Origin of the sequence: Breznakiella homolactica (assembly GCF_016616095.2) — a bacterium.
In the GTDB taxonomy this organism is placed as follows: Bacteria; Spirochaetota; Spirochaetia; order Treponematales; family Breznakiellaceae; genus Breznakiella; species Breznakiella homolactica.
Genome location: NZ_CP067089.2, coordinates 287429 through 518114 on the forward strand (window position 1 = coordinate 287429; position 230686 = coordinate 518114).

General features: G+C 51.0%; 239 protein-coding genes and 1 pseudogene (2 of these 240 cut by a window edge). 168 read left to right on the forward strand and 72 right to left on the reverse strand.

What is annotated here, in order from left to right; genetic code table 11:
• The 18 genes from JFL75_RS01385 to JFL75_RS01465 form a co-directional block, all read left to right on the forward strand.
• Positions 1-982: the final stretch of an ATP-binding protein gene (locus tag JFL75_RS01385; protein WP_215624910.1), read on the forward strand. 1703 nt of this gene lie to the left of the window's left edge; the window shows 982 of its 2685 coding nt (coding positions 1704-2685); the start codon falls outside the window, past its left edge; the stop codon is at positions 980-982.
• Between the two features lie 13 nt (positions 983-995).
• Positions 996-1508, forward strand: coding sequence for a V4R domain-containing protein (locus tag JFL75_RS01390; protein WP_215624911.1), 513 nt, complete (start codon positions 996-998; stop codon positions 1506-1508).
• A 189-nt stretch (positions 1509-1697) separates the two neighbouring features.
• On the forward strand, positions 1698-2234 hold the full coding sequence (locus tag JFL75_RS01395) for a hypothetical protein (RefSeq protein ID WP_215624912.1): 537 nt from the start codon (positions 1698-1700) through the stop codon (positions 2232-2234).
• A gap of 38 nt (positions 2235-2272) precedes the next feature.
• Positions 2273-2722, forward strand: a complete 450-nt coding sequence (locus tag JFL75_RS01400; RefSeq protein ID WP_215624913.1) for a membrane lipoprotein lipid attachment site-containing protein — start codon at positions 2273-2275, stop codon at positions 2720-2722.
• A 46-nt stretch (positions 2723-2768) separates the two neighbouring features.
• Positions 2769-3941 carry a DUF6794 domain-containing protein gene (locus JFL75_RS01405; protein ID WP_215624914.1) on the forward strand — a complete coding sequence of 391 codons (1173 nt, stop codon included), beginning with the start codon at positions 2769-2771 and terminating at the stop codon, positions 3939-3941.
• Between the two features lie 39 nt (positions 3942-3980).
• Complete coding sequence (locus JFL75_RS01410; protein ID WP_215624915.1) at positions 3981-4538, forward strand: hypothetical protein; 558 nt, start codon at positions 3981-3983, stop codon at positions 4536-4538.
• A gap of 48 nt (positions 4539-4586) precedes the next feature.
• On the forward strand, positions 4587-5348 hold the full coding sequence (locus JFL75_RS01415) for a class I SAM-dependent methyltransferase (protein ID WP_215624916.1): 762 nt from the start codon (positions 4587-4589) through the stop codon (positions 5346-5348).
• Positions 5349-5412: 64 nt separating this feature from the next.
• Positions 5413-5646 carry a CopG family transcriptional regulator gene (locus tag JFL75_RS01420; protein ID WP_215624917.1) on the forward strand — a complete coding sequence of 78 codons (234 nt, stop codon included), beginning with the start codon at positions 5413-5415 and terminating at the stop codon, positions 5644-5646.
• 85 nt (positions 5647-5731) lie between these two features.
• Entirely contained in the window at positions 5732-5911 is a 180-nt protein-coding gene (locus JFL75_RS01425; protein ID WP_223292742.1) for a type II toxin-antitoxin system RelE family toxin, read from the forward strand.
• 47 nt (positions 5912-5958) lie between these two features.
• Entirely contained in the window at positions 5959-7032 is a 1074-nt protein-coding gene (locus JFL75_RS01430) for a tetratricopeptide repeat protein (RefSeq protein ID WP_215624919.1), read from the forward strand.
• Positions 7033-7065: 33 nt separating this feature from the next.
• On the forward strand, positions 7066-7581 hold the full coding sequence (locus JFL75_RS01435) for a hypothetical protein (RefSeq protein ID WP_215624920.1): 516 nt from the start codon (positions 7066-7068) through the stop codon (positions 7579-7581).
• Between the two features lie 72 nt (positions 7582-7653).
• Complete coding sequence (locus JFL75_RS01440; RefSeq protein ID WP_215624921.1) at positions 7654-8106, forward strand: GNAT family N-acetyltransferase; 453 nt, start codon at positions 7654-7656, stop codon at positions 8104-8106.
• The gene (locus tag JFL75_RS01445) at positions 8096-8392 is read left to right on the forward strand and encodes a DUF2695 domain-containing protein (protein WP_215624922.1); all 297 of its coding nucleotides are present in this window, start codon (positions 8096-8098) and stop codon (positions 8390-8392) included. Before JFL75_RS01440 ends, JFL75_RS01445 begins: the two co-directional genes overlap by 11 nt.
• A gap of 329 nt (positions 8393-8721) precedes the next feature.
• Entirely contained in the window at positions 8722-8853 is a 132-nt protein-coding gene (locus tag JFL75_RS20850; protein ID WP_285291957.1) for a hypothetical protein, read from the forward strand.
• Between the two features lie 161 nt (positions 8854-9014).
• On the forward strand, positions 9015-9581 hold the full coding sequence (locus JFL75_RS01450; RefSeq protein ID WP_215624923.1) for a DUF2251 domain-containing protein: 567 nt from the start codon (positions 9015-9017) through the stop codon (positions 9579-9581).
• A gap of 215 nt (positions 9582-9796) precedes the next feature.
• On the forward strand, positions 9797-10543 hold the full coding sequence (locus tag JFL75_RS01455; RefSeq protein WP_215624924.1) for an alpha/beta hydrolase: 747 nt from the start codon (positions 9797-9799) through the stop codon (positions 10541-10543).
• Positions 10544-10623: 80 nt separating this feature from the next.
• A complete protein-coding gene (locus JFL75_RS01460) occupies positions 10624-10911 on the forward strand; it encodes a hypothetical protein (protein WP_215624925.1) in 288 nt (95 codons plus the stop codon).
• Positions 10912-10942: 31 nt separating this feature from the next.
• Positions 10943-11443 (forward strand): OB-fold putative lipoprotein, encoded by a 501-nt coding sequence (locus JFL75_RS01465; RefSeq protein ID WP_215624926.1) that lies wholly within the window; start codon positions 10943-10945, stop codon positions 11441-11443.
• 547 nt (positions 11444-11990) lie between these two features.
• Here JFL75_RS01465 and JFL75_RS01470 read toward each other — a convergent pair.
• Both JFL75_RS01470 and JFL75_RS01475 read right to left on the reverse strand, forming a co-directional pair.
• The gene (locus tag JFL75_RS01470; protein ID WP_215624927.1) at positions 11991-12554 is read right to left on the reverse strand and encodes a sugar O-acetyltransferase; all 564 of its coding nucleotides are present in this window, start codon (positions 12552-12554) and stop codon (positions 11991-11993) included.
• 10 nt (positions 12555-12564) lie between these two features.
• Positions 12565-13404 (reverse strand): rhodanese-like domain-containing protein, encoded by an 840-nt coding sequence (locus JFL75_RS01475; RefSeq protein ID WP_215624928.1) that lies wholly within the window; start codon positions 13402-13404, stop codon positions 12565-12567.
• 136 nt (positions 13405-13540) lie between these two features.
• On the opposite strand from JFL75_RS01475, the gene JFL75_RS01480 reads away from it, so the two are divergent.
• The 5 genes from JFL75_RS01480 (at position 13541) to JFL75_RS01500 (ending at position 17687) form a co-directional block, all read left to right on the forward strand.
• Positions 13541-14491, forward strand: a complete 951-nt coding sequence (locus JFL75_RS01480; RefSeq protein ID WP_215624929.1) for a helix-turn-helix transcriptional regulator — start codon at positions 13541-13543, stop codon at positions 14489-14491.
• Positions 14492-14577: 86 nt separating this feature from the next.
• A complete protein-coding gene (locus JFL75_RS01485) occupies positions 14578-15336 on the forward strand; it encodes a GNAT family N-acetyltransferase (protein ID WP_215624930.1) in 759 nt (252 codons plus the stop codon).
• A gap of 151 nt (positions 15337-15487) precedes the next feature.
• The gene (locus tag JFL75_RS01490) at positions 15488-16885 is read left to right on the forward strand and encodes a hypothetical protein (protein ID WP_215624931.1); all 1398 of its coding nucleotides are present in this window, start codon (positions 15488-15490) and stop codon (positions 16883-16885) included.
• 2 nt (positions 16886-16887) lie between these two features.
• Positions 16888-17166 carry a dihydrofolate reductase family protein gene (locus tag JFL75_RS01495; protein WP_215624932.1) on the forward strand — a complete coding sequence of 93 codons (279 nt, stop codon included), beginning with the start codon at positions 16888-16890 and terminating at the stop codon, positions 17164-17166.
• A 104-nt stretch (positions 17167-17270) separates the two neighbouring features.
• A complete protein-coding gene (locus JFL75_RS01500) occupies positions 17271-17687 on the forward strand; it encodes a nuclear transport factor 2 family protein (RefSeq protein WP_215624933.1) in 417 nt (138 codons plus the stop codon).
• A gap of 6 nt (positions 17688-17693) precedes the next feature.
• Here the strand turns inward: JFL75_RS01500 and JFL75_RS01505 are convergent, their stop codons facing one another.
• Positions 17694-18254: a YdeI/OmpD-associated family protein gene (locus tag JFL75_RS01505; protein ID WP_215624934.1), complete on the reverse strand. Its 561-nt coding sequence runs from the start codon at positions 18252-18254 to the stop codon at positions 17694-17696.
• A gap of 112 nt (positions 18255-18366) precedes the next feature.
• Here JFL75_RS01505 and JFL75_RS01510 point away from each other — a divergent pair, with 112 nt between their 5' ends.
• The 35 genes and pseudogenes from JFL75_RS01510 to vapC all read left to right on the forward strand — a co-directional run bounded on the left by JFL75_RS01510 (position 18367) and on the right by vapC (position 44324).
• Positions 18367-19152, forward strand: a complete 786-nt coding sequence (locus JFL75_RS01510) for a class I SAM-dependent methyltransferase (protein WP_215624935.1) — start codon at positions 18367-18369, stop codon at positions 19150-19152.
• A complete protein-coding gene (locus JFL75_RS01515; protein ID WP_215624936.1) occupies positions 19107-19718 on the forward strand; it encodes a hypothetical protein in 612 nt (203 codons plus the stop codon). The genes JFL75_RS01510 and JFL75_RS01515 overlap by 46 nt, the downstream gene beginning before the upstream one ends.
• 30 nt (positions 19719-19748) lie before the next feature.
• Positions 19749-20114 carry a hypothetical protein gene (locus tag JFL75_RS01520; RefSeq protein WP_215624937.1) on the forward strand — a complete coding sequence of 122 codons (366 nt, stop codon included), beginning with the start codon at positions 19749-19751 and terminating at the stop codon, positions 20112-20114.
• A 113-nt stretch (positions 20115-20227) separates the two neighbouring features.
• Positions 20228-20566 carry a YciI family protein gene (locus JFL75_RS01525; RefSeq protein WP_215624938.1) on the forward strand — a complete coding sequence of 113 codons (339 nt, stop codon included), beginning with the start codon at positions 20228-20230 and terminating at the stop codon, positions 20564-20566.
• Positions 20567-20569: 3 nt separating this feature from the next.
• Entirely contained in the window at positions 20570-21658 is a 1089-nt protein-coding gene (locus JFL75_RS01530; protein WP_215624939.1) for a DNA alkylation repair protein, read from the forward strand.
• Between the two features lie 30 nt (positions 21659-21688).
• Complete coding sequence (locus tag JFL75_RS01535) at positions 21689-22252, forward strand: GNAT family N-acetyltransferase (RefSeq protein WP_215624940.1); 564 nt, start codon at positions 21689-21691, stop codon at positions 22250-22252.
• A 204-nt stretch (positions 22253-22456) separates the two neighbouring features.
• Positions 22457-22732: a CD3324 family protein gene (locus JFL75_RS01540; protein ID WP_215624941.1), complete on the forward strand. Its 276-nt coding sequence runs from the start codon at positions 22457-22459 to the stop codon at positions 22730-22732.
• 158 nt (positions 22733-22890) lie between these two features.
• Complete coding sequence (locus JFL75_RS01545; RefSeq protein WP_215624942.1) at positions 22891-23664, forward strand: class I SAM-dependent methyltransferase; 774 nt, start codon at positions 22891-22893, stop codon at positions 23662-23664.
• A 9-nt stretch (positions 23665-23673) separates the two neighbouring features.
• On the forward strand, positions 23674-24093 hold the full coding sequence (locus tag JFL75_RS01550; protein ID WP_215624943.1) for a GNAT family N-acetyltransferase: 420 nt from the start codon (positions 23674-23676) through the stop codon (positions 24091-24093).
• A 54-nt stretch (positions 24094-24147) separates the two neighbouring features.
• Positions 24148-24354, forward strand: coding sequence for a hypothetical protein (locus JFL75_RS01555; RefSeq protein WP_215624944.1), 207 nt, complete (start codon positions 24148-24150; stop codon positions 24352-24354).
• Complete coding sequence (locus tag JFL75_RS01560; protein WP_215624945.1) at positions 24351-24728, forward strand: PIN domain-containing protein; 378 nt, start codon at positions 24351-24353, stop codon at positions 24726-24728. Before JFL75_RS01555 ends, JFL75_RS01560 begins: the two co-directional genes overlap by 4 nt.
• A gap of 139 nt (positions 24729-24867) precedes the next feature.
• Positions 24868-25269 carry a hypothetical protein gene (locus JFL75_RS01565; RefSeq protein WP_215624946.1) on the forward strand — a complete coding sequence of 134 codons (402 nt, stop codon included), beginning with the start codon at positions 24868-24870 and terminating at the stop codon, positions 25267-25269.
• A gap of 34 nt (positions 25270-25303) precedes the next feature.
• Entirely contained in the window at positions 25304-25687 is a 384-nt protein-coding gene (locus JFL75_RS01570; RefSeq protein WP_215624947.1) for a hypothetical protein, read from the forward strand.
• Positions 25688-25826: 139 nt separating this feature from the next.
• Positions 25827-26045 carry a hypothetical protein gene (locus JFL75_RS01575; protein ID WP_215624948.1) on the forward strand — a complete coding sequence of 73 codons (219 nt, stop codon included), beginning with the start codon at positions 25827-25829 and terminating at the stop codon, positions 26043-26045.
• Between the two features lie 9 nt (positions 26046-26054).
• Positions 26055-26609, forward strand: coding sequence for an adenylate kinase (locus JFL75_RS01580; protein WP_215624949.1), 555 nt, complete (start codon positions 26055-26057; stop codon positions 26607-26609).
• A 32-nt stretch (positions 26610-26641) separates the two neighbouring features.
• Entirely contained in the window at positions 26642-27745 is a 1104-nt protein-coding gene (locus tag JFL75_RS01585; RefSeq protein WP_215624950.1) for a hypothetical protein, read from the forward strand.
• Positions 27746-27804: 59 nt separating this feature from the next.
• Entirely contained in the window at positions 27805-28512 is a 708-nt protein-coding gene (locus tag JFL75_RS01590; protein WP_215624951.1) for a 4Fe-4S binding protein, read from the forward strand.
• 29 nt (positions 28513-28541) lie between these two features.
• Positions 28542-29333, forward strand: a complete 792-nt coding sequence (locus JFL75_RS01595) for a YARHG domain-containing protein (RefSeq protein WP_215624952.1) — start codon at positions 28542-28544, stop codon at positions 29331-29333.
• A gap of 123 nt (positions 29334-29456) precedes the next feature.
• Positions 29457-30257, forward strand: coding sequence for an SH3 domain-containing protein (locus JFL75_RS01600; protein ID WP_215624953.1), 801 nt, complete (start codon positions 29457-29459; stop codon positions 30255-30257).
• 78 nt (positions 30258-30335) lie between these two features.
• A pseudogene (locus JFL75_RS20950) lies at positions 30336-30494 on the forward strand (GNAT family N-acetyltransferase); the annotation flags it as partial.
• A gap of 44 nt (positions 30495-30538) precedes the next feature.
• Positions 30539-31087 (forward strand): GNAT family N-acetyltransferase, encoded by a 549-nt coding sequence (locus tag JFL75_RS01610; protein WP_215624954.1) that lies wholly within the window; start codon positions 30539-30541, stop codon positions 31085-31087.
• Positions 31084-31734 (forward strand): hypothetical protein, encoded by a 651-nt coding sequence (locus JFL75_RS01615; RefSeq protein ID WP_215624955.1) that lies wholly within the window; start codon positions 31084-31086, stop codon positions 31732-31734. Before JFL75_RS01610 ends, JFL75_RS01615 begins: the two co-directional genes overlap by 4 nt.
• 271 nt (positions 31735-32005) lie before the next feature.
• Positions 32006-32131 carry a DUF4241 domain-containing protein gene (locus tag JFL75_RS01620; RefSeq protein ID WP_223292825.1) on the forward strand — a complete coding sequence of 42 codons (126 nt, stop codon included), beginning with the start codon at positions 32006-32008 and terminating at the stop codon, positions 32129-32131.
• 158 nt (positions 32132-32289) lie between these two features.
• Complete coding sequence (locus JFL75_RS01625; RefSeq protein WP_215624956.1) at positions 32290-33576, forward strand: hypothetical protein; 1287 nt, start codon at positions 32290-32292, stop codon at positions 33574-33576.
• A 12-nt stretch (positions 33577-33588) separates the two neighbouring features.
• Positions 33589-33753 carry a hypothetical protein gene (locus JFL75_RS01630; protein WP_215624957.1) on the forward strand — a complete coding sequence of 55 codons (165 nt, stop codon included), beginning with the start codon at positions 33589-33591 and terminating at the stop codon, positions 33751-33753.
• Between the two features lie 209 nt (positions 33754-33962).
• Positions 33963-34922, forward strand: coding sequence for a CsgG/HfaB family protein (locus JFL75_RS01635; protein WP_215624958.1), 960 nt, complete (start codon positions 33963-33965; stop codon positions 34920-34922).
• A gap of 66 nt (positions 34923-34988) precedes the next feature.
• Complete coding sequence (locus tag JFL75_RS01640; protein WP_215624959.1) at positions 34989-35615, forward strand: Type 1 glutamine amidotransferase-like domain-containing protein; 627 nt, start codon at positions 34989-34991, stop codon at positions 35613-35615.
• A gap of 140 nt (positions 35616-35755) precedes the next feature.
• A complete protein-coding gene (locus tag JFL75_RS01645; protein WP_215624960.1) occupies positions 35756-36193 on the forward strand; it encodes a hypothetical protein in 438 nt (145 codons plus the stop codon).
• A gap of 168 nt (positions 36194-36361) precedes the next feature.
• A complete protein-coding gene (locus JFL75_RS01650) occupies positions 36362-37066 on the forward strand; it encodes a JAB domain-containing protein (protein ID WP_215624961.1) in 705 nt (234 codons plus the stop codon).
• 218 nt (positions 37067-37284) lie between these two features.
• Positions 37285-39381, forward strand: coding sequence for an AAA family ATPase (locus JFL75_RS01655; protein WP_215624962.1), 2097 nt, complete (start codon positions 37285-37287; stop codon positions 39379-39381).
• 504 nt (positions 39382-39885) lie between these two features.
• Positions 39886-40437 carry a hypothetical protein gene (locus tag JFL75_RS01660; RefSeq protein ID WP_215624963.1) on the forward strand — a complete coding sequence of 184 codons (552 nt, stop codon included), beginning with the start codon at positions 39886-39888 and terminating at the stop codon, positions 40435-40437.
• Positions 40438-40953: 516 nt separating this feature from the next.
• Positions 40954-42273 carry a hypothetical protein gene (locus tag JFL75_RS01665; RefSeq protein WP_215624964.1) on the forward strand — a complete coding sequence of 440 codons (1320 nt, stop codon included), beginning with the start codon at positions 40954-40956 and terminating at the stop codon, positions 42271-42273.
• Between the two features lie 265 nt (positions 42274-42538).
• Positions 42539-43591, forward strand: a complete 1053-nt coding sequence (locus JFL75_RS01670) for a hypothetical protein (RefSeq protein WP_215624965.1) — start codon at positions 42539-42541, stop codon at positions 43589-43591.
• Positions 43592-43698: 107 nt separating this feature from the next.
• Complete coding sequence (gene vapB, locus JFL75_RS01675) at positions 43699-43929, forward strand: type II toxin-antitoxin system antitoxin VapB (RefSeq protein WP_215624966.1); 231 nt, start codon at positions 43699-43701, stop codon at positions 43927-43929.
• Entirely contained in the window at positions 43929-44324 is a 396-nt protein-coding gene (gene vapC, locus JFL75_RS01680) for a type II toxin-antitoxin system tRNA(fMet)-specific endonuclease VapC (protein WP_215624967.1), read from the forward strand. The genes vapB and vapC overlap by 1 nt, the downstream gene beginning before the upstream one ends.
• A gap of 410 nt (positions 44325-44734) precedes the next feature.
• Here vapC and JFL75_RS01685 read toward each other — a convergent pair whose 3' ends face one another.
• Positions 44735-45097 carry a winged helix-turn-helix transcriptional regulator gene (locus JFL75_RS01685; protein WP_215624968.1) on the reverse strand — a complete coding sequence of 121 codons (363 nt, stop codon included), beginning with the start codon at positions 45095-45097 and terminating at the stop codon, positions 44735-44737.
• Between the two features lie 165 nt (positions 45098-45262).
• On the opposite strand from JFL75_RS01685, the gene JFL75_RS01690 reads away from it, so the two are divergent.
• The 14 genes from JFL75_RS01690 to JFL75_RS01755 all read left to right on the forward strand — a co-directional run bounded on the left by JFL75_RS01690 (position 45263) and on the right by JFL75_RS01755 (position 55595).
• Positions 45263-45772: a flavodoxin family protein gene (locus tag JFL75_RS01690; RefSeq protein ID WP_215624969.1), complete on the forward strand. Its 510-nt coding sequence runs from the start codon at positions 45263-45265 to the stop codon at positions 45770-45772.
• A gap of 711 nt (positions 45773-46483) precedes the next feature.
• Positions 46484-47005, forward strand: coding sequence for a hypothetical protein (locus JFL75_RS01695; protein ID WP_215624970.1), 522 nt, complete (start codon positions 46484-46486; stop codon positions 47003-47005).
• Positions 47006-47012: 7 nt separating this feature from the next.
• A complete protein-coding gene (locus JFL75_RS01700) occupies positions 47013-47567 on the forward strand; it encodes a hypothetical protein (protein ID WP_215624971.1) in 555 nt (184 codons plus the stop codon).
• Entirely contained in the window at positions 47564-48160 is a 597-nt protein-coding gene (locus JFL75_RS01705; protein ID WP_215624972.1) for a hypothetical protein, read from the forward strand. Before JFL75_RS01700 ends, JFL75_RS01705 begins: the two co-directional genes overlap by 4 nt.
• Positions 48161-48282: 122 nt before the next feature.
• On the forward strand, positions 48283-48729 hold the full coding sequence (locus JFL75_RS01710) for a MarR family transcriptional regulator (protein WP_215624973.1): 447 nt from the start codon (positions 48283-48285) through the stop codon (positions 48727-48729).
• The gene (locus JFL75_RS01715; protein ID WP_215624974.1) at positions 48726-49304 is read left to right on the forward strand and encodes a flavin reductase family protein; all 579 of its coding nucleotides are present in this window, start codon (positions 48726-48728) and stop codon (positions 49302-49304) included. The genes JFL75_RS01710 and JFL75_RS01715 overlap by 4 nt, the downstream gene beginning before the upstream one ends.
• Positions 49244-49945, forward strand: coding sequence for a 4Fe-4S binding protein (locus tag JFL75_RS01720; RefSeq protein WP_215624975.1), 702 nt, complete (start codon positions 49244-49246; stop codon positions 49943-49945). Before JFL75_RS01715 ends, JFL75_RS01720 begins: the two co-directional genes overlap by 61 nt.
• On the forward strand, positions 49938-50579 hold the full coding sequence (locus JFL75_RS01725; protein ID WP_215624976.1) for an ABC transporter permease: 642 nt from the start codon (positions 49938-49940) through the stop codon (positions 50577-50579). The genes JFL75_RS01720 and JFL75_RS01725 overlap by 8 nt, the downstream gene beginning before the upstream one ends.
• Complete coding sequence (locus tag JFL75_RS01730; protein ID WP_215624977.1) at positions 50576-51481, forward strand: glycine betaine ABC transporter substrate-binding protein; 906 nt, start codon at positions 50576-50578, stop codon at positions 51479-51481. Before JFL75_RS01725 ends, JFL75_RS01730 begins: the two co-directional genes overlap by 4 nt.
• Positions 51478-52257, forward strand: a complete 780-nt coding sequence (locus JFL75_RS01735) for an ATP-binding cassette domain-containing protein (RefSeq protein ID WP_215624978.1) — start codon at positions 51478-51480, stop codon at positions 52255-52257. Before JFL75_RS01730 ends, JFL75_RS01735 begins: the two co-directional genes overlap by 4 nt.
• Complete coding sequence (locus JFL75_RS01740) at positions 52254-53222, forward strand: zinc-binding dehydrogenase (protein WP_215624979.1); 969 nt, start codon at positions 52254-52256, stop codon at positions 53220-53222. Before JFL75_RS01735 ends, JFL75_RS01740 begins: the two co-directional genes overlap by 4 nt.
• Positions 53223-53241: 19 nt before the next feature.
• The gene (locus JFL75_RS01745; RefSeq protein WP_215624980.1) at positions 53242-53880 is read left to right on the forward strand and encodes a nitroreductase family protein; all 639 of its coding nucleotides are present in this window, start codon (positions 53242-53244) and stop codon (positions 53878-53880) included.
• Positions 53881-53910: 30 nt separating this feature from the next.
• Positions 53911-54714: a protein-ADP-ribose hydrolase gene (locus JFL75_RS01750; RefSeq protein WP_215624981.1), complete on the forward strand. Its 804-nt coding sequence runs from the start codon at positions 53911-53913 to the stop codon at positions 54712-54714.
• A gap of 2 nt (positions 54715-54716) precedes the next feature.
• Positions 54717-55595: an SIR2 family NAD-dependent protein deacylase gene (locus tag JFL75_RS01755; protein ID WP_223292743.1), complete on the forward strand. Its 879-nt coding sequence runs from the start codon at positions 54717-54719 to the stop codon at positions 55593-55595.
• Between the two features lie 206 nt (positions 55596-55801).
• Here the strand turns inward: JFL75_RS01755 and JFL75_RS01760 are convergent, their stop codons facing one another.
• From JFL75_RS01760 to JFL75_RS01775, 4 genes are all read right to left on the reverse strand, one after another.
• Positions 55802-55987 carry an EAL domain-containing protein gene (locus tag JFL75_RS01760; RefSeq protein ID WP_215624982.1) on the reverse strand — a complete coding sequence of 62 codons (186 nt, stop codon included), beginning with the start codon at positions 55985-55987 and terminating at the stop codon, positions 55802-55804.
• A gap of 322 nt (positions 55988-56309) precedes the next feature.
• Positions 56310-57500 carry a DUF8084 family protein gene (locus tag JFL75_RS01765; RefSeq protein WP_215624983.1) on the reverse strand — a complete coding sequence of 397 codons (1191 nt, stop codon included), beginning with the start codon at positions 57498-57500 and terminating at the stop codon, positions 56310-56312.
• Positions 57501-57517: 17 nt separating this feature from the next.
• Entirely contained in the window at positions 57518-58051 is a 534-nt protein-coding gene (locus tag JFL75_RS01770; RefSeq protein ID WP_215624984.1) for an ATP-binding protein, read from the reverse strand.
• Positions 58048-58362, reverse strand: a complete 315-nt coding sequence (locus JFL75_RS01775; RefSeq protein WP_215624985.1) for an STAS domain-containing protein — start codon at positions 58360-58362, stop codon at positions 58048-58050. The genes JFL75_RS01770 and JFL75_RS01775 overlap by 4 nt, the downstream gene beginning before the upstream one ends.
• A 110-nt stretch (positions 58363-58472) precedes the next feature.
• On the opposite strand from JFL75_RS01775, the gene JFL75_RS01780 reads away from it, so the two are divergent.
• A complete protein-coding gene (locus JFL75_RS01780) occupies positions 58473-59654 on the forward strand; it encodes a PP2C family protein-serine/threonine phosphatase (protein ID WP_215624986.1) in 1182 nt (393 codons plus the stop codon).
• A gap of 208 nt (positions 59655-59862) precedes the next feature.
• On the opposite strand, the gene JFL75_RS01785 is transcribed toward JFL75_RS01780, so the two are convergent.
• The gene (locus tag JFL75_RS01785; protein ID WP_215624987.1) at positions 59863-60252 is read right to left on the reverse strand and encodes a cupin domain-containing protein; all 390 of its coding nucleotides are present in this window, start codon (positions 60250-60252) and stop codon (positions 59863-59865) included.
• A gap of 145 nt (positions 60253-60397) precedes the next feature.
• Between JFL75_RS01785 and JFL75_RS01790 the strand changes: the two genes are divergently transcribed.
• Positions 60398-60853, forward strand: a complete 456-nt coding sequence (locus JFL75_RS01790) for an Rrf2 family transcriptional regulator (protein ID WP_215624988.1) — start codon at positions 60398-60400, stop codon at positions 60851-60853.
• A gap of 308 nt (positions 60854-61161) precedes the next feature.
• On the opposite strand, the gene JFL75_RS01795 is transcribed toward JFL75_RS01790, so the two are convergent.
• Entirely contained in the window at positions 61162-61473 is a 312-nt protein-coding gene (locus tag JFL75_RS01795) for a 2TM domain-containing protein (protein ID WP_215624989.1), read from the reverse strand.
• Positions 61474-61484: 11 nt separating this feature from the next.
• Positions 61485-62258: a MerR family transcriptional regulator gene (locus tag JFL75_RS01800; protein WP_215624990.1), complete on the reverse strand. Its 774-nt coding sequence runs from the start codon at positions 62256-62258 to the stop codon at positions 61485-61487.
• A 169-nt stretch (positions 62259-62427) separates the two neighbouring features.
• Here JFL75_RS01800 and JFL75_RS01805 point away from each other — a divergent pair, with 169 nt between their 5' ends.
• Genes JFL75_RS01805 through JFL75_RS20910 form a run of 3 tightly spaced genes read left to right on the forward strand, consistent with a single transcriptional unit; the run spans position 62428 to position 63092 of the window.
• On the forward strand, positions 62428-62853 hold the full coding sequence (locus tag JFL75_RS01805; protein WP_215624991.1) for a VOC family protein: 426 nt from the start codon (positions 62428-62430) through the stop codon (positions 62851-62853).
• A gap of 30 nt (positions 62854-62883) precedes the next feature.
• Positions 62884-63030 (forward strand): hypothetical protein, encoded by a 147-nt coding sequence (locus tag JFL75_RS01810; protein WP_349629689.1) that lies wholly within the window; start codon positions 62884-62886, stop codon positions 63028-63030.
• Positions 62976-63092 carry a hypothetical protein gene (locus JFL75_RS20910; RefSeq protein ID WP_349629699.1) on the forward strand — a complete coding sequence of 39 codons (117 nt, stop codon included), beginning with the start codon at positions 62976-62978 and terminating at the stop codon, positions 63090-63092. The genes JFL75_RS01810 and JFL75_RS20910 overlap by 55 nt, the downstream gene beginning before the upstream one ends.
• Positions 63093-63159: 67 nt before the next feature.
• Here the strand turns inward: JFL75_RS20910 and JFL75_RS01815 are convergent, their stop codons facing one another.
• Together JFL75_RS01815 and JFL75_RS01820 are read right to left on the reverse strand one after the other, a co-directional pair.
• On the reverse strand, positions 63160-64644 hold the full coding sequence (locus JFL75_RS01815) for a sensor histidine kinase (protein ID WP_215624992.1): 1485 nt from the start codon (positions 64642-64644) through the stop codon (positions 63160-63162).
• On the reverse strand, positions 64622-65296 hold the full coding sequence (locus JFL75_RS01820) for a response regulator transcription factor (protein ID WP_215624993.1): 675 nt from the start codon (positions 65294-65296) through the stop codon (positions 64622-64624). The genes JFL75_RS01815 and JFL75_RS01820 overlap by 23 nt, the downstream gene beginning before the upstream one ends.
• Before the next feature lie 266 nt (positions 65297-65562).
• Between JFL75_RS01820 and JFL75_RS01825 the strand changes: the two genes are divergently transcribed.
• The 11 genes from JFL75_RS01825 to JFL75_RS01875 all read left to right on the forward strand — a co-directional run bounded on the left by JFL75_RS01825 (position 65563) and on the right by JFL75_RS01875 (position 76083).
• Positions 65563-66480, forward strand: coding sequence for a cyclophilin-like fold protein (locus JFL75_RS01825; RefSeq protein ID WP_215624994.1), 918 nt, complete (start codon positions 65563-65565; stop codon positions 66478-66480).
• A 33-nt stretch (positions 66481-66513) separates the two neighbouring features.
• Positions 66514-67632, forward strand: a complete 1119-nt coding sequence (locus JFL75_RS01830) for an alpha/beta hydrolase (protein WP_215624995.1) — start codon at positions 66514-66516, stop codon at positions 67630-67632.
• 3 nt (positions 67633-67635) lie between these two features.
• Positions 67636-68280, forward strand: coding sequence for a flavodoxin (locus JFL75_RS01835; protein WP_223292744.1), 645 nt, complete (start codon positions 67636-67638; stop codon positions 68278-68280).
• Positions 68281-68315: 35 nt separating this feature from the next.
• Complete coding sequence (locus tag JFL75_RS01840) at positions 68316-69326, forward strand: aldo/keto reductase (protein WP_215624996.1); 1011 nt, start codon at positions 68316-68318, stop codon at positions 69324-69326.
• 141 nt (positions 69327-69467) lie between these two features.
• Positions 69468-70385, forward strand: a complete 918-nt coding sequence (locus JFL75_RS01845) for an alpha/beta hydrolase (protein WP_215624997.1) — start codon at positions 69468-69470, stop codon at positions 70383-70385.
• 12 nt (positions 70386-70397) lie between these two features.
• Positions 70398-71396, forward strand: coding sequence for an alpha/beta hydrolase (locus JFL75_RS01850; RefSeq protein ID WP_215624998.1), 999 nt, complete (start codon positions 70398-70400; stop codon positions 71394-71396).
• Positions 71393-72208 carry an NHL repeat-containing protein gene (locus JFL75_RS01855; protein WP_215624999.1) on the forward strand — a complete coding sequence of 272 codons (816 nt, stop codon included), beginning with the start codon at positions 71393-71395 and terminating at the stop codon, positions 72206-72208. Before JFL75_RS01850 ends, JFL75_RS01855 begins: the two co-directional genes overlap by 4 nt.
• Positions 72209-72279: 71 nt before the next feature.
• Positions 72280-73308, forward strand: coding sequence for a LysR family transcriptional regulator (locus JFL75_RS01860; RefSeq protein WP_215625000.1), 1029 nt, complete (start codon positions 72280-72282; stop codon positions 73306-73308).
• A 150-nt stretch (positions 73309-73458) separates the two neighbouring features.
• A complete protein-coding gene (locus JFL75_RS01865) occupies positions 73459-74439 on the forward strand; it encodes an aldo/keto reductase (protein ID WP_215625001.1) in 981 nt (326 codons plus the stop codon).
• A gap of 18 nt (positions 74440-74457) precedes the next feature.
• On the forward strand, positions 74458-75339 hold the full coding sequence (locus JFL75_RS01870) for a LysR family transcriptional regulator (protein WP_215625002.1): 882 nt from the start codon (positions 74458-74460) through the stop codon (positions 75337-75339).
• A 108-nt stretch (positions 75340-75447) separates the two neighbouring features.
• Positions 75448-76083, forward strand: a complete 636-nt coding sequence (locus JFL75_RS01875) for a flavodoxin (RefSeq protein ID WP_215625003.1) — start codon at positions 75448-75450, stop codon at positions 76081-76083.
• Between the two features lie 72 nt (positions 76084-76155).
• On the opposite strand, the gene JFL75_RS01880 is transcribed toward JFL75_RS01875, so the two are convergent.
• Positions 76156-76488 (reverse strand): hypothetical protein, encoded by a 333-nt coding sequence (locus tag JFL75_RS01880; RefSeq protein ID WP_215625004.1) that lies wholly within the window; start codon positions 76486-76488, stop codon positions 76156-76158.
• A 148-nt stretch (positions 76489-76636) separates the two neighbouring features.
• On the opposite strand from JFL75_RS01880, the gene JFL75_RS01885 reads away from it, so the two are divergent.
• The 8 genes from JFL75_RS01885 to JFL75_RS01920 all read left to right on the forward strand — a co-directional run bounded on the left by JFL75_RS01885 (position 76637) and on the right by JFL75_RS01920 (position 82772).
• Positions 76637-77215: a flavodoxin gene (locus JFL75_RS01885; protein ID WP_215625005.1), complete on the forward strand. Its 579-nt coding sequence runs from the start codon at positions 76637-76639 to the stop codon at positions 77213-77215.
• 13 nt (positions 77216-77228) lie between these two features.
• A complete protein-coding gene (locus JFL75_RS01890) occupies positions 77229-78230 on the forward strand; it encodes an alpha/beta hydrolase (protein WP_215625006.1) in 1002 nt (333 codons plus the stop codon).
• A gap of 15 nt (positions 78231-78245) precedes the next feature.
• A complete protein-coding gene (locus JFL75_RS01895) occupies positions 78246-79373 on the forward strand; it encodes an aldo/keto reductase (protein WP_215625007.1) in 1128 nt (375 codons plus the stop codon).
• Positions 79374-79690: 317 nt separating this feature from the next.
• Positions 79691-79969, forward strand: coding sequence for a hypothetical protein (locus tag JFL75_RS01900; protein ID WP_215625008.1), 279 nt, complete (start codon positions 79691-79693; stop codon positions 79967-79969).
• Between the two features lie 147 nt (positions 79970-80116).
• Positions 80117-80764: a CatA-like O-acetyltransferase gene (locus JFL75_RS01905; protein WP_215625009.1), complete on the forward strand. Its 648-nt coding sequence runs from the start codon at positions 80117-80119 to the stop codon at positions 80762-80764.
• Between the two features lie 13 nt (positions 80765-80777).
• Positions 80778-81533: a hypothetical protein gene (locus JFL75_RS01910; protein WP_215625010.1), complete on the forward strand. Its 756-nt coding sequence runs from the start codon at positions 80778-80780 to the stop codon at positions 81531-81533.
• Between the two features lie 131 nt (positions 81534-81664).
• Positions 81665-82024, forward strand: coding sequence for a hypothetical protein (locus tag JFL75_RS01915; RefSeq protein ID WP_215625011.1), 360 nt, complete (start codon positions 81665-81667; stop codon positions 82022-82024).
• A 46-nt stretch (positions 82025-82070) separates the two neighbouring features.
• Positions 82071-82772, forward strand: a complete 702-nt coding sequence (locus JFL75_RS01920; protein WP_215625012.1) for a DUF4279 domain-containing protein — start codon at positions 82071-82073, stop codon at positions 82770-82772.
• On the opposite strand, the gene JFL75_RS20955 is transcribed toward JFL75_RS01920, so the two are convergent.
• Positions 82655-83062 carry a winged helix-turn-helix transcriptional regulator gene (locus JFL75_RS20955; RefSeq protein WP_223292826.1) on the reverse strand — a complete coding sequence of 136 codons (408 nt, stop codon included), beginning with the start codon at positions 83060-83062 and terminating at the stop codon, positions 82655-82657. The two genes, JFL75_RS01920 and JFL75_RS20955, sit on opposite strands and share 118 nt — an antisense overlap.
• Before the next feature lie 145 nt (positions 83063-83207).
• Here JFL75_RS20955 and JFL75_RS01930 point away from each other — a divergent pair, with 145 nt between their 5' ends.
• On the forward strand, positions 83208-83816 hold the full coding sequence (locus JFL75_RS01930; protein ID WP_215625014.1) for a GNAT family N-acetyltransferase: 609 nt from the start codon (positions 83208-83210) through the stop codon (positions 83814-83816).
• A gap of 233 nt (positions 83817-84049) precedes the next feature.
• On the opposite strand, the gene JFL75_RS01935 is transcribed toward JFL75_RS01930, so the two are convergent.
• On the reverse strand, positions 84050-85729 hold the full coding sequence (locus JFL75_RS01935) for an amidohydrolase (RefSeq protein WP_215625015.1): 1680 nt from the start codon (positions 85727-85729) through the stop codon (positions 84050-84052).
• Between the two features lie 171 nt (positions 85730-85900).
• Complete coding sequence (locus JFL75_RS01940; protein WP_215625016.1) at positions 85901-86626, reverse strand: GntR family transcriptional regulator; 726 nt, start codon at positions 86624-86626, stop codon at positions 85901-85903.
• Positions 86627-86742: 116 nt separating this feature from the next.
• Between JFL75_RS01940 and JFL75_RS01945 the strand changes: the two genes are divergently transcribed.
• From JFL75_RS01945 to JFL75_RS01970, 6 genes are all read left to right on the forward strand, one after another.
• Positions 86743-88557, forward strand: coding sequence for an aminotransferase class I/II-fold pyridoxal phosphate-dependent enzyme (locus JFL75_RS01945; protein ID WP_215625017.1), 1815 nt, complete (start codon positions 86743-86745; stop codon positions 88555-88557).
• A 96-nt stretch (positions 88558-88653) separates the two neighbouring features.
• On the forward strand, positions 88654-89805 hold the full coding sequence (locus JFL75_RS01950) for an SIS domain-containing protein (protein ID WP_215625018.1): 1152 nt from the start codon (positions 88654-88656) through the stop codon (positions 89803-89805).
• A gap of 65 nt (positions 89806-89870) precedes the next feature.
• Positions 89871-91139, forward strand: a complete 1269-nt coding sequence (locus JFL75_RS01955) for an ABC transporter substrate-binding protein (protein WP_215625019.1) — start codon at positions 89871-89873, stop codon at positions 91137-91139.
• Between the two features lie 88 nt (positions 91140-91227).
• Positions 91228-92169, forward strand: a complete 942-nt coding sequence (locus JFL75_RS01960; protein WP_215625020.1) for a carbohydrate ABC transporter permease — start codon at positions 91228-91230, stop codon at positions 92167-92169.
• A 13-nt stretch (positions 92170-92182) separates the two neighbouring features.
• Positions 92183-93016, forward strand: coding sequence for a carbohydrate ABC transporter permease (locus tag JFL75_RS01965; RefSeq protein WP_215625021.1), 834 nt, complete (start codon positions 92183-92185; stop codon positions 93014-93016).
• Position 93017: 1 nt separating this feature from the next.
• Complete coding sequence (locus tag JFL75_RS01970) at positions 93018-93971, forward strand: ROK family protein (RefSeq protein ID WP_215625022.1); 954 nt, start codon at positions 93018-93020, stop codon at positions 93969-93971.
• A gap of 29 nt (positions 93972-94000) precedes the next feature.
• On the opposite strand, the gene JFL75_RS01975 is transcribed toward JFL75_RS01970, so the two are convergent.
• A complete protein-coding gene (locus JFL75_RS01975) occupies positions 94001-94540 on the reverse strand; it encodes a methylated-DNA--[protein]-cysteine S-methyltransferase (protein WP_215625023.1) in 540 nt (179 codons plus the stop codon).
• A 285-nt stretch (positions 94541-94825) separates the two neighbouring features.
• Here JFL75_RS01975 and JFL75_RS01980 point away from each other — a divergent pair, with 285 nt between their 5' ends.
• From JFL75_RS01980 to JFL75_RS02000, 5 genes are all read left to right on the forward strand, one after another.
• A complete protein-coding gene (locus JFL75_RS01980) occupies positions 94826-97117 on the forward strand; it encodes a PDC sensor domain-containing protein (protein WP_215625024.1) in 2292 nt (763 codons plus the stop codon).
• A 166-nt stretch (positions 97118-97283) separates the two neighbouring features.
• Positions 97284-97892, forward strand: a complete 609-nt coding sequence (locus tag JFL75_RS01985) for a leucine-rich repeat domain-containing protein (protein WP_215625025.1) — start codon at positions 97284-97286, stop codon at positions 97890-97892.
• A 26-nt stretch (positions 97893-97918) separates the two neighbouring features.
• The gene (locus JFL75_RS01990) at positions 97919-98326 is read left to right on the forward strand and encodes a hypothetical protein (RefSeq protein ID WP_215625026.1); all 408 of its coding nucleotides are present in this window, start codon (positions 97919-97921) and stop codon (positions 98324-98326) included.
• Positions 98327-98455: 129 nt separating this feature from the next.
• Positions 98456-99361, forward strand: a complete 906-nt coding sequence (locus JFL75_RS01995) for a hypothetical protein (RefSeq protein WP_215625027.1) — start codon at positions 98456-98458, stop codon at positions 99359-99361.
• 42 nt (positions 99362-99403) lie between these two features.
• Positions 99404-100150 (forward strand): SIMPL domain-containing protein, encoded by a 747-nt coding sequence (locus JFL75_RS02000; RefSeq protein ID WP_215625028.1) that lies wholly within the window; start codon positions 99404-99406, stop codon positions 100148-100150.
• 145 nt (positions 100151-100295) lie between these two features.
• Here JFL75_RS02000 and JFL75_RS02005 read toward each other — a convergent pair whose 3' ends face one another.
• Together JFL75_RS02005 and JFL75_RS02010 are read right to left on the reverse strand one after the other, a co-directional pair.
• Complete coding sequence (locus JFL75_RS02005; RefSeq protein WP_215625029.1) at positions 100296-100586, reverse strand: hypothetical protein; 291 nt, start codon at positions 100584-100586, stop codon at positions 100296-100298.
• 135 nt (positions 100587-100721) lie between these two features.
• The gene (locus tag JFL75_RS02010; RefSeq protein ID WP_215625030.1) at positions 100722-101096 is read right to left on the reverse strand and encodes a winged helix-turn-helix transcriptional regulator; all 375 of its coding nucleotides are present in this window, start codon (positions 101094-101096) and stop codon (positions 100722-100724) included.
• Positions 101097-101378: 282 nt separating this feature from the next.
• Between JFL75_RS02010 and JFL75_RS02015 the strand changes: the two genes are divergently transcribed.
• The 6 genes from JFL75_RS02015 to JFL75_RS02040 are packed head-to-tail and all read left to right on the forward strand — an operon-like array spanning position 101379 to position 106964.
• Positions 101379-103922 (forward strand): TonB-dependent receptor plug domain-containing protein, encoded by a 2544-nt coding sequence (locus tag JFL75_RS02015; protein ID WP_215625031.1) that lies wholly within the window; start codon positions 101379-101381, stop codon positions 103920-103922.
• Between the two features lie 6 nt (positions 103923-103928).
• Positions 103929-104813 carry a hypothetical protein gene (locus JFL75_RS02020; RefSeq protein ID WP_215625032.1) on the forward strand — a complete coding sequence of 295 codons (885 nt, stop codon included), beginning with the start codon at positions 103929-103931 and terminating at the stop codon, positions 104811-104813.
• A 4-nt stretch (positions 104814-104817) separates the two neighbouring features.
• Entirely contained in the window at positions 104818-105516 is a 699-nt protein-coding gene (locus JFL75_RS02025) for a MotA/TolQ/ExbB proton channel family protein (RefSeq protein WP_215625033.1), read from the forward strand.
• Between the two features lies 1 nt (position 105517).
• Entirely contained in the window at positions 105518-105919 is a 402-nt protein-coding gene (locus tag JFL75_RS02030) for an ExbD/TolR family protein (RefSeq protein WP_215625034.1), read from the forward strand.
• Positions 105916-106308 carry an ExbD/TolR family protein gene (locus tag JFL75_RS02035; protein WP_215625035.1) on the forward strand — a complete coding sequence of 131 codons (393 nt, stop codon included), beginning with the start codon at positions 105916-105918 and terminating at the stop codon, positions 106306-106308. Before JFL75_RS02030 ends, JFL75_RS02035 begins: the two co-directional genes overlap by 4 nt.
• A gap of 38 nt (positions 106309-106346) precedes the next feature.
• On the forward strand, positions 106347-106964 hold the full coding sequence (locus tag JFL75_RS02040) for an energy transducer TonB (protein ID WP_215625036.1): 618 nt from the start codon (positions 106347-106349) through the stop codon (positions 106962-106964).
• 9 nt (positions 106965-106973) lie between these two features.
• On the opposite strand, the gene JFL75_RS02045 is transcribed toward JFL75_RS02040, so the two are convergent.
• Positions 106974-107852: a LysR family transcriptional regulator gene (locus JFL75_RS02045; protein ID WP_215625037.1), complete on the reverse strand. Its 879-nt coding sequence runs from the start codon at positions 107850-107852 to the stop codon at positions 106974-106976.
• A gap of 120 nt (positions 107853-107972) precedes the next feature.
• Here JFL75_RS02045 and JFL75_RS02050 point away from each other — a divergent pair, with 120 nt between their 5' ends.
• Both JFL75_RS02050 and JFL75_RS02055 read left to right on the forward strand, forming a co-directional pair.
• Entirely contained in the window at positions 107973-108803 is an 831-nt protein-coding gene (locus tag JFL75_RS02050; protein WP_215625038.1) for an amino acid kinase family protein, read from the forward strand.
• Between the two features lie 45 nt (positions 108804-108848).
• Positions 108849-109505, forward strand: coding sequence for a B3/B4 domain-containing protein (locus JFL75_RS02055; RefSeq protein ID WP_215625039.1), 657 nt, complete (start codon positions 108849-108851; stop codon positions 109503-109505).
• A 191-nt stretch (positions 109506-109696) separates the two neighbouring features.
• On the opposite strand, the gene JFL75_RS02060 is transcribed toward JFL75_RS02055, so the two are convergent.
• On the reverse strand, positions 109697-111202 hold the full coding sequence (locus JFL75_RS02060; protein WP_215625040.1) for an FGGY-family carbohydrate kinase: 1506 nt from the start codon (positions 111200-111202) through the stop codon (positions 109697-109699).
• A gap of 213 nt (positions 111203-111415) precedes the next feature.
• On the opposite strand from JFL75_RS02060, the gene JFL75_RS02065 reads away from it, so the two are divergent.
• The 8 genes from JFL75_RS02065 (at position 111416) to JFL75_RS02100 (ending at position 119884) form a co-directional block, all read left to right on the forward strand.
• Entirely contained in the window at positions 111416-112687 is a 1272-nt protein-coding gene (locus JFL75_RS02065; RefSeq protein WP_215625041.1) for an ABC transporter substrate-binding protein, read from the forward strand.
• Between the two features lie 94 nt (positions 112688-112781).
• The gene (locus JFL75_RS02070) at positions 112782-113681 is read left to right on the forward strand and encodes a carbohydrate ABC transporter permease (protein ID WP_215625042.1); all 900 of its coding nucleotides are present in this window, start codon (positions 112782-112784) and stop codon (positions 113679-113681) included.
• A 9-nt stretch (positions 113682-113690) separates the two neighbouring features.
• Positions 113691-114518 carry a carbohydrate ABC transporter permease gene (locus JFL75_RS02075; RefSeq protein ID WP_215625043.1) on the forward strand — a complete coding sequence of 276 codons (828 nt, stop codon included), beginning with the start codon at positions 113691-113693 and terminating at the stop codon, positions 114516-114518.
• Positions 114519-114535: 17 nt separating this feature from the next.
• Positions 114536-116254 carry a glycoside hydrolase family 3 protein gene (locus tag JFL75_RS02080; RefSeq protein WP_215625044.1) on the forward strand — a complete coding sequence of 573 codons (1719 nt, stop codon included), beginning with the start codon at positions 114536-114538 and terminating at the stop codon, positions 116252-116254.
• A 110-nt stretch (positions 116255-116364) separates the two neighbouring features.
• A complete protein-coding gene (gene ulaD / locus JFL75_RS02085; RefSeq protein ID WP_215625045.1) occupies positions 116365-117015 on the forward strand; it encodes a 3-keto-L-gulonate-6-phosphate decarboxylase UlaD in 651 nt (216 codons plus the stop codon).
• Positions 117016-117025: 10 nt separating this feature from the next.
• Complete coding sequence (ulaG, locus tag JFL75_RS02090) at positions 117026-118090, forward strand: L-ascorbate 6-phosphate lactonase (protein ID WP_215625046.1); 1065 nt, start codon at positions 117026-117028, stop codon at positions 118088-118090.
• 18 nt (positions 118091-118108) lie between these two features.
• A complete protein-coding gene (locus tag JFL75_RS02095) occupies positions 118109-119023 on the forward strand; it encodes an L-ribulose-5-phosphate 3-epimerase (RefSeq protein WP_251106211.1) in 915 nt (304 codons plus the stop codon).
• 63 nt (positions 119024-119086) lie between these two features.
• Entirely contained in the window at positions 119087-119884 is a 798-nt protein-coding gene (locus tag JFL75_RS02100) for a DeoR/GlpR family DNA-binding transcription regulator (RefSeq protein ID WP_215625047.1), read from the forward strand.
• A gap of 6 nt (positions 119885-119890) precedes the next feature.
• Here the strand turns inward: JFL75_RS02100 and pgmB are convergent, their stop codons facing one another.
• Positions 119891-120538 (reverse strand): beta-phosphoglucomutase, encoded by a 648-nt coding sequence (gene pgmB, locus JFL75_RS02105; protein WP_215625048.1) that lies wholly within the window; start codon positions 120536-120538, stop codon positions 119891-119893.
• A 260-nt stretch (positions 120539-120798) separates the two neighbouring features.
• Between pgmB and JFL75_RS02110 the strand changes: the two genes are divergently transcribed.
• Positions 120799-121452: a hypothetical protein gene (locus JFL75_RS02110; protein WP_215625049.1), complete on the forward strand. Its 654-nt coding sequence runs from the start codon at positions 120799-120801 to the stop codon at positions 121450-121452.
• 20 nt (positions 121453-121472) lie between these two features.
• Complete coding sequence (locus JFL75_RS02115; protein WP_215625050.1) at positions 121473-121862, forward strand: hypothetical protein; 390 nt, start codon at positions 121473-121475, stop codon at positions 121860-121862.
• Positions 121863-121885: 23 nt separating this feature from the next.
• On the opposite strand, the gene JFL75_RS02120 is transcribed toward JFL75_RS02115, so the two are convergent.
• Entirely contained in the window at positions 121886-122677 is a 792-nt protein-coding gene (locus JFL75_RS02120; RefSeq protein ID WP_215625051.1) for a GNAT family N-acetyltransferase, read from the reverse strand.
• A gap of 154 nt (positions 122678-122831) precedes the next feature.
• Between JFL75_RS02120 and JFL75_RS02125 the strand changes: the two genes are divergently transcribed.
• Together JFL75_RS02125 and JFL75_RS02130 are read left to right on the forward strand one after the other, a co-directional pair.
• The gene (locus JFL75_RS02125) at positions 122832-123479 is read left to right on the forward strand and encodes a DUF998 domain-containing protein (RefSeq protein ID WP_215625052.1); all 648 of its coding nucleotides are present in this window, start codon (positions 122832-122834) and stop codon (positions 123477-123479) included.
• Positions 123480-123505: 26 nt separating this feature from the next.
• Positions 123506-124135 (forward strand): class I SAM-dependent methyltransferase, encoded by a 630-nt coding sequence (locus JFL75_RS02130; protein WP_215625053.1) that lies wholly within the window; start codon positions 123506-123508, stop codon positions 124133-124135.
• On the opposite strand, the gene JFL75_RS02135 is transcribed toward JFL75_RS02130, so the two are convergent.
• A complete protein-coding gene (locus JFL75_RS02135) occupies positions 124132-124515 on the reverse strand; it encodes a GNAT family N-acetyltransferase (RefSeq protein ID WP_215625054.1) in 384 nt (127 codons plus the stop codon). The two genes, JFL75_RS02130 and JFL75_RS02135, sit on opposite strands and share 4 nt — an antisense overlap.
• Positions 124516-124655: 140 nt before the next feature.
• Between JFL75_RS02135 and JFL75_RS02140 the strand changes: the two genes are divergently transcribed.
• Positions 124656-125159, forward strand: coding sequence for a DMP19 family protein (locus JFL75_RS02140; RefSeq protein ID WP_285291958.1), 504 nt, complete (start codon positions 124656-124658; stop codon positions 125157-125159).
• 395 nt (positions 125160-125554) lie between these two features.
• Complete coding sequence (locus tag JFL75_RS02145; protein ID WP_215625055.1) at positions 125555-126145, forward strand: hypothetical protein; 591 nt, start codon at positions 125555-125557, stop codon at positions 126143-126145.
• A gap of 96 nt (positions 126146-126241) precedes the next feature.
• Here JFL75_RS02145 and JFL75_RS02150 read toward each other — a convergent pair whose 3' ends face one another.
• Both JFL75_RS02150 and JFL75_RS02155 read right to left on the reverse strand, forming a co-directional pair.
• Positions 126242-127618, reverse strand: coding sequence for a hypothetical protein (locus tag JFL75_RS02150; RefSeq protein ID WP_215625056.1), 1377 nt, complete (start codon positions 127616-127618; stop codon positions 126242-126244).
• 41 nt (positions 127619-127659) lie between these two features.
• The gene (locus JFL75_RS02155; protein WP_215625057.1) at positions 127660-128550 is read right to left on the reverse strand and encodes an alpha/beta hydrolase family protein; all 891 of its coding nucleotides are present in this window, start codon (positions 128548-128550) and stop codon (positions 127660-127662) included.
• Positions 128551-128831: 281 nt separating this feature from the next.
• Here JFL75_RS02155 and JFL75_RS02160 point away from each other — a divergent pair, with 281 nt between their 5' ends.
• Positions 128832-133190 carry an autotransporter domain-containing protein gene (locus JFL75_RS02160; RefSeq protein WP_215625058.1) on the forward strand — a complete coding sequence of 1453 codons (4359 nt, stop codon included), beginning with the start codon at positions 128832-128834 and terminating at the stop codon, positions 133188-133190.
• Positions 133191-133257: 67 nt separating this feature from the next.
• Here the strand turns inward: JFL75_RS02160 and JFL75_RS02165 are convergent, their stop codons facing one another.
• On the reverse strand, positions 133258-134481 hold the full coding sequence (locus tag JFL75_RS02165) for a GLUG motif-containing protein (RefSeq protein ID WP_215625059.1): 1224 nt from the start codon (positions 134479-134481) through the stop codon (positions 133258-133260).
• Between the two features lie 249 nt (positions 134482-134730).
• Here JFL75_RS02165 and JFL75_RS02170 point away from each other — a divergent pair, with 249 nt between their 5' ends.
• The 4 genes from JFL75_RS02170 (at position 134731) to JFL75_RS02185 (ending at position 137484) form a co-directional block, all read left to right on the forward strand.
• Positions 134731-135585 carry a ribonuclease D gene (locus JFL75_RS02170; protein ID WP_215625060.1) on the forward strand — a complete coding sequence of 285 codons (855 nt, stop codon included), beginning with the start codon at positions 134731-134733 and terminating at the stop codon, positions 135583-135585.
• A 197-nt stretch (positions 135586-135782) separates the two neighbouring features.
• On the forward strand, positions 135783-136370 hold the full coding sequence (locus JFL75_RS02175) for a TetR/AcrR family transcriptional regulator (protein WP_215625061.1): 588 nt from the start codon (positions 135783-135785) through the stop codon (positions 136368-136370).
• Entirely contained in the window at positions 136367-136846 is a 480-nt protein-coding gene (locus tag JFL75_RS02180; RefSeq protein ID WP_215625062.1) for a flavodoxin family protein, read from the forward strand. Before JFL75_RS02175 ends, JFL75_RS02180 begins: the two co-directional genes overlap by 4 nt.
• Positions 136843-137484 carry a hypothetical protein gene (locus JFL75_RS02185; RefSeq protein ID WP_215625063.1) on the forward strand — a complete coding sequence of 214 codons (642 nt, stop codon included), beginning with the start codon at positions 136843-136845 and terminating at the stop codon, positions 137482-137484. Before JFL75_RS02180 ends, JFL75_RS02185 begins: the two co-directional genes overlap by 4 nt.
• Positions 137485-137492: 8 nt before the next feature.
• On the opposite strand, the gene JFL75_RS02190 is transcribed toward JFL75_RS02185, so the two are convergent.
• The 9 genes from JFL75_RS02190 to JFL75_RS02230 form a co-directional block, all read right to left on the reverse strand.
• Positions 137493-140141, reverse strand: coding sequence for a cation-translocating P-type ATPase (locus JFL75_RS02190; RefSeq protein ID WP_215625064.1), 2649 nt, complete (start codon positions 140139-140141; stop codon positions 137493-137495).
• A 12-nt stretch (positions 140142-140153) separates the two neighbouring features.
• Complete coding sequence (locus JFL75_RS02195) at positions 140154-142880, reverse strand: cation-translocating P-type ATPase (protein WP_215625065.1); 2727 nt, start codon at positions 142878-142880, stop codon at positions 140154-140156.
• 397 nt (positions 142881-143277) lie between these two features.
• Positions 143278-144048: an ABC transporter ATP-binding protein gene (locus JFL75_RS02200; RefSeq protein ID WP_215625066.1), complete on the reverse strand. Its 771-nt coding sequence runs from the start codon at positions 144046-144048 to the stop codon at positions 143278-143280.
• Entirely contained in the window at positions 144041-145129 is a 1089-nt protein-coding gene (locus tag JFL75_RS02205) for a FecCD family ABC transporter permease (protein ID WP_215625067.1), read from the reverse strand. The genes JFL75_RS02200 and JFL75_RS02205 overlap by 8 nt, the downstream gene beginning before the upstream one ends.
• On the reverse strand, positions 145119-146228 hold the full coding sequence (locus tag JFL75_RS02210) for an ABC transporter substrate-binding protein (RefSeq protein ID WP_215625068.1): 1110 nt from the start codon (positions 146226-146228) through the stop codon (positions 145119-145121). The genes JFL75_RS02205 and JFL75_RS02210 overlap by 11 nt, the downstream gene beginning before the upstream one ends.
• A gap of 95 nt (positions 146229-146323) precedes the next feature.
• On the reverse strand, positions 146324-147493 hold the full coding sequence (locus tag JFL75_RS02215) for a nitrogenase component 1 (protein ID WP_215625069.1): 1170 nt from the start codon (positions 147491-147493) through the stop codon (positions 146324-146326).
• A 75-nt stretch (positions 147494-147568) separates the two neighbouring features.
• Positions 147569-148342 (reverse strand): class I SAM-dependent methyltransferase, encoded by a 774-nt coding sequence (locus JFL75_RS02220; protein ID WP_215625070.1) that lies wholly within the window; start codon positions 148340-148342, stop codon positions 147569-147571.
• Positions 148343-148356: 14 nt separating this feature from the next.
• Positions 148357-149712: a nitrogenase component 1 gene (locus JFL75_RS02225; RefSeq protein WP_215625071.1), complete on the reverse strand. Its 1356-nt coding sequence runs from the start codon at positions 149710-149712 to the stop codon at positions 148357-148359.
• The gene (locus tag JFL75_RS02230; RefSeq protein ID WP_223292745.1) at positions 149709-150479 is read right to left on the reverse strand and encodes a nucleotide-binding protein; all 771 of its coding nucleotides are present in this window, start codon (positions 150477-150479) and stop codon (positions 149709-149711) included. The genes JFL75_RS02225 and JFL75_RS02230 overlap by 4 nt, the downstream gene beginning before the upstream one ends.
• Positions 150480-150668: 189 nt before the next feature.
• Between JFL75_RS02230 and JFL75_RS02235 the strand changes: the two genes are divergently transcribed.
• From JFL75_RS02235 to JFL75_RS02255, 5 genes are all read left to right on the forward strand, one after another.
• Positions 150669-151646, forward strand: coding sequence for an ABC transporter permease (locus JFL75_RS02235; RefSeq protein WP_215625072.1), 978 nt, complete (start codon positions 150669-150671; stop codon positions 151644-151646).
• Positions 151643-154168 carry an ABC transporter ATP-binding protein/permease gene (locus JFL75_RS02240; RefSeq protein WP_215625073.1) on the forward strand — a complete coding sequence of 842 codons (2526 nt, stop codon included), beginning with the start codon at positions 151643-151645 and terminating at the stop codon, positions 154166-154168. The genes JFL75_RS02235 and JFL75_RS02240 overlap by 4 nt, the downstream gene beginning before the upstream one ends.
• The gene (locus tag JFL75_RS02245; protein ID WP_215625074.1) at positions 154165-155910 is read left to right on the forward strand and encodes an urease accessory protein UreH domain-containing protein; all 1746 of its coding nucleotides are present in this window, start codon (positions 154165-154167) and stop codon (positions 155908-155910) included. The genes JFL75_RS02240 and JFL75_RS02245 overlap by 4 nt, the downstream gene beginning before the upstream one ends.
• Before the next feature lie 51 nt (positions 155911-155961).
• The gene (locus tag JFL75_RS02250; RefSeq protein WP_215625075.1) at positions 155962-156732 is read left to right on the forward strand and encodes an ATP-binding protein; all 771 of its coding nucleotides are present in this window, start codon (positions 155962-155964) and stop codon (positions 156730-156732) included.
• 134 nt (positions 156733-156866) lie between these two features.
• Positions 156867-158504 carry an ABC transporter substrate-binding protein gene (locus JFL75_RS02255; RefSeq protein WP_215625076.1) on the forward strand — a complete coding sequence of 546 codons (1638 nt, stop codon included), beginning with the start codon at positions 156867-156869 and terminating at the stop codon, positions 158502-158504.
• Between the two features lie 60 nt (positions 158505-158564).
• Here JFL75_RS02255 and JFL75_RS02260 read toward each other — a convergent pair whose 3' ends face one another.
• Both JFL75_RS02260 and JFL75_RS02265 read right to left on the reverse strand, forming a co-directional pair.
• Complete coding sequence (locus JFL75_RS02260; RefSeq protein WP_223292746.1) at positions 158565-159857, reverse strand: MFS transporter; 1293 nt, start codon at positions 159855-159857, stop codon at positions 158565-158567.
• On the reverse strand, positions 159838-160395 hold the full coding sequence (locus JFL75_RS02265; protein WP_215625077.1) for a MarR family winged helix-turn-helix transcriptional regulator: 558 nt from the start codon (positions 160393-160395) through the stop codon (positions 159838-159840). Before JFL75_RS02265 ends, JFL75_RS02260 begins: the two co-directional genes overlap by 20 nt.
• 179 nt (positions 160396-160574) lie before the next feature.
• On the opposite strand from JFL75_RS02265, the gene JFL75_RS02270 reads away from it, so the two are divergent.
• Both JFL75_RS02270 and JFL75_RS02275 read left to right on the forward strand, forming a co-directional pair.
• Positions 160575-160874, forward strand: coding sequence for a metal-sensing transcriptional repressor (locus JFL75_RS02270; RefSeq protein ID WP_223292747.1), 300 nt, complete (start codon positions 160575-160577; stop codon positions 160872-160874).
• A 186-nt stretch (positions 160875-161060) separates the two neighbouring features.
• Positions 161061-162917, forward strand: a complete 1857-nt coding sequence (locus tag JFL75_RS02275; protein WP_215625078.1) for a heavy metal translocating P-type ATPase — start codon at positions 161061-161063, stop codon at positions 162915-162917.
• 278 nt (positions 162918-163195) lie between these two features.
• Here the strand turns inward: JFL75_RS02275 and JFL75_RS02280 are convergent, their stop codons facing one another.
• From JFL75_RS02280 to JFL75_RS02305, 6 genes are all read right to left on the reverse strand, one after another.
• Complete coding sequence (locus tag JFL75_RS02280; protein WP_215625079.1) at positions 163196-163540, reverse strand: DUF6176 family protein; 345 nt, start codon at positions 163538-163540, stop codon at positions 163196-163198.
• A 29-nt stretch (positions 163541-163569) separates the two neighbouring features.
• Positions 163570-165321, reverse strand: a complete 1752-nt coding sequence (locus JFL75_RS02285; RefSeq protein ID WP_215625080.1) for an ABC transporter ATP-binding protein — start codon at positions 165319-165321, stop codon at positions 163570-163572.
• On the reverse strand, positions 165318-167117 hold the full coding sequence (locus JFL75_RS02290; protein ID WP_215625081.1) for an ABC transporter ATP-binding protein: 1800 nt from the start codon (positions 167115-167117) through the stop codon (positions 165318-165320). Before JFL75_RS02290 ends, JFL75_RS02285 begins: the two co-directional genes overlap by 4 nt.
• Positions 167118-167138: 21 nt before the next feature.
• On the reverse strand, positions 167139-168509 hold the full coding sequence (locus JFL75_RS02295) for an MATE family efflux transporter (protein WP_215625082.1): 1371 nt from the start codon (positions 168507-168509) through the stop codon (positions 167139-167141).
• A 110-nt stretch (positions 168510-168619) separates the two neighbouring features.
• Complete coding sequence (locus JFL75_RS02300) at positions 168620-169279, reverse strand: TetR/AcrR family transcriptional regulator (protein WP_215625083.1); 660 nt, start codon at positions 169277-169279, stop codon at positions 168620-168622.
• Between the two features lie 141 nt (positions 169280-169420).
• Positions 169421-169852, reverse strand: coding sequence for a MarR family winged helix-turn-helix transcriptional regulator (locus JFL75_RS02305; RefSeq protein ID WP_215625084.1), 432 nt, complete (start codon positions 169850-169852; stop codon positions 169421-169423).
• A 97-nt stretch (positions 169853-169949) separates the two neighbouring features.
• Between JFL75_RS02305 and JFL75_RS02310 the strand changes: the two genes are divergently transcribed.
• The 3 genes from JFL75_RS02310 (at position 169950) to JFL75_RS02320 (ending at position 171964) form a co-directional block, all read left to right on the forward strand.
• Positions 169950-170648: a nitroreductase family protein gene (locus tag JFL75_RS02310; RefSeq protein ID WP_215625085.1), complete on the forward strand. Its 699-nt coding sequence runs from the start codon at positions 169950-169952 to the stop codon at positions 170646-170648.
• A 197-nt stretch (positions 170649-170845) separates the two neighbouring features.
• The gene (locus JFL75_RS02315; RefSeq protein ID WP_215625086.1) at positions 170846-171205 is read left to right on the forward strand and encodes a nuclear transport factor 2 family protein; all 360 of its coding nucleotides are present in this window, start codon (positions 170846-170848) and stop codon (positions 171203-171205) included.
• 42 nt (positions 171206-171247) lie between these two features.
• Entirely contained in the window at positions 171248-171964 is a 717-nt protein-coding gene (locus JFL75_RS02320; RefSeq protein ID WP_223292748.1) for an alpha/beta hydrolase, read from the forward strand.
• Here the strand turns inward: JFL75_RS02320 and JFL75_RS02325 are convergent, their stop codons facing one another.
• A complete protein-coding gene (locus JFL75_RS02325) occupies positions 171965-174637 on the reverse strand; it encodes an ATP-binding protein (protein ID WP_215625087.1) in 2673 nt (890 codons plus the stop codon).
• A 370-nt stretch (positions 174638-175007) separates the two neighbouring features.
• Here JFL75_RS02325 and JFL75_RS02330 point away from each other — a divergent pair, with 370 nt between their 5' ends.
• The 3 genes from JFL75_RS02330 to JFL75_RS02340 all read left to right on the forward strand — a co-directional run bounded on the left by JFL75_RS02330 (position 175008) and on the right by JFL75_RS02340 (position 179174).
• Positions 175008-175451 (forward strand): MarR family winged helix-turn-helix transcriptional regulator, encoded by a 444-nt coding sequence (locus tag JFL75_RS02330; RefSeq protein WP_215625088.1) that lies wholly within the window; start codon positions 175008-175010, stop codon positions 175449-175451.
• 89 nt (positions 175452-175540) lie between these two features.
• On the forward strand, positions 175541-177280 hold the full coding sequence (locus tag JFL75_RS02335; RefSeq protein WP_215625089.1) for an ABC transporter ATP-binding protein: 1740 nt from the start codon (positions 175541-175543) through the stop codon (positions 177278-177280).
• Entirely contained in the window at positions 177267-179174 is a 1908-nt protein-coding gene (locus tag JFL75_RS02340; RefSeq protein WP_215625090.1) for an ABC transporter ATP-binding protein, read from the forward strand. Before JFL75_RS02335 ends, JFL75_RS02340 begins: the two co-directional genes overlap by 14 nt.
• Positions 179175-179217: 43 nt before the next feature.
• Here JFL75_RS02340 and JFL75_RS02345 read toward each other — a convergent pair whose 3' ends face one another.
• Entirely contained in the window at positions 179218-179721 is a 504-nt protein-coding gene (locus JFL75_RS02345; RefSeq protein WP_215625091.1) for a pyridoxamine 5'-phosphate oxidase family protein, read from the reverse strand.
• Positions 179722-179918: 197 nt separating this feature from the next.
• On the opposite strand from JFL75_RS02345, the gene JFL75_RS02350 reads away from it, so the two are divergent.
• Positions 179919-180413: an NIF family HAD-type phosphatase gene (locus tag JFL75_RS02350; protein ID WP_215625092.1), complete on the forward strand. Its 495-nt coding sequence runs from the start codon at positions 179919-179921 to the stop codon at positions 180411-180413.
• 235 nt (positions 180414-180648) lie between these two features.
• Here JFL75_RS02350 and JFL75_RS02355 read toward each other — a convergent pair whose 3' ends face one another.
• The 12 genes from JFL75_RS02355 to JFL75_RS02415 form a co-directional block, all read right to left on the reverse strand.
• Positions 180649-181314, reverse strand: coding sequence for a DUF4405 domain-containing protein (locus JFL75_RS02355; protein ID WP_215625093.1), 666 nt, complete (start codon positions 181312-181314; stop codon positions 180649-180651).
• A complete protein-coding gene (locus JFL75_RS02360) occupies positions 181311-181781 on the reverse strand; it encodes a flavodoxin (RefSeq protein ID WP_215625094.1) in 471 nt (156 codons plus the stop codon). Before JFL75_RS02360 ends, JFL75_RS02355 begins: the two co-directional genes overlap by 4 nt.
• Before the next feature lie 43 nt (positions 181782-181824).
• Positions 181825-182382: a flavodoxin gene (locus JFL75_RS02365; protein WP_215625095.1), complete on the reverse strand. Its 558-nt coding sequence runs from the start codon at positions 182380-182382 to the stop codon at positions 181825-181827.
• A gap of 12 nt (positions 182383-182394) precedes the next feature.
• Complete coding sequence (locus JFL75_RS02370) at positions 182395-183342, reverse strand: formylglycine-generating enzyme family protein (protein WP_215625096.1); 948 nt, start codon at positions 183340-183342, stop codon at positions 182395-182397.
• 18 nt (positions 183343-183360) lie between these two features.
• Positions 183361-184146, reverse strand: a complete 786-nt coding sequence (locus tag JFL75_RS02375; RefSeq protein ID WP_215625097.1) for a formylglycine-generating enzyme family protein — start codon at positions 184144-184146, stop codon at positions 183361-183363.
• A 10-nt stretch (positions 184147-184156) separates the two neighbouring features.
• Positions 184157-184714 (reverse strand): flavodoxin, encoded by a 558-nt coding sequence (locus JFL75_RS02380; protein WP_215625098.1) that lies wholly within the window; start codon positions 184712-184714, stop codon positions 184157-184159.
• 3 nt (positions 184715-184717) lie between these two features.
• Complete coding sequence (locus tag JFL75_RS02385; protein WP_215625099.1) at positions 184718-185605, reverse strand: M15 family metallopeptidase; 888 nt, start codon at positions 185603-185605, stop codon at positions 184718-184720.
• Between the two features lie 182 nt (positions 185606-185787).
• On the reverse strand, positions 185788-186375 hold the full coding sequence (locus JFL75_RS20805) for a DapH/DapD/GlmU-related protein (protein ID WP_251106212.1): 588 nt from the start codon (positions 186373-186375) through the stop codon (positions 185788-185790).
• Positions 186376-186391: 16 nt separating this feature from the next.
• Complete coding sequence (locus JFL75_RS02400) at positions 186392-186865, reverse strand: cyclophilin-like fold protein (protein ID WP_215625100.1); 474 nt, start codon at positions 186863-186865, stop codon at positions 186392-186394.
• 15 nt (positions 186866-186880) lie between these two features.
• Positions 186881-188053, reverse strand: coding sequence for an iron-containing alcohol dehydrogenase (locus tag JFL75_RS02405; RefSeq protein ID WP_215625101.1), 1173 nt, complete (start codon positions 188051-188053; stop codon positions 186881-186883).
• A gap of 60 nt (positions 188054-188113) precedes the next feature.
• Entirely contained in the window at positions 188114-188560 is a 447-nt protein-coding gene (locus JFL75_RS02410) for a cyclophilin-like fold protein (RefSeq protein WP_215625102.1), read from the reverse strand.
• 10 nt (positions 188561-188570) lie between these two features.
• Positions 188571-188813 carry a hypothetical protein gene (locus JFL75_RS02415; protein WP_215625103.1) on the reverse strand — a complete coding sequence of 81 codons (243 nt, stop codon included), beginning with the start codon at positions 188811-188813 and terminating at the stop codon, positions 188571-188573.
• A 101-nt stretch (positions 188814-188914) separates the two neighbouring features.
• On the opposite strand from JFL75_RS02415, the gene JFL75_RS02420 reads away from it, so the two are divergent.
• The 4 genes from JFL75_RS02420 to JFL75_RS02435 all read left to right on the forward strand — a co-directional run bounded on the left by JFL75_RS02420 (position 188915) and on the right by JFL75_RS02435 (position 192383).
• Positions 188915-189802, forward strand: coding sequence for a LysR family transcriptional regulator (locus JFL75_RS02420; RefSeq protein WP_215625104.1), 888 nt, complete (start codon positions 188915-188917; stop codon positions 189800-189802).
• 106 nt (positions 189803-189908) lie between these two features.
• Entirely contained in the window at positions 189909-190337 is a 429-nt protein-coding gene (locus tag JFL75_RS02425; protein ID WP_215625105.1) for a MarR family winged helix-turn-helix transcriptional regulator, read from the forward strand.
• A 71-nt stretch (positions 190338-190408) separates the two neighbouring features.
• The gene (locus tag JFL75_RS02430) at positions 190409-191812 is read left to right on the forward strand and encodes an MATE family efflux transporter (RefSeq protein ID WP_215625106.1); all 1404 of its coding nucleotides are present in this window, start codon (positions 190409-190411) and stop codon (positions 191810-191812) included.
• Positions 191813-192002: 190 nt separating this feature from the next.
• Positions 192003-192383, forward strand: a complete 381-nt coding sequence (locus JFL75_RS02435; protein WP_215625107.1) for an MGMT family protein — start codon at positions 192003-192005, stop codon at positions 192381-192383.
• Between the two features lie 29 nt (positions 192384-192412).
• Here the strand turns inward: JFL75_RS02435 and JFL75_RS02440 are convergent, their stop codons facing one another.
• On the reverse strand, positions 192413-193612 hold the full coding sequence (locus JFL75_RS02440) for a GGDEF domain-containing protein (RefSeq protein WP_215625108.1): 1200 nt from the start codon (positions 193610-193612) through the stop codon (positions 192413-192415).
• 454 nt (positions 193613-194066) lie between these two features.
• Between JFL75_RS02440 and JFL75_RS02445 the strand changes: the two genes are divergently transcribed.
• From JFL75_RS02445 to JFL75_RS02485, 9 genes are all read left to right on the forward strand, one after another.
• Positions 194067-194906 carry a hypothetical protein gene (locus JFL75_RS02445; RefSeq protein ID WP_215625109.1) on the forward strand — a complete coding sequence of 280 codons (840 nt, stop codon included), beginning with the start codon at positions 194067-194069 and terminating at the stop codon, positions 194904-194906.
• A gap of 12 nt (positions 194907-194918) precedes the next feature.
• A complete protein-coding gene (locus JFL75_RS02450) occupies positions 194919-196133 on the forward strand; it encodes a glutathionylspermidine synthase family protein (protein WP_215625110.1) in 1215 nt (404 codons plus the stop codon).
• Between the two features lie 2 nt (positions 196134-196135).
• Positions 196136-196894, forward strand: a complete 759-nt coding sequence (locus tag JFL75_RS02455; RefSeq protein WP_215625111.1) for a hypothetical protein — start codon at positions 196136-196138, stop codon at positions 196892-196894.
• Between the two features lie 121 nt (positions 196895-197015).
• Positions 197016-197408 carry a pyridoxamine 5'-phosphate oxidase family protein gene (locus JFL75_RS02460; protein ID WP_215625112.1) on the forward strand — a complete coding sequence of 131 codons (393 nt, stop codon included), beginning with the start codon at positions 197016-197018 and terminating at the stop codon, positions 197406-197408.
• A 98-nt stretch (positions 197409-197506) separates the two neighbouring features.
• A complete protein-coding gene (locus tag JFL75_RS02465) occupies positions 197507-200110 on the forward strand; it encodes a response regulator (RefSeq protein ID WP_215625113.1) in 2604 nt (867 codons plus the stop codon).
• A 121-nt stretch (positions 200111-200231) separates the two neighbouring features.
• On the forward strand, positions 200232-200936 hold the full coding sequence (locus JFL75_RS02470; protein ID WP_215625114.1) for a sigma factor: 705 nt from the start codon (positions 200232-200234) through the stop codon (positions 200934-200936).
• The gene (locus tag JFL75_RS02475) at positions 200936-201253 is read left to right on the forward strand and encodes a hypothetical protein (protein WP_215625115.1); all 318 of its coding nucleotides are present in this window, start codon (positions 200936-200938) and stop codon (positions 201251-201253) included. Before JFL75_RS02470 ends, JFL75_RS02475 begins: the two co-directional genes overlap by 1 nt.
• A 180-nt stretch (positions 201254-201433) precedes the next feature.
• Positions 201434-201814 (forward strand): hypothetical protein, encoded by a 381-nt coding sequence (locus JFL75_RS02480; protein WP_215625116.1) that lies wholly within the window; start codon positions 201434-201436, stop codon positions 201812-201814.
• Between the two features lie 436 nt (positions 201815-202250).
• Complete coding sequence (locus JFL75_RS02485) at positions 202251-202577, forward strand: TIM barrel protein (protein WP_215625117.1); 327 nt, start codon at positions 202251-202253, stop codon at positions 202575-202577.
• Between the two features lie 3 nt (positions 202578-202580).
• On the opposite strand, the gene JFL75_RS02490 is transcribed toward JFL75_RS02485, so the two are convergent.
• Positions 202581-204053: a right-handed parallel beta-helix repeat-containing protein gene (locus JFL75_RS02490; protein ID WP_215625118.1), complete on the reverse strand. Its 1473-nt coding sequence runs from the start codon at positions 204051-204053 to the stop codon at positions 202581-202583.
• Positions 204054-204733: 680 nt separating this feature from the next.
• Here JFL75_RS02490 and ytvI point away from each other — a divergent pair.
• On the forward strand, positions 204734-205885 hold the full coding sequence (gene ytvI, locus JFL75_RS02495; protein WP_215625119.1) for a sporulation integral membrane protein YtvI: 1152 nt from the start codon (positions 204734-204736) through the stop codon (positions 205883-205885).
• An 84-nt stretch (positions 205886-205969) separates the two neighbouring features.
• Here ytvI and JFL75_RS02500 read toward each other — a convergent pair whose 3' ends face one another.
• The 4 genes from JFL75_RS02500 to JFL75_RS02515 all read right to left on the reverse strand — a co-directional run bounded on the left by JFL75_RS02500 (position 205970) and on the right by JFL75_RS02515 (position 213538).
• Positions 205970-207031, reverse strand: coding sequence for a tetratricopeptide repeat protein (locus JFL75_RS02500; RefSeq protein ID WP_215625120.1), 1062 nt, complete (start codon positions 207029-207031; stop codon positions 205970-205972).
• 32 nt (positions 207032-207063) lie between these two features.
• Positions 207064-209607 carry a LuxR C-terminal-related transcriptional regulator gene (locus JFL75_RS02505; RefSeq protein ID WP_215625121.1) on the reverse strand — a complete coding sequence of 848 codons (2544 nt, stop codon included), beginning with the start codon at positions 209605-209607 and terminating at the stop codon, positions 207064-207066.
• Positions 209608-209909: 302 nt separating this feature from the next.
• Entirely contained in the window at positions 209910-210947 is a 1038-nt protein-coding gene (locus JFL75_RS02510) for a S66 family peptidase (protein ID WP_215625122.1), read from the reverse strand.
• Positions 210948-211000: 53 nt separating this feature from the next.
• On the reverse strand, positions 211001-213538 hold the full coding sequence (locus tag JFL75_RS02515) for a helix-turn-helix transcriptional regulator (RefSeq protein ID WP_215625123.1): 2538 nt from the start codon (positions 213536-213538) through the stop codon (positions 211001-211003).
• A 174-nt stretch (positions 213539-213712) separates the two neighbouring features.
• Here JFL75_RS02515 and JFL75_RS02520 point away from each other — a divergent pair, with 174 nt between their 5' ends.
• From JFL75_RS02520 to JFL75_RS02535, 4 genes are all read left to right on the forward strand, one after another.
• Positions 213713-215890, forward strand: coding sequence for a methyl-accepting chemotaxis protein (locus JFL75_RS02520; protein ID WP_215625124.1), 2178 nt, complete (start codon positions 213713-213715; stop codon positions 215888-215890).
• A 42-nt stretch (positions 215891-215932) separates the two neighbouring features.
• The gene (locus tag JFL75_RS02525) at positions 215933-217576 is read left to right on the forward strand and encodes a sensor domain-containing protein (RefSeq protein ID WP_215625125.1); all 1644 of its coding nucleotides are present in this window, start codon (positions 215933-215935) and stop codon (positions 217574-217576) included.
• A 106-nt stretch (positions 217577-217682) separates the two neighbouring features.
• Positions 217683-220238, forward strand: coding sequence for a LuxR C-terminal-related transcriptional regulator (locus tag JFL75_RS02530; RefSeq protein ID WP_215625126.1), 2556 nt, complete (start codon positions 217683-217685; stop codon positions 220236-220238).
• Positions 220239-220415: 177 nt separating this feature from the next.
• Entirely contained in the window at positions 220416-220859 is a 444-nt protein-coding gene (locus JFL75_RS02535) for an Hsp20/alpha crystallin family protein (protein WP_215625127.1), read from the forward strand.
• Between the two features lie 391 nt (positions 220860-221250).
• On the opposite strand, the gene feoB is transcribed toward JFL75_RS02535, so the two are convergent.
• The 6 genes from feoB to JFL75_RS02565 all read right to left on the reverse strand — a co-directional run bounded on the left by feoB (position 221251) and on the right by JFL75_RS02565 (position 229611).
• Positions 221251-223269: a ferrous iron transport protein B gene (gene feoB / locus JFL75_RS02540; protein WP_215625128.1), complete on the reverse strand. Its 2019-nt coding sequence runs from the start codon at positions 223267-223269 to the stop codon at positions 221251-221253.
• Complete coding sequence (locus JFL75_RS02545) at positions 223259-223516, reverse strand: FeoA family protein (RefSeq protein ID WP_223292749.1); 258 nt, start codon at positions 223514-223516, stop codon at positions 223259-223261. The genes feoB and JFL75_RS02545 overlap by 11 nt, the downstream gene beginning before the upstream one ends.
• Positions 223513-225630 carry a methyl-accepting chemotaxis protein gene (locus JFL75_RS02550; protein WP_215625129.1) on the reverse strand — a complete coding sequence of 706 codons (2118 nt, stop codon included), beginning with the start codon at positions 225628-225630 and terminating at the stop codon, positions 223513-223515. Before JFL75_RS02550 ends, JFL75_RS02545 begins: the two co-directional genes overlap by 4 nt.
• A gap of 370 nt (positions 225631-226000) precedes the next feature.
• Positions 226001-227341, reverse strand: coding sequence for a TPM domain-containing protein (locus JFL75_RS02555; RefSeq protein ID WP_215625130.1), 1341 nt, complete (start codon positions 227339-227341; stop codon positions 226001-226003).
• Positions 227338-228393 carry a TFIIB-type zinc ribbon-containing protein gene (locus tag JFL75_RS02560; RefSeq protein ID WP_215625131.1) on the reverse strand — a complete coding sequence of 352 codons (1056 nt, stop codon included), beginning with the start codon at positions 228391-228393 and terminating at the stop codon, positions 227338-227340. The genes JFL75_RS02555 and JFL75_RS02560 overlap by 4 nt, the downstream gene beginning before the upstream one ends.
• 39 nt (positions 228394-228432) lie before the next feature.
• Entirely contained in the window at positions 228433-229611 is a 1179-nt protein-coding gene (locus JFL75_RS02565; protein ID WP_215625132.1) for an SPFH domain-containing protein, read from the reverse strand.
• A gap of 43 nt (positions 229612-229654) precedes the next feature.
• On the opposite strand from JFL75_RS02565, the gene JFL75_RS02570 reads away from it, so the two are divergent.
• Positions 229655-229879: a hypothetical protein gene (locus JFL75_RS02570; protein ID WP_215625133.1), complete on the forward strand. Its 225-nt coding sequence runs from the start codon at positions 229655-229657 to the stop codon at positions 229877-229879.
• 52 nt (positions 229880-229931) lie between these two features.
• Here the strand turns inward: JFL75_RS02570 and JFL75_RS02575 are convergent, their stop codons facing one another.
• On the reverse strand, positions 229932-230686 hold the end of the coding sequence (locus JFL75_RS02575; protein ID WP_215625134.1) for a glycoside hydrolase family 127 protein. 1198 nt of this gene lie beyond the right edge of the window; 755 of the gene's 1953 nt are visible here — the last part of the coding sequence; its start codon lies off the right edge, out of view; the stop codon is at positions 229932-229934.

The window sequence follows — 230686 nt, forward strand, 5'->3', positions numbered from 1 at the left end:
CCAGGCCCTTGAACTCTGCCAGCTCCAGAAATTCGATATCATATTCATGGACCACATGATGCCGGGCAAAGACGGCATCGAAACGACCAGAGAGATCCGCCGGGGCGGCGGTCCCAACAGCGAAACGCCTATTCTGGCGCTCACCGCCAATGTGGTGAACAACATGAAGAACCTTTACCTCGAAAGCGGTATGAACGATTGTCTCTCAAAGCCCATTGAGCTTTCCGATCTGGAGAGCGCCCTCACCCGGTGGCTGCCCGCCGACAAGATTGTCGCCGCGGCGCGCGTTGAAAAGGCCGACAGGGCAGGCGCCGATTCGCCGCCGGTGGTCATGTCCCAGAACGACCTGATCAGCGCCATGGACCATTTCGGCCTGTACTCCTCCGATGTTATGAGCGAGCTGAACGGTGATTTTGACACCTACGTTCAACGGATGAAAGATGCCTCCGGTGTTTTAAGTACCCTGGTGCCCGCGTTAAAGGACGAGGTGGCAAACCAGAATTGGACCGTTTTTGCTGACGATATCATGTCCCTGCAGAGCACTCTGTACGGCATCGGCGCCCGGGACTGCGCCGCCCGTTCCCGCCAGCTGTCGGCGGCGGCCCAGAGCGGGAACATCGACTATGTCCACGAAGACTTTTTCAGCCTCATGGGCAATATGTATATGCTGGAGCAGAAGCTCACGGTAATCGTCCCGGTGGCTCAGGGCGGAAACCTCCGGGAGCTGCCCCTGGGAGTCCCACAATATTTGCACGGCTGCCTCGAAAAACTCGGGCGCGCCCTGGAGGACAGTGACGCGGAAGATGCTATGGCGCAGATTGCCCACACCGCGGGATACTCCCTGGATATGGATTTGGACATGGCCTTAAAAGCGGTCAAGGCCGATTTGGAAAACAATGATTTTAAAGCGGCCCGGGCTCACTATACGGAGTTCTTCCGGGAATACACCCGGCGGATAGAGGAAAACGCCGCCGCGGAATAACATGGGGAACGATATGGAAAAAAACATAACCTTTGACTGGGAACGCCTGGGCAATCTTGAGAAGGGCCGCCAGACCCTGGGGCCCGAAATGCCCGTGGCGGTTTATCGGCTTTTACAGTACACCATCAAGGATGAAATCGCCGGGCGGACCTCGGTAGCTGAGGCGGAGGATATTCTCCGCGGCGCCGGATACCGGGCCGGCCAGGCCCTGGCCCGGAATATGCTGGACCTGACTTTGGAGGCGGAGGCCTTCGTCGCCCATCTCAAGACTACGCTGCTTGAGCTGAAAATCGGCATCCTTAATATAGAAAAGATTGATCTGGGCGCGCTGGAGTTTACCCTCACGGTGGACGAAGATCTGGATTGCTCGGGGCTTCCCGTCACCGGCGATACGGTATGCTTTTACGATGAAGGCTTTATAGCCGGCATCTTTACCCTCTATCTCAAGCGGCCTATGCGGGCCGTTGAAATCAGCTGCTGGGGAACCGGCGCCACGACCTGCCGGTTTGACATTACGCCTAAATAAGACAACCAGTTAAAATCGGTGCCCAGGTTTTACCTTTTCTTTGCAATCTCCGTCGCCTGTGGTATACTTTTTTCATGGTAATAAATCTCAAAATGACCGGGGCTGAATAAGAAAGCAATAGAAAACCTGCGGGAGTAGGGGTGAGCGGGGATACAGCGGGGAAAACGGTGGATGGCGTCCGGATTCTGTATGGATGAGAAAATAATCAGAATAATATACAGCGGACTCGAAGAAAAAATATTGGTCGATAATGATATCCCTGATAACTATATCAAATCTGTGATAAAGAACGTAGACAGCCATTTTCGATCGCTGATTACAACAGATATAGATACCATTGAATGGATCTATTGCCTCGTTGGAAACATTATAGACCAGCATGAATTTGGACCTGATAAAGAAATAAAACACGGGTCAAAGCATTTTGTGCCGGGAGCAAAAGTATACTGCTTTCCATATCACTGGGACCCCGGACATGGCCGTATTGTTGTAATAGGAAAGCCCCGCAAGAAATATAGCTATATTAAAGTTGTAATAAGTGTAAATTTCGTTCACAATTTCCGTTTGAAAAAGGTATATGATAAAGAAATAATACGGGAAATGTATTATGGATTAGGATGGGATAATACTGAACACTCAAAGGAAAAAATAATTGAATGGTCAGATTATTTCAATAATAATCCAAAAATGAAAGCCTGCAATCTGTCCGATGAAAAACCGGATTAAATAGCAAGAGTTGTATTTGGGAAAAAATGGGTAAAGAGATGAAAAAATTAATATTTATAACATTAATGATTGTGGTTCTTTCCGGATGTACTGATCATAAAAGCCAAGAAACGGAGAAGTATACATTCCATGTAATGGATTACGATAATGATAAGCGAATTATAATTTTCAACGAATTTGAGGAAGAAATAATTAGTTTAATACTATTCGGTGAAACAGATTCCATTGGGCAAATCTATGTGAATAATTATAAGGAGTTCTATCTGAATATAGTTAGATATGATGAGACTTTATTTGCTTATGTCATTGGAGATGAAAATGCAAATTATAATACCACTACGCATTTATCCAAAGAAGGTTTAACTCTGGATGGGCTAATTGTTGATAGAAATGAGTATTTTGACAATCATGGTGTTAATTATCAATTATTTAGCAACGGACAAACCAAAACCGAGCCTATTGAGGATAATATTATTATTAAACAATAATATCCGCTAATAAAAAAAAGATTATCCCTAAATCAGCAGAGGAATCATGAGACAGTATGCTTTTATAATTCTTTGTATATGTTTAGCTCAGAACGGCTATGCGCAAAATAACCAGCCCCATAAATTAGATATAAAAGCGTATTTAAATGATGTTGAAATAGCGGGACCTGTATATGATAACGGAACAAAATCTAATATCTATGACAATTATTCAAACGCGTATGTTGGTTTAGTCAATATCTTTGATTTGCTCGGAGCTGAAGCAGTAATTGATGGGAATACAATCAAAATAAACAGTCAGAAACTTGGAAACTTTGTTATTACCTATGATGGGCCGGATGCTATAGTATTTAACCCAAGACCTTCTCCTTTTCCCAGTACAAGAAACTCAATAATAATTATAGATGATGAATTTTATATAAGAATTAATTTGGTGCGATATATTGTTTCCGGATATACTGTAGAGAACGATAAAAAAGTAACGTTGTATACCCGCGATTATGAGAGACATGATTTACCTGAATTGAACATAAAAGCGTATTTGAATGATACACAAATCACAGGATCAGTATATAAAAACATTTTTGGACCGCCTGTCCAGGGTCTCAACTATTTAAGTTCATTTGTTAACTTAGTAAATATTTTCAGCGCGCTTGAATCCGAAACAAAAGTTAATGGAAATACTGTTGAAATAATAGGCCCCAATATTGGAAAAATAAAAATCATATATGAAAATCAAACTAACATTATTATAGATTATATTTCCGAAGAGCTGGAGTTAAATCCTCCATTTACAAATAATACAGTAGTAATTATTGATGATGAATACTATATAACCATAAGCATGGTGCGCTATTTAATAGACGGCGCGTTAGCACAAGATGAGGAAAAAGTAACATTATATACAAGCGATTATGAAAGGCTTGATATACCGTTAACACTTTATGACTGCTACTTAGCTCTAGACGCTCTGCTTAATAATGAAACAAAAGATGATATAAAGAAATCGACCGTTAATGATCTGATAGAATATCATATGGGATTGGGAATGTGGATCCGGAATAATTGGATACGGCAAACTAACCATAGAATTACAAAACTATTATTTGACAATGGATTACGGCACCCGGACGATATGTCCCAATTAATAATAATCGGATATCATTACTATTTAAATCATATAGATAAGTCAATTGAAGAATTGATACATGAACGATAGACTCTGCGCATATCAAAGGTTAGGCGTAGCAGGGGAAATATGAAAAAAATTCATCTCTTTATGCTCAGCAATATCATAATATTAACGGCAAACGCGTGCGCTCAAGCTAATTTAGATATGGGCATTTCTTCGGCAAAACAAGCGGGAAATTATGTTTATATCGAAGTGCGGATATATAATCGTAATGAGGAACCAGTCTTTGTCTTAACCCCCTATTCAATAGGCAGCGTTGAAGAAAGAAATGGCTGTTTAAAAATAGATTTGTTAAACTGGCTGAACTTTGTGAAGCCCAGTGAATCAAGTGATGGAAATCACTGGTATAGTTCCGCCTTATTCCATAATCCCAGAATGATTGAAATCAGAAATAAACAGACAGTATATATTCCATTATTTATGGAGATACCGGAAGAATATCTTTCATTAAATTGGAAAAAGCAGATTATCGAAATAACAGGATTAAAATATTCTTTCCGCGAATATATTACCTATGATATTACTTATACTGAAGATCCAATGGGGTTTTATACTGAAGTTGAAAAAAATGTAAAAAGTATGACCATAAAAGTAGAAAAAAATGAATATTGGCCCTTAGATTAAGGACATCTATATGTATTTTTTGCGGACAAGATACCTAAAGGAAACTATATGACAGACAATACAGCAAAATTTAACGGCATGGCTGAAAATTACGCTAAATACCGTCCCACATACAGCAAGGAATTTATCGACTATTTATACAATGAAATTGGGTTTAACCGGGACAGTATTGTCGCGGACATAGGCGCCGGGACGGGTATATTTTCCAAACTTCTGCTTGAACGAGGCAATACTGTTATCTGCGTAGAGCCGAATAGCGATATGCTCACCGCCGCGCGCGAGTTTCTCTCGGAATATAAAAACTGTCAATTTATAAACGCGCCGGCGGAACAGACCGGTATACCGGATAAAAGCGTTGATTTTATAACCGCTGCGCAGGCTTTTCATTGGTTTGACGAAGACCGTTTTAAGGCAGAATGCAGAAGGATTCTCAAAGATACCGGCAAGGCCGTCCTTGTCTGGAACTGCAGAGTCCTGGACGCGGAACCGGTGGCGGCAGGGGATGAGATAAACCGGAAATACTGCCCCGATTTTAATAGTTCTTCCGGCGGGGACAGAGGTATCGTTTCTGATAACCACGCCGGCTTTTTTAAGGACGGCCTTGTGGACATTAAAACATTTCCCAATGATTATCTGTTGGACGAGGACGGACTCATAGGGCGGAATTTATCGTCATCCTACGCTCCCAAAAGGGGAGAACCGAACTATGAATCCTATATATCAGAATTAAAGAAGCTATTCAGCAAATACAGTGTTAATGGTATTTTTACCATGCCGAATATTATTCAAAGTTACGTCGGGAACGTTTAAGCCACTATTTAAAAATTGACAAATAGAATAATAATGAATACTATTGAAGCATGGAGAAGCCGATATGGCAAAGACAATAACGGTCAGAGTTGATGATACCGTATATGAGATACTCAAAAAAGCCGCTGATGGAGATAAACGGACCATTTCAAATTTTATGGAATATGCCGCTATGAATTATATTTTAACTGACAGCATTGCTGATGATAATGAAATGGCGGAAATATTATATAATGAAAGAGATTTGAAGAAGGGACTGTCCGATATTGAAAAAGGGCGGTATAAAATAGTTGGCTGATTATAAAATAGCGGAAACCGAAACCTTCCAAAAGAAAATCAGCTCGGCTAAGTACCGTTCTTTATACGCTAAAATAACAGATTATGTGTATCCGCTATTACGGCGGAACCCGTATTTCGGACCCAATATAAAACGGTTAAAAGGAAACTATAACGATATATTCCGGTTCAGAATCGGCGATTACAGATTATTCTATAAAATAGAAGAAACAAAAGTCATTGTATTTATCATTGATATAGAAAACAGAAAAGACGCGTATACGTAAAAGCGGAAACCGCGGTATTCGGTAACCGCTGTATGGGGGTAGGCTTTATGAAAAATAGTGTTGGAAGTACGTTATTCCAGGTATTGGTTTTTGCCGCCGTATTAACAAGCTGCGCCGGCACGGGAACGGCTTCACAGTCCCCCGACGGGAGAACCACGGCAGGTACGTCAAGCCGGAGCGCGAAACCGAAAATCACCTCGCTTCAGCAGGCCGCCGCCCGGGCGGGCGAGGGAAATACCCATTACGAAAACCGGGAATGGCTGGACGCCGTTGATAACTACACCGACGCCATAGAATATATAAAAAGCCTTACGGCGCCGGAAGGATCGCATGGACAGTATCTGGTCAGATGGTATTCGGCAAGGGCCATGGCGTGGAAACACGAAGGGGATTTGGAAAAAGCCCGCGCCGATGTTGACAATGCCAGGGCCGTTAAAGAGAACCCGCAATTCACCAATTGGATTGGCGCCAACCTCCAAATGCTGTATGTTCTGGCCAGCTGCCGGATATACGGCGAACAGCAGGACTACGCTTCCGCCATCCGGGAAATGACCGAGTACATCGAGAAAAATTCAATAGATAACTTCAGCGGACCGTATCCGGACATTGATTACAGCTATTACTACCGGGGTGTTTTTTATTACCGCGCCGGGGACTACGAAAAAGCCGCGGAAGACTTTGATACCGCCGTCGGCAAATCAAGCTACCACTACGATGAAATCGACGACCGGGAGCGGCCCTGGGAAATCATGAGCGCGGCCTCCGTTAAGGCCCGGGGAGCAAACTCCTACGTCCTGGTGATCCGCGATACGGATACCCCGGCCAACCTCGAAATAAACCAAAGAATCTTCAACGATACCGGAAGAAAAGATAACGCCCTGCGAAGATCCCTCAAAGACCGGGAGCTGATCATACTGCCGGGACGATACGAAATAAAAGCCCCCGACAGAAGCGGCCTGATAATGACCGGCTCCCGCCGTGTATCCGAAACCGAAATTGAACAAACCTACCGGGAAACCATAAGAAGCGGCCAGGTCTTTTTTGAGTCCTACGAGTTCCTTCCCGGTGTTGTGTATAATGTTACTCCCTGGGAAATAACGATAGTACAGGATATACCGTGACGGTATTTATCCGAAAAATGATACGGTCTCAATATGAATAGAGAAGAAAGGGTAAAATTATACGCCCTGCGGAAAGAAAAAGCCAAAGAACTGTGGCATGCCGGAATCCCGGATTTACCATTAGCAAATGAAGAACTCATTTTGCTGGAAGAGAAATTCAGGACATGGAGTGATTCCTTCCAATTGAACTTACTGGAAAAAGGATTTTTATACGTACTTGAGAAGTATGAAATATTAATTACAAGTACTGAGAATTCCCAATGTGAACATAACGGACAGATACGGACCGGATTGGATTATCAAAACTGCTGTGGTATTTCCTATGAATATACGAATGATTTGTCATGCAGAACAGCAATAGAAATAATACTGAGAAATACGGCGGGTAATAAGATAGAAAAATACAAAGAACGTATCGACAGTCTGGATAAACGATTTAAAGCCATTCCGAAAAATGATAAGTGGATAGTTAATCAGGCATCCATAGAAAAATATGAAAAAAACGGGTATTGGTGGTTTTATGGACTGCCTTTAACGGTAAAAGAATAAAACTGATAAAAACGGCGCTTTCTCGAACTTGACAATGATTACAGAATTGCCAATAATCAGGCCGGAGAAAATATGGAAATAAAGACAATCAGTGAAAACAAAGAAGACTTTATGGATTTACTGCTCCTGGCCGATGAGCAGGAAAGCATGATAAAAAAATACCTCGGCAGAGGCGAATTATTCGTCCTCTATGATGACGATCTCAAAACCGTGGCTGTGGTGACCAAAGAGGCGGAAGACGTCTTTGAGCTAAAGAATATCGCCACATACGAGCAGTACCAGGGCAATGGCTACGGAAGTTCCATGATAAACTTTATCATCGAACAATATAAGAACAAGGGAAAGCAGCTGCTGGTCGGCACGGGAGATGATGAGGGAATACTGTCGTTTTATAAAAGATTCGGATTTACCTATTCCCACACCGTAAAGGATTTTTTCATAGATAATTGCGACCATGAGATGTTTGAAAACGGGAAACAATTACGGGACATGATTTATTTAAAAATGGACTTACATGCCAAATAACGAAGAGAAACTGAGAAGAAAGAAGATCCTCGAAGATATAAAAACGGAATCACGAAAACAATTCCATGATAGCCTGCCCATGGCCGAGGCGGAGTTTAAGGGACTGTTTGATTATCTTGATGAAACCTTATCGGAACGGGAATGCGGCCATACCAATACACTGACAAGAGAATACCTGGAGAAGGGCGGCGCCGACACGGAACGTGTTTTGACGTGGCTGGCGGAACAAGGCGGGTATTGTGACTGCGAAATACTCGGTAATGCTGAAGAATTGTTTGAAAATTAAAGCGGATAAGGCGCGGCGGGAAGTCCCGCCGGATACTCTTTGATTTTCCGCTTTCCTTTGCAATCTCATGAGCTTGTGATATACTTTTTTCATGGAAATGAGCCTCCGCAGAGACGGAGGCTCGTCCGCAAGGAAATTTATTATACCGCCCGGTTTAATACCCCGGAGTTTTGCTCCGGCTTAAACGGCTAAACACTTTCAAAATACGGTATTAAACCGGGCTTTCGGAATAAAGCTCACCAAGGACCAGTGGAGTTTCCCCTTCGGGAAACTCCTAAGCTGAATCTCAACTAAAGTTTGAGATTCAGCAACTGGATCTACAGGAAAAGATGCTCAAGGATGCTCTGGAGGAGGGCCGCAAGGTGGGTCTGGAACAGGGGGAGAAGGCCGGGAAAAAGGAAGAGAAGATGGAGATTGCCAAGGCCGCGCTGGCCGAGGGGCTGGATATTAAGCTGATATGAAGCTCACGGGGCTGAGTAAGAAAGCTATCGAAAACCTGCGGGAGTAGGGGGCGAACCGGGATATATGGCGGAGAAAACGGCGGTTATCGTCTGATAGCAGTTAGGCGGAATTGAGAACTTCAAACTGCATGAGAAATAAACTCCGTAAATTGTATGATACTATGAGGATAAAAACTACATTGAGAGTGAGAGATAAAGAAACTGAAAAAAAACCGTTTATTTATCTTACATTGTTTATTATCATTATTTTTAGTTTTATAGCGTGCAGAGCTAAAGAGCTTAATAATTCGCCTATAAATATCGAAGGTACGGAAACAAATATTATTGGAATGAAAGAAATAATAAAAATTGGACATGATACATTTATAACTTCGAACTCGACAAAATTTAATAATTATAATGTTGCCTTTGAAGATGATACAGAGACAGGATATTTTTACGCAATCGATACAAATTATGAAATGCCAATTCAAGATGCTCTGCATATATATAATGTTAAGGATGTTTTAGATCGAAATATACCATCGGAAGTAATCATAACATGGTCAAAAGACGGTCTAAAATCCATTCTGTTTATAAATAATTATCCTCATGCTGTAATAGATTTCGAAAATAAAAAAGCTTATTGCCGAACAGGCTTTCCCCCGCATGATATAGATTCGATATGGTCTTCCAATGGACATTCTTGGGATGAAGAAAATTATGAAAGTATAATTAATATGGAATAATAGAAATACCCAAAGGAATATTTTCATGCGGATACAATTACAAAAGGAGCGTTATCAAAATCTTCCCGCTTGTATCTCTCGTCAAAGAATGCCCAAAACTAATAAGAATTTATATTGATGGAAAAATAAGTAAGAGTTAAACATTGGACAGCGGCGGCCGTACAAACGTCTGATACACCCGGAACGGTATGTGAAAAAGTAAGGAGAAGAAGTAAATGGAATATATCAATCCTCCAAAAGAACTGCCCCGGAATGTAATTCATAAAACATTCTATAGTGAAATTCTCAATCATGAACTCGGTTATAATATATTTTTACCCTCCGGTTATGAAAATGATGAAACAACGTACCCCGTACATTACCACCTGCACGGATGGGAAGATAATGAATCAAGCGATATATGGACACTACATAATGCCTACAAAAATAATCAGGCCATAACTGTTTTCCCCAATAATTCACCGCAAATTGAAGATAATGAGAATATACCTGTTGAGGAAATAATCATAAATGAATTTATCCCGTTTATTGAAAATGAATACAGGGCTGATAAAAATCCGGCCAACAGGTCTATTTCAGGTTTTTCCATGGGCGGCGGAATGGCGTTTTATTACGCCGTAAAATATCCCGGATTCTTTGGTTCGGTAACCGCGTATGCCGGCACGTACCATCTTTATTTTCATAAAGATTACCAGGGTGTCGGACAGCCGCCAAGCAAGGCGGCTGAACTGTATAATAAACTGAACGAAGAACAATATTTTAAAGAAGATGGGATATTGAATCTGGTCAATACCAATAAAGAAAAAATCAACGGTACATTGCGGATAAAAATGCATGTCGGGTCAGCGGATGTGCTTTTTTGCGATAATGAGATAATGCATTTATATTTGGACTCACTGCATATTCCCCATGAATACAGGATAATTGAAAAAGCCGACCATGATTTAAGTAAAATACTATAAATGATTGGTTAAAAATCATAGGAAAAAAATTATTGAGTAAGAATAGAAAATATATAATAATTAAATTTTTGGAGACTTAGATGATAAAAATATTTTCTGAAAGATATTACGAATTAAAAAATACATTGGAAAAAATGCTGATTTTATTAAATCAGTCCAATGATTCAGTTTATGCCCATCAGACTGTTTCTGAAGTAAAAGATTTTATAACTGAATCAATTAAAGCAATTAATAGAAATAAAGAAATAGATAAAGAAAAATTATTATATTTATTACTTCCGACAGGAAGCCTGCAGGAAATATCAATAGAAAATGGGTGGGGTGAAGAATTTTTAAAACTTGCAAGTAAAGTTGAAACATTAGTATAAAAATTATTTCAGAACAACTAAATAGATTTGTATGCCCCATGATTATGAAAAGCAAGGAAAAAAAAGAAGCTATATGAAAAAATGGGTAGTGGCTTTTATAAGCGTATTTTTGCTTCTGAGCTGTGACAATAAAAACAGGGAAGTTATCCATACCGATCCGTATAGTTTAACAGCGGAATTTGTAAATAACTCAGATGCGGCTTCTCAAAAGTATAAAAATAAATTAATTGAAATTACGGGGATAATAGCGGAACGGGGTTTCCCAAAAGACCATAAACCGCTGCGGGACGCGTCTTATATCGTTTTCAGTGATTCACTTGATGAAAACGGGCAGTATGATTTTAATAAACCGCATATCCTATGCTATTTTGATGACATAGAAGTTCATGAGACGGCAGTAAATGGAAAAACAATTCCATTGCGTAACGGGTATACAATTATTTTACAAGGACAGTTTTCTGAATACATCCCGGAATGGAACCGAATACAATTGCGGCATAGCAAAATACTAGATGTATTAGCCTCCGAATAGAACCTTGCCTTTCAGCTGATACTTTCTCCATCCTCCTTTTTTAAAAACCAAGAATCCTCCCGGCAGTGCGGCGGCAGACCGGCCCGGTTCTCATGGTTCAACGATACCATCCCGCCTCTCGGATTTCCAATAACCGCAATTAAAAAAATGTACCCCTGCAGAATCTAAAGTTTTAGATTCTGCTTAGGAGTTTTCCAAAAGAAAACTCCACTCCCGACCCCTATTTTCTCCCCACCCGCAAGAGACCCGTACCGTACCCGAAACGTACCACCCGGCCGTGAAAGGGGAGACCGCGGCCGGGAAACGCGGTGTTGGTATGTTTTTATACTCCTTAGATTCAGATTTGTCAGGCAAATTATTTGCCTGACAAATTAATACAATCGGAATTCCCGCCGTAATTTTATAAGGCGGGAATAATAATTGCCGTTATATGACAGGCCTCCCGGAAATAGGGTAGACTGGTCTCCGGGATGATAGGCAGCATTCCGCGCGAGGATACACTGCGGCGGCGGTGAAACCGCGGGAGAAAAGACAAAAGGCATTCTTGCTATTCTTCCGGTTCCAGCCGCTTGATAACTTTAGCCGGAACCCCCGCGGCGACAGAGTTGTCCGGTACATCCTTTGTTACCACAGCTCCCGCCGCGACAACTACGTTATTCCCGATGGTAACGCCGGGAAGGATAGTGCAGCTGCCGCCGATCCACACATTGTCCCCGATGGTCACCGGTTTTGCCTGGGCCATCTTTGCCCGGCGGCCCTTGGGTGAAAGGGGATGGCCCACGGTGGAAATCAGGGTATTGGGACCAATCATGCAGTAGTCGCCGATGGTTACCCGGGCGATATCCAGAATGGTGACATTGTAGTTGGTAAGGAAATCCTCGCCCACATGGATGTTCTTTCCGTTGTCACAGTTAAAGCTGGGCTGGATATACACGTTTTCCCCGGTGGAGCCAAACAATTCTTTAATCGCCGCTCGCTGGGCCGGGTAGTCCGACGGGTCAATGGCGTTAAACTTCCCGCAGCCCTTGAGGGCCTGCTGCTTGGCTTCCGCAAGACCGTCATCAAAGAAACAATACTCCAGGCCTTTTACCGATTTCTCAAGTTCCGTCATGGCTGTCTCCTTATTGCCAGGCGGCAAGCCATTCGTTGTATAGGCTGACGAGCGGGCGGCTTGAAACATAGGATAGTTCGGGAATGTCCGGCCGCTTCTCCCGCAAAATCCCGTAGGCTTCCACCGACACAATACCGCCGCCGCAATAGAGCAGCACCGGCCGGTCTTGAGGAATCTCGGTGTGGCGTTCCGCCATCTCCGTATAGGGAATATGAATAGACCCGGTAAAACCGGTGCCCATTTTCCATTCCGGGTTATTTACTTCCACGATTACCAGGTTTGGAGTGTTTTTCATATACTCAAGGGCGTCCGCCGGGCTTTGCCCTCCCAGAAGGCGCTGTTGGTTGCCGTTTTGCCTGTCCGCCAGCCATTCGTTGTATTGTTCGAACAGCGGCGTTCCCGCGATGTAGGAGATTTCCGGGATATCCGGCCGCAGCTCCTTCAGCCTGGTATACGCGCCGGGAACAATCACCCCCCGCCGGCAGTGCAGGATAACCGGACGCCCGCCGGGAATATCCATATACATAGCGTTTTCTCCCAGGGTGTCCAAATCCTCAATAGGAATATTGACGGCGCCCTCAAAGTGAATCCGGCCGTAGTTGGCCCTGGAGGCGACATCAACGATGACCAGGTTTTCCGCTGCCTTCATATACTCCAGGGCGGCTTCCGGCGGTAAGGCCCCCAAATCATTTAGGGTAGTTATGGCACTGTTATCCGGCGCTTCCGGAAACCCGTGACCCGATGGCGGGGTCGTATTGGAAACTCCCGCGCTGTTTTCCGAACTGCTGCACCCGGCGCCGTATACCATCACACCCAACAGCGCCGTCATCCATATCAGTTTTATGTTCATAATTTAATCTCCATGAAGTAAAGATAGGATTACGCCGCGGAAAAAACAGCGCTAAATCTTAATAACGAATATGGCAAATTCTCATCTTAGCTGGTATCCTGTTACCGGCGCGCCTGGCGCCGCGGGAGGAAAAAGCATGGGCAGATGCCAATTGCCCGCCGCCCTTAAACTGCTGCAGCGGCGGTTTTCAGAGCTGGACTGGACATACCACGATATTCCCGGAAGCCGGGGGAATGAGAAGATGTACCGCTGGCCCGGCGGCCCGGACGAGGCCATACTTGTCTGCGTCCATAAGAGCGGCGGGGCCCAGGAGCTGTTCCACCGGCACGATTTCTTTTATTTCAACTATACCTACAAAGGGCAGTACGATTCCCTGAGCTACAGACACGACAACCGGATTACCATCCGCGAAGGGGAACTCTACGCGGGGCAGCCCCTGGCCGGACACGCGCTCTGCGTCCACGACAACCAGGAGACCATTATTATCGGGGTGTTAATACGGAAGGAGACTTTCTTCCGCTCCTTCCTGCCCATGCTCTCCGCCAATTCCCGGCTGTTCCGTTTTTTCCTTGACCCGACCGCCAAAAGTTTTTCCGATGAGTTTATCCACTTTAAGATTGAGGATGACAACACCATCCGGCCGCTGCTGGAAATGGCGGTGACCGAATACGCGTACAAACAGGAGGACACCCAGGAGGTGCTTAAACCCCTGGTACTCTCGTTCCTCATGCAGGTGGCCCGCCAGTATACGTTGGCTAACCGGACGCACAAGCCGGAAGCGCTTTCGGACCGGATTGTGCAGTACGTGGGGGAACGCTTTGATACCGTAACGTTGCGGGAGATTTCCCGCCGGTTTAACTATCACCCGAACTATATCTCAACCCTGCTGACCCGGGAAACGGGAAAATCCTTTTCCCGGATTCTGCTTGAACAGCGCATGGAACGGGCGGTTATTCTCCTGAAAGGCACGCCCCTGCCGGTTGAGGAGATTGCCCTGATGCTGGGCTACTCCAACAGCAGCAACTTCTACAAGGCCTTCAGGGAGTACTACCGGATGTCGCCGAGAAAGTATATTGATTTGGATTAACGTATTATTGGAAAGCGTCAGGCAGAATGATAAACTATATATAATAGAGTAAAAATGATAAAACATTGTGAGAGGAGCAATATCAAATGAAGGATAGCCCGGAGTTTCTTAATCTGACCCTGGAAAACCTTTCAGAGCAGCATTTGTGCTGTACCATAAACAGTAAGAAGTTCTCCCAGGGCGTTGAAACCAAAAAGAAATGGTTATCCGAAAGGCTCGCGGAAGGCCATGTTTTCAGAAAGCTAAACGCCCGGGCTACTGTCTTTATCGAATACTCGCCCCTTGAAACGGCCTGGGTCCCGGTTATGGGGGATAACTATATTTACCTCTATTGCCTGTGGGTTTTGGGGGATTTTAAAGGCAAGGGCTACGGAAAACAATTGATGGAATACTGTATTGCGGATGCCAAGAAAAAGAAAAAATCCGGTATATGTATGCTCAGTTCCGTTAAACAGAAAAACTGGCTTTCCGACAAGGCCTTTGCCGTTAAAAATGGTTTTAAAGTCGTGGATACTACCCGGGACGGCTACGAACTACTCGCCCTGTCATTTGACGGGACAACGCCTCGTTTCTCGGAGCGCGCTAAAGAGCAGACTATAAAAGATGAGAAGCTGACGATTTATTACGGCCTGCAGTGTCCCTACATTCCATTTACTGTAGAAACGGTGCGGCAGTACTGTGAGGACAATAATATTCCAGTGGATTTGATTAAAGTGGATACTTTGAAAAAGGCGAAGGCGCTGCCCTGTGTTTTTAACAACTGGGGGGTGTTTTATAAGGGCAAATTTGAAACCGTGAATTTGCTTCTTGATACGGCTTATCTGCAGAGGATTTTGAAGAAGTGAGGACCGTTGTCAATAAATTCATAGATATTGTAATCCGGATTACCGTACACTATTTTACATAATTTTTTCTATGTTAAAAAACATGCTTTTGCATTTTCGGGATCAGAAACATATACTTAAAATAAGTTTTAGTTAAAAAAGAAGGCGTATCATGCTAAAGAAAATCATATCCATGTATATTTTTATTTTTGTGATAACCAATCTGAATGCGGATATACGCATATCCGGCAATGTCACAGGAATAGCTACTTTTGGTATAGCTGATGATGATCAAAGTGTCCCGGGGGGGCCGGACGGTGTCTTCACTGACAGAAAAAACGGCTATTATATGGAATCCAATCTTGGCATAAATTACAGACCTGTCTCTCCCTTTGAAATATTTTTTAATGCGACGATGAAAAGCAGGCCCGGGGCTCCCTATGTTCCGCTTCAGTTAATATATGTGGATAAACAGGATTTTCAGATATCAGTTGACACAATATACGGAAAGATAAATGTTTTTGAGGCCCTTAGCTTCGATCTGCCTATTGATCTTTTTGTGAGAGCCGGGAGATATAATATCGCCGCCAAGGGATATCAGAATATATCGGGATATAAAATCGAATCGGTTACGGGAAAAATGGAAACCAGCACCAATTTTAATTTTGATCTGCAGGCAGATTATCTTATGCCAGGATCGCAGAATCTTTCATTTATGGTTGCTACGAATTACCGGTTAAACCAAGCGGTCCAGAAGCTGTACGATAATGATATTGAAGCGGGGAGAATGCATGGTGATGATATAACCGGAGAATACGCTCCTATGATTGTCGCATCCGCAAGTTTGGCCGGCCTCGAGCTTCCTTTCGGAAAATTTTCTGCGGAAAGCATCTATATATTAAACGCCGGAGGCTTTAATACAGGGCACAATGCCGCCGTCTCTGCGAACTTCGGTATAGATATTTCCAGAGAACTTAGCGTACCCCTCGGGTTAGGTTTTGCATATTATGAAAAAAATACCGATGTTTCTGCCAATTCCGTGGGAAATTATCCGGGTAATATTACCACAGACATGCGTGAAACTTTCCGTTCCGGATTGGGGACAGGGATACGTTATACCGGAAATCCATTATCCGCGGATTTAAATTTTGGTTTTTCCTATAGCCATATCAATCATATTTACCGTGATCCGATTTCCCTGTTCGGCGCATCGGTGGATGGTAAACTCACCTTTGATGAAAAGTATTTTATTGGTGCTGGATTCATTGCGGGAACTATCGGTGATGTCAGGTGGAAAACAAATCCGGATTATATTACAGAGGACAATAATGGTTATGATCATACCTTTGATTTTTTGGATAATTATGGGTATGAAATTTATGGCGGTATAAAATTCCTTCCGACCTGCAGGCTTGTTGTGGGGTATGTTCACAATCAGGGCCTTGCCATGAATTATATGCTTGAGAATATGAAAGGCGCGGTCATAAAGTATAAACAGAAAGGTACGAACGCTGCAGACAGCTTGTATGAAATCCGAGGGATATATCTAAAGCTTGAAATGTACTGGTAACAATGGACAATACGGTTCTGGCCAAAGGTGATGTTGCCCATGAGGTGACGAAGCTCAAGAAAGAAGACGGCAGCGACATCATTGTTTTCGGCGGCTTTTCATTCGTGGCTTCCCTCGTCGCTCATGGGCTGATAGATGAATACCACTTGTTCATCAACCGGACCGCCATAGGTAAGGGGCAGTCCATCTTCAGGGACCTTGGCAAAAAACTTGATTTGAAACTGAAAGCAGCCGTTCCCTTTGACTGCGGGATCTCCCTGCTGCGCTACGGACCGCTGTAAGCTAAAGCGGCCCGGAAAAACCGATTGGCCTGTCATAAATATGACGCCACGCTGTCAGGGTTGGTATGGCATAATTTAATTATCAACCAACAGGAGGCGGGCCCATGGATAATACTCATCCCGGTTACAAAAAAGGAACGGAACCGTTTTTCAGCATTGTTATGGAAGGACTCAAGGGTGAAGTAGACGGAGAGTCGTTTTGGGAGGCCGCGGCGGAGGATGCGGTCTTTGACTTTATGTACCATATTCCCGGATTTACAAACAGGTTCGAAGGCCGGGAGGCCTACCGGAACTGGTTCGCCGGTTACTCGATGGAACTTCATTCCGCCGATAACCTCCGGGTGTACAAGGCGGAAGAAGGCGGCGTTGTTATTCTCGAATACGAAGTACACGGCACCGTCATCGGTACGGGCAAAGCCTATGACAACCGGTTCTGTTCCATTGTCACCATCAGGGATCGGAAAATAGTCTGCTGGCGGGACTACATGGATTCCCTGGCGGTGATGCTGGCCAATTCGTAAAGCAGCCTACATCGGCTTGAGGTTCTTATTCAGCCGGTCAACTATCCACGCTAAACGGCTGGTCCGGCCGGTCTCGGTTTTCGCGTCCAGATACGCCTTGGTGTATGTCTTCTTGACGGACGGCGGCATGGCCGTAAAATTGGTATACGCCGGTTCGTAATCTTTCAGCAAACCGGATAAAAACGCTATCTGCTCCTCCGTAATGGGAGGGGCTTTTGGCTTACTCCACTGGCCGTTCTTTTTCGCTTCCGCGATTTTCGTCCTGCCGTAATCGGTCATGAGCCCCTGTTTTTCAAGGCTTTCGGCAATGGCCTTGTTCTTGTCCGACCACTTGCTGTTTTCCCTGCGCGAAGCGAAATATTTGATATAGGCCGTATCATCAAGGCTCCGCATCTGGCCGTCAATCCACCCGAAGCAGAGGGCTTCCTCCAGGGCCTCGTCCGGCTTTACTGTTTTCGGCCCGCCGGGTTTCCCGAAAACCAGCCAGACCCCGCCGCTTGTGGTGCCGTTGGCTTTAAGCCAATTCCTGAATTCTTCCCGGGAAGAAAATTGTAAGTGTTCCGGCATATCCGTGTTCCTCAAAAAGAGACTTGCTTATAACCCGGATTATACGTGATAATTGCGCCGGACTCAATATTTTTAATTGTATTCATGCAGTATACTGGCTTCAGGAGATATTATGGACAATAAAGAACTGGTAAACTCCTTTGACAAAAAAGCGGCAGCCTACGATGATGAAACGAATACATTTTCCCATAAGATTATTGAATACATAAACCAGGAAAACCTTAAACTTGAATTGCCCAAGCCGGATAAATCCATAAAATTATTGGACCTTGGCGGCGGGACCGGGAAATATTCCCTGTTTTTCTCAAAACTCGGCTATACTGTTTCGCTCGCGGATATCAGCAAAGAAAGCCTGCTTATAGCCGGCGAACGGTTCAGCCGGGAGAATGAGCAGATCACGATGGTGAATTCCTCCGGAGAAAATCTTCCATTCGGGGATAAATCTTTCGGCATCATCCTCATGCTGGGCGGCGTTATCAGTTACGCGTCCAATCCCGAAGATTTATTAAAAGAATGCCGGAGAGTATTAAAAGATAAAGGAATATTATACTTGGACTTTCTCAATACCATAGGGTGGGGGAATGAGGTTCTGAATATTAAAAAACGGCTTGAAATAATTGAACAAAAAGAAGCGTTCATAAAAATGCCGGACTGGGATTATCCCGCCCATTTGTTTAATTACAAATATATGGAAGAAATGATCCAAACCAGCGGATTCCGTATTAAGTCAAAATACGCGCTCATAAACGCGACAACATCACTGCCCCTGTCCGTCCGGTACGGCAAAGAGTATGATGCGGAAACCTTGGATCGGTATAAAAAGATAGAGCTGGAGCTGTCCCGGGACAAGGAATGCTATGGAACTTCCTGGTCATGTTGTATAGGCGCGGTAAAATGATGGATAAATATAACGACCTGATAGTCAAAGGAAGGAAAGCTTATCTGGAAGCAATGGAAACCATTGGTTGGCTTAAATACTCAGGCCCTTCGAAAACGGAAACAGAGAAACGGCTGTCGGAAATAACAGAACCGGAATATTTTGTATACGCCCTCTGTGATTTATCATTTGACCCGGAAGGGTTTGAGGATAAAGAGGCCTATGAATCCCTGCTAAACGAAATATTATACATAGTACAATTAAGAGACACCTCTTTGTCTGTTTCCCAAAACGATACAGACGGCATCATCAGTATAGAAATAAAAACCGGAAAAAATACCTATCCCTATTCCGTATTACTGGAAGACTTTGACGATTGGGTGGATGGGGATATCATTGATAAATACTTTAACGAAGAAATACTGCCGGGAGAAGACGAGGAGCGGCGATTACTGCCTCTGTCGCCTTCCGATCAGAAGGCCTGTTTTGTCTTTATGCCTGAAAAGTTATATGAAAAGGCAATAGAAATGGGAATAATCCCCGGGGAAGGGGATTACTTTATGAAAGAAATAGAAACCAAAGAGTAATTGAATCAATAGCAGGACTTGGAGAGAAAAATGGGTATAGGGTACATACTTGTAAATAAAACGAAAAGAGAAGCAATTTCTTTTTATAGACTTCCAGTCAACACCATGAGGGAAATTTCCGGAAACCCGGTGTCCGCGGCGATTGTGACACGGTACCTTTTTAAAAACCCCTGCGACTGTATAGCTTTTTGTCCTGACAATATCAATTCCGATGACCCCAGTTGGCCTATGGCCGGTTTGTCGTGGGAAGATATTAACGGTTTCAAGGATGTAACTGGCGAGCTGATAGATGATTTAATCCGGAATAAAATACTAAGAGATGATGGTATTCTTTTTCAGGATGGGGACGATCCGGATATATTCATCCGTAAAATCAGTAATATTGGAATGGGTTAAGGAATCGGCTGAAAAAATAGAGCCCATCCGCATATCAAAACAAATATGACGCATAGCTGTCAGGTTTTATCGATATAATAATTGGCGGAACCATATTAAAAGGAGAACGCACCATGGAAAACCGGACAAAGTCAAAGTTCCTCGTAATCTACCAGGACCTGAACTACGATATCCCTTTTACCCCGGAGCTGTCGGATGAATTGACAAAAAAGCATGTCGAGCACTGCCGGGATTTAGACTCCCGGGGAATTCTTTTTTTGTGCGGTCCTGTTATGGGTGAGGAAAAGGGTATGTTCATCCTCAGCGCGGAAAGCCTTGAGGAAGCCGAGGACTGCGTGAACCGGGACCCGTTTATTATCAACAAGTGCTATAAGAGTTACGTTATCAACGAAATCGAAGAGGCCAACGCCGGCAATAACTATCTTCTTGAAAAATACCTGTCCGGGGAGTAGGGCATGCCGGATTTACTTAAAAACACGTTTAACCGCGGGTCTCTCGGCGAGCTGGCCCGGTCCGTTCAATCGGTATATAAACCCTTTAAGGCCGAGGAGTTTCTGGAATCGACAATGGACGAAACCTGGGATGGCCTTGAGTTAAAGGCCAGGGTCCGGAAGATAAGCACGACTCTGGGCCGGTACTTGCCGGCGGACTACGGCAAAGCCCTCGCTGTTCTTGATAAGGCGATTGTCGGCCGTTCCCCCGGTTTCTTCGGCATAGTCTTTTCCGACTTTGTTGAGGTCCACGGGCAGGATGAAGCCCATTGGGATCTATCCATAGGCGCTCTGGAACGGTACACCGCATACGGGTCGTCGGAGTTTGCCGTGCGGCCCTTCATTATCAGCCACGAAAAGCGCATGATGGCGCAGATGCTTGCCTGGTCAAAGCATGAAAACGAGCACGTCCGCAGGCTTGCCAGCGAAGGCTGCCGCCCCCGGCTGCCCTGGGGCCAGGCCCTGGTCAAATATAAAAAAGACCCCAAACCCATCCTTCCTATACTGAAACAGCTGAAGGCCGACCCGTCGCCGTATGTGCGGAAGAGCGTGGCCAACAACCTGAACGATATTGCCAAAACCCACCCGGACCTGGTCGTAAAGCTCGCGAAGGACTGGTACGGCAAAAATGAACACACCAACTGGATTATCAAGCATGGCTGCAGGACCCTGCTCAAAAAGGGCAACCGCGATGTGCTGGCCCTCTTTGGATACGGCAATGAAACACCCGTAGATGTTGACGGCTTTACTTTAGGGCCGTCGTCCGTTTCCCTTGGGGATGATATTACCTTTTCATTTACGGTCTCATCAAAGGAGGCGGCAAAGGTACGGCTGGAATACGGAATCGACTACGTGAAAGCCAACGGAAAAAGAAACAGGAAGATCTTTCAGATATCGGAAATTCCCATAAAGGAAAATGAGAAAAGGCTGTACGAGAAAACACATTCCTTCGCCGATTTAAGCACCCGGAAACATTATCCGGGAACCCATTCGCTGACGCTTATCGTCAACGGCGCGGAACGAGGAAGCCTGGATTTTGAATTGAACCTGTAATATTACCGGATCTGTGGTATACTTTTTTTCATGAACCGGCAAACAATAGACAAACTCAAAAACCCGGAGATCACTTTTAATAAACTGGAAATGGCGGACCTGGATTTGCTGTACAAATGGTACCATACGGATTTCGTGAATCAATGGTACGATAAGGAAAATCCCGACTGGACGCGCCAGCAGATTGAAGAGAAATATATTCCCTATGTACGGGGAGAAAAACCTTTGGACAGCTATATCATTTTATGCGGCGGCGTAAAAATGGGATACGTTCAAGTCTATCTGCTTGAGGACTACCCCGAATACGACGAGCTTGTTCAGGCGGGAGAAGGGGCCGCCGGAGTGGATTTATTTATCGGCGAGCGGGATTACCTTCATAAAGGACTGGGTCCGGTTATTATCCGTGAACTGTTAAAGAACATTGTTTTCAAAGATGACGCTGTAACAAAGTGTATTATCGGACCGGAACCGAAAAATACAGCCGCCATCAAGGCCTACGGGAAAGCCGGGTTTAAATACATAAAAACCATCCAGGTCCCGGAAGAAGAGGAACCGGAATATATTATGGAAATACGGCGGGAAGAAATCGTATAAAGCACGGCGCATGACGCGCCGCCTGGGGATTTGACATTCCAGGGCCGCGGTGTTACCTTATATTCAGAATTTTGCAATAAGGAGTATTGACTTATCAGTAAACGTAAAACGGATTCGGTGCTGCGCGCAGCGGGAGCTATCGCGTAATTCCATCGTAACGATAGTCCCCGCTGATCCTGTTTTTTAAACCATAGGAGACGCGCAATGGACTACATCAACGCATTTTGTGTATTGCCGGAGGATTTAATCGCGGCCATACAGCGGCATGTTGACGGCCAGTATTTATATATTCCCCGCAGAGCGGAAGACAGAAAGAAATGGGGGGAACTGAAAAACACCAGGCAATTCCTGAATAGCCGGAATACGGCTATGTATGAGGAGTACCAAAACGGTGCAGCGGTTGAGGAACTGGCGGATAAGTATTACCTGTCCCCCAAGACCGTGTATAAGATATTGGCTGCAATAAAGTTCAATAAATAAACCTTGAAAAGGCGGCATGACAAAAAACAGGTCATGTCGCCTTTTTGTTTCTGTACCGATTAGGAGGGAGCTTTTATATGCGGAGTAGGGTATACTTAACTTGTCGATAACTGAAGTTATCGAACAACAATGGGTTTTAAAAAAAGGAGCTTATTATTATGGAAGAAAACGCCGCGCCTGAATTTGATTTTACCCTCATCAATGAGTATTTCGCCGGAATGGAACGGCAGGGGCCGGGCTGCCCCGAAGAAACCGTCCGGGCCTTGAGCTTCACCGGAAAGCTTTCAAAAGAATCGAAAATAGCCGACCTGGGCTGCGGCTCCGGCAGCCAGACCATGGTTCTGGCGCGGCATACCGAAGGGACCATCACCGCCCTGGATCTGTATCCCGGCTCAATTGACAGGCTCAACACGGCCGCCGGAAAACTCGGGGTCCGGAACCGGGTAAAGGGTATCGTCGGTTCCATGGATGATCTGCCCTTCGGGAAGGAAGAGCTCGACCTCATCTGGTCCGAGGGGGCCATCGCCAATATCGGCTTTGAAAAGGGCCTCAACTACTGGAAGGGCTTTCTCAAAAAAGGCGGGTACGTGGCCGTCACCTACGAGTCCTGGTTTACCAATGAACGCCCCGGCGAAATCGAAAAGTGGTGGACCGACGCGGTCCCCGAAATTAACACCATCGGGCATAATATTCTGACCATGCAGAATGCCGGCTATATACCCGTGGCGGCGTTTACGCTGCCCGAAAGCTGCTGGATAGATAATTATTTCAACCTCCAGAAACCGCGGCGGGAGGAGTTCTTAAAAGAACACCCGGGAAACGAAACAGCCGAGGCCCTGGTCGCCGCCATGGTGCAGGAGGAAGAGCTGTACCACAAGTACAAACAGTACTATGGGTATGTGTTTTATGTAGGAAAGAAAATTGGCCTGTGAGTTATTCGAATGAATGATACGGCAATAACCATACGGTACGCCGATACCGGCGATTACACATGGCTCAGCGAACATGACGGGTATATAACCGGAGAAGTGCTGAAAAGCAAGATTGAAAACAAAGAAGTCTATATTGTCGAAAAGGATAATACAATAATAGGCTGGCTCAGATATAATCTATTCTGGGACATGGTACCCTTCATGAACATGCTGAACCTTCTGGACGGCTTTAAAGGAAAAGGAGCAGGAACAAGGCTGGTCCGCCATTGGGAAGAGGAGATGAAGCGGAAGGGCTATACGAACGTATTGACCTCGACCCAGTCAGACGAAGAGGCCCAGCATTTTTACCGGAAACTGGGATACACGGAAATCGGCGGATTCAAGTACTTTAAAGATCCCTATGAGATTATCTTTCAGAAAATATTCTGAAATACTGTGTAGGATTATTTGACATATACGATACTCTATCGTATATTATATCGTATGAAGGTAACGGCAATTATCGAAGACAGTCTTATAAATGAAGTAAAAACCGCCTCCAACAGTTCTACAATAACGGAGGCAATAACCATGGCGTTACGGGATTGGCTGGACTTGTATCATATTAAGGAACTCAACAAGGAAATAGCGAAAAAACCTATTACAATTGAATCCGGGCGGACCATCCGGGAACTTAACCGGAAATCATGATAATCCTGGATACATCGGTTTGGATTGAGTTCCTCAAGGCAAATACAGCCTATTTTAATACCATTTCGTCTCTTTTAGAACAAAGGGAAATATTGGCAGTAGAATGTGTATTCGGCGAATTGCTGCAGGGCGTAAAAACCGAAAAAGAGCAGGGTATCATTCTGAAATACTGGGAACATTTACCCAAAATTGATAACGCTGACATAATTATCGAAGCGGGAAAATACTCCCGAAAGAATAAATTATTGGACAAAGGGGTGGGACTTATCGACGCGGTAATTTTAGTCCATGGAATACGGAGCGCTTCAAAGATATGGACCTTGGATAAAAAGCTGCAAAGAATACTGCCCAAAGATTTGATATACAAAAACTAAGCAGAACCATTTTTCTCTTTCCTTTGCAATCCCCCGTACCTGTGATATACTTTTCCTAGGGGACAGAAGATTTTTCAGAAATATCTACAAAAAAATGACTATATCTGACTACTTAGCCAAAAGAAAATTATCCGCTAATTTGACAAAGTACATTGAAAAAAATGGGCTTGATGGAGTGATTGATATTTGGGAATCAAGGTGGAAGCATATTTTTGAATCAAATTACTACTTTATTGAAGAATATATAAATGACTTATCAAAGCGAAAAATAATAGATGAAATACTACGGCATTGCGACATAGAGAATAAAAACCAGTATCTGGAAAAATTAAAAGTCTTAGATGATACTTTCAAAGAAAAGACAGTGGAAACAAGGGAAAGTGTCACGCGATATTCCGGATGGGGCAGTGACGACCCAAATGATGTTTTTTCAAATCTACTAGGTTTTAAAGTTGAAAAGATAGATAAAAACTGGTTTTATTTCGGAGTCCCATGGGCTAGAATTGAACAATGGGGCATAACTGAGAATGATTTAACTTAATGGCGGGATAAAGGTGGAATCAAAGGAGAAAAAAATGGAAAAACAAAAATCCTATGCTTTGTATAATCTGTTTTGTATACTGTGGATAGTTTCCGCCCTTATCATGTGTCTGCTGGCCGTGGGTAACTTTATCGACCAGCGGTATGACATACATTTTTTAATTGCCGCCTTAAGCTGCGTGGTTGTGGCGGCCGGCTGCGGCATGCTGCTTAAAAGGCAAAAGAAAGGATTGATCTTTGGTTTTGCCGGTATTCTGATATACATTCTTTCTTTTGTAACCAGCGATTATTTCCAGCGAAGGTTAAAAGCAAACAGTAATGACACGGTAATGTTTGTAATCCTCTGTTTTGTTATCCCGCTTGTGATCGGCGGGATACTGTTATTTCTGGCGCCCAGGTATTTGAAAAACAAAGAGTGATGGGGCGCCTCCGTTATATACTGGATGGAAGGGTAAGGATTTGAGAAAATATAGTTTCCTAGTACTGGCGGTTTTCTTATTAAGCGCCCCGTTTTTATTCGCCGCGGAAGATGACATTTGCCGGGTACATCTCTGCAAAATGGAAGTAAAACAAGTAAGAATATCCTATGGACTTCCTTCACGGGCCTTCTTTGATTACGCGGAAGTCAGGTCGGAATCCTTTCCCAACTGTGACGATTCTGTTTTAGGCGGATGTATTGTCCGGGAAATAACCCATGCTGAAAAAAATGTCTGCGAACAATGCAATACGGCCCGGGATGAATGGCGGAAGGCTGAAAACGATAACGACAAGGACTGAACCATCCTCATGGTCATCTTAATCGGCGGTCCCAGCCATACCGGAAAAACCCTCCTGGCCCAGAAATTAATGGAAAAGTATAAAACCCCGTATTTGTCCATTGACCATATAAAAATGGGGATATACCGGGGATATCCTGACTGCGGTTTTACCCCTGAATCGGATGAGGAAACCATAACCCAAAAACTATGGCCGGTAGTTTCGGGTATAATAAAAACAGCCGTCGAAAACAACCAGGGCCTAATAATCGAAGGTGTTTATTTGCCATATAATCTTTATGGACTGGATGAAAATTATTCAGAAAAAATACTGTACTGTAAGCTTCTTTTTTCAGGAGAATACATACGGAATTATTTCCGGACGAAAATAGTAGAGAACGAAAACGCGATAGAACAGCGGAAGGAACGGTTCGATACGCCGCAGGAGCAGTATATAAAAGAAAACGCCCGGGTCAGGGATTTATGCGAAAAAAACAATGTAAAATATTTCGAGATAAAACAGGATTACACTAAAGAAATAAAAAATGTTTATATGTGGATAAAGAAAGAATACAAGAAATTGTGATAGTATAACCAAAAATCAAAAGGAGCGGAAATATGGGCGCGGATCACGGCGAGACAGTACTGCAGAAACCAATTAGTGAATACGCTCAATATATTAAAAACCTGATACCGGCGAATATCCCTGGGACGTACGCGCTGAAACCCATGTTCGAAAACATTGCCGGCGAAGAAAAAATACGAGACGGCATTGCTGCCTTCAGGGATTTTTTATACGTATTCTGCGACCGTTTAATCTCGGACGGGCACGCATACGCCAAACCGCAGAGAACAAAGAACCCGGCGAACTATCCGTTTTTGCATGATCTTAATTACCTGCTGATTGACATAGGGTATCACGGCAAACTGGCTGGAGACGGCGGGTCAATATCGGTCGCGGATATCCCTTCATTTGCTGACCCAAAACCCAAGCTCTCCGCTCCCAAGCAGACGGAGTGCCTGCGGTTTTTGAGACTCTGCGGTTTTGCTTTTACCGGCATTGATCTGGAAAAAAAGGCCCGTATTATTTCGCAAGTCCTGCCGGCGGAAGTGTCCTATCCCGCTAATCCCATTCTGCTTACTGGATTAAAAGCCCTGTCGATCGCGGCTAAGGAACTGTGGGTGCGGTTTTATAATACCGCCGACAACCTTTTCCGGTGCGACTACCGGGTGCTGAAAGCCGAAGATACGGACGTGTTTGATGTCCTGAAAGATTTCCTGCATCCGCTGCCCAAAAAAATCCAAACCTTCGCCCTGGAATTGCACCGGCGTTATACGGATAGGGGAATGACCTGCGTGACCCTCAACGACGAGGCGGTCCACTTCGCTTATTCCTATACGAAGAACAGCAGGCGGACCTTATCCACCCGGGATATATACCAGCAAAGGATATGGGAATTCGCCTTGTCCATGCAGTACGGCTATTGCTTAGTTGTGCGGTCCAAGAGAATAGACAAACACCCGGATGTTATTAAGGGATTCCCGCTGCCGTTACAGGAAAGAATCGCCCGGGGCTACGGCTGTGACAGGAAGCTGTACAACGCGCCCTGCCAAGGCGGCTGCCAGGGTATCCGTATACCCTTGGATGATTCAATTTTACCCATCAGCCGGGATATTGAAACGTGGCTTGATCATGAGACGCCGGGTTCTTCGGGAAAATAAGCGGTATCCGCGGACGGGACGCCAGGCGACATTTGCTCTGAAACCGGGTATAATACGGTATGGCCAAAATGACAGCTGTGATAACCAGTGAGACGGTAAAAGATTACGGCGTACACGCCGGGGCGGACGTGGTCGGCGTAGCCGCCGCCGGGGATTTCGGCTCGGCGCCGGAGGGCTTTAAACCCGCCGACGTGCTCCCGGAATGCCGTTCCGTTATCGTCCTGGGCGCCACGTTTTCGCCGGAAGTCTTTAAGGATATCCTCGAGTATACGGCCAGCCGCAACGCCATGCTCAGCGCCATGACCGCCATGGCAAAAGAAGTGGCCAAACGGATAAAGGCCGGCGGATACCAGTCAAAAGTCATCAGCGCGGCAGGCGGCAAATGGGTGGACGGCGACGGGAGAAAAGAGCAGGTCGGCTACATTTCCCTGAAACACGCGGCGGAAATTGCCGGGCTTGGGACCATCGGGAAAAACTATCTGCTCACGAATACCCGGTACGGCAACCTTCTCTGGCTCAGCGCGGTGCTAACCGACGCGGAGCTGGTCCCGGATAAAAGAGTTCAATCCGACATGTGCCGCGGCTGCAATACGTGTGTGGAAGCCTGCCCCGCGGGGGCGCTCAACGACCTTTCCGCGTTCGGTAAAAAGGGATGCTCAAAATTTTTTACCATAGAAGACAGAAAGTTCAAGGTAAAGTGCTACCTGTGCCGCACTATATGCCCCAACGGTTTGGGTAAGCAGGCTATAAAGAATATTTTGATGTAAATGGAAATTAGGTTATAAAGAAGGATTTGATGAAAAAGTTTCTGTATTTTCCAATGTATAAGAGCATAGTTGTTTTTTTCATATTAATTAATTGCATCCAACTCCCTGCCCAGGAATATGAATTATGGTCCGAGGGATTTATCAGAGGATTTAATACCATGTCTATCGACGGGTGGGATGAGTGCTATTATTACAACAACTATATTATATCGCAAAGCGCGTTACACAGAAATTCCGTGCCCATGGATAATTCTTATAATTACCGGCTGCCCAGCATATACTATTATCAGGCCGGAGGAATAGAATATTCAATAAATATGCAGTTTGATGAACGAAAACTTATTAAGTATGACGTCTATGTGGATCGAGCGCTGGTATGGGAATCAAGAAAAATAGTAGAAAATGAAACTGAAATAATAATTGAAGTTGTTTCTGTGTATGATGATGGAGAAAAGCAAATAATCAGGTATTACAATAACAGGGATGATTTCCTCCAGGAAAAATTAAATGCCGCATTAGTGCAAACGCTGGCCAGCCAGATAAAGGCGGTGGAACGGAATGGATATATTGAAACCGAATGGATGATTGAGGGTTTGGAAGAAATCATTCGGAACCTGGATGTCCATGGACTGAGGGTATTCCGGAATTTAATATACGCAAATCACGGGTACCAATTTAAAACAGACTACTGGAAATTGTTCTTTGAAAAGTATATGAGAGGGTATGAAGGAACACATTCAAATGAAGAAGCGGAAACGCTGTTGAGTGACAATGAAAAAGAAGTTATAAAAAGAATAGCCGAAGAAGAACGTACAAGATAACCCGGTTTCAATCCGCTCAGTGGAGGATACGCCCGGAATTTAGGCCATGCCGCCTTGGATTATTTACATTAAATGCTGTATTATTATTTAATCTCCTGAAAAAGCGTACTTTCGGAATGGCCCATGAAAAAGATTATCACAGGTGTGTTGCTGTTGTGCATTACTGTTTTGCTGCACTCCGACATCTATGAAATTACTGATGAAAAAACCGAAGAAAGATACATAAATACGGAAGACGGACTGCGGCTGCGGGAGGAGCCTTCCCTGGGAGCCGGGGTGATTGGGATTATTCCGTATGATGATGTGGTTGTATTATACGACCAGTACAGCAATGAAAAAATCCGCATTGACAACATTGAAAGCCGGTGGGTAAAAGTTTTCTGGGGTGATACAACCGGCTGGGTGTTTGACGGATATCTTTCGGAACAGCCTTCAAAGGGAATTGTGGAACTAAGCAGGGAATCACCGCTGTATCAGCAGGTTAATAAGGAATTCATTCTGGCCGGACTTAACCAGTACGTTTCAAAGGCGGAAGACGTGATTAGACTGTTTGACCTAAGGGAAGACGAATTAAAAAGCAATGACGGCCGGTTATCTGATTTTGAGAATAGCGATGTTAAAATACTATTTGGGTTTTCCCGGCAGGTTGGCAGGGTGACACTTATCAGCAGTAAATATGCCACAACACGGGGATTAAGGGTCGGTGATAATATTTCAAAGCTCAGGCAGCTGTATCCGGGCAGTGTCAGGGATTACAATAATTCATTTTTTGATGAGCAGGAATACGGGGCGGGAGCAATATCATTTTTTTGGAGTATACGCCTGTGGAATAAGCGGTATTATCAAAACCGCCATTATCAAACGTTGCGTTTTATTTGCAGGGACGGAATCGTTATGGCTATTGAACATATAACTGATCTATAATGCCGCAATGATTTCTTATATTGTATAATAAAAAATGAAGATACTGTCAAAAAACTACAGTGAAGAAAAGAATTCCGGCGGAAGGGGATAGCGGCAGTACTGCTGGAAAAAATCATCGCTGAGGCAAAATCCCTGGGCTATACGGTAATCCGGCTGCACGCTTCGGCAATGGGGAAACCGCTCTATTCGCGGTACGGCTTTATTGAATCCGAGGGTTTTATGCATTTATCGGAATAACGTCCAAATGGTTATCCAAATCTGTATCGGAGGTTTGTAATTTCATGCTGAAACACAAAGGCACGCGGGACATAAAAACAGAACGGCTGCTGTTACGGAAAATAACGCCGGAAGACGCGGAAATGGTATTTAAGTGGATGAGTGACCCGGAGGTATTGAAGTTCGAGGACTGGATATTACATACAGACACGGCGTTTACAAAAGGATTTATTTCCTGGGTCACCAATGATTACGCCACCGATAAAATATACAATTGGGGCATTCAATTGGGAGAAGAACTGATTGGAAATATACTGGTAACAGAAGTACTCGATGAGGCAAAAAAAGGCACCATCGGGTATTATCTGAGAAAAGACTGCTGGTCAAAGGGGTACGCCACGGAAGCCGTAAAGGCCGTGATACGGTATATGTTTTCGGAAGTAGGCCTGTATAAAATTGACGCGAGACATGCGGTAAAAAACAGGGCGTCGGGCACGGTGCTGCAGAAAGCGGGAATGGCCTACACCGGCCATGTAAAAGAATATTATTACTGCCACTCGGAATGGCATGACTGTGATTTTTACGCCATTACCCAGGAAGGCAATAGTATATGAAGAAAAGAACCTGGTTTATAATCTTTATCCCGGTTATCTGCCTGGTAATATTCGCCGTCTGGTTTCTTGTATCTTTCAGGATGTATATTATCCCATACCATACGGTTTTTTATGAAAACAAAGAACTGGAAGTCTGGACCGACAGCTATGAAACGTGGACCCTGGATGATGAAAAATGGCTTATGCGGGGGTATGACCGTTCTCCGAGGAAGAGGGCGGACGATACGGTATCCCACTATCAGATAAACGGCGCCCTGTGTTACGCCGGTATCAGGGCAAAGGATGAGACGACCACGTATTCGCAGAACCCCTATGGAATCGGCATAACGGTGTGGGGGATTCTGGAGGAGCATATATCGTTTACCGTAAAATATATCGGAGTGAACTCGGGAACAAAAAAAGACGTATCGGCCCAGCTCAACAAAGAGCTTCCGCAAACAGTGGTTCTGAAAAATGAGTCGCAAACCGGCGAAGGGCTTGTTTGGGGATATTACCACACGGAGGAGATCCTGGAATTTCAAAAGAAGCCGGTTACCCTTGAGTTTATATTGGAAGTTGAAACAGTTGATGGCCCGGAAACAGGACACCTCTTTTTTACACTGACACCGGAAGAACACTATGGACTGTTTCAGGTCCCTTCCGTATAGGCCCATAAGGGTCTGAAAAAATGCAAGGTCGGTGAAGAAGCCAAATAGTTTTTGCTGCTATCCGGATACCTACCCAAAAAAACAAGTATTCTCCGGTATTTTTAGAATAATAATGCCGGAAATCGTAAAACCCACCCAATTTTGCTGGTAGATGCCGCTCTTTTTCCCATTATATTATTATGTGCCGCTATTCGGATAGAAATCTTTTATTCCCGGATGCGAAAAGAGACAGAGGGAAATCAAAAAGAGCAATGGCGCGCACACCGAGGCGCTGAAGGGGAATGAAAACCTGGACGAGCTGGAGGAGGGGGAATACTTCGGCTTTAACGTTGACGCGGGGCTTGGAACAATTGTCGACGTACAGACACGGGACGCCTTCTGCGGGGAAGATGATTAAAAACAATACGCCCCGCGGCGGACTTTGTCCGGGAGGCGGCAGGGCCGGCATTTATATAGACAAAACATCAAAAATAATACATTTTTCAAGTTGATGTAGAATGCGCTCCGGCGCAAGTAAGTTTTCTGAGGAAAGGGACCATACATAAAGGAGGGATTATGAATGAGCAGCAGCAACGCAGAATAAGAAACGAAAATGAAAAGGCAAACCTGGCCATGGGGGCTTCCATGGCCGGCGGCCTGGGGCAAATCGCCATCATAGCCATAGTCGGCGCGCTGATCGCGGTGGTGATTTTAGTACTTGGCGCGGGATTCCGGGGGGCGTTGATTGCGGCTAAAACATTCTGGCTGTACCCCCTTGTTATTTTGGTCGGAATTATTGTTTTTGCGATTATCAAAACCAAAGCTCCCATACTCAAGGGTTTGCTGGGGTTTCTGGCCGCCGCCGCGGTAATTGTCTTCGGCTGTATGGGCGCCACACGGTACTACCAAAACAGCGAAAGGTATTCCGCCTCGTATTATTCAGGGGATTACATTCAGGCTTTGCCCGACGGCTCCGTGCCCAAGCTGTATGAAAAACGGCATCAAAAAGGCGCGACAACAGAACTGGCCCTTGATGAAAAAGTGATTGTCAACGGTATTTCGTTTGATAAGTCGGAATTCAATATCACCACGGCTAATGGTGTTACCGGATGGGTAGAACTTGAGGCCTTCCCGGAAGACGCCCGGGGCACGCTTGCCATTAACCTCGGCCTTGACGGGGTTGACTCGGAAGACGTCGCCATTGACCGCCAGACCGAACGCCTGATGGCGCGGTTTTATGATGTTGAAGAAAAAGGCGGAAACGTGGACCCAAAGGGCTACGTATCAGTTAAATATAAAGAATATACCTTGAAAAGCAACGTCTTAAACCGCTTTACCAAAGTAAACGTGGAAACGCCCTTCCTCTATCTTTTCCCCAAGGCCTACAAAAAGGGTGAAGACTTTATGGATAACGGGGTAAAACTAAAACTCGCCGGTGTCGCGTATGAAAACGACTGCACGGTTTTGTACATGACGGTTAATTATAATACAACCAACGATAAAAATATTCCCTATTATTGGCTGCCCTATGGGCCAATTAATACCAACGCGTGGAAAGAATCGCTTACTGTTACGGATTTGGATACCGGGGAAAAATGGACAGTACTCCAGGCGGACTATAAAAAAATCTGGTCTTATGCTGATACCGGCAGTGGCCCTACCAACAGCCTGACAACACAAATGTTTTTCTTTCCGCCCTTCAAGTCGCGGCATTTTTCAATTACCCACGAAGCCGACGCCCTGCCGGGTAAGAAAAAAGCAGGCTACGGCGGAATACTGGGCCTCTTGTCATCAATGACCGGGATGAGCAGTCTGGGGGACATTTATTTTGATTATGAGTTTCCCGAAGTACGGGTACGGTAGGAGGTATTTGAAATGGGATTTCTTGACGATATAAAAGATAAAATCGGAACCAAAGCCGAAGAGTTTAAGCAGGCATACCAAAAGGCGTATGATGAAACCGAAAGCCTGGCGGAAAGAAAGGAACGGAAGGAACGGGAGAAGGCGGAAAAAAACGCTTCCGGAGAAGGGGAGGCTTAAAAGCTTTCCGTATCTCTTTCAAACCTTAGTAAATAATACTGCTGAAAAACATTGATTCCACCCTGCCGTACATTCCTGTATGGCAGGGGTTTAAGGCGGGGGCAAAAATGCGTATGGTAAAGAGGATTATGATTCAACCGGGGAAAAACAGAAGGTGCGGCGTTAATAGTAATGCTGTCAAAGGGAGCGTCCCTGTTCCTTTATTTCTGATGATCCGCCGTCCCGCGCTTTTGGCCGCCATTATTCTGATTGCCTGCCTGGCGGCAGGCTGCAGTTCATTCCCCGGAACTGCCGAACCTGACGGATTGGATACGGCGATACGTGAAGCGGCTGATTACTTTAACCTGAATATTCCGGCAGGGAACAAGGTGGCAATCATCGCCGTCAAGTCGGATTATCCGGCCCTTTCGGAATATATCATTGATACCCTTACGGAAGACATGGTCAATGACCGTTTGTTTACGGTGGTTGAACGCAACCAGCTTAATGTTATTAGTACCGAATTAAACTTTCAGATGTCCGGGGATGTGGATGACAACTCGGCCCAGGCAATAGGGCGTATGACCGGCGCGCAGACAATAATTGTGGGGTCCGTATCCGCCTTGGGTACCATGTGGCGCTTGTCGTTCCGGGTGCTGGCGGTTGAGAAAGCGGAAGTGCAGGGACTGTTCAGCAAAAATATTCAAAACGCCGGCATTATTTCCGTACTCACATCAAGCCCGGATACCGCGGCAGGTACGGACGGCGGCACGGCGGAGCAGGCGCAAGCCGGTTCCCGGCAAACCGCTGTAACACCCCAGAATCCCGGATTAAATAACGGAACCTATACCCTTACGCCCCGCCCGCGGGGGAGGCTGAATGGGGTATGGCAGGATATTTATATTTCCCGTGTGGAAGTGGACGACGAGTATATGACAATTTTCTTTGAAAACAAAGAAAGCGCCGGGGATGGTTACGGCCGCAGCGGTACCGTTAACTGGGACAGGGGCAGCGCCACAATAATTGATCTTGACAAGCCAAATGTTTACGGGAAGAACACCGGCCGCACCGGACGAAACAATGGTTCTGTAGTATCCTGTGTATTCGAGCGGATCGACGGCAGACGGTTCCGGCTGGAAAACAGGCAGGGCATTGTTTTTACGGAGATTAATCTCGGCGCCCCTGATTAGAAATAGAGTACATCATATACCTCTTTGCTGTTTCAGACGCCGTACACTTTATCCTAAGGCAATTACATGATAAACTTATTCCTGACATCGTATTTTACCCGGGTGGTCGAATTGTTCCCGCGGTTTACGGGAAACACCTGTTTTAATAAACGGGTCGTTTTTATACCCACCGCCAATATTGTGGAAACGGTCAATTTCTATGTGGATTCCGATAAAAAGGAACTGGAGAAATTGGGCCTGGTAATCGATGAGCTTGAAATTTCAACAGCGCCTCAAAACGAAATAATAGAAAAAATATTCCAGGCGGACTATGTGTTTATGGAGGGCGGCAATTCATTTTTCCTGCTGCAGGAACTTAAAAGGACCGGAACAGACGCACTTGTTACGGAGCATATCCGGAAGGGGAAAATCTATATCGGATGCTCCGCCGGTTCAATGGTTGTCTCGAAAACTATAGAATATGAAAAGTATATGGACGAGCCGGATGATGTGACCGCCGCCCCCGGATTAGCCAATGATTTTACCGCCCTCGGGATAGTGGATTTTTCCGTAGTGCCCCACTATGATCCGGATAATAAACCGGCTCAGGAAATAATAAAATTATATTCGGAACAATATAATCTGCGTCCCATCAGCGACAACCAGGTCATAACGGTTGTTGGTAATCGCGTAGAAATAGAATCCGCTGAATAAAAACGGCGTGAAAAAAGGTGGCGGCGGCTAACCATTTTTCTCCTTTCCTTTGCAATCCCCGGCGGGTGTGATATACTTTTCTCATGGAAATGGGCCTCCGCAAAGCAGGCTCATGAAGGATTGCGGGAGCAGAGGTGATTATGAGCAAAAATGTACTGTTTCTTTGTATCTTTTTCTTAGCCACAAATGGTTTTCTCGCCGCTCAAAATTCCGAAATAAAACAGTACTCTGATCCCATAAATGGATACAGCGGTGTAGCGGCGGCGGAATACATAGACAACTATAGTGATGAATTATCAGAATATACTGATAAAGAATTTGACGACCTAATGCAGGAATATTTTGAAGAAATGCTTGGTTCAGATGGCAAAGCCATTGATAAAATATCAAAAAATAATTATTGGTTATGCCAGCAGGCGCTCAATGAATGGGACCTTGAAGACGGAGAGCTCTATTTAGTTGTATGCGCTGACAATATGTATTCAACGGATCCTTTTGTTTTTCTTATAATTATTGAAGACAGCGGAGAGTCATTCAAATGGTGGGGAAGGGCGGCTGCTATAACGTATTCTGAGTAGGATATTTCAGCGTGAAGTTACAATGTGTGGAATTATTCGCTGGAATAATCCGTTTACCGGAGAAGATGTCTGTATTAAGTCCGTATCAAGGCCCTGCCGGGCGGCCTCTCCCGCAATCATTTTTCCGCTTTCCTTTGCAATCTCATGAGCTTGTGATATACTTTTTTCATGGAAATAAAGCTCACCAAAGATCAAAAGAAGATACTCAACAAACCTTCGGATATTTATCCCATCATGCGGGAAATACTCATGAGGGACAATAAGATAGACCGCAACCGGGAGCACTTCTGGGCCGTGGGTCTGGGCCAGAGTCTCCTGCTCCAGTATGTGGAGCTTATCAGCCTGGGAGGAACCAAGCGCACCACGGTGGAACCCATGAACGTGTTCCGGCTGGCGGTGATGAAAGGCTCCGCCCGGATTATCCTGGTGCATAACCATCCGTCGGAGAGTCTTGAGCCATCCGACCCTGACAAGAATGTCACCGACCGGCTGTATCAGGTGGGGAAGATTCTGGACATCGAGGTTGACGACCACCTGATTATAACCCCCAAGGCGTACTACAGTTTCGCCGAGTCGGGCCTGCTGGCGGAGCTTGCCAAGAGTACGGAGTATGTGCCCCAGTATGAGCTTGAGGAACGGTACCGCCGGGAGAAGGAGGCCATAGTCAGGGAGATGCTGGAGTTACAGGAAAAGATGCTCAAAGACGCCCTGGAGGAAGGCCGCAAGGTGGGGCTGGAACAGGGGGAGAAGGCTGGTGAAAAAAAGAACAAGATTGAGATAGCAAAAAATATGCTGCAGGAAGGTTTTGATATCAACATTATTCGAAAGCTTACGGGGCTGACGAAGAAGGTGATAGAGAGCCTAAGGGAGTAGGTGTGGAGTTTTCTTGAAGGGAGAACTCCTAAGCTGGATTGAAACCCTTGGTTTCAATCCAGCAATTGAAGGGTTGAGCCAGGAGATATAGCGGGATAGACGAAGGATAGCGATTATTAGGAGTTAGACGAAATTTCTTTTTGCATTTTTTTGTAAGTTACAAAATAAATAAAAAGATATAAACTAATAATTGTACTTAAAATGAAGGAGATATGATTATGGAACTTAATGGATTTTCAGTATCAGAATTTCGTTCAATAAAATATAGTAATTGGATCGAGGCTGATAAAGTAACTGCCTTAATAGGAACAAATGAAAGCGGAAAAACTAATATACTTGTGCCTCTTTGGAAGTTTAATCCGGCAAGCGAAGGGGAAATAGACCAAATATTAGATTTCCCAAGAAGTAAATACAATGAATTTCGAAGTTTAAAAGAAAAGCCTAAATTCATAAAGGTAAAATTCATTTTAAATGAGAGTGAATCAAAAAAAATATCTGAATTAACTAATATGGATTATACAAAATTTAATGAGTTAATCTGTGAAATGGATTATGATTTAAATAGATCAATATCTTTTCCATTATCTAAAATAGATAGAAGTACAGACAAGTTGAAAATATTGGAATTATTAAAAAATACCTTATCATCGATCGAAAATACTGAAGCATCTAAACAAGAAGAATCAATGCGGGATGAAATAAATAAACTATTAAATGAAATAATAAATATTATAAATTCTGATGATAAAAAATATATTATGCGTGCTGATTTAAGAATTTATTATGATAAATTAGGTAAAATTAGTTTAGAAAAAGCTGTAAAAACATCTCTTATAAAACCTTTGTTTGAAAAATTATTGGAAGATATTTATTCAATTTTATTTGAATTAAATAAGCAAAACCCAGAGGATATTAAAGAGGTTAAAGATTTTATATTTTCTCATTTGCCATCATTTGTTTATTATTCTAATTATGGCAATTTAGATTCAGAAATATATCTACCTCATGTGATAGCTAATTTAAAGCGTACAGATTTAGGGCCTAAAGAAGCTGCAAAAGCGAGAACGCTGAAAGTTCTTTTTGAATTTGTACGACTTTCTCCGGAAGAGATTCATGAATTAGGAAAAGAAATAATAAATGGAAGGCCTCCTCAAAATCAATCAGAAATTGATGAGATTGCTAAACGAAAAAAAGAAAGAGATATATTACTACAATCAGCATCAACAGAACTAACACAAAAATTTCGGGACTGGTGGAAACAAGGAGAGTATCGTTTCAGATTCCAAGCAGATGGTGATCATTTTAGAATATGGGTTTCAGACGATAATAGACCAGAGGACATAGAACTAGAAGGGAGGAGTACAGGCTTACAATGGTTTTTAAGCTTTTTTCTAGTTTTTCTTGTTGAGAGTAAAAAAAGTCATTTGAATTCAATTCTTTTATTGGATGAACCTGGCCTATCTCTTCATCCATTGGCACAGAAAGATTTAGCCTTATTTTTTGAAAATTTAGCAAAAACTAATCAATTGCTTTATACAACACACTCACCATTTCTTATCGACACAGACAAACTTGATCGAGTAAGGTCAGTCTATATAAATGATGATGGATACACAGAGGTTTCTCCTGATCTGAGAGCTTCTCAAAATAAAACCCAGCAGCAGCGATCAATATTTCCGGTACACGCTGCTTTGGGATTATCTGTATCTGACACATTACTTTTAGGCTGTATTCCTATAATTATAGAAGGTCAATCGGATCAAAATTATCTTACTATAATTAAAAACTTACTTATCAATCACAAGAAAATAAACCCAATGAAAGAGATTGTTTTTTTACCAGCTGGTGGTGTAAAGGGAATAAAAGCATTATTGCCCATAATTACTGGTACTTCTGAAGAATTGCCATTTGTGATTGTAGATTCAGATGGCCCAGGATTAAAGCAATACAAAGATCTAATAGAAGGAATATATAATTCTGAGAATGAAAAAGTCATACAAATTGGTTCCTTGACCACAATACAAAATGCCGAAGTCGAAGATTTATTTCCTCATAAATTATTGGCAGATACTTTTGATAAATCATTTAGAGCTTTCGATGTTTATGCAAGTGATCTCATTAATAATGATGAAGCTATTATTAATCAATTAGAGAAATTTGCTCAAAGTCAGAATATTCATCTTGAAACTCCTGGTTGGAAAGTTGTTTTGTCAAAAAATGTAAAGTCGCGAATATTGAACAAACCTGACTTAATAGATCCAAATACTGAGTTCTTTTCTAAGTGGATTGAACTTTTTTCAAAAATCGTTGAATAAAAATTGAGTTCAAAACCTGTAAGTAAACAAAAAGAAACTTCGTCTAACAGCGTGTATCCGCGGACGCGCACTTCGTGCGCTGGCCTGCGTTCGGCTAGGTCAGCTACGCTTCCCACGCCTCACTCCGGCACATTTTGTCAGCCCTGGTCTTGCTACGCAAGCCCTTATTCGGGCTGCCAAAACGTCGGATACACCCGGGACGTTAGGCGACATGCCCTCGAGCTTTTATTCTATGATTGGACACACGCCCGGACCTCCGGCCGCCAGGCGGCAGGATTTCCAAGGTGTGATTGCTAATGAAACCTTCTCTTGGAAGATTATTTTACTTTTTCTTCCTCTTTTTATTCTTGCCTCGTGTCACAGATGGAAAAAATGAGATAAATAGAATTACTTACCACTTTGATATTCGGTGTTGCCATATTCTGTTTATTCGTTGCAAGCTATACAAGCATATTCAGATTATTTAATAAGATTTCGTTTAATTTGTGAGAAGAGGAGGGAAAATTGAAATATTGTATAAATAATTTGATAGACTATGGTGCAGTAAATATATTAATAAATGAAGATTTTAATATTAATAAATATAAAGATGATGAATCAATGGTTGTGATAAAAGGAACAGGTGTTTCATTAAAGAATATTTCAAAAATAGGAGTTGAATTGTTGCGAAAAACAGATTCAAGCTATTATGGATTATTAGGCTTTGAATATTATCCACATAATAATAATGAACTTATTGTTATGATATGTTATGTAGAAAAATTATTTGAAATTTATGATGAAAATATGTTAGGGAATAATGAAAAAATATTCGTTGGATTGACATCAGAATACGTAAGAGGAATTAAAAATAGTATAGAAAAAATTAAGAATGATATGAATTTATTTTCAGGAAAAATAGTAATCAATGTAGCAGCACAATCCCTTATTGGAACAAGTCCTCATATATATTCAAAGATACTTTATATTTTACTGAGAATTGCAAAAAACGATAAAGAAGAATATCGTAATAATGAGTTGCAGGATATAATAATAAATCAACATCTGATGGATTAACCTATTTAAAGGGTATTTATTCTGACTTTGTTTTTTGGGAGGAGTTCGATATCCAGAAGCTGCTAAAATATTGAAACATTCTTTTTTTGAGAAAGACGGGAAACGCATTAGATATAGTATCTGAGATACATTTTAAGAAAGATAATTAGAATCATAGCTAAAGGAAAAATATAACTGGAAAAGGCTGCAAGAAGTAATAAATGATGCGATGTAGCGTCGTATTCACTATCGTATAAGAATTGACTAAGCAACATTTTCAGCTCTGGCTCCGCCGTACGGGCTTGGCGTAATGTGAGATTTCGAGGGCACGATCGCCTAACAGCGTGTATCCGCGGACGCTCACTACGTTCGCTGGCCTTCGTTCGCCTAGGTCAGTCGCTGTCGCTCTTTCCCACGCCTCACTTCGGCACATTGGACAGCAGCGGCCTTGCTTCGCAAGTCCTTATTAGCTGCTGTCCAACGTCGGATACACGCGGAACGTTAGCTGCAATAAGCAACATTTGGAGAAAATATTTTATGGAATATGATTATTCACTCGAAGAACAAAAAGAGAAAATTGCTATTAGTAAAACAAAAGATTATTTTGAAGAAGTTTATTTGTCATATCAACATAAAAATTATCGCTCATGCATTGTGATGTTATGGTCGGTAATTGTATGTGATATAATATATAAATTACAAGAACTTGAATCTTTATATAATGACTTGAATGCAAAAGAAATATTGATTGAATATAATAAACAATATTCTGATAAATCTAAATCAAGCGAATGGGAGAAAAAATTAGTTGAAAATGTATTTAATAAAACCTTGTTGATCGATTTTGGAACAATGGAAACAATAAAACATATTCAGCAATATAGACATATTTCTGCTCATCCAGTGTTAGAAACTAATTATGAATTATATGTTCCAAATAAAGATTTATGCAGAGGTCTTATTATTTCTGCGCTAAATGGTATTCTTATTAAACCGGCATTTTTTACAAAAAAAATATTTGATGACTTTCTTGCCGATATTAGTATCAACAAACAAGTTTTAATTTCACAAGAACAAATTAGTAAATATCTTGAAGCAAAATATTTAAAATATTTAGACAAGACAGTACTGTTAAGTTTTGTTAAATCTTTGTGGAAATTGGTTTTTAAAGTCGATAATGACGAGTGTAATGAAAATAGATCTATAAATAGAAGAGTCTTAGATATTCTTGTAGCAAAAAACATCAATGAAATTGAATTTGATATAAAAAAAGAACAAAAATATTATTCAGAGAATATTAGTGTAAATAATGCAAAAATAACATCTTCTCTTTATCTTTTTTTGTTTCAGTTTCCTTCATTATATAAACTGCTGAGAGAAGATGCACAGGTATTGATCAAAGGTAAAAGAGAGGCTTATGCTCATACTTTATTAACTGCAAGATTTTTATATGACAGTTGGGACGATTTTGAAAAGGAATTGATGCAGAGTATAAGTGATATAAAAACTTTAACAAAAATCGATGATGTTTTGGATTTTGACATGGAGAAGATTAGAGAAATTTACTGTAGAAATAAAGTAGAAAATATTTTATATAAAGTTTTTATCGAACGACTAAGTATTTCTAGTAATTTTAATTCTGCAGATAGCAATTTTACAAAATATATTGAACCATATATTGCAGAAATGAATTTAGATATTTTATTACTTCTTATTGAAGGCATTGAGAAGAATAATCAAGTTTATTCTAGAGGAAGAGCTAAGCATGACCATAAGCAAATTAAAGATAGGATTATTGAATTAAAGCCAGATCAAAATTTTGATAATTATGAATGCTTTAATATAGCTTTTTCTTGATAATCTGCTTACTGCAGCTAACAGCGTGTATCCGCGGACGCGCACTTCGTGCGCTGGCCTACGTTCGGCTAGGTCACGTTCTTTCCCACGCGCTCACTTGGCAACTTTGTTGCCTTGCACATTGGCCAGCAGCGGCCTTGCGCGTAAACTTTGTTTACGACGCAAGTTCCTCATTAGCTGCTGGCCATACGTCGTAACCGCCGGAGGCGGTTAGACACCCGGGACGTTAAGCGCAATTGGGTGAAAACACATAACAGGTGAATAAATGAAAAGAACTGTTTTATTACTATTAATATTTACGAGCATAAAATTATTTGCATCAAGCATACCTGAAAAGGAGAAAAAAGATGATTTACATCAATATTTCGATAAATATATTATTGGTGATATGCCAAAAGAGATTAGAAGCGAGAATCTTAGAAAAGAATATAATGTTCTTGGAAATGGACTTTTTCGCATTGATTGGACTATGAGTTATAGTGATGGAAGGCAAGTTAAGCGAAGCCTTATCTGTTATAATGAATATTATAATAATACGATTATATCGGATTTTAAATTAAATGAAACAATTGAAATATTGGATGTTACTTCCAATCCTTCAATGAAGGATATACAATTTACTATTGTAAAAGAAGAAAACCGAATAATAATAGAATATAAATATTTGTTAGAAATTAATAATGAGAACAATCGTGGGTATGATACTCATAAGGTTTTATTATTATTTGATGAGTTTACTAAAAAACTTAAGAGGTATCAAATAACTTCTCAATATCCCATAGGGAAATATTATACACCAATAGCCGGTGAAACAGAGATTACTGAAAAAAAAGAATATGAATATTGTTATAATAACGAAGGGAGATTGGATAAAATATATTTAATAATTGGGGAAAATAAGATAGAAATAAAAAGTTATTATTATGATGGTGAATTAAGATTACTTGTGAAACCTTATTTTAATGATTTAGAACTTCCAACATTGGAGGAAATAGTAATATATGATAATAAAACATTAAAATATCATGTTCAATTAAGACCATTAGACATCAGACCAGGTCCAATATCGCCTCAGGATGTTCAAACGCGGGATAATCAACACTACTATACACTATTTGAATTTGATATTAATGGAAATGAAATAAAGCAAATAAAATATTATGGAAAGAATGAACTTTATCCTCGTGATAATGAAATGGAAATATTTAATACAAAAATACTTGGAATAGATGACTTTTTGAACTGGAGTCATATCATTATTGATCATGAAAATGATCCAGAAAATTCTGAAGAAATTATTAGAACGATTATATACTAAGAACGCGACCCAACTGCGCCTAACAGCGGATATCCGCGCCAACCATCTAAAATCCCCCTTGACTTGGTATATACCATGATATATATTATATCATGAGGATACAAACCATGCAAACAGCGAAACTATTTACCAATGGACGGAGCCAGGCCGTACGGCTGCCCAAGGATTACCAGTTTAACGGAGAAGATGTCTACATTCAGAAAGTAGGGGACGCGGTCATCCTTTTTCCCAAGGACAAAGACTGGGAAATCTTTCTCGACGGGCTGAACAGTTTTTCCGACGACTTCCTGTCGGAGGGCCGCGACCAGAGGACTGAGGGCGAACGGGAGACCCTGTAATGTACCTCCTGGATACGAACATCTGCATATATATTATCAAGGAACAGCCCGAAGCGGTCCTGAAAAACCTCAGGAAAAAGCGCTCCAAGGGTATGGCCATTTCTTCAATCACCCTGGCGGAACTGGAATACGGTGTAGAAAACAGCAAATACCCGGAAAAGAATAAAATTGCCCTGATTAAGTTTCTTTCAATAATATCCATTCTGCCTTTTGACGCCAAAGCGGCGGAGGCCTATGGAAAGATTAAGGCCGATTTAAAACGGAGGGGCTGTATCATCAGACCGCTGGATATACTGATAGCCGCCCACGCCAAATCGGAGGATCTGATACTGGTAACCAATAACAGTAAAGAATTTGAGCGGGTAGAGGATTTAAAAATAGAAAACTGGGTGTAACTACGCCCTTGTTTATCAGCCGGTTCTCTCTCCCTCCTCTTCTTCAAACCCAAGAACCCTCCCGGCAGTACGGCGGCAGACCGGCCCGGTCCTCATGGTTCCACAATACCATCCCGTCCCCCTGATTTCCAATAACCGCAATTAATAAATCTATCCCAGACGGCCCCTAATTCCTCCCCACCCGCAAGGGACCCGTACCGTACCCGAAACGTACCTCTTCCCCGTAAACGGCCGCGCGGCGGCCGGGAAGTACGGTTTTGCCGCGTTTTTAATAATTGCCGTTATATGACAGGGCCCGGAGAAATAGGATAGGCTGGTCCGGCGGCAGAAATAAAAGAAGGGGAGGCGGCATGGTGTTCCGATAGTCTGAAAACAAACCGAAACAGGCCGATGGGGCCTGCTTCCCGTACTTACGTGGCGTACCGCAATCCCCATTTCAGCATTTCATAAAAAATGGGGAACAGGTTCCGGCCCTTCTCCGTGAGGGAGTACTCCACATGGGGCGGGATTTCGTTAAACTGCTCCCGGTGGATGAGGCCGTCCGCCTCCAGCTCCCGCAGGGTATTGGTAAGCATGGTGTTGGTGATCCCCGGCACTTCCTTTTTTAGTTTGCCGAACCGGATGGTATCGTTCAGGCTCATGGCGTAAATAATCTGGTTTTTCCACTTTCCCTGGAGCATGAGAAGCAGGCCGGATACGGGACAGTTCCCGGACTCCGTGGCGCTGTTCGAAGCGATCTTTACGTATTCCTCAAAGGTGACCCGCTCTTTCATTGTTATCCTCCCCCGCGGTACAGTATATCATACTATGTAAGAATAAACTGCGTACTTGATTTATTATTAAGATAAGGTATATTAAATATACCATAACAAGTCAACCGGTTCACGGCGGGCGTAAACGTTACTGGCTTAAACACTTTACACCATTTGGAGGAAAAAATGGGCAAAAAGATTCTTGTTATCACCGCAAGCCCCAACAGGGAAGGCAACAGCGCCAAGATGGCCGACGCGTTTATCCGCGGCGCGACGGAGGCGGGGCACAGCGTCACCAAATTCGAGACGGCCTTTAAAAACATGCGGGGCTTTACCGCGGCGCCGGAACCGGATGATTTCAGCGAACTGGCCCCGCTGCTGAGCGGCGCCGATGTTGTGGCCCTCGCCAGCCCCCTGTACTGGTACTCCTTTCCCGCTCAGCTCAAGGCCGTGGTGGACCAGCTGGATTACAGTGAAAACAGCCCCATGACGAAAAAGGAGAGCTATTTCTTTGTCAGCGGCGGGGACGGAAACGAAGAGACCTTCAAACCAATCGGCGCCTTATACAGCGCCATAACCGAATACATGGTTTGGAAGGACAGGGGAGTCCTGCAGGCCCGCGGCCTGGATGACGCCGGGGCGATTGAGAAATCGGGTCTGCTGGAAGAGGCCGGGAAACTGGGCAAAGCGGTCTAACCCCGCCTGGGATACGTTTTTTATCTGTAAATAAAATTGAGGGCAAACGCCGTCCGCAAAACGCGGGGCGGCGTTTGTCTCTCGCCGCTTACGTTAGCCGAAGAGTTCCTTTGCCTTGGCCGCTCCGTTACAAACCATTCAGAAAATCAAGTACACGTTAGGATATACCGCTTTCAATCCGGGATAAATCAAATCTATCCGTTATTACGCTTGACATATTAGGCCGTTCTGCTCACCTGCACCTACTGGACGACCCACAGCCGGCTGGAAGAAAGCATAGGGAAGAAGGGGGATTTCCTCGGGTGTCTCTGGGGGATTATCTATCCTCTGCTGACGGATACGGGGAAAAAGCAGTACAACGCGGTAAAGAAAACGTTCCCCCATGCAAACCTTTCCGGCCGGGAATGAGGCCGGGATTTGAGGACGGCTGAATGGCCTGCCGCCGGGTAAAAACCTGACCACAGGTTTTCCGCTTTCCTTTGCAATCCCCGGCGGGTGTGATATACTTTTTTCATGGAAATGAGCCTCCGCAGAGCAGGAGGCTCGTCCGCAAGGAAATTTATTATACCGGGCTTTCGGAATAAAGCTCACCAAAGACATGCATCCGTATGAGCTTGAGGAACGGTACCGCTATAGTTATGGTGATGTGAAGTTTTTTTGAATAGAGAATTCCTTTTCTGTATCGAAACAATGGAGAGCATTAACCGAACAATGATGGGAAAGAATGGTTTTATAATTATCCTAAGAATATTTTTCTTGATAGCAATATCTTTTCATTGTTATGCCAGAGGGAATGCTGAAAAATATGATAATGAAATAATACGGATTGATACAACCCTTCGCAATGCTGAGGATAAATCTGCGGAAATACTTCTTAATACAAAAGCCGGATGTTCTGAAACTGGGTTTGTAATCAAAGAAGCTTTTTACGATGATAAGAACGCGATAAACAGCATATTTAAAATCAACTCGCTCGAAGAGTTGATGTCAATAACAGAAAGATATTTCGATTTGTCGGCTTTTAATGTAAATGCATTTCCGGATAATTTTTGGAATGACTATTTATTGGTTTTTATTTTACAGAATCATACCGTGGGCACTGCTTTCAAAAACGAGAGAATAGAACAGAATAATGACAAGTATTTCCTTGTCATTGAGCAGTGGCATAAACGTGATGCGCCTCTTGCGGCGTGTCTTGAGACTGTTTTATATCTTTTAAAGATTCCGAAGTGAAACTATAATGATGGAAATAACGTTAGACAATTATCAATTAGAAATGTTTACTGATGATTTATTTGACCCAAAATCAGCGGATAATGTTAAGAACTATGACGCTGTTTATTACTCGGAAAATTCTGACTATATTTCTTCAAAACATGCCCTCGTGATAAAAAAAGATGATGATGTTCTCAAAAGCGCGATACTGTTATGCAGCGGCGGAGGGACCGGCGTACATGATAAATCATATCGCATTGCCGACAAAACTATATATATGTGCGGCGGCAATTCGTTGTTCTCATTGTCATTACCAGAACTTTCCTTGAACTGGGTAAAAGAAGTTGATTGGGCAACCGCCTTTAGAATTTTTGAATTGAGTGGTGATTTTCTTATCCATGGCGAGTTGTCAATTTCAAGGATCACTAAAAAAGGAGAAATCATCTGGCAGCAGTCCGGTTCTGATATCTTTGTTAATCTTGACGGCCGCGATTGCTGCTATATAAGGAAGAATATTATTTATGCTGAGAGTTTTGACGAAAGGAAGTATAAGTTTGATTTTGATGGAAATATTTTATGAATATAGAGTATTTTACGAAATATTGCGAATACGAAAGTAACGGACTGCGAAAGGGAGCAAAAGAACAACTAAGAAAGTTTATTGAGTCATTTGATAATTTTGATGAAAAAGAATCCTGGACAATTGAGTATCTGCCGTCTTTGAAAATAAACATGAATAGCCGGATCAGGAACGAAATATTCGAAGAAATAGTTTTTCCTGTTTTGCTGAAAGGGTATAACGAAAAGAATATCACTTTAATGATTTGGCTGGTGAAATTGAGCCAGAACCTTTATCAGAACCAGAAGATATGGGAAAAAATTGATTATAAAACAGATATGCAGATAATCAGGGAATGCTGGGAAATAGATCCCCGCAACGCTGAGATTCAGGATATCTATCTGGATTTGGAAATCCGCGGAATAGCGTATAGTATCCATGAATGGCCCAGCGGAATTTTAATCGGCAATGACGGCGCCACACTGGAAGAATCAAAAGCGCTGCTGAAAGAAGTTCCCTTTCTGAAAAGTCTTGATAGAAATAACAAATTTAAAAACGTTATCGCTGATTACGAGGATAAGCTAAAACAAAACATACAGCGGCTGGAAAAATAGGGACGGACACTTCCGGTAAGTATATTTTCCTTCCCGCCGCCATTTTCCATCCCTCCGTGTAAAACAGGTTTGACAATAATAGTACCATATAGTACAATCATCCAGAAACCGGAGGAAAGACATTGAAAGACGATACCCAGGGCGGCTTACTCATTACCCTGATCAAACAGGTGAGCGGGAGAATCTTCGAAAAGCTCCTGGACAGCGCCGGAGTGGAAGCCTTTAACGGGGCCCAGGGGCGCATCCTCTTTGTTTTGTGGCAGGAGGACGGTGTGCCCATTGTGGAGCTCTCCCGGAAAACCGGGCTGGCGAAAACATCCCTCACCAGTATGCTCGAGCGGATGGAGCAGGCGGACCTGATTACCCGTCTGCCGGACCCGGCGGACAAACGAGTCATCCGCGTCTCCCTTACCAAAACGGCCCGGAAGCTGAGCGATAAGTACAACGCGGTATCCCAGGAAATGAACAGCATATTCTACGCGGGATTTACCGATGAAGAAATCACCGCCCTGGACAATTTCCTCGGGCGGGTGGCGAAAAACCTTACCGACAAGGAGCGTTCGATATGATGAAAACCTCAATCCCTATTTCAAACCACTTCTGCCCCCAGACCTTGTTTGTCTACGGCACCCGCAAAGAAGACGGCTCGCCGAACTTCGGGCTGTTCTGCTGGTTCAGCTACTACTTTGACGGGGAGATGGGCGCCATGGCCTCTATCGGCGGGGACAAGCTGACCCGGGACCGGATAAAGGCGACCAGGATCTTTTCCGCCAATCTCGTCACCGAGGAGCTGCTGCCCCTGGCGGATTACTTCGGCAATACCGGCGGGTACGCCGGGGATAAAATGGACGTGTCCGTGGAGATAGAACAGGGCCGGGTGCTGGATGTGCCCATCCTGGTTAAAAGCCCCTGGGCCTTTGAGCTGGAAGTTGACCGGTCCATGGAGCTTGACGGCGGGGAGGTCTTCCTCTGTAAGATACGGAACACCCTGGTGGACGAGCGGCTTCGCGACGAAGCCCTCACCGAGGAACAGCGGATGAATCTTATCAGGCCGGTGCATTCGGTGCGGCAGACCTACTTCAAATGGGACGGCACGTTGGCCGGTCCCTGGGGCGGACCCATGAAGGCGGTCCGGGAAAAGTAAAAGTAGGGCAATGGGAGATGGTCATGACAATACAGGAATGTCTGCAAATTCTGAGGGATGTAAAGGATGTGGCCTTTGCCACCGTGGACCGGCACGGCCATCCCCAGGTCCGTATCATCGACGTGATGATTGTGGAAAACGAAACGCTGTACTTCTGCACCTCCCGGGGCAAGGAGTTCCACCGGGAGGTGATGGAGTCCGGCAGGGCCGCGGTCACGGGGATGAACCGGGAGTACCAGATGGTGCGCCTTAATGGTTCCGTGAAAAAGCCGCCGGAACAGAAAGCCTGGATAGACAGGATTTTTACGGAGAACCCCTCGATGAACGAAGTGTATCCCGGGGACAGCCGGTATATCCTGGATGCCTTTCTCATCGAAGACGGGGAGCTTGAGTTTTTTGATTTAGGAAAATCTCCCATCTACCGGGAAAGCTTTGCCCTGGGAAGCGGGACTGTCACTCCCAAGGGCTTTGCCATAACGGAGGCCTGTATCGGCTGCGGCGAGTGCGAAAGCCGCTGCCCCCAGAAGTGTATCGACGCCGGTTCGCCGTACACCATCCGGCAGGAGAACTGCCTCCACTGCGGACTCTGCTTTGAGGTCTGTCCCGCCGGGGCCATAGAGAGCAGGAGTGTGAATGATTAAAAATGTTTTTACCATCCTGTTTCAGCGGCGGGAATTTTTCCTGGGACTCACCCTGGAGCACCTGGGCATCGCCGGGCTGGCGATTCTCTTTTCCAGCCTACTAGGCCTTTTCCTGGGACTGCTCATCAGCGAGTACGGCAGGCTCGCCCGGGTGGTCACCGGGGCTTCCAATATCATCTATACCATTCCGTCCATCTCCCTCCTGGGCTTCCTGCTCCCGGTGACGGGCATCGGCAACACCACCGCGGTGATCGCCCTGACGGTGTACGGGCTGCTGCCGGTAATCGGCAACACCTACACGGGGATGAAAAACATAGACCCCGATGTGGCCGAGGCCGCCAAGGGTATGGGCACCTCCCGGTGGCAGATGCTCTGGAAGATTAAACTGCCCCTGGCCCTGCCGGTGATTATTTCCGGGATGCGGACCATGGTGGTCATGACCATCGCCCTGGGAGGCATCGCCTCCTTTATCGGCGCCGGCGGCCTGGGGGTGGCGATTTACCGGGGCATCACCACCAACAACATGGCCATGACCGTGGCGGGCAGCCTTTTGATCGCGGTAATCGCCGTTGTCCTGGACAGCGGCATTCACCTTATTGAAAAAATAATTCCATGGAAGAGGAGTATAAAATGAAGAGCTATCATAAAACAATTTCAGTCATTGTCCTGCTGGCGGTCGTCCTGGTCTTTGGCCTTGCCGGATGCGGAAAGGACACGGAGCAGACCGTACGCATAGCCACCAAGCCCATGACCGAGCAGCTCATCCTGGGGGAAATGCTGGCCATGCTGATTGAGGAAAACACCGGCCTGAAAGCGGAAATCATAAAGGGCATCGGCGGGGGCACTTCCAATATCCATCCCGCCCTGGTAAAGGGGGAATTCGATATGTACCCCGAGTACACCGGAACGGGCTGGAGTTTTGTCTTAAAGAAGGAAGGCATCCCCGGCGACGGCGAACTCTTCGCCGAATTAACAAAGGAATACAGGGAGCAGTACGACCTGGAGTGGGTGGGTATGTACGGCTTTAACAATACCTTCGGCCTGGTGGTCCGCAAGGACATCGCCGCCCTTCACGGCATCGAGACCTACTCGGACCTGGCGCCCTATACCAAGGACCTGGTCTTTGGGGCGGAGTACGATTTCTACGAGCGGGAGGACGGCTACGACGCCCTCTGCGCCGCCTACGGTTTTAATTTCTCCAAGGCGGTGGACCTGGACATCGGCCTCAAGTATCCGGCCATCAACAGCAGACAGATCGACGCGATGAATATCTTTACCACCGACGGCCAGCTCAGTGTCTCCGACGTGGTGATGCTACAAGACGATAAAAACTTCTACCAGACCTACTACTGCGGCACCGTGGTGCGGCGTGACACCCTGGAAAAACACCCCGGCCTGCGGGAGGCCCTGATGCTCATGGACAACATCATCAATGAGGCGGACATGGCCCGGCTCAACTACGAGGTGGAAGGCGCCCAGCGGGACGAACGCACCGTGGCCCGGGAGTACCTCCGGTCAAAGGGCATGATCAAATGAACGGAACAAAGCCCTCCGGCGGGAAAGGCCGGGTGAAAGCCGAACCGGCTATTCGCCTGGAAAGGGTGGACAAGGCTTACGGGGAAAAACCGGTGCTCCGGGATTTTTCCCTGGCCATCAACGCCGGGGAGTTTGTCACCGCCATCGGCAGTTCCGGCTGCGGAAAGACCACGGTACTTAAACTCATAAACGGCCTGCTCAAACCCGACGCGGGGAAGGTGTTTATCCAGGGAAAAGATATCGCCGGTCAAGACCGGGACAGACTCCGCCGCCGGATGGGTTACGCCATCCAGGGGGTGGGGCTCTTTCCCCACCGGAAAGTCCGGGACAACATTACCTACGTTCCCGAGCTCAACAAGGTCCCCCGGGAGGAGCGGCGGCGCGCCGCGGCGGAACTGGCCGAGCTGGTGCGCCTCGACCGGGAGCTCCTGGACCGGTACCCCCACGAGCTTTCCGGGGGCCAGCGCCAGCGGGTAGGCCTGGCCCGGGCCCTGGCGGCAAAGCCGGAGATCGTGCTCATGGATGAGCCCTTCGGCGCGGTGGACGACATCACCCGGAAGAGCCTCCAGGAGGAGATCAAGGGAATCCACCGCCGCACCGGGGTGACTATCTTTTTTATCACCCACGATATTTCCGAAGCCCTGAGCCTGGGCACCCGGGTGCTGGTGATGGACCAGGGGGTGATCCACCAGTTCGATACTCCCCGGGAACTCCGGCGCCGGCCGGCCACGGCGTTTACCGCGGAGCTGGTGGGCGGCGCGGGGAAAGCCATATGAAAATGAACGCCGTGGTACTGAAACAACCCGGTCCGCCGGAGACCCTGGCAATAAGCCGCGTTCCGGTGCCCGCGGTAAAGCCCGGCTGGGTCCTGGTAAAGGTAAAAGCCTTCGGCATAAACCGCTCGGAAATCTACACCCGCCAGGGCCATTCCCCGTCGGTAAAGCTCCCCCGGATTATCGGGATCGAGCTGGCAGGTCAGGTGGCGGACCCCTCGGACAGCGGCCTGGAAAAGGGCGCGCCGGTGGTGTCCCTGATGAAGGGCCTGGGCCGGGAGTTTGACGGCAGCTACGCCGAATACTGCCTCATCCCCGCGGACCAGGTCTATCCCGTTGACACTTCCCTGGACTGGCCCCGGCTGGCGGCGGTGCCCGAGACCTGGTACACCGCTTATGGTTCCCTGACCGAATCCCTGGGGGTACAGGCTGGGGAGACCCTGCTCATCCGGGGAGGCACCAGCGCCGCGGGCCTGGCCGCTTTGGCCCTGGCCAGGGCCCTGGGGCTCCGGGTCTTTTCCACCACCAGGAGTGAAGGAAAAACCGGACCGCTGAAAGCCGCCGGGGCGGACGAGGCCCTGGTGGATGATGGAAACCTGACGGCTGTGGTGAAAAGACTCGCCCCGGGCGGGGCGGACAAGGTCCTGGAACTGACCGGGGCCGCCACCCTGCGGGATTCCCTCAAACTCACCAGGCCCGGGGGCATCGTCTGTTTCACCGGCATCCTCAGCGGCTGGGTCCTGGACAACTTTGAGCCCATCGACGACATTCCGTCGGGAGTGTACCTCACCAGCTTCCACAGCGATTCGGTAAGCCGGAAAGCCATGGCGGAACTGTTTACTTTAATAGAAGAAAAGGCCATTCCCATACCCGAGCCGGTGGTGTTCGGCCTGGGGGATATCCGCCGGGCCCACGAGTTAATGGAGAGCGGCGCCGCCGGCGGAAAGATTGTAGTGGTCAATGAATAAAGGCGGAGGAAAGTACTGCATGAAAAAAATAGGTTTTATGGGTATGGCGGTTTTACTTCTGGGGCTGGCCGCCGCCTGCGGCTCCCGGGGGCCGTCCACGAAGGAGGTTTCCATGTCAGAAACAATGAATACCATTGCCCGGCGCAGGGCGGTGCGGAGCTACCAGCCGAAACAGATTACCGAAGCGGAACTTACCGCCGTGCTTAACGCGGGCTCCGCGTCTCCCATTGGCCTGGGGGAGCGGGATTATTACCGTTTGACGGTTATCCAGAATCCCGGGATGCTCCGGAGAATTACCGACGCCACGGCAAAAGCCTTTAACCACAATCCCCTGATGAGCCGGGCCACCTACGACGCCCCGACCCTGGTGGTGGTCTCCACTATCCGGGACCGGCACCCGGAGATGCCCGGGCTGGAGATTGCCAGCGCCGCCTGTATCGCCGATACCATGCTCATCGCCGCCACGGACCTGGGACTGGGCAGCGTGTACATCTGCGCCTTTGTGGAGGGCATCCTGTCGGACCCCCGGCTTCTGGCCGACCTGGGGCTGCCTCCGGGCTTTACCCCGGTGGCGGGGGTTCTCCTGGGTTACCCCGCGGAACCCCTGGGACCGGCAAGGCTCCTGGAGCCTGTCCTGGCGGTTAACCGGATACAATAAACTTGTGAGATAACCCAGAGGAGGTGTTCCATGAACCAGGACCAGCGGCTCGACTACTTAGTGCAAACCCTGCTGAACGAGCGGGAGGACGCCGGGGACATTACGGTACCCAAGGACTACGGCGGCAAGAGGAAGCTCCTCCGGGCGCTGGTGAACGTGCGGCCCCCGGCTCCGGCGGATGAGGAATTCCTTAAAGTGCAGGATGAGTTCCTGCAAATTGAAAACACGGACCGGGGCATCGTGGATGTTATGGCGCTTCCTGCTGTGACGGCGGATTCCCGGATAAGCCTCTGGCGGGGGGACATCTGCCGGCTCAAGACCGGGGCCATCGTCAACGCCGCCAACAGCCAAATGCTGGGCTGCTTTATCCCCGGCCATAACTGCATCGACAACGCCATCCACACCGCCGCGGGAATCCAGCTCCGGGAGGCCTGTTACCGGCTCATGGAAGCCCAGGGCCACGAGGAGCCCACGGGAAACGCCAAGGTCACCCCGGGGTTCAACCTGCCGGCAAAGCACGTGATCCACACCGTGGGGCCCATTGTGCAAGGCGGACTCACGGAGCGGCATGAGCGGGACCTCGCATCCTGCTACACCGCCTGCCTCAACGCGGCGGCGGAAAACGCTATTACGGACCTGGCCTTCTGCTGCATCTCCACCGGGGTCTTCGGCTTTCCCCAGAAGCGGGCGGCGGAAATTGCGGTGTCCACGGTTTTGGAATATCTGGAAAATAACAGCGCCATCACGAAAGTGGTCTTTAATGTTTTTACCGATGAGGATTACGCCCTGTACCGGGATCTGCTTTCGGTGAGCCGAGCGGGGCGGGAGGAGTAACCATGGCGCGGATTGAGGGAACGGCCAGCCCGGACCTGGGGACCACCCCGGAGGATCTGGCTGTACAGATAAAAGCGGCGGAAGCTATCCTCGTGGGCGCCGGAGCGGGGCTTTCAACCTCTGCCGGGTTTACCTATGACGGCTCCCGGTTTACGGACCACTTCGGGGACATGATAGACAAGTACGGATTCACCGATATGTATACCGCCGGGTTTTATCCCTTTAAAACCCCGGAGGAGTTCTGGGCCTACTGGAGCCGGATGATTCTCGTAAACCGCTATGAGACTCCCGTAGGAAAACCCTACCAAGACCTTCTCCGGCTGCTGGAGGGCCGGGAGTTCTTTGTGCTCACCACCAACGTGGACCACCAGTTCCGGAAGGCGGGCTTCCCCAAGGCGCGGCTCTTCTACACCCAGGGAGATTACGGGCTCTTCCAGTGTTCCGTGCCCTGCCACGATACAACCTACGACAACGAGGAGGCGGTCCGCCGGATGGCCGGCGAACAGCGGGATATGAAAATCCCCTCCGCCCTTATTCCCCAATGCCCGGTCTGCGGCAAGCCCATGGCAACAAACCTCCGGTCGGACGATACCTTTGTACAGGACGAAGGCTGGCAGGCCGCCAGCGGGCGGTACGCAGCCTTCCAGGAAAAACACCTGCGGGGCAGGGTGCTCTACCTGGAGCTGGGAGTGGGGGGCAACACCCCGGGGATCATCAAGTACAACTTCTGGCGCCGGGTCCATGATAACAAAGAAGCGGTCTATGCCTGCGTCAACCTGAATGAGGCTTACGCGCCGGCGGAAATCGCGGACCGCTCGGTGTGTGTCAGCGGAGACATTGGGGGTATTCTCGCCGGGATGCTGGAGATGAAGCAGCGCTAACTACTACCATCCGGGTTTTCAGGCCGCCCGGTATACGCCATCTCCGCCTGGCGGTTACAGCCGGTCCTCTTTTGGAGACGTAAAAATACGGACAATATTATTCAGGAGGCTAATTCCCGGGGAAACAAGTGAATAGGGATGAGATTAATCCGCTCCTGCCATAAAACAGATTTACGAGAGAATCACAGAAGTGAAAGGAAAATATTTCATCTTTCCTTTTGAAGTTGTTTTATGATATTTATTTTTTCGGGGGGTATACCGGTAAAGAAACCTTGCGGAATACCCAGGAAATACCCTTGTCCCAATTCAGCGCCCAATTTGATGAGGGTTTGTAATTCTTCTTGTGACTCAATTCCTTCAGCAATTACTTTTATACCTGCTGAGTGCTTCATAACCAAAGACGTTTCCGTCAATCAAAGAAATAATGGGCTGATATACCGAGGTAATATATCTTCCTTCTATAATTACATTTAAGATTTCAGCATCAGTCTGTGTATCGTTAATTATTCCATTCATATAATTGGAACTATAGAGATGCTTTATTAAATAACCATTAAATGAGTATTAAAATTTGATGAAGTTTTATCAATCAGCCAATTCTATTTTTAACTGATAAAAATGGCCCGTTATTCTTTTGACCATTTGAAGTGTTTGCTTGAAAACATTGATACGATTTCGGCCCTGGCGGGGCGGCAGTTAGAAAGGCTTAACGCGTCAGAAACCGAAACAGAGACTGGTTACCGCCGAATCCCCGGAGGGGGATTGTTTTATTGTCGCGTCCAGGAGAATTTTATGCTGTTCGCACCGGGCTTTGAGCAGGGTGAGATAGTAAAACCGCAGGCTGTTGTCGCCGAATTGCCGGCAGTCGGATTGGAAAAAAGTATCCAGCCGGCTGCCGGTTTTGAATGGCCGGATCTCCTGGGTGGAGTCTTCCAGGAGCCGGCGCTCGGCCTCGGCGTCTGCGGCATCATTATACACGGAAATACGGAATTTTACCCGTCCGGTTTCTCCGGGGGTATACCGGGGTACAGAGACCACCATGGTGGTCCCCCGGAATTTGGCGGCCTCCATGATCCGCCGCCGGTTAGCGGCGTCCGAAAGCTGGCCCTCCTGGGACTTTCCCATGGACCGCTGCAGGGCCGAGCGTTCCGCCGCGGCTACCAGTTCCACCGTGAGTACCGAGGCAAGGTCCAGGATATCGATGATTCTGGCGCAGTGTGCTATCTCCCGGGCAATGCCGGACATCAGGGCAGACCGCTCGGCGGGATCGCTGCCGATGAGTACAAAAAATACCAGGGGATCCATGTCCCGGATCAGCTCACCGATAAAATTGAAGAATCGTTTCCGGTCGTCCTCCTCCTTTAATGCTTCCGGAGCAGCCATGGCGCTGCTCTGTTTAAACAGTTCATCTTTCAGGATATCCACTGTTCCGCCAAGCCGGTCAATGATTAGCCGGAGAGATTTTTCCGGAACGGCGGTATCAGCGCCGATGGTTTGTTTAGGATGTTTCCGGTTCCAGGCCCGGACCATCGTTGACCGGTAGATACTCTCAATAACCGAACACATAATCCGGCACCGGAACAGGGAAAAGAATACCAGCTTCACCGAATCCTCCAGCAGCCGGTTGTTTGCGGCAATATCGGGAATATGGATTTCCATCTTTTCGATAAATCCCCGGCGGAACATGGTTTTGAGACAGGAGAATTCCACCGAGCCCAGACGGAATCCGTAACGCTTCTCTCCGTCGGCGGTTTCGAACCGGTGGAGCGCTTTGCCGTGACGCCTGTAAAATGATTCCCCGGTTTCATTGAGCACAATCCGCAGGGGAAAGGGTAATTTTTCCTTCCGCTCATCCTTCTCCAGTCCGATACTCCCGGTGCCGCTTTTTTCCATAATCCCAGTCATAGTTTCCTCCTTTGCACTTACTGTGAACCATTGGTAAACCACCGGACCACACCGATTTTGTTTTTCTTTCCGTTAAAAACCATCCCGCCGTTCCAGTATTCCAAAGCCGCGATAAGGCTGTTCCCGCCGTCGTGTTCATCGCTGTGGGCTCCCCGGTATTTCGCCAACTCGAGGAAACCTTCAAAATCCCCCGCCGCCAAGGCTTCCTGGCGGCGGCTGTAGAAACGGTTCCACTCCTCCAGTTCAACAAAACCGGGCCCTTCATCTTCTACAATTAAACGTACCCGTTTTCGCAGATCATACCAGATCCGGATTTTTTTTGACGGGTCACATTTGTTTCCGTGTTTTATACCGTTCTTGATAATTTCCGAAAGCTGTTGATCCAGAAGCCCGCCCTCCAGGAATTCCCGGGGACAATGGGTCAGGATGGATTCGCTGTAATCCCTGATTCTGGAAAAATTACTGGGGAACTCCCGGTACTTCATGCCCTGGGCGTCAAACAATTCATTGTGTTCGTCCACAATGAGTTTCCGCACGATCAATCCTTTCATGCTGGTTCTTCTGTGATAATGCTGAGGATGTTGGACATTTTAAGAACCTTCCGCGGCATACCGGAGATACCCCGGAAGGTGACCGAGGTATTTTCTTTCCGGGAATGCTGGATAATCCTGATCATGGCGCCTATACCGGAGCTGTCCAAATACCGGACGCCGGAAAAGTCGATACACAGGGAACGGGAGCCTGCGTTGATCTTCCCCAGCACCTGGTCGTAAAAATCGGAGGCGTGGTACAAATCACAGTCGCCGGAAACCTTCACTTCCAATACATGGGGTTCTTTTTTTTGGAAAAATTGTATATCCATGGTCCGTACTATAGGGCATCTGTATGAGAACTGTATTAGGGTTGTATTAAAGTTACGTTAAAAAAAACCGGGCTCATGATATTTTAACAATCCTTCTGTATAAATACCTCATGAAAACAAAAGCGGAAGCGAGTATTATCCAAGAATGCCCGGAAAAAAAAGCCTATCCCAATTCCATCCAGAAACTGGCGGTTCATTTCTCCTGGATCGCCTCTTCCCGTCGAATGGTGGAAGTCGCCGATGCCCTGTCGGGCCGGCAGGATCTGGCGGTGCTATGTATTGTGGATGAACAGCGGCGGCCTTTGGGAATCCTCCGGCGGGAAGAACTCTTCCTGCGTCTGGGAAAGCCCTTCGGCAGGGAACTGCTGAAGAATACCCCGGTGGACACGGCGGGCGAACCGGGCCTGGTGATTTCCGGGGATACCAATATTTTCGCCGAGACGCTGGCTGCGGGTTCACGGGAGCAGATGGGGACGGTTTATCAGGATACCTATATTATCCTCACCGGGCCGGACGGGGAATTTACCGGGTTGCTGCCGGTCCGGAAGTATTCCCGGTATATGGCGGAGATAACCAACCGGGATATAGAAACCGCCCGGGTACTCCAGGAACGTCTTCTGGAGAATGCCGATGACCCGGGGGACCAGGATATACGGGTTGACGCGTGGTCACGCCCGGCCAAGGGGGTGGGGGGTGATTTCTACTGTCTGAGAAATATCGGGCCGGAACTTTTTTTCGGAACCCTCTGTGATGTGTCCGGTAAGGGAATTACGGCGGCCCTGGTGGTGTCCATGGTCTGGGGTTTCCTCCGGGCCTATGATATGCGCCGCGGATTACGGAACCTGCTTTTGGATCTGAATACCGCGATGATTTCTTCCTTCCATCTGGAACGGTACCTGACGGGTTTTTTCTTTATCCATGACCGAAAAAAACAAAAACTCTACCTGGCGGACATGGGCCATGCCCATTCGGTGTTTATCCGGAACGGGAGAGAGCATTCCCTGGAGAAATCCAGGGTTAACCTTCCTGTCGGTATCGGACCGGAAATTGATCCCCGGCTCTGTGTTCTGCAGCTCCGGCCCGGGGACGCCCTGCTGCTTTACACCGACGGTATACCGGAACAGGATAATCCCCTGGGAGAGGAGTTCGGGGACCAGCGCCTGGCCGGCATAATTCTATCCTGCCTCAAGTCCGGCGGGGTTCTTTCAAGGGATCTGCCTGAAGAACTGGATGCCTTCCGGAACGGAAGTCCCCAGCATGACGACATGACGTTCCTGCTGTTCCGGTTCTGAACCCGGGGCATGGGCAGGTCCGGCCGTGGATTCCTGCCTTTTTCCTTATCCTTGTATACCCGCAGATTGTCCGCCGAATGGAGGTCCGCCGAGTAGCCTTCAAACCATTTTTTGTAGGCGGCGCGGCCTTCGAATCGCGCTGTAAATCCGGGGATTTTATACGTGAATTCAAAGACCACTCCTTTTTTATAACCCTTCATGGTGTACCCTATTTTACAGGGACCATGTTTCCGTCATTCTGTGTTTTCTGCGTTAAGCTGTTTTCCTGGGCCTGGATGCAGATATACACCAAGCCCGCGCTGCCTGAGTTAATGCCCCGTACGCCGGCGGGGGCGACACGGACCACGCTGCCTTCTTCGATGGGGAATACATCATCGTCCACTTTGAAGGTGCCGTTACCGCTGATTACAATATAGGTTTCTTCGTTGAGCGTGTGGGTGTGCCAGAACGGGCTGCTCCGCCCGGCGGGCAGGCTGTTCAGGGAGATTTCGCAGCCCGTAAGCCCAAGCTCATTGCCCAGTTCTATCCTGCCTTTTTCCGAAAGCTTTTCAAATGTTCCGATGTTTTTTGTGCTGTAGTTCTTTGTGTTTTCTGCCATGATCATATCCTCCGTGGAATGTTGTAGGTTATGCTCCTACATTGAATATACTATATCCCGAGTATGTTGTAGTGTCAATACCTACATCTTGAAATTGTATCCAATATTTGTTACACTTGGAAAAATTGATGAAGAGGAGGGCCGTATGCGTATCAGTATAAAATGTTCCACCGCGGTGCATATGCTCCTGATAATAGCCCGGCTGCAGGGCCGGCATAAGGTGACCAGTGATTTTATGGCCACCAGCGCCGGGTGCAATCCGGTGGAAATCCGCAAGCTCATGGGGTCCCTGAAAAACGCGGGCATCATAGAGGTGGCCCGGGGCACCGGGGGCGCGAGCCTGCTGAAAGACCCGAAGGACATTACCCTGCTGGACATTTACGCCGCGGTGGATGAAGTTTCGGTGGAGGAGTTTATCGGCATACACCAGAATTCTTCCGACCGGTGTCCCTACGGGAGAAACATAAAGCGGCTGCTTACCGAGGCCTATACGGAAATAGGCCAGGCCATTCACGGCAAGATGACCGCCATAACACTGGAGCGGTTTATTCAGCGCCTTGAAGAAATCGAACCGGAGCTTGATGGGCCCGTTTTGTCTTAGCGCGTTGTAACACCTAAATTGCGTCCTTCATTCGCCGGTTAGCGGCCGCGATAATAAGGGAAAAGGATTATGCTATGAAACAGGGGAAAGAATAAAATGCTGCGGGAATCCACTACGGAAGCGCTTATCTGCGAAAAGCTTTTGGAGATGATGGAAAACAAACCATGCTTTTCTATTTTTGCCAATCATTCTGTCAGCGGCGGTATCCGCGGCCCCCTCTCCAGGCTGCCGCTGTACTTGAGGCGGCAGCCTGGCGGGATAGCCGGAGGGTGAGTTTTTATGGCTTCACCCTCCGCAAAAACCAACTGTCACCCGGTAAACGAATACTTCTGCCTTAACCGGTCGTATTCCGCTTTTACTTTATCCTTCCGGTTAAACCGTGACGAGGGAAACACCGCCGCGCCGTGGGCCACAAGACTCAAGCCCAGGGCAATCATAACCCACATCGGCCAAAAGTACCCGCCCAACGAGGTGAGCAGGTAAATGATCACCGACAGTATTGATGCCCCAATGCCGGCAATCAAATGCACGGTGAACCCGCTTCTTGCCTCAACCCGCTTTCTGGCAAGCTTCATAAGTTCCTGTTCTGTCATAGTATGTAATTCCGATGTCTTTTCCATAATATTTCTCCTTACGATTTAAATGGATCGTATCCAAGGCCGGCTATGAATGTATCAAAAGCCGACTCGATGAATTCATGCTCGCTTTTCCACCCGCCGCTGTCCCATTTTTCGGCGAGCCTGGCAAGCTCCGGCAGAAGACTCTCATCGCCTTTGGTAAACGCCGCGGCGATGTCCCAGTACTCTTTGGCCAGGGCCTGGCCCTGTTCGCTTTCGGGGGGTATTCCCTTTTTCCGCAGTTCGGCGGCTTTTTTGAATACCCGCTTCTGGGCGTTCATAATCTTTTCCTGGTCCTCTCTGTCAAAGCTATGGGCGTGGTCGAGCAGTCTGCCGTCGAAATGTTTTATTGCCCAGTACAGATCATGCTTGGCCCGCAGGAGATCGAGTATATCCGCGTACTTCTCCCAGTCCACGGTTTCCATCTCCAATACTTCCGCCTGCAATTTTTCGGTGGCCTCCAGCACATCCGATAGGGCGCTGATTTTTTCCCGGATGCCCCTGGCCTGTTCCGAAAGAGCGCCTGCCACTTCCCCGGTTGTATTGAGGGAGGGGAGGCGGTCTTTGATATCCGCCAGGGAAAACCCCAAGTACTTCATGGATTGGATTTGGTGGAGCTTGACAATATCCCTGTGGGTATACAGCCTGCGCCCGCCTTCGCTTTTACCCGACGGTTTGAGGATATTTTCGTTATCGTAGTACTGCAGGGTGAACACGGTGGTATTCACTTTTTTGGCGGCTTCGCCCACGGTCATATATCCCTGCGGTATGGCCCTGTGTTTTTCCATGACATTGACCTCCTAGGGTATAATATAATTCATGAGGTAAGCTCACGAGCAAGACTTTTTTAAAATATTTCTATTGGTTTATCTAATTGGCGCCGGGATATACTTGCTGGATTTAAAATCAATCCTTACCTATAATGGGTATGATGTAAAAATATGAAAGGAGTTTTTTATGCTGTTTGAACTTTTTATCAATTTTGACGGAAACTGCCGGGAGGCGCTGGAGTTCTACGCAAATGTCTTTAAAAAAGAAGCCCAGAACCTGATGACCTATGACCAGGCGCCGGCTAATCCGGATTATCCGCTTCAGGAAACAGACCGGAACAAGATTATGTATGCCAGTATCCGGTTTGACAATATGCTGGCCATGTTTATGGATGTATCCGAAGGAATGCCCTTTACCAAAGGAACCAATATTTCCCCGACCCTGAGCATGGACAGCAAGGAAGAGGTGGCGCGGATTTTCCAGGGGCTTGCCGAAGGCGGAACCGTTGAAACAGACCTGAGAAAGACCTTCTTCAGCGAGTGCTATGGATCGGTCACCGATAAGTTCGGCATTAACTGGCAGCTTCTGCAAATGACCCCGAAGGCGACGTAATTCCGCCGACCCCATGATGAGGAGGCCAAAATGAAACCTGAATATGTTTTTTCCAAATCAAAACCCAATCCCTATGAAAAAAACTACGAAAGCAAATCACCATCAGGATTGATGTTGATACAATTGAATACTTCAAAAAGAAAGCGGAAGAAACAGGAATTCCCTATCAGGACCTGATAAATCTGTACCTTTCCGACTGCGCCCATAAATCAAGGAATCTTCACATCAATTGGAAATGACAATACCGTATCGGTTATCTACTCCCCGGAATCCTCGCTGAATCGAAATCTATGATTTCGATTCAGCTTAGGAGTTTTCCCAAGGGGAAAACTCCACTATCCGCTCTTTCGCGGCGCTGAACCAGAAACAGTTTAACCCGTTCCCCGATTCCACCCCGTAGTCCATGTTGTGGGCCGAAAGGATGGTGGAGACAATCGCCAGCCCTATGCCGGTGCCTTCCCGGTGGCCTCCCTGGTGCTGGACCCGGCGGTAACGCTCCCAGATTTCATCCAGCTGTTCCGGGGGAATCTCCTCCCCGGGATTGGTCACCGCCACACAGACCGCGGTCTCGTTTTTCGTGATTCCCACTTCAATAGTCTTGCCGTTTTCCGTGTGGTTGATGGCGTTGTTAAGCAGGTTGCGCAGAACCTGGCTTATTTTTAACGCATCCAGGCGCAGGGGAATGTCTTGGGAGTAGCTTTCCAGAAGCATCTCAATATTGTACTGCCGGGCGGCTTCCCGGCCGTAGCCCACCGCGGATTCAACCAAATCAAAGAGGTTGCACAGCTCCAGCTTGAGCTCTGAATAGCCCGCCTGCATCTGGGAGTAATCCATGATATCATCCACCATCTGACTCAGGCGGTTTGCCTCGGAGATGATAAGGTCCATGTTCCTGTTCCGCTGCACCTCGTCCGGCCCGGTAACGTCCCGGACCATTTCGCTGTATCCGGTGATGAGCGCCAGGGGCGCCCGCAGTTCATGGGAGATGTTGGAGATAACCTCCTTGCGCAGCACATCCACCCGCTGGAGTTCCTGTCCCAGTTCTTCCACGGAATCGGAAAGCTCCCCCAGTTCATCGCTGCGGCGCACCTGGGGCACCGCGGTGAGGTCCCCTTGCGTAAGCCGTTTAACCGTACCCTTGATATTCTGAATCGGCCGTGAAAAATGCCGGGCCAGGATAAAGGAAATCAACGAAGCCACCAGGGTCAGGATGATACTGAGGGTTAAGAGCTGCTGCCGGTTGAGGCGCTGCATGGCGTATATCTGGGTCATGGAGTGGTACAGCAGGATAGCCACCGGCTCACCCTGGTAGATGGCCGGTACTCCCGCCGTTATGGCCCGGGAGCTGGAGAGCTGCACCACATCGGTATAGGTATTGCCGGCGATAACTTCGGCGTAGTGGTTAATCAGCCAGGCGTAGGGCCCTTCCATGCCCACGGGATTGTTCATCCTGCCGCCGTTATAGGCAAAGAGGATTTCCCCGTTCCGGTCCACCAGGAACACCGTGCCGATGACCATCTTGCTCAAAAAGTGGAGGGGATTATTGGAGTTGTAGGGATCAATCTGCTCGACGTATTCCAGCTCCACCGCGTTGGTTTGCACCCGGGTAAAGAGTTCCTCCCTGGTGGTATTCACGTAGTTGGGCTCAAACAGGAGAATCTGCACCACCCATAAAAAGAGAATCGCGATGGCCGCCAGAAGCATATTGCCCGCCCACAGGCGCAGCATCAGTTTGCTTTTAAGATAGGTCCACAGATTGGCCTTCTTTTCAGCTTTCTTTCTTGTACTCAAACTTGTACCCCACTCCCCATACGGTGGCTATATAATTCCGGTATTCCCCGAGCTGCTTGCGCAGGGACTTAACGTGGGTATCCACGGTACGCATATCATCGAAATAGTTGTACCCCCAGACATTCTTAAGCAGCACATCCCTGGTAAGCAGCACGTCCTTGTTCTTGGCGAAGAACAGCAGCAGGTCAAATTCCTTGGGCGTCAGGGAAACCGCCGCCCCGTCCAGCAGGACCGTGTGGGAACCTTCCTGTATCTCAAGTCCCCCGAATTTCAGAGAACCGCCGGGCACAGACCCGGCCCGCTTGAGGACCGCCCTTATCCGGGCCATGAGTTCCTTGGGGCTGAAGGGTTTTGCCAGGTAGTCGTCCGCCCCGAGGTTGAATCCCATGAGTTTATCGTATTCCTCTTTTTTGGCGGTAAGCATTATCACCGGCGTCCCGGTAAAGCGGCGCAGTTCAGCCAGGGTCTCAAAGCCGTCCCTGCCGGGCATCATCACATCCAGCACGATAATATCAAAGGAAGACTGCTCCGCCGCTTCCAGCGCCTGGGCGCCGTTTTCCGCTTCCCGGCAGTGGAACCCGTCCAGCTCGGCGTAGGTTTTTACCAGCGCCCGCAAATGGTTATCATCATCCACTACCAACAGCTTTTTCATCTAATGCACCTCTCTCTGATTCTATTCTATAGTAGAATATCCCCTTCTGTCGAACAAGGTTTTATCCCCAATCCTCACAGAAGATTGCCGCTTTTTTCACAATTCCCTCACAATTGAAACCGGCCAATACCGTATGATGGAGCCGCAAGGCCGGGCTCTCCCGGAATACGCCTGTTTATATTTCACACAAAACTTTGCGTCTCTTATCACAGAATTATCATAAATGCCGGTTAGAGTTTTTTATAACGAAAAACGAAGGAGTTTTTATGAAGTTGAAAAGTTTGTGTGGTATACCGGCGGCGCTTCTGCTGCTGTCTGTCCTGTTTACCTCCTGCGGTTCCAACAGCGGCGCGGCGGAACAGGCAGCGGCTGTTCCCGCTCCCGCATCCAATCAGGCCGTGCCGGCGGAAGAAAATTCCGAAGCGGCCGGGGCGGCCTGCCTTACCATAACGGTAAACGGAACCACCGTCAGGGCTCCGCTTGTGGAAAGCCCGGCGTCGCAGGAGTTTCTTTCCCTGCTTCCCCTGACCATCAACATGACCGACTACCGGTCCCGGGAAAAACACGGCCCCATGCCGGCCCTCAACCGGGACAATCTGACGAACATACAGCAGGCCTATGAAATCGGCGACATTATCTATTATCCTCCGGGACCGACCCTGGCGGTCTTCTACGGCCACGACGGCAATGTTATCAGCGCCGGTATGGAAGTGCTGGCCCGGCTTGACGCCGAGGGCATCGCGGCGTTCGCCTCCCAGCGGGGCACGGTGCAGGTGACCATCGATAAGGAAAGGGCAACCAGCCGCCAGGACGGACGGCGGCTCACCATCTCCCTGGATAACAGCCAAACCATCTCCGCCGCTGTGGTCGAAAGCCCCGCCGCCGAGGAGTTCCTCTCCCGGCTTCCGGTGAGCTTTGATATGGCCGAACACTTAAACCGGCAGAAGGAGGTCTATCTGCCCTTCAGCCTCAGCGAGTCAAACCTCCTGAATCCCGTGTACGAATACGAAATCGGGGACATCGTCTACTGGCACCCCGGTCCCACCATGGGGATTTTCCATTCCCACGACGGACGGAGCATCAGGGCCGGGGTCGAGGTGCTGGCCCGGCTTGACGCTGCCGGGGTACAAGCCCTTGCCTCCTATCCCGGTCCCGTAAAAGTAACATTTGAATCAGTAAACTAAATATAACTTGCAATAAAACGAAGGAGTAAATGTATGAAGAAAAAACAATGGGGTTCACTGGTAATGGCGGCGGTATTCCTGTGCTGCCTCGCCGGTTGCGCCACGGTAAAACCGGGCGATGAAAACGCAATGGTCATCCGGGAGCAGGGAAGTTTTTCCGCCGGCGGCACGGTCATGGAAACCGGCGGAACCTATGTAAGCCAGAATTTTAACAACTGGCAGCCATACCCCGCGGGACAAACCTATCATGGCGATCATGCATCGGTGTTCTATCAGATACCGGAAACCCCCCGGGCGTTGGCCATGGCGTTCCTGCACGGAGCGGGGCAGTCGGCGCGGAGCTGGCAGACCACCCCCGACGGCAGGGACGGATTTCAGAATATTTTTCTTAAGCGCGGTTTCAGCACCTATTTGATTGACCAGCCAAGAAGGGGACAGGCGGGACGGAGCACCGTGGAAGCGGCGATTACCCCTGTGGCGGATGAACAGATGTGGTTTGAAATTTGGCGTATGGGCCATTGGTCCGGCGGTTCGCCGCGCTATGCCGAGGGAGTGCAGTTTCCGAAAGATGAAAATAGCTTGGAACAATTCTTCAGATGGATGACCCCCAACACCGGCGGTTTTGACGCCGCGTTAATAGCCCGAGCGACAGCCAGTGTTTTTGAAAAATCCGGCGACGGGATATTGCTCACCCATTCGCAGGGCGGACTTCCCGGCTGGATGGCGGCGCTGGAAACGAGCAAAATAGCGGCGGTCGTTTCTTATGAGCCGGGCAACTATCTCTTCCCGGAGGGCGAAGTGCCGGATTCGCTGCCAAGCAGAACCGGCGCACTGCGGGGCGTCGGAATCCCCATGGTGGAATTTATGAAGCTAACCAGAATCCCCATCGCCATTTATTTCGGCGATTACATTCCCGAAGCGGATGAAATCTCCGACGATTTAGGCGCGGAAAATTGGCGCGTCCGGCTGGAATTGGGACGCAGGTTTGTCGATACCATCAATACATACGGCGGTAACGCGGTAATGGTGGAGCTGCCTAAAATCGGAATATACGGAAACACGCACTTTTTGTTTGCGGAGTTAAATAATCTAGAGTTAGCCGATCATTTGTCCGTATGGATGAATGAAAACGGGCTTGATAAAAGGGACTAAAATATGAAGAAAAATGTATACTCAATAATTTCTATTCTTTCACTAATGCTGGTAATACAATTCTACAACGCCCCGGGAGTGTACGCCCAATCCTCAGCCGGTTCACAGCGGATTCTCATCGCCTATTTCACCAATCCCGAACCGGATGGGGTTGACGCGGTTGCCCGGGCAAGCCGGGTCGTCAGGAACGGCGAGGTAGTAGGCAATACGCAGTTTCTCGCCCAGTGCATTCAGAGAGCCATGGGCGGAGATTTATTCGCAATCGAGACGGTTCAGGCCTATCCCGCCCGGCCCGAGCTTATGACCATGGGCGCCGATGAAAAACGCCTGAATGCCCGGCCCCCCTTAAAAAGACGGGTCCCCAACCCCGGCAATTACGATGTGATTTTCCTGGGTTTCCCCATCTGGAACGCCGACCTGCCCATGGCGGTCTATACCTTTCTTGAGGAAAACAATTTCAGCGGAAAAACCATCGTGCCGTTCTCCGCCCACGGGGGCAGCGGGTTCGCGAATACCATCCGCACGGTCGCGCGGTTACAGCCCAACGCCACCGTGATTACCGACGGATTTACCGTTTCACGGGACAGGGTGGGAAACGCCGAAACCGATGTCCGCAACTGGACCCGCCGCCTAAACCTGGGTCAATAATCATAACGGCGTAATGCCGAAGGAGTAATGTTATTATGAGAATCAAACAAAACCAATTAATCATGGCCGTCTCCATGGCCATTATACTTTCCCTCGTTGTCGGCTGCGCCGGAGGGGCGCCAACCCAGGAGGGGGCGCAAGAGGCTAACAGGCAATCCTTTAATCTTGAGAGCGGAACCGTCATACTAAATAACGGCATTGAAATGCCTATAATAGGGCTCGGTACCTTTGCATTAACATCGGAGCAAGCTGAAGAATCCGTATATCACGCTCTTATGTATGGTTACCGATTAATTGATACTGCCAACGCATATATGAATGAACGTGCTGTTGGGCGAGGGATTAAAAGATCGGGTGTACCCAGAGAAGAGATATTTGTCACATCAAAATTGTGGCCAAGCGACTACGATAATGTTGATAAAGCAATTGATGATACCCTTGCAAGGCTAGGTTTAGACTACATCGACCTTTTATTGCTCCACCAACCATACGGCAATTATATGGGGGCCTATCAAGCCATGGAGAAGGCAATAAGTAAAGGGAAAGTCCGCTCAATTGGTCTTTCAAATACCTATCAGGATAAGTTTGATAATATTATGCGTGTAGCAACTATACCGCCAGCCGTTTTACAAGTCGAAAGAAATCCATATATTCAACAGACCGAACTGCAGGAGCATATAAAGCCTTATGGCACCGTTATGGAAGACTGGTTCCCTCTTGGCGGTCGTAGCAATAGCAGCAATCGACAGGCAAGCCTGTTTAATGATGAAATCATTCTAGCTATCGCCCAAGCACACGGCAAAACCGCCGCACAAATCATTTTGAGATGGCATCTTCAATCAGGCGGAATTGCAATACCAGGTTCGAGTAACCCTGCTCATATTTTAGAAAATATCACAATATTTGATTTTGAATTAACTATCGAAGAAATGCAGCGGATAAGTACCTTTGATACAGATGAGCTAATCTTTGACCACAGAAGTCCGAACGAGGAAGCAAATACCAATGCTTATAGCAGGCCCATGGATTTTAATAGTCAGGAGTAGCGAGCCGATTTCAAAACTTGGTTAGTTTTGAAATCGGCTTTGCAGTTTTGTGGCTTAAGGGCCACAAAACATGCATTTTTCAGCGGAAGTTGTTCGATAACTTCAGTTATCGAACAACTCTGATACTAAATGGAGCTTAATATGAAGCAAAAAGTAACGTCATTGGTGTACCTGCTTTTTTCAATAGCCATCCTGCCGGGATGTTCAATGGATAAGAAGATTGCCGAAGCGAATTCACCAATGCCGGAAGCAGGCGAAAAGAGTAGTACTATTGCCGATCAATTCCCATTGCGGGAGGTCACGTATTTTTGGGCGGACGGAAATATGCCGTCCGCGACCGTGTATCCCCGGAACAGTTCGGGATATTTTGACCCCCCGGATTTCCGCCCCAATATGGTGTTTGTTCCCGCCAGGGACGGTGTGAACGTGAAGGGGGCGGTACTGCTTTGCGCGGGGGGCGCGTTCCAGGTGCGGGCCGAAACAGACGGATTACCCGTGGCGGAACAATTCAGCGAGCTGGGGTATCATAGTTTTATCGTCAATTACCGGTTGCGGCCATACACGCAGGAAGAAGGGGCCTTGGATTTGGCCCGGGCGGTCCGGTATGTCCGCGTCCACGCGGAGGACCTGGGAATGGATGAAAACAATATTGCCGTCATCGGGTTCTCCGCCGGCGGCATCCTCTGCGGCGAACTGCTTCTCAATTTTGACGGACTGGTAAACGGGACTACCCTGGACAAAAACTATGTACCCGATGAACTGGACAGGGTATCCGCCGACGCGGGAGCGGCCGGTATGGTCTATTCTTTTTATGGACGGTTAAGCGTCGCTTCCACGGATGTTACAAAGTTCGCCGAATCCAATTTACCGCCCACCTATTTTTTGTACGGCTCGGAAGAAACTTTCCGCGGCCAGATTGAAGCCTGCGCGAGAGCGGTACGGCAAGCCGGTGTGCCGGTGGAATCCCGAATCCTGGAAGGCCTGCGGCATGGATTCGGCTATAGGGGCGGCTGGGTACCGGGCTTTGCCCAATGGCTTGACGGGGTTTTTCAGAATTAACAGGAGACGGAAATGAGAAGATTGCTTATCAATGGCAATAGGATGAAAATGGGAAAGATAGCCATGCTGGTTTTTTTTACAGTGTTCCTATCATGCGGAGAACATATGGAGGCCCAAAGCAGCCAAAACAACAGCCGTCTCACCGCCGGAAATACGGTAGGGGACATGGTTAATCACCCGGCATTCAGCGGTTTCGGTGAACGCCTGCTGCCCCGGGATAATAGTACTTCACATTACGATACGCGGATTTCAAACATCGCGTCATTAATGCCCTATCACAACAACGTAAACCCCGCCGAGGTGGTAACCTCCCTTAACCGGCTGATTGATGACGCGGAGCAGGGGAAGGCCATTTTCTACGACTACTATACCGCCCGGCAGAAACAGGCGGACCGGGACAAAAACAACACCGGGCTGTTCTTCTTCCGGGGTGACCCCGGAGCGCCCTTCGCCATCGTGTGCCCCGGCGGCGGCTGGTCCTACGTGGGCTCCCTCCATGAGGGACTGCCCCTGGCCCGGGAAATCAGCGGAAGGGGGTACAACGCCTTTGTGATAAAGTACCGCACCGGGGGAGAACAGCGGGCCTGCGAAGACCTGGCGGCGGCGCTGTCCTATATTTTCAGGAACGCCGAAACCCTGGGGGTCGGTACGGAAGATTATTCCCTCTGGGGCGGCTCCGCCGGCGCCCGGATGGCCGCCCGGCTCGGGTCCCGGGGCAGCACCTACTACGGCGGGGACAGCCTGCCCAGGCCGGCGGCGGTGGTGATGGGCTACACCGGCCACGGGGATTACAGTCCCGGCGACCCGCCCACCTTCGCCTATGTGGGGGAGCTGGACGGCATCGCAAGCCCGGCGGTGATGGAACGGCGGATCAATAATCAAAGAAACGCCGGAGTCACGGTGGAATTCCACCGCTACCCAAACACCCGCCACGGCTTTGGCCTGGGCACCGGCACCCCCGCCGAGGGATGGATATACCGGGCAATTGATTTCTGGGAGAACCAGCTGTGAAAAAGCTTTCTATGATAACGCTACTTCTCGTGGTCCTGGGCGCCGGACTCTGCGCCCAGGGGCGGGTTACCGAACGGACCCCTGTCATCACCGACCTGCGCAACCCCGTGGGCATGGTGTACGATACCGGGGGATTTCTCTACATCGCCGAATGGGGAGCGGGCCGGGTCTGCAAATACGATGGCCAGGGAAACCGCACCGTTGTTACCCGGGCCATCCGCAATCCCTCGGGGCTCGCCTTCGATGATGCGGGGGTGCTCTATATCGCCTCGTATTATGAAGGGCTGATTTATACTCTTGAACCCGGGGAAGGAAAGACCCCCGCCGTGTTCGCTTCGGGCTTCAATGTCCCCGCAGGGCTGCTGTGGCACAACGGGATTCTGTACGCCGCCAACCGTGAGGCCGGGGAGATAGTGAAGGTCTTTTCCGATGGCAGCACGGAAGTCCTGGCCCGGGGACTGCGGCAGCCCGTGGGCATTGTCCGGTTCGCCGACAACAGCCTGGTGGTCAGCACCTTAAGCGGCGGGGTCAACCGGGTTTCTGCGGATGGTAGGGTGACCCTCATCAGCGACGCCCTGGGCAGCCCCGCCCCGGGCATGATAGCCGACGGCAATGACGCGGTGCTGGTGGCGGATTACGGCGGCACCACCGTGCGGCGGGTCTTTCTCGACGGCAGAGCTGAAATCGTGGCGGAGGGTTTTATTACCCCCGTGGGCTTGGTGCGTATACCGGAAACTTCCGGCTCCCCGTCGGCCGGGAAGGTGATGGTGGCCGACTGGGGGCAGCGGGCGGTCTTTATCGTGGAACCATAACAACCCATGGCCCGCATTCAAGACGCTTGTTGCTCCCGTACGTTCCGACGGCAAAGGTGTAACCGGCGTCTGTGTACTGTGTTTCCGGCGAGTCGATCACCTGCGGGATAGAATATGGTCATATACCCATCCTTACCAAAGTTGTATACCAGGGATTCCGGCAGCGCCGCAGTCTCTTCCTTGAAGATTCCGGCGTAAGCTGTTATTCTGTAATTCCTATGGATGTCCGTATATTAAAATATTTTCTCGCCGTGGCGAAGGAAGGCAATATCACCAAGGCCGCGGATATCCTCCATGTCACCCAGCCCACGCTTTCCCGGCAGCTTATGGACCTGGAACAGGAACTGGGAACCGAACTCCTGGTCCGGGGGAAGCGCAGTGTCACCCTGACGCCCAGCGGCGTGCTCTTTCAGCAGCGGGCGCTGGAAATGGTCTCCCTCCTGGATAAGGCGAAGCGGGATATCGCCGGGCATAACGGCATGGTGGCCGGCACCGTGTCAATCGGCTGTGTGGAGACTGTGGCCTCCCTGCTCCTGCCCGATGTGCTGGAGTCCTTCCATGCCCAATACCCGGCGGTCCAGTATGAAATCTACACCGCCAACGGCGACGGCATCCGCGGCAGGATTGATTCGGGGCGTATCAACATCGGCATCCTGGTTGAGCCCGTGGAAACCGCCAAGTACGATTTTATTCCCCTGCCGTTCCAGGATACCTGGGGCGTCATCATGCGCGCCGATGACCCCCTGGCGAAAAAGAAGAGCCTGCGGGTGGGGGATATTCTCGGGCTGCCGCTGTTTGTGCCCTGGCGGGATATTGTCATCGACGAAATTGCCAGCTGGATTGGCGGGGACGCGAAAAAATTGAATATCCTGGGGTACAATAACCTGATGACCAATACCCTGCCGCTGATTGAGCGGGGCCTGGGATACGGGGTGTGCGTGGGGGGAGCGCTTTCAATCCGGCCTTACAAAAACATCTGCTTTGTGCCCTTTTCCCCGAAACGGACATCCGGCCACGTACTGGCCTGGAAGAAGAACAGGATCTTCAACCAGACCGAATCCCTTTTTCTTGAACATATTAAAGGGAACTTCCAAAAATAGTCTTTTTCCAGCTATACACTTCGGGCATGATTTGCCATGAAAACAAAGTATTTTACATGATACTCCCGCGTACATATAATTAACCTGTACTATTGAACAACATTTTTTGCATAGGAGAATAAATTTCTCAAAGCCCAACGGAGGGACAACATGGAGTATGTAAAATTCGGCAATACCGGGATGGATGTGTCCCCGGTCTGCCTGGGGTGTATGAGTTTCGGGGACACGGCCTCCGGCTGGCACGAATGGGTGCTCGATGAGGACCGGAGCCGGGTTATCATCAAGCGGGCGGTTGAACTGGGGATCAACTTCTTTGACACGGCCAACTGCTATTCCAACGGCACCAGCGAGGAGTTCCTCGGGCGCGCCTTAAAGGATTACGCCAGGCGGGATGAGGTTGTGGTGGCCACCAAGGTGTTTATCCGGATGCGGGAAAAACCCAACGGCCAGGGGCTTTCCCGCAAGGCGATTTTGCACGAGATTGACCAGAGCCTCAAACGATTGGGCATGGACTATGTGGATTTGTATATCATCCACCGCTGGGATTACCATACCCCCATCGAAGAAACCATGGAGGCCCTCCACGATGTGGTTAAGGCCGGCAAGGCGCTGTATATAGGCGCGTCGGCCATGTACGCCTGGCAGTTCCAGAAAGCCCAGTACACCGCCGAAAAGCACAACTGGACAAAGTTTGTGTCCATGCAGAACCATCTGAACCTGCTCTACCGGGAGGAGGAACGGGAGATGATGCCCCTGTGCGTGGACCAGAAAATCGCGGTGACCCCCTACAGCCCGCTGGCCTCCGGCCGGCTGACCCGGGATTGGGAGGATACTACCAAACGGTACGAGACCGACAAAATCGCCCGGGGAAAATACGACTCCACCAGGGATACGGACAAGGTGATTGTGGACAGGGTCGCCGAACTGGCGCAAAAGCACGGCCTGCCCCGTTCCCATATCGCTCTTGCTTGGCTCATGCGGAAAAAACCCGTGGTTGCTCCCATTGTGGGCACCACCAAGGTCTCCCATATCGAGGACGCCGTCGCGGCCCTGCCGGTAAAACTGACGGAAGAGGAAGTATCTTATCTGGAAGAACCCTACATCCCTCACAGGGTGGTGGGCGCGATATAGGTATTTGGAAAAATCCCAATGGACATCCGCGTTTTAAAATACTTCCTCGCCGCCGCGAGGGAGGGGAATATTACTAAAGCCGCGGATGTCCTCCACGTTACCCAGCCCACGCTTTCCCGGCAGCTTATGGACCTGGAACGGGAACTGGGCACGGCGCTCTTTGACCGGGGAAAGCGGTCTGTCTCCCTGACCCCGGAGGGGCTGCTCTTCCGGCAGCGGGCGGAAGAGGTGTACGGGCTGTGGGACAAGACAAAGCGGGATATGGCGGCGTTTACCGGAATTACCGGCGGCACCGTGTCAATCGGCTGTGTGGAAACCGCCGCCTCCCTGCTCCTGCCCGGCGTGATCGAAGCCTTCCATTCCCAATATCCGGCGGTGCGGTACGAGATTTACAGCGCCAACGGCGACGGCATCCGCGGAAAAATCGACTGCGGCCGTATTGATATGGGCATCCTCGCCGAACCGGCGGAAACGGCCAAATACGACCATATCCACCTGCCGTGTAAAGATACCTGGGGCGTCTTTATGCCCGCCGCCGATCCCCTGGCTAAAAAGAAAAACCTCCGGGTAAACGACCTTGCCGGCTTGCCTCTGTTTGTGCCCTGGCGGAATATCGTGGTCGACGAGATTGAAAGCTGGGCGGGGGCCGAGGGAAAAAACTTGAATATCCTGGGCTATAACAACCTGATGACCAACACCCTGCCGCTCATTGAGCGTGGCCTGGGATACGCGGTGTGTGTGGAGGGAGCGCTCTCAATCCGGCCCCACGGGAATATCCGCTTTGTGCCCTTTTATCCGAAAAGGACATCCGGCCATGTACTCGTCTGGAAAAAGAACAAGGTTTTCAGCCGGGCAGGTGAACTTTTTCTGGAACACATTAAGACTGTTCTCCAGGATTAACGTTTTTATAACCATACACTTTAGGCATTAAAAACCATGAAAACAAAGTATTTTACATGACAACCCGGTATTGTGTAACATTACCATAGATGTAATTAGGGAGATACAATGATGAAAAAAACAGTGCTTTTTATGTTGGTAGTTTTCTGCGCGGCCGCGCAGATGAATTTAACCGCCCAGACGGGGAACGGCAAAATCCTTGTGGTGTACTTCAGCATGCCTGAATCCGAGGAAGTGAACAGAACCGATACGGTTTCCGGCGCGAGCCGGCTTTCGGTCAACGGAAGTATCTCCGGCAACCTTCAGTTCGTTGCCGGTATTATTCACCGGTCCGTGGGCGGCGACCTGGTACGGATTGAAACGGCCCAGTCCTACCCGGCGACCCATACGCCCCTGCTTAACCAGGCCCAGGCGGAAAAAAACCGTAACGCCCGCCCGCGGCTTGCTTCGCGGATTGAGAATATCGGTGACTACGATACGATTTTTCTCGGTTATCCCATCTGGTGGTATGACCTGCCCATGCCGCTCTACAGTTTCCTGGAACAGTACGACCTCTCGGGAAAAACCATCATACCCTTTGTGGTCCACGGGGGCAGCGGCTTTTCCGGCACGGTGGAAACGATTACCCGGCTGCAGCCAAACGCCGCTGTCAGCGGAAACGGACTGGCCATTTCCCGCAATACTGTCGGCAGATCGGAAAACGATATAACGGCGTGGACCCGCCGCCTAGGAATGGCGCGGTAAGCGGCGGCGGTTTGGAATGTCTGACTATGGTCCGCCGGTAATGAGGGGGTACGCGTCAGACTTCCTATTGCCTTATTTTTTGATGGCCACCACCACCCGGAGGATGTCCTCTTCCGGTTCCAGGGCGTAGAGCAGGCCGTAGGGAATGGAGTAATCACAGTTAAGGGGAACGGTAACCAGGGAAGGGTGGACCTCCGCCCAGATGGCGCTGCGGTGATTCCCAAGTCGGTGCGCCGGGAGGGGATGGCGGAGAATTTCAACGTCTTTGACTTTACCCTGGACGGAAAAGATATGGCGGCCATCGCGGCGCTGGACGAGGGGGAGAGCGCCTTCTTCTCCCACTACGACCCTCAGACCGTGGAGATGCTCACCGGCTTCGGCAGATAAGAATTTATGGAGAACCAATCAACAACCCCGCCCTGAAGTCGAACCTTCGGTTCAACGGGGTATGTTGGTTCTGCAAGGTATGGATTGTCGTAGGTTTGATACCCCTATGAACAATACTTTATTTTAGAAAAACGCCCTGAAGGGCGGGGTATCAAACCCACTGCAAATGAAAAAGAAAAATATCCTTTGTGTAATGATGATAACTATCCTGCTCGGCGCCGCCGGGCAGGCCTTCGGCCAGAGCGGCAGCCAGGTCAACCTGGGAAAGGTTCTGGTCCTGTACTACTCCTGGTCGGACAGCGCCAACACCGAGCGGGTGGCCGGAATTATCCGGGACTTGACCGGCGGTGATATGGCGAAGGTGGAGCCGGCCACTCCCTTTCCCGACCTGGCCTACCGGCCCATGACCGAATGGGTCCGGGCCCAGCAGGCCGCGGGGAACTACCCGGCCATCAAGCCCCTGGGGGTAGATGTCGGTTCCTACGACTTTATCTTTATTGGCACTCCCGCCTGGTACAACACCCTGGCGCTGCCCCTGGTGACGTTGCTCCGGGAGACCGACTTCCGGGGAAAGCCCGTTACTGTCTTCGGCACCCACCAGGGCAACGGCAGCAAAATCATGGGGGACTTCTCCGCCCAGGTCCGGAACGCCCGGGTGGTGCCGGGGGAACTTTTCGGCCATGTGGCCGGGGACCGGCAGCTTGAGAGTAAGGTGGCCGCCTGGGTCCGGGGAATACAGCTTTGAGGCGGGAGGCGTTATGGGAAAGATTCTCTTGACCATCCTTTTGGCAAGCCTGCTCTCCGCCTGTAATGGCGGCTCTTTGGAGGCGCAGGACAGCGGGCCCGGCAGTTTCGCCCGGCTGACGACGGCGGACACGGTGGGCGAATTGCTGAACCATCCGGCCTTCGCCGGGTTCGGCCGGCTGCTGTTACCCTGGGACAACCGGGACTACGACGAATCCCTGGCACTCTCCGGTATCGGCACCCTGATGCCCTACCACAACAACGTAAACCCCGCCGAGGTGGTAACGTCCCTCAACCGGCTGATTGATGACGCGGAGCAGGGGGAGACCTTTTTCTTCGACTACTACACTCCCCAACAGAAGCAGGCGGACCAAGACAAAAACAACACCGGGCTGTTTTTCTTCCGGGGTGACCCCGGAGCGCCCTTCGCTATAGTGTGCCCCGGCGGCGGCTGGTCCTACGTGGGCTCACTCCATGAGGGGCTGCCCCTGGCGGAGGAAATCAGCCGGCAGGGGTACAACGCTTTTGTGATAAAATACCGCACCGGGAACCTCCCCGGCGGCAGCCGGGGAGGCGAGCAGCGGGCCTGCGAGGACCTGGCGGCGGCGCTGTCCTATATTTTCCGGAACGCCCAAACCCTCGGAGTCAGCACGGAAGGCTATTCCCTCTGGGGCGGCTCCGCCGGAGCGAGAATGGCTGCCTGCCTCGCTTCCCGGGGCAGCGCCTTTTACGGAGGCGATGCCCTGCCGCGGCCGGCCGCCGTGGTGATGGGCTATACCGGCCACGGGGATTACAGTCCCAGCGACCCGCCCACCTTCGCCTATGTGGGGGAGCTGGACACCATCGCCAGCCCGGCGGTGATGGAACGGCGGATGGACAATCTGAGAAGCGCTGGAGTCACGGTGGAATTCCACCGGTACCGGAACACCCGCCACGGCTTCGGCCTGGGGACCGGCACCCCCGCCGAGGGATGGATAGAACGGGCCATTGATTTCTGGACAAAACTTATTAAATAGGGGAGATTGCAATACATGCTGTACAACAAATTTAAGGATAAAAATCTGTCCGCCCTGGGCATGGGGGCCATGCGCCTGCCCACCCAAGGCGGGAGCTGGGACGCTCCGGTGGACGAGGAAAAGGCCCGGGAAATTATTGAGTATGTGTATGAACAGGGGGTCAATTATTTTGACACCGCCTTTCTCTACCACAGCGGCGAGTCGGAAAAGGTCCTGGGAAGGGCCCTGGCCCAATATCCCCGGGAGAGCTTTTACCTGGCGGACAAGTTCTGGTACCAGTCCATGACCCCGGACATGACCATCAAGCAGTTTTTTGAAATCCAGCTGGACCGCTGCGGGGTGGAGTACTTTGATTTCTACCTGGTCCACAACGTGAGCGACGAGACTATCGAAGATTATTTTGAACTGGACAGGACCCAAAAAATGATGGAGTACCTGGAATCTGAAAAGGCCGCCGGGCGTATCCGGCACATGGGGTTTTCCTGCCATTCCAGTACGGAAAACATGGTGCGGTTCCTGGATTTTCATGATTTCGATTTTGTGCAGATACAATGCAACTACCTGGACTGGACCTTCCAGGACGCCAGGGGCAAGTATGAAATCCTCACCGAACGGGGAATCCAGGTGGTGGTCATGGAGCCCGTCCGCGGCGGGGCTTTGGCCTCCCACGGGGAACGGCTCAACGCCCTGCTGAAAGCGGCCCGGCCGGATGAATCCGTCGCGGCCTGGGCGTTCCGGTTCCTCCAGTCCCTGGAAAACGTGGCCGTGGTCCTGAGCGGCATGTCCACCATGGACCAGGCCCGGGATAATGCAAAGACCTTTGGCAGCCGCCTCCCCCTCAATGAGGCGGAAAAGGGTCTGCTGGAAACGGTGATGGCTGAAAAGCTCGACCTGGTTCCCTGCACAGCCTGCCGGTACTGCCAGACCTGTCCGCGGAACCTGGATATCCCGGCGCTGATTTCCCTGTACAACGAAAGTCTCATCGACAGGAACGGCGCCATGTGGGGCATCCGGGCGCTGAGTGAGGAACAGCAGCCAGGCAACTGTGTTTCCTGCGGAATATGTTCCAAGGCCTGTCCCCAGGGCATTGATATCCCCGGGGTGCTCGCCGGGCTGGACCGGATCATTCAGGAAGCGGAATAATTTTAAGATATAGAAAAGAACGTTTATTTCCGTGGGGTAAGCCCGCCTTACCCCGGATTTCTCCTTTCCTTTGCAATCCCCGGCACCTGTGATATACTTTTTTCATGATTAAAAGCTACCAATGACCAATGGAGTTTCCCTTTCATGGAATCTGCTAAGCTGAATTGAAATCCCTGATTTCAATTCAGTAATAGAGAACCGGCGGGAGTAGGGGCTGAATCAGGAGATATAGCCGGGAAAATGAGGTTTGCGTCTAATAGTAGTTGGACGCAATGGCGCCTGGTTGGTACGATTACTTAATTTCAGGGAAATAAACAATGAGAAAAAGTTTAATTATCCTATTATTTTCTATAGGCACATTGGCCTTCTGTTCAGAAAGCGAACTCCTGGAAAGAATAAAATATTTGAATGATCCAAAGGATAATCGCTCAAGGATTATTTATGATAGAAATATTGGCATAGATAATTTAGAAAAAACAATATGGTGGGATGCAAACAGACTTATCGGATTTGATTATAACAAAAGAATCATATTCTTTGATGGTAAATTTTTAGTACATGATATGAATGAAGGCCCGGTTGTATATGGTACATAAAAAAACAATAGATGGCGTTGAAGATTATTGGTATTATGTTGATTATGGAATTGAGGATCAATATATAAGTGTTTATGGATTTGTATTTGGAGGGTATTTAAGAGATGCGAATAGGCAGTAATCCTAATCCCGTAAAGGAACCCGATCATGGTTTTTACAAAGATTGATGTAGACACATGGGAACGAAAAGAACATTTCCTTCATTATGACCAGCGGGTTAACTGCTTTCACAGTACCACCGCGGATATCAATGTGAAGTATTTACTGAAAGCTATTGCGAAGCACAAGTTCAATTTTTACAGAACCTTTATTTATATTGTTTCGAAAGCGGTGAACGCGATACAGAATTATAAAATCAGACTCGATGAAAATAATGACTTAGGCTTTTATGATGTTGTTTCTCCCTTGTATTTGCTTTTTCATAAGGACACACAAACCTTTTCATGCGCGGTAACAGAGTACAATGAAGATTTTTCCGCTTTCTACAAAAATATCTCGGATGATTATGAGAAATACAAAGATAACCACAAAATGTATATAACGGATATCCCCGGGAATACCTTCGATACATCATGTTTGCCTTGGGTAAAATACAGCGGGTTTGAACTTAATATCCCCATACATAATAAGCATTACGCTCCCATAATAACCTGGGGGAAATACGAAAAAGAACGGGGAAAAATAAATATGCCCGTAACGGTAACAATCAATCACGCTGTCGCTGACGGGTATCATGTGGGATTGTTATTTACTGGAATACAGAATATATGTAATGAATTCAAAAGGAATCTATAAAGGGGGGATGGTTATGTACAGACGGTTTGGTTTTTCATTGCTGCTGCTGTTTATTGGTGTTCTCTTAAACGCGCAGGATAATACAAAAGCTGTTAATGATATGTTACTTAAAAATATATGGTACTGGGAGTCCGAAGAGCCGGATAGCTCTCTTCCCCCCGGACCGTATCTGGTTAAGTTTTTTGACAACGGCAACATGATAATAATCACGGTAGACAAAGAACGCAAAATTCCCCAATACATCGACGCAAATAAAAAATATACAATTGCCGGTAACACCATATCATTCAAAATAACCGGCGAGTATGAAGGTACACTCCGGGAAGACAATATTATTTATGGAAGCGAAAGCACGCTGTTTGTTTGGGGAGAAAGAAACGTGGAAATGAATTTTGTACAACTGGCCGACCCGGAGCTGTTGAATGAGTTCTCTGAAGTCCTTTCAGTCGACATGTTCAGCGTATTTCCGAAAGCCAATGAAACTAATGACGGTCCCTTTCCGAGCGATGTTACTTTTGAAAATACCTTTGATTTTTATGTGGCCGCGGTTGTTCTCAGTGATGATTATACATTTTACCATTTGATGCCGCCCAACGGCGGTACAAGTTTCTGCCGGGTAAATAACGGGGAATACCGGATATTCTATATTTACTATGATGGAAGCAGCAGTTTGTACCAGGGCAATAATATTACGGTAAATAATCAGGAAGCTAAAATAACGCTGAAAAATATTGCCCAGGGAAATTATAATATTCGAAAAGTAAACTGAGAAAATGGAGTACGCCGCGGCTTCACATAACAGCGTGTATCCGCGGACGAACGTTCGGCTATGTCTCATTAGAACCATAAATTGTGTATTCGTTTTAATTCTATTTATGATCAATGGTCAAAGGGATTATTATGAAATGGAAACCAATCTCTGAAGCTGAAATAATTATGTTAATAAATGATTCCTATGAAAGAATGAATTTTGAGCAGCGGAGGTTCTGGGATGCGGTAAAAATATATCCGGAAAAATGGAAACAAAAACCATGGGGAAATAAGGGCAAGGGATTTTGGGTTGTTGCAATCATAGGAAATTCAGTAGTCTACTATAACGATATAGAAGAAGGGTTCAATCGTTCTTGCTATATAAAATATGGAGAAATAAAAGATTATTATTGCAATCAAAGCGAACTTGAATGGGAAATTCAAGTTGTCATGGATGAAATTAGGGATGGTTATCCAAGCGGCTATAAGGCTGGTCCTCCAATACCTTGATGGTTTAAATTATTCTTGAGTAGTTTTCGAAAAAGTCACGATTTTTATGAGTCTATCAGCAAAAGAAATAGAAGATTTAAAAAGAATAGCTGACGCAGAATTAAAAAATCCCCAATGGGGGCTGAGTAAGCAATTTTTAGAAGTCAATACAATAAAAACAATTAATGATGAATATATATATGAGCGGTATAAAATAGATAATAAAGAATTTAGATACGCGGAAGCCGGAAAACCAGCAATAATTGAAAACCATTATGAAATAGCATTTTATTATATGCTCCAAAACCAAGAAACCTTTTTCTGTGTTGGCGTTGATATTAATACTAAGAATATAACAAGAGTTTTCATGGTTAATGCTTCTTATTGCTACTTGAAGGCTTATTCTGATGACATGACATTAATGGAAATGGCCAATTTAACAAAAACTAAATATTCTGACGGTGCAAGTAAGGGCGAGAAGACGAAGAGAGGCTTTTCACCGGTTAGCTGGATTGAATATAGATTTACAAATGAGAAATCTTATGAACTTGAAGAATCGCTGGAAATGTTACTCGATGAACTTGAACAAGATAAAGATGGTATTAAAAAGCTTGCAGAAAAAACAGATGCAAATATAAATATTTGTAAATATCAATATATAAGTGGTAATGCAGGCATTAGTTTTACAAAAGAAGCAATAAACCGGTTGAATGAGTTAAATTTAGAAGTATTTATTGATATGTACATTGTCGGGGAACGAATGAAATGAAGAAATTGCAGGCACACTTCGTCCAACAAAGCGTATTCGCGGACGTTCACTTCGTTCGGACTCACGGATAGGGAGTAGGATAGGGAGTAGGATAGGGACGGAACCTGCCGGGGCAGGATTTCATTAAACTGCTCCCGGTGAATCAGGCCGTCGGCCTCTAGCTCCCTCAGGGTATTTGTACGCATGGTATTGGTGATTCCCGGCGCTTCCTTCCTGAGCTTGCTGACCCGGATGGTATCGTTCAGGCTCATGGCATAAATAATCCGGTTTTTCCACTTTCCCTGGAGCATGAGAATCAGGCTGGACACAGCATAAAATAGCCGTCAGATGCCGTCCGCAGAACAGCGGGCGGCATTTGTTTTTTCCTGGCTTTACCATTTACCGGGGAAATATCTATACTGCAAAAAAGAATCTGATCAACGTACGGGAGTAGTAATGGAAACCATAAAACCCATAACTCTTGACGGATGGCTGCCGGATCGATGCCTCTCCGGACAGGAGCCCTTTGACCCGGTCTCCTGCCCGCCGGAAGCGGGCTGTCCGGGGATCAATTACTCTATAAAGCATAACCGGGAAACCCTGGAGCGGCTGTACCGATCGGCGATCGAAACCTACGGCGGCTGCGGATTTATCACCTGGGAGCGGGACAGGGTAATCGCCTGCCATACCTTTTTTCCATTGCAAATGGCGAAGGACATTAAGTTCTACGGCCACGGTTCCGGCGCGGATTCTTCCGGCAGAGTGCTGGTTCATAACTGTCTCACCGCCGTCGGCGGGGATTATGCCCGGAAGGGGATTGGCAGCCGTTTGGTTACCGCGTCGCTGGATTGGGCAAAGGCTAACGGGTGGGACCGGTTTGAGGTCCACCGTGTTCTTCCTGCCTCTGAAAAGGGCTGGCGGGCGGACCAGAAAAGTTGCCTGCCCTTCTGGGAGCGGTTCGGGTTCAGGGTGTTCAGGGAGTATGAGGCGGAGCCGGAAGCCGAGGCTTACTACGGGGTGAAAAAACAGTATTCGCTGTGTTTGGCGGTTGGCGGTTGGCGGTGATCCGGGGATTTTTTAATCTTATTTGTGTACTAAAGGGGAACCATCAGAACCTAGCGTAAATACGGCGCAGAGATAATAGAGCAGCATACGTTTTTCTTTTCTCCTGTCATCTGAGAATGATGCAGTCCAGGTGGTTCAGCGGCGGGCACTTGCTGCGGCTGGCGTTTAAAAAAACGGACGGGCGAATCCCGGACTGCAAAAGGGAAGAGCGGTCCAGGATTCATAAAATTACGTTATTTCTTGAATACGGTAAGCCCGTCTTTTATTGTTTCCAGGACTTCAATATCTCTTATGTCCATTGCTTCTGTTTTCAGCGGATTGTCGGAAAGAATCACCAGGTCGGCCCGCTTCCCCGGTTCGAGGCTTCCTTTGCTGTTCTCTTCCTTATTCTGGTAGGCCGCGTTGATGGTAACCGCTTTTAAGGCATCAAAGGCATCCACCCGTTCAAAGTCACCCAGCTGAACGCCGTTTCTGGTTATCCGGTTTACACCCGCCCAGACACTTTCGAGCGTATTCGGCTGGATCACCGGTGTATCTTCATGGTAGGTAAAGGGCAGGTTGCTGTTGAGAGCTGAACGGGAGGCGCTGATCCTCGATGCCCGCTCCCAGCCGAGATTTTGCAGGTGAATATCGCCCCAGTAATAAATATGGGATACAAAGATGGACGGTATCATGCCGATCTTCGCCATTTCCGGATACTGGTCGGGACGCGCTGTCTGGCAGTGTATCATCACCGGCCTGAATGTATCGGCAAGGTTTTTTTCAGCTATTATGCGTTTGAAGGAATTGATTATCTGGTCCGAGGCGGCGTCGCCGTTGCAGTGCGACTGGAGCTGCATCTTATCGTCCATAGCAATACGCACAAAGGCGTCCACTTCTGCGTCCGTATAGATAGGATATCCACGGTAGTCTCCGCTGTTTTCATAGGGCTTGGTAAGCCATGCTGTTTTTCCCTGGGGTGAACCGTCAAGGAATATTTTGTAACCGCCAATTTTAAACCGGTTTTTGTATATGCCGATTAAGTCCTTGTTTTCCCGGGATAATTCGCCAGCGTTTTTTAAATCAACGAAACCGATGACATCGGCTTTTAATTGGCCCCGCTGGGACATGGTCTCAAGGATCGAAAATTCAAATCCTCCCATAAGCCCTTCCTGGACAGTGGTAACACCGTAGCGCAGGTAGGTATCCAGGGCTTTGTCCACAAGATTAACCATATCCTCAACACTCGGCGGTTTTACCGCGTCCTTGGCGTAATTGATAAAGGCGTTTTCCTCCAGATAGCCTGTGGGCTCTCCGTTTTCGTCCCGCTCGATTAAACCACCTTCCACATCGGGGGTGTTTTTGCCGATACCCATCAGCTCCAGAGCCTTTGTGTTAACCACCCCCATGTGACCGGAGGCGTGGGATATAATGATCGGGTATTCGGTGGACACTTTGTCCAGTACTTCCCTGGTGGGATGCTTTTTTTCCGCCAGAAAGTTATTGTCATAGCCGGAGGCTGTAATAACCGCATCCGGCGCCGGCGGGAATTCCGCGATATGGTCCTTTATAAGGTTTACTATATCATCGAAGTTTTTTGCCTCGCTGAGATTTGCTCCCAAATACGACTGGGCCAGCTGGACCACATGGCTGTGGGTATCGATGAAAGAGGGGAGCAGTGTTTTTCCTTTCAGATCGACCAGCATGGTATTGCGGTCGCTGAGTTTCATGATATCCGCGGAAGTTTCAATGTGGGTAATTTTCCCGCCTTCAACCCTGACAGCTTCCGCATAGAGCGGCTCCGCCATGGTGATGATATCGCCGTTGTGGTAAATTACAGCCTTGGTCCCATCCCGGGCATCGCCGCCGGTTTGACACGAAACGAACAGTATTGAAAATGCAATAACACCCAATACAACGCTTAAGTTTTTCATATTGTCTCCTTTATTAACTAATATCAAACTGTACTTTTATGCCGGGATTGTGTCAATAAAAGCCCTGGAGATCACAGTTAGGGAGAAAATAGCTGAAATTGGATTGGGCTGCCTGGGGCAGGGGAGACCGTGAAGGGCTGTCCGCTTTGCCGGAAAAGAACGGGTGAGTCCTTACGGTACCTTGACGTCGCGGTGAAAAACGTAGGAAAAACCGTACCGCGACCCAATGTAATAGGTCTGTATATATTCCATGATTCTGCCGTCATCCAGATATGTCGCGTGGGTATTTACAAGCAATGCTTCGTTTTTTATCCGGAGGATCTTCTGTTGTTCTTCGGTGGGAAGTTTGCTGGTCACCTCTCCTTCGGTTTTTTTTATCTTTAACCCAAGACTTTCGACATACGCGTAGAAGGATGTTTCCAGGGCATTGAGATCCATAGCCGGAATACAGTCGCCGGAAACATAGGTATAACTGATAGCCATGGGCGTCCCGTCCCCGGTTCTGAGGCGGACAAAATAGTGTATCAGATCATCATCGCCAAGTTTGAGCCTGTCCCGGATAAAGGGCAGTTCCTTTCCCCGTTTTACGTAATAATCAATCAGCTTTGAGCCGGGCTTTATTCCCCTGGCAATCATATCCTGGGTAAAGCTGGTGCCCCCGCCGATTCTTTTTGATACCTGGTTGTATTTTACAAAGCTGCCTTTTCCCGGTATACGGTAAATATAGCCCTTTGATACGAGACTGACGATGGCCTTATTTATGGTCATCCGGCTGACCTGGTATTTTTTGCAGAGCTGTTCCTCGGTCATAATCTGATCGTCGGCGCGCAGTTCGTTTAAGGCAATACTTCGTATGATATCTTGTTCAATCTTAATATAAATAGGTTCTTTTTTCATCTGAATCTTTTATCACGGATTTTGTCTCTTTTTCAAGAGAAAATAATACAAAAGTTTTGATAATTATAATACAATTATCTCTATTATGTATATACAATAATAACGGAGGTTACGCAATGCATGCGATTATACTCGCCGCGGAAAATGGCAGCCAAAACGATCAATTTCCCAATAAACCCAGGTGTATGCTCAGAATTGACGGAAAGCCTGTTATTGAACATACCCTTGATGCCCTTTCTGAAGCGGGTATAACCAAATGCATTATCGTTACGGGAGACAACAAAGAAGCCATTATTTCTTTGCTGGGAGCCGCATATAAAAATACACACATCGAATACGTATCAAATGACAGTCCTTCACCGGCTGGCAGTATGTATTCCCTTTTTCTCGTAAAGGACTATCTCGCTCAGGATGATACTATTCTTCTGGATGGAAGCGTAATTTTTGAGCATGCCCTCATCGCCGATTTAATTAGCTGTCCCGGAAAAACCGCGGCAGCCGTCGCTCCCTGGGAATCATGGATGGATGGCACGGCTGTCGTTCTGTCTGAAGACAACGAGATATCGGGGTTTATTCAAAGGGTTTACCGTAATTCCGTAAAAAAGGAAATCTTTAAATCCGTAAACATATACAAGTTTTCAAAGGAATTCTCCGCGGATGTCTATATTCCGTTTCTGGAAGCGTACATCCGAACAATGGACGGCGATGATGATACTGAACAGGTGCTGAGGATAATTGGCCTGGTGGATAAATTTCATATTAATGCTTTCTTATTGAATCATTATGTCTGGCGTGAAATACGCGGTACCCAGGACAGGGATATTGCGGAAATACTGTTTGCCCGGACAAGTTCCGAGAAACTCCGGCTGATATTTCAGCACCAGGGCGGTCTCTGGCGGTTTCCGGAACTGCTCGATTTCTGTTATCTTACCAACCCCTATTTCCCCACCAGGGAAATGAAAGAAGAGATAAAAGCGCATTTCGATATGCTTCTGAAGGATTATCCTTCGGGCCAGGCCGTACAAACCCGCCTGGGAGCCGAATTATTCGGCGTATCCGAAACAAACATTATTCTGGGAAACGGAACCGTAGAACTTATCAAGGCTCTGTCCCGGGTCCTCGGGGGCACCATAGGCATAATACGGCCGACATACAATGAATACAGTGAAAACCTTTCGAAAAACGGCTATATCACATTGCGGGACTGGGTCCCGGAGAATTTTACCTATACCACCCGGGACATTGAAAAATTTTCCGGCGGATACGATGCCCTGGTTCTGATTAACCCCGACAATCCCTCGGGGCATTATATCCCGCGGGATGGTCTGGTAAAGCTTGCTGCCTACCATAAGAAACGGCAGAAAAAACTGATCGTGGATGAGTCCTTTGTTGATTTCACGGATACAGAGAAGCAGCCCTCTCTTATAACGCAGGAGATTCTGGATGAGTTTCCCAATTTGATTGTCCTGAGAAGCCTGGGTAAAAGTTACGGAATAACCGGTCTGCGTTTAGGCCTTTTGGCCTCCGGAGATCTGGATATCCTGGCGGAGGTACGCGGCTATATTCCCAAGTGGAATATCAACTCCTTCGGGGAATATTTTTTACAGTGCATCGGCAGATATAAAAAATATTACCGGCAGTCCTGCGCCTGGATCGCGGCGGAGCGCGCGCGGTTCAAAACAGAACTCGAGAAAACGGCTTTGCTTACTGTTTATCCATCCCAGGCGAATTTTTTCTTGTGCCGAATAAACGGATCCGCCAATACAAAGGAATTTTCGGAATATCTTTTACAGGAACATAATATTCTCATTAACGGTTTGGACGGAAGGCCGGGAATACCGGAGGATAAATTCTTCAGGCTCGCTGTGCGGGGCAAAAGCGATAACGACCGGTTCTGTGAGGCGGTCTCGGCGTATAAAAACAAAAAATAATTTTTCTTGACAAATGTATATATGTAAAATATAAAATGTATATACAAAACAAATGCACTGAGTTTTGACGTTAAACTAGAGAAATTGGAGTGAATTATGGATGTGACGATAGCGGAGAAAAATGGCAATTTGCGGAAACACATGCTGTCTATGTCGGATCCCAAAAGCTGGGAAAAGACCATAGCCCTCACCGGGGAAAGCCTTAAGGAATTTGAGAACGCGCCGTTCCTCAAGGGGACGAAACAGGTTTTTATCATCGGCCAAGGCACTTCCTACGCGACAAGCCTCCTGATTGAAACTTTTTTTGAGCATATCGCGGATATCAGGGCTTCGGCCTATCCTGCCTTTCATTTTGCCGCCTACGCGGGTGACTACATCAAAGCTCCGGAAGAAACCCTGGTAATCGGGGTGAGCTGCAGCGGGAATACCGCCAGTGTATCCGCCGGCCTCAGGGAGGCGAAAGAGCAGGGCGCCAAAACCCTGGCTATTTCAAATGAAGGGGACATTGACAACGCGAAATTCGCGGAATACCGTATCAAGACCGACGCTCTTCTGGAGCGGGCGGCCCAGGTTACCGCGTACAGCGTTTCACATCTCTTTATAGCCCTTGCGGGGTATGAACTGGCCGTGCTTATGGGCAGCAGGAATGGGGCTCTTGACGCCGGTAACGTCCGGTACTGGAAGGATCAGTTTACGGCAGCCCAGTCCGCCATGTCGGTTCTTCCCGCGTTGTTTGACCGGATGAAGGAAATCAGCGCGGAGTTTTCACAGAGCAGAAACGCCTGTGTCCTTGGAACGGGCCCGAATTTCGGAACCATGAAGGAAGGGGCCCTTAAGATATCGGAATTTACCTGGCTTTTCTGCGCCGGGGAGGAACTCGAGGATTTCGCCCACGGACGGTTCCGTGAATCCGATGGTACCCTGCCGCTGCTTATTATCGCGCCTGAGGGACCGTCGGTGGCCAAAACCATGGACCTTCTTGCGGCGTGTGTTATTTCCGGAACGCCCTCAATAGTTTTTACCGACGTACCCACCCCGGCGCTTCGGAAAATGGCGACCCACACCGTGGAGATGCCGAAGCTGGAAAATGAATACCTCACCCCGTTCCTGTATATTTTCCCGCTCTGGTTTTACGGCTGGCATATCAGGAACAACGCAGGATATGCGGTTGCGGAAAAACGCCACGGGCTGGCCGCCAGGGATATCAATTTCAAACTGCACTTTGATGAAGAGGGCAACAGAAAATAAATACTATGGCTGCGGCGGTGAATCGTCCGCAGCCGGATCCAAATAAATACTGTTAGGAGGATGAGATGAAAAAAATCCTGGGTGTTCTGCTGATAATGTTGATTGCCGGTTCCCTGCTCATAAGCTGCGGCGGGAAAAATTCAGGCGGTGCCGACAAAAAATACGATCTGGTTTTCTGGGTTTATTCCGATTTTGTTCAGGATGAGGCGGGAAGGCTCATGAACAAGTGGATACAGGAATTTACCGCGGAAAACGAAAACTGCAATTCCATTACCATGGTTCCAAAAAATGATAATGAACTGCTGACGGGCCTCATGGCGGGGGTCGGGCTTCCCGACATGTTTTCTGCGAGCGCCCGCAACGGCAAGCAGTACCGAGAAGCCGTCGGCCTCCTGGATCTAAAACCCATGTTTGACGCCGATCCGGAATATACCAAAGGCTTTTATCCTAAAACCATTTCTACCATTACCGTTGACGGCGGCATGTGGGCAATCCCCTTTATCAGCGGTGTCAATATTATCTTCCGCAACCTTACGGTGCTTGAGGCCGCCGGCATTGATCCCGCGGAGGGCATACCCACCTATGATGCTTTTATTGAACAGCTTAAGAAGGTAAAGGCCGCGGGTTATGACGCCACTCACTCCTGGGTTACCGGCAGCATCGCGGGCCCCGGTTCCATCATGGCTTCCGACTCACAGAATATCACCATCGGTGTTGCCAACGGCAAGACCACCATACAGCCCAGCCAGCTTGTGCGTACCTTTGATACCCTGAAACGCATTATCCCGTATTCCAATGCCATGACCAGCGGCCAGGATATCACCCTGGAGGCGTTCAAAACAAACAAACTGGCGTACATGCTTGGCGGCGCCTGGAATGATCCCGGCATCGCCCAGAGCGGCGTAAACTACGACATAGTTCTGGTTCCGCCCTATGAAAAAGGCGGCTGGACCGGCGGGCTCCAGAGCTGGGATTTTATCTACGGCACCGAGAGTAACGACCCTGTCAAGAATGAACTGGTCTTAAAGTGGCTGAAGAAGCTCGGATCCTATGAAAGCCAGAAGGCATGGACTATGAATATCGGCCGTTCTACCCTCCGGCAGGATGTAATGGATGACCCCGAGGTTATAAACAATAAATTGATAGCCCGGGTCAGCTCCGAAGGGCTGAAGTGCGGTATGCCCCAGATGGACTTTATGCATTCCGCGGTTTTCTGGCCCAGCGCTGTCCGCGACGTGGCTCCTCTGGTCGCCAACGGAACACTTACTTCCCGGCAGGCCGCGGAAAAGTTTGTTGAAGAAGTAAATAAGATGTACGCCGAATCCGGGGAATAAACAGCCGGTTCCGCAAACCGCCGGTACTTTCCTTCCGAAGAATGGAAAGTACGGCGGTATCTTACAGTTTCTATAAAAGGTACAGATAATGGGTAAATCGCTGCATGAACGGAAAAATTTATTACGTTACATTCCGAACTATGTTGGTTTGGCGCCATTTTTCATTCTTCTGGTAGTCTTTATTCTGACACCGATGATTTACGGCCTGGCCATGAGTTTTACCGACTGGTCCGTATCATCGGGCCGGCGGGGAATTCATTTTACCGGTCTGGCAAACTACCGGTACGTGCTGAATGGCCAGAGTGTAACTTCGACCCGTTTTTTAAAGTCCCTGATAAATCTCGCCATCTACGTACCCATTACCATTACCGTGAGTGTCGTTATTTCCCTGTCTCTTGCGCTTATTATCAATAATCTGCCCGGCGGTTTGTACCGGTTTTTCAGAAGCGCCTATTTCATTCCCACGGCGCTCCCTCTGTTTTTGTGCACCGGTATATGGCGCTGGCTTATGGCCACCGACGCGGGCCTGGTTTCGGTATTTCTCGCCAAGCTCGGCATCGGAGCCGGCATCGACTGGGTGAACACCGGCGGATACGCCATTGCCATGATCGTTATGGTGGATGTATGGAATACGGTGGGCTTTAACTTTATTATTCTATCCACGGGTATGCAGGATATTTCCCCTGAATTATACGAAGCCGCTGATATTGACGGCGCTTCGGTTTTTCAGAAGATGACCAGGATTACGATCCCCATGCTGGAGCCGATTATTTTCTTTGTCATTACCTATTCCTTTATCAGCGCCTTGCAGGTTTACGATATTCCAACCATTTTGACTTCCCACACGGATATCAATAATCTCGGCGGCCCGGGGCAGATCGCGTTGTTCCCGGTAATGGAAATCGTACGGAACGTGTACGGAGGCTCGGTGTCGGGTCTGGGCCGGGCTGTTGCCGAGGGGGTCATTTTAATGTGCCTCATCATGGTAATTACGGTGATTCAGTTTAAGGTGCGCCGCAAACGGGTGTAGGGGAGAAGATACTATGAAACCGAAAAAAACGATAACTTTGGAATTTGTTGTTCTTGTTCTCCTTGCATCCGTCTGGTTTGTGATCTGCCTGTTCCCGCTGTGGATGATTTTCAGCGGAACCTTTTCCTCGGACAGCACCAATCTGACCCAGGCGTACTGGCCAAATGATTTCGCCAACGGTTTGTCAAAAATAAAATACGCCCTAAATACCATAAATGTTTGGCGGGCGACTCTGGATACCTTTATTTATACAATGATAGCTTTGGCGGGTATGCTGGTGATCTGTTCCCTGGCGGCGTACGAATTTACTTTTTTCCGGTTCCCCCTGAAGAAGTTCTTTTTCGGACTCATGATGGGAACCATGATGCTGCCGCTGACTCTGTATGTCATTCCCCTGTACCGCATGGTTTTCAAGCTTGGGCTTGCCGACACGTATATCGGCGTGGCTCTACCTATTATGATTTCGCCCCTGTCGGTCTTTATCATGAAGCAGTTCCTGGAGGATCTGCCCCTTTCTTTTATTGAGTCGGCGCGGATAGACGGGGCGGGGCATTTCGTTATATTTGGCCGGATTGTTTTTCCCCTGATGCGCAACGGTATCATAACCGCGGTGGTGCTTCTTTTTCTCAAAGCGTGGAGCAGCTTCCTCTGGCCTTCCCTGGTGACGGCCCAGAACATAAAGCCCATAAGCGTGACCATCGCCAATCTGTTTAATCCCCAGTTTTACGTTGATACCCGGGTGCGGTTCGGTGCCATGCTTCTGGCAATGATACCGCCCCTGGCTCTGTACCTGATTTTCCAGCGTTTCGTTATCAAGGGCATCAGCATGTCCGGTGTAAAGGGCTGAGATGGAAAAAGTAATTCTGGGAATTGATATCGGCGGCACCAAGGTCCGCCTCGGGCTTGTCCGTGACAACGGAGAAATACTCCAAACCAACCGTTTCCCCGTTAAACGGGGACCCCTTGCCGAATTCGGGGAAGAGCTTATCTCCCAAACCGGGCTGTTTCTGACTGAAACCGGGTATGCGGATCGTATTAACGGGATCGGTATTGGGGCCAAAGGGCACATAGACAACATCAAAAACCGGTACGCTTCGGGGTCCCTGTTTACCGGGGCTGACGGGTACGATCTTTGCGGTGAACTGGAACGCGTCTTTGGTCTTCCTGCTTTTATTGACAATGACCTGCACGCCACGGTGCTCGCCGAAGCGCGCTGGGGAGTGGGTCGGGGCAGGAACTGTTTCGCGTATATAAATGTGGGTACCGGCTTTGCGGTCGGTCTTATCGACTCCGGCCGTTTAATCCGGGGGGACCACAATTTTGCCGGAGAAGCCGGAAACTGTATTTTTATCCCCACGGATAAACGGCCGTATATTCACAGTCTTGAATCGGTCGTATCCGGCGGCGGCCTTGATAAGGAAGTCCGGCGGATGATTAGCCGGTTTCCGGACAGTGCCCTTGCGGCGAAAGCCCGTACCTCAGAACCGGTTTTCTCCCGGGAAATATTTGACGCGTACCGGAACGGCGATGCCCTGGCGGTGGATCTGGTGGATGATGCGCTGCTTATGCTGGCCTATACCATTATTAATCTCGAACACACTCTTAACTCAAAGCTCTATGTATTTGGCGGCGGTGTAGTCGCCGACGGCTGGTTCTTTGACAAACTCCGCGGCGAGGTGGAACGGATTTCCCGGGAATCCGGACGTGTCTGGACCGCGCCTATGGAGATATCACAGCTTGGCGTTGATACAGCGGGGCTTTTAGGCGCCGTCAGTGTTTTCCTGCACAGCCGCGGCGTCTGATTTCCCGAAGCATCACCCCGGTGTATGTACTACAGGGCAGTTCCTTTTGACGGTTTAAACAATCCGGACATATCGGCGCCTTCGAGTTCAAGCAGTTTTATTTTCTTTTCTATTCCTCCGGCGTAACCGGTTAAGCTCCCCTTCGATCCCACCACCCGGTGGCAGGGTATGATAATGGCGATGGGGTTGTGTCCTACCGCGCCGCCGACGGCCTGGCCGGCCATGGTGGCCTTGTTCATTTTTTTTGCCATTATCTCTGAGATTTTACCGTAGGTGGTAACTTCGCCGTAAGGAATCCCGCAGAGGATATCCCATACTGCCCTGCGGAATTCGCCGCCCCTGGGCGCCAGGGGCAGGTCTGCCGCTGCCGGTTTTTTACCCGAAAAGTATTTATCCAGCCATTTTTTTGTCATGGAAAACGCGGGCAGATTATCCTTTTCTTCCATTTTATCCGTTACAGTCCCGCCGAAATACTTCTGTCCTTCCATCCACAGACCGACGAGATTGGAGCCGTCGCTTCCAAGCATAAACGGCCCGAGGGGCGACACGTAATAGGTTGAATAAAACATATCCGTCTCCTTAGCAGTCTTCTTTTCCGCGGTGAATTCCAGCCAGTGACCGCCGCGTACAGCGGCTGGTCTTCACTGTTCATAGCACTGTAATCCCTGCCGGTTTAAATATACTGGTTTCCGTAAATAATACTCGCTGTTTTCGGACATGTATACCTCCGGAAAAGGTTTGCGGCCAGTGTATGGAGGCCGGTTCATCGAGATCTTTTTGCTGCGGAAAAGTTATGGTATAATACGGGAATCCGGTTAGAGGATTATAAACCCGCCCAAGGACGCATAAAGTTGGTGAAATTTAAAACCATAACCGCCCGGATCATTATTTCAGTCATTCCTCTTGTCGCTGTTATAACCATTCTTTCGGTGGTCAATATTTATTTTGCCATGAACGGACAGATTACCACCCAGTTTGATGAACGGATGACCGAAAGTCTCCGTTTAGCCAGACTCAGTATCTACGCGGAGCTGCTGATGAACGCCAAGGTCGCCGAGAGCCTGGCCATCTACGCAGAAACCTGCAGCAGGGAAACCATTGAAAAAGGAGAACTGGCACGGTTTCTTCTGCGGTCCATTCCGTCAAATAAAAATACCGTGGGCGGCGGTATCTGGTTTGAACCGTATTCACTGTACCCTGATGAGCGCTATTTCGGGCCCTATGTCTACATCAAGGACGGAAAGGCGGTGTATTCCGATGAGTACGGCAGCGAAGTGGACTTCCATCAGGAGGCCTGGTATATCAACGGGAAACAATCCGGCGGAGAAACCGTCTGGTCCGATGTTTACTATGACCCTGTGGCTGCCGTCACCATGATCACCTCCTCGGTGCCTTTTTACCGGAGCAGCGGTGAATTCCTGGGGGTCGCCACCGCGGATATGGCACTGACGGATATCAAGGCTATTTCCGCGGATATAGCCGTGGGCCGGACCGGCGCGGCCTTTATTCTTGGCGCTAAGGGGGAGTTCATTTCCTTCATTGATGAAAGCCGCAGTTCCGATATGCTTATCGGCGACGATCCGGACCATGAGCTGGTCTCCCTGGGCAGGCAGGTGCTGAACAACCGGAGCGGCTCGGAAACCCTTTCCTGGCAGGGGCGGCAGTACCGGGCTTTTTATACCGGCATGGAAGAAATTGACTGGCATCTGGTGGTGATCATCGACAATGCCGAAGTGGGGCAGTCCGCCAATGATCTGATCCGGTCCCTGGCCTTGGTCCCGGTGGTGGGGCTCTTTTTTGTGGCATGGAGTATTCTCATGGTCGCCCGGTATCTGAAACGGGTGACCAATAAGGTAAACAGTTTTGCCGACCAGGCCGCTTCGGGGGATCTGCGCGAAAGAATCCTCATCACCGAACACGATGAATTCGGAGTGATGGAAGACCGGCTTAACAGGATGATGGACACCATGGCCGAAATGTCCGAACACTCCGAGAAAATGCTGGAAATGGCCCAGGCCGCCAGCAGGGCTAAAACGGAATTCCTGTCAAAAATGAGCCATGAGATGCGGACCCCCATGAACGCCATCATCGGCATGGTGCAGGTTTCCGAGCAGACCGATGACCGGGAAAAACTGCGGGACTGCCTTTTAAAAATTGACCATGCTTCACGGAACCTGCTGGAACTGATCAACAATGTGCTGGACATGGCAAAAATAGAAGCCAATAAGGTGGAACTGGAGGTCGCCCGGTTTTCTATCCGTGAGGTGTTTGAGAGTATCGCCAACGTCTTCTGGGTAAAAGCGGAAGAAAAAAAACTGGCCCTCACCTTAACCGCAGATGACTCGGTACCCGGCAGTATCTGGTCGGACCGGTTCAGGTATTCCCAGGTAGTGACAAATCTGGTGAGCAATGCGGTAAAGTTTACCCCCGAGGGAGGAGCCGTTTCCGTTGCCGCGGAGCTGCTTAAGGAAACGGCTACCGGGTTTGTTATCAGAACAACGGTGGCCGACACCGGCATCGGGGTCGCTCCCGAATCCGCGGGCAGACTGTTCGGCGCCTTTGAACAGGCTAACAGCGGTATTTTCAGGCAGTATGGCGGCACCGGCCTCGGTCTTTCCATCAGCAAGAGCCTCGTTGAGCTTATGGGCGGAACTATCTGGTATGAACCAAACGGATCCGCCGGCAGCCGGTTTGTCTTTACGATTACCGCGGAAAAAACCGGAAAGGAAGAAACCGCCCCCGCGGAAAAACTGACCCCCGATGCTTTTGACTTCCGCGGGAAATCGATTCTGGTGGCCGAAGATGTGGAGATCAACCGTGAGATTGTCGCGGCCCTTCTTGAAGATACCGGCGTGGCCATAGACTTTGCGGAGAACGGCCTGGAAGCCTGCGGTATGTTTTCAAAAAACCCTGAAAAATACGACCTGATTTTTATGGATATTCAGATGCCGGAAATGGACGGTCTGGCGGCTACGAAAAAAATCCGCCGGATGGAGAAGGGGAAAAAGATACCCATTATCGCCATGAGCGCCAATGCCTTCAGGGAAGATGTCAACGCCAGCCTGGAAGCGGGAATGAACGGGCATATTTCAAAACCGCTGGATTTGAATGTGGTTTTGTCCACGCTGCATTCTTTCCTGAAATAAATACTTTGCCGGTGCTTTACGGCGCCCCAAAAGACTGATATAAAAAATCAATGTAACCCGTGGTGGTATACCGCCGTATTTGACTGTTCCACCAGCATCCGGGCGTAACAGCCATAACCTCAAGTTAGATGTATCAAACGGAAGAAATGCGGTATATTTATTGCCTATGGAAAAAAGTGTTTATAATAAAAAAGAAGATGCCCTTGTGCTCGCTGCTTTCGGGGAACGGGACATGCGGCTTCTTGAACGCCATTGTGACGCCGGAAGGATAAATCTTTGGTTTGAAGGGACCGCCTGTCCCGATCTCGATTTTTTGCTGCCCTGTGAAAAGCTGGAAAAACTTGCCATATTCGGCGGGAATATCAGCGATTATTCTGCGTTAGGCAGGCTGCCGAATCTCAAAGAGCTGTTTATGAATGGCCGCCTCAGGCGGTGGCTGGATTGTTTCGATTTTCTTGGCTGCATCAGATCAGCAGAGAAAATTCAGATCATGAATTATCCAATGGTTTCCTCCTTTCCAAACCTGGCAAATTGTATAAACCTGGAGACCGTAGAAATCTCAGGCTGCAAACGGCTGACCGATATTTCAAATGTTGTGACTATCCCCCGGCTCAAAAGCTTTGGGATTTCCGGTACCCAGCATTCCGCCGCGGAGCTTGAGTTTATCGCCCGGAAAGCGGGAATGCTTGCCATGCAGGTTAGTTTGAAAAATCGGAAAGAGACGGACGCTTTTGAGACCATACGCCAAAGGTATAATTTGGCGGTTTGGATATAAACCGAACACCCGTACGGGGAGAAGCAATGGACAGTGCATTGGAACAGCGGATCGTAAAGCTTTATGTAAACAAAGCGTACAGAACGCGGATCCTTCACGAATTGGAAACCCCTCAAAAACGGAGCCGGGTTCTGCATCGGCTCTGCCATAACTACACCGATATTCTCAAATCCCAGGTCATGAATCCATTGGTTGTATCCGATGCAAAAGAGAGAACAGCCGTAATTTTACGGCACGGAGGGCAGAAAGAGAATTGTTACGTACTATCTTTGCTGAAAAATTATGATGGAATATTTCTGCCGCTGACTGCCGCCATGAATGCTGTCGCGGGAAATGGTATGGCCGCGCTGATATACTGCGGCAATGGAATAGCTTATTTTGAAGCCGAACAGGTACAAGGACCCCCTCCGAGGTTTTTATTAATGGGAGAATAACTGGCTGGATTCATCCAGAATAAAACAGATTACCGGCGGAGGGAAAGGCTTATCATTCTTGGTAATTTTTATTGGTAAAACAGGGATAAATACTGTATGATGATATCATTTCGTAAGAGGGAGAATGGTATGGGAAATGTACCGGAGTGGGCGTCTTTCGCCGATGAAGAACAGTACACGGCTTTTATGGCAGCGGTGGAAAACTATTTAATAGATCATGGCATCAGCTATACCCTTGAAGGCGGATTTGTTAATGCCGAAGAGGACTATTTCGGAAGTCCGCGTCTGGGACTCCAGAATATGCTCCAGTACTGCGTCCAGAATCCGGTTGAGACATACATGGATATGGTGAAGAACCAGTTTGATACAACCCGGGAAAACCATCTCTTTAACGAGGAATTTAAAAAGATTGAGGATGATTTTGAAAAGGTTAAAGAGTATATCGGTGTGCGGATTTACGACAGCGGCTATATGGCCAACATAAGCGGGGATGCCGTACTGGCCCGGGAAATTTCAGAAAACCTTTTTGCCATGCTTATTTTTGACCAGCCCTACAGTGTCAGCAATATCCCGCCGGCAAAACTTGAGAAATGGAACAAGACCGCCGATGAGCTTTTTGAGTTCGGTATACATAATATGAGGGACCATTATCCGGTTCCTATTAACGAACAGGACTTTGAAGGGTTCAGAATATGGTACGCCAGTGTCGGGCATTTCTTTGTTCCCAATATCATCTTTGATCTGAAGGACCGGCCAGAACTTTTGGGCAGCAAGGGGGCGTTAATCGGTATTCCCCACCGGCACGCGGTGATCATCTATCCGATTGAGGACGCTGAGGTTTTACAGGCGATCAATGTGCTTCTGCCTACGGTTTACAATATGTGCGTCCAGGGACCAGGCTCAATCAGCAGCAGCCTGTACTGGTACCATGACGGTGAACTGACGGAACTCCCCTGCGGCGTACAGGACCAGAGTCTGGCGTTTTACCCGCCGGAAAATTTTATCCAGTTTATTCAAACCCTGGATAAAAGCTGAAAAGGTCTTCCGGTATCTGTGTAAAGCGAATGGAGGTAAACTATGAAGAAGAAAATATTTCTGAGCCTGGGCTGTATCAGCCTTTTGTTCTTTTCTCTTGCGGGATGCTCGGAAGCGGGCGGGGCTGACGAAGAAAAAAGTATTTTTACGGTAACGGGAATCGGAAAGGTCCTGATACAGGCCGACGTGGCCAGCCTGAATATCTATTTTAAACACGTGGCCCCCACAACCAGGGAGGCGAAAGAAGTTGTCGATTTAAAAGTTCAGGAAGTTCTCGATATCCTGCGTCAGGCAAACATTAATGATACCGACATACGGACCGTTTCCATAAAATACGATGTGGAGACGAAGTACGAAAACGGTACCTATACATGGATAGGCCAGAAAGCGGAACAGACTATTTATGTTAGGGTAAAAAACATAAAGGATAATCCTGAAATACTTTCTTCGCTGCTGGATAAAATTGTATCCGTGGATAAGGTCTCCGTACGGAACGTGACCTTTGATGTCCAGAATACGGAAGAGCTGTTTGTGCAGGCCCGGGAGCTGGCGTACCGGAAAGCCCTGGATAAAGCGAATGAATACGCCGGTCTTTCCGGCCTGCGTGTGATAAAGACCGTAAAATTAGTCGAGGCCAGGGATCTCGATGTTTCATATTCAATATCTCGGAGTGCCGGGCTTTCATCGGGCGCGGCCTTCCAGGACCGGGACGGAATCTTTGTTCCGAACATTCCCACGGGTATGGAGGAAGTAACCGCGCAGGTTACGGTTGATTTTTTGCTGGAATAGCGGACTACAGCCACGGATGTCTGTCCGCGGCGGTGTCTCCTGTTCTCCGGAGCTGATCACCGCGGGACGTGTGCACAGAAGAGGCCAATACCGGAAAAATAAAATAACCCCGGTATTGGCTTGCGGCAATCTGAGCCGCGGGGTTTTAGGCAACCGTGTAAATTCGTACGTCAGGATCTTTTTTCCATAACCCCTTGAGCCCGACAAAAACATCATTTTTAAACATGTCGCTGCCGAGGTAGTTTTTTGCGTCCTCTTCGCTGGCAAAACCGTGCAGAACCTGTACGTCATCGCCCCTGATAAGAAGGTCTTTTGAAGCGGCTCCCTTGATCTGAGAAAGGAAAGGCTCTTTGTAGTCGGTATACACTTTCGCGGCCGCCGGCCTGTCGTTTTCATCGATGGTCATGGTTATTTCCAGATATGCTTTTGCATTCATAACAAGCTCCTGTAACAATTTTATTCATCATGGTACCGCTGATGTTATGATTATAATAATAGAGCGGCTTTTCGAAGTAAATATATTAACTAATTTATTAGTAACTAATAAATTTCATAGTGAAATAGACTGCTGTTAAACCTGTCCGCAGGTGATGCAGGGGGCTATTTTTTTTGTGATTTTTTTATCCGAATGCTTCTTAGACCACTGGCAGATATTCTGGAGTATGGGAAGGATAGATTCCCCTTTTTTGGTTAAGGAATATTCGACCTTCGGGGGGATGGTATCGTACTGGTACCGGTCAGTTATACCATCCTGAATTAATTCCTTCAGCATGGCCGCCAGAACAGCGTCGGTAATATTGTTAAGCTCCTTCCGGATTGAACTGTACCGCATGATTTTATTCGCGGCCAGTACACAGATGATTCTCGATTTCCACTTGCCGCCGAATATATCGAGACCGTATTCAAGGGGACAGAGCAGTTCCTTTTCAATTTTATGGACATACATACACTAACCCCCTGCGGTAAAGTACTTACTATTATAAATCAGTATATAATTAAAATATATAGTTATGTTAAGTCTATCTCCGGCGTCTTGGCCGGAATTTACAGCATATTCGATAAAGGTTGATTTTGTGGGGCAGAGGCTTTTTATCCGGCAATCCGCGGTGCCGCGTTCCGGCCATTTCCCCATTGTATACACTGTGATAGAATTCATATACTATATTTTTGACCGGGTTGAATCCCTGTTAATTGTAAATTCCGTTTCTGTTTATTCAGAATATTGTTAATGAAAAAAAATAAAGTACCCTGGCTGATTTTTTTTATCCTCCTTCCGGCCGCTGTTTTCAGCAGGGAAGTTAAAATTTTAGTGGCGGACAGGGATCTGGAGATCCCCCTTGAGGGGGCGGTGATCCATTCCTGGGACGGGGAAAAATATCCCTGCGATGATTTCGGCGAAGTCACTATTACCGTCCCGGATGACCGGCAGGTAACTATTCAGGCAACGTATCCCGGCTATGAAACGGGACGGATGCTCATTCCTCTCAGCGGCGACGTGTTTTCCATGGCCCTGAGTCTCGGCGGGATTATGGAAGGAAAGGAACTGGTGGTCGAAGCGCAGAAGCCCGGGGAAAGTGAGACACGGTCCGGCAGAAGCGTGGCGATATCCGGGGAGAATCTGGAACGGACCGCCAAGATCGGTATTATAGAAGACGTTATGACTTCAATAAAACTTCTGCCCGGGGTTGGCTATGCCGGAATGTTCAACGCCATGCCTTCCATCAGGGGCGGCGATCCCGGGGATCTGATGGCCGTGTATGACGGCTTTTATATTGAAAATCCTTATTACTGGGGCGGCGGCGCGTCCATCTTTGATCCGAACATGGTTGCCAGCGCCCAGCTCTCCCATGGAATATTTTCATCCCGCTACGGCCATACGATTTCCGGTATTCTTGAGGTTACCTCCAAAAAAGCCGATCCCGAAACGTCGGAACTGGAAATCGGTATTTCCACCAGTTCGGTAAACCTGAACGCCTCCATTCCGGTGAATAAAAAGGGCGGCTTTATGGTTATGGGAAGGGTGACCTACTGGGATCCTTTTGTCTGGGCTGCCCAGGGGCTCGCCGATGTAACCGGCAATGAAGTCCTTGATCTGGTGAACGCGGTCACCACCGCGCCGTATATAAGAAGCGCCGCGGTTAATTTCCATTACCAGCTTAACCAGGACCTGGAAATCAAGGCGAATACTTTTATCGGCGCCGACGGGGTGGGCGCCGATTACGCCAACGAAAACGACGATTCGGAAGTCCAAAGCAAAATGCATATGCTCTTCAACTGGGATAATCTGCAGACCTTCCTTAACGCCGGCATTACCTATACTCCCCGGCGGGATATGGTCCTCAAGGCACGGGCCGGGGCCGGATTTGAGCGGTCCCGCCTTGACGGGCTTTTCGATTACGATTACGTCCGTGTGTACCGGCCCGACGGTTCCCTGCGGTATGAAATACCCGGGGACTATCTGGATATGGATCTTGATCTGGTTCAGGATGTTTTTAACCTGCAGGGCCGCGCGGATTTTGACTGGGACCTGGGCGGGGGCTTTATTCTCGCCGCGGGTCTTGAGGAATTGTACCGCCGGCAGTCGGCGGAGCAGAGCGGCCTTTTTTTTATCGAGCGGCAGGTAACCGGAGGAACCGGAATTCCCGGGGTCGACTATATCCAGTATCCCCTGCGGATGGAGATAACCGCGGGCAATACCATGTTTACTTCTGCGGCCTATGCCCTGATGGAATACACGAGCCCGGCGCAGCGTTTCGGAGCGGAACTGGGACTTCGCGCGGATCATCTGTATTTTAAGGGCGATGGGTTCGACATTCAGACCATGCCGGTCCTCAATCCCCGGCTGAACCTGGATTTCAATCTTTTTAAAAACAAAGGCGTGTTCCGTTCCCTGGATATTACCGCCGGAACGGGGCTTTTTTCCTCGGTGAACGACGCGGTTTCCTCCATTGAGATCGACAGCGGGGTGGATGATTTTACCCTCACGCCGAACCGTTCCTGGACCAGTGTTATCGGTTTAAAAGCCGACTTTTCCGGGGGCTGGAGTTTTAATATCGAGGGGTATTACAAATACGTCTTTGACCGGGCCTATCAGTACGGTTATACCACCAACGGTATTGATACCGACATGGTATACCGGTTTGACGGCGACGGCATTGTCTGGGGATTTGACGCGATGCTCCAGAAATTCGAAAGCCGCTATTTTGACGGATGGATCTCCTATACCTTTACCTGGGCGAAGTACCATGAGAATGAACGCCCCTCCGGGTCGCTTTCGGCCAGCGGTGAAACGGAACTTGAAGACTCCGGATGGTATTATCCCAGCTATCACCGGTTCCACAATATCAACCTGGTGCTGAACATCAAACCGACCCGTAATTTCAATATCTATACCCGTCTCGGTTTAGCTTCGGGCAGTCCCCTGAATAAGGTCGGGAAAGTTTATTCCTACCAGGTGCAGCTGGTCGACAAGGACGGCAGCCCGGGAACCGTAATTACCAAATACCGACGGGATTCGGAATACGCCGATGATAACCGGACTTCCTGGTCCATCCCCCTGGATGTGAAGCTGTCCTGGTACCGGTTTAACCCAAAGACAAAGGTGCAGACCGAAATTTATCTAGCCGCGGAAAACCTTCTTTCCCTGGTATACCGTCCCCAGGGAAACACCACCTTTAATTCGTATACCGGCACTGAAGATACGGGAAGCCAAAGCGCCAGTTACGGACTGCCCATTCCCATGGTATCCTTTGGGTTCAGATGGAGTTATTGATCCGGTATGAAAAAGAATTATCCGCGGCAGCATAAACAGATTCCCGGTTTCCTCATTTTGCTGTGCTGTGTTTTTTTGTTTGCTGCCTGTTCGACTATCGCGGAAAAGTCCGGCGAGGTTCTGGATGGTTCGGCCTTCAGTGAAAAGGAACTTACCGCGTACCGGTCCGGGGACAGCGGATCCCGGATAGAGCTCCGCCGCATGCGGGAACAAACAACCGGAGCGGAATTTCTGTCCATTACTTCGGAACGGTTCCCCGGTCTCGAACTGCGAACTTCAGTACCCAGGGACGGCCACTCGGTCTCGGCTTCGGAGATAGAGTTTACCCAGGCGCGGATCCTCTCATCCCATGTGTACGGCTGGAACGAGCTGTCCCTGGGGCTTTTCGGCGCAGCTCGGTGTGTCCTGCGGGGCCATGAAGCGTCCCTGGAAATAGACAGTCCCCCTGAGCGTATACAGGTTGACGAAGGCGCCATCAGGCTCAGGAGCAGCCGCTTGACCGGGGCCGCGGCCCTTACTTCATTGCGGAACCGGCGGGAGCGAATCCTTGCCCTGGCGGAATGGATGGACGGCAGTGAATGGGGCGGCCGGGAGTTTTTCTCCGGTGAAGCCTTCGCGGAATACTGGAAACCCATTCTGTTTCCCGAACTGGTGAAGAAAAAAGAACAGCCCCGGGAATATACCACCGAAAACGCGGAATGGACCCGGGCGGACAGTGTCCGGTGGAATACAACCTATACGGAATGGCTTTTTCCCGAAGAACTCCGGGAGCTCCGTGATTCCGGGACTCTGCTCAGGGACTGGGAAGAAGCCGCGGTCTGGATATTTTATGAATGCCATTGGGATTCAATAATAGCGTCTTTTAACGGCGCCAAATTAGCATTGAGGTAATTGTATGGAAGGAACAACATCTTTCTCGCTTCTGGAACTTTTTCAGCTGGGGGGTATTTTTATGTGGCCCCTGCTGGTATTTTCCATCGCTACCGTGGCGATCGCCCTGGAAAGGATAATCTACCTGGCGGGCCATAACCTCAGAATTGACGACCTCAAGCTGGAAACGGAAAAATATGTACGGACCGGCCGTTTCAGCGAAGCCCGGGAGTATCTCGAGAAACTGCGGGAAAAACGCATGGGAGCGAGGATCCTGCATTCCATGGTTTCCAACGCCGAACTTCCCGAGTACGAGCTGGCGGAAAAAGCCGCCGAAGCCGAGGCGGGGGAGTGTGTCGCTTCACTGGAAAGCGGGTTCAATTACCTGACGGCCCTGGGTTCCCTTTCACCTCTTACGGGGTTTCTGGGGACCGTATCGGGGATGATCGGAGCTTTCCGCTCCATCGCCGAGGCGGAGGATGTAAACGCCCAGATCGTCGCCAATGGTATCTACGAAGCCCTGATCACCACGGTGTTCGGCCTCTGTATCGCCATTGTGGCCATGATCGCCTATTCGCTGCTTTCCAATGTGGTGAACAAGTTCGCCGGAAATGTTGAAAAAGCCTGTTCCGACCTTATTATCGATATCACGAAGTACCGCCACTTCGGAAATACCGGCGAAGTTTCGGTACCGCGGAACACGGATTCTCCGGCAGCTGAATAGCATGAAAATCAAACGGCGCAAAACCTTAAGCTTCGGTGAGACCAGCGCTTCAAGCGATGTGGCATTCCTGCTCATAATTTATTTTCTGGTCATCGCGGGGTTTAATGTTAACTTCGGATTTCTTATGACCCTTCCCGCGAAGGATTCCACCAGGATGATTCTGAAGGATGATCTTATGCGGTTTGACATGGACGGATCCGGGTCCCTCTCCTACGAGGATTCCCGGCTCAGCCGGACGGATGCCGAAAAGTTAATCCGATCCGCCGTCCGGGCCCACCCGAACCTGGCGGTGGTCCTTTCCGTTGATTCCGAAGCGCCCTGGCAGGAGGTGGTCTCCTTTGTTGAGCTGGCGCAGAAACTGGAAATCGACGCGTTTTCCTTTTCCATGAAGGAAGAATCATGAAAATAAAAAGACGGAAGCAGGATTTTGTTATTCCCACAAACTCTATGTCCGACGTGGCTTTTCTTCTGCTCATTTTCATCATGCTGGTATCGCTGATCAATTACCGCCGGGAAGTAAAAATTGAATATCCCGAAGCGGAACTGGCAAAGAAAACCAGCGCCGAAAAAAATCTCGAGATATGGGTGGACCGCGGGGGAAATCTCTACCTGGACGGTATCAAAAGCAGCCTTGATGCGGTTGAGGCGGGAATCATCACGGCCTACCAGGAAGCGCCGGATACCCGGGTCCACGTTATCGCCGACCGGGGAACACCCTTCAGGAACGTGAACGATGTCCTCGGTGTTTTGCAGATCCTTCAGTACCGGGTGGTTAGTTTTGTGGTTAAGTAGAACCGGCCGCGGGATAAAAACAGAAGCGGGTTTTCCCAATGATTGAAAAACGGAAAAACAATATTACCAGAATTGTCTCCTTTGCCGCGGTGGCGGTGCTGCACGCTGTGGTTATCTTTCTGCTTGTTTTTACCGTCAGACAGGACATTCCCGAGGAAACTGAGGCCGCCGAGGTGATGAAGCTCGTTGATGTGCGGGAGACGACACCGCCGCCGCCCCCGAAGGAACCGCCTCCGCCGGAAAATATTTCCAATACCGCGGAGGCCGTGGCGGAGACCATGGTCGCGGCGGATGTACCGCCGCCAGAAACGGTGACCGCACCGGTACCGCAGCCCCGGCAGGAAGCTATTGAGTACCTTCCCATGAGCAAAATATCGGTGCTCCCGGTTTTTCCGGAAGATGAAATACGGAGAGCCGTTGTATACCCTCCCATAGCCCTGCGTTCCGGCGTGGAGGGGATCGTGTATCTTGAGCTTTTCGTTGACCGGGAAGGGAATATCCGGGATATCACGATACTCCGGGAAACACCGGAGAACAGGGGATTCGGCGAGGCCGCGGTAAACGCTTTTAAAGGAATAAAAGGCAAGCCCGCGGAGGCCAACGGACAGCCCGTGGCTGTGCGGTACCGTTATCCCGTGAGATTCAAAATCAGCTAGCGTACCGCGTTACGAACTCCGGACAGCCAAACGTTCCTCCGCGTATCTGACAAACCGTTTTACCGCGGGTGACGCGTTTTTAAGGGACGGCACCGCGATTCCCAGGGTGATGTGCTGCGGCGGATCCAGGGGCAGTTTCACCACATCACAGTGCCATCTGCGGGTAATCAGTTCATTCATGACACTCATGCCCAGGCCCTGCTCAATCATGGCCAGGGCGGCGAAATTCTCCAGTGTGGAAAACCGGATGTTCGGAGTTACGTTGTTCCGTTCAAAGAGGGTCACCACGTCATCGTCCCTGCCGAGGGCGGGCATAATAAACCGTTCATTCCGGCAGTTTTTAATCGGGTAGGATGTTTCCGCGGCCAGAGGATGGTTTCTGGGAAGCACCGCCAGCATTGGGTCCTCCGCCAGGGGTATCCAGTCGTAGGGCATCGGATCCTGGTAACTTAAAAACGCCAGGTCCGCTATCTTTTCTTCCAGCCACCGGCTAACTTCCTGCCGGATCCCTTCCATCAATTTTATGGTGATCCGGGGATAATCCTCCTGAAAAACCCGGATAACCCCCGGAAGCCAGTGGGTCGCGATGCTGGAATACGCGGCTATCGTAACGTTGCCTATGGCAAGATCCTTCATCTCCGCCGCAAGCTGGTAGATCCGGTTTTCCTGCATGAGGAATTCCCGTACCACCGGAAGTATTTTTTCACCCTCCGAAGTCAGGGTCACCCCTTTTTTGTTCCGCCGCAGCAGCGGAAACCCAAGATCCGCCTCAAGGGCGTTTACCAGCTGACTCACCCCGGAAGGGGTATAATACAGAATTTCAGCGGCCTTTGAAAAACTTCCTGTTTCCGCGGCGGTTAAAAAAGCCTTGCACCGTGAACTTTCCATGGGTACCTCTTTTAAGTAATTCTTAAAATCGATGTTATAAACTATAGCTTTACTTTAAGATAAAACCATTCTATAGTGGCGGTATAATAAATGCAATCTTTACCGCGGAGACTGCCGGATATGAAAGGTTTTGATATTGAACTGGTCGGAAAAATCGGATCCATGGCGCTGATCCGGAACGGAGAACACGACATTGACTACAATGTGTTCAGCCGGATAGGCAGGGACCTTAAATCGGGAATGGTGTGGGTAAGCTCGGGGGCGGTGGAAATCGGCCGGCTGGATTATATAAAACGAACCGGCCGGGAACTGGAGGGCCCCAAAAACGACGTAATGACCGATTATTCCGCCCAGGGGCAGGCCATTCTGATGCAGGAATACCGCCGGTATATTCCGGAAGAATACTCTGTCCGGCAGCTTTTGGTGGAGCACACCCATTTTAATGATCCCGAAAAACGGGCCCATATTTACCAGTTTCTCATGCGCTGCGGCAGGCAGAAGGCCATCCCCATCGTTAACTACAATGATACGGTGAGCTTTGAGGAAAACCGCCGCTGGGAGCTGGATCAGCTGCGCAGCAACGGGAAGGAAAAGATCGTGGAGTGCGTCGATAATGATGAAACCGCCTCGGTCATCGCGTCGCTGGTTCACGCAAAATATCTGCTGATTTTCACTTCCGCCGACGGTATTTACCTGGATCCCCTCGACCCGGCAACACTGGTTGAACGGGTTGAGGGGAAAGATCCGGATGAATTGATAGCGGCGATTGACGCCCTGCAGTCCCACTGCGCCGGAGCCAGCCGCGCCGGAGCGGGGGGCGCCAAAGCGAAGCTGGAATTTATCAAAGAACCGGTCCGCCGGGGCACGACGGTTATAATCGCCAGTCCCCGATACCGCATACCTGAGGTGATCTCCGGAAGCTGCCCCCGGACGCTTTTTCAGGTCAGATAGACCAGCTGTTTCACAGAATACACACAAAAAAACCGGAGGTCCCTGATGGATATAATCATATCGGATGAATTCAAAGCCATTTGTCCGGGAACCGCCCTGGGGATTCTGCGGTATGAAGCAACCGTGGCGGCGAGTTCCTCTGAACTCCTCGGCGTTTTTGACCGTGCGGCGGAAAAGTTATCCCGGCAATATACGATTGATACGGTGGCGGAAAACCCGCACATTGCGGCAGCCCGGCGGGCCTATAAGGCCCTTGGCAAATCACCCCAGGAATACCGCAACGCGGCGGAGGCCATGCTGCGCCGGATCGTCAAAAATTCCGGACTGTACCATATCTGCAATGTGGTGGAAATCAATAATCTCATTTCCGTTTCCTCCGGATACTCCATCGGTTCCTACGACGCTGATGCGCTGAAAGGCGCCGTTGAACTCCGCCGCGCGGATGACGGAGCCCGCTACGACGGAATCGGTAAGGGGAGTGTGAATATAGAGCGCCTTCCCGTCCTCTATGATGAACTGGGACCATTCGGCAGTCCGACCAGCGACAGCCGCAGGGCCATGATACAAACCGGCCGCAGAAAGATCCTTTCCGTGCTTTATTCATTTGACGGTCCCGGTGATCTCGTTTTCTGGATGGAGCGGTATTCGCAAAACCTAGAACAGTATTGCGGCGTGCGGGGAATCGAGACACGGATCGTATAATTTGAAGAATCCGGCTCGGAACCGGGGTGTTTATGTTTCCGGACCCTAGTTTTTCTGCCCGTAATACGCATCCTTTCCGTGTTACCGTTCCCAGGTATAGATCGCCAGATTGCGGCGGGGGATTTCCATGTTTGCTTCAAAGGCTTCTTCGCGCAGTGATCTGTAGGTATCCATGGGCACTCCGGGATGTGTTATTCATAATCCGTATCGTAAACGTTATGTTCGGTCAGCGCGTTGTATATGGCTTGTTTTTTCCTGCGTATTTTCCGGTAGAGTTCCGTATGTTCGTGCACCGGATGAAATACCGCTGCCGTATGGTTTCTGGCCGCGCTTTCATAGGCCGCGGGGTAATCCGTAAAAAGCCCCAGGTTTTTTGCGGCCGATATCCAGGCTCCAAGGGACGTGGCTTCATGTTCCCGGGAACATACCACCGGTCTGCCGCAGGCATCCGCCTGGATCTGACTAAAGACCGCCGATTTGCTCAGCCCGCCGGCGGCCCGGAAGGTTTCGGGCAATCCCGATAAACCGGCGATCAGATCCGCGTTATCCGCCATTTCCGTGGCAATGCCCTCAAGAATCGCCCGGGCCAGATCCCCCCGGCGGGTATTCAGGCCAAGATTGTAGAAAATTCCCTTGGCGCCGGGATTCCAGTGGGGGGCGCCGGATCCCGAAAAGTGGGGGAGTACGATGACGCCTCCCGATCCCGGCGGTGATTCCCGGGCTTCATTATCCACATCAGAAAAACCCGTTTCCGGGGAATAAAAGGTATCGGTGAACCAGCGGTACACCGTACCCATGGTCAAAGCGCCGGCTTCGAGGATATATCCCCCGGGAACAGCGGATACATTGCATAAAACCCGTTCCCCGGGATCGAAAACCGGTTTTTCCGAAACCCCCAGGACGTACGAGCCGGTTCCGGTACTGATGATCACATCCCCCGGCCCGAGGAGTCCCAGTCCCAGGGCGGCATTCTGCTGATCCCCGCCCGCGGAAACCACCGGCAATCCCGCGGGCAGGCCCGACAGGCGGGCCATTTCATTCGTAAGGGTTCCTGCCGTGCTGCCCTGGTCAATCAGATCGCAGAGTTTTCCCCGTTCCAGCCCGAAAATACCGATAAGCTCATCATCCCAGTCAAGGGTAAAAAGATTAAGCAGACTCGTCCTGCTGGCAATGCAGCGGTCCGTGACCAGATTACCGGTCAGCAAACAGAGAACGTAATCATGGATCCCCGTGATTTTCCATGCGGCATCGTAAACAGCCCGGCGCTGTTCCTTGAGCCATTTCATTTTAACCGCGGAAAACACCGTGGAAATTTTCAGCCCGGATTTCTGGTAAACTTTTTTCTGCTGGGGCTCCAGGGCATGGCACAATGGTTCCGCCCGGGTATCCTGCCACATAATTGCCGGGGCAATCGGGCGCCGGTCTTTTCCCAGGGGGATAATTGACGACCGCTGGGAAGCCAGGGAAATCCCTTCTACGCCAATACCGGCGCTTTCCGCTTCTTCCCGGCACTTGCGCAGTACCCGCGGAAGCAGGTTTTCCCAGGAACGGGGATCCTGTTCGACCCTGCCTCCGGGAAAATAATCCGGCGGATTCATTTCCTGGGCTGCAGTCAGGATCCGCCCGGTCCGGTCAAGGAGTACCGCCCTCATGCTGGTGGTTCCGATATCGACTGAAATAATCCCGCCGTTTTCCATAGCTCCCCCGGTATTGGTCAGTTCCCGTTATACCATACAAGTCCGGATATGGGCAACAAAAAAATCTTCAAACGAACATATTATTTATTACAAACATTCAAAAAAATCATAAATAAGCATAAAAATGATTTTTTTACGATTTATTTTTCTTGTGTAATTTGAAAAGTGGTGATATTCTTGATTAAATTGATTATTTGAATTGGAGGTGCCTACATGAAGAAAACCGGCTTTCTTTTTCTTTCGGTGCTGCTGAGCATGTGTCTTATCGCATGCGGCAATTCGGGCTCAAAATCCGGCGGGGACGGTAAAACCGTTATCCGCCTTGCCCTCTGGGACTATGAATCGGTGGGATACGATAAGGCAATTATCGAAGCCTTTGAGGCGGCCCATCCCGAATACAAAGTGGATGTTATCTCATCACCCAACGCCGATTACGACCAGAAAATTACCACCATGCTGACCGGCGGCGACAACATCGATGTGTTTTACGGCAAGAGCAACACCGCCTATCCGACCTACGTACTGAACGGCTATGCCCGTAATATCGATGATTTGATCTCCAAAAACAACTTTAATACCGCCGCTTTCGGAACCGTGCTGGACCAGCACTACCGGATCGACGGAAAGCTGTACGCCCTGCCGTACCGTACCAATGACTGGGTTATCTTCTATAATAAAAAGATATTCGATGACGCCAATGTACCGTACCCTTCAAACAACATGACCTGGGAAGCGTACCGTGACCTCGCAAAAAGAGTAACCTACGGTTCCGGGGATTCCCAGAAATTCGGCATCGGGTTTATTCCCCGGATGGGATTTGTGGTGCCCTTCATCATCGGCAAGGATCCCAATTTCGATATCATGACCAGCTCCTTTGACTTACTGAAAGGTTCCATTGAGTATTACGTTGCCCTTCAGAATACCGACAAATCCTACGAGCCCTATGCCATCAGCAAGTCCATGAACCAGGACCAGACCTACTTCTACCGGGGTAATACGGCCATGCTCTACAACGGCTCATGGTTTGTGCAGATGCTGGCGGATAACAAGGATAAGTACAATTTTGAATGGGGGGTCGCCAAGAGTCCCTACTGGGCGGGAACCGAACAGCGGGGATTCGCGACCAGTACTCCGGTGCTGATAAACGCGAAGACAAAGAATGCCGACGCCGCCTGGGTGCTGCTTTCCTTTATCTGCGGGCCGGAAGGCGCCGCGATCATGGCTGAAAATAAAATGGTCCCCTCATATATGAACGCCGATACCATGAATATTTACCGGGCTTCCACCGGCATCGATGAGACTTCCTACGCAGCCCTCACGGGAAATAAAACCTACGGATTCGGGGATGCCAATGTGCTGATGGGAAAAATTTCGGGAATGATGAATGAGGAACTGGAACTGGTTATCACCGGCAACCAGACCCCGGATCAGTGCATCGCCAATATGACCAAACGGCGGCAGGAAATTATCAGCCAGGGGTCTTAAGTTTTTATCCAATACGGAACCGGTCCGGATTGGGGCTGCCGGCCCTGATCCGCGGCCGCGGTATGTTTTAGAACCGCATAAAAGGAGGCCATTCATGGCAACCGCCGCAGTACAGGCAAAGAGCCGAGCCATAATCCGCCGGAACCGGCGTACGGCATATCTTTTTTTAGCCCCTAACTTTATCGGCTTTCTTATCTTTACCCTTATTCCGGTTCTTTTCGCGGTGGTTCTCAGTTTCAACCGCTGGGACGGCAACAATCCCATGCAGTTTGTGGGGTTCCGTAATTTTACCCGCCTGTTTTCCGACAGTAATTTCCGGATCTCCCTTATCAATACCGTCATCTATACTGTCGGAACGGTCCCTCTTATTATGGTCATTGCCCTGGGACTTTCCATGCTTATCAACAGCGGCGTCAGGGGCGCTCCGGTTTACCGGGCGCTTCACTTCTTTCCGCATATCTCTTCAATAATCGCGATTTCCGCGGTATGGCAGTTTCTGTACCATCCTACCATGGGCCCCATAAACAAATTCCTCATGGCTCTGGGCATCAGTAATCCTCCGGGATGGCTGTCCTCAACCCGCTGGGCCCTGATCGCGGTGATGATCATGATCGTCTGGAAAAGTGTCGGGTATTACATGATCAGTTACCTTGCGGGCCTGCAGGCTATTCCCCGGGAACTCTACGAAGCCGCTACCATTGACGGGGCGAACAAATGGAAACGGTTCCTCCATGTAACCTTGCCGGGGCTGAAGCCCATCAATTTTTATGTCGCCATAATCTGCATCATCAATTCCTTCCAGGTTTTTACGCCAATTTACGTGATGACCCGGGGCGGACCCGGCCGGGCCACCAGGGTTCTGGTGTACACCATTTACCAGGAAGCTTTTGAGGAATTCAATTTCGGCTACGCCTCCGCCATGTCCATGGTTCTGTTTCTGTGCATTTTTATCGTAACCGTGATTCAGTTCAAAACCCAAAACCAGGGCGAGTAGGGGGACCTCATGGAAAAGAAAAGCGTTATCGGCCGGATCCTTACCTATACCGCCGTTGTACTGTCTTCCATTATTATGGCCTTCCCGTTCCTGTGGATGCTTTCAGCGTCATTTAAAGATGACCTGGATGTTTTCGTGTTTCCTATACAATGGATTCCCGAAACTTTTAAATTTGAAAATTATTCCTATATCTGGAACAAAGCCCATTATCCGATACTCTTCGGGAACACCCTGTTCCTTGCGGTGACCATAACCATACTCCAGATTATTACCTGTTCCATGGCGGCTTACGCCTTCTCAAAAATTATCTTCCCCGAACGGAACAAACTGTTTCTGGCGTACCTGGCTACTTTGATGATTCCCATGCAGGCGATTATGATTCCCCAGTTTATGATCATCCGGTCCATGGGGCTCGCCAATACCCGGATGGCCCTGATCCTGACCCAGGCGTTTAACCCCATGGGGGTGTTTCTGCTCCGGCAGTATTACCAGGGGATACCCAACGAACTGTCCGAGGCTGCCCGGATTGACGGCCTCACCGAATTCGGTATCTATTCCCGGGTCGTCCTGCCGCTGGCGAAACCCGCCGTGGCGTCTCTTACTATCTTTACCTCCGTGGCTGTGTGGAACGACTTCCTTCCGCCCCTGATTTACATCAACTCTCCCAGCAAATACACGATACAGCTGGGGCTGCGGAACCTTATCTCGGAATTCAGCGCCGAATACGCGCCGATCATGGCGGCTTCGGTGATTTCATTGATACCCATTCTGATTTTATTCCTTACCTGCCAGAAGTTTTTTGTTGAAGGAGCGGCGACCACCGGCCTGAAGGGCTGATCCGCCGGGAGACGATTATGGATTTTGCAGTTGATTTGCGCGCCGAACCTTACAGCCTCGATGACAGCCGGATTCAGTGGGTGACGGATACCCTGGAATCAATGACAGTCCGTGAAAAGGCGGGACAGCTTTTCTGCCTGAACATAGTTGACGAGGATGCCGGGCCGCTGCTCCGGCGGCTGGAGGAATTGGATATTGTTCCCGGTTCGTGTATGACCCGGGCCATGCCCGCGGAAAAGGTCAGGGAGAATTTTGAGCGCCTCCAGAATGCCTTTACTGTTCCCCTTCTGCTGGCGGGAAACATAGAACGGGGCGCGGACGGCGTCGCGGATGAAGGGACCTGTATGGGAACCCAGATGCAGATCGCCGCCTCCGGTGATCCGGCCATGGCCTACAAAGCCGGATATTATTCCGCCCTTGAAGGAGCTGCCCTGGGGATGAACTGGAACTTCGGTCCCATTCTTGATATTGATACGAACTGGCACAACCCCATTACCAATACCCGGGTATTCAGTTCCGACCCGGAAACGGTACTCGCCATGGCCCGGGAATACGTCCGGGGCATGCGGGAAGCGGGTATGCTGGTCTGCCTCAAGCATTGGCCCGGGGACGGCCTGGATGAACGGGACCAGCATATGGTTTCCTCAACGAATTCCCTTTCCGCAGAGGGATGGATGGAGCGGTACGGCACCATCTACCGAACCCTGATAGCCGACGGGGCCGAGACCGTGATGTCCGCTCATATCAAGCTTCCCGCCTGGAGCCGCCTGCTGCGGCCCGGCATCGCCGACAAGGACATCATGCCCGGTTCCCTGGCGGCGGAACTCAATTGGGATCTTCTCCGGGGAAAACTCGGCTTCAACGGACTGGTGGTTTCCGACGCCACCACCATGAACGGCTTTATGCAGGCCGCCGGCCGGAGCAGGGCGGTTCCTTCCTGCGTCGCCGCGGGGTGCGATGTATTCCTGTTTGTCTGCAATCTGGAAGAGGATTTCGGTTTCATGATGGAAGGTATCCGGAACGGAATCATCACTCCAGAACGGCTGGACGACGCGGTGCTCCGCATCCTCGGCATGAAGGCTGCCCTCAGTCTGCCGGAAAAAAAGGGGGAAGGCCGGCTGGTTCCCGCGAAGGAAAAACTCCGGACCATCGGATCCCCGGAAATAATCACCGCCGCCCGGGAATGCGCGGAAAGGGCAGTGACGCTGGTAAAGGATACCCAGAAGCTGCTGCCCCTGATCCCGGAGAAAAACCGCCGTATTTTGTTCCATGTTCTGGGGGATATCGGCGGATACCACGATGCTACGAAAAACCACGGGGATTATTTTAAGCGGAAACTCGAAGATGAAGGTTTTTCCGTTACCCCCTTTGACGGAAAGCAGGCGGATATGCAGTACCTCGCAGCGAGCCTCGCCTCTCTGCGGGAGCGGTTTGATCTTATTCTGTACTTCGCCAACATCAAAACTTCCGGCAGCGATACGGTGGCCCGTATTTCCTGGCAGGGACCGGGGGCGCTTAATTCACCCCGGTATATCCATGACATACCGACCCTGTTTGTATCCGTGGACAACCCCTACCATCTTTTCGACGTGCCGGCGGTTAAGACGTTTATCAACGGATATACCCCAAGCCCTTATGTTATGGACGCGGTAATTGAAAAAATACTGGGGCGTTCTGATTTTACGGGGGTATCCCCGGTGGACCCAAGCTGCGGATTGTGGGATGCCCTGCTGTAAATAAAAGGAAGCGACGGACCGGTCTCTGCCGTGAAAAATGGCACCGGTTCTTAAAATACTATCCCCTGAAACGGGCTGTGTTTTCCGGGGAGCACCCGAAGGAGTTACGCATGAAAAAACCATTGCTTCAGATCGCTTTGGACCAGACGGATTTATCTTCCGCCCTTGACGCCGCGGAAAAGATAGCGCCCCATGTGGATGTTCTTGAAGCGGGAACTATTCTCTGTTTCGCCGAAGGAGTCAGGGCTGTTTCGGAACTGAGATCCCGGTACCCCGGCCATATCATCCTCGCGGACTTAAAAGCCGCCGACGCCGGCGCGGTGCTGGCTGAACTGGTATTTTCCCGGGGGGCCACATGGATGACCCTTATCTGCAGCGCCCCCCTGGCGACCATGCAGGCGGCCCTTGATACGGCTAAAAAATACAGCGGGGATGTCCAGGTTGAACTGTACGGCGACTGGACCTTTGAACACGCCCAGTCATGGCTGGCCATGGGAATAACCCAGGCAATCTACCACCGGGGCCGGGACGCCCAGGCGGCGGGGAAGGGCTGGGACCGGGATGACATTGAACGGGTTGAAAAACTCAGCCGCATGGGCATGGATGTTTCGGTCACCGGAGGGCTCACCCCGGAGGATCTCCGGCGGTTCAGGGGAATCCCGGTTAAGTGTTTTATCGCCGGCCGGTCCCTGTACGATTGCCCCGATCCGGCGAAAGCGGCGGGGGAATTCAAAACGGTTATTGACTCGGAATGGACATAAGGAGAACACCATGGCAAAGATAGATACCATTACCAGAGAATCATGGATTTTAAATACCTTCCCCGAATGGGGAACGTGGCTCAACGAAGAAATCGAGCAGGAACAGGTCGCTCCCGGAACTTTCAGTATGTGGTGGCTTGGCTGCACCGGTATATGGCTTAAGAGTCCCGGCGGGGCCAACCTCTCAGTGGATTTCTGGGTCGGCACCGGAAAACGGACAAAGAAAAACCCCCTCATGGCCAAGGGCCACCAGATGCAGCGGATGACCGGAGCCCAGCATCTCCAGCTGAATCTCAGAAATTCAATCTTCCCGCTGGACCCTTTCGGCATCCGTGAAATCGACGCGGTCCTGGCCACCCATGACCACGCGGACCATATCGATCCCAATGTGGCCGCGGCGGTACTGCAGAACTGTCCCGGGGATATTCCCTTTATCGGGCCGGAGTCCTGTGTCGCGCTGTGGACCGGGTGGGGTGTGCCGGAAAGCCGCTGCAGGATCGTCAGGCCCGGCGACAGCATCACAATAAAGGATGTTGAAATCACCGCCCTCGAAGCGTTTGACCGGACGGCCCTTATTACGGCTCCGGCGGACATGGCACTCAAGGGAACCATGCCCAGGGATATGAACCGAATGGCGGTTAATTACCTCATCAAAACCCCCGGGGGCAATCTCTACCACTCAGGGGATTCCCATTACTCGAATTACTTTGCCAAGCACGGCAATGAGCACACCATTGACGTGGCCCTTGGTTCCTTCGGCGAAAACCCCCGGGGTGTCACCGACAAAATGACCTCCGTCGATATCCTCCGGATGGCCGAGTGCCTCAAGGCGCGGGTGGTCATACCCATTCACCACGACATCTGGACAAACTTTCAGGCGGACCCCATGGAAATTGTGGCCCTCTGGAATATGCGGAAGAAGCGGCTCCGGTACGGTTTCTCGCCGTTTATCTGGCAGGTGGGCGGGAAGTTTACCTATCCCGGTGACCGGGACACGATCGAATACCATTATCCCCGGGGATTCGACGATGTGTTTTCCGGTGAAGACGATCTGCCTTATCCGTCGTTCCTGTAGAACGGAAAGAGGAAATCTGTGTTGGACGCTGCGGAATTCCGGCGCATGCCCAGAATCGGCATATACGAAAAGGCGCTTCCGCCGGTAGAAACCTGGAAAGAACGGCTGGAGACTGCCCGGGCCGCGGGGTATGACTTTGTTGAATTGTCGGTCGATGAGAGCGACTCCCGCATGGCCCGGCTCGGCTGGAGCCCGGGAGAGCGGAAATCATTCCGGGATACGGTCCGGGAAAGCGGCATCGACATTCCGTCCCTGTGCCTGTCCTGCCACCGGAAATATCCCCTGGGCAGCGCGGACCCCGCAATACGGAAGAAAGCCCGGAGCATCATGGAGTCGGCCATACGTTTTGCCGTTGATACGGGAATACGGACCATACAGCTGGCCGCCTATGATGTGTACTATGAACCTTCCACAGCGGAGACAAAAAAATATTTTCTCCAGGGTCTGGAGGAAGCGGTCAGCATTGCATCGGGCGCGCAGATTATGCTGGCCGCTGAAATCATGGACCATCCGCTGGTAAATTCCATAACCCGCTGGAAAACCTACGCCGAGCAGATCCGCAGTCCATGGTTTCAGGTTTACCCCGATGTGGGAAACCTCTCCGCGTGGTGGAACGATGTTCCCCGGGAACTTGAGCTGGGTCTCGACCGGATAACATCCATCCATCTTAAGGATACCCTTGCGGTCGGTCCCGGATTCCCGGGAAAATTCAAAGAAGTTCCCTTCGGGGAAGGGTGTGTCGACTTTGTTGAAATCTTCCGCACCCTTTCTGCGCTCAGGTACCAAGGTTCATTTCTTATTGAAATGTGGACGGAAAAGTCGCCGGACCCTATAATGGAAATTGAGCACGCCCGGGAATGGATCCTCGGCAAAATGGCGGAAGCCGGTATATGTGTTGATCCGCGGCCACTCCGTCCGGAAGTTATCCCCTGACGCTGTGCACGCCGGCAGCGGCGGTTGACAAATTCACCTGCCTTATACAACATAAAGGTATATATGAAAAATCTCGGAAAAATTATCCGGCAGCGGCATAAAAAAATACTTGATTACCTCAATACGGTGGATTCGGCTACGGTGTCGGATCTGAGCGCCGAATTAGGGGTGTCCGAAATAACCATCCGAAGGGATCTGAACGTTTTTTTCGAGAACGGTACCATCGAGCGTTTCCATGGCGGGGCGCGGCTTATTAAAAAGAATCTCGAGGAATCGGGGTTCGAAGAAAAAGGAACCCTCCATTCAAAAGAAAAGGATGCCATCGGGCAGCAGGCAAGTCTGCTGGTATCCGATGGAGAAACGATTTTCGTTAACGCGGGATCTACCACCCTCAGTCTGCTTAAACATCTTTCAAACCGGAAAATACGGATAATCACCAACAACGCGGCAGCACCCGGTATTATTACCGCCGAAACAACCATGGAATTAATTCTGGTGGGCGGTGAATACCGGCATACATCCCGGTCGCTTTTCGGCGGCATCGCCCTTGCTGCCATATCCCAGATACACGCAAGCCGCTGCTTCCTCGGCACAAACGGTATTTCCGCCCGGTACGGTATTACCACGTCGGTTCATCCCGAGGCGGCAATTAACCGCCTTATGGTTGACCAGTGCATGGGCACCGTGATAGTCATCGCCGACGGTTCAAAAATAGGGGTGGTTTCAAATTTCTCTTCCCTGCCGATTTCTGCGATCCATATCCTTGTTACCGATGAGTCCGCCGACCCAACGGCGCTGCAGGCTATTTCCGACGCCGGGGTGGAGGTAATCATAGCTTCCGCGGCCGGGGATGAGGATTGATTTTTCTCAGGAAGCCAGTCCGGGGAAGGCTAAAATCTCGTCGATCCGTTCTATGCGGTAGTCCGCGGCCTGGTTTGACCGGGCGTCGCCGATCGCCGCGGCGGCCATGCCCGCGGCTTTCGCCGCTTCAATTCCCGCTGAGGCATCTTCCACCACGAGACATTCGGAATTGGGAATCCCCAGCATCTCCGCGGCTTTTATAAAAACCTCGGGGTCAGGCTTTGACTTTGAAATATTATTGCCGTCACTGACCGCGTCAAAGGCTTCATACAGACCGATTTTATTAAGAATGAATACGGCGTTTTTGCTCGACGATCCTATGGCCGCCGGTATACCCCGCCGCTTCAGTTCCGCTAACGTTTCGGCAACCTTTGGCAGTATATCACCGCCGGTAAGACTGTTAAGCAGTTCTTTGTAGACGGTGTTTTTTTCTTCGGCCATTTTTTGCTTCTCCGCATCCGAATACGTTCGGCCGGCTCTTTTTAAGATAATCTCCAGGCTGTCCATGCGGCTTACTCCCCGGAGCTGGTTGTTGATTTCCTCATCAAAATAAATATTTTCCTGGTCGGCAATTTTTTTCCATGCCCGGTAATGGTACTGGTCGGTGGTAACAATTACCCCGTCTAAATCAAAAATCACTGCCTTAATACTCATGGTTAACCTCAGCTGCCGGAAATTGATAGCAATAGACTGCGTTCCATGAGTATAACGGAAAAACCGGATGTTTGTATATTATCACTGCGAAGTGACCCGGGATCTCGGCTGCGAAGAACCTTGCGAAGCCTTCTGCCGGAGTGACGGCATTATCTACTGTGCCTTAACGCCAAAGGTTTATTTTATCGTATTCCCGGACAGACTCTTTACTTACCCGGGACCTATCCAATACTATAAAAGCATATACGGGAAATATCATTATGAATAAAAACAAGATTATTGCTCTGAGCATGTATACCAAAGAAAAAATTAAAATATTCAGCGGGTCCGGTAAAACCGCCGCCGGTGATTTTTTGAATTGGGATATCCACGATGTAATCGGGCATATTGCGTTTTGGCTTAACTATTCAAAAACCCAGCTCATTAATATGAAAACTAAAAAACAATTTGACCACATAGAAAACCTGGAAGATACAAATTTCAATGCCTATACCATGTATAAGGGAAAGCCCCTTGAGGAAGTCATAAAAGAAACCGAGGATTTATTTACCGAATATCTGCGTCTGGCGGATCCTTTTACCGAGGAAGAACTGGAACAGAAAGACTATTTTCCGGGTGTCTCATTGGAGCTTTGGAAATGTATGGTACTTGATCTCTTTATACATCCCATTATGCATATACTGCATTATTATCTGAAAGAAGGAATGTACCGGGAATTCACGGAGGAAATAAAAACAAGCGGGAAGGATTTTTTGGATTATTCCGGAAATCGTATGGATGTGTTTTCTTTTAAGGAATTTTACGGTGACCAATCGGAAAAGATTAGTCGGTTTACGAAACTCCAGGACTTCAGCGGCGAAAGGGATAATGAGCTGCTGCGCGGCGTAATACAGTTTAATATTGAAGAAAATTGAATTCAGGAAGGGTATCTCCCATGATAAAAAAGTCCCTGTTACTCTGGCTTACAATTATTCCCCTGGCAATCCTGAACGGAGCCCTGAGGCAGTTTGTTCTCGACCCGCTTCTGGGAATGACGTATGCGAAACCCGTCAGCGGACTGATTCTCTGCGCGTTAATTTTCTTTGTTTCCTTTCTGTTCATTCCCCGTCTTGGAAAAGGAACCGGAAAAACGTACGGACTCATGGGGTTCGTCTGGGCATTTTTAACCGTTATTTTTGAGACGGTTCTGGGGTTGGCTTTGGGAAGCAGTTTCAGCGAAATAATCGGCGCGTATAATATCACCACCGGCAATTTATGGCTGGCGGTGGTCCTGTTTACCGGAATCGCCCCCTGGCTGACCGCCAAAATCAGACGGATTATCTGACCGCAGCTGTCTATCCTTAAAGGTTATTTCTTCGGTGTTCCCAGGGTAATGAAGAACAGGGGGTATTCCCCGAGAATCTCAAAACCCAGTTTCGCCGCGAGCTTTACCGAACCGATGTTGGCTTTTCTGCAGTCCCATTTGGGGGTCAGCCCGGCGGCCAGACAATGGTTGATATAGACACGGGCTCCCTGGAGCGCCAGCCCCCGGCCCTGATAGGCTTCATCGGTGGCAATGTCGATCTCCGCTTCTCCCCGGACTACCGAAGCGCTCATGACCATACTCACCATGTTTCCTGCGTCTTCGGTGTAAAAGGCAAACCCTCTTTCCAGGAAAGTTTCCCGTCCCGGCCAGAAATTGTCCACCGAATCGAACTTTGCGGCGAAACGTTTTATGGAATTCCGGTCCACCCGGTACACCGGAAGGGCCGGAGGCGGAAGCGCCCGGCTGAACGCGGCAAAGGCTTCTGGGTTGAACCGGTACCGGTACCGCGGATGTTCCTGAATATCCGGCGACAGGCAGGCCGCCGCGAGTTCCCGCCACTTTGACGTTCCCCCGAACCAGATGTACTGGCCTCCGGTTTTTTCCCTGAGCACATCGATAATTTCTTTGTCAAAAACTTCGGAATCGTCCGCCCCGATAAGATAGATCCAGCCCAGGCAGTTGATAATCATTGCGGTGCGGAAAAAATCCGGGCTGTCCACAAAGATCCTCCCGGGTATGTCCCGGCGGACCACCGCCTCCATAAGGGGATAAAAATTGTTGGACCCATCGATCAGTGACTCAACTTTGTGAAAGTCTTTGGACTGCAATTCCATGGCGAAACCTCTCCAGCGGCATGGATACAATTCCTTTATACCCGGTTTTTCCCGGACTGTATACATACCGGGAAAAATCCTGTCTCCGGCTTGTCTTTTTTTCCGGTTCCCGGTACCATCCGGAAAATGAAGATAAATAAAAGGATGGAATAGGGTGGATGTTTTTCTCGGCAAGTCCCTCTGGATCGCCCTGCTGGTTGTCCTGCCCGGGGATTTCCTCGCCGCCGGCGTACTGGCTCCGCGGTATCCCGGCTACAGCCACAGGACCATGGTTATGAGTGTTCTGGGAAGCCGGGGCAGCCCGGTCCGGCTTGTGTACAATCTCTGGCTTATCATTCTGGGTCTGGTCATGATTTTAGGGGGTCTTGCTTTTTTCCGGTCCTGCCGTGATATTTCCCTGTCCTTATCCCTCCTGGGTGCCGTTTTTATCATTGCCTACGGAACAGGGGCCGGTGTGCTTTCGGGGCTATTCAGCGCGGACGGAACCGGGGAGCAGAAAAGCATCCCGGCGCGGGTGCACGGAATAAGCGCCGGAACCGGATTCATGCTCCTGGCTTTTCTGCCCCTGGTAATCGCTTTGCTTTTTATCAAAAAAGGCGCCGTACCGGATGGACTGTTTTCCCTGGCCATGTTCGTACTGTGCCTGGTCTTTTTCACATTTTTTGTGATGTCCGATAAAGAAAAATTCCGGGGAACCTGGATAGACAGCGCCGGACTGTGGCAGCGGATTCTCCTTGGTGTTATGTACGCTCCGCTGTTCCTCTTAGCGGCGGAAAACGTCCTGGCGAAAGGTTTTTTTTAGCCGCCGCTGTAATGGGAGAAACAACTATGGATGAAACGCAGAAACGGACAATAGCGTCCTATGACAAGACCGCCGGAGCCTTTGCCGGTACCATCGGCGCAATTGGGAATTACGATGAAACCTACGACTGCCTGATTGAGAAAATCCCGGATAACGGCGAAGTCCTTGAACTGGCCTGCGGTCCCGCCCAGATAAGCGCCTATATCGCCGGGAAAATCCCCGTGCGTATTACCGGGGTAGATCTCTCCGGAGAGATGCTGAAGATAGCCCGAACCGTCCTGCCGGAGGGGGATTTTGTCCAGGCCTCCATTGTTGATTACCGGACCGAAAAGCGTTTTGATACGGTGATCCTGGGTTTCGGTCTTCCGTACCTGAAAAAAGAAGAAGTGCGGCAATGCATCAAAAACAGCGCCGAACTCCTTAAGGGCGGGGGACATATATACATCAGTTTTATGGAAGGAGAAACCGAAGGCTTTGAGAAAACCTCCTTCGGCGGCGACAATGAATTCTACATCCGCTACCATAAAAAAAACGACGTGACGGCGCTGCTCCGGGAAAACCGCCTGATGCTTATCAGGGATTTTACCCTGGATTACACCGAGCCCGACGGAAGTGTTACCAAGGATAGTATCCTTATCGCGAGAAAAGAACTTTAAACGCCGCTGAGCCGCCACCACCAGGTTTCTCCCCGGCGGTCCACAGTAAAACCGCAGCGCCGGAGTACGCCATGGGAGGCTTCGCCGATACTGTCAGTTTCCGCTATAACCTGGTGTACTCCGGGCTGTTCCAAAGCCCAGGCGCACATGGATTTGACGGCCTCGGTCATATACCCCCGGCCTTCAAATTCCTTGCCCAAGCCGTAGCCGATTTCCACTTCGCTGTTTTGTCCGGGGACATCCTTGAAATCCGCGGAACCCACCGCCACCCGGTCGCTTTTCCGGATGAGAAACCAGAAACTGTGCCAGAGGTAGTTGTCCCTGTCGTCTCGGACCTTCCCAAGCTGGCCTTTCACAATATCCAGAAAGAAACCTTCCATGGGCTCTGCCCGGTAGCGGATATCAAGGGCCGTTTCCAGTACGGGGATATCCTCCGTCCAGAGCTTCCGCAGACGGCCTGTCCTTTGCAGCTGCCGCCGCCTGTGCTATACTTTTCGTATCATACAACGCCGGAGACGTCATGGAGACTCTGCCGAAAATAAATTCCCGGGAATTAGAGCAAGCGGATACGGATCCCTGGGAGTATTTGTTTGTCCTTATCGAAAAGTACCACGAAATCATCAGCGGGGACCCGGGCGGGGAAATCATGAAGGAATTTTCCGATTCTCAGCATACCCTTCTGGCCTATAATTACCTGTACGGCCAGGTTTGCAACGGCGGGTTCATTCAGCTTATCCAGAACGGATACGGCGGCTATATTTTTAATAATCCCCTGGCGGAAACCCTGCGTTCATGGGGATTGGAGAAAGTCCCTGACATTCTGGATGAAGCGAAGGTAATCTACGAAAAACACAAAACCAAACTGGAGAAAGAGACATCCCTGGAGGAGTTTTCGGAACTCTACACGGAGATTACCGACTTCGATTCTCTGGAATCCCGGTTTTTTGAAGTAATGGACAATGAAACCGGGATTCTGCAGCGGTATGTAAAAAACCACATCACCGGCTTTGCCGTAATTGTGTAAACCGGTTTCCGGCGGTTAACGGTTCCGGCTTCATACGGCCAAGGACCCAAAATACATCTATTCCCTTACGGACTTCCCCTCAGAACTATGCGCACGGCCCGGCTCGCAAAAACCTGTATAAAAGCCTATGGGTGAACGTTATTCTGAATATTTTAGTAAGAAAAAACGCTTTTTTGTTGGAAAATCAGCTATATAGGGGTATAACTTATAGAGGAGGGTTTCATAGTGAAACCGCGTTGTTCAACCCTCCCTTTTAAACACGATTATTAAAAATCAGCAATTATTTTAAAAACCACTTTACTCAATACGGATTTGAACGTTTTGCGGCATAAATCCGGATTTTCCGGAACATGAATATAATGACGGCATTAAGCCGGTCATAGCAAGGAGGTTGCATGAAAAAGCTTGCAATTATGACGGTACTTCTTACGGTTCTGTCATTCACCGTCTGCGCCCAGGGATTATACTTTGATATCGGACTTGGTTTTGGAAAGGCATGGACAAAAGTCGACGGAGAGGACTTCTCGGATTCATTTAAATCGACGGGTGTTGATTTAGATGAATTGGGTATTGATCTGGGGCTGAAGCTTGGTTACGGCCCGTTCGGCCGGATCCCGCTGTATATTGCCGCGGAGCTGTCGGGAGTCGGACACCGTTTTTATGACAGTTCCGACTATATACAGTTTAACTCGTATTTAATCGGCGGCGGTATAATTTTTTACCCCATTCGGCTTATTCAGATTGCCGGATCTTTCGGTTATTCATTTGTTTCCAATGATTCTTCCCTGGGGCTTTCAATGTATGACAGCAAGGGCGGTTTCGCGGGGAATGTTTCGGTGGCGCTGGATATCGGCCGGAATAACCACGGTCTTCTGATCGGGGCGAAATTTACCGGGACGAGCAACACCTTGGAAGTATCGGATGTGAAGATGAATACCTACATGATCGGTTTATTCGTTAAGTACGCGTACCGTCACAAAGTATAAGGTACTGTCTTCGCCGCCGGGCAGGATTAAGGGTATAAAAAACACCCCGGCCTGTTTTTTACAGCCGGGGTGGTATTGACGGAAAAACACCCGGGGTTATTGTGTGTAGGTAAGTACCTTCAGATTTCCTTGTTCAACATCCTGCTGTATAACATGCAGCGAATCATCGGAACTGTGCAGGGTGGCGATTCCCGGATCCACCGGGCCGCGGTCCGTACCTTCCAGGGAATTCCATCCGAAACCGTCGTATCGCAGTACGGACAGTTTATTATCATTCCCCAGATCCTGGAATGAAAGGTGGGGTACCCCTCCGTGGATCACGGCGCTGGAATTTCCCACTGCCCCGGCAGTTTTTCCGATGTAGCGCCAGGTACTGTTCTGGAACATCATCACGTTGGCGGTGCTGTCGGTTTTATCCTGGTACACCACATAGGGCATTCCATTGTTTACCAGAAGGGCGATGTTCTCCGGTTCTCCGGGGGAGAATCCCGGGGAACCCACGGTTATCCAGTTTGTCCCGTCGAACCGCCGCACCGTTATCCTGCCTCCATCCCCATCGGCGTATGCGATGTATGGTGTCCCCCGGTCAATGGCAAAGGCTGTGTGCATGGCCGAGTTGTCGGAGGCGTATCCGCCGCCCAGGATTTCCCATTCGGATCCGCTGTAAATCCTGACCAGCGCCCGCATAGAGCCTCCAGCCTCCCTGAACGCCACATAGGGGGTGCCGTTGTATACCCGCAGGGTAATATTTTCCGCGGTGCCGGAATAGGCGCCGGTGCTGCCTACCGTGTTCCACTGGGTTCCGTTGTACTGTTTGACCTCAACCTCGGGGGTTTCCCCTTTGGTCTGATACGCCACGTAGGGGGTTCCCTGGTATACGAAGATTGAAGTGTTGGCGATGTCGAAAATGGAAAACCCCGGTTTCCCGATGGATTTCCAAACCCGTCCGTCATAGGAAATAACCGACGCCCTTCCGTCATTCTGTTTGTCCTGGAACGCCACGTAGGAAATACCGTTGTCCACAAAAACCGATACGTAATCTACGGTCTCGTTGGGGAAATCCGTACTTTCCGAGGGTGTCCAGGTTGGTGCGGAAACCGCGTCAGGCTCTGGTACCGGGGCTTTTTCCGGCTGGACTGGGACTGGGACCGGCGCCGGCTGCCTCGGCTGTGCCGGGGGTGAACTTCTCTGTGCTGCCGGCGGAACCGGTGCCGGAGCGGGGGGCTGCGCCGTGGCGGGGGCCGGTACGGGAACGACCGGCGGCGGCGCAGGAGTTTCCGTGTTTTCTGGGGAATCCCTGCCGGTTGGAATCACCGTTTCCGGTGCCGAAACGGGCGGCACCGGCGGCACGCCGCTGTCTCCGGAAGAGGAACAGCCGCCGCAGCACCGGAGCATCAAAATAATCAGTATAATGATAATCACAATGAGTATGGCGTAGATATATTTCATTTTTTTCTTTTTTGAATCTTCCATGGTAGCTCCGCTTTTTTACATTACCGGTATTGTACCGCCGGTCAGAGGGTCGATTTAAACCAGTCCACGGTTTCCGCCGATAAACCGGCGTATGAACCGGGGTCTCCAATAAAGAAATTGTAGGCCGTATCGGTTCCTTCCAGGAGGATCAGCTTCGACATGGGATGGTAGGTCGCGCCCAGGAGTATTTCCAGCTGACCCTGGCCCTGTCCGTCCCCCTGAACCTCGAGAACCGGCGCTTCGGAATTGTCCGATTCCGTTGTTACGTCGGCGCTGCGGGAAATAATCACCGCACCGAGGCCCATATTCAGGGAATCCCCCTGGGCAAGCTCGGTCATGATGAACCCCTGGTCCTTGGCCTGCAGAAACGCATCATCGTTGGAACGGAATTTACCGGTCACCGCATCCCCTGTCCAGATAACAATCGATTTAAAGACCGTGTTTTCCCCGGCGGATACCATGGCGACAGTCCCGCCGTGGCCCCATCCCAGGATTCCAATCCGGTCACCGTCAATGTATTCCAGGGAAACCAGGTAATCCGCAATGGCGCTGACATCTGAAACAGCGGAATCGTAGGCGGCGCCGACCGGGGTTTCCACGGTACCATCGGGCACGGAAAAGTCCAGCCGTACCGATGCGATGCCTTGTTTTGCCAGATCCATGGTGAGGTGGCGGTACGTATTTTGTATTCCGTTTGAATCGGAACCGTACCCGTGGAGCATCACCACCGCGGGTACTGATTTGCTTTTAATACAGACCGGCAGGGTAACAATGGCCGGTACCTGGTGGTCTCCGTTTGTAACCAGTATCGCCTCTTCTATGTAGTTGTACAGTACCGTTGTATCCGGCGCGGTGGGCTGCGCTATTGACGCGCAGGAACCTAACAGTACCGACAAGGCACCGATGAAACCTAAGAGTTTTATGGAATCCATGAAATACTCCCTTTTTTTAAATTCTTTTTTACTATATCAACTTTTGTCTGAAAAATATTTTTTTTCAATAGATTTCATGATAAATATGCCTTCATGAAAAACTCTTTACCGTATAAAAATTTGTAAAGAAAATAGGTTTTGACTATATTTATTATAATTAAAAAAATTGTGCGTTCTGTTTTTATCAGGAATTTTCCAATCCATTGCCGGCAGCCGGACAACACAATTTTTCTTTCGCGCGCAGAGATAATGTTTGAGTATGTAAAAATATGGAGGCGGTGATGAAATTTTTTCCGGCGGTGTACAGAAGCGGCTGGTTTTTTACTGTATGTCTGTTTCTTTTGACTCTGTGGTTTTCCGCCCCGGTCCGCGCCCAGTCGGTCTCGGTTAATACGGTTAATGACTTAATCAACGCCTTTTCGGCCGGCGGGCAGACCGGAGCTACGGTTACCTTCGGCAGCAATAATCTGCGTTTAACCTTACCCAGTACATTGAGCGGATCACTCAACAATCTCAGCCTTAATGGTAATAATGGCTATATCCTCGGCACCAATACCTTCGGCCTGGTCGACATGGGTACCTATACATTCGGTTCAATCGCGAATATCCATATGCAGGGCGGGAACAATACGGCCGGATTCGGCGGGGCTTTCAATGCCCAGAATCTGACCGGCGGGATAGCGAATTCTACGTTCAGCAATAACGCCGCGGCAAACGGCGGCGGCGCCGTGTATATTGCGGACAGTTTTGCCGGTGGAATCAGGTCCAATCTTCACTTTGACAGCAACAAGGCAACCGGAGTCAATGCGAACGGCGGGGCCGTTTACGTGGGGGGCAGTTTTTCCGGTGGAATCAACGGAACCGGCGGGGATGTCCATTTTGATAACAACACCGCCACCGGCAGCGGCGGCGGTATGTTCGTGAACAACACGTTTTCCGGCGATATTTACGCGACGTATTTTGCCACCAACACTGCCGGGGGCAACGGCGGCGGCCTGTTCGTCGGGAATGATTTTAACGGAAGCCTGACGGCTTATGCTTTTTTCCTGCGGAACCAATCCGCGGGCAGCGGCGGCGGCCTGTATGTGGGAAACAATTTTAGCGGGACCCTCACCGGGTTCACCTTTGAGGGTAACAAGGCAAACGGCGGCGACGGCGGCGGCGCGTATATTGGCGGAACCATGAACAACCGCGTGGATATGGCCTTTGCCAGCAACAGTGCGAGCGGCAACGGCGGCGGCCTGTTTATCGGAACCAACAACGGCCAGATACGGAACAACTTTACTTCCAACACCGCCGGGGGCAGCGGCGGCGCTGTATATATCCAGAACGCGCAGAACCAGGATGTTACCGCCAGCTTTACGGGCAATACCGCCGGTATTGACGGCGGGGCGTTATGGGCAGGCAGCTTTTCCGGTATACTCGGATATGCCAGCGGAAACACGACAAGTCTGTTCAGAAACAACCGGTCCGGAACGGCAGGCAGCGGCAACGGCGGCGCTGTGTATATTCAGGGGGATTTTACCAATCCCTCAGCCATACAGTATGGTATCTCGAATGTCGTTTTTGACGGCAACAGCGCCCAGGGTACCGGCAGCGGCGGGGCTCTGTATATCGGCGGAATCCAATATAACGGCATACAGAACACTACCTTCAGCGGTAATACCGCCGGAGGAAACGGCGGCGGTGCCTATATAATGGACTTACAGGGAAATTTGACCTCCCTTTCTTTCACCGGCAATACCGCCACAGCCGGAAACGGCGGCGGCTTGTACACAGGAGCCGGTTTAACCAATATACAATCCGGCCAGTTTACCGAGAATACCGCCGGCCTCAGCGGCGGCGCGGTGTATGCAGCCGGGAATATCACCGGGACTATCAGCGGCTCATCGTTTGTTTCAAACACCGCAGGCGCTGACGGCGGCGCTATATACTCCGGCGGCACTTTAGGGACCGTGTCCGGCACGAACTTTGTAGGCAACAAGGCCGGGGGCAGCGGCGGGGCGCTTTTCGCCGCGGGATTAACGGGGAATTTTTCATCGGTAACTTTTGGAAAGAACATCGCGGCCGGTTCCGGCGGCGCCTTGTATACCGATTCGATCGGCGGTGCTTTTGATACGGTCTATTTTGTCGAAAATTCCGCCGGGGGCAGCGGCGGCGGCCTCTATGTGACTAATGATTTTACCCAGGGTATAACCAACGCGGCTTTCGGGTACAACACCGCTGCCGGGGGCAGCGGCGGCGGTATGTATGTGGGCGGCTCCCTGGGATTTCTTGAAGGCCAGTTCCTCTCTAATACTGCCAGTGCCGACGGCGGCGGCGCTAATATAGGCGCCAATCTCAACAGCGGCATCCGTAATCTGGAATTATACTCTAATGCTGCCGGCAGCGGCAGCGGCGGCGGTGTCAATATCGGAGGAAACCTGGCCGGGGGTATTAATAATTCCACCATCGCGTTTAATACCGCAGGCGGGAACGGCGGCGGTTTGAATATCGGCGGCAATGTGACCGGCGGAATCAACGCTTTACAGGCGGATTCCAATACCGCCGGGGGCAGCGGCGGCGCCATAAATATCGGCGGCAGCCTGACCGGAACCACCAGTCTTTTTGAAGCAATTCGGAATACCGCCGGTACCGACGGCGGCGCCCTGAGTGTGGGCGGGGGAATCCAGGGGAATTTCGATACCCCGTTCTTCGCGTATAATATAGCCGGGAGAAACGGCGGTGCCATGTATGTGAGCGGCAGTACGAACTCTACCCTGACGGACGCTGTTTTCTTCGAGAATGGAGCGGGGCAGTACGGCGGCGGCCTTTTTGCGGATACCAGTACCGGCCCGGTTGCGCTGTCACTGTCATCGACCGCTGGAAAGTATCTGCTCTTCATGGATAATGCCGACAGTACCGGATCAAATGGAATCTTCTTCGGTGAATCCGGCGCCCCTTCGGCCGCGGCGGCGACCCTCGATGTCAGCGGCGCCGGCGGTATATTCCTGTTTGATCCCATCAGCGTCTATATGAACAATCAGGATTTTACTCTTACCAGGGATGAGTCCCGGGGGAGCGGCGTGTTTCTCTGGGGCGGCTTCAATATCATCCTAAATGTCGGCGCAAATTCAATAATCAATATCAACTCGGGGGAAACCCAGTTTGCACCGGATTTTACCGTTTACGGCAGCGCCAGTGACTCGCTCCAGGTTTTATTGGGCGGGAAGGTGTACTTTGACATGGGCGGCAGGGATCAGGGCAATGCGTTTTTTTCTTTCTCGGGTAATACCGGTGATACCCTGACCTATAACAACCTGAATGTTTCCGCCCCCCGGTCGCTGCTTCCTCATTTCGGTACCTACCTTATTGCGGAAGGAATTGACGCATCCGCTACGGGAACCGACTATGTGGCGGCCTTTGTAAATGCCTCCAAGAACGGAACCATTACACTGAATCAGTCCTATAAATATAAAATTGAATTCATAGAAATAAACGGCGATTTGTATCTGATAGCGGATTTTGCACCCTATGACAACCTGGGCCCTAACGCGGGCAATGCCATCGATACGGCAAATATAATTGTTAACACATCGGATCTTACGGATGATGAAATCAGCAACCTCCAGGATGATATCAATTCCATCACCCCTGAGGCTGCGGTGACCATGGCCCGGATAGGGATGAATCTGCACGTAAGTGCCGCAGAGCTTGCCAAAAACATGGCCTTCGATGACCGCGGCAACTGCAGGAGCCTGATTCAGTATTTTTGTGAAACCAAAAACCGGTTCTTTTCCGATATACGGCTGTGGGGAACCTACTGGGGTGATTTTACTTTTGCGGAATCCGCGGATCTATATTCAGGGTACGATACGATTAATAACGGGTTTATTGTTGGGGCCAGTACAAATATCATGGAAAGTGATTTCAGTGTGGGTATTTACGGCGGCGCGGGTTTTTCGGATACCAGTTTCAGGGATATCACCTCTGATATACATACCACTGGTCTCCATGTCGGCATTCTCGGCCGCTATGCACCATATTGGGGCTTGAAAATACTTCTTAGCGGTGCCTATACATACAACGGTAACGACATGGTTCGCAACCCCGGTAATATTGGAGATATTACCGGCAATTTTGGACAGCACCTGTTCAGTTTTGATCTTAAGGCAGCCTATGATTTAGAACTCTGGCAGAACGGCCACTTTATTCCTTTTGTATCCGGCCGGCAGCTTTGGCTCAGACAGGCGGAATTTACTGAAGACGGTAGACTTCTGGCGGCAAAAACAGAAGCAATCAATACCAATGAATTCACTATGATCATGGGTATAGCGGTTAAGCATGACTTTGCCGTCAAAAAAAGCACCGTCATGACCGCCGGATTAAACGCAGGATGGCGCCATGACTTCGGGGATGAACGGATCTCCTCCGCCTCCACATACCAAAGGACTCTCACCGGCTTAGATAAAAACCCCAGTTATACAGTGAAATCCCTCCGCCAGAATGCCAATGCTATGGAAATAGGGGCTGATTTCAGCGCGTCCTTTGCGCTTACCCGCAACGTGACCTGGGCACTCCATGCTGTTTATAACGCGGAAATCCGGGAAGGTTTCTTCAGCAATGATGCGTACGCCGGTATTTCATTCACCTTCAAGTAAGTATAACTATATAAACCGGGAGAACCGGCGGGATATGCTTATTCCGCCGGTGGAAACTTAAACCACCTTACTGCCATCGCAGAACGGGATACGGAGATTTTTTCGGATCCATTTTCCAGACCGCCGTAAAATTCCATCCAAGATTGTCATAGGCGGAACGGCTTTGCAGTTCCAGGGCTGTTTTATCCGCGCCGTACTCCGTATTCAAACCAACGGTACCGGGAGTTGAGTTAGGTCCATTGGATACTGTTATTGGTAAATTCTGTAAGGCTATATTGTTATCCAGTCCGGTAGAATTCCAGTTCTGCCCTGTTATTCGTCCCAAATAAAGTGATGAAAACGACGCTTCCAGAGAATCATTAATGGCAACGCAGTTTTTTATTATAGCGTTAGGATTGTTTCTGCCCGCGATACCGCCGACGTAAACTTCTAATCCCACTTCCGCTGCGACCTTAACGGAAACGGTTGAGTAGCAATTTTGAATAAAACCGAAAGAGGTGGAACTGAATGAGGAATTCCAGCCTGTTATTCCTCCTGCCATGCTATTATTCGTTCCGCTGATAGAGCCTGCTGCGTAGCAGTTTTCAATCCTGCCGCCGAATCCGTTGTCGCCGGCAATACCTCCGATTGTTGTCTGCTGCCCCTTATGGACTCCGGCGGCGTAACAGTTTTCAATGGATCCCCGGTTACCGCCCGCAATGCCGCCTATTTGACTTGAGCCGTTAGTATGGATGGCTTCAATGCTGATACGGCTGGAGGAATTCACAATTCTGGTGGTCCCCAATGTCCATCCGGCAATACCGCCGGCACCCAAATCCCCGAGGGCTGTTTTGTTGACGGATATTTTCCCGGAAACATGGACATTTTCTATAAGTGTATTCTTGGCAAACCCAACAACGGCCCCTATGTTTGAAATATTGGAATTCGTTACCGAAAAATCCTGCATATCAATGGTGAGATCTTTTATGGTCGCGCCGTCTGTATAACCGAATAGTCCGGTATACCTCCTGTCTGCCGGGTTAAGTCCTTTAATTGTATGCCCGTTACCGTTAAAAATTCCCTGGAAGGCGTTATTTTCGTCCGTTCCGATGGGCTCCCATTCAATAGCGCTTAAATTCAGATTCCGGTCCAGGACGTATTCCTCTCCGGCTCCCAGAGCATCCAGAGCCGCCCGGAATTCTTCCACAACCTCAATCGGCGTCGGGTTATTCTGCTCCCCGGTATCAGGATTAAGATCAGGATTAAGATCAGGATCAGCAGCCGGATTTGAGCAGGCTATTCCGGAAATCATAATACCTGTACATAATACAAAAAAAGCGGACTTTCCATACTTCATTGGTAACCCTCGGTATTGTTTAGTTTGGTAGTTAATATAAAACATACATAATATATCACAATTAGCTATTATATCATGAAAAACTCAAAAATATAATTATTTAGCAGAAAGAGTACTCAGATCCAGGGAAAGGGTAATTCTCAGATTTTCGAAGGGACTGCCTCTGCCTATGCGCGTTTCCCGGGACCGTGCTATAGTTTCATTATGGAAAAAAACACCCGGGATGGTTTTACCCTTATCAATACCGACGCCGCCCTTGCCCGGTTTCTGGGTTATCTCAGAACCGAGGGCATCACGGAGATCGCCATGGACTTTGAGGGGGAATTCAATCTCCATGTCTACGGAGAGAAGCTCTGTCTTATCCAGGTCTTCGATAAAAAGAACTGTTTTATCATCGATCCTCTGTCGGTCAGCGACGGCGAAATCCGGCGTTTCCTGGAGACAAAGATCATAAAGTACATGTACGGTGCCGAATCGGACATCAGCCTGGTGTACAAACAGTACGGGATAAAACTCTCCCGGGTTTATGACCAGCAGCTTCTGGCGGAAACACTGAACTATGAGAAAAAAGGGCTGGATGCCGTGCTGGAACGCGGGCTGGGGATCGTCTCCCAGGGGAAGAAGAAGTTCCAGATGTACAACTGGACTCTGCGCCCGGTCAAACCCGAAGCCATGGCTTATGCTCTGCAGGATGTGCTGCACCTCTTTGACCTGAATACTGTACTGACGGAAGAAATTATAAAAACCGGCAGGTACAACGACCTTATCCGCCGTCTGGTTGAATTTTCCTTTGATTTTGACAAGAAGCGGGTCCCGGGTATTTTTAAGCAGCGGAACTATCTGGACCTTCCGAAAGACCAGCAGCGCACCCTGCAGAAGATCTTCGATATCCGGGAGGATCTGGCCCGGGAGCATAACCTTCCCCCTAACGCGGTATTGGATAAAAATGAGCTCTTCCTGCTCGCCAAGGACCCCCAGCGCATCCGGCAGGTCAGGTTCGGCAAGCGGGTGACGGAACGGATGCGGAAAGTGTTAACCGAAAAAATACTGGCTCTCTGAATTATATTGAAAATACCGCCTATTCTCTTTTTTCGTAAACTTTTCTCATAACGAATCCGGGACAGCCTGTGTCCTGGGTATAATTCCACTTAATACAGACGGTTGAAAACAGTTTTCTTACTTGACGAATACAGTGTTTTTTTATATATTATAAATGACTGAAAAAAGAATAAATAGTCAATAAAAGGAACAGGTATATGCCGAAAATCGTGACGGAACAGGAAAGGGAACAGGTCCGCGACTCCATATACTCTCAGAGCATACGCCTCATCCGGGAGAAGGGTTTACGGAATGTTACGGTGGATGATATTACAGCCGCCGCCGGGATAGGAAAGGGATCATTCTATTCGTACTATCCCTCCCGGGAAGTCTGTCTCTATGAAGTGCTGAAAAAAAATGAGGCTATGCTTTTTTCGCGGATGGAAACGGTAATGGCCCGGAAGCTGAAGAAGCACGACGAAGTGGTGCATTTTCTCAGGGACGTGTATCTGGCGGAGGACAGCCTGGTAATGTTTGTAAGTCCCATGGATATGGAAATTCTTCTCCGTAAACTTCCCCGGGAGTATGCCGTCCGGGAACGGAAAAAATCGGAAGGGTATTTCGAACGGAGCCTTTCTCTGCTGGGAATAAGTAAAAAGAAAATGGAAACCATTGCCCTGCTTACGGACTGCCTCAACTACGCGGCCACCAGCAGCGCCTGCAGCCGGAACGGAAAAAAGGAAACCCTGGATGTCCTGGTTGAATGTATCGCCGGCTACGCGGCAGGAAAGGAACGAAAACCATGAAAACCGTTATTGTAAGGGAATACGGCGATGTTGCCGGACCGTGCGGCTATCTGCTGGATCTCCGGAAGATCACTGTCCGGAACTGCACCGGCTGCTGGAGCTGCTGGCAAAAAACACCCGGACGCTGCGCCCAAAAAGATCTCGATGAATTTTACCGGGCATTTCTGGCTGCCGACAGGGTTATCTTTTTCCTTAAATCCAGCCATGGTTTTGTAAGCGGAAATGTGAAATCCCTCTTTGACCGGATGATTCCCCATTATCTCCCGTACACCTCTTATGCCACCGGAGAATCCATGCATGAACCCCGGTACGAACAGTATCCCGACGCGGAGGTGTACTACGAAGACACCTTTGAAACTGAAGAAGAACGGGAGCTCTACACGGATTATCTTAACCGGGTATTTTACCAGTTCCATATTTCCTGTACGGTTATCCGGCCGGCAGGGGAGTATGCCGGAAACAGGGAGGCTGTATGAACACTTTCATCATCAATGGTTCGCCCCGGGGGAAAGCCGGGAATACCGAGTTATTCATCAGGCAGTTCATTGCCGGGATGAGTACACCCCCCGAAGTAGGTTACGCTGCCGGAGCGGATCCTTCGGAACTGGCGGAAAACGCCGCCGGGTATACCACTCTGCTGGTATTCATGCCCCTGTATGTTCACGCCATGCCGGGAATTGTATTAAAATTCTTTGAGAAACTGAAACCCGCGGCACCCGGTCAGCGGATGGGCTTTGTGGTGCAGGCCGGTTTTATAGAAGGCGCCCAGGCCCGTTTTCTCAAGCGGTACTGCGGTCTGCTGGCGGAACGTCTGGGCTATGACTATCTGGGCATGGTCACCAAAGGGGATGCCGCCGGCGTATCCATGCTTCCGGATTTTTTCAGCCGGAAACTTTTTAGACTTCTGAATACCCTGGGCCGGCGTTATGAGGAGACCGGCCGCTTTGACGAAGCCGCCGCCGCGGAACTGGCAGGAACATATCAGCTTTCGAAAAATGAAGCCCGGTTGTATGGTTTCCTCGCCGGAATCGGCGTAAGCCATATATTCTGGAAGAAATTCTGGCGGGACAACGGTGTATCCGGCCGGGGGATGGACCGGCCTTTTTTGGCTTAGGCCGGATTTTATCCGGCAGCCCGTTCAGCGTTTTTTTGAAAAAGCTTTACAACCTCCCCAAACAGGAGCTGTGAGAAAGAAAGTCCCCCTGCGATCAGCCAGTGAACCGGACCAAGGGGTGAGATCCCGAATAATACCTGCAGCGGCCTTATCAGCGCCACCAGGGCGGTAATTGCTATTGAAGCCGCGGCGCTGACTGTAAGCCACGGGTTGATAAAGAGTCCCGTTTTAAAGACCGATTCCCTGCCGCGGATATTAAAAATATTAAGCACCGACGCCCAGGAGAGTACTAAAAACGCCATGCTGATGCCGGTTCCGTAGCCGGCTGCGGTCCCGGAAGAGACGGATACAAACCGTCCGATATAAAATGCCGCCAGGGTAAGCACAATAAAAACCGCCGATTTGCCGGCAATCTGCCAGCCCAGTCCGCCGGCAAATAAACTGGCGTTTTTTGGCAGCGGCCTGCGCAGCATCAAATCTTTTTCTGCCCGTTCGCGGCTTATGAAAAAACCGGGGATTCCGTCGGATACTACATTGATGAACAGAAGCTGCACCGCGGTTATGGGCGCTCCCCATCCCAATAAGACCCCGATGAGCATGATCAGAATTTCCGCAAAGTTTACACTGAGCAGAAAGTGTACTGTCTTTCGGATATTGTCATAGGCGGTGCGGCCTTCCCGTACGGCGTCCACAATGGTGGCAAAATTATCATCTGTGATAATAATATCCGAAGCATTTTTTGAAACATCGGTGCCGGCAATGCCCATGGCCGCACCGACATCGGCGGCCTTCAGGGCGGGGGCATCGTTTACACCGTCTCCGGTCATGGTAATTACTTCACCATGGGCCTGCCATGCCTGTACTATACGGATTTTATCCTCCGGACTGACCCGGGCGTACACGGAAATATTCCGGACCGCTTCATGGAGTTCCCGGTCATCCATGCCGGAAAGCTGTGTCCCGGTGACGGCCCGGCCGTTTTCTTCCAATATCCCAATATCCCGGGCAATGGCGGATGCGGTGGCTATATGGTCACCGGTGATCATTACGGTTTTTATTCCTGCTTTTTTTGCGTACATAACGGCACGGTGGCTTTCCGGGCGGGGCGGATCAATCATTCCTATTATGCCGCAGAAGGTAAGATCATGTTCCAGTGTGTCCGTATCCATTTTTGCGGGAAGGGCTTCCCAATTTTTTACCGCCACGGCAATAACCCGCAGCGCCTGTCCGGCAAATTCATCGTGGGCTTTTACTGCCCGGGAATGCAGAACGTCATCGAAGCTAACCGGTATCCGGTCGAATGCGCCTTTTGTAACGGAAATGTATCCGGTATCCGTTTTATGCACGGTGGTCATCAGTTTGCGGGTTGAATCAAAGGGGAGTTCAAACACCCTGGGGTATTTTTTTTCCAGGGATGGTTTGTCCAGTCCTTTATCCATCATCAGCCTGATAATCGCGGCTTCCGTCGGATCGCCGATGATAACCGGTTCACCGGCACTGGATATCTCATTTTCTTTCGGAACCGCGTTTGTACAGACCGCCAGGAGTTCCAGCATGGTTTGTTCCGCCGGGGAAAACGTGCTGCCCGAATTCTTCGGGTCGCTCCCGGTTTCCCAGATCTTTTTGATAACCATTTTGTTCTGGGTCAAGGTGCCGGTTTTGTCGGAACAGATAACCGAAGTATTTCCCACGGTTTCCACCGCCGGAATACGGCGGATGATCGTGTTTTTTCGGACCATATACTGCACACCGTTGGCAAGAATCAGTGTCACAATGACGGGAAGTGTCTCCGGTACGGCGGCAACCGCCAGCGAAATCGCCGTCAGAAGCATTTCCGCCAGGGATTCTCCATGGACAAAGACACCCACCGCGAAAATAACAAGACCCGACGCGATGGCCACCAGTGAAAGCCGTTTCGCCAGACCCTTGAGGCGGATCTGCAGCGGTGTCATCTGTTTTTTTGTATTGTTGAGCAGTCCCGCGATTTTACCCATTTCAGTCTGCATGCCTGTTTCGCAGACCACGGATTTTGCCCGTCCATTGGTGACGAGGCAGCCGGAATAAACCATATTAATGCGGTCCCCCAAAGGCGCATCCCGGGGAATAACCGCGCCGGCGTCTTTTTCGACGGGGAGGCTTTCTCCGGTCAGGGCGGACTCTTCAACCAGCAAACTGTTCGAACTGATGAGGCGCGCGTCGGCGGGAACCATATCGCCCGCGTGCAGTTCAACGACATCCCCGGGAACCAGTTCCTCCGCATTCAAATGCATTAACGTACCGCCGCGGACAACCGTCGCGGTATGGGTGTTCATGCCTTTCAGCGCGTCCAGGGCTTTTTCCGCTTTGCTCTCCTGGGAAATTCCCAGAACAATATTGATAATTATGATAGATAAAATTACAAAGATTTTTGGCCAGCCATAGCCTGTACTGATGGCCATATACGCCGAAATCCCCGCCGCTATCAGGAGGATTATGGTGGATACATCTTTCATGTGATGCAGTATCTTTGCCGGAAGGCTTTCCTTTTTTTCCTCCTCAAAGACATTGGCCCCGTATTCAGCGAAACGTTCATCGGCGGCTTCCTGGGTGAGCCCCTGCTCGGCATCTGCTCCCAGTTTTTGCAATACCGCGTTCAGTTCAATTTCATACCATTTCATTTTTAACTCCGGTTACGGACATATATCCGCGGCTTCGTTTTTTGTTTCCTTTGCCGGTTTCCGCCAGATTGCGGTCCACCCCACAATTTTGTTCCGGTAGGCGAGGATATTGGTATGGTTTTCCAGGAGCTTTTCAAACTCAGCCACCGCGGTGGGAACCAGGGTCAGTCCCAGGATTACCAGCCAATGGTACGGACCGATGGCGGTCAGGCCCAGGAGATCCCTCACCGGAGGGATGAGTACGAACAGCGCGAATACCAGGGTCATGGCGAGTACACTTATGAGCATGGGCGGGTTGTCCAGTATAGCCCGTTTGAAAATTGAACTCCGGCTGCGGACCGTGAGGATGTGGAGAAACGATGTCCAGCCCAGTACGATAAAGGCCATGGTCTGTCCGATGCCGTGAGAGGGAGGGAAACCGGAACCGATTGAAACGAAAGACCCAAGATAAAAAGCGGTCAGCATGGCCGCCGATACCGCGATGGTCTGCTGGATAATCACGTACATCAAGCCGCCCGCGAAAAAGCTCGCTCCCTTGTCGACCGGATCGTTCTGCATGATCCGCGGGTCCGAGGTTTCCCTGGCTAAGTGCAGGCCCGGAATACCGTCTCCCAGGACGTTCACCAGGAGGAGCATCACCGGGGTAACCAGGATGCCCCAGCCGGCGATCTGGGCAAAGAGCATTCCCGTAACCTCCGACAGGTTACATACCAGGAGAAAGTAAATGGTCTTCCGTATATTTGAGTATACGTTACGGCCTTCGTGGACCGCTTCCACGATGGTGGCGAAGTTGTCGTCGGTGAGGACAATGTCCGCGGCGCTTTTGGCTACTTCGGTGCCCGCCTTGCCCATGGCTACACCGGCATCCGCTGCCTTGAGGGCAGGGGCGTCATTGACCCCGTCGCCGGTCATGGCCACAATTTCGTGGCGGCTCTGCCAGGCTTTGACGATGCGGATTTTGTCTTCCGGGGAAACCCGGGCGTATACCGAATAGTCCCGTACAGAGCAATGAAGATCGTCGTCGGACAGTTCCGCCAGTTCCGCGCCGGTTATAACCTTCTGGCCGTCGCTGAGGATGCCGATTTCCCGGGCAATGGCCGCCGCTGTGGATGCGTGGTCCCCGGTGATCATCACCGTACGAATACCCGCCCGCTTTGCGGTTTCAATGGCCGCGGCCACCTCCGGCCGGGGCGGGTCGATCATGCCAATGATTCCCTCAAAAGTAAGGTCCCGTTCCAGTTCTCCCCAGGCATCCTCCGGGGGCAGTTCCTCCACCCGGCGGCTTCCCAGGGCGATGACCCGGAGAGCGCCCGCGGCGAAGCTGTCGTGTTTCTCATTTATTTCCGAACGCAGTTCCTGTTCCTGGGGTTTAAAGGGCAGCCGGTCCAAGGCGCCTTTGGTCAGAATCAGGTATCCGCCCTGAGGATCCTTGAGAATCGCGGTCATCATTTTCCGGTCCGAGGAAAAGGGAATTTCCCCGGCTTTGGGGTACTGGGCTTCCAGAGGTGCCAGGTCCATACCTTTTGTCAGGGCGTAGCGGATCACCGCAGCCTCCGTGGGATTTCCCAATACTACGGTTTCTCCGTCGTCGCCGGTCTCCGGACGGGCGTTGCTGGCCAAAGCCAGCCGCCGCAGGAATTCCATCTGACGTTCCGAGAGTTTTTCCTCGTCACAGAAGGCGGGACTCCCGGGTACCCAGAGGGATTTGACCGTCATTTTGTTCTGGGTAAGGGTTCCGGTTTTGTCCGTGCAGATCACCGAAACGCTTCCCAGGGTCTCCACCGCCGGCAGTTTCCGTACCAGGGCGTTTTTCTTAACCATGTTGCTGACCCCGTTCGCCAGGGTAAGGGTGACAATCAAAGCAAGGGTTTCGGGGACCGCGGCCACCGCCAGGGAAACCGCCAGAAGCACCAGATTCCAGATTTCCATGCCCTGACGCAGACCCACGGCAAAGAGGACAATAGCCGAAAGGATGGCTATTACGCTGATGACCTTTCCCATCCGGTCGAGCCGCTGCTGCAGTGGTGTTTTCTGGGGCTGGGTTTCTCCCAGGAAGCCGGCGATTTTACCCATCTGAGTTTCCATACCCGTGGCGGTGATAACCGCCTTTCCCCGGCCGGCGGTTACCAGACATCCCATGAAGACCATGTTGTCCTGATCTCCGATGGGAAGTCCCCCGGACAATTCCGCCGCGGCGTCTTTTTCCGCGGGCTCGCTCTCGCCGGTCAGGGAGGATTCGTCCACCGCCAGGCTGGTGCTCTCCAGGAGCCGGCCGTCGGCGGGCACCATAACCCCGGGTTCAAGAAGTACAATATCCCCGGGAACAACGTCGGTGGTATGGATCTGCTGTTTTTTACCGTCCCTCAGTACTATGCAGGAGGGGCTGTTCATATCCGCCAGGGCTTCCAGAGCTTTTTCCGCTTTGCCTTCCTGGGTGATGGCGAGGATGACGTTCATGATTACAATGGAGATAATTACCGCTGGTTCAATAAACCCGTGGCCGCTTCGCAGGGCCAGCAGCAAAGACAGTATTGCCGCCAGTAGAAGGATGAGAACCGATACATCCTTGAACTGCCGGAGGATTTTCCGGATCAGGCTTTCCTTTTTCTGCCGGGAGAATTCGTTTTTTCCGTATTGTGCCTGCTTTTCATGTACCTGGTCTGACGATAAGCCTTTGCCGAAGTTAACCGACAGCTTTTCCGAAATTTCATTTATAGTCGTTAGATACCAGTCTTCCATGGTGAGGCAGCCTCCGCTTTTTTAAATAATTACCTAATAAATTAACTATGGAAGTATGAAAAACGATTGTCAAGGAAAAAGTTCGGAGGGCAAATTATTAAAAAAATGAAGATAATGCACCGCATAGTACTCGGAGGTTTTGACATAAATGGTGTATTCAGGGTATGATTACTATTAGCAAGAGCTAACTTCTATAGGCTCCCCGCACCGCTTCTCAAAAGGGGGCGGGGAGTGCGTTGCTAGTATTATTCCCTGGACACGCTGGGTAAGGCCCGGGAAGCGGAACTCCATAACGACCGTGCCATGGTTTGGTTCCGGTGTATTAAATAAGGCGGATAATCCTGCTATGCATACGAAACCGGTTCTCGGAAGGATCCTTTCGGAATAATTAACTATATTATTGCGGGTAGACCATGGGTTTGCCCGCCATGTTTCCCACGGCGCAGCCCGGCCCGTACAGCCGCCGCAGAAGTTCCGGGACCATGACCGTTTCCGGCGGCCCCCAGGCGGCCAGTCCTCGGCTGTGCATCACCGCCGCCCGGTCGCAGAACCACACCACATGGTTCGGGTCGTGGACACAGGCCAGAACCGCCTTGCCCGAGCCTGCCAGATCCCGGAGTATCCGCCATATCAGAAGCTGGTTCCTGAAATCCAGGGACGAGGTTGGTTCATCCAGCAGAACCAGGGGAGTATCCTGGGCAATAGCCCGGGCGATAAGTACCAGCTGGCGCTGGCCCCCGGACAGCCGGGTGCAGGGCTCCTCCGCCAGTTCACGGATGCCCAGACGTTCCATGGCTTCCTCGGCGGCATTTCTGTCCCGGGGGCGGACACCAAACAGTCCTGAGGAATGGGCGACCCTTCCCATGAGCACCATATCCCGGACCAGGAACGGGAAGGGCGGGTTGTGTTCCTGGGGAACGTACGCGGCCCGCCGGGCCAGTTCCCCGGCGGATAACCGGGAGACATCGGTTCCGCCTGTGTATATGGAACCTTCCCGGGGTTTGAGCAGATTGAGGCAGCATTTGAATAAGGTTGATTTTCCGGAACCATTGGGACCGAAAAGACCGCAGAGGGTCCCGGGTTCAACTGAAAAAGTCACCCCCCGGAAAACTTCTTTTTTTCCGTATGAAAATCCGCAGTCCCGTACGGACAGGGTGCCGTCATTCATACACAGCTTGTCCTTTGGTCCGCAGCAGATAAACAAGAAAAGGGGCGCCGGCGATGGAGGTTACGATGCCGATGGGAATCTCCGCTTCCGTGAGAGTCCTGGCAAGGGTATCGCAGCCCAGCATAAACAGAGCCCCCAGGAGCGCCGAGCCGGGGATGACCCGGGAGTTGTCCGCCCCGAAGAGCAGCCGCGCTCCGTGGGGCATCATGAGCCCTACCCAGGGAATGATCCCGGTCTGGGAAACGCAGAGGGATGCCGAAAGGGTTGCCATGGTAATGAACAGGAGGCGGTATCCGCCGGGATTCACTCCAAGGGTTCTTGCTTCGTGGTCACCCAGGGACAGGACGTTCAGTTTCCATGCCAGGGCCGCGGTACATCCCAGAGTAAGAAGTACCACGGGAACGGTAACGGCCAGATCCTGCCAGGAAGCGAAGTAGAGACCTCCCATCATCCAGAAGGTGATTTCCCGGAGCTGGGAATCGGGGGCAATATATTTGAGCAGCGAAACCAGGGCGGAAAAAAGAGACGCCACCACCATTCCTGAAATGACCAGCGACGTTCCGGGTACCCGGCCCCGGGTTCTGGCGAATCCCCAGCTCAGGGCCACCGATCCCAGGGCGCAGACAAATGCGGTGAGCCGCACCGAGGGGAAATACGCCGGAAACATGATTCCCAGGGCCGCTCCGAAGGACGCCCCCGCAGAAACTCCCAGGATGTAGGGGTCCGCCAGGGGATTCCTGAAACACGCCTGGTATACCGTACCGGAAACCGAAAAGGCCATACCGGTGAATACGGCCAGCAGTATCCGGGGAAGACGGATATTCCATAGGATAACCGTCTGAAGCTTTGGCAGAAGCGATTCGTCTCCGCCGAGAAGTTTCGTTTTCAGGATGAAGACAGCGTCTCCGGGGGTGATGGAATAACTCCCGGCAACGATGGCTCCCATAACAGCCAGCAGCAGGAAACCGAAAAGCAGGATGAATATTCCGGAATGTTTCCGGTTGTGTTTTCCGGGAATCCGGATGCCGGTATTAATGGAACCGCTGCCGGACCGCGACGCAAAGGTTTTTTCAGAAATCATTATCCACCGTCCAGTCGAGCCACTGGGCGGAACGGAGTCCCCGGGCTCCGGCGTCGTCAACACCGTACAGGTCCTTGTACAGCTGCAGCGCAAATTCATGAACCTTGATATCGGCGAACCGGTCCGGGTAGGCAGCCTTGGCGATTATGATCATGTCCAGAGGATATTCCAGCCGGCGGGAACAGTTCATGGGTGTCCAGGGCATGGCATAAACCCGGCGGTTTTTGATGGCCCTGAGTTCCGCCAGCAGGGTAAAGTCCGCTCCTTCCAGGATTTCCCGGGGCGGGTGAAAACCGTTCCAGGTGGGAAGAATGATGGTCTCAGGGTCCAGGGCGTAAAGCTGCTCCGGGTTGAGAATTTTCCCCGTGCCGTTTCCCCGGTAAAGATTTCTGCCGTTTACAATGGATTCCATGATATAGGATTCCGGAGTGTCGATGCCCCAGACCGAACCCACTCCGCCCTGGGCGCGGACCGATGGATTGAGCCCAAGCATGACCAGTCCGGTCCGCTGGTTTTCGGGGATGTCCGCTGTCCGGGACCGGATAAGATCCACCGTACCGTACAGGAACGCTCCCAGTTCCCGGGCTTCCTTTTCCTTTCCGAAGATACTGCCGATAACCGCCATTTCCTCGGTCATGGTGGACAGGTCCGGCCGGCTGTACCAGCTTGGCGCGTAGAGTACCACCAGGGGGAATCCCAGGGATTCGATGGTGCTGATCACCATGGAAAGCGTTTCCCGGTTGGAGGATCCCACGGTACAGTCTCCCGCCCGGAGAATCACCAGGTCCGGGTCCGCCGCTGCCAGGGTTTCAAAATTGAGGCCATCCCCCTGGGGCGAACTGATACAGGGAAGGGCATCCAGCCAGGGGTGGAGGTATTTCATGGTGTTCCATCCCCGGGTATAGCTGTACGCTTCCCCGGAGGCGGTGGTGAAGGAATAGGAATAATCGTGTTTCATTGCCCAGGAACCGATGGCCGCCACCCGGTGTATTTCTCCAAGGCGGGTGAGAACCCCTTCCACAAAGCCGTCATCAATAGTAGCAATCCGTTTTGGATCCCGGGGAAGGATAACTGTCTTTCCCCGCATGTCCGTCACCATCCCGGCAGGTTCTCCGGCAAACCCGTTTGCACAAAGGACCAGTGCCGGAATCAGGAAGCAGAGTATTTTCCGGAATGCCGCCGCCGCAGAAAATCTCATCTGACCGGTACTGCCAGTATGTCCCGTACTCCGGCTCCGAAGTAACGGGAACAGCTTTCCGAGTGGAGTCTCCCCGAAACCGCCCGGTGGGGTACGGGGATAAAGGCTGCTCCGCTGGTTTCGGGAAGCAGGTCTTCCATGAGGGGATCGGCAATAACGGTTTCGACGGTTCCGCCGGAAAAAACTTCCCGGGCATCGTCCTCGGTAACCAGGAACCGGTCCGTTTCACCAAGAAACTCCCGGCCTTCGCCGAAGAACGTGGCGATGGCCGCCGGCCCGATGCCGTATTCGTTTTCCATACAGACCCGGAGAGAGGCGGCGAAGAGCGCTTCTCCGGCGATGACCGCCGCGGGTTTTCCGCCCCTGCCAGGAACAGGAAGCGCCGCCGCCGGGGCTTTTCCCGCCGCGGCGTCCCTGAGGAAACGGGCAATACGGCCGGTTTCGCCGCCGCCGATGGGGAGCCCCGCCGCGAAGGATGTACCGTACCGCTTTTCCAGCCAGCGGGCCAGGGGCAGGGCCGCGGCGGTGACCACCCAGTTGAACCCCGCGTTTCCGGCGGACTTCAGCTCCTCCAGGGAAGAACGGGCGCCCCAGACGGTATTAACCTGAAGCCCTGCTTCATTCGCCAGACTTTCAAGAGCATCCATAGCGGGGCCGTCAAAACCGTCCAGCACCGAAGCCCCCAGGATGTTGACCTTCCGGGAATCCGGCTTTGCCTGCTCCGGGAGAAAACGGTCCGCCAGGGCAATATAGGCGTCCCGCTGTCCTTTATCGTAATATTCGAGACCCGTGGCGGCAAACCCGAAGGCGGGAATGCCGGTCCGGTGTTCCACCAGGGAAGCGAATCCCCGGAAGTCGAAACCCACCACCATGGGGACCGGACTCCCTATCACCGTGATGCAGGGCGCGCCGGTCTCTTTTGCCGCGGTTATGATATTGTCCGCCAGCCGGTCATCGTCGCCCATGATGGCGTCCATATCCCGGAGGCCGGAACAGAAAACCGGACTCCGGCTGCCGAACCACCGGGGTTCATCGTAACCGGTATAGGTACCGGTGCAGCCCGACGCGTCGTGGATCACCGTGAGGGCTCCCAGATCATGGAATACCGACGCCACCCCGGAATAATCCGGGGACAGGGGCGGCAGATTGTATAATATTTGGCTCATGTAACAACTCCTGAAACGGCGGGTTCCGCCGTTTATGCATTTCGCCCGGGCTGTCCCAGGCTGACATTGTCCCGGTTATTTCTTCCCCCGGATCAGTCCGATCTTACCGAAGAACATGCTGTTCCGCAGAAGCACCGGAATAAAAGGGGATTTGCTGGTATCATCCATGGCTGCCGATACGGCTCCCAGCGACTGGATAAAGGGCAGAAGATCTTTGGCCGGACCGTACAGTTTCTCTACTTTGAAGAGATCCTGAAGCAGAAAGGTCCCTCCAGGTTTCAGAACCCGCAGGGCTTCCCTGATTACATCCCTTTTGTCTTTGGCATCCGCCACTTCGTGGAACACCATATTGCTGATAATGATGTCAAAAGTTCCGTCCTCAAAGGGCAGGGCCGCGGCGCTGGCCTGGGTCCAGGTTATGCGGCCGCCGACACCCGCGGCGTCTGCCCGGGCTTTGCACTGATCCATGGAATATCCCCAGGCTCCGCCCCAGTAATCGATGCCGTCCACCGTAAGAGCGGGGCACCGTACGGCCGCGGCCGCGGATAAAACCCCGCTTCCGCAGCCGATATCCAGGAGCCGTCCGGCGGCGGCGGGATCGATTTTTTCAAGAATCAGTTCGGAAATCCGGCCCTGGACATCCCCTCCTGCGGGGGAAAATTTATAACGGGCATAGGAAAAATAGGCGAACATAATCATCATAGCCGCCGATGCCGCGGCCAGTACAATTCCCAGAACCGGCAAACGCCGCAGCACTGCGGTTAACACCAGCAGTACTATCAGAACCAATGCCATCCGCAAAACTATTTTTTTTGAAACCCAGTTCTTGTCGCCTTCGTTTTGTGCCATCCCTTTTCTCCCCGTTACACTACTAATCCGTATTCTTTAACCTGTTCCCGCAGGTCCGACGCGCCTTTCCGGGAAAACTGGATAATGGCATCCAGGACCATGGCGTACCCGTCTAACCCGTACATCTGCTCGTCGAATGCCAGAGGGACGGTCACCGGCGCGGCGGTGGCGTATCCAGCCTCAAATCCCAGGGCGATATCGGACCGTGGTTTTTCCGGACGGGAACCGTAACGCCGGATGTGGGTTGGACTGGTGACAATGATGTCTCCCTTCAGCCGCGCCAGTTCCGCAAGGCTTTCTTTTTCGTGGGCCGGAAGCTGGGACGTATAAATTCTGTTAACATTGATCCCTGATTTTACCAGGGCAAGGGCCAGGCTGAAGGGAGAGATGGTTACCGTGGAATCCACCGCTACGGCAGCGGTACCCAGGACTTCCCGGGCTTCCGCCTCCAGGCGGGCTATCCGTTCCATAGCAGGGCTGAATAAACTTTCCACATCCCCGGTGATCATCGGTTCAGTGTTTCCGTCCAGACCTTTAAGGAAGGCGATGATATTCCGGTAATTCTCCAATATCTGGTCCCGGTCAAAGGCCATGAATGCCCGGAGCATGGGCATACCGAGCTCCTTGGAAAGCTGTTCGCCGGCGGCTTTACCTTCGGGACGGATCATAATAGCTCCGGCGCTCCGGGCCATGGCCTGGTATTCCCCGAAGTCGGCGCAGTATTCTGGATGGCGGATCGGCCCGAATCCGTATTCCCGGATGAGCCGGCCCAATTCGGAATCCTGAGCCGGCGGGCGGTAGGCCCCCAGGAGAATAATACCCCGGTCTTTTTCATCAGCCGGTTCAAGAAACTCGTATATGGTTTTCTGTACCCGCATTCCCGGTGGTAGTTTTCCATCCATACTGATTGGATTCATCCGGGCGAGCTTGACGGGGACACCGTGTTCCGCCTCCATCCGGGCCAGCGAAGCGGTGTGGTCGGTTCCCAGCAGGTCGTCTATACAGCTTACAAACACCATCAGAGCCTTGGGCCGGGGTTTTACCCGGTTCATGACTTCCCGGACTCCGCGTTCGATTTCTTCTTCATAACCGCCCAGGATGATTTCGTTGTCGCTGATGCAGAGGTATCCGATTTTATTCCGGTAACCCTGTTCTATAGCCGCGATAGCCCCGTGGCGGCCGCAGGCAGAGGGGCAGACAAAGACGAGATAGCTTTCGGGCACCAGGAGCGCCACCTTGACCACCCCCCAGCCGCCGTGGGCCGGTGAACAATAGTGAAGGGAAGCGTTGGTGGCTCCCTTGCCCAGAACCCGGCCGGGGTCGGCGGCCAGTTCTTCCAGAAGCAGTTCGTCGGTATAAAGGTCCGTCACGATGCCACCGCCGAAACTTTTGCTCCGACCAGCTGGACCGCCAGTGACCGGTATATCCGGCCCATGTCGCTCTCCGGGAAACATTCCACCACGGTTTTTCCCATGGCCTCTGCTTCCTGAACCAGTCCGCACCGGGGTACCTGGCCGATAACTTCCGTGCCTATCTCCCGGGCTGCCTGCTCAACCAGAGCTTCCTCATTTTCGATATTCCGGCGGTTCATGATAATACCGCTTAAGGTTGCGTAGCTCCGTCCGGCGAAATTTTTGATTGCCTGCGCGATATTGTGGGCCGCATAGAGGGCCATCATCTCCCCGGAACTGACAATGGCCACTTCGTCGGCGTAGCCTTCCCGCATGGGCATTGCGAAACCGCCGCAGACTACATCACCCAGGACATCGTATATAACAATATCCGGTTCAAATGTTTCGTAGGCTTCAAGCTCCTCGAGTTTCTCAAATGCCGCTATGATACCCCGTCCGGCGCAGCCGATCCCGGGGGTTGGTCCCCCGGCCTCAACACAGAAAACATTGTTGAATCCCCGGTGGACCAAGTCGTCCAGCCGGACCGGGCCTTTGGTTCCCCGCAGGACATCCAGTACTGTGGGGATGCTTTTCCCGCCGGTGAGGTTTCGGGTAGAGTCAGCCTTGGGGTCACAGCCGATCTGCATGACCCGGTAACCCTCCAGGGAAAGGGCAGCGGAAAGATTGGAAACCGTGGTTGATTTTCCGATCCCTCCCTTCCCGTAAATCGCTATCTTCTTAATCATGAATATCTCCGTGGTTAGTAGTTGCTAACTTTGCAATACTATACGGAAAGTTTCATGGTAAGACAAGAGTATTTTCACTAAAATGTTAGATTTTTCTAAGAAAGTTATTGACAACAAACATATTGAGGTTGTACTGTTCCCTGAAAGTTAGTTAAAGGTAACTATTAAATATACGGGAAGTCAATCGACATGGTATATATAAAAACAATCTGGCAGTACATGCTGGTGCTTTTTTTCGTGCTGGCCCTCAATTTTGCCCTGCCCAGGATCGCTCCGGGAACACCGGCAACCTATCTGGCCGGGGTGGATGTCCAGGTCATGTCCGAAGCGGAAATACAGCGGATGCTTCACGAGTTCAAACTGGATCTTCCGGTTCTTGAACAATTCAAACATTACATCCTGGGGATTTTCAGAAAGGATCTGGGCCTTTCGGTGATATACGGTCAGCCGGTGTGGAACATTCTCATGGACCGTCTGCCATGGACCATCCTTATTATGGGGGCTGCCCTCTGCCTGAGCGCATTTCTGGGGGTGCTCATCGGGGTAATCGGTGCCTGGAAGCGGGGCGGAACCCGGGATGTGGGCGCCTTGGTTCTGGTAATGTTTTTCGGTTCGGTACCGCCTTTCTGGATAGCCATGCTGCTTATTACCCTGTTTTCAGCCACCCTGAACTGGCTGCCATCTTTCGGGGCCTACGCGATTGCCGCGGTGCCGGGAACCTGGGCTTATACCGTCGGGGTCCTCCGGCGTCTGATCCTGCCGGTGGCGACCCTCACCATTGTCAAAACCGGAAGTATGTACCTTACCACCCGGTCTTCTATGATCATTTCAATGGAAGAAGACTATATCCTTCTGGCCCATGCAAAGGGCCTTAAAGAAAAAACCGTGGTCTTCAGTCATGCCCTCAGGAACGCCGTTCTTCCGATTTATACCAATGTGATGGTAAATCTGGGCGCTATGGTGGGCGGGACAGCCGTGGTGGAAACCGTATTTTCCTATCCCGGTATCGGGAACACCATTTATGAAAGTGTCAGGGCCCGGGACTACAACCTGCTCCAGGGAAGTTTCCTGGTGATTTCCGTGAGCATCCTGCTCTGCAATCTTATTGCCGATCTCGGTTATCCCCTGCTGGACCCCCGGGTGCGGCGCAAAGGAGCCGCCGCATGAAGATACAAATTCTGCTGAAAAAACTGGCCAGGCCGGAATACCGCTTCGGACTGGTTGGGGGAATAATGCTTCTGCTGATTGCGGGTATAAGCCTCGCGGCCCCGCTGCTGGCCCCGTACGATCCCCATGTGCGTTCGGGGGTTCCCTTTGAAAAACCTAATAATAACCATATCCTTGGATGCAACGATGTGGGCCACGATCTTCTTTCGGAACTGATGTACGGCGGCCGGGCTTCCCTGGCGGTGGGTCTATTCGCGGCGTTTTACGCCACCCTGGTTGCCACCGCCGCGGCCCTGGCGTCAGGGTATTTCGGCGGCGCGGTAGACCGGATCATTATGCGGATCGTGGACGTGGTCATGTCCCTGCCGTTCCTTCCCCTGGTTATTGTTCTGGGCGTTTTTATGGGTCCGGGTTCGGGTACCCAGGTTTTTGTAATCACCCTGGTTATGTGGGCCCATCCCTGCCGGGAGCTCCGTTCCCAGGTGCTTAAAACCCGGAGCAACGGGTATATCGACGCGTCCCGGGCAATGGGTGAAAAATCATACCGGATCATTCTCCGGCATACCCTGCGGGATATCATGCCCCTGATTGTGCCTCAGTTCGTCTGGGTAGCCCAAAGCGCTATTCTCATCGAATCCTCCTTAAGTTTCCTTGGTTTGGGCGACCCCGTTTCAAAGAGCTGGGGAAGCATGCTCTTCTTTGCCAATACCCGGGCGGCCTTCCTTACCGGCGCCTGGGTTTACTGGGTGCTCCCCCCGGGGCTGTGTATCGCTCTGTCGTGTTTATCCTTTTCCCTCATCGGGTATTCCCTGGCGGGCAAACGGGGGCTGAAGTACTTTCCCTACGGTTCCTTCCGGAGGCCCGGTAAAAACACTGCCGATTCCCGGGGGCCGGGAATACCCCTGGCGGCGGAAAACCTGGAGGTGGTGTACCCGGGAAAACCGGATACCCGCGCTATGGACGGTGTATCCCTGGAACTCCGGCGGGGAGAATCGGTGGGAATTGTGGGTGAATCCGGGTGCGGCAAGACCACCATGGCCATGGCCATCCTGGGGCTGCTTAAATTTCCCGCGGAAGTCCGGCAGGGAAGGGTGTTTATCAACGGCAGGGATGTGCTTTCCGGCGATGAATTGACGGTCTGCCGTATGCGGGGAAAAACCATCGCCTACGTTCCCCAGAACGCCATGAATACCCTCAACCCGGTGATGACCGTAAAAAAACAGCTTGCCGAGGCCATACGGGTCCACCGGAAACTTTCACGTCAGGAAGAGAACCGGGAAATCCGGCGGCTCCTGGAAGGTGTGGGCCTTGATCCGGAAAGGGCCGGTGCCTACAACCACGAATTGTCCGGAGGGATGAAACAGCGGGTGGTCATCGCCATGGCTCTGGCGAACAACCCCGATATCCTTATCGCCGATGAACCCACCACGGGGCTCGATGTGCTGGTCCAGAAGAGTGTCATGGATCTCCTGGCCTCCCTGAAGGAACAATTCCACCTTTCGGTGATGCTTATAACCCATGATCTGCCTTTGGCCATGCAGTACAGTGACACCCTGGCGGTGATGTACAAAGGCCGCATTGTGGACTGCGGCCCGGTGGAAGCGGTGGCGGCCAATCCCCGGCATTCCCATACGGCTGACCTGTTCGGTAATTTTCCCCGGCTGGACCAGGAAAAAACCTGGGACCGTTCCCTGACGGCTTCCTCCGGCGCACTGGTGGTAAAGGGCCTCTCTAAGACCTTCAATTCCCGCCGGGGCCTGTTCGGGAAATCATCCGGAACGGTCAAAGCGGCGGACGGGGTTTCCTTTGCCCTGCGGCCCGGGGAGGTGCTCGGGATCATCGGCGGCAGCGGTTCGGGAAAAACCACCGTGAGCCGGCTCATTACGGGACTGGAACAGCCCGATTCCGGAGAAGTGATCCTGGACGGAATACCGCTGCTGGCCCTGCGGGGCAGGGAGCGCCGGGAAGCCGCCCGGAGTATCCACATGGTGTTCCAGGATCCCTACCAGTCCCTGCGAAATTCTATGAAGCTTCTGGACATTACCGCGGAACCGCTGGTTATCCGCGGCGGTTTTTCGAAAGACGAAATCCGGCAGCGGGTTTGTTCGGCCCTGCGGGATGTGCGTCTGCCGGACACTCCGGAATTTCTCCGGCGGACTCCGGACCAGCTTTCCGGGGGCCAGCGCCAGCGCCTGTCCTTTGCCCGGGCGGTGGTGGCGGAACCCCGGTACATTATCGCCGATGAACCTACCTCCATGCTGGATGTTTCCCTCCGGAAGGAACTGCTTAAACTGATGGAAGATCTGCGGAGCCGCTACAACATCGGCTTCATTTTCATCACCCACGATCTTTCCCTGGCCTACCATTTCTGCGACCGCCTTCTGGTGATGAAAGACGGCGCTGTGGTGGAAAAGGCCCGGGCCCGGGAACTCATCCGCCATCCCCTGCACGGGTATACCCGGGAGCTGATTGCCGCGGTGGAGACCCCGGCAAGTATCGCCGATTACGCCATGAGTATATGAGCGGGAAGTATCGTACCGGGCGTTTGATCTGGGCGGTTCTGGGGCTGTTCCTCCTTGGCGGGGAATCGGTCTGGGCGCATATTGCCGATGAGATCTCCGTTAAGACCACCATTACCCTGGAGGATGGTCAGGTAGGATTTACCCTGGACATTGCCTCGGGGGTGCTTTTTTCCACGGCGTTTCTAAAAATCCTTGATCCCGACAGGAACAAGGTTTTTGAGGAACCTGACCAAAAAGTATTTGGGGAATTTGTTCTGGATACCCTGAAGGTTTCTTTGGATGGTTCGCCGGTGCGGCCTGTACTGGATAGTTTCAGCGCATCCCAGTGGGATCTTTTCGCCGCGGGAATTTCATCCATCACGCTGGATTATTCCATTCCCTTTGACCGGGACGGCGGGGAAGCCGTGATGCTGGAGTATGAAATTAGCTTTTATCCGGAAACCGCGGTGTACTCCCTTTCGGTGATTAACTCCGTTCCGGAGGGTCTGGCAATTACCGGAGAGGAGCGGAATGAATTTCTCCAGGACCTGGTGCGTCTCAGTTTTACCGGCGACCCCGAAACCGTAGCGGCTTTGGCTGCCGCGGCCCCTCCGGCGGACCTGAAAACCACGGACAAACCTCCCGCCGCCAAGGCGTCCGCGAAACTGGACGTTTCCGGCATCCTCGCCTTTTTTCAGGAAGGAGCCGTCGGCGGCTCCGCCCTGGGGCTTATCCTGGTTCTCGCGGTTGTGGTGGGCTTCCTCCACGCCTTTACTCCGGGCCACGGCAAAGCTCTGGTGGGAGCGTTTCTTATCGCCAACCAGGGAACGGTGCTTCACGCCCTGTTTCTGGGGCTGATTATCACCGTGACCCATACGGTAAGCATCTACGCCTTCGGGCTGCTGGCATCCACCGCGGCGGCTTTCTTCCTGCCCGGGGAATTCATTCCCATCCTCAGCACTGCCTGCGGGATCTTCATTGTTTTTATCGGGCTCCGGGGATTTGTCCGGCGGGTGCTGGGCCGGGAAACCGATCATGCCCACCTGCTTCCCAATCTCCAGGTGCTCCGGAAGGATACGGTGAATATCCTCATTGACGGCCGTGCGGCGGAGGCCAATGAGGCTCTGATGATTGCCGTTGAGGATGAGGGCCTCCGGGGAACCCTCAAGGCTGCCGGAGCGGAGGACTTCAATCTCTGTTCCCCGGGATGCTCCACTCACGGAATGGTCCCCCTCAGGATCCGGCAGCGCCAGAATTCTGAGTTCTTCAGAATGGCGGTGAAAACCGGCGCGGTGGATGGAGTTGTCACCGCGTCGCCGGCAACGGTTCGGCATCTGGGGAAACTGGCGGGACTCACCCTGGTGGAACCCCGGGAGTCGGTGCTGGAAAAACCGGAACGGTTTCTTTCCGGCGCGGTGAACCGCTTCAGCTCCCGGGGGGACATCCGCATTCCCGAAACCCGGCTCTCCTGGGGCAGGGTGATTTCCCTGGGAATCGCCGGCGGAATTATTCCCTGTCCCGACGCACTGGCGGTACTGCTGGTGGCCATTGCCGCGGGACGGCTCTACCTGGGGATGGGCATTATTGTCCTCTTCAGCGCGGGACTGGCGGCCGCCCTCATCGGTGTTGGCATGGCGGTGGTCCTGACCAAACGGATTATCGGCCGGCAGAGACGGCTCGGTATTATTGTTACTTACATTCCCTATTTCAGTTCCCTGTTTATCAGCGCTCTCGGGGTTCTGATGATTCTCGGTTCCCGATGACGGAACCGCCCGGCGCATAGTTTCCGGGCAGTCATATAAGGAGAAAGGTGCATGAAAAAGATAGCCGTATGCGGCAAAGGCGGAGTGGGAAAGACAACATTCACTTCACTGCTGTGTTACGCCCTGGCCGAACAGGGACGGGAGGTTTACGCCATAGACGCGGATGTGAATCCCACCCTGGCGGAGGCCCTGGGGTTTTCCCCGGAGGAAGCCGCGGAGATCACCCCTATCATTGAAATGAAGGAACTCATCGAGGAACGGACCGGCGCCAAAACCGGGGAATACGGTTCCTACTTCAAAACGAACCCCGCTGTTAAGGATATCCCGGAACGGTTTTCCCGGAAGATCGGGAATATCAATTTCCTCATGATGGGCGCCATGCGGGGAGCCGACCAGGGCTGCGCCTGCGCGGAGAACGCCATGCTCAAGGCTCTGGTTACTCACCTTATTCTCAAGGAAAAGGAAACCGTGGTCATGGACATGGTGGCCGGAACCGAACACATGGGCCGGGGTACCGCCAAGGGGGTGGATCTGCTTTTCCTGGTGGTGGAGCCGGGAATGCGGAGCATCAAGGCCGCGAAGGAGATCCGGAAGATGTCCCGGGATTTGGGAATAGAAAGCCAGTATGTCATCGGAAATAAAATCCGGTCTCCGGCGGACGAGGAGTATCTCAGGAACCAGATGCCGGACTTTTCCTTTGCCGGGTTTCTTTCCAAAGATGACGGAGTGATCTCCGCGGAACAGCAGGGCCGCGCCCTCTACGAAACTTCACCGGAAATGCGGGAAACCATAAAAGTGATAGTCAGCGGTGTAGGTCTCTGAAAACGGTCCGTCAAATATGAAGTACCTTCCGGCGGCTTCCGCCGGGGATAAACCAAAGTTCCGGGCGTAGTCCCGGAGAGTCATTATTTTTTATGGACAGCGAAAGTATGGTCTGTCCCGAAAGGAGTTATTGTATGAAACGCTATGTTTCAGTTTTGTTACTGGCCGTCCTGGCCCTGGCGGGCTGCGGCGGAAGAAACGATACCGCCGGAACCGGCGGCCCGGGGCCCCAGACTGCCGATGAACTGACCATCGGTATTTACAACGACGCGGGGAATGTATCCACCTGGGGCGGCGGCGCCTACAGTCCCTGGGTGCTGGACGCGGTGTGTGAAAAGCTTGCCGGTCCCAATCCCTACGGCGCGGAACCGCAGATGATCCTGGCGGAATACATCCGGCCGGTGACGGATGACAACATGACCTGGGAGATTAAGCTCAAAAAAGGAATCCGGTGGCACGACGGAACGCCCCTCACGTCGGAGGACATACAATTCACCATCGACTATAATCGGGAAGGGCCCTCCAACAACCGCTATTCCCATCACACCAGTTCGGTTCCCCGCCTTCCCGGAGATGGGATTAAAATCATCGACGACCTCACCCTCCAGGTGACCGGCGCTTTCCCCATGCCGCATTTTGACCGGGAACCCTGCGCGGAAGTCCCCATTGTCCAGAAAGCCCAGTGGGAAAATATCAAAGATCCCCGGCAGTTTACGGGCAAATCCATCGGCACCGGTCCTTATAAACTGACGGATTACAAAGTCGGTGAGTACTACACCCTGGAGGCCAATGATGATTACCATCTGGGAACCCCTCTGGTAAAGAAACTCAACCTGGTGGTAATCCGGGACTTTTCAACCATGTTCACCGCCCTCCGGAGCGGGGAAATTGACGCCGCCGCCCGGAACCTTCCGCCGGAAATGGTCGAGGAATGGTCCAAGCTGGACCATATCACCATTGTCAAAACACCGTACCTCTGGGGCGCCGCTCTGACCCTGGATACCACCAAACTGCCCTTCGGGGATCTGCAGTTCCGGGAAGCCATAAGCTACGCCATAGACCGGGACGAACTCCTCCGCATCGTGGGGCTGGGCCACGGCCAGACAGGCACCAAGGGCTATCCCCATCCTATGTCATTCCATACCAACCCGGACAATTCCCAGCCCTATGACCCCGGAAAAGCGGCTCAGCTCTTTACGGATCTGGGTTACGTCGATATCAACGGCGACGGCTTCCGGGAAACCCCCGACGGCAAGCCCATTGACTGGCGCATCCTGGTGGATGCTTCGGGACCGATTTACGTCCGGGCGGCGGAAATTATTGTGGAACACCTTGAAGCCATAAACCTCAAGGCCCATGTGGAAGCCATGGAAAGCGCCGCATACAACGAGGCGGTGAATATCACCGGGAACTACAATATGACCGTTGGTGAGTTTGTACCCCACGGCCTCTGTGACGACGACATGATGATGGTTCTCCAGTACGGCGAACAGAAGACCGACGCCGTTCCCTATCCCGAACGGGACGCGGCCCTGGAAGCCTGGAAGGCGGCGGGCACCAAGGAAGGACGGCAGGAAGCCACCTACTACCTTCAGACACTGATAAACAAATACCCCAAACGGATCATGCTCTGGTATCCCGACGGTTTCTTCGCCTACAACAATACCAAATACGACAACTATTCCATTATCATGGGTGAAAATGATATCTACCACAAATATTCATTTATCCCCAACGACTCCCGTGAAGGCTTCGTCATCGAATATAAGTAACAACAACGCTGCCGGCCGGAATATTCCGGCCGGCTCCCGTGAAAAACGGGCACAAACCTGTCACGCATTTTGTTCCGTAAGCCCGCCGGCTCCGCAGAAAACCTTGCGGGTAAAAATAGTAATTCCTGTCATTGTCAGTCCCGCGGCGTAAAACGGAAGATATATGTCCCTTCCGATATGTTCAAAAACAATACCGTATATGAACTGCCCCAGAGGGCTCGTGCACATAACAAGACACATAAAGCAGGAGATAACTTTTCCTATTAAATGCTTCGGCGTTAAGAGCTGGAGGTATGTCATCATCTGGATTTGAAATAATGTGTGCAGTGTCAGTAACAGACCACCACCGGTCAGCAAAATGATGTAGATCCCCATGGGCGCGTTCAGGACCTGCAGCGAGGCGCCGCTTATGATTACGGACAAAGAGCATCCAATCAGGAGAACGGGGCTTGCCGCGCTGTTCAGTTTGTTTGAAAACATTCCGGCGAGCAGGCCGCCCAATATGGCCCCCGCGGCGATTACCCCCTGGGCGTATCCATACAAACGGCTGGCGGTATCCGGCGCGAAGCCCAGACGCTGTGTAATGATAACCGGAAGCCCAATCAATATCAGTGAAGTCAGCAACAGGTTGGTAGACGCGAATATCAGAGCCGCTTTCCAGAGGACAGGCTTTTTTTTGAACATAAAACTGAAGCTTTCCTTAAGATCGGCAAACCCGGTAACAAATATGTTCCCGGTGGATTCCCGTTTTTCAAAGGGAATGCGGATAAAAATTTCCATTGCCGCCGACCCGAGAAAACAGCCTATACTTACATATAGAATTGGAACCAATCCGAAAACAGAAAACAGCAGCCCTCCAATTACCGGTCCTGCCATGCTGGCAATAGAGTTAATCATATCAACCACGGAGTTCGCTTTCATGATATGGTCCGTTTCGACCAAAACGGGGACACTGGCTTTAACCGCGGGTTGGTAGGCACCCTGTATCCCGTACAGGATAATCATGGTTACTGCCATAAGCGGAACAATATCCAATCTTCCCGCCAGCAGATAAAACAGAAAAATGAGTATCGCCGTGCAAAAATCAAGGATTACCATGATGTTCCGTTTGTTGACCCGGTCGGCAATAATGCCCCCTACAGGGAACAGAACAATCATTGGGATAAAAGAAACCGCCAGTATTGTTCCGAACAGTGCAGCCGAGCCCGTCTGATTGAGCAGGTACAGCGGAAGGGCATACCGCAGTATCTGATTGCCGAATATCGAAATAACCTGTCCTATGGCAACGAGGATAAAATCCTTTGAAAATATTGCTTTCCGGCGGATTGCCGAACTAGTGATGGTTCTTTGCATGGTTCTTACTTCTCCTTTTTATAAAATTCTGATGATGCCGAAGCATGTCATCCGCATCGCCGGGGTGGTTGTTTTTGGGTTCGTCAAAACCCTCCTGGGCAATGCCGTCGAAGCGGTACAGTTTCTGAAGCATTGTCCACAGGGCTTTCAAATCTTCAGTGGTGAAATCATGAAAGATATCCGCTAAAAATTCGTCCGTGCGCTCCGCGCACAAGGAAAAAGCCCGCGCTCCTTCCGGTGTGATTGTAATATTGACCGCCCGCTTATCCAGTTCGCTTGGCGTGACGGACAGATAGTTCTTTCTTTCCAGGGCGTCAACAATCTGTTTCGCACTCTGTTTGGTGGTCCCCAGCTGCCGCGCGATATGGCTGATTGTCGCTTTACCATCCGGCGCGTGGATGATAGCCGGCACCGCCAGCATTTGCCGGATGGTTAAATCCTGCAGGTATTTATCGCCCCGCATCTGCAGTTTATTAGTTACCGAAAACAAGGCCGCCAGGGCCTGATGCGTAAAAAATATATCTTGCGCCGCGTTCATAAAAGTATCTCCTTTTAATAAGACATTATACTGTCTAAATAATACCATACTGTCATTGCTGTGAAAAGTCAATATACTGTCTAAAATGTTTCTTGAAAAAACTTATCCGATGAAATGACATAACTAATCTCAAAAATTGACTTTCCCGGTGAGGTGTGGTATTTTAACCCAGATACCCCATGGGGTATCTGGAGGTGATCACTATGCGCCAATGCATGGATGCCGGAAATATCCACCGCCGGATGAAAAAAATAATCGGACAGCTTAACGCCATAGATAAAATGGTTGATGAGGATATACCCTGCGAGGATATTCTGATGCAGATAAACGCCGCGAAATCCGCCCTGCACAAAGTCGGCCAGATCGTCCTGGAAGGCCATCTCAACCACTGTGTCCGTGACGGTCTAGAGCACGGGAACGCTGAAAAAACCATCGCGGAATTTTCCAAAGCGGTGGAGCATTTTTCCCGCATGACCTGACAGCGGCAGCCAGCCGGATTCTTTAAAGAAAATTATACAAAAGAGCGTTGGTTTTTTATGAACCGGCGCTTTCTTTTTTCGCGGAACCGGTTTTGTAATCTGCGGTTTTTCTTCTGCAATACTTATTGACTCATATTCCCCTAGTATATATTATACCTATACCCCCATAGGTATAGGAGCTTTGTTATGATTGAATTCCTGAAAGATGAGGAAAAACGAGGTATCCTTTTCCTTGTCACATCCGGTATATCACTGATCGCCAGTTTCTTTTCTGGAAAATATCTTCCCCTGGATCCTGCCTGGATCGCCATCGTACTCTGCGGTATTCCAATTGTAAGAGGAGCCGCCGTGGCTCTGGCCACCGAATTTGATGTTAAGGCGGATCTGCTGGTTTCCCTGGCTCTCATTGCGTCGGTAATCATCGGAGAAACCTTTGCCGCCGGCGAGGTGGCCTTTATCATGACCCTGGGGGCCATGCTCGAGGAGCGCACCGTCGCCAAGGCCCGGGCGGGCATTGAAAGGCTGGTACACCTGACGCCCCGTACGGCCCGGATCGTACATGAGGGAGAGGAACGGGTTATCTCCGCCGAACAGGTCAAAGTAGGGGATATGCTGCGGGTTCTTGCGGGGGAAACCATAGCCGTTGACGGTATAATCGTTACCGGCCAGACTTCCATCAACCAGAGTGTGATGACCGGCGAATCCCTGCCGGTGGACAAAGGCGCCGGCGACGAAGTTGCCAGCGGCACGGTCAACCAGTTCGGGACCTTTGATATGCGGGCATCGAAAGTAGGGGAGGACAGCTCTCTGCAGCGGATGATACGCCTGGTGGAATCCGCCGACGCGGGAAAGGCAAAAATCGTCGGGCTTGCCGACCGCTGGGCGACGTGGATTGTGGTGATTGCCCTTGTATCCGCTGCGGTCACATGGTTCGTCACCGGTGAAATCATCCGCGCCGTAACTATCCTTGTAGTGTTCTGCCCCTGTGCCCTGGTACTGGCAACTCCCACGGCAATCATGGCAGGAATCGGCAACGCGGCAAAATACGGCATCCTTATCCGTGAGGGGGACGCCCTGGAACGGCTTGCCGCCGTATCCCGGCTGGCCTTTGACAAAACCGGTACCCTGACGTACGGTACGCCTCATGTGGTTGCCGCCGACAGCTTCGATTCCGGAATGTCTGGGGAGGAAATATTTTCCTTGGCGGCCTCTGCGGAACGGCTGAGCGAACATCCCTTAGGCAAAGCCATCACCGCACATTACAAGGAAACCGCCGGCAGCCTTCCCCGGGAACCGCAGAAATTTTCCCTGATCGCGGGCCGGGGTGTGGAAGCGCAGGTGGAGGATAAATCAATTCTCGCGGGAAATCCCGAACTGCTGGCGGAACAGATGATCCGTCTGCCCGATTCAATGATGGAAAAAGCGGAAACCTACAAGAACGACGGCTGTACGGTTATTTTTATCGCGGTAAACGGAATTGCCTCGGGTATGATAGCCCTGGCGGATGAACTCCGCGGTGATGCCGCCCAGGTTGTGAGGAAAGTCGGGGAGAGCGGTATCGGAACCATACTTCTCACCGGCGACAATGAACGTGCCGCGCGCCATATTGCGGACGAGACCGGAATATCCGAAGTCTACGCGGATTGCCTGCCGGAAACAAAATTGAAGATCATCGACCGCTGCCAGCGGGACGGCAAGCTTATCTGTATGGTGGGTGACGGCGTGAATGACGCTCCGGCGCTTAAAAAAGCCCATGTGGGCATTGCCATGGGCGGTATCGGCAGCGACATTGCCATCGATGCCGCGGACATTGCCCTGGTAGGGGACGATATTAAAAACCTTCCCCATCTCCTTAAACTTTCCAGGAAGACCATGGGGAAAATTACGGTTAACCTGACCGCGTCCATGGTGCTTAACTTTGCAGCCATTATCCTTGCCATGACCGGGATACTCAATCCGGTGGTCGGCGCGCTGGTCCACAATGTGGGTTCCGTGGTGGTTATTATCAACTCTTCGCTTTTGCTCAAGTGGAAGGAAAAATAAACGGGGAAATATTACCGCTCACCGTGAAAGAATTGCGGCGGCCAATCCCAGGAGAAGAACCGCGGCCAGGAGAAAAATGGTCGGAAGTTTCCGTTTTATGTAATAAAGCATAGTTTCTGCTCCCGCAGTATTAGTATAAATAGTTAGCATAAACTAACTATTTATACTATACCATAACAAACCGCGGAAGGCAATAAAAAAGTTTATCCGGCCGGGTAATGCCTGTACCCAAAAAACTTAGGCACAACCGGGCGGAGCTCAATCAATAAGAGAACCCTTCAAGTCTTTAGATCTTCCAGGTTATCCATATAGAACAGACAGTCCATGATATCCCCGGCAAGGAGATTGATACATTCTTTCATGTAGGCAAAGTGTTTTTCGTCCAGAGGGCTTTTGCTTTTCTTCGCGGTTTTATTTGAATAATCAACATCCTCCGCGGCGAAAAACATATATACATACATGGTACCGGATTCCTTGGCGCAGAAATAAGCTTCCAGATACGCTTTTTCATTTTTCAGCAATTGGGAACCCTGATCCGTGTTTTCCTTAAGAAAGGCAAGCCACTCTTTCGCAACCTTTTCCTTTCCCTTCTTTACCTTAAGCTTATACAATTTGATATCCATGGTTTTCTTCTTTTTTCCGGTCCGCCGGTTCAGGCCGGTATTTCCCGTCCGCCGAGCTTCCAGCCGATGGATTTCTCCCGCATGGTAATAAAATCCGCGTAGAGCCCGCCGGTTTCCATAAGCTGGGAATGGGTACCCCGCTGAATGATCATGCCCTTGTCCAAAACCAGAATCTGGTCGGCGTGCTGTACGGTCTTAAGCCGGTGGGCGATCATGATGATGGTTTTGTTTTTTGTAAGCTGACTTATAGCTTCCTGTAGCAGGGCTTCGTTTTCCGGATCCACATTGGCGGTGGCTTCGTCCAGGATAATCACCGGAGCGTCCTTGAGGAGCGCCCGGGCGATGGAGACCCGCTGTTTTTCGCCCCCGGAAAGGGTCGCTCCGCCTTCGCCGATGACGGTATTATATCCTTCCGGCAGGGCTGCGATAAAGTCGTGGCAGCAGGCTTTCTTGGCCGCTTCCCGTACTTCATCATCCGTGGCGCCGGGCTTGCCGAATTTGATATTATTGGCGATGGTATCGTTGAAGAGGTACACGTTCTGGAAGACCATGCTGAAATTTGAAAGCAGGCTGTCCAGGGTGAAATTCCGGACGTCCCTGCCTCCGAGGGTCACTGTCCCGGAGTCCGCATCCCAGAAACGGGCCATGAGCCGGCACAGGGTTGTCTTGCCGCCGCCGGAGGGGCCGATTACCGCGGTGGTGGTTTTCTGGGGTATAAGGTAGCTGACATCGTTTATGGTCTTCCGGTTTTTGTAGGAGAACTCCACATGTTCTCCGGCTATGTCACGGCGTTCCGGAACTATTTCCGTACCGTCACTATCCATCACCGGGGTCCGGAAGATTTCTTCAATCTTATCCATGGAAAGGTCCAGCACCCGGAGCAGGGCAGAATAGTTCCCCGCGGATTCCAGCTGGCTGTAGACCATGAAGGAAGATATCACCAGGAGGAGGCAGTTCATCAGAGCCATGGTCCCGTTCAGATAGAAAAGAAGGGAGACAAAAAGCATGGCCAGACCGAAAAACTTAAGGGTGATGCTCTGGAAACACATATAGGGAACAAAGGTTTTTTCCAGTTTGAAGTTTACCGCTTCGTTTTCCTGGATGGCTTTATCCGCAGTCTGTTTTGCACCCTGGTCCAGGTTGTAGGACCGAACCACGGCGATTCCCTGGATATATTCCAATGCTGCAGCCACAAGACGGCTGTCCGCTTCGGTCTTCTGGGGCGAAATCTTCCGGGATTTCCGCTGCATAAGGGCATTGATACCGAAGAAACCGGCGATACCCGCAACGATAAGGAGACCAATCCGCCAGTCGTAGAAAATGACTGCCAGGGTAATCATTGCGGTGGTGAGCACTCCCTGGGTGGTGAGCATAATCACCCGGGTGGCAACATCCTGGAGATTCTCCGCGGTATTGGTGGTTACCGAGGTTATGTAGCCAAGACTGTTGTCGTTGAAATAACCCATGGGCATGTACCGCAGGCGGTCTCCGATTTCGATGCGTTTGTTGGTGGCCACCGTATAGCCCGCGATGGTTTGTTTCATGGTCATACTGGCCCGGGTAAGGGTACATCCGATAATACTCACCAGCATAATAATAAGACTTGTCCAGACCGTCTTTGTTCCCATGGTTCCGCTGAGCAGTTCTTCGAGTACCACCGCGATGGCGGGGATACGCAGGGCCTCAAAAACAGCGTGAAGCAGGGAGATTCCCAGGGATTGGTAGAAATATTTTGCCTGGCTTCCAGCGAAGCGGAAGAATTTCTTGAATATGCCGATCATGCTTTTACCTCCGCGGTAATATCTTTCGTATCCTTTGCCGCTATATGGGCACGCCACATCCGGAGGTACAGGGGACTCTGCTCCAGCAGTTCTCCGTGGGTACCCTGTGCCGCGACCTGCCCCTTGTCGATGACCACGATTTTATCGGAATCGCTCACCGTGGAAAGACGGTGGGCAATGACGATGAGGGTCCGGCCCGCTACCAGCCGGGAAACCGCTGCCTGGATTACCGCTTCGTTTTCCGGATCAGTATACGCCGTGGCCTCATCCAGGATAACAATGGGCGCGTTCTTGAGCATGGCCCGGGCAATGGATATCCGCTGTTTTTCCCCTCCGGAAAGGTGCCCCCCGCCGCTGCCGGTGCGGGTCTCATACCCGTTTTCCAGGGCCATGATAAAGTCGTGGCATCCGCTGGCCTTGGCCGCTTCCTCTACCTGGGCGTCGGTGGCTCCGGCGCGGCCCATACGGATATTTTCACGGATGGTCTCGTCGAAGAGGTAGGTATCCTGGGTCACATAAGCCACCGTATCGTTGAGCTGGCGCAGCGGAATGTTCCGGATATCCGTTCCCCCGATAGTGATGGTTCCTTCATTAGTATCCCATAATGAAGCGATGAGTTTTGCCAGGGTTGACTTGCCTCCCCCGGATGGACCCACCAGGGCGGTAACACTCCCTTCCGGAATATCAAGACTCACCTTATTCAGTACGGTCTCCTCTTTGTAGGCGAAGGAAACATCCTGCAGTATGATACCGCAGCCCAAAAGAGCCGCTTCGCCGGCAGGCCGCTCAAGGTCCGGCGCTTCCAGGATTTCGGTGATTTCCGCAACGATGGCGGCGATTTTCCCCATATCATCGGAGTAGGACATAGTAGTGATCAGTGGGCCGACTACGCCCAAAGACAGGATTATGGCCATAATGAAGGTTTCGATACTCAAAGATCCCGCCATATAAAGCAGACAGCCAATAGGGAGAATACCCACCAGCACCGCCGGAAAAACGGACATGGCCAGGGAAAAATATGTCTGGGTGGAACGCATCCAGTCAATGGCCGAGTTCGCCGCCTCTTTCGCTGCACGGGTAAACTTATCGTAGGATCCGGCGGACTGGTTGAAAATCTTGATGACCTCGATGCCGTTGATGTACTCTACCGCTGTCGCGTTAAGCTGCTTGTTTTTGGCCACGTAATTCATGAATCGTCCTTCGTATCCGGACATCATGGCCATGTAGCACAGAAAACCAAGGGGCAGGGTGATCAGTGCGGCCAGGGCCATGCGCCAATCCAGCGCAAAGAGGTAGATAATCGTTGCCAGGGATACCAGCACATTGCCGCTCATCTCGGGCACCACGTGGGCCAGAGCGGTCTCGATACTGTCGGCCCGTTCCACCAGGACATTCTTCAGCTTTCCTGATGGCGTATCCAGAAGGAAGCCCATGGGCAGGCGGGTAAGTTTTTTAGTAAGCCTGAGACGTACCTCGGAGATAACCGCGAAGGTTGCTTTGTGGGATAAGGTAGTGGAGACCCCGTGGCACAAGTAACGGATCACCCAGAAGCCCGCTGCCCAGAGACACCATGCGGCATAAAAGGGAATTTCCCGGACTCCCTGGATGAGGGCGATAACCATCCGGGCCACACAGAAGTATGGAGCCATGCCGCAGGCGACCCCCAGGGTGGCAAAGATTACCGAAGCGATATACCCTCTTCTGTGAGGGCTGGCAAAATCCAGGAGCCAGCCGACCGTACTTTTCGCGGCGATGGCCCCGCCGGACCCGGCATTGTTCTCTTGTTTTTCTTTCATAAATAAACTCCCTAATGAGTATTACGCCGCATTGGGCATAGGTTTTGTTTCGGCCTCCAGCCTGCTCAAAGCTCTGAACTCCTTTCCCAGGAAAACCAGTGCCAGGATGAGCACAATGGCGTCGTTCGCGGGGATGGCCAGCCATACCCCGGTAACTCCCAGGAAACGGGGCAAAATCAATACCAGGGGGACGATGAGAAGAATCTGCCGGAGCATTACCAGGGCTCCGGCCTGGGCTCCCTTGCCCAGGGATTGGAAGAAAGTCATGGTCATGATCAGAAGACCGTAGGTGGGGAAGATGGAATACATGAGCCGGAAGTTCACCAATCCCCGTTCTACGATTGAAGGGTCGGTGATAAAGGCCGACAGGATTGTCCGGGGAAAAGCCTGCATTATGAAGAAGAATACCAGGGCGAGGAGCGTCGAACCGGCGATAAAAACCTTGGTCATGGTTTTTGCCCGGCGGTACTGTCCGGCTCCGTAGTTGGTTCCCACCGCCGGCTGCAGTCCCTGGCTCATACCCCAGACCGGCACAAACGCCAGCTGCAGTACCCGCTGGGCCGCGCCCATGAGGGCAATCTGGTCGGCTCCGCCGTACCGCACCGCGGTATTGTAGACCACGGTCATCTGGACCAGCATAAGTACCTGCATAAGCATGGCACTTACCCCCACGGAAAAAATTCCCGGGAGGAGCTCCGGTTCCAGACGGATTCTGTGGAAACGTACCACCGGACTCTTTTTTATGAAGTATATCATGGTAAAAACCGCCTGGCAGAACTGGGACAGTATCGTCGCCAGGGCAACCGCCTGGGGGCCGCGGCCGGGCATAAGGATGATGAATATCGGGTCCAGGATAATGTTAAGCACAGCTCCGCCGGCCATGATGGCCATGGCGGTTCCCATACGGCCTTCGGCGCGCATTACCATATTGGCGCTCTGCATAAAGTTTACGAAGATTGAACCCATGTATACGGTCCGCAGGTAGGTGGTACCCATGGCAAGGACTTCGCCTTCCGCGCCGGACAGACGGAGCAGGGCAGGTGCCAGGGGAATCCCGGCCGCCATAACAATACCCGACAGGAGAAGAACCAGCACAAGAAGGTTGCCCATGATCTTGTCCACGGTTTCCCGGTCCCCGGCGCCAACGGCCCGGGACAGAATTGACCCGGAACCGATGCCCACCAGTACGGCGATACCGTTGTTTACGAGAACGAAGGGCGAAGCGGCGGACACGGCACTCATGGCTGATACCCCCACCATCTGGCCAACGTAAATTGAATCCACAAAGGCGTAAAGCCCTACCACAAACTGACCCAGGATTGCCGGCAGGCTCAATTTGAGCATCAGCTTCCAGGGGCTTTCGGTCAATAAATTTTCCCGTACATCAGACATTTCCGGCTCCTTGTATTGTTTCATATCTGTCTATATGAGTTAGGATTAGCTAACTCAAAAGCTCTAAAAAAAGGCCCGGAGTCCGGTTGCTCCGAAGGCCTTTTGCGGCGCTAGGTTCTCCTTACTGAGAGTGCCTCTGGCGCTGTTTTAACCGCCGTAATATCAAATCCCAGCATAACATCCCATCCGGCGGTAAAAAAACTGGTTATATGATCCACGTATTCCCCGGCTTCCCTGCGGCTCATACTATGGGCTACGGTCTCGAATATTGCCGAGATATACGCGTTGGACAGGATGTGAATCAGGTTAAGTTTAAGTTTCCGGGGATTGTAGCCCCGGCGGCGCATAACCTTGATGAACTCCGCGCTGGCTTCGGTTTCCATATCTACCAGGGATTCTATAAAATGCTCATATTCAGTTCCGGCGCTGGAACAGACAATGAGTTTAAATGCATCAAACTGGCCGTATATGCGGTCAAAAAGAGCGTGAAGTTTCCCCGCGGTATAGCCATGCATCAGATCAACCTGATCCGGTTCGGAAAGCGCCTTAAAGCCTTCATGGGCGCGGACAAAGCCATCCCGGAAATCCGATGCCGCCGGCTCCACCAGGGCGCGGAACAGCGCTTCCTTGTCCGGATAGTGGGCGTAAATGGCCCCGGTGGTCACGCCTGCCCGTTCGGCAATGGTCCTCAGGGAGGCATCCTTGAATCCTTTGGTGAGAAATTCTTCTTTTCCAGCGGAAAGAATCCTTTCCCGAGCGTTTTCCTTCATAAAGCCGCCGTTTGATAACAGTGTTATTAATAACACTGTTATTTTTACAGAAGATAGGTTTGTCTGTCAAGGGCAGCGCCGGAATTTGCGTTCATCTTAAAAAAATCATTTTCAGCGGTATTGGCGGTTTCAGCAGCAGCCCTAGTCCCGGGGAAAAAAATACTCCGATCCGGACTGTCCGGCTTTCTCGAGAACGGCTGAAAAACTTTCAATCTGTGTTTCCGTCAGCCCCTGGGTGATAAATTCTACCCAATCCGCAACAACCCGGCGGATATGGGGGAGTTCTTTTTTTGCCTTCGCGGTGGGGTGGAGCGTGTAGGTCCGCTTATCGCCGGGCAGAAGTTTCCTGGTGATATAGCCTTTTTTCTCAAGATGTTCCAGGGCTCTGGTAATATTGCTGGGATGCACATAGACCCGCCTCCGGAGACTCTCCTGGGGCAGTCCCGGGGAATCACAGATATGAATAATAAAAGCGTGGTGGCTGCTGTTTATTTCCAGATCCTTAAGCCGCTGGTCCAAATACTGATTCCCCAGTCTCCCCAGCACCGCCAGCCATTTGAATATACTTTCCATAACCCTTCCTTACATAAAAATATAACGGGGAATACGAGGAAAAGTAGTTGCGCTCGCAATTAAAATCCGCTATACTCAAATCTATCATGGAGGAAAAATGATGCGCAAGATGAATACGTATCTTATTGCAGGCTTTATCCTTTTTCTGGTTATTGGGCTGTCCGCCTATGCCCAGGGAAACAAGGATACCGGAGCCGAGGCGGTAAGCGCCGCCAGTGATTCAGCCGGAATACCGGAATCCGCCGGAACCCCGGCGGCTGCTGCCGCAATCACCAGGGACAGCGGAACCAGCGGAATCTTTAGCCGGACCACGGCGCGGTCCTTTTCACCGGAGCCGGTTACCGAGGAACAGATTGATCTTCTCCTCCGGGCGGCGTTCGCCTCTCCCACCGGCGGAAATCAGCGTTCCTGGGAATTTATCGTTGTTACCGACAGGAAAGCCATGGCTGTGATCCAGGAAGGCCATCCCTTTGCCCAGGCACTGGACACGGCGCCGCTGCTGATCATTGTCGCGGGAAATGAGCAGAGCGCCCGGTACCGGGAACTGCTGGAATTCGACTCTGGAATCGCCACTCAGGCCATTCTGATCCAGGCCGCCGAACTGGGGTTGTCCAGCGTGGCCATGAGTATCGCTCCTCAGGAAGCCCGGATAGGAGCGGCTGCCAGGGCCGCGGATCTGCCGGATTACGTAGTCCCCCATATAATGATTGCCGTGGGGCATCCTGCCTCGGACGCGGTCTCTTCGGCGAGCGTCAATTTCTACAGCGCCCAGAAGGTACACCGCGGGAAATTCTGAAAAGACAGCTGCCGCGTTTTTTTTAAACCCGGTACTCCGGTATACGGTTTCCTGCCGGACGCTGTATACCGGGGTGCCGGTAGATATAAGCGGATGGTTAATAATCACCGCTGACCGGGCCCATTGAGATTTTTCCGCCGGTATGGGATAGTTTATTCTCAGCGGATTAATTGACCGCAGAAACATGGAGGGACAGCATGAGCGGGAAACCTAAGGCCGTTCTGAAGGAATGGGTCGCTTTATTCAACCGGGGGGACGCCGATGCTCTGGCTGATTTGTACCATGATGACGCGGTAAACCATCAGGTAGCCAACGAGCCCGTGGAAGGAAAAGAAAACATCCGTGCCATGTTCCATGCGGAATTCTCCGCCGCGGAGATGGTCTGTATCATGGAAAATCTCTTTGAAGACGGGGAGTGGGCCATTTTGGAATGGAAGGATCCTCTGGGATTGCGGGGGTGCGGATTTTTCCGTATCGTTGACGGAAAAATAAAATTCCAGCGGGGTTATTGGGATAAACTTTCCTTTTTGCGGCAGCACAATCTGCCGATTTCCTGACAGCGCCATAAAAAATATTTTCGCCGCAATAAAGGATTTACTGTGAAAGAAGAGAAATTACACATTGAACATATTCCGGCTGTTTTGTACGGGCCTGATTCGGATAGGCTGTACCTGTACGTTCACGGACGGTACTCAAACAAAGAAGAAGCCCTGGGTTTCGCCGCAGCCGCGGTGCAGAACGGGTACCGGGTAATGAGTTTTGATCTCCCTGAACATGGGGAACGGGAAAACCAGGATTACCCCTGCAACGCGCGGAACGGAAAACGGGACCTGGAAATTGTATACGCGTACTTAAAAGACAGGTACAAAAAGTTTTCACTCTGCGCCTGCAGCCTCGGGGCTTATTTCAGTCTCCTGGCTTACCAGGATATTGCCTTTGAACGCTGCCTTTTCATTTCTCCCATTCTCAATATGGAGCGGCTCATTAAAAACATGATGGTGTGGGCAAATGTTTCGGAAAATGAACTAAAGAAAAAAGGAACCATCGGAACATCCTTCGGGGAAACCCTGTCCTGGGATTATTACCAGTACGTCAGGGAGAATCCAATACGGAAATGGGACAGTAAGACCTTTATCCTCTATGGGGAACGGGACAATCTGACTGAGCGGCAGGTTCTTGATTCCTTTTCAAAAAAATACAGCTGTGATGTTACGGTTATGGAAAACGGCGAACATTACTTCCATACACCTGAACAGCTGGCGTATCTGGATCGCTGGATAAAATCGGCAGTTTGCCGCACTGAAAAGGGTCGTTGATTATTTCAGGTATTTTTCCAGTATTTCCATTGTCAGGCCGTAATCCAAAGGCTTGCCGATGTGACCGTTTATTCCGCTTTCAAGGTATTTTTCCACATCTTCCTTAAATACATTGGCGGTCAGCGCGATGATCGGAACATCCTTATTAACCGCCCTGATAAGTTTTGTGGCTTCAACACCATCCATGACGGGCATCTGTATATCCATAAGGATCAAATCATACAAACCGGGGTCGGCGGCAAACATCTTATACGCCTCTTCGCCGTTTACGGCGCAGTCGATTCCGGCATGTGTGGCCTCAAGCATGGCGAGGACAATTTCACGGTTGATCTCATGATCCTCCGCGAGCAATATTCTTTTTCCGCTGAAATCATGTACCTTTTCTGATCCCGCGGGTTCGGTTTCACCTTCGCCGGCCTTCCGGGCCGTATCAGCCGCGACCCCCTGGGCTAAGGGGGCATCGGTCTGTTCCGGACTGTCCGCGCCCCGCTCCAGTTTTACGGTGAAGAAGAATGTCGAGCCCTTATCCGGTTCGGATTCGACCCATATTTCCCCGCCCATGAGTCCAACGATGCGCTTGGACAGCGCCAGGCCCAGACCGGTTCCGCCGAAACTGCGTGAGGTGCTGCTGTCGGCCTGCTCGAACATGCGGAATATTTTTGTCTGCTGTTCCGCGGTTATGCCGATTCCCGTATCGGAAACTTCAAACTGCAGTGTACATACATCCTTCTCCGTATTTTTAACAAACGCTTTCAGGCCGATTATCCCCTGTTCCCCGGTGAACTTTACCGCGTTGGAAAGCAGATTGATGATCACCTGGGACAATCTGAAATCATCACCGAAAAATGTTTCCGGAACATTTTTATCAATTTCCGTATTCAGGGTTTGCTTTTTTTCTTTAAGCTGAACGTTTGCCAGGCCTATGGCATCCTCAAGCATTTTATTGAACTTGAATTTCACCGGCGAGAGCTCCAGCTTATTGGCTTCCATTTTCGACATATCCAGGACATTGTTTACAAGCGAAAGAAGATGCACGGAAGCTTCTTCGATCTTTTTAAATGAATCTTCCTTCTTTTTTTCTTCCTTCGCTTTTTGCCCTATAGCGGCCATGCCTACAATAACATTAAGCGGCGTTCTCATTTCATGGCTCATGTTGGAAAGAAACACCGACTTCGCCCTGTTTGACGCCTCCGCCTGGTCCCTGGCCGCGGCCAGCATCACGTTCAGCTCGCCCAGGTGCTCATTCTTTTTTTCAAGTTCCTGTGAGTTTTTGGTCAGCCTGCTGACGAGATCGTTGATCTGCTCCACCATGGTTGTAAAAGCCGTGGAGAGAATTCCCACTTCATCGTTGTTTTTTGCCTTGGGAATATCAACGCTGAAGTTTCCTTCGCCCACCTGTTTTGCGGAATCGGCCAAACGCAATATGGGCTTTGTCAGATTCCTGGTGACGATATAGAGCAGCAGGGCGATAAAGGCTATTCCGATAACAGATACGAGAATGACATAGTTTCTGATTTCATTGGATTTCTGCAGCACCTTCGCCATAGGTACGTTAACCGCTACAGACCATGGATTCGTGGCTTCACTGAACGGGATGGGCATATAGACTTTGTAATAGCCGTTTTCGGTTACGGTAAACGGTTTTCCGTCCGCTATCGCCGCGGTGGCTTGATCCGCAATACGCAGCCGGTCCGCATCCAGCTGAAGGATTTCCCTGGCCATATCGTTGGTGAGCAGGGTTAAATCCAGGCTGACGCCGCCGGGGTTCTCGGTATAAGCGGTAAGGTTCCGGGCAAAGGCTGCCGCGCTGCCGTATTCTTCGTCTGACGATGAGTGTTTTTTCACGTAATTATCCGCAGCTGCCAGCGCTTCCCGCGCTTTGGATAAATCGGATTTCAGCATATTGTACACCGATGTGGCGTAGACACTTTTGTTAAAGTACTCATCGTCGGGGTGAGCGACGATGATACCCGAGTTCGAGTAAATCTCCGTATATTCATCGAGTCCGCTGGTATTAACGTGGGAGACCATCTCCTGCAGGCTGTCCAGGGCCATGTCGGAAGAAACGATCCCAATAAACTCGCCGTCTATCAGTATGGGAAACACCAGGCTGGACATCAATACGGGTGTTCCCTGGACTTCAAAGAAAAAAGGATCGGTAATATATTCTTTCCCGGAATCCCGGGCGCCGGCGTACCAAACATCGTTGTCAAAATCTTCCAGCGGTTCTACGCCGATTTCTCCATCCTGCAAACTCCAATACGGCGCATACCGGCCTGACTCGCCGTACAGCGGATACTGTCCGGCGTATTCGGCGTCTTTGCCGTCCAATTTATTCGGCTCAAAGGCTACACAGAATGAGATAATGTATTCTTTTTGCCTCAGCGAATTCTGCAGAATAGCATTCAGCGTATCCCTGTCGGCTTCACCGCGCTCTATCAGTGTTTTAAAGACCGTCATCAGGGATTCCGATGTCACCCGTGCCGCCTGGAGCTCGGATTTTATTTCATAACTGTATTTGGCGGACATTTCATCCGCCAGTGAAAAGGCGTCATCCTTGGCCATCACTATACTTCGGTAGGAGACTATCGAACTTACAAGGCTGAATGTGACAATAACCACCAGGGTTATCAGAATAAATAACTTAATCCGCAGACTTATCTTTTTAAACACGGAGATTCCCTCACTCAAAATAATCATTCAGTCAGATACACCAGGAAACAGCGGAACCGTTAGCCGGAAGCTGCCCCGCCGGACAGCAAATTTGCCGAATAATTTCCGCTAAAAACAGGCATCCATAAATCAATTTGTTATTACTATAACATACCGCATAGGTCTGTGAAAGACGCGGAAAAATTGCTGAAAAATCTAAAAAACTATTACTTGTGGAAACGTATTGATGAATATTTTCCGGATGAAATACCCGCTGAGAGCTGTAGGTAAGAATACTATTTGAAAAAATATGATTAAGAAAAAAACAGCCTTGACTAAAAATACTGTTCTGAATATATTTAATTAGGAAGCTAACAGTTAGGAGGCTTACATGATGATTCAGGAACAGCCCCTGGTGTTTCGTATCAAATCGCTCAGTAACCAGATAAAACGGCTGCTTGATAAAAGCGCTATCGCGGGAAACGACGCGAATTTGACCGGTATGCAGTATGCCATTCTGGGTTATTTGGCGGAACGGGACGACGGACGGGATGTTTTCCAGCGTGATATCGAGGCGGAGTTCAATATCCGCAGGTCCACCGCTACGGGTATGCTTCAGCTTCTGGAAAAAAACGGCTATATCAAGCGGGGGAATGTGTCCGGAGATGCCCGGCTCAAGAAAATCACCATGACCGGCAGCGCAAAAGAACTGAATAAGGTTGCCAGGGCTAATATCAAACATATCCAGGGCCGCCTGCTTAAAGGAATTTCCAAAGAAGAAATGGAACAATTTTACCGGGTACTGGAGAAAATAACCGCCAACGCCCGGGATTAGGCCGCAGATCAAAGGCGGCTTAATGTATATCCTTATTGTTAGGTAGCTTACAGTAAGGAAGCGAACAGTAATAATACGGAGGTAATCCTGTGGTTAAAACCTGGGCCCGCTGTGTCGGGCAATACAAACGTGAAACTCTCCTGGCTCCGCTTTTTGTGGCCCTGGAAGTCATTATGGACATAATCATCCCTCTGCTCATGGCGGAGATGATCGATTCCGGAATAACCGGGGGAAGTATGCCCTGGATTCTCAAAATGGGAATAGTCCTGGTGCTGTCCTGTTTATTTTCCCTGCTTTTCGGGATTCTGTCGGGCCGTTTCGCGGCCCGTGCCTCGGCGGGGTTTGCCAAAAATCTTCGGAAAACCATGTATTACAAAATACAGGGATTTTCTTTTTCTACCATCGATAAGTTTTCCAGCACAAGTCTGGTCACACGGCTTACCACTGATGTGACCAATGTTCAGAACGCGTTTCAGATGGTAATCCGTACCTGCGCCAGAGCTCCGCTGATGATCATCTTCTCGGTAATCATGGTATTCCGGATTAACACCCAGCTTGCCTGGGTTTTCGCAGCGGTTATTCCGCTGCTGGCTGTTGGTCTGATCATCATCATGACTAAAGCCACTCCGATTTTCACCAGGGTTTTCCGTCTTTACGATAAGCTCAACACGGTGGTGCAGGAAAACCTCCGGGGAGTCAGGGTGGTAAAAAGCTATGTCCGGGAGGACCATGAAACCGGTAAGTTCGAAACTGTGTCCGGGGATATCTACGGGAATTCCGTCAGAGCGGAAAAAATCCTCGCTTTCAACAGTCCCCTGATGCAGTTCTGCATGTATGCCTGCACTCTGCTCATCTGCTGGTTCGGGGCACAGCTCATCGTTGGCGGATCCTTCACCACTGGTCAGCTTATGAGTCTCCTGACCTATGCAACCCAGATACTTATCAGCCTTATGATGCTGTCCATGGTCTTTGTGATGATTACCATGTCCCGGGCCTCGGCGTCGCGTATTTCCGAGGTTCTGAATGAAACCGGTGATATGGAAAACAAAGACGGAGCCGCCGGCGAACTGGCGGATAGTTCAATCCGTTTCAGCAATGTGGATTTCGGATACCGGGGCAGGGAGGGCAAACTCTGTCTCAGGAACGTAAATCTCGATATTCCCGCCGGACAGACTGTCGGCATCATCGGCGGCACCGGGAGCGGCAAGTCATCCCTGGTGCAGCTCATCCCCCGGCTCTATGACACCGCCTCAGGGAAGGTGGAAATCGGCGGCATTGATGTACGGGATTACAACCTCCAAAGCCTCCGGGATGGGGTTGCCATGGTGCTTCAGAAAAATGAACTTTTTTCTGGAACCATAAAGGATAATCTCCGCTGGGGGAAAAAAGACGCCGCCGATGAAGAGCTTGAGACCGCCTGCCGTCTTGCCCAGGCGGATGGTTTTATCCGTTCCTTTCCCGATGGATACGATACCTGGGTAGAGCAGGGGGGATCCAACCTTTCCGGCGGTCAGAAACAGCGGCTCTGTATCGCCCGGGCGCTGCTCAAAAAGCCTAAGATTCTCATCCTGGACGATTCTACCAGCGCGGTAGATACCAAAACAGATGCCCTTATCCGCGCGGCTTTCCGGGAGGAACTTCCGGATACCACAAAAATTATTATTGCCCAGCGGGTAAGTTCGGTCCAGGACGCGGACCAGATTATTGTTATGGACAACGGGCAAATCAGCGCCGCGGGAACCCATGAAGAGCTTCTGAAAACCAGTCCGGTGTACCGCGAAGTTTATGAATCCCAGCATAAAGGAGGGCTTAGCCATGAAGCAGCGTAAGGAAAAACAACCCCGATTCAATCCGGCCACCATAAAGCGGCTTCTGGGCTACATTACCAATACTTATAAACTCCGGTTTATCCTGGTTTTGGTTTTTATACTCCTGAGCGCGGCGGCCAGTGTTGCCGGCTCCCTGTTCCTGCAGATACTGATCGACGACTACATCGCTCCTCTCATGGGAGCCGATAATCCGGTTTTCACCGGGCTCCTCCAAGCCATTGGTACCATGGGACTCATTTACCTCGCCGGGGTAGTTTCCTCTTATGTGTACAACCGTCAGATGGTGATCATCGGCCAGGGTGTACAGAAACGCATCCGGGATGAGATGTTCGGGAAGATGCAGAAACTCCCGGTTAAATATTTCGATACCCACAGCTACGGGGATATCATGAGCCGCTACACCAACGACATCGACACCCTCAGGCAGATGATTTCCCAAAGCCTCCCTATGTTTTTTTCATCCTGTGTAACCATAATTATGGTTTTCTGCGCTATGGTCTGGACCAGTATTCCCCTTACCCTCATTGTCATAGTTTCTTTCTTTGTAATGCTGAAGGTTTCCGGCAAAGTGGCCGGAAAGAGCGGCGCTTACTTTGTGCGCCAGCAGGAGGATCTGGGGACTGTCAACGGGTATATTGAAGAAATGATGAACGGCCAGAAGGTGGTCAAGGTTTTTAACTACGAGGAAGAATCGAAAAAGAATTTTGACGAACGGAACGAACGGCTTTTTGAGAGTGGGGAAAACGCCAACAGGTATGCCAACACCCTTATGCCCCTTCTGGCAAATCTCTCCAACCTGGCCTATGTGCTGGTTGCCATCGGCGGCGGGGCACTGGCTCTGGGCGGTCTCGGGGGACTCACCCTGGGAGCCATTGTCACGTTCCTTCAGCTTACCAAATCTTTCAGCCAGCCTATCTCTCAGATGTCCCAGCAGCTTAACTCCATCGTAACTGCCCTGGCCGGCGCCGGCCGGATCTTTGCCCTGATGGATGAAGAACCGGAGGCGGACAACGGATATGTGACTCTGGTAAACGTCCAATACGATGAATCAGGCTGCTTGGCCGAGACCGATGAACGTATCGGAATCTGGGCGTGGAAGCATCCCCACGGCGACGGTACCCTGACGTATACCAAAGTGGAGGGCCATATTGAATTCGCTGATGTGGACTTCAGCTACGATGGGGAAAATACGGTGCTCTACGATGTGTCCATCGCCGCAAACCCCGGCGAGAAGATCGCCTTTGTGGGCGCCACCGGAGCGGGGAAGACCACCATCACCAATCTGCTCAACCGGTTCTACGATATCGCCGACGGAAAGATCCGCTACGACGGTATAAATATCAATAAGATACGGAAAAGCGACCTCCGGCGGTCCCTGGGAATCGTGCTCCAGGATACCCACCTTTTCACCGGTACGGTGATGGAAAACATCCGGTACGGCCGGCTCGACGCCGCCGATGACGAGGTGATCGCCGCGGCCAGACTCGCCGGGGCCGACGGTTTTATAGAACGGCTCCCTGAAGGGTACGGAACCATGCTTTCCGGAGGCGGCTCGGGGCTTTCCCAGGGACAGCGGCAGCTGCTGGCTATTGCCCGGGCGGCTGTGGCGGATCCTCCGGTGATGATCCTCGACGAGGCTACCTCCAGCATCGACACCCGGACGGAAAAGCTCGTCCAGGGAGGTATGGATGCCCTTATGGAAGGCCGTACGGTTTTTGTCATTGCCCACCGATTGTCCACCATCCGGAATTCACAGGCCATCATGGTATTGGACCAGGGCCGGATTGTGGAACAGGGGAACCACGACGAACTGATAGAACAGAAAGGACGGTATTACCGGCTTTACACCGGGGCCTTTGAAACCGCCGACGAGCTTGCCGCGGAAACAGCCTGAAAAAAGATGCCCGGCCGGTTTCCGTGAATCCGGCCGGATAGTTCTACTTCCCGCTGCCGCGGTGTTTCGCCGTAACCAATTCAATGGCCTCTTTGCCGCTCAAATGTTCAATCCTGAGTTCCACAAGGCAGGCCTGGTTAAACTGCCGGTCGATTTCGCGGAGCCGGCCTTCTTTGTGGCTGGGCGAATATTTTGCCGCAAGGATCTCAAAGGCCTCTCTCTTTTCTTTTTCATCTTCCAGAACACGGGCTTTTCCGAAGGTTATGACACTGCGGAAATAGGTGGTGTATTCCTCGGGGACCACTGTGTCCCGGTCAATAACGCAGAACGAAACCTTGTCGTTTTCCGCGATGGCATCCAGTTTGTGGCCTGTGATGGCGCAGTGAAAAAATATTCTGTTATCATGATATACGTAACTGAGGGGCACAGCGTAGGGATACCCTTCGTCCCCGATAACGGCCAGCACGCCGGATGTCCCCGCTTTGAGAACAGCCGTGCTTTCATCCAAAGATAATACCTGTTTTTTCCTCCTCATTTCCCTGAACATACGATCCCTCCATTTCACGGATAAAAAAAGCCCGTAATCCATTCCTTCAAAGGCCTAACGGAATGAGTTACAGGCGTTTGCCCGGCGGCAAAATCAAAGATAAGGATACTATAAATAACAGCCCCGCAAAACACAATACCTTGAGTAACGCCGGAAGAATTGGTATACAGAAACGAGACCAGCGGAGAAGGGGTCCCGTGAAAACAGAAAATTCAATACATGATATTCTGAAATTGGAACAGGCCATTGCCACTGATTTTGCGGCCTTTTATGGCTGCCAAAGGGTGAAGGTTATGAAAATAGCGATAGATATGGACAACACACTGACTGACGAACTCGGCGCGACACTGCGTCCCGGTATTACCGATTTCCTGGAGACCCTTTCCTTAAAAAATCAATTGTTCCTGTGGACCAATTCGAAAAAAGCACGGGCCTTGGAAATATTAAAACATCATAATCTGCGGAAATACTTTGATACTATTATCTCACGGGAAGATTACGATCCCGAAGGAAAAGGAATTCCTAAGGACCTGAGGCGCTATGATTTTGATATACTGATAGATGATGATCCGGCCGAGATCCAATACAATGTTAAAAATAAAAAGACGGGTATATTGGTGGAATCATACAGAAAAAGCAAAGTTATGGATAAGGATGAACTCAGCAAAATAATTAAGAAATATAAATTATGATTTCCGCATCAGCTTTTTATACCGCTTCCACCAGGTCTCCATGGCGCTGATTATTAGCCTGAGGCTGTCCATGAAAATACGGACGCGGTCTATGCCTGCGTCAACCGCGGCGAGGCTTATGCGCCGGCGGAAATTGCCGGCTGTTCGGTATGTATTAACGGAGATGCGGGAAGGGTTGCAGCGTATCTCCGGGAAATGACTGGTCAACCGGTGTCATTTTCAAAACGCAGAACCTTCAGTTTTTTTGCAATAACTTAAGTCCGAAATAGACGGCTCCGGTGTACAGCGCGCCGATGGCCAGATAATCCCGGATAAACCGGAACACCGAGGGGTCGCTGTACATGGCGTGGAGACCTGCGTTAAAAATCAGCCGGGAACCCATGGCCCGGTCAAAGGAAGCCTTAACGCCCCAGGCCATAAGGGCAGCTGCAGCGGCCCGGAAGAGCCACACCGCGACCGGATGGTCCGCCGCGGAACCCAGCCGCCGCCGGAAGGCCCGGACGACAGCGTCCCAATGGAACCCCAGGTGCAGGAAACCCATGACAAACATCCATGTACCGGCCACCCCATGGATCACTACCGATGTACGGTCCTTCGCCAGTCCGAGAAAGGCGAATACTGTTTCCGAAATAGGCAGGGCGGTGATTATCTGCACGGCCAGGGCGGTCAGGAGCAGTACATTTGCTGCCGTTCCCAGTATCCGCCTGACGGTATACTTCCCTTTGAACAGAGCCGTGAACCAGAAGCGGTTGAGCACACAGTGAAGAATGGCCAGAATAAAAAAAACGATGCCCGCAAATTCATGGAGCCCGTTGGGAGCCATCTTGTAGGCCATGAGCAGGAACAGGCATACCGCCATAGCCGCGTCGATAAGCCCCTTTATCAGGCGCCTTTTGTTCACCGGGCCGCTCCGGTCTCCGCCAGCCAGGAATCGAGTTCAGCTTCATTGGCTTCGCCGTAGAAGGCAAAGGGTTTTGCCGTTTTTGAACCCGGACACTGGACAGCCATATCACTGGCGCAGTTTGCCAAACCGCCGCCGCCGTGGCTGATAAAGGGGATGACTGTTTTTCCGGAAAAATCAAAAGCCCCGAGGAACGCGGATACCGGCGGCGCCAGGGTGCTCCACCAGTTGGGTGAACCGATGAAAATGGTGTCATAGTTCACCATATCCCTGGGCAGGGAAACCAGCGCCGGTTTGAATCCTTTCCTGATTTCCTCCTTCGCCTGATTCACCACGGCGTTGTAGCTGCTGGTATAGGGCGGTTCCGGAATGATTTCGAAAAGAATCCCGCCGGTTTTTTTCTGTATAGCCTCCGCAGCCTTCCGGATATTTCCGGACCAGGAATAATACGCAATTAAAATAGACATTACTAACCTCCATAATTTAATGTACACGGATACGCTGAGCGGTTTACCGGGCTATGCCGATGTCCGTCAGCCAGGTGTCAATATCATTCCCCAGGGTTCTGCCTCCGCCGTAGTGGATGGACAGAGCCTGGGTAATCCTTACATTTGGACAGAGCTTGGCAATGGCCGAAACAGTCTGGCCCAGGCGGCCGCCTCCGTGGCTGTTGAAGGGCGCGATGGTCTTGCCCGAAAAATCATAGCTTTCCAGGAAGGTTGCCACGGGCATGGGAATGGTGGCCCACCACGTGGGATATCCCAGGAAGATTACATCATATTGGGCCATACCGGGAATCCGGGTTTTCAAAGCCGGGTGGGTGCCCTCCCGGAGGTGCTGGAGGCTCTGATCCAGGCAGGTGTTGTAGGTCCGGGAGTAGGGAGACTCCATTTCTATTTCCACCAGATCGCCCCCGACCCTGCGGTGAATCTCCGCCGCAATCTGCCGGCTGTTGCCGGACCAGGAAAAGTAAGCTACCAGGATTTTTGTGTCACTGTTCTGGGCGGAGAGGCTCGAAAGTCCTGTCAGGGCCGTCAGCAAAATACACAGTATCATTTTTATCTTCATGCCAAATTCTCCTTAGCCATTCCTCACGAGACGGAATCCGATGTTGAAGGTCCGGTTTCCCGGAGGAAACGCAGCCCGGTAGGCGGACCGCAGATGCCGGGCAAAGTCGTTCCAGCCCCCGCCGCGGTTGACCTTATAATTTCCCGATGCGGGCCCCGCGGGGTTATCCCGGTCCGCGGCATCGTAAGGGCCGTACCAGTCCCAGCACCATTCCCAGACATTGCCGTGCATTTCATATAGCCCCCAGGGATTGGCGGGCAGGCTTCCCAGCGCCAGAGTCCGGTCACGGTACCGGCCTGCCCGGACTTCCATTTGGTTCTGGGAGAAGTAATGCTCTTCGATGGTATAAGGATAGGTACCGTAGTAGTTCCCCTGGTCCGTGGAAATTGCGGTTCCGGTGCTGAAGGGCGTACCGGTGCCTGCCCGGCAGGCGTATTCCCATTCGGCTTCCGTGGGAAGCCGGTAGCCGCCGGCTTCGCGGTTCCAGGATACCAGCATATTGTCCCCTGTACCGGTGACGGTATACGCCGGGGCAAGCCCCTCCGCCTCGCTCAGGGCGTTGCAGTACCGGACCGCTTCGAACCAGGTGACGTTCTCCACCGGCAGGCCCGCGTCCCGGAAGTGGCTGGGGTTATTACCCGTGAGCCGCTGGTAATCCCCCTGGGTCACTTCATACCGGTCCATGTAAAAAGATGCCACCGCCACCTGCCGCCGGGTTTCGTCGGATTCCCGGAGGAATTCCGCCGAAGGACTTCCCATGGCGAAGGTCCCTCCGGGAATCAGGATAAAACGTTCCGGTATCCCGGCCTGGTAAGAAGGAGTCACGGGAGAGACATTTGCTCCAGCCGGCGGGTTCTCCGCTCCGGCGGGTTCCGGGGATTCGGTCCTTCCGCCGCAGGCGGCGAAGGACAGGGGCAGTATCAGTAAAACCAACATAGTTATTTCACATTTCTTTATCATATACACTCCGTTCTTTACTTACGGCGCATTCCGTGCCAGCCGGAACCCGATGCATATCCGGGTATTGGGAGTCCGGTGTCCCCGCCGGGCGGACCGGGTGTCCTCAATTTTGTAGGCCCAGCTTCCGCCACGCATCACCCGGTCGGTGCCGGAATCCGATCCTCCGGGATTGGTCCGGCTGCCTGGTGTATAGGGACCGTACCAGTCCCAGACCCATTCCCAGACATTGCCGTGCATGTCGTAAAGTCCCCAGGGATTGGGGGCAAAACTGCCCGGCGGGGTGGTGGTCCGTCCTTCGTAATTAGCCTGGGTTTTGGTAATACTGCTTCCGGTGCTGTAGGCCGATACCGTGCCTGCCCGGCAGGCGTACTCCCATTCGGCCTCCGTGGGCAGCCGGTAGCCATTAGCCTCCCGGTTCCACGTTATCGAACTGCCGTTAACCGTATACGCGGGGACCAGTCCTTCCTGCACGCTGAGGGCATTGCAGTATTGCACTGCCTCAAGCCAGGTAACCTGTTCCACCGGAAGACCCTGTCCCTTAATCCAGCTGGGGTTGTTCCCCATGAGGGCCTCATAGTCCTCCTGGGTCACCTGATGTTCAGCCAGGTAAAAGCCATCCACCGTGACGGAATGCTGTGCCTCGTCATCCTGCCGGCCCGCCTCTGCTGCGGGGCTTCCCATGGTAAAGGTGCCCCCGGCGATGCGGATGAATCCATTATCAGAGCCGCCCGCAGACTGGGCCATAAGTACGCTGGCCGGAAGGCTCAGAGCCGCCGCGAATACCGCGGTAATATATTTATTCATATACGCCCCCTCATTTCAGGATGCCTATGCTCCGGAGCCAGGCCGCCGCGTCGTTCCGGGAATTCCGGGCGCCGCTGGTGGAAACCCGGAAGCCGCCGGTAACCTGCGCGCCGGGGACCAGCTTTTTAATCTCCTCTATACTCTGGCCGATGCCGGTGCTCCCGCTGCTACAGAAAGGCATGATTGTTTTTCCGGAGAAATCAAAGGTTTCCAGGAAGGCTGCCACCGGCATGGGAATACCCCCCAGCCAGATGGGATATCCCAGAAGAATGTACTCGTAGTCATTGATATCCGGCACCAGTACCCGGATGGCGGGCCGGACATTTCCGTCCCGTTCCTGCCGGGCCCGGTCCAGGGCAGCGCTGTAGATCTCCGGATAGGCGGTGACCGCGGTGATTTCCGCCATGTCCCCTCCCAGGAGGCTTTGGATATGTTCCGCCACATACCGGGTATTTCCCGTGCGGGTGAAATAGACCACCAGAATCTTTTCCCTGCTGTTTGTCTGGGCAGCGGCGGGCAGGACGGATAATATGCCCAGGGCGAGCATTAACGGGATTATTTTTTTCACGATTTACTCCTTGTTATAGTCACGGTATATGATCAGTTCCGGGTGGTATTCAAAGTGCATATTGTCCCAGATGCTCCACTTGCCTCCCCAGATAAAGCCTTCATCTTCAAAAATGGCAATTACCGGATCCGGCGGCATCCAGCGCTGGGAAAGGGGAGTGAGCATCCAGTTTTCCGGGTCCCGGTCTTTCTGCCAGCTCCAGTAGATGATTTTGTTCCCATACCCCGCGGGCAGGATATCGATGGCAAGCCCCAAACTGTGGAAGGACCGCCGGGAGGTGTCCCTGATCTCCCGCCAGAAATATCCGTCTATCTGGGTAAGCTCATTGATGAAAGTCTGCACCCCGCTGTCGGTCCGGGCCAGGGCGGTAATCCGTTCATCCGCCCGTTTCAGGGGTGCCTCAAGCCGCTGGTGAACCCGGACCCGTTTGCCCAGGAAGGTTACGGTGATGATATGCTTTTCCAGGGAATCCTGGCTGGCGCTGTCGTAGAGGGCGTCAAAAAAGAATGGCGGAGATCCCGCGCCGGTCCGCCGGTTTTCGTCGGAGCTGAACCCGCGGATACGGGCAATTTCTTCGGGAGTAAAGTCCGCTGGGTCCGGAAGTTTTTCCGCGTAGGGATAGAGAAGCCCCCAATATGAATCCCTGTTTGCCAGCTGCGCGGCGGGCAGGAACCGGCCCCCGGCCCAGCAGAGTTCGGTAGTCCGGGCTGGCTGGCCGGGTACAGTAATCCGGATACGCCAGTCCCCAATGCCGTCGTTCCAGGCCGATTCAAAGATTACATCCGGATAGGCCTTGCGGAATATTGCCAGTTCCGGGGGTTCCGCCGCCGCGGAGATCTGGGCCGGGAGGTACTGAACCATCAGGAACAGCGTCAGCGTAAGGATACCCATTCCGCAGGATCTCCCGCGGCGGGACAGTGTACACCATATAGTTTGGTTCATCATTTATTCCATTTGTCCGTAAAGTTCGTGAACGGGAAACAGCAGCTGGTAGGTCTGGACCTCCACAGCCCCGGTTCCGCAGGATGACAGCAGGTCCGCGCATGCCGGCGGCCGAGCCGGAACAGCGCGCCTCACACCAAAACCGCTTTGCCGGTTTCAATGGTCTTGATAATTCTGGCGGGTACACCCCCCACAATCACGTTGGCCGGTACGTCTTTGGTAACCACCGCCCCCGCGGCAATGACGGCATTCTCTCCAATAGTGACCCCGGAGGTTATTACCGCGTTGGCCCCAATCCACACATTCCTGCCGATGCGGATGGGCGCGGGATAGGTGATATGCCGGGTCTCCGGTGTTATACCGTGGTTCAGGGTGGCCAGCACAACATTGTGGCCTATCTGGGAACCATCCCCGATGGTAATGCCCCCCTGGTCCTGGAAGCTGCATCCCTTGTTGATGAACACGTTCTTTCCCACGGCGGTATTTTTCCCGAAGTCGGTGTAAAAGGGTGGGAACATCCGGAAGCTCCGGTCCAGAGGTTTTCCGATGAGCCTGAAAAACAGCTCCGCCACTTCCTCCGGGGTATGGTAGGAGCCGTTAAGCTCCGCGGTAATCTTCATGGATTCCTGGGTGATACCCACCATAAAGGTATGGATATCCGACCCGCCCTCCAGGGGCTTTCCATTGTTCACATGGATAAGAAATTCCTGTAAGTCCATTTTGCATACTCCAATTTTAGTTTGCCGCCGTGATAGTCACAGTGACGTTTCCCCTGCCCAGGGCCGCCCTGAGCCGGGAAGTATCCTCCGCCATTCCCAGCCGGACGTAACCTCCGTAGGAATTGGAAAAGGTCTCATAGAAAAGTACCAGGGTGTTCCCGGACCAGAGCATAATTTCCCCGGCCCGGATTACCGCCGGGTGTTCCGTGGAGGAGGCGGGCAGGGATTCTCCGAGCCGGAAAAACTTTTCGTTTCCGTTTAAATCCGACATAGCCATGGTCAGGGGTAGCATCGCCAAAAGAGTCCGGGCAGTCACATTGTCGTACAGTCCGGCGGCAAAGGTTTCGCCCCCGATGGTGATGGTAATGTCTGCCATAAACTCTCCGTCTGCGTTCGCTCCGGTTTCCCCGGCGCCCGCGGCAAGACTGCACACGGTAAAACACAGGGCAAAAAGTACTGCCGCCAGTATGCGGGTGGGCAGTTTTCCCATACTCTTCCTCCTTCCTCAGCGGTAGGCCCTGGCCAGAATGGCGGTGCTGTCCTCATCGGTTACGGGAATGAGGTCGCTGGTGAAAAGCCCTCCCATGGTCTCCCGGGCTTTTTTGGCGATTGCCGGAAGCTCTTCCTTGGTGATGCCGTAATCCGACATCTTCAGGTCCGCCACCCCGCAGTCCATCTTCAGTTTTTCCAGCATGAAAATAAAGTCCTTCGGGTCCGTGGCGTCTTTCATACCCAGGGCCTGGGCCATACGCACGTACCTGCCGTCGCTGGCGTGCTTTTCGATGAAGTGGGTGAAGTAGGAAACACAGAGCATGATGAGCCCCGCCCCGTGGGGCAGATTCTGGTGGAAGGCGCTCATGGCGTGTTCCAGGGAATGTTCACTGGTTGTCGCGCTAACGGTCATCACCACCCCGGAAAGGGTGTTGGCAAAGGCCACATGTTCCCGGGCTTCCAGATCGCTGCCGTTCCTCACCGCCTTGGCAAGGTAGGCGCCGATGTTTTCAATGGCGGTGATGGCGTACATGTCGCTCATCAAACTTGCGTAGGATGAGACGTAGCATTCCACCGCCTGGAGCAGGGCGTCGAATCCCTGGTATGCGGTAAACTCCGGGGGAACGGTTTTCATCAGTTCCGGGTCCACGATGGCCGCCGCCGGGAAAAGCCGGTCGTCCCCGCCGAAGCCTATCTTCTCATGGGTTTCGTTATTGGAAACCACCCCCCACTGGTCCACCTCCGAGCCGGTGCCCGCGGTGGTGGTAATGGCGATAAGCGGCAGGGGATCGTTCCCGATGGGCTTTCCTCCCCCGGTGCCGCCGCTGATATAATCCCACACATCCCCTTCATTGGTTGCCATGGCGGCGATAGCCTTAGATGCGTCCATAACGCTGCCGCCCCCCAGGGCCACAATGAAATCACAGTTTTGCTCCCTGGCAAAGGCACTGCCTTCCATGACCGTGGTCCGTAAGGGGTTTGCCTCTATCCGGTCAAACACCGCGGTTTCCGCCCCGGCTTCCCGGAGCAGCCTTTCGGTCCTGTCCAGAGACCCGTTAGCCCTGGTTGACTTTCCGTTGGAAATTACTATCAGCGCCTTTTTCCCCGGCAGCTTCAGCTTGCCCAATTGGTCAAGCTGTCCCGGTCCGAACAGTATCCTGGTGGGCACGTACATCTGAAAACTCATGTATATTCTCCTATACAATAATATTGCTTTTTTAAAATCCGGCATTCTGAAAAAGCCGGGTTATTCCACCACTTCTATGGCGGCGGTAAAATTATTCCGCATACGGCCAAGCCGTTCCGCGCCGGACCTGATGGTCCCCAGGATAACCAGTCCCCCGGCGCTGCCCTGTCCCCGGTAAAATACCGCCAGGTTTCCCCAGGGCGCGTAGTAGGTAAAATTCCCCGAGGACGGAGTGTTTCCCGGTCCGCCCCGGCCGGTGTCCAGCCGCCGGGAAAGGTAGGTTATTTTTTCAGCGGCCGCGTAATCCTCCATGGTCACCGTCAGGGGCAGCAGGGTCAGGAAGTCCCTGGCCGTTGGGTTGTCGTACAAATCGATGATAAGCGCCTCATTGTCAAAAACCATCCTGAGCTGTACACCCATCAATACTCCCTCCCCGGTTTCCTGGGCTCCGGTGCTGCAGGAAACAAGCAGCGCCGCGGTCAGGGTAAAAAGTATTTTCCGTATCATTGGTCCTCCCTTAAAGTTGCCCGGGGTTTTCTTTTTTCAGATTAAAGATGAGGTAATCCATACAGTCCAGGGACTTCTGTGCCCGGCGCACATTCCCCAGCAGGGCCGCCCGATGGGCCGCCAGCAATGTAAGCTGTTCCCCAATCCGGTTCTTTTTTCCCAGTTCCAGGAAACGGCTGATTGCTTCATCGCCGCATTCCGCGTCCCTTAAATTCTGAATAAGAGCGGCCATGCGGGTTTCCGTATCCGCCATATCGGTACCTCTTGCTTGAAATAATAACGCTCCGGGGTTACTATGTAAAATACTTTGTTATTATACATTGTTATGCCCAAAAGGCATGGAGGAGATACATCATGGAACTGAGGGTGCTGAAATACTTCCTGGCGGTTGCCAGGGATGAGAATATTTCCCGGGCCGCTGAGGCATTGCATGTTACCCAGCCAACCCTTTCCCGTCAGCTCATAGAACTAGAAAATGAATTGGGCGCAAAGCTCTTTATCCGGGGAAACCGGAAGCTGTCCCTCACCGACGAGGGCATGCTCCTGCGTAAACGGGCCGATGAAATCATCGAACTGGTAGAAAAAACCGAAGCCCAGTTCCAGGCAGCGGATGAAATCATCGGCGGGGATATTTACATCGGCTGCGGGGAAACCGATGGCATGCGTTTTGTGGCGGATATAATGATGGAACTCCAGCGGGACTACCCGGAGGTACGCTTCCATGTATTTAGCGGCAACGCTGAGGATGTGACCGAACGCCTGGACAAGGGTCTGCTGGATTTCGGCATCCTCATCGGCGCAGCGGACCGGATAAAGTATGAGTCCCTGCGGCTTCCATCACAGGATACCTGGGGAGTGCTGATGCGGAAGGATAGCCCCCTGGCGTGCCGCAGCGCCATCACCCCCAAGGATTTATGGAAAGTACCCCTCATTACCTCCCGCCAGGCGTTTACCAACAATGAAATCACCGGCTGGTTCCGGAAGGACATAACAAAACTCAGCATCGTGGCCACCTACAACCTCATATTCAACGCGTCACTCATGGTGGAGGAAGGCATGGGTTATGCTCTTGGCCTGGACAAACTCATCAATACCACCGGGAAAAGCCCTCTATGCTTCAAACCCCTGAAGCCAGCGCTCAAGGCGGGTCTGTACATCGTGTGGAAAAAGTACCAGGTTTTTTCCAGGGCGCCGGCGGTGTTCCTGGACCGGCTGAGGGAGGCCCTGCCGGACGGAAACTGAAATGAAAATACATTAATGCTGAAAAAACATCGCCAGCCCTTGACAATGCAAAAAAGCGCTGTTACATTATTAATTAGAAATCTAACAAATACGGAGCGGATAATCCGTGGGTAAAGAAATTGATATCGGCAGGCAGGTATCGGGGATAAGCAACAAAATCAGGCACCGCTTTGACGCCATGTTCGCCGGCAGAGGGATTACCGGGACCCAGGCGTCCATTCTGCATTTTATAAACATGGAAGGAAAAAAACGGGATGTTTTCCCGCGGGATATAGAAGCGGAATTTTATATCCGCCGCTCTTCGGTTACCAGTGTCCTGGACGGCCTGGAAGAACGGGGTTTTATCCGGCGGGAAAATGTGGCGGCTGACGGACGCCTGAAAAAACTGGTGCTCACCGACAAGGCCCGGAAAATGTCAAAACAGGTTGCCAGCCTGATCAGTAAAATCGACAGTACCATGCTTAACGGTATCAGCAAAGAGGATATTATTTCCCTCGACAGACTGCTGACTAGGATAGGGGATAACCTTTCCTGAAGGCGGACCTCGCGTTTTTTTAAATATAAATGTTAGAATTCTAGCAAAAAAATCAAGGAGTTTTTCAGCCAATGACTAACACGTACACAAGTACAAATCCCCTGGGATCGGAACGGATCGGAAAACTGATCATTAAATTCGCGGTACCCAGTATCATCTCGCTGGTATTTAATTCAATCTACAATATCGTTGACCAGATATTCGTGGGACAGAAAATCGGCTATCTGGGAAACGCCGCGACCAATGTTATTTTCCCTCTGACAGTCCTGGGCATTGCCCTGTCTATAATGTTCGGCGACGGCGGTGCCGCTTTTGTAAGCCTCCGTCTGGGACGCGGGGATAAGACAGAAGCTTCAAAGGGAGCCGGTACGGCTGTCACCATGTCGGGGCTGATGGGAATATTTTTATGTATCGTTATCAGCCTGTTCCTGGAACCTGTCTGCCGTTTTTTAGGCGCGACGGAACCGGTCATGCCTTACGCGGTGGAATACGGCCGGATTATCGCTTTGGGGCTGCCGTTTTCAATGTTCGCCGGATGCGGAAACGCGCTCATCCGTTCCGATGGCCGGCCCCGGCTTTCCATGCTGTCCATGATCGCCGGAGCGCTTACGAATATCATTCTTGATCCTATTTTTATCTTTGGTTTTGATTGGGGAATGGCCGGGGCCGCCTGGGCGACAATTATCGGACAATTCCTCTCAGCCGCCATAACCTTTGTCTGTCTGCGGAAAACCAGGAACATAAAAATTACTCGGGCTTATCTGGTCCCGAAAGGCGGAATGATCCGGGGTGTGGCGGGCCTGGGAATTTCCAGCTTTATCACCCAGGCGGCTATTGTTGTCATCATTACCCTGCAGAACAACCTGCTTACCCGGTACGGATTGGCTTCTGCATACGGAGCGGAGATTCCCCTGGCTGCCCACGGTATAACCATGAAGGTGAATCAGATCGTAATGAGTATCTGTCTGGGACTGGCTTCGGGCTGTCAGCCTATCATGGGGTTTAACTACGGCGCCGGACAGTACGACCGGGTACGGAAGACTATCCTCCGGTGTATTGCCGGTTCGGTTCTTATCATGGCCGCGGCAACCATGGTCTACCAGCTGCGGCCCATGGCCATCGTCCGAATCTTCGGATCGGAATCCGAACTATACAATACCTTCGCGGCTAAGAGTTTCAGGATCTTTCTTATGGCGTCGGTCCTTAACGGCTTCCATATCTGCACCGGGATTTTTTTCCAGTCCATCGGTAAACCCCTGTACGCCACGGTTAATTCTTTGGCCCGGCAGGTTCTGTTTATTGTCCCCGCCTCGATTATTTGCTGCCGTATTATCGGCGTTGAGGGAGTCCTGTGGGCCGGGCCGCTGTCGGATGTCCTGGCTTTTCTGATCGCCTTTGCGCTGATGATGCGGGAACTGGATCATCTCAAATCTTCGCCGGTTCTTACGGGACGGGAAATACTGGCCAATGGATAACCGCCAACCCGCGGGGTTTCCATTCACTTCAATCATGTTTAGAAAAACAACGTGCGGATAAAAAAAACGGAACCCGCGGCGGTGATATGGTTTTTCCGGGGGTGATATTTTTTTCACTCACAGGCTATGATACCAGCCTTGGCGATAGGATGAACCGCGGCGGAGCCCATCCAGAAAGGAGAACCATACTATGGTAGAGGACAGAAGCAATTCGGGTTTGATGGAAATGGATGAAACATTTCTTCTCCGGGTCTATGACCAGGTTGCGGGGATTCCGTCAGGCAAGGTATGTACCTACGGAAAAATCGCCGAGCTGGCGGGTTATCCCGGAGCATCCCGGGAGGTCGGTTCCGCCATGAGCCGGGTAAAGGAGGGGAGCGGGCTGCCCTGCCACCGGGTGGTGAACAAGAAGGGAACCCTCGCGCCGGACTACGCCTTCGGAGGACAGGAAGCCCAGCGGGCATTGCTGGAAACCGAGGGAGTGGGCTTTCTGCCGGACGGCGCCATTGATATAAAAAAACACCTCTGGCCTGAGGAGCCCGGCGACGGGCAGCTGGCCTTTGATTTATAGCGGTTTCGCTAACGCTGATATACCTGTGATCAGGACCGGGAATTATCCGGTGCGTTCATTGTATGCAGAGCCACCCGGTCCCGTCCGGCTTTTTTCGCCTCGTACATGGCGCTGTCGGCGGAGTCTATCATTTTCTCCAGACTGCCGCGGTGATCCGGGACACCGCAGGCGATCCCGATGCTCACGGTAAAATGAAAATCCGGATGCTCTTCGAACCGGGCATTCCTGACCTCCTGCATAATGCGGCCGGCTACAATTTCCGCGGCGTCACCGTCCGTCCGGGGAAGCAGGGCCACGAATTCCTCCCCGCCGTACCGGCAGCTCAGATCGCTGCCCCGAAGGCACTTGTCGATTCCGCCGGTGAGGCGGGTAAGCACGGTGTCGCCGAATCCGTGGCCGTACTGGTCGTTGACATTCTTAAAATGGTCCACGTCGATAAAGAGCAGCGCCAAAGAAAGCCGGAACCGCCGGCTGTTTTCATGGACCGCCGCGGCGGCATCAAGGAACGCGTGGCGGTTGGTTGCCCCGGTGAGACGGTCCGTGGTGGCCATAAGCAGCAGGGCATCGTCGGCGTATTCCTTGATAATCAGGATATAGGCGGGCATGCTGAAGACGAGCTGGAGCAGGAGCGACAGAAAGGTAAGCGACTGGACCGTGTTGGTGGTGAGAATTCCCACATCCCGGTACATCAGGCTGTGCCAGGCCCTGGGCAGCAGCAGCAGCAGGAAAAGACAGTACAGAATGGCGGTTGATTTGGCGAACCGGCTGGAATCCCGGGAGATGAGCATGCGCACACTGGGAATCAGCATGATAATGATTACGCAGAGGGACGCGACGGTGACCCGGATACCGCTTTGGGGGTAGAAGGCTTCCATGAGGTTAAAGAGAACCACCGAAATTACCAGGAGCACCCGCATGAGGAAGATACGCCGTTCCGATTCTTCCTTGATAATTCTGAAAATAGCCCGGGCTTCAAAATAAAATCCCGCGAAGAAAACCGTATTGCCGACGTTTACAGAAAACAATACCGGAAGAAAACCCCGCCCGAAAAAACAGAAGTACGCCAGGGTATGGAACAGCTTTGCCAGCAGCAGGTAAAAAGTTAACTGCCGTTCCTTTGTATGGCGGCTTCTGCGGAAATAAAGAAAAAGAAAAACCGCGGAAATGAGGTTGCCCCAGAACAGGGCGCTGATTAGGGAGGTTACATTAATAAAAAGCAGTTTATCCAAGCGGTTTTCCCCTTCCTCCATAGGACTGTCCCCGCGTGGCCGTTTCCGCCGAAAAGCTGCGAAACATGCGGTATCCAGCGGTTGTTTTCCCGGACACCAAGGGGCCGGGAAAACCTTAGTATTTTAAGCAACTTTATTATACCCCGGTACTCCGGGGGTTGCAAATAATATTTTCTCACCGCGGAAAGTTTTCCGGAAAATAAAACAATTTTTTTATTCTCTGTACTATTGTGACCGGGGTATTGTGGAGATTTTGGAATTTAAAGCCTATCCACAGATTACGATGACGGAGATGACGGACAGGGTGTCCGCCGGAACTTTCAGGCTCCCCTGTTCCGTCTTTCGCAGGACCGGCCGCGGCACCGGTAGCCTGCAGAAAACACTTTGTTCGGACGTGAACTTGTTGTATACTGGGGCAAAGAAACGGAAGTACCGGAAAATAGAGGTTCGCTGTATGTATATGCTGGAAATAATGGTTCTTCTTATATCCTGCTTCTTTTCATATAAATTACTGGTCGGCTGGTACCACCCCATTGCGGCCGCCTGGCCCAGGGATCAGCGGAAGGCAGGCCGGTGGCTTTTGGGGTTACTACCGGTGGTTTCGCTGGTCGTTATTATCTTTGTACTGCGGGTCCTTGCGTCTTTTGACGTGGTCAATGATTTATTTTATATACTTTTTTACATAGCCCTTGGATTCGCCTGGCAGTACATGGGTACCCTGCTGATGTTCTGTTTGTTTGATATTTCCTGGCTGGATGATGCTCTGGTTATGGACAACAAAGCCGCGTTATCCGCTGTCACCGGAGGTTTTCTCGCCGTAACCGTCATCTATTCCGGAGCCAATATCGGTGACGGCCCCGGCTGGTGGTGTGTTATCTTTGCCGGATTGCTGGGGTTGTCCGCCTGGATTGGTTTAAGTCTGCTGATTAACCTGTGCACCGGTGTTTTTGAGCGGATTACCGTTGAGCGGGATACCGGAAGCGGCATCCGCTTCGGTTCGTATCTCCTGGCGTCCGGGCTTATTCTCGGCAGGGCGTCCGCCGGTGACTGGACCTCTTTTGGGATGACCGTGGTGGAATTCCTTGACGGATGGCCGGTTCTTCTTCTGAGTATGCTCTCCATTCTCGTTGAGCTGCTGTACCGGAAGCACCCTCAGTCCCGGCATGCCGGAGATAAAACGCCTCTCCTGGGGTCGGTCCTGTGGGCAGCTATCTTCATAATTTTTGCCGCAGCCAGTGTGCTGTTCCTGCCGCCGCTGCGGGAAAATCCCTCCTATGGATCCATCCGGTGGTAAAGGAGCTGTCTGTTGCATCACGGTATTAAGCTGGCGGTAATTCCCGACGAAACGTATTCGGAATACCGGTACGAAACAATTTTCAAAGCCTACAAATGGGACCCCCAGGTGGAGGATCACAATACGGTATCCCGATACGTCATTCTCATGAACCGTGAAACTGCTCACCAGCTGGAACAGTGGGCGGAAAAACTCTCCGAAGAAACCATGCTCATGGAAGAAGCTTTTCTCAAAGATTTTTCCCCGGCAAAGGAACTTGGGCTTCCCAAACAAATAATCCGGGCTCTGCCCAGATTAACCGGATACAAACGGGAAGAGCACGTCCGCCTGATGCGGTTCGATTTCCATCCCACCGAAACCGGCTGGGCAATCTCCGAGGTGAACAGCGATGTACCCGGGGGATTCGCGGAAGCTTCGGTTCTTCCCGAAATCGCCGGGAGGTATTTTGACGGCTACGGCCCTCATAGGAATATTGCCCAAAGCCTGTTTGAAGCCTACCGTTCCCGGATAAAACCGGGCGGCCGGGTGGCATTTGTGCATGCCACTTCCTATTCCGATGACCGCCAGGTAATGCAGTTTATCGGTGACTACTTCGCCTCCCGCGGAATGGAAACCCTTTTCGCCGCGCCGGATCATATCCGGTGGAAAGAGCGGAAGGCCCTGAGTATCGCTGAAGGGCAGGATGGACCGGTTGATGGTCTCGTTCGGTTCTTTCCCCTGGAATGGCTGCCCAACCTTCCGAAAAACTCGGACTGGAAGGGTTACTATGACTGTGAAACCCCTTCGTGCAACCACCCCATTGCCGTCTTCGCCCAGTCAAAGCGGCTGCCGTTGGTATGGGATTCCCTGGGTACGGATAACGCCGCCTGGAAAGAACTGCTTCCGCCTACTAAAGATCCCCGTTTTCTGCGTGAACAGGATGCCGGCTGGATTCTTAAGCCCGCCCTGGGACGGGTGGGTGAAGGAATTTCCATACCGGAAGCGGTGGGAGAGAAGGAACTGCGGCAGATAGCAAAAGCCGCCCGGCGGGAACCCCGAAACTGGGTTGCCCAGGAACGGTTCAGAAGTCAAGCGCTCCCCGGCGGGGGCGGCGGGTCCTTTCATCTTTGTGTCGGCCTCTTTACGGTAAACGGAAAGAGCGCCGGTTTCTATGGAAGAATAAGCCCATACCCCCGGATAGACGACAAAGCCCGGGATATTCCTATTTTGGTTGCCCAAGGAGAATAACCATGTTCAATCAGATAAAAACCTATAAACTGTGGGCCCCTGACAATGCTGTATGGACCGCCTGGGCAAAACCGGTGCTGTTCGCGACGATACCGGTTGGGGTTCCGGTAAAGCTGGTTATTCCGAAAATAGGCTGGATACAATCGGCGGAGAAAAACACCATGGTTATTCTCGACCTTCCGGAAAAAAGGGGGGTTGAAGAGGCCCTGGCTTTAGCCGGGCTGGGATACCGGCCCGTTCCGCTGTATAATGGGGTGTTCGGCCCTTCGGGATATGCCATGGCGGTTGATGTCAGCGGTATTGCCAAGGCCCTGTATCAGGGAGCGGTGAATTTGCAGGACCTTCGTATACCCGGTGACGCGCCCCCGGCCTTTATGCTGGATTCCAGCAGAATGGACGGGTACAGCAAACCCATGGGGCGGTACGACAACCGGTGGTGTGTTTTTCCCCAGGATATGCCTTCGGCGGCGTTTCTGGTACAGCGGGGCATCAAACGGATCATTGTCCGCGCCGGCGCAGTAGCCAGCGATCTCTCCCATATCTTATGCCGGTACCAGGAGCAGGGGATCGGCATTTACCTTTGCGGGGATTCAAAAAAAATCAGACCCGTAACAGTATCGAAACCATCGGAATTCAAAAGCCTGATGTACCGCTTTAAGGTTACGCTGGGACTAACCCGGAACGCGGCGGGCGGGTTCGGCGGGTACGTGCCCGAACCAACCCAGAGCGGTTCCGGTGTCCGGTATTACGGAATGGGGTGATACCGCCGGGCGGTACTGTTCAGGAAGGCCGTTGCGGATCCGCCGGCCGCCTGCTTTATGTTTGCCGTTTTTAAGTTTAGATATTATTTTGATGTTATAAAACAATAAAGGAGTAACCGCCGTGAATACCGTTCTTCAATTTCTCAAAGACTGCCGGACTTTTTTTCTTGCCACAGCGGACGGCGATCAGCCCCGGGTGCGCCCCTTCGGCGCGGTCTGTGACTATGACGGAAGATTGTATATCATGACCAGCAATCAAAAACCCGTGTTTCAGCAGCTTACGGCTAATCCTAAATTTGAAATAAGCGCCTCCGCCGGGGGAGAGTGGATCCGGATCACCGGAGAGGCGGTTCAGGATTCCCGCAGGGAAACCCTTACGGCGATGCTCGAAGCCAATCCCTCCCTGTCGCAGATGTATTCCGCTGATGACGGTATCATGGAAGTTTTCTACCTGGACAAAGCCACGGCAAAAATTCTTTCCTTTGCGGGAAGAAACGAAACAATCAGCTTCTGATTCCCGGCGGGTATACCTTTCGCTTTTTTCTGGTTGGGGCTTACTTTGTTACCTCCAAAACGGTATAGTACAGACAGAAAAGAGAGACTTGCCTAACCATGAGTAAATTTGCCCTGGACGATTACTTTGCAGCCAGTCCCGGATTGTCCGCGGAGGCCATGGAAACCCTGGCCGATTTCGCCGGCATTGGTCTGCTTAACTGGCATATCCCCTCGGGAAAAATCAGCCTCAACCGGAATATCACCCTGCTCGCGGGCTACGAACCGGGGGACCTGCCCCACACGGGCAACACCCGGGAAATGCTAACCTACGAGTCCGACCGGGCCATGGTGGCGGAAAACATCAGCGCGGTGCTCTCCGGCGAGAAGGACCGCTATCAAATTGAATACCGGATGCGCCGGGCGGACGGAAGTCTCGTATGGATATCCGAAACCGGTCTGGTTTATGAACGGGACAAAAGCGGAAAACCCGTCCGGCTGGCCGCTCTGTCCACGGAACTTACCCGGCTGAAATGGGCGGAAGAAAAAGCCCGGGACATGGAGCTGGAAGTCAAACGTCTCTCGGCCGCGGCCGGCGACGCCGATCTGGCGGAACAGAACCGGATGCTCCGGGCTGCCAACGCCGCCTCTGCCATGATCATCGGAGGGTTTCACCAGGATTACGAAACCGTGGTCCGCCAGTCCCTGCAGATCCTCGCCGAAAGCATCCAGGCCCAGCGGGCCTATATTTTCCGGAATATCACCCTGGAGGGCCGGCTGTACTGCTATCCCCGGACCGAGTGGTATCTGGACCATCCGTCGGGACGGGGACAGGGCCCGGACCAGGCCATGCTGTACGATGACTTTCTCCCCAAATGGAAAGAAATTACCAATAAATACGCCAATGTCCGGCTCTCCATGGAGAACCCCGATTTGGAACTCGTAAACCTGCCCCACACGGAGGATGTCAAGTCCATCATGCTGATCCCCCTTTTTCTGCAGGGGGAATTCTGGGGCTTCATCGGGTTTGACGATACGGTGACCGGCAGGGAGTTCACCGAAGACGAGGCGGATATCATGCGGGCCGGGGCCATGGTGGTGGCTTCCTCCCTGACCCGGAACGAGACCTTTTCAAAACTCAATGAGGCCCGGGAGGCGGCCATGGCCAGCACCAAGGCCAAGGGCGAGTTCCTTTCCCGGATGAGCCACGAAATCCGTACCCCCATGAACGCTATCATCGGCATGGCGGCCATTGCCCGGAAAACCACGGATCCCGAAAAAATCAAGTATTGCCTGGAAAAGGTGGACGCCTCGTCCCGGCAGCTGCTTGGCATTATCAACGACGTGCTGGACATGTCAAAAATAGATTCCGGCAAATTCGAGATAACCCTCCATCCCTTTGATTTCGAGCAGATGATGCAGAATGTTTTTAATATGATCCAGGTAAAGCTGGAAGAAAAAAAACAGACCCTGCATTACGATTTTACCAGGGTGTTCAAGAATAAGATCATCAGCGATGAGCTGCGGCTCTCCCAGGTGCTGATCAATTTGCTGAACAACGCCGTTAAATTCACGCCGGAGCGGGGAGACATTACCCTGGTGGTCCGGGAAGATCCGGATCACGGACAACCCGGTGTGCCCGCCGGAAGCCGGCTCCATGTGGAGGTTATCGATACCGGTATTGGCATCTCCCGGGAACAGCAGGAACGGCTTTTCCAATCCTTTGAGCAGGCAGACGGCAGCATTACCCGGCGCTACGGCGGCACGGGCCTGGGGCTGGCAATCTGCAAAAAGATCATCAACCTCATGGGCGGGGACATCTGGGTGGAAAGTGAAGAAGGGAAGGGCTCCCGGTTTATCTTCGAGTTTCCCATCGCCTGGGGAGAACCCATTCCCGCGGCCACCATCCTCAGAAAGGCCGCGCCCACATCCAGGATCCTGGTGGTGGACGACGCCGAAGACGTGCGGATGTATTTTAAGAACATTCTGGACACCTTCTCCCTCTCCTGCGATACCGCCGCCTCCGGTGAAGAGGCCCTTTCGCTGGTCCGCAAAAGCCTCCGGGAAAAAAAGCCCTACAGCATGGTATTTATAGACTGGAACATGCCCGGCATGAACGGCGGGGATACGGCTCAGGAACTGCGGCATCTCCTGGGGGACGATCTCCTGGTGGTGATGATCTCCGTTTCCGACTGGACCGACATCGAACAAAGTGCCAAAGGCTACGGTATTACCCACTTCCTGCCCAAGCCTATTCTTCCCAGCACCTTGTACAATACCATTGTGGAGCTCACCGACGACACCCTTATTCAAACCGAAAACCGGACCGCGGGGATTCCTGACTGGCATGGCAGAACCATTCTCCTGGCCGAGGACATTGAAATCAACCAGGAAATTGTTATTTCCCTCCTGGAGGGGACCGGCGCCTCGGTTATCTGTGCGGACAACGGCGAGATCGCCCTGAACCTTTTCCGGGAAGACCCCGGCCGGTTCGATCTTATTCTCATGGATATGCAGATGCCCGTCATGGACGGTATCTGCGCGGCGGAAAAAATACGCGCCCTGGAAACTCCGGAGGCCAGAACCGTGCCCATCGTGGCCATGACCGCCAACGCTTTTAAAGAGGATGAGCAGCGTTGTTTCGACGCCGGCATGAACGGCCATCTGGCCAAGCCCCTGGAGATTGACAGCTTTTTCCGCGTCCTGGATGACTACCTGCGTTAGAAAATATTGTGAACCGGTAACCAAAACCATCAGAGATGTTTTTTTCATATAAATATTCCGGTGTACCCCCTGTTTTCCGCGCAGGAATTTTGTATTACTATTGGGTGGAGACAGTATCCGAATGAATACAGAATTAACCGCCCAGGTTCAGCTTGCCCGGACCGATAAGGGGGCGCTCAACGCACTTATCCGCAGCTACATGCCCTTTATAAAAAAGAGCGTATCCGGTGTTTTTTTTAAAAGTCAGGACAGGCAGGATAATCTCACCGAAGCTATGCTGGCGTTCTGCAAGAGTGTGGAAACCTATAACCCCGAAAACGGCGCCTTTATTCCCTACGCCGGTGTGGTTATCCGGAACCGTTTGCTCAACCGGGCTTTGAAGGAAAATTCTCTGCAGAAAAAACAGTTTTCCCTTTCAGTCCGCGATGATGAAAAAGAACTAACCTGGGAGGCTGATGTATCCCGGCAGATCTACGACCGGGCCGCGGAGGAACGGAATCTCCGGCTTGAGATAGAGACCATCAGCGCTGAATTCGGGGAATGGGGATTTACCTGGGCGTCGCTGCTGAAAAACTGCCCCAAACAGGCCCGGTCCCGGGGGACCTGTCAGCGTATCGCGGGCCGTATTCTGGACGACCAGCCGCTGTGCGCGGAAATCCTGCGGACCCGCCAGCTGCCCATCAAACGGCTTTCCGAAGAAGGGCGGTTTTCCCGGAAAGTTCTGGAAAAATACCGCCAGTACATCCTGGCTCTGATTATCATAAGCCGGGGAGAGTACCCCTATGTGTATTCTTTTGTGCCCCAGTCATTCGAGGAGGTGGATTAATGGAAGGCGTAATTGTCCAGGTGGGAGAACCGAAAAGTATTGTCCTTTTTAACAACGGAAAAATCGGCGCCATCCCGACTCCCGAGGGCGGCCGTGTGGGTATGGTGGTTACCGTAAAGCCCAATAACAGATTGAAAATACTGCTGATTGCCGTTGCCGCCGCGTTGCTGCTGTCGGCGGGCATTGCCATAGGTGTTATGACCGTGTCCCGCGGCACGGAAACCCAGACAGAGACTGGTTACGACTGGCAGCGGGGGCAGGAAAAGCGCCAGGAGCTGATGAATACCTGGCAGGATAAAACCGGGGAGCAAAAATAATCCGCCGCCGGAAATGCAGTAAAAGTTCTGTTTCGCAGCCTTCGGGCTGCGATTTTTTTTGTCCGGCCCCCCGTTTTCGGAGTCTTCATTCTGTATCCTTACATAACTGCACGGCTGCCAAGCAGCCCGCCGTATGGCGGGGAACATAAGGCGGCGGGAAAGACCGCAAAGGAATATAGTATGAAGAAGTTGATTACCATCGGTATAATTGCCCTCACCATGACGGCATCGGCGTTCGCCGGCTGGGGCGGCCCGGGCAGAGGTCCCTCGTCGTTTGGGATGCCCGAGGCGGGGCAGAACGGCAGCGACCTGGTGTCCGTAACTATCACGGGAACCCTCGCCAGTGTCAACGGCAATCTGGCCATTCAGAGCGGCGGCGCCACCTACTATGTCAAAGGCCTTAACCGGCTTATGAACACCGTACCGGGCCTGGTGGTGGGCGTAAACGTTACCCTCCAGGGCTATTCCTCGGTGATAATGGATTCCGGTGTTTCTACCGGCCAGTATTTCAAAGCTGAACAGGTTACCTTCAACGGGAAAACCTATGGGGTGATGTATTAGGACGTTTATTTTCTAACACAGCGCCGATTTGCCCCCCGCCGGAGCTCGTCCAGCCGCCGGCGGGAGGTTTTACCCAAACGGCGCTGCTTTTATATTGATAACCTGAAGTATCGATCGTGCCACAGCCGGGAATTTATTTTAGGCTGTTTGGTAATATAGGCAATAAAGATTGCCGGTATAAACAGCCCATTAGATGCAAGTTAGAATCTGCCTTGGTATACCAGCAAACTGGCAGGCGCGACGCCATTAATTATCGCAACCGCAAAAAATAATAGTGGAATTGTCAAAAATATGGTCGCCGCCGGCTGGAATTTTATGAGGGCTATTCAGGAAACTAAAAACAAGAATATCCTGGACCGGGACATTAAGTTGATTCCTCATAAGTAAAGACGATTCCAAGCCGGTTATTTTGGGAAAAACAGCAGCAGAAATATTTGTGAAGGTCTGTCTTGATACCTGCCACGTTTTTGACGCGGATTACGATATTATGCAAAACCTTAACGGGGTGCTATCCGAATTTGATGGGATCATCGGCCATTACCGGTTAAAGGCGATCCGCTTAAACAACAGCAAAAATCCTTTCACGAGCCATAATGACCGGCACGAAAAAATCGGTCAGGGAACGCTTGGCCTTGAAGCCTTTGGGTATATCATCAATCACCAGGCGCTCCGGGAGCTTCCTTTTTACCTGGAAACCCCAAACGAGCTGCCCGGTTCCGCCGGGGAGATCAGGATACCCAAAGGCTTATATAAAGCACCATAATTATCACGGCCCTTTTACCCGGGGATCAACTGAGCCCTTGTAGGCCTTATCGTCCGCGGTGGACCGGGTAAAACCCCTCTGGTCGGCGCCGGGAACGGTCCAGCCGCTTACGCCGGTGAGGTCTATTTCCGTATAGCTGTTCTGCTTGATCTTCAACGTTAAGGTGGGGCCGCCGTAGTTTTTTAATACCGCCTTTCCTTCGTTATCAATGTCAGCAAACAGCAGGTTGAGATTGGTAATAACCGTGGTGCCATTGGAACCGTCGCCTTTGATGAGACTATCCTCGATTTTGTTGTTAAAACCTCCATAAAATTCAGGATCGTTTGGTGCGATATTCCCCGCGAGGATGCTACCGAACAGAATATGGCTGCTGTTGTCGTTATAAATCCCGCCGCCTTGAGCGGTCGCGGTGTTACCAGAAATGGTACAGTTTGTGATAACGGGGTTGCTGTAGTTGTTAAAAATCCCACCGCCTTGAGCGGTCGCGGTGTTACCGGTAATAGTACAGTTTGTGATAGTAGGGCTGCTGCGGCTGTTGTAGTTATAAATTCCACCGCCGCCTTGATCGGTCGCGGTATTACCGGAAATGGTACAGTTTGTGATAACGGGGCTGTTGTCGTAATTATAAATCCCGCCGCCGTAGGAAGATGCATTATTATTAGAGATGGTACAGTTTATGATAGTGGGGCTGCTGCCGTTGTTATTAAAAATCCCGCCGCCGACAGATGAATTATTATTGGAGATGGTGCAGTTTGTGATAGCGGGGTTGCTGTTGTTATTATTAAAAATCCCGCCGCCGCCTGTAGTTGCGGTACTACCGGAAATAGTACAGTCTGTGATAGTGGGGCTGCTGTCGTAATTATAAATCCCGCCGCCGTAAATATGAGGAGAACTTCCATTTGCGTTTCCTCCAGTTATGGTTACATTTTCCAGCTTGGTGTCACCAGTAAGGCCTGTTCCGTTGGGATGGTAGAACACATGGTAGGTGTTGTCTGTTTCATCATCCCTTACTCCTATATCACCGGAGAGGATTGTTACATTGCCCACGGGTATCATGTTCTTCTCGTCGCCCTTAAACCCGCCGATAACTGTCACATTGTTTCGCAGGGAAAAGTGTTTTAATCTGGTATCAGTTTGCTCACCGGTCAGGTTAGGATACCCGGAAGGGGTGTATGTCCCTTCAAGTATAAAGACATACTTTTGGTTCCCGGAAGACGCCGCCGCGTAGGCCTCTTCTATGGCGTCCTGGAGATCTCCGAAAGCGTTTGTCCAGGAGGAGCCATCTCCGGTACCTTGTGTTGATGGCCGCACGTAAAAGACGTCTGTTAAGGGTTCCGCATAGATGATCTCATTTTCACCAGGATCTGTATTCCCTCCCGGGTTTGTTGTTCCGCTCCCCGAAGGATTGGGACAGCCGGTAAAAGCGAGACCCAGACTTATTAAGCATATCAATAGAATAAGTAATTCTTTTTTCATGGGACCTTCCGTTTAGTTAGTTAATAATTGGATGATGCAGCATATTTTTGATCAGCTAAATAAAGTGTACCACGGTTTGGGTAAAATTCTCGAGAATATCAAAAAAGTTGAAAAAATAATTGATCACTGTTTTAGTGTTGTAAATAAATGTTGTTTTGCATTTTATACCATTTTATGACAGTTACTCCGTATAGTCTGTTAGTGGATAAAATACATACCGCGCAAAAGCTTTTTGGCAAAAAAGGAGTGGCCATGATTTTTCTCGATTCTGCCCTATACTGGTCCCTTTGGCAACGGGTCTGGTGATTACCCCGCCGCGGCTTTCTGCTACGCCGCTTTCAGTACGTTTTACGGCCTGATGTACAGCGTCTTTCTTCTGTGTCCAGTGTACCTGCTGCACAAGGAAAAGCCGGCAGTGCTGTTTGCGTTTTCGTTCATACTTGATTTTCCTTATTCGTATTTACAACCTCTAATATTGTTTATTGAGGAAAGATAGGACGCCGTTATGTCCGATTTGTTTGAAAAATGGTACGGTAATATGAAAAATGTGTCTTTAGGGAGAAGTTTCCTGCCGCTCTTGTTAAGCCGGACCAAGGCCTATATAGTTAATTCCAGGGACCGATGGTTTAATCGTGCGGCCGGTTATAGGGCCTCACCGGGGTCCCGGCAAGGAGGCCGCGGTGCAGAACCGGGATAACGGACTATACAAACGCCTGATCATACGCTGCGTCCTGGCGGCTGCCGGGGTCTTATTCTGTATTTTTATCCTGCCGGAAATCATTAACCTTTTTCTGCCGTTTATTATCGCCCTTATCGTAGCCGCCATTCTCAATCCCCTGGTGAATTTCATCAACCGCAAACTGAAGATCTCCCGGCGGATCACCGCGCTGGTTTTTGACCTTCTCGTTTTCCTCGTCATAGCGTCTCTGATCAGCCTGCTGGTATACACGGTGATAAACGAAGCCATATCCCTGGCCACCAATATACAGATGAACTGGAAAGACATCACCGCTATGCTCGGCAAGCTGGGAGACAGCTTTGACTGGCTGCACAATATCCTGCCCCCGCAGGCGGTGGAATTCCTCGAGGGGATTGAAGAAAGCGTTGCGGTTTTTATCCAAAATATAAGCAAAAGGCTTTTAAGCTCCGTGGTGCCGGCGGCGGCGGCCCTGACAACAAAAACCGGGAGCATCCTGACGGTCTTTATCATTGCCATATTGGCGGCGTACTTCACCATAGCGGATTATAACCGTATAGCGGAAATGGTGAAAAAACATATCGGCGAGCGGGCAGGCCGCTATGTTTCCATACTGAAAGCCGCCGTGGTAAACGCCCTGGGCCGGTATCTCAAATCCCAGCTCCTTCTGGCGCTGTCTGCTTTTCTGTTTATGTTCGCCGCCCTGGCCATTTACGGCCAGCCTTACGCGCTGCTCATCGCCCTGGGGCTGGGAGTTATCGACTTCCTGCCCATCGTGGGTACCATCGCCGTGCTTGTGCCCTGGGGCATTATCGAACTGATCCTGGGGAATTTCGGCAAGGGTGTCTTCCTGATTGTTATCGGGGTGGCGTTCTTCCTGATCCGTAAGGTGATCGAACCGAAAATTGTCGGCAGCCAGACCGGGCTGCATCCTTTGGCGGCCCTGATGAGCATGTACGTGGGACTGCAGCTATCGGGAATCTGGGGCGCGATAATAGGTCCCATTGTGCTGATGCTCATCATCAGCATCGTCAAATCGGGGATTTTTGAAAACACCCTTCTGGACCTGAAACAGCTTTCCGCGAGGATTTCCGGGGCGCTGACCAGGGGCGATGAAGACAGCCCGGAGCCCTAGTATTCCGGGTTCACGCCTGCGGGTGTTTAATTCCGCGGGGAACCTCACCGTACGGGTGCTGGTCATCTTTTCCGTATGCAGTCTTTACGCCCGGTAGGTATTGATGCTTTCCTCAAATTCTTCAGTCAGGGATACAACCCTGGCAAGCAATTCAGGGGAACAGCTCCCATGATCCCTGAGGTGCTGCAGCACCGGCATGATGTGGCCGCCGCATTCCACGAAGGGCATTATCAGCCCGCTGGCCAATGCCGTATGGCTGACATTCAGCAAATGAGACGATGTCTGATACAGGTTCCCCGTATGAAACCAGTACAGCACATGAAAAATATCCACATAGTACTGCCGTATTGTATAAAATTGCGTATAGCTGGCCTTGGCATATTCCACAAATGGGGTTTCCAGGGTGCTCGCCCGGCCAAACCCTTTTTGAATACCAGCCTGGCGGTCATCCAGAACCGGCATTGTTTTTCCCTGAAAATTATTAAAGAACCGCGGGGCGTCTCCGCTCCAGCCGGTGGTCATGTTCGCCCAGGTACGGATAGCCTGGTAGGGCTTAACACATTCGGGATATTCGTTGGATAAACGGACCATCTCCAGCATAGCTTCTTCCGCTTTTTCCGGAATCCCGGCTGCTAAATAGCTGCGGAACAATATCCCCTGGGATAAAATCCGGTTGGTATGGTTCTCTGGATCCATATCCTGCTGTTCCCGGGCCGCCCGGATTGCCTCGCTGAATTGGCCGCTGAAATATAATATTCCGCTCAATATCTGGCGGACCATGCAGACTCCTGCCGTGCCGAACCAATTGCCCAGTTTTTTTTCGGCATCCGGAAGCATCTGCAGGAATTTTTGTACCTCCCCTGGTTCATTATTAAAAACAATAAAGCGGTTGGGGCTGTCGGACAGCCATTGCCGGCTGAGGCAGGGAAACCGGGGCTCCGCCTGAATCGCGGCGGCTTTTTCCAGGTCCTCCTTGAAGGTCTCATCCGAGGCAAAAAGCTTGATTTGCGCCCGCATTAAATAGGCGTCCAGGAGCTCATTGTCCGGCAGGCTGGAGATGAGCTTTGTGCATACACGGCTGAATTCAGCAAATTGATATGCTGCCGCATAGCTGTATAAAGCGCTTAAGTCATTACGGCTATTCATAACAATATCTCCGTCCTTTTTCCGGCCCCGTCCTATTCGGACCCGGGACCTTCAATATAGCTATTCAAAATGGCGATGGACACAGCTTCCGCCCGGTTTGCCGCGTCCAGTTTTGTATAGATGGTCCTTATAAAGGATTTTATCGTGTTGATGGAAATCCTATCCTTAATGGCTATTTCTTCCCGGGTCAGTCCCCGGGAGAGGTCTGTCAGAATTTCGGCTTCCCGCGCGGTGAGGGGATTCTTTTTTGCTGTTTTCGGGATATCCTGTTTTTTGTAGGCAGTCCGGACCGCCGCGGCCCTCTTGGAAAAAGCCGCTGCCTGTTTTGCGATGAGGTCAAGCCAGTGGGAATTAAAAACGTATGTTTGCTGCTGCCGGGCCAGGTCAATCAGGGCGCCCATATGTTTTTCGGCCTCAATAAACAGAGTGGTCAGTCCATTGCGGTAAGACATATCATAGGCCGTCCAGAGGGCCTCCATGGCGGCATCATGGTTCCCCAGATGGTAATGGCTGATAGCGAGCATAATAAACAGACAGATCCGGTCCGGCCAGATTCCCCGGGTCAGGAACAGCCCCTTCGGGTTTTCAAGCTGCCCCGCAAGCTTGGCATACTCTCCGGTATTGATCAGGTAGTTGGCGTATACAAGCTGTACACGGCCGTACGAAAGCAGTGCCTGTTCCGAATCACCGAGGGTCAGGACACTTTGCGGAATCCTGCCGAAGTCACGCAGTTTGATGTAATACCAGGCGAGGGCGGTGTCGCGGATTTCCCTGAGCGCGGTAAAATCGTATTTATCCGCATAATCCAGCTCATTATGGATATGGTTTGACATTTCCTCAAGGTTTCCCCGCATAAAGCTGATCCGGGCCAGCATACCGTACCCGTTGCATACCAGGTCATGCTGCGCGTTTACCGCCGCCTCATGGATCGCTTTGAACGCGTGCTGTTCAGCCTTATCCAGGTCATAGGATAAATAGGCAGCCTCAGATGAATAAATATGCCCCAGACCGCTCATGCCTCCGGCCAGAACCTTGGCTGCCCATGAAACCCCGTAATGTACGGCTTTTTCCATCCGCTCCTTTGCCCCGGGCAGATTGTCCGGTATGGAAAAACTATGCTGGTTTCTCGTAAGCATCGTATGTCTGTTTTTATCGCTTGAACCTTCCGGGAGATAAACAGCGGCTTTTTTATAATATTCGCCGAAGTCCTCCTGGATACGCATCATATGGATTGCTCCGATGAGTGTATATACGTCCCCCAGAAGCTTGAGTGCTTCCGGCGAACCATCCGTAAGGAGCCGCTGCTCCAGGTCAAGCAGCAGTACTTCGGCTCTTTCGATATCCAATGTATTGAGGTAAATCAGCCCACGCAGGTAATCAGCGATGGGATATTGCTGTACTTCCTCAGGAGTAAGCAGTCCGATATGTTCCAGAAAAAAAGCCGCGTTTGCCGCTGTTATGCCATAATAAAGTTTTGATGATTTTGAGATTGCGTTGAGCATACCCAAATGATCTTTGCCGTTGCGGAAACAGGTGACCGCTTCAATGGTGTCTCCGGCCGATTCATACAGCTCCGCCGCCTTCCTCCATGCGTTCTGTTCCTCTTCCGGGGCCAGGAGGTGTTTTTTTTCCCGCAGGAAAAGGCGGTACAGATGGTGAAAGAAGAGATGGTCTGTACCGGGCTCTTTTTTGATGAACACGTGGTTCGTAAAGACCGCCAGGTCGGTCTGGCTTCCTTCATTTATGGAGGCAATGAGTTCCAGGGTAAAATAATTGAGCAGAGAAAGCTGCGCAAAGAGTTTCTGCTGTTCTTTTGGATAGTCCGAAAAAAAACGTTCGCCGAAGAGGTGAGTGATTCCATTCTGGGTGATTCCGCCGGAATGGCTTGTCAGCTCGGTCATCCTATTATGCTGCAAGGCTACAAGGTGCAGGGCCAGGGGCCATCCATCGGTATAGCGCCGTATACGGTCCAGTTCGTCCGGTTCCAGTGAAACATCATTTATACCGAACAGGCCGGAAATCTCCTCATCGGTAAAACGCAGGTCTTCCCCTGTTATGAGAGAACGCCTGCTGTTCGTATTAAAAACCGACTCCGAACCGGGGGAGTTGGATAGCAGCACCATCCGGAAGTTTTCAAGATCCTGCTCCAGTACCATCCGGAAAAAATTCAGGACCCCTTTATTGGTGATTTCCCCGAAGTCATCAAACACCCATATTATCCGCTTTCCCCGTTTGAGTTCCTTTGTGAGAACGTTCAGAAAGGAGGCGAATTTGATGGGGCTATCCGGGAATTCCAGGGTCTCGAGGCTCTTGGAAAACCGCGGAAATTCCCGTTCCAGACCGCGGCTGAGATGGGCCCAGAAATTTGATTCCAGATTATCAAGGCTGCCCAGGCGGATCCAGAGAATCCGGTCGCCGGATTGGTTGAGATAATCCGCCATGGCCTGGGTCTTGCCGAACCCAGGCCCGGCAAGAAAAGCCAGGAGCGGACATTCCAGCCCCTCCCGGATCAGCGTCCAAAGCCTTGGCCGGCGGATCATTCCCCGGTGCAGGGGCAGGCTGCTTTGGTGCGTCATAACAGTATTCCCTTTGGGAAATAGTATACCATACTTTTCCGGAAGCAGCGGATTCAATTCTTTTCCGGAACAGTACCCCCGGGAAATTTCACCGGAACTGTCCCCCGGCTGCTGCCGGCTGTCCTGTACTGCTGGGGAGGTGTCCTGATGCATATCCGCCTGACTCCTTGTGGATGTGACTCCGTTTATACTTTTTCACCCATAGCCAATTGTATTATATGGGCTCTGATGGGGAAATAAACCACCCGAATGGGTGAAAAAGAAATGAGTTTTACCGGAATTATTCATTTTACAGTGGAAAATCAGCTGACAGCGGATTCCAGAAGCCTGAAGGATCTTTCTGCGCAGTCAATTTCCGATAATACCCCGTAGGGCAAAATGCAGATGGGCGCGGTATGCCCGAAATTCATATTATACAGAACCGGCAGATCGGGCCGTCCCGCTTCTTTGCCGATTACCCGCAGAAGAACCTCTTTGTATTCGCCGTAATATTTCTCATCCTTCGGCTTGCCGAAGATGACGCCCTTAAGCCGTTTTATCACACCCTGCGCGGCCAATCCCCGGAGCAGGTATTTTATACTGTCCGGTGACGGATATTCTTCCGAGGTTTCAAGAAACAAAATACTATCCGTCCACTGTTCCGCACCAGGCCAAAGCTCCGTTCCGATAATCATGGGAAAAACATCCGCGCACCCGCCCAGAAGCCTGCCCCGGACAACTCCGTTTCCCTGCAGCAGTTCATATCCCTTGCTGTCCGGTACCATGGTGCGGGGTACGGCGTTATTTTCCGGATTTGCCCAATCAAGGAATTCCGATGTCCACTGAGGACTCGGTTCAACCGGCAGGGTATCATTTTCTTCAAACAACACTTTTTGAATATACCCTTTGGTATAGTCATACATGGCGCGGTTTTCCGCAAAATCCGTGAAAACACAGGGCCCGTAAAACGAGGTTATCCCCGCTTTATACAGCATAAAGTGGTTAACCGTTGTGTCAGAATATCCCATGAATATTTTCGGATTGTTCCGCAGGGTTTCAAAGTTTATGAACGGAAGAAGCCGTATGGTATCGTCACCGCCAATCATTGAGATAACCGCCGTTATGCCGCTGTCCGAAAAGGCCCGCATCAGATCATCGGCCCGTGCCTGCGGGTTTTCGTCAAGGAAAGTTATTCCCTTCATGGCATTTGGCATGATGGCAACCTTCAAACCAAAGTCATTTTCAAGCCTGGTTTTTCCAATTTTCACCCTGTCCGAAAAATGTTCTTCCCCGGCAATTCCGGATGATAATGAAACCAGCGCCACCGTATCACCGGGTGTTAATTTTTTCGGTTTAACCATCACGCTGCCTCCTTTGTTATGGTAATCCATTCTTTTTACTTTTGCATATCGATTCATTGTTTTTTATCAAAAATACCGTTTGCGTCCGCGATACGGATGGCGTCAACCCGGTTCACCGCCCCGAGCTTGTCATAGATATTGGTGATGTGTTTTTTCACACCATGCAATGAGATTCCCAGGATGCTGCCCATCTCGTCCCGGGTAAGCCCTTCCGCCAGGCAGCGCATTACCTCCAGCTCCCGGGGGGTGAGCTCGTCCATACGGGCCTTATGGCGGATAACGGCATCATTCCGGTGGCGCTTCCGCATGGCGGAGTTCCGTTTCGCGAAGGCCGACGCTTCCCTGTGAACCCTGTCTAGCCATTGGGTATCAAAGTCCATCTCCGTCTGGGCCCGGGCCGCGTCAGCCAGGAACTCCATGGGTCTTCCGAATTCGGCAAAGCAGATGATGATATTATTCTGCCAGGTCATATTGTATGCATCCCAAAACGAGCGGACCGCCTTCTGCATGTTTCCCATGCTATGAAGGCAAAGAGCCTTGATGATATGGCTTGTGACCCGGACACACCACTGCCGGTGTTCCCGGAGAATGCTCTCCAGTTCCAGCAGTACGGCGTATGCTTCGGTATACCGTTCCTCAAGGTAATGGCAGAGGGCGCAGATGATCCGGTCCCGGCCGGCATCCATGGGAATATCCGTAGGCAAACCGCCGCCGCCGGAGAGCCAGGAGGGAACTTCCGAGGTATCCCCCAGACTGACAAAGAACATCCCGGCGGTACAATCCAGCAGCGGATAGACATCCGCGCATCCGGCCTGTTCTGTATAGTCAGTAATTTTTGCCAGGACGGACCGGGCGGTATCATAGTTTCCCTGGAACAGCGCCAGCCGCAGCTGGAGGGTGAAGGCATTCAGCACAATATCATGCTGGCCCGCCTCCTGGGCCCGGAATACCGCCCGGGAACTGTATTCCAGAACATCGCCGAAACGCTCCGCCGCATACGACGCCTCCGCGGTGAACAGTTCAGTAAACCCGCGCCCGCTTTTACCGTACAGATGCCTGGATGCATCCGAGAATTGACGGATAAAAACGAACATGGCTTCCAGCCTGCCCGGTGTATTGTCGGGCAGGAAAAATACGGTGCTGTTTCCCACAACCATGGAATCATCGGAACGTATCCTGCCGCCCTCAGGCATCAGAGGCCGGGCCTTCAGGGCATAGCCCAGACCATCAAGGTTATTCTGAAAAAAGGAAACTTCAATCAAGGCAATATATACATTTTCCAGGAGAAGCCGCTTTTCGGGCGGCGGCCCCTGGGTTTCCAGCCGGTCTGCCAGTGCCGTGAGAATTTCCCCGGCGCGTTCAATCTCCATATCGTTGATATATAGCAGGGCTCGGTACAGGTCAACAATTTCATGTTCCCAGACATAGGATTCGGGAAATTGATTCAAATGCTCAAGTACCATATTGGCAGACCGCCTGCTCCGCCGTTTCCTGGGCAGATGGGTCATGGCATCGATATAATGGCTGTAATCCCGGATTTCCCAGTAACAGTACAGTGCCTCCAGGTAAAAACCCCGAGAACAGAACCAGCTGCCCGCCTTTGAGTAGGTATCCCGCTTTTCCTCATCACTGAGCATGGCCCGTTTCTGGCTTAGAAAATCATGGTACATCTTCTGGAAATAAAAACGGCTCTGGCTGTAGTCGTAGGAAATAAAAATATTCCTGGTCATTTCATCCACTGTCTGCACCGTATTCCCCGTATCAATTGCCTGAATCAGACCCAGGGGAACTCCGTCAAAGAAGGATAATTTCACCAGCAGCAGCTGGAAAGCCGTCTCATATTCGACAAAATAATTCTGCTGGAACAGTTCCGCGATGACATGGAAATGGGGGGTCTCCCCGAACCCATGATGCGCCTTATTGCTCGGGTGGGAGGCTATGAGATGAAGCGCCAGGGGCCAGCCGCCGGTGAGTTCCAGCAAGCGGGCGCATTCCCCGTCGCCGGCCTGCCGGCGGTATTTTCTGAACAGCTGTATGGTTTCATGCCGGTTGAACTGCAGTTCCCCGGGTCCAATCTGGAGATGGTGTCCGTCCCCGACCAGGTGACCAAGCTCGGGCCTGACGTTGCTGATATAAATAATGCAGAGGTTTTCCATTTCTGCCTTGATGAGTCCATCAAGGAACAGAAGAATTTTTTCATTGGTGATGGACTCGCCGCTGTCGAAAACGAGCAGCGCTTCATTGCCTTGATACAGTATCCTGGCCAGGCTTTTAAGGAAGGCATGGAAATCACCAGAGGCTTCGGGGAATTTTCCTTTCGCCATTGCGTCAGCCAGTTTCGGGAGTTCCCGCCGGGCCGCCTCAGCAGCCCTGGCCCAGAAACAGTCCGGCTCATTATCGATCATTAAGAGATGGTGCCAGATAAGTTTCCGGTTTGTATTCCGGGCGTAATCCATCACCGCGGTTGATTTGCCGTACCCCGGACCCGCCACCACCGTCACAAAGGGATAGGCCATGCCTGCGTCGAACATGGCGTCTACGCGTTCCCGGTTCACCACCCAGTCGAACTGCGCCCAAAGTTTCCGCTTCATCACCGGCTCCTTATGTACGCTGGTTTTTTATACCCGTAATATACTGTTTTTTTATTCAATCTTTTAAAAAAAACAAGAGGCTACTCTCCCTTTGTCTACTTTCAAATTTTAAGAGCTTTGCTACAGTGGAACCGTGCAATGGCGCCGTCCGGCTGGTGGATCAAGGAGCGGATTATGAAACTGAGGACAAGGCTTATTACGGTAATTCTGGGCCTGGCTGTTTTTGTAATAGCGGGCTTTTCCCTGTTTGTATATTGGCGTTCCAGTACGCTGCAGACAGAGGCGGCTATGGAAAACGCGCAGAATCTGGCGGGAAAACACGCCGGGGAAATGCAGGTATATTTTGAAACCTACCTGGAGACCGCCAGGACATTGGCTAAAATCATGGACAGCTACGACGCCTTTGTGCTGGAAGACCGGCGGTATAACTACGATTCCATACTGCTGAGTCTCATGGAATCCAATGCCCATTTCCTGGGTATCTGGTCCTGCTGGCAGCCGGACGTGCTTGACGGCCGGGACAGCCAGTTCGCGGGAACGGACCGGAGCGACAGCACCGGCCGGTACCTGCCGTACTACACCCGGGAAAACAACCGCATTGTCCGGAAGGTCATGTCCGGCTACCGGGAGCTTCTGGAAAACAACCGGGAGGAGGGGATCCTGGATCCGGAATTTAGGAACACCGGGGGTGCCCGCCAGCTTGTGACCAGCGTATTCGCTCCCATCAGACGGGAAGGCCGGATCCTCGGGTTCGTTGGAATTGATATTGATATTTCCGGACTTCAGGAACCTATCAGCCGTATCAAACCCTACGAAACCGGGGTAGCCGCGGTGTTCAGCAGCGGGGGCATTGTGGCGGCCCACTTCGACCCTGCCAGGGTGGGCCGGCAGATGCGGGAAACCGAAAAGGACATGAACGGCCGGTTCAACGACGCGGTAGCCGACGCGGTCAATAACGGGCAGGAATACGCCTATATGGTCTATTCCCCCCAGATGGGTACGGATATCCGGGTAATCGCCACACCCATAACCATCGGAAGCAGCGGAACCCCCTGGTCCATGCTGGTGGGGATTCCCATGGACAAGGTCCTGGCCCCGGTACACCGCATGCTCCGGTTCATTATCGGCATCGGCATCGCTGCTGTGATGCTCTTCGCCGCGGCTATTCTTCTGGTGGCCGCCGGTATTACCAGGCCCATCCGCGCCACCGCGGACATGCTTAAGGATATTTCCCAGGGGGAGGGTGACCTGACTAAACGCCTGCAGGCCGGCCGGAAGGATGAAATCGGCGACATGGCGGAACACTTCAACCTGACCCTGGATAAGATCAGCCGCCTCATTGCGGTTATCAGGGACCAGTCTATAAACCTTTCTGCCATAGGCACTGAATTGTCTTCCAATATGACGGAGACCGCCGCGGCGGTGAATGAAATCAGCGCCAATGTGGAAAGTGTCAAGAACCAGGTCATCAGCCAGACCGCCGGGGTAACCCAGACCGGAGCCACCATGGAACAGATTACCCGGAGCCTGGACCGGCTCAACGGGCAGATAGAAAACCAGGCGTCCAGCGTTACCGAGTCATCCAGCGCGGTGGAACAGATGCTGGCGAATATTGCCAGCGTTACCCGGACATTGGTAAAGAACGCTGAAAACGTGGAGGACCTGGCTCTGGCAGCTGAAAAGGGACAGCATGACCTGCAGCTTGTGGTCGGTGATATCCGGGAAATCGCCGGTGAGTCCGAGGAACTGCTGGTGATAAACGGAGTAATGCAGAATATCGCCAGCCAGACGAATCTGCTCTCCATGAACGCGGCCATTGAAGCGGCCCACGCCGGGGAAGCGGGAAAGGGTTTCGCGGTGGTGGCGGATGAAATCCGGAAACTGGCGGAATCCTCCGGGGAACAGTCCAGGACAACATCGGGGGTGCTGAAAAAAATAAAGGATTCCATGGACCGGATTACCCTGTCCATGGAAGACGTTTTGATGAAATTTGAAGCCATCCACCGGGATGTACGGACTGTGGCCGATCAGGAATCGGCCATCAGGAACGCCATGGAAGAACAGAGCGCGGGAAGCAAACAGGTTCTTTTGGCTGTAACCAATATGAACACCATAACCCAGGAAGTCCGGAACAGCTCCGGGGAAATGCTCACCGGCAGCATGGAAGTAATTAATGAAAGCCGGAACCTGGACCGGATTACCCAGGAAATTGCCGGGAGTATGAACGAAATGGCCAGCGGGTCCCGGCAGATTACCATCGCGGTAAACCGGATAAACGATATCACCCTGGAAAACAAGCAGCGTATCGATACCCTGACGGAGGAAGTGGGGAAATTTAAGATTGAAGGATAAACCATAACGGAACTGCAGCGCTGAGGCAATGGAGGGCACGCAATGCAAAATGAAACACCGCAAAACCTGGGTTATGTTCTTGACAGTATATCGGCGGCGGTATTGGTGGTTAACAAAGAAAACGGCCTGGTGGAATACGCCAACGGCAAGATTTGTCAGGCCCTGGACAAGACAATTCATGAAATCCAGGGCAGGCATTTCCGGCACCTCTTCCTGCCGGAATTTATCTCGGTCTACTACCGCATTCTGGCGGACTGCGAGGACGGCCGGGAACATACGGTCATATATTACTGGGCGGAAAAAGTAGCGTGGGAACAGATTTCCGCAATGTCGGTTAACTGGAACGGCCGTCCCGCTATTCTGCTCACCATCCTGTATGTGAGCGAATTCGCCCGGTCCGAGTATGTACTGGAAACCATGAACCACTTCGACAGCCTGCTCAAACTTCCCAACGGCGCAAAGCTGGAGGATGATATCAATGAGCTGGCGAACTTTGAAACCGTGGCTCTGCTGTACTTTGAGATTGAGCATTTTGAGGAAATCAACGATATGTACGGCTGGGACAACGGCGATTTTCTCCTGATGCAGATACGGGACTGGCTGCTTTCCAGCGAGTCCCGGCGGGCCCAGATTTACCGGGTCAGCAACGGCTTCGCCATCCTGGGCCGGCATGTGACCATGCAGGACGCCATCAACCGTTCCGAGGAAATCCTCCGGCGGTTCAGCCAGCCCTGGGCCCAGCGCACCGCCGGTAAAACCCTGTCCCTGTACTGCACGGTCAGACTGGGCATCGTCTACGGCCATTACGTAAAAAACGAAATGCGCAACATCCTGCTGCGGACCATCCGGTCCTGCGAAAACAGCGACAAGGGATACGCCATCTACGACGAGCAGGCAAACCAGGAAGCGAAACGGGCCCGGAAGGTGATGGGCATGTTTATCAGCTGTGTCCTCAACAACATGAACGGTTTTGATATTCATTTTCAGCCCATCATCGATGTCAGAACCGGACGGTGGTGTGCCGCGGAAGCGCTGTGCCGCTGGACCGCAACCGACGGAACCGCGGTTTCGCCCATGGAATTTATCCATCTGGCCGAACAGCTCCACCTGATTGAAACCCTGGATAACTGGGTAAGCGCCTCCGCTATGGAACGGTGCGTAGCCCTGGGCCTTCACCAGCGGGAATTCATCCTGGATATCAATTTTTCTCCCACCCGGCAGGTTAAGGAATCCTTCATCAACAAACTGCTTAAAACCCTCAAAGATACGGGGTTTCCCCCGGAAAAACTCAACCTGGAAATTACCGAAAGCGCCAAGATGAATTTTGACAGCGCCAATATTTCCGGGCTCAAGCGCCTGCGGGAGGAGGGGATTGTCCTGAGCCTGGATGATTTCGGCACCGGTTATTCCAACTTCGAGAACCTGATACATTTGTCCGCCAAGGCTCTGAAGACCGAAAAGATGTTCCTGGATGGTATCGAACACGATACATACCGGCAATATCTGCTGAAAATGCTCACTGATCTGGCGCACCATCTGGGAATGTCCCTGATATGCGAAGGGGTGGAAACGGAGGAACAGTTCATGCTTCTGCAGAAGTACGGAATCGATTATGCCCAGGGGTACTATTTCAGCCGCCCCTTAACGTATGATCAGCTCAGGCAGGAACTGAACCGGTTTGTTTGATTCTCCCCGCTGCCGGAACAAAGAAAAGACCTTCACTTTCAGAGGAAAAAAATACGATTGCGGCCGGCTGAAATAATAGTGTACACTATGTGTGGAGGATACCGCCGTGCCGCACAAAAACAATCTTCCGTTGCGCCAGGGAATGATCCGGCGTCCGCGGCTGCACGCTCTCATCAGTGAAGGCCTGGGGTATCCCCTGCTTGTTTTCCAGGCCGGATCGGGATTCGGGAAAACCCAGGCCATGGCGGATTTCCTCAGTCAGAATAATGAAGACCGTATCCTGTGGATGCGCCTGGGCAGTCTCGACAACCTGCATACGCGGTTTTGGGATCACCTTACCTGCGCTCTGGGAAGGGAGTTTCCCGGCCTGGCCGCACGCATGGAGAATCTGGAATTTCCCGGCACTCTCTATAAGTATGATGAATTTCTGCAGGCCCTTACCAGTGAAATCTCAGGCGGCCGCCGGGTATTATGGACCTTTGATGATTTCGGCGAAATTACTGACAAAGGGGTAAAGGATTTTTTCCGCATGCTGGCGGAACCGGAACTGGAAAATTTCCGTCTGGTACTGCTGTCAAATTCTACTTCCAATATGAACGTATCTCCGCTGATGGCCGGCAGTGTCTTCCATATTACCGGCGGGGATCTGCGGTTTACCCCGATGGAAACCGCGGAACTGTACCGGATGCACGGGCTTTCGCCGGAAGATGACGAACTGATCCGCGTTGAACAGTATACCGAGGGCTGGCCCCTGGCGCTGAATCTGCTGGCGCTGCAGGGCGGCGGGCTGCTGGATGAATCCGGCGGCGGAAGTCCGGTTTTTGAAGGGGTTTCCCGCCTGTTCGCGGAGCGGTTTTTTAACACGTATCCGCCGGATCTGCAGAAGTTCTTTGCGGCCCTCTCTTTGCTTCCGTCCTTTACCAGGGATCTCATGGTGAATTTATATGATGGAGATCCCGCGGATCTGGAAGTTGTCGGCAGCCACATGTTTATCACCAGCGAACCCGCTGTCGGCTGTTTTAAATTTCACAATTTGTACCGGGTGTTTCTGCAGGAAAAAAAGCATCTCCTCAGTCCGGAAGAGGAAAATCTGGTTTGGCGGAAAGCCGGGGAATACTACGCGGCTTCCCGGGGAATCGGGGATGTGATCGAAGCTATCGCCTGTTACCGCAAGTGCGGCGACCACAAAGGTATGCTTCAGGTGATTTCCGATATTGCCAAGTGGCAGTATGAAATAACCGCGGAAAACGCGGCGTATTTTCTTGAACACCTGGATGTCCTTACTGCCGAAGAAGTCCGGCAATATCCCGTGGCGGATTATCTGCGGGCGCTGATCAATGTATGCATACTGGAACTGGAGAAGGCCGAGGCCCTGCTTACGGATCTGGAACAGCGGCTTCTGGCCGCGGGAACCCCGGAGGCGTTTACCCTTTTGGGGGATGTGTACGCGGCTCTGGGGGCGATTCATATGATGCGCTGTGAGGAGGACTTCGGGGATTATTACAAGAAGGCGGTAACATATCTTCCGGAGGGAACGAACTTTACCAGCAAGAACAAACTGCTCACCCATAACAATAATTATTTTGCCATGCCGGATAATCTTCCGGAAGCAAAGGAACGGATGGAGCAGGCCATGCATTACGGTGTGTCATGGATTTCCCGGTTCCTTTCCGGCGGCATGAGCGGGCTGGAGCACATTTTTTCCGCCGAAGCCGCCTACCTGTCCTACGACCTGGATTCCGCGGAACAGCACGCGTACCGGGGCATATACAAGGCGGAAGCCAACGATCAGCATGGCCTTGTATGCAACGGCTTTTTTATTCTGGCCCGGATCAGCTTTATGCGGGGAAACCTCGCGGATACGGCCAGGCATATCCAGAGTATTGCGGATTATGCCGGCCGATTCAGCATTCCATTGCTGAAGGAAATCCGGGATACCGCCCAGGCCTGGTATTATATCCGGCTCCATGACTTCGGGAGAATCCCCAGGAGTATCCTGAACATCCATAATTCGGAACAGCCGCTGCTGGATTACGGACGGCCCCAGCTTATTTATGCCCTGTACATGATCACCATCGGGGAGTACGCCAGGCTTTTGGGAATGCTGGAATACCCCAAGGGACTGTACATGACCTGGGGAATCTGGCCGGACCGTATCAGCTTGAATATAATGACCGGTATTATCCAGTACCATCTTGGAAACACCGCCGCGGCAATGGAAGCCCTGTGGTCCGCCTATGACATGTCCTGCCACAACGGGCTGATCACCATGTTTATCGAAGGTGAAAACCATATAGCGCCTCTCATCGCCGCTGCCCGGCAGCAGAATAAATACCCATTTGATCCCCAATGGCTCGATCTCATTGAAAAACAATCCGCGGATTTTGCCAGGCGGGCTGCGGTTGTCCGGGCTTCCTACAAAAAGCAGAGCGCAGCAAAACCGGCAAAGGAAAATCCCCTGACCAGACGGGAAGAGGAAATTCTTCTCGATCTGTCCCGGGGCCTTACCAGAGAGGAAATTGCGGAGGCCTACGCCATGTCCCTTAATACGATAAAGTCGTTTATCAAAACCATCTACCACAAACTGAACGTATCCAACCAGGCCGAAGCCGTTTCCATTGCCATGCTGAATGGTTATATTGAAATCCCTCCCCAGGAATAACCCGGTACCGGAAAAACTGTTCTGTCATTCTCCGTAATCTGAAAATCCCGGCAATTCCGATGATTTCATACCCATACGGGTGATGAAATCCCATACCAAGCCTACTACATTTAAAACATCAAATATCAGGCTAAAGAAAAATTAGCGGATATCTATTTATAAAACAGGAGGCATTGTATGAAATCGGTAACGTTGTACCGGCCGACAACATTGGAAGAAGCGCTTGTGAATTTCGACCAATTGGCTGAAACTTTTTTCGGAGATACTGCCGCAGGCGTCCCGGGTCATTCCGGTCCCCGTCCGGCGGTGGATGTAAAAGAAACCGAAAAAAGCTATTTCCTCGAAGCGGAACTTCCCGGCTATGATGAAAAAAATGTGGAAGTTCACGTTGAAGGAAATGTTCTGATCATTTCCTCAAAGAAAGAAGAAAAAGCCGAAAAGAAGGAGGATGCGTATATTCTCCGGGAACGTAAAAACGAGTCCTTCAAGCGTTCATTCAAATTACCCGATAACGCGGACCCGAATTCAATTTCCGCGGGTTATAAAAACGGAGTCTTAACGGTTGAAATTAAGAAAAAGGAAGCGTCGAAAAAACGCGCCGTCGCTATTGAAAAAAAATAGAAAAATATTGACCGAACATAATAAAACAGGGATTTAAAAAAAATACCGGAAAGCCGAGTATCCTTGTTATACTCGGCTTTTTTATTACAGTGTGTATTTCTTGTTTCTTCGGATAACGAAATACAGAAGCGGGGCTCCGGGAATACGTGCACCTGCCGGATCTGGAGGAATACATCATGAATACGGCCGCAGCCGATCCTTTCACGGGAACCGGATTGGCTATATGGTGCCTTTTGCTTTATTTGATGTTTACCCTGGCTTTCAGCTTTGTTGAAATTTCCAGCCTATCCATGCTGGTCTCATTCGGTGGACAGGAATATCGTGAGGGCAGCAGCGGTTCCGGACTAAGCCGGTTTTATCGGCGGCCATATCACACCATCCTGAATGCTACTCAGAAGAAAAAGCTCCCCACCTGGAAAATAATAAACGCCCATACCCAGGCAATAAGACACTGTCCCAGGACCACTCCAAGGGCCGCGGGTCCGCTTTTGAGTTCCCGGCGGACCGCTGCCACCGCGGCGACACAGGGGGTGTACAGCAGGGTGAATACCAGGAAACTGAAGGCCCCCAGGGGACTGAACATTCCTGCCAGGGCTGAGGGCAGCGCGTCCAGGCTGGTACCGGCCAGCACCGCCAGGGTGCTCACCACCGCCTCCTTGGCCATAAACCCGGTAATCAGCGCTACCGCAGCCTGCCAGTAACCGAAGCCCAATGGCGCAAAGAGGGGAACGGTCCACGAAGCCAGGGATGCCAGGATACTGCTTTCCTGGTCTGCCGCAAGATTGAAACGGATATCAAAGGTACGGAGCAGCCAGACGACCATGGTGGCAAGGAAAATAATTGTAAAAGCACGGCGCAGGAAATCCCGGGCCTTTTCCCAAAGCAGGAGGAGTACGCTCCTGATATTGGGCAGCCGGTAGTTAGGCAGCTCCATTACAAAGGGAACGGGACTGCCCTTAAACCAGGAGAGGTGTTTAAAACCAAGGGCCGTTATAATTCCGATAAGGATACCCAGCACATATAATGCCATCATCACCAAAGTACTGTGCCGGGGAAAGAAGGCCGCCGTAAAGGCCGCGTAAATGGGGAGTTTTGCGGAACAGCTCATGAACGGGGTGAGCAGGATGGTCATCTTCCGGTCACGCTCGCTGGCCAGGGTACGGGCGGCCATGACCGCGGGTACCGTACAGCCGAACCCCAGCAGCATGGGAACAATGCTGCTGCCCGAAAGTCCCAAACGGCGCAGGGGCTTATCCATCACAAAAGCAACCCGGGCCATGTACCCGGAATCTTCCACAAGGGATAAAAAGAAAAACAGAGTGATAATCACCGGCAGGAAGGTCAGAACCGTTCCGATTCCGGTGAGGGCGCCGTCCGTGATGAAACTGCGCACCACCGGGTTCACCCCAATGGCGGAAAGGCCGTCACCGGCCTTGATGCTGAGCCATTCCAGGGCGCTTCCCAGAGCGTCGGACAAAGGCTGGCCGATGACCCCGAAGGTGAGCCAGAAGATAAGAAGCATCATCAGAAGGAAGATGGGAATGGCCCACACCCGGTGGGTCAGGAGGCGGTCCGCCCGGGTGCTCCGGTCGCGTCCGGGGTTTTTCCCGCTTTTTACCACGGTCCTGCTGACGACCCCTTCGATAAAGCTGTAGCGTGTATCCGCAAGCGCCGCCTCACGGTCCGTATCCATTTCATTTTCCATGTCTTCCGCCAGATGCCGGATACCCTCTTTTTCGTTCTCCGACAGCCGGAGCTGTTTCTCCATGGGAGCGTCACCTTCCACCAGCTTGGCGGCGGCAAAACGCGGAGGTATCCCGAGCTGCTCGGCATGGTCCTCAATAAGGTGGGCAATGCCGTGGATGCACCGGTGGACCGGGCCGGAACAGAAATCCCGGGGTTCAGGTTTTGTGCGGGACCTGGCAGCGGTGATGGCGCAGTCCACCAGCTCATGGATACCCTCGTTTTTCGCCGCGGATATGGGAACCACCGGAACCCCGAGTTCTTTGGCCAGGGCGGTGACTTTCACGGTATTCCCCGCGGCGCGCATTTCATCCATCATGTTCAGGGCAATGACCATGGGTACCGAGAGTTCCAGAAGCTGAAGGGTCAGATAAAGGTTGCGTTCGATGCTGGTGGCGTCCACGATGTTGATGATGCCGTCGGGCTTTTCACTGATAATAAAATCCCGGGTAATGATTTCCTCACTGGTGTAGGGAGACAGGGAATAAATTCCCGGCAGATCCACGATAACCGCGTATTCATGGTCCTTTATGCGGCCGTCCTTGCGTTCAACCGTGACACCGGGAAAATTGCCAACCCGCTGGCTGGAACCGGTGAGATGGTTGAAGAGGGTGGTCTTACCGCTGTTCTGGTTTCCCGCCAGGGCAAAGGTGATGTTACCGGTCATGGCCGGATTCCATCAGGTCAAAGTCAATATTGGCCGCATCCGCGCGGCGCAGAGTCAGGGAGTATCCCCGGAGTTCCAGTTCCATGGGATCCCCCATGGGGGCGAGCTTTACCACTTTTACGGAGGTGCCCGGGGTGAGACCCATATCCAGGAGCCGGCGCCGGAGCGCCCCTTCTCCGTGTACCCGGGAAATACGGCCAAGGGTCCCCGCGGGAACCATGTCCAGTGTCACGTCCGCCGCCTTCATACACCTTCCGCAATCCCCGAATCCTTTGCCCGTTCCAGGGACAAGCTGATTCCATGGGCCGCCTCACGGATTTCCCGGGTGGATTCGCCCACTTCATAGGAAATGGTTTTCAGTTTTTCCACCTCATCATGGATGGTATTGCTCTGGGTTTGTATCGCCTCGGAGCCGCCGCTGACACGGCCGGTTATTTCCCGCATGTCCGCCAGGGATGACAGTATCTGGGCGCCCCCGGCGGACTGCTGTTCCACCGCGTCGTTAACCCGGGTAAAGGAGGTGTCCACGGACTTAATGTCCGTAAAAATGGTGTCCATGGTATGCACCGTTTCACGGGTAACTTTCGTGATTTCCTGGATGGCATCTTCCATTTTTTTAATTTCCGCCGCGATGGAATGGGATTCCTGTTCCGATGATTCGGCAAGCTTGCGGATTTCCTCCGCCACCACGGCGAACCCCTTTCCTGACTCCCCGGCGTGTGCCGCCTCGATGGCGGCATTCATGGAAAGAATATTGGTCTGGGAGGCGATATTGGAGATGGTATGGTTGGCGTCCTGGAGAGCCGCGGACTGAGCCGAGATTTTTTCCAGTTCTTCGGTGAGACTGTTAAGGGTTTTCTGGCCCTCTTCAGAGGAGGCGCTCAGGGTGTCCGTAACTTTGGCTGTTTCGGTGACGATGGAACGGAGGGATGAAATGCTGGCAACCATCTGTTCTATGGCGGAGGCGGAATCGCCGATGTTCGTAACCTGCCGCTGCACCGCCGTGTTGAGAGTATTGATGTTTCGTACAATCTCATCTACCGAGCCGGAGGTGAGGGCAACGGAACGGTCCTGTTCTTCGGTCCGCAGCTGCATACGGTCCATGTTGCTGCTAATAATTTCCAGGGCCGCGGCGGATTCCCCGATTTCACGGTTAAGATTGCCGCTGGCCTCAGTGATGTTTGACAGATGCCGGTTGAGTTCATCAAAGGCACCGCTCATGCTGTCCCGGATTTTAATAAGTGCCCGCTGGAGGCCCCCGATTTCATCCTCCCGGTATTGTTTGAAATCAACGGTAAAATCCTTGTCCGCCAGGGCGTGGGCAACCTGCTCAACCTCTTTTATGGGACCGCTGATTTTTCCCGCAACCCAGGTGATGATAAGCAGCGCCGCCGCGAGGAATACCACGCTGATGATAAGGAAACTGATGAGCACCCGGTTCCGGGTTTTCATCACCAGAGAGGCCTCCCGCACACCCACCACATACCAGGGATCCGAAGCGCCGTCCATCCGGACCGGGAAGTAGCTGATATACTGGGCCTTCCCGCTGTTCCGTATTCTTGCACTCCCCTTATTGCCTGCCATCATATCCGCAATGGCTGCTTTAAAATCCCCCGACACGGTGATGGGTTGTTCTTCCGTGCGGGGATTCCCCTGGGTATCCAGGATCAGCGCCCCGCCGGCGTCCCGGAGTGCCACGGTGCGGGTCATCTTTTTGTAGTTGTATAGCTCTTCGAGGTAGCTCGTGTCCGGATGGGCAACCACGATGCCCTGGCCATCCAGGATATAAGCCCAGGATTCCGCATCGGATACTTCCATAACCATGGACTGAAGGGCGGTGAGTTCAATATCCCCGGCCATGATCCCTATCATTTCACCGCCATTGTACACCGGATAATAAATTCCCGCGGTGGGCCGCTTGGTGGTCACCGAATAATATGACTCGGACACATAGGGTTTCCTCAGGGCTTCCATCTTGATGAACCACGCCCGGTTTTTCCGGTCTCCCAGGGCGCCGGAGGAACGGCCAGTCTGCATACCGTCCATGCCCTGCATGTAGAGGAGTTCAAAATAATCGTTCCGTTCACGGCAGGCCGCCAGGACAGAATTCTGATCGGGGGTGTCCATGGAAAGGATGGCGGGGTTGAAGGACAGTTCCTCAACAATGTGGTAGGCGGTATTAACGAAGGCAAAGAGGTCCCGTCCCACAAAGGAAGTAAACTGGCTGTTCTCTTTGTAGACCTGGTCTTCGTAGCTGTGGGTGTACACAAAATAAAAACTCACCAGAATCGCGGCCAGCATGGCAATGAGGCTGACACCGATGGGTATCAGAATCTGGATGAACAGGGTTTTATTCTTCATGGTACTATCCTTCGTGATAACCGGTACGCGTCTTATAAACCGGCCATCGTAACGGCATCCCTGTTTTTGCAGGAATGCCGGACTGCTGCAGCCGCCGGGGTACCCGCTTTCCCGGAACGGGTACCCGGAGCCTCTTTATTAAATCTATTCTTAAATTCATTCTTAATTGAATATAAAGTACTCCCGGGGCCGGCGGATTTCACCACCCGAATGGGTACATAATTTACGGCGGGAATAACTTTATGGCCTGGAGAAATTTCCCCGGCTTTGCGGACGCTGCGTTATGAGCCGGTTCAGACGGGGAATAAAATCAGAGTGTTGCGGTACAGAACTAAAGACAGGACAGACCTATATGATCAGTTTTGCAGGATCAGAACTTCCTTCCGCCTCCTCCGTGGGTACTGCCGCTGGAGGACCGGTGGGATGAGGTCCCCGAAGAATAGGATCCGCCGCTGCTTCTGCTGCTGCTACTCGAACTGACTCCGCTGCTGCTTCGGTGATCATCGCTGCTGTAGCTGCTGGAATAACCTGAGGACGGCTGCGGCTTTGGAATGGGCGTTCGTGTGGTGTGGGTTCCTGTCAGCGTGTCGGTTCTTACGGTAAAATTAATATTGTATTGGTCCATGTAAGCCTGGACGGAGGGCGCAGCGGAGCTTCTCCGCCGCTGGACAAAAAACATAATCAGCACAATCAGCAGGGCAAGGCCGCATCCGTACAGAAGGGACCGCCCCACGAGTTCCGGAGTAAGCCGGAGTTTTAGCCATTCAAGGCCTGTTGCGCGGTGATACCGGATAGTAGTATGGGTATATTCGATAAACGAACCCAGAGCGGCATAATAATCTTCTCTTTCCATTTCCCGCCCGATAACTCTGAGCAGAGAATCGGCATGTTCATTATTGATATCGTACTGAATCGCTCCGCTGATATAGAGTTCCAGATTCCAGTTTCCGTCGGGCTGCATTTTTACCAGGAGCAGTATACCGTCCCTGTCAGGCCCTATACCGTAACCGCTGTCAAAAAAAATATCCCGGGCAAAGGCAGTCATGCTTTTTCCTCCGGTGCTGGTTAGGGTGAGAACAGCGCAGTCCGCCGAGTACTTGTCGGTTACTTCCAATAACCTGACGGATAATTCCGCCTTTTGTTCTTCGCTTAAGAGGCCCGCGTAGTCCCAGAGTTTTATCAGGGGGTCAACTTCCGTAACAGTAGCGGGACCTTCCGCCGCTTTTTTTGCTTTAATGTGTGCGGCGGCGTTTATAAGGAATTCCTCCGCCGCACCTTCATAACTTGCGTTTTGCAGGGGAACAAAAACTTTATCCAACAGGACCTCAATATCTGAATCCTTAAAGTAATCCAGTGCCAGGGCGTGGGTGGAAATCCAGATTTCCCGCTCCTGCATATTAAAGAGCAGCAGCATACCATCCCGGCTGGAGCCAATGCCGAAATGGTTATCATCAAAAAAATCATCAGCGAATGCCATAGATGTCTTTGCGCCGGTGGTGTTTGTGGTAACAATCACAAAATCAACAGCGGTTTCGGCTGCAAGGGCCTGGGCTCTTTTTTCCAGGGCCTCCCGCTGTGACTGGCTGAAAAGTCCGGCATCGTCGTGGATCTTTGAATCCGGGGATTGGGAGAAAAGGCCCGCGGGCAGGAAGAGGAGCGTTATACCTAGAAACAGAATAGGGGAAATTTTTCCGCAGCAGGTGATTCTCATAGGAAAAGTCCTCCCAAAAGAAAGAGAAGGCTGAAGGCTCCGGCCAGCGTCCCGAACCAGGCGAAGACCCTCTTCCAGCTGAAGGGCAGTCTTCCGGATATTTTTCCGCTTTGACCGTTCATGGCAAAGGTGTGGATAATCCCATTGTATTTTACCATGATGATCCACACCGGGAGCATAACATATAAGGTTGTTCTTCTGGCCAGATCCCGGTTCGTCAATGAATAGTTATAGGAGGTGAAGCCATGGACTGAACCTTTTAAAATTTCGGTGACAGTTTTGTCGATCCGCTGCTCAAAACGTCTGGAAGACTTGGCGGCGTCCACGTCGTAGCTTTCCGCGAAATGTCCGGAAAGGTATTCCATGGAAAAATCCGTAAGCTGGGAGTAGGCAAAGGGTTCCATGTCTTCCATAAGTTTATCGTCCAGCCTCTCTGAGGCGTCAGCGGGAACAAGATTAAACGGTACGGAAACCTGTCTTTCTATCCGGTAAGAATCCGTCTTGGTATACCGGTAATCGCTGTCGCTCCAGGAAGAGACTTTTTCGCCGCGGCCGGTAAGTCCCGCGCGGGCCACCGCGCTGAAAAGCCAGTAGGGAACGTAAAGCCCGGTCATTTCTCCCCGCCGGGCGTACTCCTTAAAAACCTTGGGCATAAACGGACCTTTGCAGTGGTTCTGCAGGGCAGCCACCGCCTCCGTTTTGGTTTTTTTAAAGGGGATAATCCGGGCAGGCCGGTATTCTCCCTGGAGCTGGGCGGCAAGAACCGTAGGGTTGTGGCAGTAAACGCAGAAGGTGGCGGCGGTATTTTTTTCCGCGATAACCCGGCCTCCGCAGCTGGGGCAGGTAAAGGCTATCATATTGTTTTTATCAAAGGCTTCCGCCTGCCAGCCGGCCTCCTCGATGCGGCTCTCTCCCTTCTGGGAACTGATCCGGGAAAGTTCGTCTTTGTTGAAGGAGGAGTTGCAGAAGTGGCAGTCCCACTTCTGGGTGGAAATTTCAAAGGCCAGAGCCGCCGCGCAATTGGGGCATTTGTAGTTTATCGCTGTTGCCATGGGGTTATCCTTTTCGGGATTTTAAGAACCCGGGGTTTCTTAGGTTAGTTTACTGCCGCAGTTGGGGCAGAACTTCGCCCCGGGATCGGCTTTGTTGCCGCATTCGCTGCAAAACAACGATGACGGTTTTTTGGTTCCGCAGTTGGAACAGAAGTTCCCGTCGGTTTCGGTCCTGCACTCAGGACAGGTCCAGGAGGTGGTATTCTTTGCGGGACTGCGCTCTGCGGTCTGGCGGTTGGTCTCTCCCGCGGCGGACACAAAGGCCCCTCCTTGGCCCATGGCCGCATTCATTCCCATGAACGCCATTCCCGCTCCGCCGGGATTGGAGCCCGCCGCCTCGATTCCACGGGCGGCCGCGCCCTGGACGTAGCCGTTCCGTACACCCGGATCCCCCAGCATGCCCCCCTGGTTCCGCATGGCAATCAGCTTCCGGGACTCATCGTCATAGGTGATGCTGTTGATCCCCACGGACTCGATAACAAAGCCTCTCCGGTTCGTCCAGTCATCGTCGAGGATAGCGGCCATGGTTCTGGCGAGCTCGCTGGTTTTGGCGGAAATATGGGAGATCCTTTCTCCCTGGACGGAGAGCTGACCGATGGCGGTCTGGAAGCAGGTGAGAAATTCCGAAAGGCAGAGTTTCTGCAGGTCCTTTATCAGGAGAGGACTCCCATCCCTTGGGGCCATCTCGGCGTAAAACAGCAGGGGATTGACTATTCTTATGCTGTAGTAGCCATTGGCCCGCAGACTGAGTTCCGCGTTGTAAAAGTTGTCAAAGTAATTCACCGGACTTTGGGTGCCGAAGGGAATGTCCCGGATCTCCTGGGTGTTTACAAAGTAGACCCGCATAGCCTTGGGGGAGATCCCGCCGAACTGGAAACGCTTAAACGCGACCATAATAGCTTCGTCGGCCTGGCCGTTAAACAGGGACGGGGCGGTTCCGGTGTTTACGGTAAAGTATCCCGGCTCAGCGCTGTAATCGATGATCTTGCCGCCGTCGGTGAGCAGCATAAACTGGTTCTCTTCCACATGGATAAGCGAACCGTCGGTGATGACCCCGTCACTTCCCTTAGTATTACTGTTCCGTTTATCGTTTTTTCTATACTGAACACCCCGGGTTATCAGGGTCGCGTTGGTCATAGAGTCGGCTTTGATGACATCTTTCCACTGGTCGGCAAGTGTTCCGCCGATGGAGCCCACGGCGGCTTTGATAATACCCATAGTACGCTCCTTAGATCTGGCATAATAAATCATAATTGCGGCTTTGATAAGGCTCGGTTCCGCGGAAAAATATGATGAAGCCCTGGTCTGTAAAGAACCGGCGGACAAGGGAGATGCGGAAGCCCAGTACAAGCTGGGCATGATGGTCATGGAAACCGGAAGTTCCTTTAAGTGGGAGGCCCGTACGTGGCTTGCCCGGGCCGCGGAGCAGGGCGTGGCCGATGCCACACTCCGGCTGAAAGAGATAAATGGGAAAGAAAGAGCCTAAACCGATGGACCTGTTCAGTGTTTTCCAGAGAAACGGTACAGCGCCGCCGAAATCAGGTGCGGAGCATCCATACCAGCATCCTGCCAAAGCCGCGGTTTCCCCAAAGGTAATAGGGTATGGCTTTAATGGCCGCTGGTTCCAGGGTGCTCCGGACTTCCCGGTAGAGACCATCCTGCCAGCCGCCGGGATTCCGTTTAAATCCGGAGAATTGAAGTACCACCGCCCTGGGATCAACCAGTTCAATCCCCCGGGATTCGGAAAAGGTACATTCACCGGGAATACATAAATTATTGATATCCTTTCCGTTATCCGCTTCTTCGATACAGTAGATTACCGGACCCCGCTGCAGTGCAACCCGGCCGCAGGCTTCCCGGACTTCGGGCCTCGCTTCGATCTGCATGACCGGCATGGAAAATTCCAATTCAATCGTATCATTCCCCCAAATCCGGCGGATCAGGCAATAGCCTTTCCGGATTTCATAGGGTACATCCGACCCATTAACCGTAACCTCCCAGTTCCTGCACCAGCCGGGAATCCGCAGGCCAACGGTGAAGACTTCACCCCCAGAGGCACCGACTTCAATCCGGACCGATCCTTCCCAGGGATAATCGGTCGTTACCGTAAGCTTCACCGGAGTGTCTTTTACCCGGAGCTCCGCGTCGCAGCCCGCGTATAAATGCATAAAAAGACCGGTTTCATTGACGGAATACATATACGAACCCAGGGATCCCATAAGACGCGAGATGTTCGGCGGGCAGCACGCCACATCGAACCATTCCTGCCGCTCGGCTTTCATCTTATCAATTA

What these genes read in the sequence shown, in the direction of transcription:
- JFL75_RS01390 (WP_215624911.1), top strand. Translation starts at nt 996, where the DNA reads ATGGAAAAAAACATAACCTTTGACTGGGAACGCCTGGGCAATCTTGAG.
- JFL75_RS01395 (WP_215624912.1), top strand. Translation starts at nt 1,698, where the DNA reads ATGGATGAGAAAATAATCAGAATAATATACAGCGGACTCGAAGAAAAA.
- JFL75_RS01400 (WP_215624913.1), top strand. Translation starts at nt 2,273, where the DNA reads ATGAAAAAATTAATATTTATAACATTAATGATTGTGGTTCTTTCCGGA.
- JFL75_RS01405 (WP_215624914.1), top strand. Translation starts at nt 2,769, where the DNA reads ATGAGACAGTATGCTTTTATAATTCTTTGTATATGTTTAGCTCAGAAC.
- JFL75_RS01410 (WP_215624915.1), top strand. Translation starts at nt 3,981, where the DNA reads ATGAAAAAAATTCATCTCTTTATGCTCAGCAATATCATAATATTAACG.
- JFL75_RS01415 (WP_215624916.1), top strand. Translation starts at nt 4,587, where the DNA reads ATGACAGACAATACAGCAAAATTTAACGGCATGGCTGAAAATTACGCT.
- JFL75_RS01420 (WP_215624917.1), top strand. Translation starts at nt 5,413, where the DNA reads ATGGCAAAGACAATAACGGTCAGAGTTGATGATACCGTATATGAGATA.
- JFL75_RS01430 (WP_215624919.1), top strand. Translation starts at nt 5,959, where the DNA reads ATGAAAAATAGTGTTGGAAGTACGTTATTCCAGGTATTGGTTTTTGCC.
- JFL75_RS01435 (WP_215624920.1), top strand. Translation starts at nt 7,066, where the DNA reads ATGAATAGAGAAGAAAGGGTAAAATTATACGCCCTGCGGAAAGAAAAA.
- JFL75_RS01440 (WP_215624921.1), top strand. Translation starts at nt 7,654, where the DNA reads ATGGAAATAAAGACAATCAGTGAAAACAAAGAAGACTTTATGGATTTA.
- JFL75_RS01445 (WP_215624922.1), top strand. Translation starts at nt 8,096, where the DNA reads ATGCCAAATAACGAAGAGAAACTGAGAAGAAAGAAGATCCTCGAAGAT.
- JFL75_RS20850 (WP_285291957.1), top strand. Translation starts at nt 8,722, where the DNA reads ATGCTCAAGGATGCTCTGGAGGAGGGCCGCAAGGTGGGTCTGGAACAG.
- JFL75_RS01450 (WP_215624923.1), top strand. Translation starts at nt 9,015, where the DNA reads ATGAGGATAAAAACTACATTGAGAGTGAGAGATAAAGAAACTGAAAAA.
- JFL75_RS01455 (WP_215624924.1), top strand. Translation starts at nt 9,797, where the DNA reads ATGGAATATATCAATCCTCCAAAAGAACTGCCCCGGAATGTAATTCAT.
- JFL75_RS01460 (WP_215624925.1), top strand. Translation starts at nt 10,624, where the DNA reads ATGATAAAAATATTTTCTGAAAGATATTACGAATTAAAAAATACATTG.
- JFL75_RS01465 (WP_215624926.1), top strand. Translation starts at nt 10,943, where the DNA reads ATGCCCCATGATTATGAAAAGCAAGGAAAAAAAAGAAGCTATATGAAA.
- JFL75_RS01470 (WP_215624927.1), bottom strand. Translation starts at nt 12,554, where the DNA reads ATGACGGAACTTGAGAAATCGGTAAAAGGCCTGGAGTATTGTTTCTTT.
- JFL75_RS01475 (WP_215624928.1), bottom strand. Translation starts at nt 13,404, where the DNA reads ATGAACATAAAACTGATATGGATGACGGCGCTGTTGGGTGTGATGGTA.
- JFL75_RS01480 (WP_215624929.1), top strand. Translation starts at nt 13,541, where the DNA reads ATGGGCAGATGCCAATTGCCCGCCGCCCTTAAACTGCTGCAGCGGCGG.
- JFL75_RS01485 (WP_215624930.1), top strand. Translation starts at nt 14,578, where the DNA reads ATGAAGGATAGCCCGGAGTTTCTTAATCTGACCCTGGAAAACCTTTCA.
- JFL75_RS01490 (WP_215624931.1), top strand. Translation starts at nt 15,488, where the DNA reads ATGCTAAAGAAAATCATATCCATGTATATTTTTATTTTTGTGATAACC.
- JFL75_RS01495 (WP_215624932.1), top strand. Translation starts at nt 16,888, where the DNA reads ATGGACAATACGGTTCTGGCCAAAGGTGATGTTGCCCATGAGGTGACG.
- JFL75_RS01500 (WP_215624933.1), top strand. Translation starts at nt 17,271, where the DNA reads ATGGATAATACTCATCCCGGTTACAAAAAAGGAACGGAACCGTTTTTC.
- JFL75_RS01505 (WP_215624934.1), bottom strand. Translation starts at nt 18,254, where the DNA reads ATGCCGGAACACTTACAATTTTCTTCCCGGGAAGAATTCAGGAATTGG.
- JFL75_RS01510 (WP_215624935.1), top strand. Translation starts at nt 18,367, where the DNA reads ATGGACAATAAAGAACTGGTAAACTCCTTTGACAAAAAAGCGGCAGCC.
- JFL75_RS01515 (WP_215624936.1), top strand. Translation starts at nt 19,107, where the DNA reads ATGCTATGGAACTTCCTGGTCATGTTGTATAGGCGCGGTAAAATGATG.
- JFL75_RS01520 (WP_215624937.1), top strand. Translation starts at nt 19,749, where the DNA reads ATGGGTATAGGGTACATACTTGTAAATAAAACGAAAAGAGAAGCAATT.
- JFL75_RS01525 (WP_215624938.1), top strand. Translation starts at nt 20,228, where the DNA reads ATGGAAAACCGGACAAAGTCAAAGTTCCTCGTAATCTACCAGGACCTG.
- JFL75_RS01530 (WP_215624939.1), top strand. Translation starts at nt 20,570, where the DNA reads ATGCCGGATTTACTTAAAAACACGTTTAACCGCGGGTCTCTCGGCGAG.
- JFL75_RS01535 (WP_215624940.1), top strand. Translation starts at nt 21,689, where the DNA reads ATGAACCGGCAAACAATAGACAAACTCAAAAACCCGGAGATCACTTTT.
- JFL75_RS01540 (WP_215624941.1), top strand. Translation starts at nt 22,457, where the DNA reads ATGGACTACATCAACGCATTTTGTGTATTGCCGGAGGATTTAATCGCG.
- JFL75_RS01545 (WP_215624942.1), top strand. Translation starts at nt 22,891, where the DNA reads ATGGAAGAAAACGCCGCGCCTGAATTTGATTTTACCCTCATCAATGAG.
- JFL75_RS01550 (WP_215624943.1), top strand. Translation starts at nt 23,674, where the DNA reads ATGAATGATACGGCAATAACCATACGGTACGCCGATACCGGCGATTAC.
- JFL75_RS01555 (WP_215624944.1), top strand. Translation starts at nt 24,148, where the DNA reads ATGAAGGTAACGGCAATTATCGAAGACAGTCTTATAAATGAAGTAAAA.
- JFL75_RS01560 (WP_215624945.1), top strand. Translation starts at nt 24,351, where the DNA reads ATGATAATCCTGGATACATCGGTTTGGATTGAGTTCCTCAAGGCAAAT.
- JFL75_RS01570 (WP_215624947.1), top strand. Translation starts at nt 25,304, where the DNA reads ATGGAAAAACAAAAATCCTATGCTTTGTATAATCTGTTTTGTATACTG.
- JFL75_RS01575 (WP_215624948.1), top strand. Translation starts at nt 25,827, where the DNA reads ATGGAAGTAAAACAAGTAAGAATATCCTATGGACTTCCTTCACGGGCC.
- JFL75_RS01580 (WP_215624949.1), top strand. Translation starts at nt 26,055, where the DNA reads ATGGTCATCTTAATCGGCGGTCCCAGCCATACCGGAAAAACCCTCCTG.
- JFL75_RS01585 (WP_215624950.1), top strand. Translation starts at nt 26,642, where the DNA reads ATGGGCGCGGATCACGGCGAGACAGTACTGCAGAAACCAATTAGTGAA.
- JFL75_RS01590 (WP_215624951.1), top strand. Translation starts at nt 27,805, where the DNA reads ATGGCCAAAATGACAGCTGTGATAACCAGTGAGACGGTAAAAGATTAC.
- JFL75_RS01595 (WP_215624952.1), top strand. Translation starts at nt 28,542, where the DNA reads ATGAAAAAGTTTCTGTATTTTCCAATGTATAAGAGCATAGTTGTTTTT.
- JFL75_RS01600 (WP_215624953.1), top strand. Translation starts at nt 29,457, where the DNA reads ATGAAAAAGATTATCACAGGTGTGTTGCTGTTGTGCATTACTGTTTTG.
- JFL75_RS01610 (WP_215624954.1), top strand. Translation starts at nt 30,539, where the DNA reads ATGCTGAAACACAAAGGCACGCGGGACATAAAAACAGAACGGCTGCTG.
- JFL75_RS01615 (WP_215624955.1), top strand. Translation starts at nt 31,084, where the DNA reads ATGAAGAAAAGAACCTGGTTTATAATCTTTATCCCGGTTATCTGCCTG.
- JFL75_RS01625 (WP_215624956.1), top strand. Translation starts at nt 32,290, where the DNA reads ATGAATGAGCAGCAGCAACGCAGAATAAGAAACGAAAATGAAAAGGCA.
- JFL75_RS01630 (WP_215624957.1), top strand. Translation starts at nt 33,589, where the DNA reads ATGGGATTTCTTGACGATATAAAAGATAAAATCGGAACCAAAGCCGAA.
- JFL75_RS01635 (WP_215624958.1), top strand. Translation starts at nt 33,963, where the DNA reads ATGATCCGCCGTCCCGCGCTTTTGGCCGCCATTATTCTGATTGCCTGC.
- JFL75_RS01640 (WP_215624959.1), top strand. Translation starts at nt 34,989, where the DNA reads ATGATAAACTTATTCCTGACATCGTATTTTACCCGGGTGGTCGAATTG.
- JFL75_RS01645 (WP_215624960.1), top strand. Translation starts at nt 35,756, where the DNA reads ATGAGCAAAAATGTACTGTTTCTTTGTATCTTTTTCTTAGCCACAAAT.
- JFL75_RS01650 (WP_215624961.1), top strand. Translation starts at nt 36,362, where the DNA reads ATGGAAATAAAGCTCACCAAAGATCAAAAGAAGATACTCAACAAACCT.
- JFL75_RS01655 (WP_215624962.1), top strand. Translation starts at nt 37,285, where the DNA reads ATGGAACTTAATGGATTTTCAGTATCAGAATTTCGTTCAATAAAATAT.
- JFL75_RS01665 (WP_215624964.1), top strand. Translation starts at nt 40,954, where the DNA reads ATGGAATATGATTATTCACTCGAAGAACAAAAAGAGAAAATTGCTATT.
- JFL75_RS01670 (WP_215624965.1), top strand. Translation starts at nt 42,539, where the DNA reads ATGAAAAGAACTGTTTTATTACTATTAATATTTACGAGCATAAAATTA.
- vapB (WP_215624966.1), top strand. Translation starts at nt 43,699, where the DNA reads ATGCAAACAGCGAAACTATTTACCAATGGACGGAGCCAGGCCGTACGG.
- vapC (WP_215624967.1), top strand. Translation starts at nt 43,929, where the DNA reads ATGTACCTCCTGGATACGAACATCTGCATATATATTATCAAGGAACAG.
- JFL75_RS01685 (WP_215624968.1), bottom strand. Translation starts at nt 45,097, where the DNA reads ATGAAAGAGCGGGTCACCTTTGAGGAATACGTAAAGATCGCTTCGAAC.
- JFL75_RS01690 (WP_215624969.1), top strand. Translation starts at nt 45,263, where the DNA reads ATGGGCAAAAAGATTCTTGTTATCACCGCAAGCCCCAACAGGGAAGGC.
- JFL75_RS01695 (WP_215624970.1), top strand. Translation starts at nt 46,484, where the DNA reads ATGATGGGAAAGAATGGTTTTATAATTATCCTAAGAATATTTTTCTTG.
- JFL75_RS01700 (WP_215624971.1), top strand. Translation starts at nt 47,013, where the DNA reads ATGATGGAAATAACGTTAGACAATTATCAATTAGAAATGTTTACTGAT.
- JFL75_RS01705 (WP_215624972.1), top strand. Translation starts at nt 47,564, where the DNA reads ATGAATATAGAGTATTTTACGAAATATTGCGAATACGAAAGTAACGGA.
- JFL75_RS01715 (WP_215624974.1), top strand. Translation starts at nt 48,726, where the DNA reads ATGATGAAAACCTCAATCCCTATTTCAAACCACTTCTGCCCCCAGACC.
- JFL75_RS01720 (WP_215624975.1), top strand. Translation starts at nt 49,244, where the DNA reads ATGGGACGGCACGTTGGCCGGTCCCTGGGGCGGACCCATGAAGGCGGT.
- JFL75_RS01725 (WP_215624976.1), top strand. Translation starts at nt 49,938, where the DNA reads ATGATTAAAAATGTTTTTACCATCCTGTTTCAGCGGCGGGAATTTTTC.
- JFL75_RS01730 (WP_215624977.1), top strand. Translation starts at nt 50,576, where the DNA reads ATGAAGAGCTATCATAAAACAATTTCAGTCATTGTCCTGCTGGCGGTC.
- JFL75_RS01735 (WP_215624978.1), top strand. Translation starts at nt 51,478, where the DNA reads ATGAACGGAACAAAGCCCTCCGGCGGGAAAGGCCGGGTGAAAGCCGAA.
- JFL75_RS01740 (WP_215624979.1), top strand. Translation starts at nt 52,254, where the DNA reads ATGAAAATGAACGCCGTGGTACTGAAACAACCCGGTCCGCCGGAGACC.
- JFL75_RS01745 (WP_215624980.1), top strand. Translation starts at nt 53,242, where the DNA reads ATGAAAAAAATAGGTTTTATGGGTATGGCGGTTTTACTTCTGGGGCTG.
- JFL75_RS01750 (WP_215624981.1), top strand. Translation starts at nt 53,911, where the DNA reads ATGAACCAGGACCAGCGGCTCGACTACTTAGTGCAAACCCTGCTGAAC.
- JFL75_RS01755 (WP_223292743.1), top strand. Translation starts at nt 54,717, where the DNA reads ATGGCGCGGATTGAGGGAACGGCCAGCCCGGACCTGGGGACCACCCCG.
- JFL75_RS01760 (WP_215624982.1), bottom strand. Translation starts at nt 55,987, where the DNA reads ATGAAGCACTCAGCAGGTATAAAAGTAATTGCTGAAGGAATTGAGTCA.
- JFL75_RS01765 (WP_215624983.1), bottom strand. Translation starts at nt 57,500, where the DNA reads ATGACTGGGATTATGGAAAAAAGCGGCACCGGGAGTATCGGACTGGAG.
- JFL75_RS01770 (WP_215624984.1), bottom strand. Translation starts at nt 58,051, where the DNA reads ATGAAAGGATTGATCGTGCGGAAACTCATTGTGGACGAACACAATGAA.
- JFL75_RS01775 (WP_215624985.1), bottom strand. Translation starts at nt 58,362, where the DNA reads ATGGATATACAATTTTTCCAAAAAAAAGAACCCCATGTATTGGAAGTG.
- JFL75_RS01780 (WP_215624986.1), top strand. Translation starts at nt 58,473, where the DNA reads ATGAAAACAAAAGCGGAAGCGAGTATTATCCAAGAATGCCCGGAAAAA.
- JFL75_RS01785 (WP_215624987.1), bottom strand. Translation starts at nt 60,252, where the DNA reads ATGGCAGAAAACACAAAGAACTACAGCACAAAAAACATCGGAACATTT.
- JFL75_RS01790 (WP_215624988.1), top strand. Translation starts at nt 60,398, where the DNA reads ATGCGTATCAGTATAAAATGTTCCACCGCGGTGCATATGCTCCTGATA.
- JFL75_RS01795 (WP_215624989.1), bottom strand. Translation starts at nt 61,473, where the DNA reads ATGGAAAAGACATCGGAATTACATACTATGACAGAACAGGAACTTATG.
- JFL75_RS01800 (WP_215624990.1), bottom strand. Translation starts at nt 62,258, where the DNA reads ATGGAAAAACACAGGGCCATACCGCAGGGATATATGACCGTGGGCGAA.
- JFL75_RS01805 (WP_215624991.1), top strand. Translation starts at nt 62,428, where the DNA reads ATGCTGTTTGAACTTTTTATCAATTTTGACGGAAACTGCCGGGAGGCG.
- JFL75_RS01810 (WP_349629689.1), top strand. Translation starts at nt 62,884, where the DNA reads ATGAAACCTGAATATGTTTTTTCCAAATCAAAACCCAATCCCTATGAA.
- JFL75_RS01820 (WP_215624993.1), bottom strand. Translation starts at nt 65,296, where the DNA reads ATGAAAAAGCTGTTGGTAGTGGATGATGATAACCATTTGCGGGCGCTG.
- JFL75_RS01825 (WP_215624994.1), top strand. Translation starts at nt 65,563, where the DNA reads ATGAAGTTGAAAAGTTTGTGTGGTATACCGGCGGCGCTTCTGCTGCTG.
- JFL75_RS01830 (WP_215624995.1), top strand. Translation starts at nt 66,514, where the DNA reads ATGAAGAAAAAACAATGGGGTTCACTGGTAATGGCGGCGGTATTCCTG.
- JFL75_RS01835 (WP_223292744.1), top strand. Translation starts at nt 67,636, where the DNA reads ATGAAGAAAAATGTATACTCAATAATTTCTATTCTTTCACTAATGCTG.
- JFL75_RS01840 (WP_215624996.1), top strand. Translation starts at nt 68,316, where the DNA reads ATGAGAATCAAACAAAACCAATTAATCATGGCCGTCTCCATGGCCATT.
- JFL75_RS01845 (WP_215624997.1), top strand. Translation starts at nt 69,468, where the DNA reads ATGAAGCAAAAAGTAACGTCATTGGTGTACCTGCTTTTTTCAATAGCC.
- JFL75_RS01850 (WP_215624998.1), top strand. Translation starts at nt 70,398, where the DNA reads ATGAGAAGATTGCTTATCAATGGCAATAGGATGAAAATGGGAAAGATA.
- JFL75_RS01865 (WP_215625001.1), top strand. Translation starts at nt 73,459, where the DNA reads ATGGAGTATGTAAAATTCGGCAATACCGGGATGGATGTGTCCCCGGTC.
- JFL75_RS01870 (WP_215625002.1), top strand. Translation starts at nt 74,458, where the DNA reads ATGGACATCCGCGTTTTAAAATACTTCCTCGCCGCCGCGAGGGAGGGG.
- JFL75_RS01875 (WP_215625003.1), top strand. Translation starts at nt 75,448, where the DNA reads ATGATGAAAAAAACAGTGCTTTTTATGTTGGTAGTTTTCTGCGCGGCC.
- JFL75_RS01885 (WP_215625005.1), top strand. Translation starts at nt 76,637, where the DNA reads ATGAAAAAGAAAAATATCCTTTGTGTAATGATGATAACTATCCTGCTC.
- JFL75_RS01890 (WP_215625006.1), top strand. Translation starts at nt 77,229, where the DNA reads ATGGGAAAGATTCTCTTGACCATCCTTTTGGCAAGCCTGCTCTCCGCC.
- JFL75_RS01895 (WP_215625007.1), top strand. Translation starts at nt 78,246, where the DNA reads ATGCTGTACAACAAATTTAAGGATAAAAATCTGTCCGCCCTGGGCATG.
- JFL75_RS01900 (WP_215625008.1), top strand. Translation starts at nt 79,691, where the DNA reads ATGAGAAAAAGTTTAATTATCCTATTATTTTCTATAGGCACATTGGCC.
- JFL75_RS01905 (WP_215625009.1), top strand. Translation starts at nt 80,117, where the DNA reads ATGGTTTTTACAAAGATTGATGTAGACACATGGGAACGAAAAGAACAT.
- JFL75_RS01910 (WP_215625010.1), top strand. Translation starts at nt 80,778, where the DNA reads ATGTACAGACGGTTTGGTTTTTCATTGCTGCTGCTGTTTATTGGTGTT.
- JFL75_RS01915 (WP_215625011.1), top strand. Translation starts at nt 81,665, where the DNA reads ATGAAATGGAAACCAATCTCTGAAGCTGAAATAATTATGTTAATAAAT.
- JFL75_RS01920 (WP_215625012.1), top strand. Translation starts at nt 82,071, where the DNA reads ATGAGTCTATCAGCAAAAGAAATAGAAGATTTAAAAAGAATAGCTGAC.
- JFL75_RS20955 (WP_223292826.1), bottom strand. Translation starts at nt 83,062, where the DNA reads ATGCTCCAGGGAAAGTGGAAAAACCGGATTATTTATGCCATGAGCCTG.
- JFL75_RS01930 (WP_215625014.1), top strand. Translation starts at nt 83,208, where the DNA reads ATGGAAACCATAAAACCCATAACTCTTGACGGATGGCTGCCGGATCGA.
- JFL75_RS01935 (WP_215625015.1), bottom strand. Translation starts at nt 85,729, where the DNA reads ATGAAAAACTTAAGCGTTGTATTGGGTGTTATTGCATTTTCAATACTG.
- JFL75_RS01940 (WP_215625016.1), bottom strand. Translation starts at nt 86,626, where the DNA reads ATGAAAAAAGAACCTATTTATATTAAGATTGAACAAGATATCATACGA.
- JFL75_RS01945 (WP_215625017.1), top strand. Translation starts at nt 86,743, where the DNA reads ATGCATGCGATTATACTCGCCGCGGAAAATGGCAGCCAAAACGATCAA.
- JFL75_RS01950 (WP_215625018.1), top strand. Translation starts at nt 88,654, where the DNA reads ATGGATGTGACGATAGCGGAGAAAAATGGCAATTTGCGGAAACACATG.
- JFL75_RS01955 (WP_215625019.1), top strand. Translation starts at nt 89,871, where the DNA reads ATGAAAAAAATCCTGGGTGTTCTGCTGATAATGTTGATTGCCGGTTCC.
- JFL75_RS01960 (WP_215625020.1), top strand. Translation starts at nt 91,228, where the DNA reads ATGGGTAAATCGCTGCATGAACGGAAAAATTTATTACGTTACATTCCG.
- JFL75_RS01965 (WP_215625021.1), top strand. Translation starts at nt 92,183, where the DNA reads ATGAAACCGAAAAAAACGATAACTTTGGAATTTGTTGTTCTTGTTCTC.
- JFL75_RS01970 (WP_215625022.1), top strand. Translation starts at nt 93,018, where the DNA reads ATGGAAAAAGTAATTCTGGGAATTGATATCGGCGGCACCAAGGTCCGC.
- JFL75_RS01975 (WP_215625023.1), bottom strand. Translation starts at nt 94,540, where the DNA reads ATGTTTTATTCAACCTATTACGTGTCGCCCCTCGGGCCGTTTATGCTT.
- JFL75_RS01985 (WP_215625025.1), top strand. Translation starts at nt 97,284, where the DNA reads ATGGAAAAAAGTGTTTATAATAAAAAAGAAGATGCCCTTGTGCTCGCT.
- JFL75_RS01990 (WP_215625026.1), top strand. Translation starts at nt 97,919, where the DNA reads ATGGACAGTGCATTGGAACAGCGGATCGTAAAGCTTTATGTAAACAAA.
- JFL75_RS01995 (WP_215625027.1), top strand. Translation starts at nt 98,456, where the DNA reads ATGGGAAATGTACCGGAGTGGGCGTCTTTCGCCGATGAAGAACAGTAC.
- JFL75_RS02000 (WP_215625028.1), top strand. Translation starts at nt 99,404, where the DNA reads ATGAAGAAGAAAATATTTCTGAGCCTGGGCTGTATCAGCCTTTTGTTC.
- JFL75_RS02005 (WP_215625029.1), bottom strand. Translation starts at nt 100,586, where the DNA reads ATGAATGCAAAAGCATATCTGGAAATAACCATGACCATCGATGAAAAC.
- JFL75_RS02010 (WP_215625030.1), bottom strand. Translation starts at nt 101,096, where the DNA reads ATGTATGTCCATAAAATTGAAAAGGAACTGCTCTGTCCCCTTGAATAC.
- JFL75_RS02015 (WP_215625031.1), top strand. Translation starts at nt 101,379, where the DNA reads ATGAAAAAAAATAAAGTACCCTGGCTGATTTTTTTTATCCTCCTTCCG.
- JFL75_RS02020 (WP_215625032.1), top strand. Translation starts at nt 103,929, where the DNA reads ATGAAAAAGAATTATCCGCGGCAGCATAAACAGATTCCCGGTTTCCTC.
- JFL75_RS02025 (WP_215625033.1), top strand. Translation starts at nt 104,818, where the DNA reads ATGGAAGGAACAACATCTTTCTCGCTTCTGGAACTTTTTCAGCTGGGG.
- JFL75_RS02030 (WP_215625034.1), top strand. Translation starts at nt 105,518, where the DNA reads ATGAAAATCAAACGGCGCAAAACCTTAAGCTTCGGTGAGACCAGCGCT.
- JFL75_RS02035 (WP_215625035.1), top strand. Translation starts at nt 105,916, where the DNA reads ATGAAAATAAAAAGACGGAAGCAGGATTTTGTTATTCCCACAAACTCT.
- JFL75_RS02040 (WP_215625036.1), top strand. Translation starts at nt 106,347, where the DNA reads ATGATTGAAAAACGGAAAAACAATATTACCAGAATTGTCTCCTTTGCC.
- JFL75_RS02045 (WP_215625037.1), bottom strand. Translation starts at nt 107,852, where the DNA reads ATGGAAAGTTCACGGTGCAAGGCTTTTTTAACCGCCGCGGAAACAGGA.
- JFL75_RS02050 (WP_215625038.1), top strand. Translation starts at nt 107,973, where the DNA reads ATGAAAGGTTTTGATATTGAACTGGTCGGAAAAATCGGATCCATGGCG.
- JFL75_RS02055 (WP_215625039.1), top strand. Translation starts at nt 108,849, where the DNA reads ATGGATATAATCATATCGGATGAATTCAAAGCCATTTGTCCGGGAACC.
- JFL75_RS02060 (WP_215625040.1), bottom strand. Translation starts at nt 111,202, where the DNA reads ATGGAAAACGGCGGGATTATTTCAGTCGATATCGGAACCACCAGCATG.
- JFL75_RS02065 (WP_215625041.1), top strand. Translation starts at nt 111,416, where the DNA reads ATGAAGAAAACCGGCTTTCTTTTTCTTTCGGTGCTGCTGAGCATGTGT.
- JFL75_RS02070 (WP_215625042.1), top strand. Translation starts at nt 112,782, where the DNA reads ATGGCAACCGCCGCAGTACAGGCAAAGAGCCGAGCCATAATCCGCCGG.
- JFL75_RS02075 (WP_215625043.1), top strand. Translation starts at nt 113,691, where the DNA reads ATGGAAAAGAAAAGCGTTATCGGCCGGATCCTTACCTATACCGCCGTT.
- JFL75_RS02080 (WP_215625044.1), top strand. Translation starts at nt 114,536, where the DNA reads ATGGATTTTGCAGTTGATTTGCGCGCCGAACCTTACAGCCTCGATGAC.
- ulaD (WP_215625045.1), top strand. Translation starts at nt 116,365, where the DNA reads ATGAAAAAACCATTGCTTCAGATCGCTTTGGACCAGACGGATTTATCT.
- ulaG (WP_215625046.1), top strand. Translation starts at nt 117,026, where the DNA reads ATGGCAAAGATAGATACCATTACCAGAGAATCATGGATTTTAAATACC.
- JFL75_RS02100 (WP_215625047.1), top strand. Translation starts at nt 119,087, where the DNA reads ATGAAAAATCTCGGAAAAATTATCCGGCAGCGGCATAAAAAAATACTT.
- pgmB (WP_215625048.1), bottom strand. Translation starts at nt 120,538, where the DNA reads ATGAGTATTAAGGCAGTGATTTTTGATTTAGACGGGGTAATTGTTACC.
- JFL75_RS02110 (WP_215625049.1), top strand. Translation starts at nt 120,799, where the DNA reads ATGAATAAAAACAAGATTATTGCTCTGAGCATGTATACCAAAGAAAAA.
- JFL75_RS02115 (WP_215625050.1), top strand. Translation starts at nt 121,473, where the DNA reads ATGATAAAAAAGTCCCTGTTACTCTGGCTTACAATTATTCCCCTGGCA.
- JFL75_RS02120 (WP_215625051.1), bottom strand. Translation starts at nt 122,677, where the DNA reads ATGGAATTGCAGTCCAAAGACTTTCACAAAGTTGAGTCACTGATCGAT.
- JFL75_RS02130 (WP_215625053.1), top strand. Translation starts at nt 123,506, where the DNA reads ATGGATGAAACGCAGAAACGGACAATAGCGTCCTATGACAAGACCGCC.
- JFL75_RS02135 (WP_215625054.1), bottom strand. Translation starts at nt 124,515, where the DNA reads ATGGAAGGTTTCTTTCTGGATATTGTGAAAGGCCAGCTTGGGAAGGTC.
- JFL75_RS02140 (WP_285291958.1), top strand. Translation starts at nt 124,656, where the DNA reads ATGGAGACTCTGCCGAAAATAAATTCCCGGGAATTAGAGCAAGCGGAT.
- JFL75_RS02145 (WP_215625055.1), top strand. Translation starts at nt 125,555, where the DNA reads ATGAAAAAGCTTGCAATTATGACGGTACTTCTTACGGTTCTGTCATTC.
- JFL75_RS02150 (WP_215625056.1), bottom strand. Translation starts at nt 127,618, where the DNA reads ATGGAAGATTCAAAAAAGAAAAAAATGAAATATATCTACGCCATACTC.
- JFL75_RS02155 (WP_215625057.1), bottom strand. Translation starts at nt 128,550, where the DNA reads ATGGATTCCATAAAACTCTTAGGTTTCATCGGTGCCTTGTCGGTACTG.
- JFL75_RS02160 (WP_215625058.1), top strand. Translation starts at nt 128,832, where the DNA reads ATGAAATTTTTTCCGGCGGTGTACAGAAGCGGCTGGTTTTTTACTGTA.
- JFL75_RS02165 (WP_215625059.1), bottom strand. Translation starts at nt 134,481, where the DNA reads ATGATTTCCGGAATAGCCTGCTCAAATCCGGCTGCTGATCCTGATCTT.
- JFL75_RS02170 (WP_215625060.1), top strand. Translation starts at nt 134,731, where the DNA reads ATGGAAAAAAACACCCGGGATGGTTTTACCCTTATCAATACCGACGCC.
- JFL75_RS02175 (WP_215625061.1), top strand. Translation starts at nt 135,783, where the DNA reads ATGCCGAAAATCGTGACGGAACAGGAAAGGGAACAGGTCCGCGACTCC.
- JFL75_RS02180 (WP_215625062.1), top strand. Translation starts at nt 136,367, where the DNA reads ATGAAAACCGTTATTGTAAGGGAATACGGCGATGTTGCCGGACCGTGC.
- JFL75_RS02185 (WP_215625063.1), top strand. Translation starts at nt 136,843, where the DNA reads ATGAACACTTTCATCATCAATGGTTCGCCCCGGGGGAAAGCCGGGAAT.
- JFL75_RS02190 (WP_215625064.1), bottom strand. Translation starts at nt 140,141, where the DNA reads ATGAAATGGTATGAAATTGAACTGAACGCGGTATTGCAAAAACTGGGA.
- JFL75_RS02195 (WP_215625065.1), bottom strand. Translation starts at nt 142,880, where the DNA reads ATGGAAGACTGGTATCTAACGACTATAAATGAAATTTCGGAAAAGCTG.
- JFL75_RS02200 (WP_215625066.1), bottom strand. Translation starts at nt 144,048, where the DNA reads ATGAATGACGGCACCCTGTCCGTACGGGACTGCGGATTTTCATACGGA.
- JFL75_RS02205 (WP_215625067.1), bottom strand. Translation starts at nt 145,129, where the DNA reads ATGATTTCTGAAAAAACCTTTGCGTCGCGGTCCGGCAGCGGTTCCATT.
- JFL75_RS02210 (WP_215625068.1), bottom strand. Translation starts at nt 146,228, where the DNA reads ATGGTGACGGACATGCGGGGAAAGACAGTTATCCTTCCCCGGGATCCA.
- JFL75_RS02215 (WP_215625069.1), bottom strand. Translation starts at nt 147,493, where the DNA reads ATGAGCCAAATATTATACAATCTGCCGCCCCTGTCCCCGGATTATTCC.
- JFL75_RS02220 (WP_215625070.1), bottom strand. Translation starts at nt 148,342, where the DNA reads ATGGCACAAAACGAAGGCGACAAGAACTGGGTTTCAAAAAAAATAGTT.
- JFL75_RS02230 (WP_223292745.1), bottom strand. Translation starts at nt 150,479, where the DNA reads ATGATTAAGAAGATAGCGATTTACGGGAAGGGAGGGATCGGAAAATCA.
- JFL75_RS02235 (WP_215625072.1), top strand. Translation starts at nt 150,669, where the DNA reads ATGGTATATATAAAAACAATCTGGCAGTACATGCTGGTGCTTTTTTTC.
- JFL75_RS02240 (WP_215625073.1), top strand. Translation starts at nt 151,643, where the DNA reads ATGAAGATACAAATTCTGCTGAAAAAACTGGCCAGGCCGGAATACCGC.
- JFL75_RS02245 (WP_215625074.1), top strand. Translation starts at nt 154,165, where the DNA reads ATGAGCGGGAAGTATCGTACCGGGCGTTTGATCTGGGCGGTTCTGGGG.
- JFL75_RS02250 (WP_215625075.1), top strand. Translation starts at nt 155,962, where the DNA reads ATGAAAAAGATAGCCGTATGCGGCAAAGGCGGAGTGGGAAAGACAACA.
- JFL75_RS02255 (WP_215625076.1), top strand. Translation starts at nt 156,867, where the DNA reads ATGAAACGCTATGTTTCAGTTTTGTTACTGGCCGTCCTGGCCCTGGCG.
- JFL75_RS02260 (WP_223292746.1), bottom strand. Translation starts at nt 159,857, where the DNA reads ATGCAAAGAACCATCACTAGTTCGGCAATCCGCCGGAAAGCAATATTT.
- JFL75_RS02265 (WP_215625077.1), bottom strand. Translation starts at nt 160,395, where the DNA reads ATGAACGCGGCGCAAGATATATTTTTTACGCATCAGGCCCTGGCGGCC.
- JFL75_RS02270 (WP_223292747.1), top strand. Translation starts at nt 160,575, where the DNA reads ATGGGGTATCTGGAGGTGATCACTATGCGCCAATGCATGGATGCCGGA.
- JFL75_RS02275 (WP_215625078.1), top strand. Translation starts at nt 161,061, where the DNA reads ATGATTGAATTCCTGAAAGATGAGGAAAAACGAGGTATCCTTTTCCTT.
- JFL75_RS02280 (WP_215625079.1), bottom strand. Translation starts at nt 163,540, where the DNA reads ATGGATATCAAATTGTATAAGCTTAAGGTAAAGAAGGGAAAGGAAAAG.
- JFL75_RS02285 (WP_215625080.1), bottom strand. Translation starts at nt 165,321, where the DNA reads ATGATCGGCATATTCAAGAAATTCTTCCGCTTCGCTGGAAGCCAGGCA.
- JFL75_RS02290 (WP_215625081.1), bottom strand. Translation starts at nt 167,117, where the DNA reads ATGAAAGAAAAACAAGAGAACAATGCCGGGTCCGGCGGGGCCATCGCC.
- JFL75_RS02295 (WP_215625082.1), bottom strand. Translation starts at nt 168,509, where the DNA reads ATGTCTGATGTACGGGAAAATTTATTGACCGAAAGCCCCTGGAAGCTG.
- JFL75_RS02300 (WP_215625083.1), bottom strand. Translation starts at nt 169,279, where the DNA reads ATGAAGGAAAACGCTCGGGAAAGGATTCTTTCCGCTGGAAAAGAAGAA.
- JFL75_RS02305 (WP_215625084.1), bottom strand. Translation starts at nt 169,852, where the DNA reads ATGGAAAGTATATTCAAATGGCTGGCGGTGCTGGGGAGACTGGGGAAT.
- JFL75_RS02310 (WP_215625085.1), top strand. Translation starts at nt 169,950, where the DNA reads ATGATGCGCAAGATGAATACGTATCTTATTGCAGGCTTTATCCTTTTT.
- JFL75_RS02315 (WP_215625086.1), top strand. Translation starts at nt 170,846, where the DNA reads ATGAGCGGGAAACCTAAGGCCGTTCTGAAGGAATGGGTCGCTTTATTC.
- JFL75_RS02330 (WP_215625088.1), top strand. Translation starts at nt 175,008, where the DNA reads ATGATGATTCAGGAACAGCCCCTGGTGTTTCGTATCAAATCGCTCAGT.
- JFL75_RS02340 (WP_215625090.1), top strand. Translation starts at nt 177,267, where the DNA reads ATGAAGCAGCGTAAGGAAAAACAACCCCGATTCAATCCGGCCACCATA.
- JFL75_RS02345 (WP_215625091.1), bottom strand. Translation starts at nt 179,721, where the DNA reads ATGTTCAGGGAAATGAGGAGGAAAAAACAGGTATTATCTTTGGATGAA.
- JFL75_RS02360 (WP_215625094.1), bottom strand. Translation starts at nt 181,781, where the DNA reads ATGTCTATTTTAATTGCGTATTATTCCTGGTCCGGAAATATCCGGAAG.
- JFL75_RS02365 (WP_215625095.1), bottom strand. Translation starts at nt 182,382, where the DNA reads ATGAAGATAAAAATGATACTGTGTATTTTGCTGACGGCCCTGACAGGA.
- JFL75_RS02370 (WP_215625096.1), bottom strand. Translation starts at nt 183,342, where the DNA reads ATGATAAAGAAATGTGAAATAACTATGTTGGTTTTACTGATACTGCCC.
- JFL75_RS02375 (WP_215625097.1), bottom strand. Translation starts at nt 184,146, where the DNA reads ATGAATAAATATATTACCGCGGTATTCGCGGCGGCTCTGAGCCTTCCG.
- JFL75_RS02385 (WP_215625099.1), bottom strand. Translation starts at nt 185,605, where the DNA reads ATGGGTATCCTTACGCTGACGCTGTTCCTGATGGTTCAGTACCTCCCG.
- JFL75_RS20805 (WP_251106212.1), bottom strand. Translation starts at nt 186,375, where the DNA reads ATGGACTTACAGGAATTTCTTATCCATGTGAACAATGGAAAGCCCCTG.
- JFL75_RS02400 (WP_215625100.1), bottom strand. Translation starts at nt 186,865, where the DNA reads ATGGGAAAACTGCCCACCCGCATACTGGCGGCAGTACTTTTTGCCCTG.
- JFL75_RS02405 (WP_215625101.1), bottom strand. Translation starts at nt 188,053, where the DNA reads ATGAGTTTTCAGATGTACGTGCCCACCAGGATACTGTTCGGACCGGGA.
- JFL75_RS02410 (WP_215625102.1), bottom strand. Translation starts at nt 188,560, where the DNA reads ATGATACGGAAAATACTTTTTACCCTGACCGCGGCGCTGCTTGTTTCC.
- JFL75_RS02415 (WP_215625103.1), bottom strand. Translation starts at nt 188,813, where the DNA reads ATGGCGGATACGGAAACCCGCATGGCCGCTCTTATTCAGAATTTAAGG.
- JFL75_RS02420 (WP_215625104.1), top strand. Translation starts at nt 188,915, where the DNA reads ATGGAACTGAGGGTGCTGAAATACTTCCTGGCGGTTGCCAGGGATGAG.
- JFL75_RS02430 (WP_215625106.1), top strand. Translation starts at nt 190,409, where the DNA reads ATGACTAACACGTACACAAGTACAAATCCCCTGGGATCGGAACGGATC.
- JFL75_RS02435 (WP_215625107.1), top strand. Translation starts at nt 192,003, where the DNA reads ATGGTAGAGGACAGAAGCAATTCGGGTTTGATGGAAATGGATGAAACA.
- JFL75_RS02445 (WP_215625109.1), top strand. Translation starts at nt 194,067, where the DNA reads ATGTATATGCTGGAAATAATGGTTCTTCTTATATCCTGCTTCTTTTCA.
- JFL75_RS02455 (WP_215625111.1), top strand. Translation starts at nt 196,136, where the DNA reads ATGTTCAATCAGATAAAAACCTATAAACTGTGGGCCCCTGACAATGCT.
- JFL75_RS02465 (WP_215625113.1), top strand. Translation starts at nt 197,507, where the DNA reads ATGAGTAAATTTGCCCTGGACGATTACTTTGCAGCCAGTCCCGGATTG.
- JFL75_RS02470 (WP_215625114.1), top strand. Translation starts at nt 200,232, where the DNA reads ATGAATACAGAATTAACCGCCCAGGTTCAGCTTGCCCGGACCGATAAG.
- JFL75_RS02475 (WP_215625115.1), top strand. Translation starts at nt 200,936, where the DNA reads ATGGAAGGCGTAATTGTCCAGGTGGGAGAACCGAAAAGTATTGTCCTT.
- JFL75_RS02480 (WP_215625116.1), top strand. Translation starts at nt 201,434, where the DNA reads ATGAAGAAGTTGATTACCATCGGTATAATTGCCCTCACCATGACGGCA.
- JFL75_RS02490 (WP_215625118.1), bottom strand. Translation starts at nt 204,053, where the DNA reads ATGAAAAAAGAATTACTTATTCTATTGATATGCTTAATAAGTCTGGGT.
- JFL75_RS02500 (WP_215625120.1), bottom strand. Translation starts at nt 207,031, where the DNA reads ATGAATAGCCGTAATGACTTAAGCGCTTTATACAGCTATGCGGCAGCA.
- JFL75_RS02505 (WP_215625121.1), bottom strand. Translation starts at nt 209,607, where the DNA reads ATGACGCACCAAAGCAGCCTGCCCCTGCACCGGGGAATGATCCGCCGG.
- JFL75_RS02510 (WP_215625122.1), bottom strand. Translation starts at nt 210,947, where the DNA reads ATGGTTAAACCGAAAAAATTAACACCCGGTGATACGGTGGCGCTGGTT.
- JFL75_RS02515 (WP_215625123.1), bottom strand. Translation starts at nt 213,538, where the DNA reads ATGAAGCGGAAACTTTGGGCGCAGTTCGACTGGGTGGTGAACCGGGAA.
- JFL75_RS02520 (WP_215625124.1), top strand. Translation starts at nt 213,713, where the DNA reads ATGAAACTGAGGACAAGGCTTATTACGGTAATTCTGGGCCTGGCTGTT.
- JFL75_RS02525 (WP_215625125.1), top strand. Translation starts at nt 215,933, where the DNA reads ATGCAAAATGAAACACCGCAAAACCTGGGTTATGTTCTTGACAGTATA.
- JFL75_RS02535 (WP_215625127.1), top strand. Translation starts at nt 220,416, where the DNA reads ATGAAATCGGTAACGTTGTACCGGCCGACAACATTGGAAGAAGCGCTT.
- feoB (WP_215625128.1), bottom strand. Translation starts at nt 223,269, where the DNA reads ATGACCGGTAACATCACCTTTGCCCTGGCGGGAAACCAGAACAGCGGT.
- JFL75_RS02545 (WP_223292749.1), bottom strand. Translation starts at nt 223,516, where the DNA reads ATGAAGGCGGCGGACGTGACACTGGACATGGTTCCCGCGGGGACCCTT.
- JFL75_RS02550 (WP_215625129.1), bottom strand. Translation starts at nt 225,630, where the DNA reads ATGAAGAATAAAACCCTGTTCATCCAGATTCTGATACCCATCGGTGTC.
- JFL75_RS02555 (WP_215625130.1), bottom strand. Translation starts at nt 227,341, where the DNA reads ATGAGAATCACCTGCTGCGGAAAAATTTCCCCTATTCTGTTTCTAGGT.
- JFL75_RS02560 (WP_215625131.1), bottom strand. Translation starts at nt 228,393, where the DNA reads ATGGCAACAGCGATAAACTACAAATGCCCCAATTGCGCGGCGGCTCTG.
- JFL75_RS02565 (WP_215625132.1), bottom strand. Translation starts at nt 229,611, where the DNA reads ATGGGTATTATCAAAGCCGCCGTGGGCTCCATCGGCGGAACACTTGCC.